Genomic DNA, 218207 nt, shown 5'->3' on the forward strand with positions numbered 1-218207 from the left:
TGGCTATAGAGAGAGGGAAACGCCTGGCCCCATTCCGAACCCAGAAGCTAAGCCTCTCATCGCTGATAATACTGCATCTTTCAGGTGTGGAAACGTAGGTCGCTGCCTAGTTGGTCATTTCTTCTACTAACTTATTTAATCAATCTAAATTATTTAAATCAAATCTTTTAATCAGTTATTAACTGATATACTTCTAAAATCTTACTCACAACCACTTAGGATATAAAATGAAATATATACTATCTTTAGCAACACTGCTGCTATTTCTTACAGGGTGTTCTACTACAACATATACAAAAAAGATAATTCACGGAGAGATTCAAGACAAAGAGGTTCTCATAGCTGCAAGAGACGGCAGTTTTAAACTTCAAGGAGAGTTTAGCGCTCCATTTCAAAGCTCAATTCACTATCACTCTTTAAATATCGGCGGTGAGAAGTTTATAAAAGGGTATAGAAGAGCTTTAGAGTTTGGAGCAAAGCATGTTCTTGTAAAAGTTCCATCTCAAGAGAAAGAGCTATACGGTGTTTTAGCACTTGAAGATGCAGATGAGAGAGGTTTTGGTCCAGGTACGCTCTCATATAAGATAATTATCCCAGAGCCATACATAAAGGCGGCAAATAACGGGAAGATCTCTGTCGTATATGAGTACTACCGCATAAAAGATGATGCACTTTTTGATAACAGCAATATAAAGAAGTATTCATGGATATTGTGGTTAAGCGATAAGGATATATTTAAGTGAAGATCTTTCTATCTACATTAGCATCTATAGCATCGCTTAGCGCTTACGAACTTATTCATATATCTAACTCCGTTGATATGCAAAGCTTAGAAGAGCTTAGCAAAAAGTATAAAAAAGATGTTGTCATAAGTGATAGTCGTGCCTACTTGGTTCCGAGCGAGTGTCTGCTTGAGAGATATTTCGGCGGACTTAGTCAAAATAGTGTAGAGCTTCCAAACAGCGAGCTTTACTATAGTTCTCATGCAGTCAATGAGAAGATCTTTGATGCAAAAGATGCGCAAGAGATCGAAGAGGAGATCGCTAAACAGAATATAAGCGACACTATAGAAGCGAAAGAGGCAAAAGAGTTCTTACAGGATAGCAGTGGACGACTCTTTGGCGGGCTAAGTCAAGGTGTACTGGATCTTAAAGCACAAAAAAATATTGTAAAAGATGTACCAAAAGAGAGCACAGCACAGCGAAATCCCGAGTGCAGAGTTTTGGACGACAGTTCAGGCTATGAGATAAGAGGTGCAAAAAATCTACAAATCTACAGCGATCAAAAGATCATTAATATAAAAGAGAGCATACTTTTTAAGTAAAATTACTCTCTTGCGCCTAGTTATGGTCTCTTGGGCGATTTTACTTCACGTGTAATATAATAAAATTGTTACATATATGTTACACAACTACACGTTATGATAATTTTATCACGCTTTTTTAATAATCCCAAAAAGATAATCTATATAATATCAACCGTACCAAAATATACAAAAAACTTATATAAAAGCTAAATAGGGCATTTTTTATAGCATATATTGATTTTAGTTATATGCAAAGATTATATATCTGACAAATTAAAGATAATTATTAAGCTTGGCTTATGTTTGTTTACTATTCGTTTAAGAAACGGTTAAAAATTACTCTCCTATAATGCTTACATTCTAAAAAATTACTCGTAGGAGAGAAAATGAAAAGAACAATTAAACTTGCAGTGGTAGCTGCTTTAGCTTTAGGTGCAACATCTGCATTCGCAACGAATGGTTCAACGCTGATGGGTGTCGGTGCCAAGTCTCGTGGTATGGGTGGTGTTGGTATTGCAACAGGAATGGGGGCAGAGTCAACTTTGTCAAACCCTGCTTTAATAACTACTATTAAAGGTAATAATGAAGTCTCTTTCGGGGGAACTGTTTTTATGCCAGACATAGAAACTAATAACAATATGGTTCTTTCTGATGGACTTGGTGGATATGATATGTCTCAAGTTGGAACACAAACTAGTGACTCTGATTTTTTTGTTATCCCTTCTGTTTCTTTGGCTTCTAAAGTTAATGATAACTTCTACTGGGGTATCGGTATGTGGGGAACAGGCGGCTTAGGTGTTGATTATCGTGGTGATGCATCACATATGGATATGGTTACTGCTCTTCAAACTATGCAGTTTGGTGTTCCATTAGCATATACAGCTAATGGTTTCAGTGTTGGTATTACTCCAATAGTTCAATACAGTTCTTTAGATATTAATTATGTTATGTCTTCAGGACTACAGAATAATATGGCTGCTGCTTTAGGTGATCCTAGTTTCGGTATAACTGATGACTTAAGTGTGGGAGCAGGTGCAGCGCAAGATTTATCTGTTGGTTTTAATCTTGGTATGGCTTATGAGACAAATGGTTTCACTATTGGTGCTGTTTATAAATCAGAAATTAAATTTAATATTGATGATCAATTGTCAAATGCAATAAACCCAATGATTCCAATGAGTCCAAGTGGATATACACAAGATGAAATGGCTACTCCAGCTGAATATGGTATTGGTGTTAGCTATACAATGCAAGGGCATACTATAGCAGTTGACTATAAAAATATTAACTGGGAAGATGCTGAAGTTTATAAAGATTTTGGCTGGGAAGACCAAGATGTTATCGCAGTAGGTTATGAGTATGCTACTGACGGCTGGGCACTACGTGCAGGTTACCAGTATGCAGAGAGTGCTGTTCAAGACAATACAGGTAAAAATTTGACATTAGATAGTTACGGTTTCGATATCACTAACACATTCAACATGTTAGGTTTTCCTGGTACTCAGGAGTCTCACATATCTCTTGGTGGTACTTATGCATTTAATGAAACTATTTCTATGGATTTAGCTGTTGTTTATGGCTTAGAAAATGAAGAAAAAATGACCAATTTTCTAGGTCAAGACATTACAACTAAACACTCTGAGCAAAGCTATACAGTTCAACTTAACTACGCGTTCTAAGAACTCTCTCTACATATAGTGTACCGCCTATTTGGCGGTACACATTTTATGAAAAACCAGCGAAAAAACTTCAGTAGATTTACAGAATTGTGTGTTATAATATCTTAAATTTACTTTGTGATAGTTTTATCACTTTTATCACAAAATAAACTCTACAAACAAAGGAAATATATGTTAAGAAATATAATGATGGGACTTTCTACACTAATGGTTGCATTTGTGTTTAGTGGTTGTTCATATTTAAATATGGGTAAAGTTTTTGTATTTGATTTTTCAGGAGAAACAAGAACCGCTTACGCTAAGATGATGGGCACTATCGGTGAGACCGGAGATCCTGCACAGGCTATGATGCTTGAGTTTAAAGTTGTTGATGATGTAACTGAAGAAGAGGTCATAGAGTCTATTCAATCAGTAGCGCTTGAGTACAACATGATGGTTGTAGGCGAGAAAAATATGTTCAACCTAGAAGATGCAAAAGCTGAAGAGGTAAAACATGCAAGAATTATTGAGCTTTGTTCACTAAGCGTTGCTAAGAAGATGTTTAACCACTCACGTTACTATGGCGGGTTTATGCCTTGTAGAATTGTGTTTGTAGAGTATGGAAACGGCGATAGATACCTTATCACTATGGATATGACTTTGGCACTTTACGGCGGAACTGATAAGAAGCCGATCAATGACGATCTTTTTGAAGATATGTTAAGAGTAAAAGAGGCTATGGAGAAGATTCCAGAGAAAGCTGCAAGAGGCGATTTCTAAGCCACTTGGCTTTGCCAGAAGCAGTGAAGATTTTCTTCACCGCTTTAAACTATAAAATTTTAAACTAAAACCGCTTCTCTTTTTCCCTCTTTGATTTCACCGATAATATAACCGTCTGTTTTAGCAAGTACGTTCTCTACATCTTTATCTTTTACGACCAAGATCATACCGACACCCATATTGAATGCTCTAAACATCTCATCCATCTCTACATGCTGTGAAATAAGCTCAAAAATAGGGAGTATTTTAATAGAGTCTCTTTTTATCTCAGCTCTTAGGTTTTGAGGTAGAACACGGGGAAGATTCTCGACTATTCCGCCGCCTGTGATGTGAGCTAGTGCGACTACACTCTCTTTGATCTCTTTGAATGTTTTGACGTAGATGCGTGTAGGCTCTAAAAGAGTCTCTATAAGAGGTTTGCCATCAAACTCATCTTCAAACTTCATACCCATCTTCTCGAACAGTACTTTACGTGCTAGAGAGAAGCCGTTTGAGTGAAGCCCTGAACTTGGAAGCGCTATGAGTTTGTCTCCCGCTCTTACAAGTGATACTCTGTCCATCTCACTCTTCTCTGCTACGCCCACAGCAAACCCTGCAAGGTCATAATCATCTTGTGAGTACATTCCCGGCATCTCTGCAGTCTCTCCGCCGATAAGGGCACATTCGCTTCTTCTACACCCCTCTGCAATACCTGCGACAACATTGGTAGCAGCAGCAACGTCAAGTTTTCCCGTAGCGTAGTAGTCTAGGAAAAAAGATGGCGTGCCGAAGTTGCAAATGAGGTCATTAACGCACATAGCAACAAGGTCGATGCCTACTGTGTTGTGTATGCCTGAGTCGATTGCGAGCTTTAGTTTGGTTCCGACACCGTCGGTTGCAGCAAGCATAACCGGTTCTTTGAAGCCCTTTGGCAGCTCAAACGCTCCCGCAAAAGAGCCTATACCGCCGATAACACCCGGGATCTGTGTAGATTTTACTAAAGGTTTGATGTTCTCAACAAAACTATTGCCGGCATCTATGTCGACACCTGCATCTTTGTAGCTTATTTGGCTCATTTATGGCTCCGATATTAAAAGTACGAAATTATACCCCATCGGAGTTAAAGCCAGAGTTAAAGAGGAGTTCCTATTTGATAGAGCACTTTTTGGAGATAATGCAGAGCGGACAGAAATTTGCAATACCTGCAATAAGAGGTAAAACACCTAGATAGAACCACGCATTGCCCGTAATAAAACCTGTTGCAATAAGCGCTACGCCCGCTACTATTCTGATAACTCTACAGTTTTTTCTAATTTTGTCGTAATTCATTCTGATTCCATAATGTAAGGTTTATAACTTAAATTGATTTAAATTATTACGCGATTATATCTAAAAATGGAAAATATCAGATAGATAGAGCCAAAGATGTTCTCTTTGGCTTATGCATCAAACATATCTGAGTAGAGAGCATCTGCCCAGTCGTAGATGGACTCTGCATTTACAGCTCCATCTTTTTTCCAATCTTCGCTGCTTATGGTATTTGCAAAACTAAAGACTATGTTCTTATCGTAAGCATACTCAGTATAGATGTAGATAGCTCTTTCAGGCTCTATGGAGACTGCCGAAAAACAGCTTGTAATAGGAGTACGCCACTTTACAGGTGCGCTTTTGTTGATCTTTTGCGCGATGTGAGAAGCTACATATTTACCTTCAATGTTTGAAGTGTTTCCGGATTTTGAGAAGCCCATTGGACGGGAGTCTCCGGTAATGTAAACATTTTTTGCATCTATCGCCTCGTATGTCAGTTGATTGATATGCGCTTCAAGTTTGTTTTTTGCATCTTTAGCAAGTCCTACACGCTCTAATATCTTCGCACCTCTTACCTGAGGATAGAAAGCGGCATCTTCAAACTCAAACTCTTCAAATTCAGTATAGACTACTTTGTTGTCAAGATCAATCTCTGCGATCTTTGCTGCAGGTACATACTCCAAGTAGTCAGCGTAAAGCTCATCAAAAGCTGATTTAAATCCCTGCTCTTTAATGGTGATGGAGTTGTTTGCGTCAAGCAGGATAACTTTTGCATTTAGTTTTTTCTGTTTGAAGTAGTCGGCTATGACGCATGCTCTCTCATAGGGAGCGGGAAGACATCTGTAGTTTCCTGCAGGAACCGTGAGGATAAAATTGCCGCCTTTGAAGTTTTTTATCTTGTTTTTTAGGGTTATATGCTCAGATCCAGGCATAAAACCAGCAGGATATTCGTGGCGAAGTCTGTTTTCAAATGCAATGTCATTTGTCCAGCGAGAGTAGTCGTAGTCAATGCCCGGAGCAAAGACTAGGTAGTCGTAGGCTATATCTCCATTGCTTGTCTTTAATATCTGATTCTCTTTATCAAGGTCAATAGCGGTTGCTTGAAAGTAGATGTAGTTGTTATTTCTTGCCGCTTGAAGATAGTCATGCGTTAAGTACTCTATGTCAACCTTGTCTACAAGCCATAGATTGCTGACAGGGCAAGAGATAAACTGGTTCTTTTGTTCAACCAAGATCACATCTGCACTAGGCGCAAATATTTTTGTATATTTTGCAACTGAGAGTCCCGACCATCCGCCGCCTACAACGACGACTCTAGGGTTTTTAGTTTCATGCAGCGGAGCTTTATAGTTTGTGCGTGAGTCGCTATTTGACTCTTTTTTTGATTTAGATTCAGGATTAGCGCTAAGCGTAGAAGAAGCAAGTGCTAGGCCCGAGAGTGCTAAAGCTTCTCTTCTTGAAATTGCCATTTTATAAATCCTTTTTAAAAAGTGTGAAGATATTATCATTTTTTGACTTACCGAGAGCTTATTTTTAGCATAGGAAAATAGTGAGCGGCAGAGAGTATTATGTTATTTAAAACAAATATGCTAAAATCGCAGCAAAAGAAATACAAAAATTTAGGAATTTTAAATATGAGAGATTTTATTTACGCTGAAATGATGGTTCACGTACCTATGTGTACATCCAAAGAGGCAAAAGATGTTTTAATAATAAGCGACAATGCGCAAAAACTGAGTCAAGAGGCGGCAAGACACGGTGAGGCAAATGTAAAAGTTGTAGGATGCTCTCTCAATGAGGTCAGCTCTTTAGATGATGATAACTACGATGTAGTAATATCTGAGATGGGAAATGATGCTGCGCTCTTCTCTCACCTAAACCGCGTTTTGAAAAAAGATGGACTATTGGTGACAAAACACCCATCACTTGAGAGCGTAGAGGAGAACAAGAGTTTGATGAGCATGCTTGGGAAGTTTTTCAAGATCATTATGCCTTACAATATCGGGGATGGCACAACTGCTCTTCTTGCTTCAAAAGAGTATCATCCGACAGCCGATATAAATCTTCAGCGTGCAGATATGATCGATGGGCTTAGTTACTACAACAGCGATATTCACCCTGCGGCATTTGCGATGGGCAACTATATTCGTAAAGAGTATCTAGGGATCATCAAAAACTAATGGCGTTCAAGTATGCTATAGCACTCACGGGAGGGATCGCTACGGGCAAGAGTACCGTAGCGTCTCTGCTGGCACTAAACGGCATGAGGGTTATAGATGCAGACACCATATCTCACGAGATTCTGGACGCTTCATCTGAGTGGGTAAGAGAAAATTTCGGAGATGAGTTTATAGAGGGTTCAAGAGTAGACAGAGCAAAACTCGGAACTTTGGTTTTTTCCGATAAAGAGGCAAAGAAAAAACTAGAGGATTTTTTGCATCCAAAGATAAGAGCTGAGATAGAGCGAAGAAGCAAGAAGCAGGACAGCTTTAAATTTCCCTATCTCATCGATATTCCGCTCTTTTTTGAAAACGGCGCTTACGATATAAAAGAGAGCGTTGTCGTATATGTTCCAAAAGATATTCAGCTAGAGAGATTTATGAAGCGAAACGGCTACTCAAAAGAGGAGTCACTCAGACGAATAGAGTCTCAGATGGATATAGAGGAGAAGAGAAAAAGAGCGACTTGGATTATAGACAACTCAAAAGACTTAAAGCATCTTCAGCGGGAGTGTGAAGAGTTTGTAGAGAAGATAAAAGCCAAATATCTGGAGAAAAAATGATAGTTTCAAAATATAGCGCAAACGGAAATGATTTCGTAATTTTTCATACCTTTGTTAAAAAAGATAGACATTTTCTTGCAAAAAAGCTTTGCCACAGACAAGAGGGCGTAGGAGCTGATGGCTTGATAGTTCTTGTTCCAAAAGATTCTAAAGAGTGTGAGTATGACTTCGAGTGGCAGTTTTACAACTCTGATGGAAGCGAAGCGGAGATGTGCGGAAACGGCTCAAGAGCATGCGCTCACTATGCATTTGCAAATGAGCTTGCACCTAGTAAGATGAGCTTTTTGACAGTTGCGGGAGTCATAAATGCAGAGGTTGAGGCATCATCAGATGCAAAAGGCGGTATGGTCTTAAGTGAGCTTACTCCTCCTCAGATTTTAGAGACAAACATAGAGCACAACGGCAAAAGATGGTTCAAGTTAAATACCGGAGTACCGCATCTTGTGCATATCTGCGATAATATAGAGTTCTTTGACATAGCAGAGGCAAGAGAGTTAAGACAGAAACATAATGCAAATGTAAATATAGCTTTTGTAGATGGTAAAAATCTGCGTGTCAGAACCTATGAGCGCGGCGTGGAGGATGAGACTCTAGCATGCGGAACCGGAATGGCGGCATCTTTTTATATTGCTTATAAAGAGGGCTTGGTCTCAAATAACATCGAGGTCTATCCAAAAAGCGGCGATACTCTCTATCTTGGAGTAAATGAGAGAAGCATTACATTTAAGGGTGAAGTGAAAAGGGTGTTTACGGCAGAGGTTTAAAGACCTGCCGCCTCAACTATTTTTGCTTGATGGTCTGCAATAAGCGGTTCTATGATCTCGTCTAGAAGACCGCCCTGCATGATCTCTGCAAGTCTGTAGAGTGTCAAACCTATTCTGTGGTCGGACATACGATTTTGCGGATAGTTGTATGTTCTAATTCTTCCGCTTCTATCTCCCGTTCCAACCTGAGCAGAACGGTTTGCGCTATCTTTTGCAAGCGCTTCTTGCATCTCAAGGTCATAAAGTCTTGCTTTTAGTACCTTCATAGCTTTTTCTCTGTTTTTGTGCTGCGATTTTTGGTCTTGGTTTGTTACAACAAGCCCTGTGGGCAAGTGGGTGATCCTAACAGCAGAATCTGTCGTGTTAACACTTTGACCACCACATCCGCTTGAACGCATAACGTCGATTTTGAGATCATTTTCATTTATCTGAACTTCGACATCTTCAACTTCCGGCATAACCGCAACCGTGATCGCGGATGTGTGTACACGTCCCTGTGACTCAGTTGCGGGAACACGCTGAACGCGGTGTGTGCCGCCTTCGTATTTCAACCTGCTATAGACCTGATCGCCTTTAATAAGAGCAATTATCTCTTTATACCCGCCTGAGTCCGAAGGAGATGAACTCATTATCTCAATTTTCCACCCTTTAAGATCCGCATAACGAGTATACGCTTCAAAAAGATTGCCTACAAAGATGGCAGCTTCATCACCGCCTGCTCCTGCACGAAGCTCCACGATGATATTTCTGTCATCATTTGGGTCTTTTGGAAGAAGCAGAAGCTTTATGTCGTTTTCAAGCTGTGGAATTTTAGGCTCAAGGGATCTAAGCTCCTCTTTTGCCATCTCAAACATATCCGAATCACTAAGCATAGCTTTCGCATCTGCAATTTCAGCAAGCAGGGCTTTGTACTCTTTTGCCTTTTCTACCATTGGTAAAAGTGAAGATTGTTCTTTTGAGAGAGCGGTCATCCTCTTGATATCAGAGGTTATGTCAGGCGAACTCAGCAATTCGCCGAGTTCGTTATAACGGTTGATAAACGAGGTAAGTCTATCGGCTAACATTTATAGGGTTAACCTTATATAGCGTTTACAGCTCTGTGTAGACGACTAATCTTTCTAGCAGCAGTCTCTTTTTTTAAGATACCTTTGCTTACAAATTTTTGAATTTGTTTGTTTGCTACGTTCATTGCCGACGCGGCTTCTTCTTTGTTACCTGCAGTTATTGCAGAACGAACATCTTTTACAATGTTTTTAAGACGAGTTCTGTAAAAACGATTACGCTCAGTACGAACGATTGTTTGGCGAATTCTCTTAATTGATGACTTGTGATTTGCCATGCATGAGTCCTTCTCATAAAAATTTAGTGCAGAATATTAGCTTAAATATAATTAAAATTAAGTTAAAGCCAAGGTAAATGAGAATAATTTAAACATTATTGCCTAAATATGTTAAAATACAGCACTTAAATATTATGGATTTGCAATGAAACTGTTTGGAACTGATGGAGTAAGAGGAGAGGCCGGTACTTTTTTAACGGCGGAACTTGCTATGAAAGTAGCTATGGCTGCGGGGATTTATTTTAAGGCACACTCAAAGACCAATAAGATACTAATTGGAAAAGATACGCGTAGAAGCGGCTATATGATTGAAAATGCGATCGTGAGCGGACTTACTGCTATAGGGTATGACGTTGTTCAGATCGGTCCGATGCCAACACCCGCTATTGCCTACATAACTGAAAATATGCGTTGTGATGCAGGAATAATGATAAGTGCTTCGCATAATTCTTACGAAGATAACGGGATCAAATTTTTTGACGGCTGCGGAGATAAACTCTCTCACAGTGTCGAAGAGGAGATCGAGAAGATCTACCACAATAGTGAACTTCTTCAAGATGCTCATGTAAGAGGCAAAGAGATAGGAAAGGCAAAGAGAATCGATGACGTGATAGGGCGTTACATAGTTCAGCTCAAAAACTCTTTTCCAAGAGAGCTCTCCCTAAAAGATATGAGAATAGTTCTTGACACTGCAAACGGAGCAGGTTATATCGTAGGGCCGACCGTTCTTGAGGAGCTAGGTGCCGAAGTCATTGTTCTTCACAATAAGCCTGACGGTTTTAACATAAACGAGGGGTGCGGCGCACTTCATACAAAAGATCTGTGTGAGAGCGTTATAAAGTATAGAGCTGATCTTGGTATCGCGCTTGACGGGGATGCAGACAGAGTCGTCATAGTCGATGAAAACGGTGAGGTCGTAGACGGAGATCAGCTCTTGGGCGCTCTTGGAGCCTATATGAGCGAGAGAGGAGCTCTAAAAGGGGGCGGAGTCGTCTCAACGGTAATGAGCAATAAAGCCTTGGAAGATTTTATGGGCGAAAATGGGTTGAAACTTCTGCGTTCCGACGTAGGCGATAAAAATGTTTTAGAGCTTATGAAACAGGAGAAGATCAACTTTGGCGGCGAGCAGAGCGGACATGTAATAATCAGCGATTTTGCAAAAACAGGAGACGGTCTTGTCTGCGCGCTTCAAGTACTTGCACTTCTTTTAGAGACTAAACAGAAGGCTTCAAAAGCGCTTCGACCTTTTAAGCTGTATCCGCAAAAACTGGTAAATATAAACGTAAAAGTTAAAAAACCTATCGGCGAGATAGAAGGGCTTGAGAGCAAACTGGAGGAGTTAGAGAAAGATGGCGTGCATCATCTTATACGCTACTCGGGAACCGAGAACAAACTGAGAGTTCTTCTGGAGTGCAAAGATGCTAAAAATATGAACCACCGTATGGACGAGATGGTAGAGTTTTTTCAAAAAGCTTTAAATGCATAATAGAATGATTCGCCTGCTTGGCATACTTTTTTTTACGATGGCTGGCATCTTTGTAATTGACCAAAATATAAAGTCGCTTTTTGTTGACGGCTGGAGATACTACGGTGAGTGTATCGACCTTATTTTAGTCTATAACAAGGGTGTCGCATTTTCAATGTTCGCATTTTTGGACGGAGCACTCAAGTATATTCAGCTCGTTCTTATTTTAGGAGTTTTTGGGTATATCATCTATCTAAAACAGCTATGTTACGCTTTTCCTGCAGGATTGCTTTTAGGCGGCGCAGTTTCAAATATATATGACAGATTTATTCACGGCGGAGTAGTAGATATGGTCTACTGGCACTGCGGATTTGACTTTGCCGTTTTCAATTTCGCAGATGTTGTGATCGACATAGCCGTCGTCTGGATACTGGTACTGAACTTTAAACCAAAACTTTGCAAAATGGACTCTAAAGATATATAAAAGCAGATTTTAGGTAATATTACCGAAATTATAAAACAATAACTGATGTTACGCACTTTTATGAAGGGTGCGTAAAACACTTTGAAATTCTCGAAAAACAGAGTTTTTCGTAGCTTTAGGGGGTTGTAGGGACAGATGTCCCTGCCACTAAAACGGACGAGTTCGTTTTAGTGCGTAACATCAGATAATAAAAAGGAAATTGATGAAAATCAAAACTAATAAGATCAATAGCGCAAACGCTCAAATAGAAGCCCAAATTCCAAAAGAGACGATAGACGCAAATGTAGAAAAGATAGCTAAAAACTTAACAAAAACTGCTTCTGTTCAGGGCTTTAGAAAGGGCAAAGTTCCTGTGGCCGTAGTTAAAAAGCAGTATGGAGAGCGTCTGGTTCAAGATGCTGAAGCTGAAGCGTTGCGTGAGGTTTTAAACAGAGGACTTGATGAACTTAAGGTGACTATGGATGCGCTGATAGGCGAGCCAAATATTTCAAACTTTGTAAAAAATGCTGACAGTATCGAAGTAACGGTTAAAGTTGCTATGAGACCTGAGATCAATCTTGATAACTACAAAGATATGGTTGAGAGTTTTGAGAAGCCTGCCATAACTGATGAGCAGGTAACTGAGAGATTGGAAAAAATAGCCGACGCTCAAGGAAAATTTGTTGACCTAAAGAGAAAAAGAGCGGCAAAAAAAGGTGACAGCGCGATTATTGATTTTGAAGGCTCGATTGACGGAGAACTTTTTGAGGGCGGAGCTGCAAAAGAGTTTGCCCTTGTTCTTGGCTCGGGTCAATTCATACCCGGTTTTGAGGATCAGGTTATCGGAATGAAGATCGCTGAAGAGAAGGTTGTAAAAGTTACTTTCCCTGAGAGCTACGGCTCTGACAAGCTTGCAGGCAAGGATGCTGAGTTTAAAGTAACACTGCATAATATTCAAGAGAAAGCAAAAGTAGAGATCGATGATGCATTTGCTGAGAAAATCCTTGCAGGACAAGATGACAAAAGCTTAGATAACTTGAAAAACCAGATAAAAGCTCAGTTGGAAAACGAAGCACTGGCAAAGCTATATAACGAGGATTTAAAGCCTGCGTTGTTGGAGACTTTTGTGACTAAGTTTGATTTTGATCTTCCTGAGTTTGTGGTTGAACAGGAGATCGATGTATCTCTTAACAAAAAAGCAAGCACGATGAGCGAAGATGAGATAAAAGAGCTTCGTGAAGATGCTGCTAAGCTTGAATCACTTCGTGAGACTTTCCGTGAAGATGCACAAAGAAGCGTAAAAGCTACATTTATTATTGACGCACTTGCAACTGCTGAGAGCGTAAAAGTAGATGAGAATGAAGTGATGCAGACAATATACTACGAAGCGATGCAGATGGGACAAGATCCTAGAATGGCATATGACAAGTATAAAGAGGCTGGATATTTACCTGCTATTCAGATGTCAATGGTTGAGGATAAGGTGCTTACACAGATCCTTAACTCAAAGATAAAAGAAGCATAAACCAGATGAGTTATGTTCCTTACGTAGTTGAAAAAACGGCACGCGGCGAGCGCTCTTACGATATATACTCCCGTCTTTTAAAAGATAGAATCATTATGCTAAGCGGCGAGGTAAATGATGCAGTCGCTTCATCGATAGTTGCTCAGATGTTATTTTTGGAAGCTGAAGATCCTGAGAAAGATATCTACTTCTATATCAACTCTCCTGGTGGCGTAGTTACAGCAGGTATGGCGATATATGACACTATGAACTATATTCGCCCGGATGTAACGACGATATGTGTAGGACAAGCCGCATCAATGGGAGCATTCTTGCTCTCAAGCGGAGCAAAAGGGAAGAGATATGCGCTTCCTCATGCAAGAATTATGATCCATCAACCTCTTGGAGGAGCACAAGGACAGGCTACCGATATAGCTATTCAGGCAAAAGAGATCCTTAGAATGAAAGAGGAACTCAATGATATTTTGGCGAAAAACACAGGTCAAGATATTAAAAAAGTTGAAAAAGATACCGATAGAGATAACTTTATGAGCGCTAAAGAGTCAAAGTCATATGGTATCATCGACGAAGTGTTGTTGAAAAAAAGTAAAGATTAGGTAGCTAAAGGAGCTGGTATGTCAGGAGCTTTAAGAAGTAGACGCCGTAGCACTACGGATGCTAAACCATCCGCAGCGGTAACGGACAAAGAGATAATGCATGAACCTGAAGGAGAATTGGAAGCGTATTCAAAAGAGGTTTTAAATGCGTTGATGAAGGATGGCTTGCCGCCGACCCCAAACAACTTCTCTCTCTATTTTGACAGACTGCTTGAAGATAAAAGTCAAAATACTCGTAACCATATAGTCTCAGTTCTTGAGCTCGAAGAGAGCAACGAGGATGAGAACTCTATTATGCTGGAGCAGAGCCTTAAACAGGGCTTTTCATCAATAAAGAATATTTTAGGTGTTACGGCGAATCTATATAAAAATATGTCACTGATGACTAAGATACTGGATAAAAGAAGACAAGAGCTTGAAGCGAGTTCTGAGAGTCAAGCCGTTAGAGGCGTAGCTGCATCTCTAGAGTCTGACATATCAAAGCTTAATGCTATTTTGAAAAAGCAGAGCGGTACAATAAAGAGTACCTACGATGATACTGCCAAGATAATAAAAAATGTCGAGAATGAGACTATTTTTGATAATCAGTATGGCGTTTATAACAAACGTTACCTTATGACAAAAATTGAGCAGGAGATCGAACTTATCAAAAAGTTCAAGCATAAAAGTTCTCTTATTATGATAGAACTCGCACGTGATCTAAAGGCAAGTGTCAATAATGAAAAAGCTATTATGCTTATGACAAAAACGGTCGCAAGACTTCTTCTAAAGACTTCAAGAAGAAGCGATACTGTAGCTCACTACGGCAACGGCGTATTTACTATGCTTTTAAAACATACTGATATAGAGAGTGCAAAAAAAGCGAGTGAGAGATTGTGCGAGCTTGTCTCAAACTCAAACTTCTTTTTGGCAGACCGTGAGATACAGCTGAAAATATCAATCGGTATTACAGATGTTACTGAAAATCACTCTGTTGAGGAGATCATCGTAAGCTCAATGGACGGCGTTGAGAAGGCGTATGAAAACCCTAATATGGACTATGCGGTTCTGCTTAGAAACAGCTAAGAAAACTATAGAGAAAAATGAAGTTAACAATAGTAGAATACCCGGATAAGAGACTAAAAGAGAAGTCTAAAAGTATAGAAAAGTTTGATAAAGAGCTTCACAAACTCTTAGATGCAATGTACGAAACCATGGTAGGCTCCAACGGAATTGGCCTTGCAGCGATTCAAGTCGGACATGCCAAAAGAGCTCTGATCTTAAATATTCCCGATGAAGATGATGAGCAATCAATCGATACACTTATAGAGATGATAAACCCGATTATTACTCAAACAAGCGGGGTGACGACATACCAAGAGGGGTGCCTTAGCGTTCCTAGTTTTTATGAAGATGTCGAGAGACATGAGAATATAACTGTCAACTATCAAGACAGAGACGGAAATACAAAGATCATAGAAGCAGACGGACTCTTAAGCATTGCAATTCAACACGAGATGGACCACTTAGAGGGCATTTTGTTTATAGACAAGCTCTCATACTCAAGAAGAAAGAAGTTCGAAAAAGAGTATAAGAGAATGCAAAAAGAGAAAAAACTCTCCAAATCCTAACTTTTTTGTGGCAATTTGCCATATTTTATAACATCCAAAAATATTAATAGTAAAATAGTATCAATTTAATAGAGGTTAATACTATGAAAATGGTCTCCTGCGCCACATATGAGGGCATAGAAGCAAAAGTCGTGCATGTTGAATCCACTCTGACAAAAGGTCTTCCGTCATTTAGTGTAGTAGGAATGGCAAGCGCATCCATAAACGAGGCAAAAGAGCGTGTTAAATCTGCACTCCTTAGCAATGAGTTCACATTTCCACCAAAAAGAATTACGATAAATCTTGCTCCGAGTGATGTTAAAAAAGAGGGGAGCCAGTTTGATCTGAGCATTGCTCTTTTAATCGCGCTTGATTATCTTGAGGATGATTTTAGCGAGTGGTTCGTATTTGGCGAGCTAGGTCTTGATGGAGCCATCAAGGAGAATATACAGCTATACCCGCTTATTCTCTCTCTTGCAAACCAAAAAATCATAAAAAAAGCAGTTGTTCCGTTTGAGAGCCTAGAGAAACTCTCAAAGATATCGGGAGTCGAGTTTTACGGTGTTAAAAGGTTGGATGAGGCAATAGAACTACTTAAAAACCATCTAAACGCTCTTCCAAACTGCAGTTATAAAAAGATAGATTATCCAAGTTATAAACTCGATGAAGAAGAGTACTATTACGATGAGAGGTACAAAGAGGATTTTTCAGATGTCAAGGGGCAAGAGGTTGCAAAGAGGGCTGCTCTTATAAGCGCGGCAGGATTTCACAACCTGCTTCTTGAGGGAAGTCCCGGTTGCGGAAAGAGCATGATCGCGCAGAGATTAAGATATATTCTTCCCCCTCTTAGCGGCGATGATATTTTAGATATTGCGAAACTTGATGCTCTTGAAGCCAAAGAGCCTGAGTTTAGACCTCTTAGAAGCTTTCGTGCCCCTCATCACTCATCTACGACAGCCAGCATCTTTGGAGGCGGCAGTCATAAGGCGATGATAGGGGAGGTGGGTCTTGCCCATAAAGGTGTGCTATTTTTTGACGAACTTCCGCACTTTTCACGTCTGGTTTTAGAGGCTCTTCGTGAACCTCTGCAGGATAATAAGATAAGAATATCAAGAGTAAATTCAAAAGTAGAGTATCCTAGCGATTTTTTGTTTGTAGGTGCTATGAACCCCTGCCCGTGCGGCAATCTTCTAAATGAGCAAAAAGAGTGCAGATGCAGCGACCTAGAGATTCAGAGATACAAGAACAGACTCTCTGATCCGTTTTTGGACAGGATAGATATCTGCGTAGTTATGCAGCACTCAGGCGTAAATGACAGGGTGAGTATAAGTTCAAAAGAGATGCACGCAGAGGTTATAAAGATTCATAAAATAGCAAAAGCAAGAGGGCAGAGCAGTTTTAATGCGAAGCTAAACGATGATGAGATCGAGAAATATTGCATACTAAGCGATGATGCCAGAGCTGTTTTAAGCAGGGCAGTAGAGCAGTTTGCACTCTCTTTTAGAGGTATAAAAAAGATTCAAAAAGTTTCCCGAACAATTGCTGATCTTGATGAGAGTGAGATTATTGAAAAAAGACATATTTTGGAAGCTTTGAGTTATAGGAGGAGGGGCTAGGGTAAAACCCTAGCTTTTATTTTAGATGTTAGAAATCATCTTCAGCTTTTAAGATACCTTGTATCTCAATGTTTAGTTTAACTATTTCACTCACAACAACACCGCCGGCTTCCAGTGCTTGATTCCATGTAATGTTGTAATCTCTTCTATCTATCTTTCCGCTAAGGCTCAGTCCCGCTCTCTGTCTTCCCCATGGATCTGTAATAGTGCCGCCAAACTCATAATCAAGCACAACATCTTTAGTTGTACCTTTTATAGTAAGTTTCCCGTATGCTTTATCGCCCTCGATTTTGTCTAGTACAAATGTGACTTTAGGGTACATCTCGGCATTGAATATCTCATCTGATTTTAGGTGTGAATCTCTTTTGGCGATATTTGTATTGATCGACTCAACGTCCATCTCTCCGTTAAGAGCAACGAGTTCGTTTGTCTCATCATCGAGCTCAAAACTGCCGTCAAACTTCTCAAATTCCCCGTTTACCGTACTGATCATCATATGTTTTACCGAGAAGGCAACGTTTGTGTGAGAAGCGTCAATATTATAAACACCTCCAAAAAGAGAGCTCACTCCCGCTGCTATTGCTAAAAGCATAAATTTTATTTTCTTCATCATTCAATCCTTATGTTTTGTTTGAAACATTATAGTACTAAGTAGCTCTAAATGGGAGTTAATTTTGTCAATTAATGACAAAGTTTAAGAAGGAATACAAAATGCAACATATCTATACATTATAGTATGTTGCATTTGGATGATAAACGACAAGCGCAGATGTAGACTGCTCGGGGTGCATCTGGAATGTTTCACTAAGCTCGATCCCGAACTCTTCAGGTCTAAGAAGGTTAAACAGTGGACGGTTAAGTTCAAGATCGGGACATGCGGCATACCCAAATGAGTATCTGGAGCCCTGATATCTGTTCATCTGTACATCGCTTAAGCTGTTTCCCTCACCCTCGGATATATTAAGATCAAGCCTTATCTGCTTGTGCACTATCTCTGCAAGAGCCTCTGCAAGCTCGACACCTAGGCCGTGAAACTGGTAATACTCTGTATACTCGCCCCTTGCATAGATCTCTCTCTCAACTTCGCTGAGCTTTGAACCCGCACTGACACATGTAAATGCCACCACGTCGTGTCTATCTCTATGGAAAAAATCGCTGAGTGCACGGTGCGGCTGTTTTGACTGGCGAGGGAAAGTGAATTTCTCTTTTGCTCTGCCCATAACTTCATATAGAGGTTCACGGTTGATCTCGCTCTCACTGTTATATCCTTCACTCTCATCAAATATAAGAAGCGTGTCATCATCACTTCTGCATGGCCAGTAGCCGTAGATAATGGTCGGTTCAAAGAGCTTTTCGTCAAGAAATTGTGCTTTTAGCCTCTCATATGCAGGCCATACAATCTCTTCAAGCTGTTTTTGGTATGCCTCTTTTGTCATGCCTTTTGAGCTGTACCCCCAGCGAGATTTAAAAAGAAGCTTATGGTTGATCCACTCAAACGCCATCTCTATCTGCTGCGGTGTGAGTTTAAGCTCACGTCTTCCCCAAAACGGCGGAGTAGGTACTTCAACATCGCGAGAAGGCATCTTTAGCTCTTCAAACGGAGGGATAACTATCTCCTCTTTGACCTTTACAATCTTCTCTTCTTCATCTTTTCCATGCAGGTTGGTATCAAAATTGCCCGCCTCGATGCGGCTCATGGATGTCACGCCGTCAAACGCATCTTTGCAGTAAAATATCGGACCGTCATAGAAAGGACGGCAAAAGTCGTCTATAAAAGAGCGTGTAAGTGCGGCACCGCCGAGCAGGATCGGAATCTTTATCCCTTCTCTTTGAAGGGCTTCTAGATTCTCTTTCATAACCTGTGTTGATTTTACCAAAAGTCCGCTCATCCCTATGGCATTGGCATTTGAATCTTTAAGTGTTTTTACAAAGTCGTCAAGCTCTACCTTAATGCCAAGGTTTATAACCTTATAGCCGTTGTTAGATAGTATGATGTCCACAAGGTTTTTACCTACGTCGTGAACATCGCCTTTAACCGTTCCAAGAATAAGCGTCGTATCTACTTTTTTGTCAATTTTTGGCAGGTAGGGGTTTAGATAATCAACCGTTTTTTTCATGGTTTCGGCACTTTGAAGAACAAACGGAAGCTGCATCTGACCGGACCCAAAGAGCTCTCCTACCACTTTCATGGCATTAATGAGTATCTCGTTTACAATTTTTTCGGGTGCGATCTTATGGCGTGCCTCTTCAACAAGCGGGATCATTCTCTCTTTATCGCCGTCCATTAAAAGCTTTGCGATCTTCTCCTCATCACTCATAGCAAGATATGCCTCATCAACCGCTTGATTGTCAACCGCCTCTTTAGTGCTGAAGTGCTCTATAAACTCAAAAAGAGATGCAGAGTTTGGCTTGCGGTTAAAGATAAGGTTGTCACAAATCTCCTGATCCTCTTTTGAGATCTTATTGATGGGAATAATGTGCTGTACATTTATAATAACGCTTGTAAGACCTGCTTCGATGCAGTGGTGCAAAAACATAGAGTTGAGGTATGGGCGCGCATCTTTGTCAAGTCCGAAAGAGATGTTTGAGAGTCCTAAAATAGCGCCAACTTCAGGGTGCCTTTTACGCAGCTCGCGTATCGCTTCAATAGTGTTAATGCCGGCATCAGTATACTCTTCATCACCGCTTCCAAGCGTAAATGTAAGAAGGTCAAAGACCAGATTTTCGGCTCTTATGCCGTGCTTTTTGGTGGCAAGCTCATAGATGCGCTCTGCAACTTCAAGTTTGCGCTCAACCGTTTTTGCCATCCCCTGCTCATCAATGGTGAGACAAACAAGTGCTGCACCGAACTTTTTAGCTAAAGAGCAGACCGCATCAAACTTCTCTATGCCGTCTTCCAGGTTTACAGAGTTGATGATCGGTTTGCCGCCTATGAGCTTAAGCGCTTCTTCAAGTGCTGCTGTTTGCGTGGAGTCTGGCATAAGAGGAAGAGCAATCTTTTGAGCATAAAGGCTCATAACACGGTTCATATCTTTTGTCTCATCGCGTCCCGCAAATCCAACACTTACATCTAAAACATGCGCACCGACTCTTACCTGTTGTTGCGCAACGCTAAGTGTGCCTTCATAATCCTCTGCCAAAAGAAGCTCTCTAAACGCTTTAGAGCCCGTTGCATTGCTTCTCTCGCCGACAAGCAAAACAGATGACTCTTGCGTAAGTGATACGGTATTAAAGAGCGAAGCAAGCCCGTTCCCTTGAGCTCCCGAGGGCTCTTTTGGCGCCATATTTGAGACTCTGTTCACAAGAGCGCGGATGTGCTGAGGTGTTGTTCCGCAGCAGCCGCCTAAAAAGCTCACACCGTCGTAACTTAAAAACTTCTCCTGCTTGTCTGCAAACTCATCGGGACCCATCGGATAGTATGTGTACCCTCCGCGATTTTGCGGGAGTCCTGCATTTGCGTGAACGCTTATCGGTTTGTGCCACAGCTCACTTAGGGTCTTTATATGTTTCTCGACCTGCTCCGGTCCCGTACCGCAGTTAAATCCAAGTGAGATAATGTCAAAAGGCTCTAGTATGGTTGCGATCGTCGAAGCATCCGTGCCTATGAGCATCGTCCCGCTTAGCTCAATTGTAACAGAGACCATAATTGGGATCTCCACCTCTCTTTGTCTGCACGCCTCTTGGCACGCATGCAGAGCCGCTTTTATCTGAAGCGGGTCTTGGCAGGTCTCCAGCAGGAAGATATCTACGCCGCCATCAATCAGGGCTAGACAAAACTCTGTATACCCCTCGTACATCTCATCATAAGCTATATGTCCGAGTGATGGGAGTTTTGTACCCGGTCCGATAGAGCCTAGAACAAATCTCGGGTGCTCTGGCGTGCTGAATTTTTCACACTCTTTTTTAACAAGCTCTGCACCCGCACGTGTTAGCTCATAGGCTCTATCTCCAATATTGTACTCATCCAAAACCCAAGAAAATGAGCCGAATGTGTTTGTAGTGATAAGGTCAGCACCCGCCGTTAGGTAGGCGTGAAAAATTTCGCTTAAAACTTCAGGACAGGTGACATTTAGTAGTTCATTACACCCTTCATTGCCCTGCCAAGCCTCTTTTGGGATCTTCTCATCACGTTGCTGAAGCTGTGTACCCATCGCACCGTCGATGATAAGGGGCCTATTTTTTATAGTTTTTAAGATATACTCTTTTGTTGTCATAAAAAAATCTTTAGATTGAATTGATAACGCTAAATGAGCAGAGCCCATTTAGCTACGCTAGCCGCTGTGGCACTAAAGCTAGCCGCAAAAAGCGGCAGAGAACTTTTCTTGCAATATTGCAAGAATGAATTTGATAAAATAAATATTGGTTTTATTTTAGCGAAATAGAGCATAAAAGAGACTTTCAATAATCTATTAAAAGATTATAATTATTATTATATTATGTAATTAAAAACATTATTTTGATATAATGTTGTCAAAATATAGGCAGGAGTTAACTATGAAAGATAAGAGCGTCGGCTTAAAATTACCGACTCCTTGGAGAATAAAGAGATACTATTTATTCATTTTTTTAACGGTTGTGGCTTTAGTTTTACCTTGGATACAGGTAGACGGGAACCACTTTTTTTTACTAAGTTTTGATAAGCTGAAGCTTCACCTTGCATTTGTTCAGTTTGACATGCAAGAGCTGTATCTAATGCCTTTTCTTCTTATGATGCTATTTTTGGGAATCTTCGGCATGACCGTTATGGGCGGGCGTGTTTTTTGCGGATGGATATGTCCACAGACGATTTTTAGAGTAATTTACCGTGATTTGATCGAGACAAAACTGCTTGGACTTAGAAAGCGCATAAAGAACAAGCAGCAAGAGCCGGATATGAGCATTGCTAAAAACAAGATCAAAAAGGCCGTGGCAATTTTGATCTGGACGGCTCTCTCTTTTGTAGCGAGTGCGAACCTTCTTTGGTTTTTTGTTCCGCCCGAGGATTTCTTTGCATACTTGGCTAATCCGTTTGACCATATGATCTTAGTAGGAACACTTTTGGTTTCGGCACTTTTTCTTATATATGACATAGTCTTCCTGCAGGAGGATTACTGTATATATGTATGTCCTTACTCTAGAGTGCAGTCAGTTTTGTATGATGAGCATACTGTAATGGCTCTGTACAACACTAATCGAGGCGGACACATCTACAATGAAGACAAAGAGAAGGCCTTTACAAAACAAAAAGATCTTCAGGAGGTCGAGCTACATGCTGAGTGTACGACATGTGAGAGTTGTGTAACGGTCTGTCCTACACACATTGACATTCGTAAGGGTCTTCAGCTTGAGTGTATCAACTGCTTGGAGTGTGTGGATGCATGTACGGTAGTTATGGGCAAACTCGGCAAGCCTTCACTGGTAACTTGGTCAAGCGAGTATGAGATAATAGACAAAAAAGGCAAGACAAAGTACTTCCGTCCTAAGATTATTGCTTATGCAGTTCTTCTTGTAGGTCTTGCGGTTGCAATGGTTATTATGGGAGGCAATAAAGAGCATATGCTTCTAAACATAAACAAGGAAAACAGGCTCTATTCGGTCTCAAAAGAGTCTGACGGAAGAGTGGCAGTAGATAACGCTTACGTATTTTTGATACAAAATACGCAAAACAAAGAGATGGATTTCTTTTTTGAGATCATAGCTCCAAAGGATCTAAAAGGTAAGCTAGAGATAGTGAAACCTACAGAGCCTTTTAGCGTCACACCAGGTGTTAAAAAGAAAAAGATCGTAGTTCTTAGAACCTATGACCAACTCTCAGACGACGCAAGACACGATAAGATCATTCCGATAACGGTGCGTGCCTATGCAGTAGGACACGAGGATAATATAGTGGTCTTTAGAGATGCTACTTTCGCATATCCTAGAGCGGATATTATTGAGGAAGCAAAATAATATTGATTTAAAATACAATAGGGTAGACTTTAAAAATTGCGTTTTTAAGGTCTACCTATGTATAAGAAAATTTTAGGCGTTGCTTTTATTTTATATACGCTTTTTGGATTTATCCTTCTTCCCCTCATCATAAAGTCTCAGATCGAAGATATTGCGGCACAAGAGACAAACTCAAAACTATACATAGATGACGTCTACTTTAACCCCTTTAATTTTAAGATACAACTCAGCGGCATAGTGCTTGAGACGCTTGAAAAAGAGCAAATAGCGTCGCTTGATATGCTTCTTATAGACCTAGAACCTCACTCTCTTTTTATGGCAGCTCTGCATATAAAGAGCGTTATATTTCAAAGACCTCAAATCTCTATTAGCCACTACAAGAACGGTCTCTTTAATTTCAGCAAAATTATAAAAGAGAGAGCAGATGAGCCTGCAGATGAGGTTAACAAAGAGCCGCTGAGACTTCCCAGAGTCATTTTTGACACACTTATGGTTGACAATGGAAGTGTGAGCTACGAAGATTTCAACCCGAGCAGCAAATTTGAACTCACGCTTACTCCCATTAGTTTTAAACTCACGGACATAGATACAAAAGATATCGCCTCTAGCGATGCGTCGCTTAGGTTTAACACGGCTCTGAGTGATGGCGGAGAGGTCGCTTTTAGAGGAGATGTGCTAAGTTTAAGCCCGCTTAAGCTGGAGGGAAATCTTAAACTCGACGCGGTGAAACTCTATACAAACTGGAAATATATTCAAGATAAAACGGGGATCGAGATAGCCGATGGTGCCATCTATATGAGTGCCGATTACTATCTGAATCTAGATGATCTAAATGCAACAAAGATAGATAATGCTAATCTTAGACTTGCCAACCTAAGAGTAAAGCCACAAGCCAAAAATGAGGATATTTTAAAACTTCTGGCATTAAATGTTGATGGGGTGATCGTAAAGCCTATGATGCAGGATGTTTATGTCAAAAGTATAGAGCTTGAGCAGCTTAGTGCAGAGATAAAAAGAGATAAGGAGGGGAAGATAGACTGGATAGGTTATCTTCAACCCCAGACTCCTGCTTTAGAAGAGAAAGTGTCTCAAAAAGAGACAAACACTGCAGAGAAGAGCGCTAAGTGGAATACCAAAATAGATGATGTTTCACTAAAAAATATAGCCGTAATTTTACATGATAAGAGCATAGAGCCAAGTGTGAAGATAACCTTAGATAAGATAGAGCTGTATGCCAAAAATATAAGCTCCAAAGAGGGGAGCAGATTTACGTATGATATGGCTCTTAGAGTCAACGGCAAAGGTGGCATAAGATCTAAAGGGGATATAAAACATACGCCGCTTGAACAGAAGGGGAGCCTTGAGCTTAAAAAAATAGCTCTCAAAGATTTTACGCCATACTTACAAGAGGCGGCGTACATTAAGATCGACGACGGCGCACTTAATATTGTTGCCAAGACCGCTTATAAGCAAAAAGATGCAAAAGATGATATCAGGGTTGATGGGAACTTGAAAATCGATGATTTTCTATTAAACGAGAGCAGAGATGGTGCTAAACTGGCATCGTTTAAAACTGCTGATATAAAATCATTTTCATTTAAAAGCGATCCAAATTCACTACAGATCGATGAGCTTCTTTTGGACTCTCTTTATGTTGACGCAGTTATAAACAGAGATAAGAGCATGAACTTTTCAAAGCTTGCAAAAGAGAGCCAAAGCAAAGAAGCTGCTAAAAAAGAAGAGCAGACTCAAAGCAAGGATGGCAAGGACTCTTTTGCCTTTAACCTTTTAAAGCTTAGGATCACGAACTCAAGCGCACATTTTGCAGACTACTCTTTGCCTATAGATTTTAAAACCTTTATTCATGACCTAAATGGAGAGATCCACGCTATCTCCAACGTAAAGGGGGAAGTAAGTGATATCGATATAGATGGGGTAGTAGATGAGTACGGCTCTACAAAGCTTAAAGGTAGTCTTAACAGCTCGGATGTGAAGTCTTATCTTGATATAGATTTCAATTTTAAAAATCTTGATCTTAGTTCAGTTAGCGGCTACAGTGCAGAGTTTGCAGGCTATAAGATTGACAAAGGAAAGCTCTTTTTAGATCTGAAGTATAATATAGAGAACTCTGAGCTGAAGAGTAAAAACAGCATTATTATCAGAAATATAGAACTGGGTGATACAATTGAGGATGAGAACATCACAAAGCTTCCACTTGGTTTTGCCATAGCTCTTCTTGAAGACAAGGATGGAGTTATTGATATTGATCTCCCCATTGAGGGAAATATAGACAAGCCCGACTTTAAGTATGGAGCACTCATCGTAAAGACGTTGGCAAACCTTATAGTCAAGGCGGTTGCGTCTCCGTTTAAATTTTTAGGCGCAATGATGGGCATAGATGCAGAGAAGCTGAAAACTTTGGAGTTTGAAGCAGGCGAAGCAATACTTCTCCCGCCGCAAAGAGAGAAGCTTGACAATCTTGCAGATATCTTGGTGAAAAAACCAAAACTATCTTTGGCACTGACTTCTACGTTCGATAAAGAGCTGGATCTAAGAGCGCTAAAGGCTAAAAAGCTAGATCAAAAGGTGTTTGAGATAAGCAAAGAGGAGCACCCTACGACCAAAGTCTTACAAAAGATATATGCTAAAGCAGGAGGAGATGTAGACGGTCTAAAAGAGAGCATCGAAAAAAGCGCAAAAGAGGGCATGTTCGATATAGAGTATAAAAAGGCTCTCTATGAGAGATGTGTAGATATTCAAAACGTCGATAGGAGCGAATTGGAAGATTTGGCAAATACAAGGGCAGATGCAGTGCAGACATACCTGAGTGCGACAAAAGGCGTTGACGCTAAAGCACTCCATCGTAAAGATATAAAAGAGATAAGTGGCTCAAAAAGTGATGTGATAAGCTCGGAACTTGAGATTGAACTAAAATAGAATGTGATACTTTTTTGATATAATTCGCTTTAAATAATAAGTTTTAGATCAAAAAAGGAGTTATATGGCATTTTCAGCAGAGAATAGAAAAGGCACAATAAACGGCATACTTTTTGTTGCGATTTTTGCCGCAGCGGCGACAATGATTTCGGAGATAAATTTTGTTAAATCTCTTGGCATCTCACCTCTTGTAATTGGTATAGTGGTAGGCATCTTTTACGCAAACACACTTCATAATAACACTCCAAAAGAGTGGAGCGGCGGTATTACATTTTCCGCAAAAAAGATACTTAGATTTGCTATTGTTTTTTACGGTTTTAGAATAACTTTTCAACAGATTGCAGAGGTAGGTTTAGAGGGATTTATGGTCTCTCTAATTATGCTATCTACAACTTTTATACTTGGAACTTGGGCAGGGCAGAAGTTTTTCAAGATGGACAGAGACACTTCAATGCTAAGCGCATCGGGTGCTTCTGTTTGTGGAGCTGCAGCAGTTTTGGCTACGGAGCCCGTTTTAAAGGCGGAGGAGCATAAAGCTGCTATAGCGGTCTCAATGGTCGTGCTCTTTGGAACAATATCGATGTTTTTATACCCGCTTCTTTACAACATGGGTGTTTTTGATATGAGCGCAAAAGAGTTTGGTATCTATGTCGGCGGAACAATTCATGAGGTTGCTCAGGTAGTAGCGGTTCCGGCTTCGATCCCAGGGGCAAGCGAAGAGATGGCAAATTCGGCGGTGATCGTAAAGATGACAAGAGTTATCATGATAGCTCCTATGCTTATCATTCTTGGAATATATCTCTCTATGAGCGCTAAAAAAAGCGGTACGGCAGATGGTCTCGGGGGCGTTAAGCTTGTCATCCCTTGGTTTGCGGTCTATTTTATAGGTATGGCAGGATTTAACTCTCTTGGAATCGTTCCTCAAAATATAGTGGATATCATAAATGAGATAGATACTTTTTTATTGACAATGGCGATGACGGCACTTGGCATCGGAACCGTATTTGCAAAGTTTAAAGGTCTTGGGCTTGCGCCTGTTTATACATCAGGTTTGATGTTCGCATGGCTGCTTGTAGGCGGTTACTTTATAACAAAATGGGTAGTGGCGGTATTTTGATCTTATTGATAACGTGAAATGAGCAAAGCCCATTTCACTGCGCTAGCCGCTGTGGCACTAAAGCTAACCGCCGAGGCGGTAGAGGGGCTTGTAACTTTTAACTAAAAAAGTATATAATAAAGAGAAATCAAATCCGAGGGGGCTAAGAGAGTGTCAAATTTACCAAATACGCTAAACTCTTACTGGCTCTGGAGAGAGATCTCCTCAAAACTCGGTGTCTCAAACCCTGCATACAAGTACTGGAGCGAGACCAGAAACCTAAAACTTAACAACAAATATCTCTTTATAGAGAAAAATACTCTCCCGCAAAAACATCAGCATGTGGAGCAGATACTTACCGACCTCTCTGGTCATCTGCCTATAAAATACGCTTCAGACAGGCTTCATGTGAACGAGCATATATTTTCATACGACAAGATGAGGCTTCATAAGGAGTTTGAGTATAAGTTTGTCGAAGATGTAAAATTTGTAAATATAAAAAAATTTTTTACTGAGTTTGGGATCAAGGTAGGCAGGAACTCTATTGTTCAGCTTGGAAAAATGAAAGATCTCGATATTGGACCTGATTGCACATTTTATAATCTGAAAAATGATTACGGTGTAGTGGTGTACGAATAATGGATACCTTCTTTTTGGAGTTTCGTGACCCGCTTTTTGGGGTTATAATATTTTTTGTACTTATTTTTGTCATCACCTTTTTTTCGTATTGGTTTGCAAGACTTAAAAAAAGAGAGGATTACCGTCATTTAGACAAATTTTTAAAACAGTTTCACTCTCTGCCTTCGCAAAATGAGCTCAAAGTGCTTATAACAAAGGGGGAGTTATCAGAGAAGTCTTGGCTACTGCTGGCAAACTCATATACCAAGGGTGGCAACTATGAAAAAAGCATAGAGATATACAGCGAATTGCTCAAAGTGGGAGACAAGTCCAACTACAGAGACACCCTTTTTTTGCTAGGCAAAACATACTTTAAAGCAGGTTTTTTAGAGCGTGCAAAGCAGATCTTTTTAGAGATACTTAAAAACAATCCTCGCACTCCTCAGGCACTTAACTATCTTCTGCTTGTTTATGAGCAGATGAAAGATTATGGTGCTGCTCTTGAGCTTTTAGAGCCTTTGAGCGAGTTGAGCAAAGATGTGACAACGATCAGTGCTTATCTTAACTCTTTGAGCATTTTAAACAGTATGTCGCTAACTCCTGACGAAAAGGCTTACAAGCTCTTGGAGATATATAAAAGCAGCAACCATCTGGATTATCTCATATTTGAGTATATCTTTCGCGTAAATCCAAAAGCTGCATGGGAGAACTTTGATGCCTCGAAGGCTGAGCTTCTTGTCGATCTGCTCTGGAGTTGCGATAAAAAAGACCTGGATTTTGATATAATAATGCAAAACGGCTATTTAAGGGAGCTATACACCGCAAAAGGCTACATTCAAGCAGCAACAAAGAGTTCTGTTTTTGAGCTTGATGTGCTTATAAACCTCGAATCAAAAGCCAATGCGACACTTGGATTTGAGTATATCTGTGATAACTGTAAGGTTATTTACCCCTTTGCATTCAGCCGTTGCAGCAGCTGCCATACAATAGAGAGCTCAAGAGTTGAACTCTCTTTGGTAAGGGATTATCATAAGGATTTTAGTGAAGAAAATAACTCTTTTCAGTGACGGCAGCGCTCTTGGAAACCCGGGACCCGGCGGATACGGAGCTATTCTCAGATTTGGCAACAAGGAGAGAGAGATATCCGGCGGTGAAGCTCATACGACAAACAACAGGATGGAGCTTTTAGCGGTTATCGAAGGGCTAAGGGCTCTTAAGGAGCCCTGCAATGTCGAGATAATCTCCGACTCCTCTTATGTCGTAAAAGGTATAAACGAGTGGCTTGATGGTTGGATAAAGAGAGATTTTAAAAAGGTAAAAAATCCTGATCTATGGATGGCGTACATAGAGGTCTCAAAGCCTCATAAGATAAATGCAACATGGGTCAGGGGACACAGTGGGCATATTGAGAATGAGAGGTGTGATATTTTGGCAAAACAAGAGGCACAGAAAATGAAGGAGGAGAGAGAATGAAAAATATAGAAGCACTACAGAAGACTCTAGGTTATAAGTTTAAGAGTGAGAAGCTCATTATCGAAGCGCTGACGCACAAAAGCCATAAGCAGCCCTACGATAATGAGCGTCTTGAGTTTTTGGGTGATGCCGTTTTGGATCTGATCGTCGGGGAGTATCTATTTTTTAAGTTCCCAAAATCAGACGAGGGCAACCTTTCAAAAATAAGAGCGGCTCTAGTAAATGAGGATGGTTTTGAAAAACTGGCAAGATCGATAAATCTTGGAGAGTATATCTACCTCTCAAACGCGGAGGAGAACAACGGCGGACGTGAGAAGGCATCTCTTCTATCAAACGCTTTTGAAGCGGTTATGGGAGCGATCTATCTTGAATCCGGTTTGGATGTTGTTAGAAAAATAGCAATAGAGCTGATAGAGAGAAATCACAAAGAGATATCCCTAGATTCACTCTTTAGAGACTTTAAGACAACGCTTCAGGAGCTGACACAGGCAAGATTTGGAGAGACACCTGAGTACAGAGTGATCGCCAGCCGAGGACCGGACCATAAAAAAGAGTTTGAAGTTGCGGTTATTATAGAGAATAAAGAGTATGCGAGAGCGATAGGAAAAAGTAAGAAAATCGCCCAGCAAGAGGCAGCAGAGACGGCTGTAAAGCTTTTAAATAAGGAAATATAGTGAATAGTTTTGGAGAGAAGTTAAGATTTAGCACCTTTGGAGAGTCTCACGGAGTTGCGATCGGATGTCTGCTTGACGGTGTTCCTGCAGGACTAAAAATTGATGAAGAGTTTATACAAGCAGAACTGGACCGTAGAAAACCCGGTAAAAGCGAGTTTGAGACGGCTAGAAAAGAGGATGACAAAGTAGAGATACTAAGCGGTGTTTTTGAGGGTAAAAGTACCGGAACGCCTATCGCCATGGTCATTTATAATACAAATCAAAAATCACGTGATTACTCAAACATAAAAGATATTTTTCGCCCGGGTCATGCCGATTTTACCTATTTTTATAAGTACGGCATAAGAGATTACAGAGGCGGAGGCAGAAGCTCTGCACGTGAGACGGCGGCAAGAGTTGCCGCGGGTGCAGTTGCAAAAATTATGCTTAGAGAGCTTGGTGTTGAGGTGCTAAGCGGCATCTGTGAAGTAGATGGCATAAAAGCAGAGAAATTTGACTATGAAGCGGCTAAAGAGAGCATTATCTTTGCTCTTGATGCAGGTAAAGAGGAGGAGCAAAAAGATGCTATCCTTAAAGCTAAAAACGAGCATGACTCTGTAGGCGGAGTATCCAGAGTTCTTATAAAAGGCGCTCCAAAAGGTCTTGGAGAACCGCTTTACTATAAACTTGACGCTGTACTTGCAGATGCTATGATGGGCATAAATGCGGTTAAAGCCGTAGAGATAGGTGATGGAGTACTCAGTGCATCGCTAAAGGGTTCCAAAAACAATGATGAGATAAGATCAAGCGGTTTTGTCACAAACCACTCGGGCGGAATTTTAGGCGGAATAAGCAATGGAGACGAGATAGTAATGAATGTCTATTTTAAACCTACGCCATCTATTTTTAAAGAGCAAAAAACTGTCACTACTGCAAATGAAGAGGTGGATTTCGCTCTTAAAGGACGTCATGATCCGTGTGTGGCAATTAGAGGAACCGTGGTTTGCGAGGCGATGGCAGCGCTTGTGATCGCTGATATGCTGCTTTTAAATATGGGTTCTCAGATGGATAGGGTAGCAAAGTACTATAAATAGCAGCTTTGGCTACTATTTATCTTTTGGCTCGATTACGCCCTTTGCCGATTTAATAGCGCTCTCAAGTGCGGTTTTTGCAACTCCCCACGCTTGGATACCCATTCTTTTTGCCTCTTTTGCAGTCTCTGATTTAAGGGCCGTATCAGCTTTTTTAACCGCTGTTTTTGCAAGAGTTGAGAATCTCTCTTTCATAACCTGTGCAGTCTCTTTGGAGATATGGATCAGCTCTTCAAGATCGTAGTGCATTTTCTTGTTAAGATCAAGCAGTATCTTTCTGATAGTCGGATCGCTCTCGTTTGCCTGTGTCTGAACAACCTGCAAAAACAGAGTGTCGGTCTGGTTTAAGTCTTCCATGATCGTGTCGTAATCTTCAATAAGAATATGTTTAGCCTCAAGCGGCATATATGCAAGTCTCTTTTTAAATCTGTCTATCGACTCAAGCAGTCCGGCTCTCATACCTTTTAGAGTAGCTTCCAAAATATCTTCTGATGTATTTGGCGTAGCTTCTGCTATCTCTATACTTGAGTGCAGGATCGTAGAGAGAATTTTTCTGACTCTTATGGTATTGAGCGTTCCCTCTTTTATGGTCTGGTATGTAAGCTCTTTTATAACCTCTTGGATAGACTCTTTTGCTTCGGAGTCTTTTGACTTCTCTATCGCAGTTATTATCGCTCCCTCAACCGTTTCGCTGAGTATGTCAAAGAGGTCGATTGATTGTAGTTTTATCTGATGAAGCTTTGATAGTGTCTGGACATCATCTTTGTTTATTGCTGACTCTATGTCATTAAAGATCGTATATTTTGCCTCTTGAAGCTCTGCTGACTTTTTCTCTAGACTCTTCTCTAGGAGCTCTTTTTGCACAAGAAGTTCTTGAAGCTCACCCTTTAGCTTTTTTGTTTTGTTGTCTATGATCTCTGTCGTTAAATCCCTCATCTCATTAAGGTTTAACTCTTGCAGTTTAATGTTTTTTAGCTCTTGTAAACTCATTTTAGACTCCTTTTAAAGTACCATTTTTATATGTTGATGAGCTTTTAGTGCCTCATAGATAAAGTTTCTGTCATCTTCATTGTGAACTAGTATATCAAGGTTCATGCTTATATACTTGCCGCCTCTGCTTGTGTTAGAGTGAGTTAGTTTATGCTCTCTCTCATCTATAACATCTCTTATTGCTCTCTCCAATGCCTCTTTTTCTCCGGCAATGAGTTTGTAGCACCAGCTACAAGGGTATGTAAGTTCAAGCTTCTCTTCTCTATCGTTGATAATCTCCACTTTTGCCTCCCGATTTTTTCTCCAACTGAACATTACGGATAATCATCCCTTTGTCTATTGCTTTTACCATGTCGTAGATGGTTAAAAGTCCTATGCTGGTACCAGTAAGCGCTTCCATCTCAACACCTGTCTGACCGGTGAGTTTTGCCGTAACTGTGAGTTTAAAGCCCGGAAGCTCTGAGAGCTCTTCTACGTCGCAGTTTATCCCGCTTAAGTTTAGAGGATGACACATAGGGATAAGTTCACTTGTCTTTTTTGTGCCCATAATTGCGGCAATTACTGCAGTTTGAAGAACGGGTCCCTTTTTTGTCTTTTGGGTTACTATTGCATCGTAAGCCTCTTGACTCATCTCTATGATCCCGCTGGCAACCGCTACTCTTGTTGTTTGATTTTTTTCACTTACATCGACCATCTTTGGTCTATCTTTTTCGTCCAAATGTGTTAAATTCATACCGTTTCTTTATATTTTATTTCTTAATATTATAGCAGAAGAAAAGTAATTTACTTGACCTAAACTATAAGGCTTAGAGCCTCTTGATATTCGTGTGGATGGTTGAGGTTTAAAAAGGGTTTTTTGCTCCTAAACTCTACATAGATCGTGTTTGAGGTTTTTAGTAAAAAGCCGAGTTTGTGATTATTCTCGTGAAGCATAGCAGTAAATTTTTTCTCCATGGAGCGATGATAGATACCGCACATCGGCTCTATACCGCGTGGTGTCTCTGCCACCGTAGCATCCGCATCCGCTCTGTCTGCTTCAACTATTTTTTTTATCTCATCTTCGCCTATAAAAGGGGAGTCTACGCTTAGTGCAAAAAACTTCTCACACTTTAAGAAGCTAAAGACGGAGACAAATCCTGCGGTAGGGGCATAGATATAGTCTGTTTTTATATCTTCTATAAACTCTGCCTCAAAGCTGAATTTTGTGCTCTCTTTGCATGAGATATATACGTTTTTAAAGATTTTACTAAGTCTATTGAGTTGGAACTCTGTCAGCGTGTTGAAGGTGCCGAATGGAAGAAGAGATTTATCTTCTCCCATTCGGCTTGATCTGCCACCCGCAAAGATGACACATGGAGTATCTAGCATCTATTTTTTAATTAGCTCCGCTTCTATTCTTCTGTTTTCTGCTCTGCCTTCAGCCGTATCGTTTGTAGCCGTTGGAGTCGATTCACCCATGCCCTCTGTAGTGATTCTGCTTGCGTCTACACCGTAGCTAACAATCATCTCTTTTACAGCATTTGCTCTATTTTCTGAGAGTTCTTGATTGTTTGCAACTGAACCAATACTGTCTGTGTGACCGATTATCTTTGCATCAAAGTTAATTCTTGCTTTTAAGAAATTTGCAAATGCTTCAACATTAGGTTTTGATGCTTTATCAACAGTATAAGAAGCTGTCTCAAAGTTAATATGAAGATTTACTATTTTTGTACATCCCTCTTCATCTACGACATTACCTGCTGGAGTTGTCGGGCATTTATCTTTAGAGTTTAAAACACCGTCATTGTCATCATCGCCGTCAACTTTACATCCGTTAGAGTCTACCTCTGTTCCGGCTGGAGTGTTAGGGCATTTATCTTTAGAGTTTAAAACACCGTCATTGTCGTCATCACCGTCAACAGGTGCGATAACAGGAACAGCCTCATATGAGACAGGTGCCGGCGCTTCTTGAATTTTAGGTCCAAACGAATAGTTTATACCTGCTAAAAGAGCCAGATTGTTATCCCATCTATTGTCATTATTTTTCAACATATAGACAGCTTCAAGTTTTAGAGAAATACTCTCTACTATAGGGATCTTTGCCCCAACTCCTGCATTTAGAAACACGCTATCTTTATTTTCTGCAAAGTGCTCATTAAGTGTCTCATAGCCGACACCGATTTTTGCCAAAGGTTTAATAAAACTCTCTGTCTTATACTCATAAACACCGTTAAGAGCAATGCGGTAAATGTCTGTTGACAATGAACTGTTTTCGTAGTCAATATCATGTGAGTAAAGCAGGCTCAATTCCGGTTTTAGTAAGTAGTCAAAATCATTGTATTGTAATTCAGCACCCATCAAAAACTGATTGTCTAAATCCAGGTTGCCCTCTGCAATATTGTAGCCGATAACAGGAGTCACCTCGTAGCTGTATTCCTGCGCTGTAAGGGCACTGCTAAAGAGAAGAGCCGGGATCAAGAGTAGTTTTTTCATTTATATTCCTTTTTTGTGTTTTGTTTTGTTTATTATATCACTTTAAGCCTTAAAAAGATTTCCCTTTTGAATATTAATATTCTATCTTGGGTCTGTTATATAGCCCTCTATTGCAGATATTGCCGCAACAGCAGAGTTGGCTAAGTAGACTTTAGATGAGCGCGAACCCATGCGGCCTACAAAGTTACGGTTTGTCGTAGAGATCGCAACTTCATTGTCGCCTAGAATTCCCATATATCCGCCAAGACAAGCTCCGCATGTCGGGTTACTTACAACACCTCCCGCATCTACGATAATATCGATGTAGCCTAACTTGTTTGCCTCACGAAGAATCATCTGCGTTCCGGGAGTAACGATAAGACGCACGTCAGGATGTACTCGCTTGCCTTTTAAGATCTCTGCTGCAACTTTTAAATCACTTAGTCTTCCGTTTGTACAACTTCCGATGAACGCCTGATCTATTTTGATGTGATCTTTTTGAGCCTGAGAGACACTGTGTCCGTTTGAAGGCAGGAACGGGTATGCGATAACCGGATCAAGGTTCGCTACGTCTATCTCGAGAACCTGTACATAAGAAGCGTCATCATCCGAGTAGTGGATACGAGGCTCACGAGCAAGGTTTTTATCGCTCAAGAACTCTTTTGTAACATCGTCATAAGCTACGATCCCGCTTTTTGCTCCCGCTTCGATCGCCATATTGCACATAGAAAATCTATCATCCATTGTAAGGTGCTCGATCGTGCTTCCTGTAAACTCTAAAGTTCTATAGAGTGCTCCGTCAACGCCTATCATGCGGATGATCTCTAGGATAATATCTTTTCCGGTAGTATATTTTCCAGGTTTTCCGCTAAGAACGACTTTGATGGATTCTGGAACTTTAAACCAGTTTCCGCCAGTGATCATGGCAAACGCCAAATCCGTTGAGCCCATCCCCGTTGAGAATGCTCCAAGTGCTCCGTGTGTACATGTATGGCTGTCTGCACCGATGATAACGTCACCCGGTACAACAAGACCTTTTTCAGGAAGAAGAGCATGTTCGATCCCCATATCTTTTTCATCAAAAAAGTTTTTCAGGTTGTGCTTCTTTGCAAAGTCACGGCTAATACGTGCCTGATTTGCGCTTGCAATATCTTTTGCAGGGATAAAGTGGTCAAGAACGATAGAGAAACCGTCAGGATTTGCAAGTTTTGTAGCACCACTTAGGTTAAAAGCACTGATAGATATAGGAGTGGTTATATCGTTTCCGATAACCATGTCTATGTTAGAGCGGATGATCTCGCCGGCATAAACAGAGTGCCCTACATGCTCTGAAAATATTTTTTCGGTTATTGTTTGTCCCATAATGAACCTTTATAAAAGAGGAATAATTTCGGGATTATAACATTTAAGATTTAAACTTTCTATATCTCATACTTAAGAGCTTTTTTTATGTACTCTGTTGAACAGAAGAACATCGCGGCAAACAGGGGGTTTACTTTTACATATTCATCCTCTACGCTCTCAAATATTTTAAAGTTAAATCCTGCGTGATCTTGAGAGTTTTTAACTGTTACCGTAAATTCGATCGGTGAGAGGGTCTTTACCATATTTAAAATCTTTTTTCTCTTCTTTTGGCTCTCGGAGTTAAGTATATTGAAATCTGTTCCTTCTGAACTTTTGTGAGATCTGATAACCTCTTCTAAAACGTCAAATTTATCTTTGAAGACTATTTTATTCCATCTGATATTAAGCTCTTTTGAGTCGACTTTGCAAGCGCTATCGATCAAAGCATTGGGTTTTTTCTCTTTCATAGCTTCGATGAGCCCCAAAAGAAAATTGACTCCACCGACGCTCTGCGCGCACTTTTGCATCAAAAGATGCATCACTGCTTTGGTATCTTCATTATGTTTGTTAAAATTACACATTGGTTTTCCTCTTTAGTTAATGTATAATTATAGCTTAAATATTGTATAAGCACAGTTTCATTTAAGCTTATTCAAATAACAAAACTATTATCATAACAAAAGTAAAACAAGACAAAAAATGTCTTAATTAAAAAACTCGATAGAACAAGGTTAAATATGCAAGTTTATTTAGACAACAATGCCACAACAATGGTCGATCCATTGGTTGCCCAGGCAATGGGGCCATTTTTTAGTGAGATTTACGGGAATCCAAACTCACTACATAAATTTGGTACAGCTTCACATCCTGCGCTAAAAAAGGCAATGGACCAAGTGTATAAAGCGCTTAATGCGAGTGATAATGACGATATTATCTTTACATCATGTGCAACCGAATCAAATAACTGGGTTCTAAAATCGGTTTATTTGGATCATATAGTAAACGGTGATAAGAACCATATTATTACAACCGAGATTGAGCATCCATCTGTTTATGCCGCATGTAAAGCGCTTGAAGAGCAGGGTGTAAAAGTCACTTATCTTCCAGTAAATCATGAAGGTGTGGTTGAGGCTCATGTCGTAAAGAGCTTTATAACCGACAAGACTGCGCTTGTATCTGTTATGTGGGCTTCAAATGAGACAGGGGTGATAAATCCTATAAAAGAGATAGGCGAGATATGTAAAGAGAAGGGTGTTCTTTTTCACACGGACGGTGTTCAGGCAGTTGGAAAGATCCCGGTCGATCTTCAAGACGTGCATGTAGATTTTTTATCTATGAGCGCTCATAAGTTCCATGGTCCCAAAGGAGTAGGTGCGCTCTATATTAAAGATTCGCAGCCGCTCTCTCCGCTTCTCAACGGTGGCGAGCATATGGGCGGAAGACGCTCAGGGACGCTAAATGTTCCGTATATTGTCGCTATGGGCAAGGCAATTGAGCTCGCAACTACAGATATAGAAGAGAAGATAGCCTCTATAAGAGCGAAAAGAGACCGCTTGGAAGATGCTCTTTTAGAGTTAAGTGATACTTTTGTTGTCGGCGACAGAGAGAACAGAACACCAAATACGATACTGATATCTATTAGAGGTGTTGAGGGTGAAGGTATGCTTTGGGATCTAAATAATGCTCAGGTCGGAGCTTCTACCGGTTCTGCTTGTGCGAGTGAAGATCTGCAGGCAAATACTGTAATGCTTGCAATCGGAGCTGACAATGAGCTTGCTCATACTGGAATTCGTCTAAGCCTTAGCCGTTTTACCACGGATGAGGAGATAGATTACACGATAGAGCACTTTAAAAAAGCTGTTTTCAGACTTCGTGCAATATCTAGTTCATTTGCAAAAGTGGGGCCTACGCCTGGCGGCGAATCAAAAGAGTGTGAACTGCACTTCCATTAATTGCCGATTAAATAAAAGTATAAATTTCTGACACGCCAGTGTCAAGCTTTAGTGCCCGTGCGGCTAGCGAAGCAAAAGGGACGAGTTCCTTTTGCGGACAAATCAGGGAAAAAGGTTCCCTTGAATTTATAAAATAAATTAAAGGACAAAAATTATGGCAAAAAACGACTTATTGGGGGCTTCTTTATGGGACGCTTACTCAAATAAAGTAACTACCTTGATGAACAATCCAAAACATCAAGGTGAAATTACTGAGGAGGAGGCTGCATCACACGGTAACAGATTGATCGTTGCCGATTTTGGGGCTGAGAGCTGTGGGGATGCAGTGCGTCTTTACTGGGAAGTTGACCCAAAGACAGATGTTATCGTAAACTCTAAATTTAAAAGTTTTGGATGCGGAACGGCTATTGCGAGCTCGGATGTTATGACAGAGCTTTGTATTGGCAAAACTGTTCAAGAAGCTGTAAAGATAACAAATATCGATGTTGAGTTTGCTCTAAGAGACAACCCTGAGACTCCTGCAGTTCCGCCTCAAAAGATGCACTGTTCCGTTATGGCTTACGATGTTATTAAAAAAGCTGCAGGACTTTATCTGGGTGTTGACTCTGAGAGTTTTGAAGAGGAGATAATTGTTTGTGAGTGTGCTCGCGTCAGCTTGAAGACACTTCAAGATGTTATTAGACTAAACGACCTCACAACGATCGAGCAGATCACAGACTATACCAAAGCGGGCGGCTTTTGTAAAAGCTGTATAAAACCGGGCGGACACGAAGAGAGAGAGTACTACTTGGTAGACATCTTAAGAGATACGCGTCGTGAGATGGATGAAGAGAAGATGAAAGCTGCTGCAGATGCTGGCACAAAAGGTAATTTTGAATCAATGACATTGGTTCAACAGATCAAAGCGATAGATGCGGAGATAGATGAGAGCATCCGTCAGTTCTTGATCATGGACGGTGGCGATATGGAAGTAATCGACGTTAAGCCGAGTGATGAGTATATCGACGTATATATCAGATACCTTGGCGCATGTAACGGATGTGCAAGTTCTGCAACAGGAACTCTTTATGCGATCGAATCGACTCTAAAAGAGAAACTCTCTAAAAAGATAAGAGTATTACCTATCTAAATCCTATTAGGATTTAGAAGAGGTGAGTTCTCCCCCATATACCTTACATCTAAAACCGCGATCTCGCACTCAAGCCAAATATTAAACTCTTTGTAGACTCTTTTTTGAGCCTCTTGTATCAAGTATATAGCTTCATCAAAAGTCCCGTTTTGCATATTTACCAAGAAGTTTGCATGCTCTAAGCTAAACTCCATGCCGCCGACTCTGTAGCCTTTGAGCCCTACGGCTTCTATAAGCCTGCCTGCATAATCACCAACGGGGTTTTTAAAACAGCTTCCCGCACTTGGGATTGAGGGCTGGTTGTCGCGCATACTCTTAAACATCAAGAGCCTCTCTCTGTCGTACCCGTGCTCCAGTAAAAATGTCGCTTCTAAGATCGGGGACCCTATGTTCGTGAACCTGTATCCATGCTTTATCTCATCTTTTTTAAACTCTTTATCGCATGTTTTTACAGAGATGAGATTATTGAATATCTCATACTCTTTGAGCCCTGCATTCATATATACCAAACCGCCTAGAGTTCCGGGAAGATGAGAGAGAAACTCAAAGTTAGCAATATCATGCTTTTTGCAAAAAGAGGCAATTTTTCCGGAGGGTGTAGCAGCTCCGATCTTAAGAGTGTCGTTCTCTATCTTGATATAGTCATATTTTTTGCTTAATTTTAAAAGAGGGGGCGGCTCTTTTCCCATCAAAATATTGTTACACGATCCGATGATATAAGAGTCTTTGTAGTTTTTGCTGCAATCTTCGAGCAGCATAACATCTAGAGTTGCGCCTATCTTAATGGAGGAGAATTTAGCGAAGTCTATTGTTTGGCTCTTCATTACTCTATAAAATCTGGGATCATATTAAAGATGTTCAAAGAGAAGTCGGTCATCGCATTTAGCATCCAAGGCATAGTTAAAATGACGACAATAACAACGCCTATGATCTTTGGAATAAAGCTCAGTGTCATCTCATTGATCTGTGTAGTAGCCTGAAATATACTTACGGCAAGACCTATAAACATACCCACTAAAAGACCCGGAAGTGCAAGAAGGAGTGCTATTTTAAAGGTCTCGATTCCAAGCGATACTAGTTTTGCTTCCATTATGAGTTTCTTAAGTCTTTGTACTCTGTCGGTATCATAAAATCTTGGGCTTTTACCTCTGTGTCGTAGAAACCGTGCTTGTAGCCGATCTCAAAAAGTTTGTTGATCGCTCTGTATTGCAGTTCGCTAAGTGCAATAGAGTTGTCGTTTGCATAAAGTTCAAGATATTTATCTAAAGTCGGAGCATCTATGCGTACAAGATCTCTCTCTAGAAGCATCTCAGAGAGCTTATATTTGTTATCGCGCGCTACATGTACCGCTTTTGTTAAAGTTGCTTCATACTCTATGGCTCTGTTAAGCGGGATTGAGCGACTGATTGCCATTCCGCCAAGAGGCAGGGGAAGCTCATCTCCTGCGAGCTCTTGCCAGATATCCCACATCTCTCTCTCAACTTCAAGCTCGTCGTTGTAGGTCAAAATACTCTCATGGATCAGCACACCCGCATCCACTTTCTCATCAAGAACAGCCTGCTCGATCTCCAAAAAGTTCATATAAGTCACTCTTGCATCGGGATAGGCTATGCGAAAAAGCATAGCGTTTGTCGTGTGTTCTCCGCTAAGTGCCACTTTAAAGTTACGTTTGAGCTTAACGCCTCTTTTTTTTATGACCTTCGGTCCGTACCCCTCTCCAAAGCTCACGGCAGTTCTTAGAAGAGCGTAGTCTTCTCTAATATGGGGGTATAGCCCAAAGCTTATAGCGACTATCTCGTAAACACCGTTTAGAGCTTTTTCGTTTAGGGTCTGAATATCTTCGGCAATATTCTCAAACTTTACACCATCCATATCTACCCAGCCGAATTTAATAGCATAGTACATAAATACGTCGTCAGCGTCAGGGGAGTGTGCAATAAGAGTTTTTTTCAAATTAGTCGCCTATCTACTTAAAAATATAAACTATATTTTAACCAAATAAGGATAAAATCCCACTAATTTTATATGGAATCTTCATATAAAAATATGACAATTTGCAATATTTTAAAATAAAAATTAAAAGTTGTCATACAATAAGTCTAAATTTAATATAAGAGAGCCAAAGATGGACGCAAATAAACAAAAATCATTAGACTTAGCTATGAAACAGATTGATAAGGCATTCGGCAAGGGTGCGCTTATGAGACTAGGCGATAAAGAGATAATGCCGATTGAGTCGATTAGTACAGGCTCTCTGGGACTTGACCTTGCACTCGGTATTGGCGGTGTTCCACAGGGAAGAGTTGTCGAGATATATGGACCTGAGAGTTCAGGTAAAACGACGCTGGCACTTCAAATAACGGCAGAGTGCCAGAAAAAAGGCGGAGTATGTGCATTTATTGACGCAGAACACGCACTTGATGTCGGGTATGCTAAAAATCTTGGTGTCGATGTGGACAATCTTCTTGTCTCTCAACCCGATTACGGTGAGCAAGCCTTGGATATTGTTGAAACCATTGCTAGAAGCGGTGCGATAGATCTGATAGTTATCGACTCGGTCGCGGCTCTTACTCCAAAGTCTGAGATCGAGGGTGAGATGTCAGATCAAAATGTCGGTGTTCAGGCACGTCTTATGTCAAAAGCACTTAGAAAGCTGACGGGTATTTTACATAAGATGAACTGTACAGTTATATTTATTAATCAGATCCGTATGAAAATAGGTATGATGGGATATGGCTCTCCAGAGACGACAACAGGCGGAAATGCGCTTAAGTTCTACGCGTCTGTAAGAATAGACGTAAGACGTATAGCATCTCTAAAGCAGGGTGAGAGCCAGATAGGAAATCGTGTTAAAGCCAAGGTTATAAAAAACAAAGTAGCACCTCCGTTTCGTCAGGCAGAGTTTGATATAATGTTCGGCGAAGGAATCTCTAAAGAGGGCGAGCTTGTCGATTACGGCGTAAAGCTCGATATAATCGATAAAAGCGGCGCTTGGTTCTCTTACGGAGAGACAAAACTGGGTCAGGGACGTGAAAATGTCAAAGCCAAGTTTATAGAAGACCCTGAATTGGCTCGTGAAGTCGAAGAGAAGATAAAAACAGCCATGGGGATAAACTCTCTGATGGCGATGGATGCTCTAGAGATAGAAGACACTGACCTCTAGAGATCAGCGCAAATTAAAATTAAATTAAATGTACAAAGAGGTAGATAGATAATGTTTATAGATAATATTAGTGCAATAGAGGTGATGGACTCACGCGGAAATCCTACGGTAAAAGCAACAGTAGAGCTTAGTGACGGCACAAAAGCGAGTGCGATCGTGCCTTCAGGTGCAAGTACGGGTAAGCGTGAGGCATTAGAGCTTCGTGATGGCGGCAGCAGATATATGGGCAAAGGCGTTTTAAAGGCTGTTGAGAATGTCAACAGCCAGATAGCGGATGTTCTTATTGGACTTTCTCCGTTTAATCAGGCAATAATCGATGCTACAATGAAAGAGCTTGATGGAACCCAGAACTATGGCAATCTAGGTGCTAATGCGGTTCTTGGTGTCTCTATGGCTGTGGCACGCGCTGCTGCAAAAAGCTTAGGCGTTCCACTTTATCGTTATCTTGGCGGAGCTAACGCTATGGTTATGCCTACTCCGATGCTAAATATTATCAATGGCGGCTCACACGCAGACAACTCTGTAGATTTTCAAGAGTATATGATCATGCCTGTCGGTTTTGAAGATTTTGCAACTTCACTTCAAGCCAGCGCAGAGGTCTATCACAATCTAAAAGCTATTTTAAAATCTAAAAAACACAATACGGCTCTTGGAGACGAGGGTGGTTTTGCTCCTGATCTAAGCTCAAATGAAGAGCCTATTCAGATCATTATGGAAGCGATAGAAAAAGCAGGATACAAAGCGGGAGAGCAGATGGCGATCGCTCTTGATGTTGCAGCGAGCGAACTTGTTGCAGAGGGCGGTTATAGACTAGATAGTGAAAACAGAACAGTCACCTCTGAAGAGCTTGTTGATTACTATGTTGACCTGTGTTCAAAATATCCGATCGTATCAATTGAAGACGGTCTAAGCGAAGATGATTGGGACGGCTGGAAAATATTGACTGAGAAATTGGGCGATAAAGTACAACTTGTCGGCGATGATCTGTTTGTGACAAACGCTAACATTCTAAATGAGGGAATCCAAAAGGGTATCGCAAACTCTATTCTTATTAAACCAAATCAGATCGGCTCGGTCAGTGAGACTATGCTTACGGTTCGTCTTGCTCAAAGAAACGGTTACAAGTGTGTTATGAGTCACCGTTCTGGTGAGAGCGAAGATGCTTTCATTGCAGATTTTGCCGTTGCACTAAACTGCGGTGAGATAAAAACAGGATCTACTGCGCGTGGTGAGAGAACTGCTAAATATAACCGTCTTTTAGAGATAGAGAATGAAGTGGCTTACGGCGAGTATTTAGGTTCACAACTTTTTAAATAAGAACTTTTAATGAGAGATGAAGAGCTTTATGAGGGGATAGACGATACGCAAAGTCTTACACAAAAATATCTAGGTCTATCCTTAACAAAGTTCTTAATGCTTCTAATAGTTGTTTTGGCAAGCGGAGTATATATCGGCATACTTCTGTATGGAACCAATTCATTAGAAGTCCTGCTTGGCCTTCAAGATTATGAGGAGTATCTGCAAAGTGAGATCAACAGACTAAGAACACAAAATGCAGAGCTTCAAAAAGAGTATTTTGAATTAAAAGAGATTTCTGCGAAATAGCTCTTAATCTTGATATAATACACCATAGAAATCTCAAAAAACTTGTTTTTTTGTAGCTTTAGAGGGTTGTAGGGACCTTAAGTCCCTGCCACTAAAACGGACGAGTTCGTTTTAGTGTTTAACATAATGGAAGGGGTTACTTTGATTAGAGTTCTGCTTATATCTTCTTTGATCTTTTTGTCTCTTGGGGCTAGAGAAAATCCTTTCTTTCCCTCTGATGGTGAGAGAGATATACTAATAACTTCAAATGAAGAGAGTGATACACAGCCTCTTAAAAGAGCCGCTATAACTCTTCCATCTCAAGCAAGAGTACTTCAAAAAGTAACCATAGAGTTCAAAAATCTTGACGGCTCAGTAGAGAGTAAAAGTATAGAACTGAGTAATAAGGTTGACTGGCATATTCCTATTTTTATTACTCAGAGCTATGCCCAGCAAGAAAATTCAACTCAGCTACAGGCAGTGCAGCAGGTTCAAAAAAGTGTTCCAAAAAAAGAGAGTTATAAAAATATAGCCTCTATAGAATATCTCTCACTTCTCTCATATCAAAAGAGTTTAAAACTAGTAACTAAAGATAGAGCACTCAGAAACTTTATGCTTGTAAATCCGCATAGATTGGTTATTGATTTTAAAAGAGATAGCAATATGAAAAGTTATGTTAAAAAAATCCCCAACTCTATATTTAAAGAGGTTAGGATAGGAAATCATGACGGTTACTACAGAGCAGTTATAGAGTTGGACGGACTTTATAGATACGGCTTTAAAAAGATTGCTGAGGGGTATCTTATAGAGTTAAAATAAGTTTTAAAAGTAGAAATTTAGATAGACTCTTAAATTATCCTCTTTGTTATTCATCTCTCTCTTGCCTCTCTCTTTATAGTCATATTTAAACTTTAGTTGAGTGTTTTGCGAAACTCTAAAGCTTTGTGAGATAGATAGAATGTTCTGCTCCTCCCCGTTGTCATACCATCTTCTAATAGCCTCAATATTACTGCTCATAGAGCTGTATTTGTCAAGCACCATACCTATAGAGCCGCCTATCGCAGATTTAGAGTCTCCATCCAGATAAAAGAGCGGATCAGCCATTATATAAGTATATCCAAGCTTATTACCCCAGCTTAGCCCCACACCTACGGTTCCCATGAAATTAGCGCTTGAGTCAAGTGAGTTTCTGTCCCATCCAAACTTTGTTCTCCAAGAGAGATTGTCAAAAAAGTGAGATCTTTGTGCAAGAGAGACGATGGATAGAATAGTTGCATCTTCAACCTCTAAGTCACTGTCCCTATAAGAGAGTTCAAGATTTAAAAACTCTATCTGTGTCCCTCTTAAAAAGCCGTAGTTGCTGTCCTCTAAGTCATGATATGCAGGGCGAATACCCAAAAAACCTATAGAGTCGCCATCTCTTGAACCACCGCCAATGGATGCTCTTATTGCGCGGTGGCTATCTATTGGGTTTGGTGGAGTTTTTATATCAAGCTTATCTCCCTGCCCAAGAGAAGCTCTAGCTTTTGAGAATTCATGAAAGAGCTCTAGGTACCTCTCCTTTTCTATTTTACTTTTGCTGAATTTATACTCAAGCAGCTCTATAGAAGCCTCTAAAATATACATTTTTTGCTGTTTTTGGATATCACCGCTTCTCAAAACTTCATCGATCGAGATAGTAGAATCGACAAGCTCAAGAGGAAGATGAATATTTTCTTTCTCTATAAGTTCCTCATATTTTAAAAGAGTGGTTCTTTTTGAAGGTCTGAAAAATTTATCTTCTATAATCTTTTCGAGTTTTGAGGCATGTGCAGTCTCAAGAGGGATAACCTGATAGTTAAAGTACTCTCTAAGATGCAGGGTTGGTCTAGCGACCTCCATGAACCAGAGCATATTGTATGAGCAGTTTTCCGTAAAGAAGTAGTAGTAAGAGTGTGTTTCGTTAAGCTCCCAGATATGCTCTATCATTCTTCGCGTCTCATCTTCGCTAAAATCAAGATCATACTCCCAGATATCCCTCTGCTCACTGTCTCTATACTCTTTTAGTTTGTCATAGTATGGAAGCAGCGAGTATCTTCCAAAGTATCCTCCAAATAGCCCTTTGATCGCAAAAAGCACCGCATTTTCTTCATCAGGATTTGCATCTGCGGCATAATTTACGGCATAAGATAGAAGTTTGGAGTTGTATGCAGAGTTGATGCGTAAAAAAGTGTGCCCAAACATGGAGGCAGGAGAGTTTATGTGGGCTGATGGAAAAACCAGAGTTACAGATTTTGGCTTAAGTCTTTTAACAATAGAGTCATATTTTTCGCATTTTACTTCAGGAAACTCTTCAATTGAGAGCTGCTCCTTGAGCCAAGCTTTTCTTGCCGGAAAGCGGCATGCGGTTGCGTTGTCATCAAAAGTTGTTTCGTTTAATAATGCATCAATAGTAGCATCAAGCTCATCTTGCGCACTTGTTTTACCATCTGATGATAAAAAGAATCGCTCATCGTCTATCTCACTTACACCATCGTTCATATGCAGCAGGAGGTTCCAGTATCTTGAGTCCGATAGATTTAGTTCTTGCGCTTTTTGTTTGTATTGGTACGAAGAGGCGTTTAAAATAGAGACAAAAAGGGTAAGGGTTAAAAATAGTCTGTTTAAAATAGGAGAGTCCTGAATTTGAGGTTTTGTAGAGTAGGATCAAACGAAAAATTCGTTTGATCTTAACTTTTTTTATAGAGTTGTTGTAGAGATATTGTCAAGTACATCAGCCATTTTTACATCTTGGCTAGTGTATATCTTGTTGTAGTTCTCTTGAAGAGATGCAGAGAAAGTAGCTTTGTCAGATACTTCTAAAAGCTCTGCCAAAGTGTCAATGCTCTCGCCGTGACCGATCGCGATCTCTTTAGCAAGTTGATCCATATTTGAAGCAACAAACTCTTCAGCTTGCTCATTCATAACGAATTGAGTTTTTTGACAACCTAAAGTTCCTGAAGTGATACCGAACGTTTGGTTACCCGAAGTACCGTTTGTTGTAGCTTGAAGAGCTAACAGTACAGCAGTAGAATCATCTTTGATAATCATAGAACCAAGACCACAACCAGTTTGAGAATTTACGCCTGCCATTGCAGATGAACTTAGTGCTACAATTGCAGCAAGGCTAACTAGAATTTTTTTCATTGAACTTCCTTTTATTTTAAGATCGAAACAATTGTAAGATTAGTTAGCTTAACTAAAAATTAGTTTTTGTTAAGCTCTGTATCTTTCCAATACTTTGTGCCCTGAACAGTAGCTTGAAGTGCTAAGCCGTTTTGTGTCAGTTTATAGAGCCTCACACCGGGAGCAACTGTGATCGCCGCATTTAATGAGCCACCGCTCTCTTCATACTTTGCGGCAGCATCTGCTTGGGCATTCGCTTCCCAGCCGGATCTTACAAAAGTGTCATAAGCTCTTTTGTTCTCAAAGAGAAAAACCGCTCTAAAATCTTTTACCCCAATACCAAGCCCTAAACCGCCTGAAGCCATATTCATATATGTGTTTATTCCGGTTCTGTTGTTGTGTGCCATCCCTTTGCCGCCCTCTGCGGAGAGGAGGATAAGGTTCACCCCTACATTGCTGAATGTCGCATATCCGTAAGAGCGAAGCACCATCTGTCTGGCTTCTGGTGCGTATTTGTAGAGCAGCTGCATCGTTTGGTTGCTGGCTACAATACGATTTACCCTCTCAAGCCTGTTCTCTTCCCTTATCTCTCTTTTGCTCTTTCCTGTCCAAAATCCCGAAAAGATGAGAGTTACCAGAAGTAAGCCGACGATTAGTTTTAGATGTTTCATTCTGCAAACCTTTAACGCTACTCTAAATTTATGGCAATAATAATATCATAATTTATCAAAATAGATAAAATTTATAATATAGTTAACGTTTAACCAAAAATGATACTATTACAAAAAATAATAGAGACATGATGTCGTAAATGAAGGATTAATTTGAAACTATCAACAATATTTGCCCTAGCGTTAAGCGCTTTTGCCATTTTAACAAGCGGTTGCGCATCTAAAAATGTGGCTGCTAAAAACAGCGGCTTTTTCAGTGACTACTCACAGCTGCAGAGCAGTGACGCTCTTAGTGCAGCAAAGAGTTATAAAGAGTATGATGTCTCTAAGTACAAAACTGTTTTGATATCTCCTGTTCAAGCTATAGAGGCACTCCCAAAATTAGAGCAGAGTGATTCCCAAAGAGAACTGTATAAGAAGATATCTGAATATGTAAGTGAGGGATATAAGAGAGAGATACAAAAAGACAGCAGCTTGAAGCTTGTTGATACAAAAGAGTCAGGTAGTTTGATTTTGGAGTCGGCAATATCTGCAGTTGAAGTTCACTTTGATGATAAGAATTGGAATCAGTTCTCACCTATTGCAATGGATATAACTGTGACATCATTCAACTCTTATTTAGATGGAAATGTGAGAATTTTGGGCGAGAAGCGCATAGTTGATGCAACAACAGGCGAGACACTGCTAGAGAGCATGGAGATAATCAAAGATGAAAAAATCATCTTAAAGGGCGAGACTCTGAAGTTTGAAAACATTAAACCTGCTCTTGATAAGTGGATAGAGCTTGCAGTAAAAAATCTTCATAACTAGGTTAGGCGTAAGTGTCTCTTCAGGTAGGATGGAAATATTTTCCATTTGATGAGATCGCAATAAAGAGCACTACATTCTGCAACTCTCTAGACGGTCTTCGCATTATACAGCTCTCAGATCTGCATCTTAGCAAAGGCGTAGAGGTCGCCTACCTTAAAAATCTTGTTAAAAAAATAAACGCTTTGGGTCCCGACATCGTCCTCTTTAGCGGAGATATACTTCAGACATCCGCATTAAATGTAAAAGAGCAGTTAGAGACTTTTAAAGATATTAAAGCATCCGCATATTATGTGACGGGTAATCATGATATTGTTTACGGTCCAAAAAAACTGGAGTCGATTATGCAGAGTGCAGGAGTGCTTTGTCTGGATAACAAGATAGCAGAGATAGCTATAAAAGGCTCTGTTTTGCAGTTAGTGGGGCTTAGTGACAGATACGGTTTTGTAAGAGGAATAAAGAGACCTATAAAAGAGCTCTTTAGCGGGCTAGATCCAAACCTCTCTACCATACTGCTTACTCATCAGCCAAAAGATGTGGCGCATATAGAAGATTTTCGCATAGATCTGCAGCTTAGCGGGCATACTCACGGCGGACAGATATATCCTTTTAATTTTGTAGTTAAATATTTTCAGCCATATATCTCAGGGCTTTACAGACACAAAAACACCCTTTTATATGTATGCAGAGGACTTGGGTACTGGGGTGTCAGGGTAAGATATAGAGTTCCACCCGAAATACCTGTTTTTACCATCAATTAACATATAGGCAGTATAATTTTATTTTAATTAACTCAAGGAAAAAAATGAACAGATTTTTAACCGCTTTAACCCTCAGTGTCGCGATCTTAGGCGCAGCTCCGCTTAGTGTAAACTCCCCTCTTAATACGCTGGACAGCTTTAAATATGAAACGCCGATGGGCCGAGAGATGAAGATACCAAAAAAGACAAAGTTGGTAATAGTAGCCTTTGAAAAAGATACGGGAGCTTTGGTTAACGAATATCTTGATACTCAAAGCCCGTTTTATCTCCCAAAGAACAACTCAATTTTTATAGCCGACATAAACAAGATGCCTACAGTTATAACAAATATGTTCGCTCTGCCAAAACTTCAGAAGTATAAACATCTTATATACCTGCACTACGGTGAGAAGTTTCAAAATATAGTTCCAAGCAAAGAGCAGAAGATCACACTTTTGCATATAGAAGGCTCAAAAATCAAAGATATATCTTTTATCTCGACGCAAGAAGAGTTAAAAACGGCGATTGAGAAGTGATCTCACTAAAAGCACTCAGCAAAAATCCATTTAAAAGCCTTCTTATATTCTCATCCATTACCATCGCGGTAATGGCTATTTTTCTAATCAGCTCAGTCTCTCAGGGCGTGATCGGAATGTACTCGAAGATGATAAAAACGGACGGCGATATCATCATCACACAAAAAGGGATCTCGGACACTTTTTTCTCCAACGTAGATATTGGGATCATGAAAAAGATAGATGAGTTGGAGTATGTCACATCAAGTTATGCAATGATCGTCGGAGCTTCTCCTATAGGTCATATTCCCATTGCCGGTATTTACGGCACTACGGACAACCATTTTTCACACTATAAGCTAAAGAGCGGAACTTATCCAAAAGAGGGTGAAGTTATACTTGGCGAAAATCTTGCAAAGCAGTTTGTGACAAAAGAGATAAACATAGGAAACAAAAGCTTTGAAATATCTGGTGTTTACAGCAGTGAGATAGGTTTTGAAGAGGGCGGCGTAGTTATGAATATAAGCGATGCGGGCAAGCTTTTTAACCGCTCGGCATCTTTCATTTTGGTCTCATCTTCATCACCTAATGAGATAGATAACATTGTTGAAAAAATATCTGAGTTAAGCAGTGAGGTTGAGGTAAAGACTACGCAAAATTTCGTAAAAGAGTATAACCAGTTTAAAATTATCGAGAACTCATCTCTTGTTATCTCAACGCTCGCTTTTGCTATGGGTCTTATGGGGATCGCCTCTGTTATGAGCATGATCGTAAACTCTCGCAAAGAGGAGTTCGGGATTATGCGCGCTCTGGGCAAGAGCCGTCTTTTTATTATTAAAAATCTATTTTTTGAAACACTTATGATGAGCGTCTCGGCTTATCTTTTTGCACTCATCTTGAGTCTTGGTATCTTAGAGATGCTGCCGCACATTGAGATGCTTCAGGGTTATGTAAACGGTACTCTTTCGCTCTCAACAGCTCTGTATGTTTTTGCTTCAACAATTTTTATGGCTCTTTTTGGCTCGCTGATACCGGCGTGGATCGCCTCTAAAACAGACCCGATACTTCTGATAAATCAAGGATGTGCATGATAAAAGCATCTAATATCTCTCACTTTTACGGCGCGGAGCAGGTTCTATTCGATCTCTCTTTTGAGATCAAAAGCGGCGAATTTCTATTTTTAAGCGGAGAGAGCGGGAGCGGAAAGTCGACTCTCCTCTCTATTCTCTCAACTCTGCTGAAACCATCAAACGGCAAGCTTCTTATAGACGGCGAGGGAGTTGGGACAATAAAAAATATAGACTATTTTCGCCAAAGCAAGATAGGTTTTGTTTTTCAGTTTCACTATCTCATAAACTATCTAAGCGTCTATGAGAATATAGCCCTTGCCGCACTTGAAGATAAAAAACAAAATATCAACAAAATACTTGGCGAGCTCGGTATCTTAGAACTCTCAGAGCGCTATCCAAACGAGATATCGGGCGGACAGAGACAACGCGTGGCACTTGCCCGCGCACTTGTAAACGAGCCGAAAATTATATTTGCCGATGAGCCCACCGGAAGTCTGGACTCAAAAAATTCTCAAATTGTTTACGGTCTTTTGGCTGAGGCAGTAAAGAGCGGCACTACCGTAGTGGTCGCATCCCACGATATGCAGATAGAGAACTACGCAACTCACACGATCAGGTTAAAAGATGGACAGATTTTATAAACTAGTAGAAGAGGTTATGCCAATCTGGGCCTTTATATTTTTAGGCTCTATTGTGGTCGGCACGATATATGCGGCACAGATGCTCGGATTCTCCTCTTTGGACAGTACGCTTTTAAGTGCTTCGACCACGCGCTCGCTTCATATTACGCTAATGCTCTACGGACCGATTATGCTAGCTCTCTCCTTGCTTCCATTCGCTCTTTTTGCAAAAGAGAAGCTTGATCTAAGCAGCGCTGTAGAGCCATTAAGAGTCTACTTTTTACTCTGGCACCTCTTCTTGTTTATGGCAGTCGTCTCTATTTTGCTCGGAGTTCAACGCTCTCTGCCGTTTTATGATTTTGCCTATGAGCTCAACTTCATACTTGCGGCTTCGGGCATCTTTTATATAGTTGCAATTTTTAAAACCATAAAACAGTATGAGATTACGCCACTTTGGGTAAAAGTCTCAAAAGCGCTTCTTTTTGCGGCACCTTTGGCGCTCATTATACTGATGAATCCGACTTACGGGCAGGTTGAAAAAACGCTTGTAGGACCTCACGGCGACAATACTCTGGGAATGAGCTTTACGCTTATTCCTCTTTTTTACCTTATGATAAAACTTCATGCAAAAGAGGAGTTTGTTCCAAGATGGCACATCTTTTGGATTCTTCCGCTTGCGGGATACGCTATCTCGGTTGCTACGCGTATTTTTAGAGGAGAGCTCTCATACAACGAGGAGTGGGTCTATCAGTGGCTAACTTTTGCTTATGCTCCGCTGCTTATAAAGTGGTGCATGGATGCCAAAATTACTCTCAAATCTACGCCTTATTTAGTCATCTCTATCTGGGTATTTTTGTTTGTGATGATTCAGGGCAATATACTCTTTATACCCGAAATCAGATGGCCCTTTCATAAAAATGATCTAGTGATTGCACACGCACATCTCGCCATTGGACTAGGGATATTTTTTATGTCTCTAAGCGTTTTAAAATACTTCTACAAGCTGCCTGATAAGCTTATGCACTTTTGGCTCTATGTTATCGGAATTATTTTTGCCTCCCTAACTTTGGCGGGTTTTGATGAAGCGGGACTATTTGTTATCGATGTCATATCTATGTGGTGGATTCGTCTCTTTGGTGGTCTTTTGGCGGTTGCGGGAGTTATCTATTTTATTGCAAAAAAGATAAAGATCTCAAAACCCTCCATGCTTCAACTATACCATCTAAACGGCTTTGCTTCCGATGGTCTTGGCGCTCTTATACTCTTTTTATCAGCGCCTTTGCTATTTGAGTTTTTAGGGCTTAATTTTAGCATCTACTACTACATTGTATTTGGATTTATGGGTTTTGTTGGTATCTTACATCTTGTCGGAATAAACAAAGAGGCTCATCTTTTTGCATATTTTACCTCGATAGCCCGTCTTATTACGGGAACTATCTTTTTATCTCTATTTTATCTCGGAACGATAGACGCATTAGGGCTTCTTGTAGGTTTTTACGACATCTTATACGCTCTGATATATCTTATTTTTAGAAGCCGCCTATGATCTACTCTTTAGCACTTGTTTTACTGCTTGGATTTGAGCTTAGTTTCTATCTTCTGATAGTCCAGACAGGTGTTGCAGAGCACTACAACTCAGATATGATAACACTCTTTCCGATGTTTGCAGGCGGAGTGGCAGGCACTATTTTGGGTGGCTTTTCATGGGGCAGGATCAGCAATCCGGTGCATAAGATAATTATCGCTCTTCTCTTGCAACTGCTTCTTTCATTTTTTTATCCTGACTATAACGCCTTTACGCTTGTTTTGCTTGGGCTCTCGGTAGGTGTTATGGCTCCGCTTGGTATCTATCTCTTTAAAGCAAAGCAGCAAAAAGAGCTTCTTGCAGCACTTGCCATAGCATACACTATCGGCACATACTTTTTTACCTATGATCCAGATCACAGGATATATATGGCTGTGGGCTTTACCTCAATTGCGCTTTTAAGCGCTTTTATGCTGAGAGATTATGTTGTAGAGACGGATGCAAAGGAGGTCTCGCACCCTTATCTGCAGTATCTGCCTTTGATGTTATGGATATTTTTGGATTCAAACCTTTTTGAGACTCTATCAAGACATGCAGATATGGATATATGGTCACACTACACTTTTACAATCATAGCCTTTCACCTATTGGGGTTAATCGGTGCATACTGTATTAAGATGTCAACAATAAAAAAGCATATCTTTATAGCGTCTATTTTTGCGCTTAGCTATACTCTCTCATATTTGGAAGAGCCGCTCCTTCTTGCGATAATATATCCTTTTGCCATCTCTTACTACAACGTTGTGGTTTTTACGACTCTTAGCAAGGAGGCAAGGATATCCAAGCTTGCTTTTATGATGATTTTTGTCGGCTGGATGGCATCCGGTCTTGGTTTGGCAGTTGCTCTATCAGGAGCCCTGCATTAAACGATATGTGTGCTAAAATAGCACTTAATTTAAATAAGAAGGATTTATGATGAAAAAAATATTTATGATGTTGCTTTTAGCACTCCCGCTCTTTGCGATGAACTTAGAGCTAAAAAGCGGTTATGTGGCTGCACACACAGAGATGATGATGGATAGTACGATCGATCCGATCAATAATTACCTCAAGGCAGATATAACTATAGAGAATAACGACATTACTACGATCAAGGGCAAATTTTGGCTTGAGATGACTCTTTTTACAAGTGATAAGAGCGATAGAGATAAAAGTATGTATGAAGAGATAGAAGCAGAAAAATTCGCTTTTGCTACCTATATAATATCTAGTATAGTAAAGAGCGAAAAAGAGGATGGTTATGTTATTAACGGTACGCTTGATTTTCACGGAGAGAAGAGAGAGTTAAGCGCAGACGCTAAAATAACAACGGTGAATGGAAGTTTGATTATAGAGGCAACCTCTATGATATTGATGAGCGATTACGGTATTGAGATGCCTTGTTTGATGTTTATGTGCGTGCGTGATCAGGTTGATCTTTTAATAAAAGCTACATTTTAAGACAGCTGTTGAATGAATAAACTAGAAGAGTATTTAAATGCCCATGAGTTAAGCGAGATCCACCCATCGGATATTGCAAAGATACTTAAACAGCTGGATGATGCAGAGTTTGCATCAGCACTGAAACTTATACCAAAAGATCTCATCGGTGATGTTGCCTTAGCACTTCCCGATAGATATTTTGACGATGTTGTTGAGAACTTCAGTGTTGAGGAGCTTAGAGATGCGGTCCTAGCGCTAGAGTCTGATGACCAAGTGGACTTTATGCATGAACTTCAAGAGGTTGATGAGAGCGTAGCTTTAAAGGTTTTTGACACACTTGATGAAGATGACAAACAAGAGATCATAAAACTTCAAACTTACGATGAAGATGAAGCCGGCGCTCATATGCAGCTTGAGATCTTTACTGCATATAAAGATGAAATAGTTCATGATGTTATAAAAAGGTTCGCGGATCTAAGGCGTGAAAAAAAGATAGAAAATATTCAAAATCTCTTTATCATAGGAGATGACAACAGACTCCTCTATACCGTAGGTTTAGATGACTTGCTGGTCTTTGATTTCAGCAAGACACTTATAGAGAATATTGAGCAGAGCGAAGATAGTTTTGAACCTAAGAAGGCAGAAGACAGAGAGAACATCAGAGATGTTGTTCACTATTTTGAGGAGTATGATCTCTCGGTAATGCCTATTGTAAATGCGTACGGTATTTTGCTAGGACGTATCACATCAGATGACATCTACGACATCATAAATGAACATGCAACCGAGCAGATGTACCATCTTGCCGGAGTCGATGATGATGCAGAAGAGTATGATGAGATACTAAGAGCAGGTAAGAAGAGAGCCTCTTGGTTGGGGATAAATCTATTTACAGCAATACTTGCCTCCATCGTTATAGGTTTTTTTGAAGATACTCTGCAAAGCATGGTCGCGCTCGCAGTCTTGATGCCGATCGTCGCTTCAATGGGTGGAAATGCCGGAACTCAGAGTCTGACGGTTGTCGTAAGACAACTAGCCTTAGGTGGGATATCTAAGGGTGATGCAATGAGGATCATAAAAAAAGAGGTTCTTATCTCTTTAATGAACGGATTTATATTCGCCATCGTCATGGGAGTGGTAGCTGCGGTATGGTTCGAGATAAATATGCTCGGCGTTGTAATTGCTCTTAGTATGGTCATAAATCTTTTAATGGCAGGTCTATTTGGAGCGGCGATACCGCTTTTTCTTAAAAGAGTTGACGTTGATCCGGCGATCGGAAGCACCGTAATACTAACTACGGTAACTGATGTTGTAGGATTTTTTAGCTTTTTAGCACTTGCAACCTATATCTTATTGTAGGCTTTGTTAATAGATGATACAAAAGATCAAAAAGTACTCCACCGTTAACAGATTGGTTCTCTTGGGCATAGTGCTCGGAGTTCTTTTTGGTGTTTTTTTTCCGCAAGCAGCATTAAAGCAGAAGATAATAGGGGAGATGTTTATAAGCTTTTTAAAGATGCTCGTAGTTCCGCTTGTCTTTTCGAGCATCTATGTCTCGATCGTAGGGCTTGGAAGTCTGCACACTCTAAAAAGTATCGGGCTTAGAACTATTGCGCTCTATATTTTAACAACGGCACTTGCGGTTTTTACGGCTATTTTGGCGATGAATATGATCCCAATCGGAGACGCTGTCTCTGCTCAGGGATTAGAGTATGCAAAAGCTTCTGAGGTGGCATCTTTCTCTTTTGGCTCAATGATTCTAAGTTTTATCCCTACAAATATATTTCATGCCCTAAGCAACGGTTCTATGATGCAGATAATCGTCTTTTCCGCTCTATTTGGTATAGCTTCCCTGCATCTAAAAGAGGAGAGAAAGCAGTTGATGCTGGACTTTTTTACCGCAGCTACAAACGCAATACTTACAATGGCGGAGTGGATCATCAAGCTTACACCAATAGGTGTTTTTAGCCTTATCTCTTACGTTGTAGCTGAGCAGGGAGTAGAGGTGATACTAGGTCTTTGGAAATATGTACTTATGGTAATCTCCGTTTTGCTTATTCATGCTCTTATAACCCTGCCTGCGGTTTTAGCTTTTTTTGGACGAGTCAACCCTTTTAGATATCTAAGCGATATACGCGAAGCACCTATTATGGCGTTCTCAACTGCATCTAGTACGGCAACACTGCCTGTATCGATGCGTGTTGTAGAGGAGGTCGGGGGTGTTGATAAGAAAAATGCCTCTTTTGTTCTGCCTTTGGGCGCTACCGTTTCAATGGACGGAACTGCTGCATACTTGAGTATAGCTGTGCTCTATATATCCCATCTTGCAGGGGTAGATTTAAGTTTTACAGATCAGCTCTGGCTTGGAGTGACCGTTGTTGCATTAAGCGTGGGAGTTGCGGCACTTCCAAGCGCATCGCTAGTGATGATGGTAGTAATCTTAAACCAGCTTGGTCTGGCTGTTGAGTATATAGCGTTGATAGTTGCAGTTGACAGGATACTGGATATGGCTAGAACATCCGTAAACGTTACATCCGATATAGTTGTCGTAAAAATTGTAGATCAGTTGCAAAAGATTAAAAAGCCGAGTGTATAATAAAGAATCAATTTAAAGGATGGGGAATGTTTAAATTTATAGTTGTTGGTTTTTTGTTGCTTTTAAATTTGCATGCTGATAATAAATCGGCTTTAGAAGCTTTTAAAAAGGGAGATTACAATAGAGCGTTTGAGCTTTATGAGAAAAATGCAAAGAGCGGGGACGCGGTGGCACAGAGCGCGCTTAGCTATCTTTATGCAAACGGACTTGGCACAGACAAAGATACGCAAAAATCAATAGAGTGGCTTGAGAGATCTGCGCAGAGCGGCAACGTTAATGCCCAGTATGATTTGGGGATGTTTTATCTGCGAGGCAATAATGTAAAGCAGGACAGCCTAAAGGCGTTTGAACTTCTTAGCAAGGCTTCTGAACAGAACAATGCAAATGCTCAGTATGATCTTGCTCTGATGTACTACAGAGGTGACGGTGTTGATCTAAATGTTACAAAATCAGCCCAGCTCCTAGAGAGTGCGGCAACATCTGGGCATAAGATCGCCGAGCAGAACATAGGACGTGTCTATATGCAGCTTTTAAATTTTGACGAAGCATCCAAATGGCTTGAGAAAAATGCGGCAGATGGCGATGAGGCGGCTTACTATCTTTTAGCAGAGATATACTGTAACCAAGAGAAGTTCGCCAAAGCAAGAGAGTGGGCACAAAAAGCTATAGATAGCGGTAATGAAGAGGCAAAAGAGTTATATAAGAAGTACGAGCTGCATAAATACTGAGAGTTTTAAAACTCTTATATGGATATTGGAATAACTTTGTACCCCAGTCCGTAAATATTATGTACGGTGTTTTCTGGTAGTTTTGTTCTAAGTCGCTTCATAAGGGATGTAACAGCATGTGATGAGAACTCTTTTTCCTCTTTTCCTTCGTGAAGATATCTAAATATCTCCTCCGCAGAAAAAGAGCGGTTTGGTTCTGAGAAAAGGAGTCGAAGAAGAAGGTTCTCCATCTTTCTTAGTTTTATCTCTTTAGATTTTTCCCATAGAGTATCTGTATCGTAATCCCAATATGTTGTCTCAGTCACATAAGCCCTGTTTGTTGTTTTTCTTATAAGCTCTACCGTCTCCAAGAGAACGCTCTTAAGAGCATCTGTCTTTATAGGTTTAATAAGATATGTCTCAAGATGCAGCTTTATAGCATTAAGCAGTTTCTCCTGATCGGAGTGAGCGCTCATAACTATGATCTTTGTCTCACTGTCATACTTTCTTATCTTTGCGATCATATCTAAGCCGTCAAGATTCGGCATGCTGATATCGGTCAATATGATATTTGGACTCTTCTGCTTATATATATCATAAGCTTCATTACCACAAGATGCAGTGTACACTCTGTTGAAGAATATCTGTAGATACTCAGAGAGAGTTTCACGCAATTCCGCCTCATCTTCTGCCAGCAATATGGAGATGTCTTTGATCTTTTCAATTTTCATTTTTAATCTTTATGGTGAATTCTGCGCCAAGTTTTTCTTGGTCTTTGGAGTGGACATTTTTTGCGCCTAGCACACCGCCCATATTCTCTTCTATGATCATCTTCGCAATATGCAGACCGAGCCCCGTGCCTATTGATTTATGTTTTGTGGTGAAATATGGATCAAATATCTTGGTTAGGTTCTTTTCATCAATTCCACCGCAGTTATCTTTTATTGATAGAGTTATAGATTCATTGTCTCCGTACAGAGAGATCGTTATGTCGGGATTGATTATCTTTTTGATGGCGATTAGGTCATTGATGTTTGATAAAATAGAGACGATAACCTGTACAAACTCATTCATAAGCCCGAAAATCTTGTAGTTGCTATTTAGAGGCAGGTTTAGATTGATCCCTCTCTCATTTGATTTAAGATTTACTAAATCAAGCGCCTTTTCTACAGCCTCATTAATACTAAACCAAGACTTCTCTTTCTCAGGAGTATAGTAGCTCATAAAGTCCTCTATTGTCTCGGACATATAGATAACTCTCTTCTCCATCTTCTCAAGCCTGTCTGCTATCTCATCCTTGCTTAGCATATCTGCTTGGTTCTTCTCTTTTAAGATCGCAAGAGATGTATTTATGATTGCCAAAGGCTGTCGCCATTGATGAGCAATATTTCCTATCATCTCTCCAATTTCGGCTCTTTTTGACTGCTCAGAAAGCATGAGATCTCGCTCTCTAAGTGATTGTTCTTTTCTCTTTAGCTCATCTATGGTATTTATAAGCTCTTGATTGTATTTGTTATCTATATAGAGCCCACAGTCTAGGTTTTTCATATCGTGTATCAGTTTAGGGACATACTTTTTCTCTATAATGGAGCCGTGCTGAGGAGCGATCATCTCAATGTCAAGTTTCTCTATTTTGCTAAGTGCATAGTTGAAAATATCTTTGCTTGGCATATACTCTTGATGAAACTGCTTGGCTTTGAAAAAATAGCTCTCATCCGCATAGAAATCCCATGACTCATCGATTCCTCCAAAGATGTCGCCTGAGAAAAGAATCTTTGAATCAGGATCATAGCTGACAAACGCCCCTGGAGAGTGGCAGTATGGGGTAGTTAAAAACTCAAGTTTCATGCCGCTTGAAGTCAGCAGCTGATACCCTCTTTTATCAATCTCATAGTAGCTTGAAGTAACAAGATAGTGTTTTATCAAAAGAGACATTCTTGAGTGGGTTACAATTTGCAGATCATCTCTGTTTATAAGCTTCTCTATCTCAGGTACTGCAGCGGCAAGATCTGGGTCTTGGTGGTGGAGGATAATATATTTTATAGAGCTTATATCGATAAGCATTTTTACTTTTCTAACGGTCTCATCAAACTCTATCATGGAACCTGGATCGATTAGAATTGACTCATTGCCGTTTTTGATGAGGTATGGATGACATTGAAAAGGGTCGCCTTTTAGGTGCATGCCGACCCAGTAGATATTTGGTGCGATTAAAACCGCTTCGGAGGTATCTAGTATCTTAGACATTTTCCTCAAACCACTGTAACTGTTCTCTAAGCTCAACGACTTTCCCTACAACTATAAGTGCAGGAGTCGGGACATCTTTGGCTTTTTCTACAATATTTTCCAGTGTCCCTACAACAACGCTCTGATCCTTAGTGGTTCCCTTTGAGATGACTGCACAAGGGTAATCTTTTGCTTTGCCTATTTCGATGAGTTTTTTTGAGATCTTAGGAAGATTGTGAAGACCCATTAAGAAGATGATAGTGTCATCGGTTTTAAAGTTGCCCCAAGGTATCTGAGACTCTTTTTTATGAGGAGATTCATGTCCTGTTACAACTCTAAAACTTACAGCTATGCCACGATGTGTAACCGGTATACCTGCATATGCCGGAGCACTGATAGAGGAGGTTATTCCAGGTATGATTTCAAACTTAATATCTCTTTCACGCAGATATAGAGCCTCTTCACCGCCGCGTCCAAAAACGAACGGATCTCCACCTTTAAGGCGCACCACATTTTCATATTTCAGTGCATTTTGGTAGATAACCTCGTTAATGTCATCTTGAGGCATGATATGTCTGCCATCCTCTTTGCCTACATATACAAATTCGCAGCCGTTTTTTGCCTCTTTTAATATATCAGGGTTGGCTAAGCGATCATAAATGACAACATCCGCCTCTTTGATAACTCTAAGTGCTTTTAGAGTCAGTAGCTCAATATCACCAGGTCCTGCTCCTGTTAAATAGACTTTACCCATTACTTGTTTTCCTCTTCGTAAATAAATAGACCCGATGGTTTTTTGACATTGTATATCTCACGAGAGAGATACCAATCTTTTGTGTTTATAACTGCTATCTTGTTTGTGTCGTTTACTGAGATATAGAGATTTGGTCTAAGGTTGGACCATCTTAGATGAAGGACTTTCCCATCAAACTCAAATCTTTTTACGATCTCAAGAGTTTTTGTATCTATGATCTGAACAACAGGAAATTTATCGCCGCTGAAAGTGACCGCCATATGTTTTTGATCCGGGCTAAGAGCCGTAAAGACTGGAAGTCCCTCTGTCTCAATGTTTTTTACAAATTTAAAGTCCGGAGTGTAGACAAGAACTTTATTGTTTCCGACAGCAGGTATAAATACGTGACCATCGCTTATGCTCCAAAAACCGAAGTGCGGTACTTTTAGAACAGGTTTTCTGTCTTCAAGCAAAATATCGATCTTTGAGTATGTCATCGTATCAAGATCTACAACACCAAAAAAGTCACTTTTAAAAAAACCGGTAATAAAGTGGTTGTTTTTTATCATAGCGTCAAAAGGCATAACGCCTACATCTTCAAACTCTTTATGTATCTCAAAATCAGGCAGACCTTTGCCCTCATTTTTATCTTTTAACACGGTTATCTTGTCGTTGTCCATCTGAGAGAAGATAAGATAGTTCTTATACTGTTTGATACCGACATTTTTTGAGCCTGTTTCAAATGATTTTATAGGGTTTAGATCTCTATCTAGAATATCAACGCTCTTTTTAGCGTAGTTTGCGACAGCTATATAGTTTTTTGTAACGGTAAATCCGATAGCGCTGTCACTCGTTTTAAACTCTTTGATTATCTTCTCTTTAACGGGATCAAATTTTATGATATATCCGTCACGGGAGATGACATATCCGTCGTCGTCGTAAAACTTGACAACACCGTGATTCATATCATGCATGCCCTCCATGTGGTTTCTTGTAAGTCCCTGATCTATGATCGCAAGTGAGCTGCTCTCTCTCTCGACTATAAATATTTTGTCGTTTCCTCTTAGCTCAGCAAGAATAGGATTTAATCCTTTCGCCTCGGCATTTACAAAGATTGCCGCTAAAAGTGACACACTCAATACTATTTTATCTATCTTCATTAATTTTTCCTTCTCTCTTGCTCGCTTAGGTAGCATGACGGATCTTCGCTCCAGAGATCGCCTGTGATCGCGTAAGCTCTTGATCTAGAGCCTCCGTTACAGATATCAATCTGCTCACACTCTGAACAGATGCCGCTTATCTGGCGTCTTGGGTAAATTCTTAGCTGGTCTAGCAGTTCGCCGCTCTGCCAGATCTCACCGAAGTCCTGTTTCGTTATATTTCCGACTGTTAGCGGGAAGAATGGGTCAGGTCTTACATCGCCTTCGCTGTTTATATTAAGGAGCTTGCGACCAGCACTGTTTCCACCCCAAGAGACAAGACGCTCTCCCATAGTCTCTTTTAGATGTGGGTATTTTTGGGCAAATCTATTTAAAAATAGAATTGCATCCTGCTCCATATTTCCAGTGACTATCTCGATGTCTCTGCCGGTCTCATAGTATTCAAATGCCTTGTCAAGGATGAACTCGACCGCCTCTCTTCTTTGCTCTTTTGATAGATCCATTTTTAGGTTATCGAGTCCGCGTCCTGAGTAGACTAGATGAGAGATATATATCTTTGGAATATTCTCTCTCTCCGCAAGGTCAAAAATATACTCCAAAGAGTTGATCGTATCTTTTGTAACGGTAAATCTTATACCTACTTTGGCTCCGGTTGCATTTGCAAGCTGAACCGCTTTAAGCGTCTCTTTGAACGCCCCTTTTAGGCCTCTGAAATAGTCGTGCGTAGGCTCATCACCGTCAATACTGACACCGACGTAGTTGAAGGTGCTTACAATGCGCTCAATATTTCCTTTTGTGAAATAGAGACCGTTGCTTGAGAGGTAGGTTATTATCCCGTTGGCTTTACAAAAATCTGCGATCTCAAAGAGATCTTTTCTTGTAAGCGGCTCACCACCTGAGAAGATAATGAACTTAACGCCATTTTCCTTCATCTCCAAGATAGTCTTTTTGATCTGCTCCGTCGTTAGCGTATCAACTTCATCAAGTGTTGATTTTGAGTAACAGTGAAGACATGAGAGGTTACAACGGTTCGTAAAGTTCCATATCGCAATAGAACCGTCAAGAACTCTCTCAGGTTTGCCTTCAACGACAGATGATATAAGGTTTGATAATCTGAACATCTATTTGCCTTTGTATGAGAGAACATATTTTGCAACTGCCTCTCTCTCTTTGTCTGTTAATTTTAATTTTGTCATTACCGTACGCTTATATCCAAAAGCCTTATACATAGACTCAGGGTCTAAAATATATGCCTGAATCTCATCATAAGAGCGCTTGGAAGCTATCTCTGTAAAAGATGGACCGAATGCTTCGGAGATCTGATGATGACATCCCCAGCAATAAGTCTCAAAAACTACCTTTCCATCTACTTCATTTGCAGATAAAAGGGAAGTTAAAGCGAGCGATATTAGTATACTTTTTTTCATAATTATCTCTTTACCTTTGTATATAATTCTAGCCAAATCAAGCTTGAATCTTGGCTTAATGTTGTCAAAAATTATTAATCTCTGTAGTGCTGTACAGCTGAGAAGCTTTAGATGCTGTTAAAGTTTATGAGTATTTTTTAGTTGAGAAACTTAATTGTTAAAAATAAAAAAAGTTTTCTCTCCACAAGGGAGAGAAGGAGCAAATTATGCACCTGGAATAGTTTGTCTGTGCTCGATAGAGTAAGTAAACGTAGGAGTTGTTAAACCAGTGATGTATTTAACGAACTTACCTGTTTTAGCTTCATAAATACCGATACGACCAGCATTCCACTCAGAGATCATAGTCCAGTAACCGTGGTTAGCAGGCTCAGCGTGAAGAATTCTAGGAACAACTACGTTGCCTTTGTCATCTTTAACTGTCGGAACATCCCATGAGTAGAGAGTCTTGTGAGTTACAGGATCTATAACAGTACCTTTTGTTGTACCTACAGTGATGATTCTGTCAACTTCAAGAGTCTGCTTGTTGATCAAGTGAACTTGATTCCAAACATCGCTTGAGCCAAGAACGTTATCAGCCCAAAGGAACGGAGTGTGCTCAGATGTACCGATGAACAGTCCACCGCCGCCGATTGGAATCTGACGAATAACGTCAAAGTTGCTGTCCCAGATAGTTACCTGTCCTAGGTTCATGTTAACAGTAGCACCAAGTTGTTGTCCTAGACCCTCATTAAACCAAGAAGAACCTTGACCCGGGTGTGGCTTAGATGCAGGGCCTGTATAGATTTTTGTAACTAAAGATTTAGTTTTAAAGTCTACAACACCTACAACGTCACTTCCTTGAGAAGCGATAAATAGGTAACGACCTATCTCTTTACCCTCATTTAAGAAACCATCGTGAAGGATATCACCGATATTTGGAATATCTCCAACGATTGGAAAGTTAGGTTTAGAGTAATCTACGATGTATACGTGACCACCGTCTTTAAGTGCAAATGCGAAATAAGGACCGTATGGAGTATCAAAGATACCAGCTACACGAGATGAATCGATGTCACCGTTTGGCTTAATAACACTTGACGTCGGATAAACTTTTAGAGGTTCCAATGTCATCGCATCCATAAGTACAGCACCGCCTGGAACATAGTTACCAGCCATTAGGTATTTACCGTCCGGTGAAACTGCAAGACCGCGAGAGTCGGAACCAACTTGGCACTCAGCAATTTTTTGCTGCCCTGGAGTGTTAAGGTCAAACATGGTTACAAGACCTGAACGAGAGATCGAGTAAGCATAACGAGGCTGACGTTTATTTGTAACCGTTACGTGAACAGCAAAACCAGCAGGGTGCTTTGATAAGATCTTGCCGTTTGTACCATCAACGAAAGCAACACGCTCAGCATCACGCTCTGTTACGAAACAGATATCTGTATTTTTCTTAACATCAGCAGCATTTGGGTACTGAGTGAAGAATTTCATTCTGTCGTTTAACGGCTTCCATCCCTCTTTTACAGTCTCAAGAGTAAGCTGCTTGATCTTTCTGCCTTTGAAGTGTTGAATATAATCAACCATAGCATCAGCATCATCTTTAGTAAATTTATCTTTAAACGGAGGCATCGCTGTACCAGCTTTACCGTTTAAAATAACTTCTGCAAGCTCATAAGCGTTTTTCTTAGCAGTAACTGCAGGACGTAAATCAGAACCAACACCACCCTCTAGGTTAGGACCGTGACAACCTTGACACTCTTTTTCAAAAACCAACTCTACATCCATCTTGCTAGACGCTTGGACAACCATACCCGAACCCACTACTGCCATTGCAGCAACTGACATAACTAATTTATCTAATCTCATTTTATTTCTCCTTCTAAAATAGACGAATATGCGGGCCCGAAGGCCCTGCACGACTAATGGCTAAATTAACCCTCTTGCTCTAAACGAGCTTTCTCTTGCTTGTAGATCCAAATCATTGGAAGTACAATCAAAGTGTGTAGAAATATAGTTAAGGTTAACGGACCTTGCGCCAATGTACCGAAAAAGCTAGGCACAACATCTACGAATGGCTCAAACATTGCAGTTGAATTCATCTTTTACTCCTTAACGTACGTGATGAGCAGCTTTACCGATGCTCAATAAGTCTTTAACTAGGAAGAAGAAACCTATGAATGTAATTACACCCATAATAACCCTCCAGTTCATACCTTGGATTAGCCATATAGTTGACTGACCAGCGAAGTAACCTTCCCATGTAGCACCCCATTGTGCACGTGAAACGATAAAGTCCGCATAACCAGCAACAGTAAGCGCCATTGTCATACCAAGAACACCACCAACGATCATACTAGTTGCCCAGATAGTCGATTTAGTGTTGTTCATTACTTTAATGCCGTTCTTACCTTGAACAGCCATATACATCATACCTATAAGAATAGTAGCATAAGCTCCAAAGAACGCCAAGTGTCCGTGCGCCGATGTAAACTGTGTACCGTGCGTATATAGGTTAACCTGTGGTAATGTGTGGAAGAATCCCCAAATACCAGCACCTAAAAAGTTACCGAATGCATTTAAAACGAACCAAGTAAAAGCAGGTTTGTTTGTAATAACAGACTGCTCAAGACCTTTTGCGTCCTCTTGACCTTGCATTTTACCCCAGTCATAAAGAACGTGGATAAACATCGCAACAAGCGGTAGCGGCTCTAGTGCAGAGAATAGTGCACCAATTTCCCACCAGTACTCAGGTGTACCGATCCAGAAGTAGTGGTGACCAAGTCCTAAGATACCTGAACCAAATAGCATTGAAACTTCGATCCATAACCACATCTCAACAACTTTACGGTGTGCACCGATCATTGTTATTAGACCGTAAGCTGCAATCGAACCAACGAAAACTTCCCAAGTAGCTTCAACCCATAAGTGGATTACCCACCACCACCAGAACTGATCTATAGAGATGTTATCTGTCCAGAACATACCAGCTAAATATAAACCTGCAAAAGCGATCATATCTGCCATTAAAACAGTTACGATTCCAGAGCGGTTACCCTTCATACCAGTCATGTAGAGGTTAGCAACAAATCCAAGAGCAACTACCACTATAGCAAAGTCTGCCCAGCGAGGAGCTTCAATATACTCACGACCCTCATGGATAAACCAGATAGATGTCTCATCTGCAGGTCCAACCTGAATAAATAGATAAACAAGCACGACAACAACGATAGCAGCAGCAAATGCCCAGAAAAGAAACTTTCCTAAACCGATACCTACAGTCTCTATACCTGTCTCATCTGGCAGTAGCCAGTAAACTGAACCAAACATAGCAAAAACCATCCAAACAACAAGTGCGTTGATATGTATCATTCTTGCAACCGAAAAGTCAACAACTTCAAACATGAAACTTGGCATTACGTATTGAATAGCAGCGACAAGACCAAAAAGTAGTTGTGCACCAAAAATTATTGCAGCAAAGGTAAAATACCATGTTGCTAATTTTTTAGACTCATATTTTAAATAACTATTTGCCATTGACTGCTCCTTCTATTTTTCCAAAGTTTCTTGGGAAACCATTTGTATCTATTGATGACATATGTTTTAAGAAAGCAACTAGACCTTTAGCCTCTTCAGCAGTAATACCAAGGTTTGGCATCATACGTGCGTGAGTAGGGTATTGAGATGGAAATTGTAAAAATTCCGCCATAGCCTCTTCTTTTGTATTTTTACCTGTCATTGCCTGCATTGGACCGTTAGGACCCCAAGCCGGATCTAGCCATGCTTTTGTCAAATCCGGAGCGTAATATGCACCGTTTCCAAGAAGCGTATGACAGTTCATACAGTTTTTAGTTTGTGAAGCTAGTTTTCCTAAGTGAAGTAACTCACCAGCCTCTTCTTCGCTCCAGTCATCTCTTCCGAAGAACTTCTCTTTTTCCTGAAAAGATGATCTTCCCTCTGCGTTTGCTCCACCGATCACCGGAACTTCGTGATGACGTTTTTTGTCCATTTCATAAGTAATCTTATAATTAATAACCGTAGGTCCAGGAACCCTTTTGGTTACACCATTTTCTAAATCAGCATCACTACCCATTGTTATCTGTGGTATCGTATCGAACGTTAGCCACAACAATAGAACTGATGCAACTCCTGTTATCCATCCTGCCGAACGTTGCCAGAAGCGATTGTCACTCCATACGGATTTTTTTGCCACTGTACCCTCCTATAAATTATGGGTCAATATATATATTAGTAGATCAGTGTTCGTTCTCTTCGTGAACACGATCTTGCATGTAATAGACTGCATGAGGAAGTAATAACAGCCCCAAAGCAGCAACAACTAAAGCCTTCGCCGTAAAATCATTTACATGCATCAAACTTCCCATTAGATACAAACAGTAAGCTGTTAATACCCAAAATATGTAGCCAAAAGGCATGGCCCAATTTTTAAGAAGTTTAACTTTTACAGCTGTATATATACCAACATAGAATCCTCCAAATACTAAAACAAGAGTAGAAGAGACAAAAATTGTCAAGAAATCTTCAACAAGAATGTCTTGTGTCATCAAAACCTCACCAACCATTTTCACTCTCCTTACAATTACTAAATTTTTCAGAATCAAGAGAAGTTTAGTCCTAATTAATTTAAAAACTGTTGATATACGTCAATTTTTCTATTAAAGTTAAAAATTAAGGTTTATTTTAGTATTAGTGTAACAATCTGAAACATATTTGGCTATTTTTATTAGCTTTGCTAATGGAGTTAGATTATATTTTAAAGATTACATAAAGTGGAGCAGAGATGAGAGAGTTACCGCAAATATAAGTGTTGTAGCGACAGAGACGATTCGTTTTTGCTTCTCTTGGAGGTCATATTTTTCCTGAAGATAGTCACCGAGCTTTATACCGGGGTATACAGAGAACATTAGCATAGGAACAGACATGACAAGTATAAGGACAATATCTTGAAGCATTATAAAGTAACTCTTTTCAATTTTATTTTTAAGTTTGTCATTATATCATTGATTAATTAATTTTTTTTAAATATAATTAATTTTACGCAAAATTTAATGTGTACTATAAAGGAAAAAAGATGAAAAAAATGTTCTCAATAGTAGTTGTTTCTGCTGTGACTCTTATATTGTCTGTGGGGTGCAGCGGTGGTTTGGAGATGGGCGCAAAGGGGCCTGAGGCGATTTCGGAAAATGCAATATATGTGGGTCATCATAGTAATGAAAATGTATTAGAGGCTATAAAGATCGCCGGAGTAAAAGAGGGGTGGCGTGTTACTGAGTTTAAGAGTAATGCTGTGATAGTCGAAAAAATAATCGGCGATAAAACGGTTTCTTCAACTGTAGTATATGAAAACGAGCAGATCGCAGGTGATAATAAAAATGCGCCAATGGATGAGCTTTTAAAACTTAGACAAGCGATCGTAGATGAGTTGAAAAAAGAGGGCTTGGATCACTAAACTCTCTATATAATAATATACTCTAATTGCGGAGAGATTAATCGTCTCCGCAAAGAGCCTGCTTCAAAAACTGTTAGATTCTCATCTATTTAATTAAATTATCTCAATATTAGCCAAATAACTATATGATACTAAAAACTAAAAAGCACAAAGAGATAATAATGGATTTTTTCAAATATATTCACGCCGTAGGAACTGGTGAAAAAGGCAATAGAAATTTGACCTTTGAAGAGGCAAAAGATATGATGGAGCAGGTTTTAAACAGATCTGCATATGATGAGCAGATAGCCGCTTTTTTACTCGGATGGAGGCTAAAACCTGAGACAATTGATGAGTTTAAAGGCGTTGTTGCGGCGTGTGACGGATTTATTCAAAAAAGAGCAGTATCAAACTCTATAGAGCTTGGCTATCCCTTTGACGGCAAGCAGAATAATCCTTTTATTTTTCCACTTGTCGCAAAAGTGCTGGAGGAGTCAGAGCTTAATCTTGTTGTAGTCGGCGATGAGTTGACACCTGCAAAAAAGGGTATAACTCTTAAAGAGGTGGCTACAAATATTGAGCTGAATAAAAATATACACTATTTTGACAGAGCAGATTTTTTTAAAGAGATGCATGAATTAACGTCGATGCGTATGAGACTTGGACTTCGCACGGGGCTAAATACCATAGAGAAACTTCCAAACGTCGCATCGAGCGAGTATGCGATCACTGGTGTTTTTCATAAGCCGTTCGTTAAAAAGTATGTGGATACTTTTGCCGACAGATATAAAAGACTCGCACTTATTCAAGGCAACGAAGGCACTCCTGAGCTCTTTAGCAAAGGACGCCTCTGGATAGCAGAGAACGAAGAGGTAGAGGAGATCATAGTTGACCCTGAGTATTTCGGGATAAACTATACGAAATCTTGGGAGAAGATAACTCTTGAGGAGTCGCTGGAGCAGACAAACAACCCCTCAAATGAATTTTTAAAGTTGGCAAAACTTAACGCTGCTGTTTTTCTTTTTGTTGCTCAAAAAGCCGCAACCATAGAAGAGGCTTATGAAAAACTAAATGGATAAATTCTCTAACCATGTAAAAAATATTCTGCATGGTTTCTTTTTGGCGATCGGGACTACCATTGCCGAACCCTCTACGATTTTGCCGCTAATAGTAAACTACTTCGGCGGCAGTTCTATGCTTGTAGGTTTTTTTGCAGCCCTTCTTCGCGGAGGCGCGATCGTAGTGCAGTTATTTGCAGCTTTTCACGCTCAGACCTACAAGCTCATGATGCCATATCTTCGCAGAATCTTTTTTATAAGATTTTTGTCGTGGTTCCTCATAGGCGTTGCAATTATACTCTTCGGTGAAAACTATCCAAATATTACACTCGCTTCCATCGGCTTTGGGCTCTTTATGTTCTCTTTTAGTGCAGGTTTTGCCGCAATTTACTTTAGAGAGATAATGGCTAAGATATTTTCTCACTCTTTTCGCGGAAAAACAATGGCATACAGGCAGTTTTTCAGTGCGGTAGGCGGTCTTATAAGCGGTGCGCTTGCTGCTTGGATATTGGAGTCATTTGAGCCGCCCCAGAGTTACGGCTATCTCTTTATAATCAGCTCTTTTATTATGGGTTTTGGATATTTGGCATTTGCCACTGTAGATGAGCCGGTGAAAGAGGAGGTCTCTAAAAAAGAGAGTTCGTTTGGAAAGTTCTTAAAAAACTCATATGCAATCTTAAAAGCGGATGCTCATCTGCAGACTCAGGTCACTACTTTTCTTTTGGCATACGGATACTTAATAGCACTGCCGTTCATTATTCTTGATGCCCAGCAGAAGATAGATCTTGACGGTATAGCGATAGGTTCTTTGATCACGACTCAGATGGTAGGAGCGATGCTTAGCAACTTCTTGTGGGGAACTCTCAGTGGACGTGGGTACAACACATTGACTGCAAAAATCTCTATATCTCTTCAGATAACTGCTATACTCTTGGCCACCAACGCATCATCGCTTTATGAATATATGCTTATCTTCTTTTTGGTAGGCGCTTCAATAGACGGAAACCGCATAGCATCCAGCAATCTTATATTGAAGATAGCACCTGCGGATAAACGACCGATCTATATAGCGCTACAGATGAATATTGTCTCATTGGGGATATTTTTCTCGATTATAGGCGGAGTTGTTTTGCACTTTTTCAGTTACACAGTACTCTATACAAGTTCTGTTATCGTGCTGCTGGCTGCTCTATTTCTATCTTGTAAGATAAGAGAGTAGAGCCAGTCTGTTTTTTGGAGGCTAGATCCCAAAAAAGTTTTTAAGAAAATCTCTCTCTTTATCGTTCTCTATAAAGATCCTAGCAACACTCTGATTGTTCTCACCGATGACCAAAACCTCGTTATTTTCAACTCTTAAGTGCTCTTTACCCCAGTTTTTATCAAGTTCATCAAGTCTAAAGAGAAACTCTTTGGCACTTGGGCTCTCTTTCTCCCCGTTTCGTTTGTCAATTATATTTAGTCCACCGACCTTTTTTTCGACTACGTATGGGCTATAAACTTTTATAGCTTTGTAGATACGCTCCTCTTTTGCTGTTTCTGGAATTGCTCTTTTCATTGAGACGATCCCCAAAATCAAAAAGGCTGTAAAAAATCCAAATATTAGTGCTTTTTTTAAACTCATCTTCTTCTCCATCTTTTAATATACTCCTCCGCTTTTTTATCAAGCATATTCATTCTCTCTCTCCCTTTTGGAAGAGTCTCTCTTAACTCTCTCATCTCTTGTAAAAAAACAGATATATCTGAGGGGATAACTTCTTGAAGGTATCTTTTAAGATGCTTTGCAACTGCAGGAGAAGCTCCTGAAGTGGATATCGCAATAGTCAGGTCATCGTTCTTCAGATATGATGGAAAGATAAAATCACAATACTCCACCGAATCTACAGCATTGCAAAGAGAGCCGTGTTCTCTTGAGTCTTTAAATATCTCCGCTTGAAGAGGTATGTCGTCAATTGCAACAATAACGATTGCAAAGCCCTCTATATCTCCCTTGCTATAGCCTCTTTTTTCAAAGTGTAAGCCGTTGTCGTCAATGGCCTTTTGCATATCTTCAGAGAACTCAAGGGCTATTACGGATATCTCAGATGTAAAATCCAAAAGGTGTTTTAGTTTTTGATAAGCTATAACCCCGCCACCGACTATAAGGATCTTTTTATTTTCAAGTTTTAAGAAGGCCGGAAAATAACTCAATCTATCTCTTTTCGTCTCTATTTAAGTGACATAGTATCATACTTTTTTTAAAACTCTTATTGATAGACATCAACTCTAATTAATTGAAATTAGATTACAATCGACATAAATAAATATAATGAATGGAACAGTAATATATATGAAAGATGAAATTTTATCGCGTATTCAAAAGAAGTTTCCTTTGGTGGCAAAACCCTTTAAGGCGATCGCTGATGAGCTGGGTATGAGCGAGGATGACGTTCTTGAGATCTTACGTGAACAAAAGAAGGGCAATATAATTCGTCAGACGTCGGCAATATTTGACACCAAGAGACTCGGTTATATCTCTTCTTTGGTGGCATTTAAGATCCCTGCAGACAAAATAAGCGATGCGGTTAAAATAATAAATTCGCATCCTGGCATCTCACACAACTATGAGAGAAATCACGATTTTAACATCTGGTTCACTCTTGCCGTGGCTCCAAACTCAAAACTAGGTCTTGAAAAAACGCTCGAAGTTTTGGCTGAGGCTACGGGAGCAGAGGAGTATATAATGCTTCCTACCCTAAAACTTTTCAAGATAAACGTAAAGCTCAACACTACAGGAAAAGATGAGAAGAAAGAAGAAGTAAAGAGAGTAAAACACAGTGATATTGAGCTTACTCCTCTTCACCATGCAGTAATCAGACGCGCTCAATATGACATAGATATAGTAAGCGAGCCGTTTAAGAAAACAGTAGATGAGCTGGGAATTGATTACGACAGATTCTTTGGTATTTTGGATGAACTCCAAGAGGCAGGTGTTATGAGAAGGTTTGCTTCGATCCTAAATCACAGAAAAGCTGGATTTAGTGCTAATGCTATGGTGGTGTGGGATGTTGATGAGGCAAACGGAGAGGCAATAGGCGAAAAAGCTGCTGCATTTAGCGCGGTTTCTCACTGTTATCTTCGTCCTAAATATGCGAATTGGCCATATAACCTCTTTACGATGGTTCACGGTAAGAGCACGGATGAGACAAATGGTATCATTGCCGAGATGGCGTCTGAGATAGAAGCAAAAAGTCATATGCCTCTTTACAGCTCTAGAGAGTTTAAAAAGGTAAGAATAGAGTACTTTACTCCCGAGTTTGAAGCTTGGGAAGAGCAGCACGGAAATTAAGGAGCCAAGATGAGACTTTTCTTTGAATTAGAGGGTGCGTATATAATAATAGCTATTTTCATACTGGTTGTCACGGCGATAGTGACAACCAGAGATTTTCTGCCAAAGGGCGCATTTAAAAAAGGGATGATCTCTGTATCTCTTCTGCTTGCCATAATGATAGGGGCTCACTACAGCCTTACAACTTCAAGAATGCATAATGTAGAAGCTATGTTTAACAACGGTGATACAGTTGTTTGTGAAAACAAGATGCGTAGAACAGCTTCAAGATCCGTGCTTATATCTAAAGAGATGGGCTGGAGCGTAGAGGATCATCTCTTTAAAAACAGCGACTACGAGAGAGATTTTCACACCTCTAGATGTATAGAGTGGACAGGTATGCACTCTGACCTTCTAGATGAGAATAAGAGTAAATAACAGATGAAAGAGGCGCTTAAGCGGTATGGACTTGCGATCTTTTTTTTGTTGGCTATTTCGGGTCTGATGGTACTTGGAACAATGGGCGTGCGAATGCTGGGCGACAAGATGATTGAGGGAACTGATATAGAGATGAAACCAAGAGGAGAACATTTAACAAGATGAGTCTTACAGTAATACTTATAGTAGCTGTACTTCTTAGTATAGCTTTTCACTTTATCGGCGTTTATGCGGGTGCGAAGAAGACAGTTTGGCTGATGATAGTTCTGTTTTGGGCAGCGGGCATAAACTTGGCAATGAGCGAGATCAAGCCAAAAGGCTACAAAGAGATCGAGAGTATGAAGGGCGAGTACAGCGATACCGACAAGCTTATTGAAGAAGCGGGTGAGAGTGTATCGATCTATGAGATGCTAGCGATCAAGAAGAGCTATAACATTAACAAGAAAAAGTGATGAGCGAGAGTATCGGTATTGTCGGATGCGGTTGGCTTGGAGAGCCTCTGGCTCTTGAGCTAAAGAGAAGTTACGATGTTGAGTGCTTCAAAAGAGAGAGCACATGGCAGGATGACTCTTTTTGGCAGCGCGACACTATTATAATCGCTATAAACACGAAAGATAACTACCTAGAGACACTTCAAAAAATAGCCGCATTTACAAAACCCTCATCTAAAATAATCCTAATGAGTTCGACATCCATCTACAGAGAGTTTGACTCAGACGTGGGTGAGAGCGCTAAGATCACCAAACGCTCTCTTATAAAAGATGCAGAAGATTTGATGCTGGGTTTAAAAGAGAGAGTTCTTATTTTTAGGCTCGGAGGACTTATGGGAGAAGACAGGGTTGCTGGAAGATGGAAGAGCGCTACCGATTTTAGTGACGGTTTTGTCAACTACATCCATAGGGATGATGTTATAAATATTGTGAAAAAAGCTCTAAAGATGGGTGTTGATAGAGGAATTTATAACCTTGTGGCACCACAGCACCCTACAAGAAAAGAGATCCATGAAAAGAACAGTCAAAAATATGGCTCAGATATAGGAACTTTTAGCGGATTTACAAAGAGAAGAGTTTTGTCGGGCAAGATAATCAAAGAACTTGACTATACTTTTTTGCATCCAAATCCGCTTGAGTTTTGGGATTAATTGCTTCTTGCCAGTGCCGCAAAATCGATCTCTTGGGTCTCTTTTTCCTCCTCTTTTAACTTTTTGTCCTCTTCAAAACTGCCGGTGCTAAAAGTGTAGTCGCTGCTTTTGAGTATGCACCCCTTCATTCCGGGAACACACTCCTTTTTTATAAGCTTACAGTACCCTTTATAATCATGTTGACAAGTCCAGCCCATCATAAAACCTTATCGTGGCGAAATAATAGTGAATTATGATACAATTTTTTAAATAAAGAGGAAAAATATGGATTATAAAAAGCTGGATAAAACAACCGTAGTAGAGTATATATTAAACATAAAAAAGATAATAACCTACTTTGGTTCGGATGATCTGATAGCCGATGAGATAGGGGATGGGAATCTTAACTATGTCTACAGAGTAAGCTCTGCACAAGATCCGCAAAAGAGCCTTATCGTAAAACAAGCCGTTCCATATCTTAGATGTGTGGGCGAAGAGTTCTCCCTTACAAGAGAGAGAATGACGTACGAGATAAGGGCTCTGCAGAAGTTTTACAGCATATTTCCAAATTTTATACCAAATATTTATCATGCCAGCGAAGAGATGAGCTTAGTCGTTATGGAGTATCTAGATAGCCATATAATTATGCGAAAAGGGCTGATTGAGAAAATAAAATATAAAAACTTTAGCAATCATATATCTGCATATATGGCTGCTACGCTCTACTATACTTCATCTCTGTACCTTAGCAGTGCTCAAAAAAGAGAGCTCGTAGAGAGATTCAACGGCAACAGGGAGCTGTGCAAACTGACCGAAGATCTTGTTTTTAGTTTTCCTTTTATGGACCATGAGACAAACGATAATGAGAACGTAGAGAACAATCCTGATGCACAAAAACTTTTTTCGGACATGGAGTTTAAAGAGAAGGTGTTGGAGCTCAAATATAAATTTATGACGCAAAGTGATGCGTTGCTGCACGGGGACCTGCATACAGGCTCTATTATGATAAATGAGAATGAGACCTACATAATAGACCCTGAGTTTGCATTTGTGGGTCCTTTTGGTTTTGATGTCGGAGCTCTTTTGGCTAACTTGGTGAACAACTACATCCATCACAGTGTTGTTACAAAAGATGAGGATTACAAGAGCTGGCTTTTGGCAACCATTAAAGATGTTTTAGAGAAGTTTAGCGAGAAGTTTTTAAGCTTTTGGAGCGAATCAAAAGAGTCCGCTCTACTTGTAGATGGCTACCTTGATGAGGTATCACTGAAAAAATACAAAGAGAGATTTGTAAAAAATATTTTAAGAGATAGTGTCGGATTTGCAGGCTGTAAGATGGCTAGAAGAGTTTACGGCGTTGCGGGAGTAGAGGAGATAAGAGGGATCGAGGATGAGGCTCTTAGGGCCGAGGCTGAGAGGATGGCTCTAAAAATTGCCAGAGAGTTTGTAATAAAGTACGACAAGATTGAGAGCATAGATGAGATATTGGAGATAATGAAAAATGCAGGGTAACTACAAAGCGTTATGGTTAAATGATGACCTTTTTGATGAGTGTCTGGAGGTGATTGACCAGAGACAGCTCCCGTTTGTCTATGACACAAGACACCTTACAAATACCGAGGAAGTCGTAAATGCGATAAAAAATATGACAGTTCGCGGTGCTGGAGTTATCGGCAGCGTTGCGGCATTTGGGATCTATATAGCCGCGATTGAGGTCGAGGGAGATTATGAAGCGCTCAAAGAAAAAGCCGCTTTGATAAGAGAGTCCCGCCCTACAGCGGTTAACCTTATGTGGGCAGTTGATAGGATGATGGAGCTTTTAAAAGATTCGGATGATTTAGTAGATGATGCAAGAGAAGCAGCCATAAAGCTAAACGACGAAGAGGCGCTTGAGAGCCAAAAGATAGCAGAGTACGGCTGTAACATCATTGAAGATATTTTAAAAAAGAGCGGTAAAACAGAGATAAATATTTTAACTCACTGCAATGCAGGCTGGCTGGCAGTTATAGATGAGGGAACGGCGCTTGCACCCATCTATGAGGCACAAAGAAGAGGAATAGACGTTCATGTGTGGGTTGATGAAACCAGACCTAGAAATCAGGGAGCCTCACTCACCGCATGGGAACTCTCCCAAAGCGGCATAAAGCATACAATCATAGCCGACAATACGGGCGGACATCTTATGCAGCACGGAATGGTGGATATGGTGATTGTCGGGGCGGACAGAGTAAGTGCCAACGGTGATGTGGCAAACAAGATAGGAACATACTTAAAGGCACTCGCTGCACACGATAACAACGTCCCTTTTTATGTTGCAATTCCGACATCAACTTTTGACTTTGAAATCAGAGACGGCGTAAAAGGGATTCCCATCGAAGAGAGAAGCGCTGATGAGGTTAGATTTATAAAAGGAGTGGATAGCGAAGGAGTGGTGCGTGAAGTGCGTATAACTCCTGAGGATTCTCCGGCTATAAACTACGGTTTTGATGTAACTCCGGCAAGACTTATAACAGGGCTTATAACAAACAGAGGAGTTTGCGAGGCAGATTTCGATAAAATTCAAGAAAAATTTAGAGGATAATATTTTGACAAGTTTATGGGATAATGAAGAAGCAAGCAAATTTAAGAGCGACTTAGATCTGAGAGTTTATACCTCAAGACTGCTTGGGCGTGATGCCTCTTTGGTTCTTCACGGCGGCGGAAACACATCTGTAAAATCAACTGCTACAAACCTTTTTGGCGATGTTGAAGATATACTCTATGTCAAAGGGAGCGGCTGGGATTTGGCAACTATAGAGGCGGAGGGATTTGCGCCCGTAAAGATGGATATGCTTCTGAAAATGGCGGAGTTAAAAGAGTTAAGCGATACCGATATGGTTAAATATCAAAGACTTGCCATGACAAACCCATCTGCTCCAAACCCATCAGTTGAAGCGATACTGCATGCGATTATCCCTTTTAAATTTGTTGACCACACGCACACCGATGCTGTTGTAACCATTACAAACACGCAGGGCGGCGAAGATAAAATCAAAGAGCTTTACGGTGAGAGTGTTTTGGTTATTCCATACATTATGCCAGGTTTTGTTCTTGCAAAACTTATCTACGATATGACGAGAGATGTTGATTGGAGCAAGTTGGAGGGGATGGTTCTTATGAATCACGGACTCTTTACATTTAGCGATGATGCAAAGAAATCTTACGAGAAGACGATAGAGCTTGTGGATAGAGCCGAGAGGTATCTTGAGGCTAAGGGTGCAACTCTGAATGTAGAAAAATCTGACGTCTCTTTAGAGCTTCTAACTTTGGCAAAAATCCGCAAAGAGGTCTCGAATCTAAAAGGCAAAGCGACTATTTCTATCTTAAACGAGAGCGACTTGGCACTCCACTTTTCAAGGCAGAATGTTGAAAAGATCGGTCTGCAAGGACCTCTTACACCTGACCATGTTATAAGAACAAAGAGAGTCCCCGCTATTTTATATGATGACTTTAGAGCAGATCTGGCAGAGTATATAAAAGAGTATAAAGAGTACTTTGAGGCAAATAAAACCACGGAGACTCTTCTAAATCCCGCACCTAATTTTGCGATTTTAAAAGGAGGCGGGGCGCTCTCTTTTGGTGCAAATGCAAAAGAGGCAAATATCATCAAAGATATAAACGACCACACCTTTGAAGCGATACTAAAAGCCGAAAAACTTGGCGGTTACAAAGCTCTAAGTGCACAACATATCTTTGAAGTTGAGTACTGGTCGCTTGAACAGGCAAAGCTAAAAGTCGGCGGAAAATTGCCTGAGTTTAGCGGAAAAGTTGCAGTTGTAACGGGAGCGGCAAGCGGAATAGGGCTTGCAATCGCAAAGATGTTAAACTCTAGAGGCGCTGCAATTATGGCTCTTGACATCAACCCAGAAGTTGAGAAAATCTTTGCAAAGAGCGATGCTATCGGCGTGAAATGTGATTTAACATGTAGTAATGATATTCAAAATGCAATAGAGAGAGCAGTTAAGAGTTTTGGCGGTATCGACATAGTTGTAAGCAATGCAGGCATCTTTACGCCAAGTGAAAATCTTGATAGCCTGAGCGATGAGAATTGGCAAAGAAGTATGGATATAAATCTTACTTCGCACCAAAAACTTATCAAATATACTGCACCGTTTTTAAAACTTGGCGTTGATGCAACGGTTATTATGGTCGCTTCTAAAAACTTTCCAGCTCCCGGAAAAGGTGCGGCAGCTTATTCGGTGGCAAAAGCGGGGCAGACACAGCTTGCACGTATTGCCGCGTTAGAGCTTGGAGAGTTTGGAGTGCGCGTAAACACGCTTCACCCGCACGCTGTATTTGACACGGCTATATGGACGGAGGAAGTTTTGGCTAATCGCGCAAAAGCCTATAACATGAGCGTTGAGGAGTACAAAACGAACAATGTGCTCAAAACCGAGATAAGATCAGATGATGTTGCAGAACTAGTATGTGCAATGGCGGGAAGAGCGTTTGCAAAAACAACAGGCTCCCAAGTCGCAATAGACGGCGGAAGCGACAGGATAATCTAATTTATCTGGAGAATATAGACCTTTTATGGGATTGTTCTCTATTGCCGCATACTCTCTTACAAAAAGAATCGAGAAAAGGAAAATTATGGCTGCTAACGCGACTATTTACAAAGCTTCGCTAAATGTTGCAGATATGGATCGCAACTATTACGCAGAGCATAATTTCACTCTTGCCAAACATCCATCAGAAACGGAGTTGCGCCTAATGATAAAGCTGGTTGCTTTTATGTTAAACGCAGATGAAAATCTGCTCTTTACCAAAGGTATTTCACAAGATGATGAGCCGGATTTGTGGCAAAAAGCTCTTAATGGCGATATAAAACTCTGGATAGATTTGGGTCAGCCGGATGAAAAACGGATCAGAAAAGCGTGCGGACGCTCTGAGAAAGTTATTATCTACATGTACCAAGAGGGAAGCGCTTTGGCGTGGTGGAAGCAGATGCAAAGCACTCTTGGGCGTTTCAAAAACCTCTCTGTTCGTTATCTCAATATAGAGGGAGATTTAGAGCTTTTGGCTAAGAGAGCAATGGAGTTGCAGTGCAATATCAGCGACTTTGAACTCACAATTATCGATGATGATAAAAGCGTTGTAGTAAAAGAGGATATATGGAAATAGAAGCGGAGATAATTTAAGGGCACTCTCTTTGATATATAATATATCAACTACTTTAGAGACAGCATTCTTCTTATATTTTCAGGCATTGCATCCAGGGCAAAGACCTTTTGGCTCTTTATGTAGCTTGGAAGTTTATAATCTTTTGAGTTTATAAGAGAGTAGAGTTTTGAAAGAGATTCGTTCTCTATCTTTTTATATTTGACATCCATCTCTTTTGCAATGCGAAGAAAAAATGTCAAAAGAATCGCTTCTACCTTCTCGCTGACCGATGTTTTATATATAACATTCTCAAACTCTTTTCTCATTGTCAATATGTTGTATTCACAGAGTTCATCCAGTTTATCTGGGTTTTCTGTGCCGAAGTACTCCAAAATATCTAAGATAAGATCAAGAAACATCTTGTTTGTCTTATCGATCGTCATATTGTGTTTTTCTAAATACTCTTTAAAAGAGAGAATATCTTTTTGTATGTTTTTAAAATAGGGTTCATGCATTCAAATATCCTATATTGTTATAATAAAAATAACATTTTATATTCGAATTATAGCACATTTGATTTTATAGGGGTTTAATTTTAGAAGATAGATTTTTTTATTTAAAAATAGTAGATATTTAGAAGCTGGTTGTCAATGTAAAGAGCCTGTGCTCTTTACTTTACTGAGAGGATGTTAACGTCGAAGTTCAACTCTTTTCCAGCCAATGGATGGTTGAAGTCAATAAGCACTTCGTCATCTAGGATATCTTTTACGACAACTTGGATCGGGTTGCCATCAGGTCCTTGACCTTGAAGAGGAAGACCGATTGATAGCTCTATGCCTTCAAACTGCTCTTTTGGGATTCTTTGCATCGCCTCTTCGTTATACTCTCCGTAAGCTTCGCTTGCAGGAACTACGATAGAAGCCGATTCGCCTTCACTTAACTCTGCTATTCTAGACTCTAAGCCAGGGATGATCTGTCCTGAGCCGAATGTAAACTCTAACGGTTCTTGGTTAACATTGCTATCAACAACATTTCCTTCCACTTTTACTTCATATTCCATAGAAACTACTTGATTGTTACTAATAGCCATCTGTTCTCCTTTTTTTTGTAATGGGTACTATAACTAAATAGATTTACATAAAAGTTAAAGCTAGAGTTTAACTATCTCTTTGATGGCGCTAAGCTGTCTCTGGTTAAGATTTGGAGATATGCTCTGAACAAAGCCTACAAGGGAGTCATAGGAGTTCATATCGCACTCTTTGTTAAAAAGTGCATATTTTGCAAATGCTTCGATCACTTTGTCTCTAGAGAGTGCAAGATTTGGATTTTTGCAGAGATGTGAAAGTTTTAGGTTGATATTTTGATTATTTTTAAAGAGTGCATGAGACTTTTTTACAGCAATGCTATTCTCTAAACCTTTGGAGATCAAGAGATCTTGAATATCTTTATGAGTAACAGATCTCTCTTGCTGACGCTCAGAAGCGGAGTATATATAGACTGTTGACGCGAATAGCGGGTTTGCCGCACTGGAGGCTAAAAATATTAAAAAGATAGAACGCTTTGTTAAGATGGAGATTTTTTCCATGATCTGCTTCCCCTTTATCTGCTTGCTTATTTAGCTTTTTATAATTGTAGGTAAGGTTAGTAAACTGTAGGTGAATTAAAACCTAAAGCATCTAACCACTTAGCGGGTAATGCTTCTCATTCGCGAAATAATATGGTCGGCATCGTTGCCAAGGTGCTGCTGAATCATCGTGTATAACATCTGCTCCTCTTTCATATTGTGCTGCTGCATTAATATCATAAGTGTCTCGGAGAGACCGAAAAACCGCTTATTGTCATTGAGCTCTACTGCCTTTTGCATTTTAGAGAGCAACTCTCTCATCTGCTCATGTTCCATTACCATGACTTGTGTCGGACCCTGAGTCATTCCCGTCTCTTGTTCAAACATAGGAAACAGAACCATCTCTTCCATCTTGAAATGGTTTGTCAGAGAGTCCCCAAATGCTTCAAACTTTGATAAAGCATCTTGGCTTTTAGAAGCAACAGCGTCTTCCATCTGTGCAAAAATCTCATCACACTCTTTGTGATCCTGAGTCATAAATTCTTTAATATTTGACATTTTTTACCTTGATTTTTTAGTGGCATAATAACTTTTTTGGGGGAAGAACTTATTGATAGTTGTCAATATAGATATGATGATGGATTCTTGAAAATATTTGTTAGCTTAATGGCAATAAAGTAAATGCTGTTAATGTCAAGAAGCGTTCAAAGTTCTATACAGAGAAAAACTTACCTAATCTATACAGAGGTCATAATAAAGATTATACTAACTCAGGGTATGATAGAGGACACTTAGCTAGTGATGCTTCATTTGATTATGATGAAAAGGAAGTAGTTAAAACTTATACTATGGCGAACATAATACCTCAAGCACCAAATGTTAATCAAAAGACTTGGATTAAGGCTGAAGAACTTGAAAGAAGTATAGCAGACTTGGTAGTGTTAGTGTCTTAAATGGTGTTGTATATAGCTTAAATCCACTCAGGATAGGTAAGAACCAGATAGCTGTTCCTGATGCTTTTTGGAAAATGATTTACAACGATAAAGAGAACTATAAGAAGTGTTTCTATTATGAAAATACTAATGATATTAATGTCAAAGAAGATAAGTTAAAAAGTCATTTAGTTGATTGTGCTAGTTTGTTGAAGTAGTTTATTGGATTTACAGTCATCATTTTTGTGTTATGTCTGATAAATAGAAATATTAGCTATCTTCTACTGGTTCAAAAAATTTAGCTATTGGAATATTTAAAGCTTTAGATATTTTGTATATATGTTCTATATTAAAGTGTTTGTAATTAGTATTGTTTTCTGCATTACCAAAGAAAGCACCAGACTTCAAACCAATAGTAAGAGCAAGTTCTAATTGGCTCATCTCTCTTTCTAGTCTGTAATGCTTCACATTTTTAGATATGTGTTTATGTAACAACTCTATCTCTTCTTCTGATGCATTACTTAGAAACACTCATAACTTCCTATAGGTTAATTTACCGTTAATAATACATTAGATAACATATCTTCACAACAATCCATAGATTGACAGTCTATAGGAAGGATTAATTTGTTTGGATTATTTAAAGGTTTGAATAGTAAAAAGCTTAAATTTGCAGTAAAGGCATATTTAAACCCTGCTTATAAAAAAGCTGCAGAAATAACACTTGGTCGGTCTATTGATTTAATAGAACTATCCAAGCTAAGAGATGAGGTTGATAAATGTGTGGATTTTACATATTCGATAAACTTGCAATATCTTGATGGTTCAGATGATGGAGTAAGAGCACAGAGCCACTTTATCGCAATGTTATGCTTATTGAATTCATTAACAAAAACATCTTTTCCAGAAGATGGATTTCTTAAAGAAGTTACAATTTTTGCACTTGGTATACTTGGTTACGAAGTTGAAAATAATATAGTAAAACTGGATTATCCAAATCATAAAGATAAAGCTATATATGAGCAATGTGTTGCTTATCTAAATAATAGAGAAATAACACCTGCTGAGAAAGAAATTGAAGAATTTATTTTAAATGATAGAATTGATGAAGTAGTAGAAGCAAAATCATATTGTAACGAAGTGCTAAGTGTAGAAAAATATTTAGAAAAATATATAAATCCTAATACAAGTGAAAAACTTATGCATGGAAATACAAGGCAATTTTACATACATTGGCTTATGTCTTCATCTGCATTGGAATTGAATACTGCTTTAAAAAACAACCATTCTTATTTGCAAGCACTATACTGTATTATAAGGGCAATTTCTAGTGAAAAAAATAATAATAATGATGATAGTAGGATATTTATACTATCTTTTTTGGCTGAAATTAAATTGACTATGCTGCGTGATGGTAAGAATATCCCTTTTATAGATGATAATAAGGATTTTTTCACTGAAATATATAATACAAGCGTCAATGAAATTAAATTATTGGATGTAGCAGAGAATATTAATTATGACGAATGGTTTGACCTACTAAAGAAAGAAGCTGTAAATCATCATAATCAATTATTTATATCAGATGACGGCATTTCATACTTTGATTTACTTGGAAAAACAAATTTTAAATTAGCATACGATGATAAAATAAATCCTAAAATATTAGCTAAAGAATTTGCAGATACTCTTGATGACGATTTTAGTATTGTTGAAGATATGATACAAAAAGGATTAAGGTGAAATGCTTCAATATTTCATAATATTTACAATAATTGGTTTTGTAGTTGGTAAGATATTTCCTAAGGGAAGTATGGTTTATGGATTTTTATTGATTATACCTATTGTATGGGCTTTTAAATTTGGAATATTTTGGGCTATAGTTACTTATGCAGAATTACTGTTTGGTGTTACTATAGCATATATTAGTCGTTCTAATAAAGTTTCCGTATCTAATATCCATCAAAATATTTTAGATACAGATGAGGATTCTACTCACCTTGCTAATGAATACGATAGTAATAATGATGTAATATCAAGTGAAGATATAAAGCCAATAATATTTATATTAGCTAACATAGCTTACTGCCAAGATGATGTAAGTGGAGATGAAATTCAGCCAATAATAATAAATGTGCTAAAGAAATTGGTTGATGACTTAGAAATTAGTGGTAGCCAAAAAGAAAAGGCATTTATGGATGTTTATATGATATTTCCTCGTCCTGATGAAAAGCAAACAACACCTATAATAGATTATGCGAGAGAATTAAGGTTCAATAACCATCACTTTAAGAAAGAAATTGTGATGGGGTTTATAAGTATGTTTGTTTTGAAATACTTACCAATAACAACTAAAAGAGAAAAGCTATTTAAAGAAGTAATGAGTTATGTATATCCAAATAAAGATATGAAAATAGCTGTGGCAGAGTTAAGTGAGTATTTTGAAAAGCATAGAGAAGAATTTATAGTATAAAGTCAAAAAATGGGTCAGAAATATTCGAGGCATATATTGTATTAACAGAACCTCATATATCCCCCATAGCCTTTATAATAGGCAATACATATAAAGATGTAGACTTGCAATAAAAGAGCCTACAATCACTTGTATAAGAGGTTAGATACACTGTCTAAGTCCTAACGCACTATCGTTTGTTGAATCAATGCTTTTTCACTTCGTGAAACTCTGCATTGCTTGATTAGCAGTATATATATTGTATGTAAGTGATGAATTATTTAAGTTTAGAGAGTGATTATAGACAAGTTTAATATGATATACGAGACCTAGGATGAGACCTAATGAATTCTTAAAGCTTGAAAGTAAGTAAAATAGGGGATTGTAGTGGTGGACCCTCAGAGATTCGAACTCTGGGAGGTATAACCCTCGCCGGTTTTCAAGACCGGTGCAATCGACCAACTCTGCCAAAGATCCACGTTTATAGTTGAAAAGATTTTTAAGTTAATAACTGGAGGTGCCACCCAGATTTGAACTGGGGATAGCAGCTTTGCAGGCTGCGGCCTTACCACTTGGCGATGGCACCAGTCAAAAACATATAAAATCAATGGTGCCCGAGGCCGGACTTGAACCGGCACAGTATTGCTACCGGGGGATTTTAAGTCCCCTGCGTCTACCGATTTCGCCACCCGGGCGTGATGGGTGTTTTTTTAACAGTTAATAATTTAAAATAAATGGAGCGGGAAACGAGGTTCGAACTCGCGACCCCAACCTTGGCAAGGTTGTGCTCTACCACTGAGCTATTCCCGCAACTTGTACACTTAATTTTAAGTGAGCGGAATTATAGCCATTTTATTTTTGTTTGTAAAGAGTTTTTATAAAAAAATCTCAAAAAAATGTTATAATCGCACCAATAATAAGATACAGCGACTAAAATATGAAGGATTTTAATGAGAAGTGATACTATAAAAAAGGGCTTTGACAGGGCTCCTCACCGTTCACTACTTCGTGCGACGGGGTTAAAGGATGAAGATTTTGACAAACCGTTTATCGGAATAGCGAACAGTTATATAGATATCATCCCGGGTCATTTTTTCCTTCACGAATATGGTGAGATCGTAAAAGAGGCGATTCGCGAAGCCGGCGGGGTTCCATTTGTATTTAACACTATAGGTGTCGATGACGGTATAGCGATGGGGCATGACGGAATGCTCTACTCGCTTCCTTCACGTGAGATCATTGCAGACTCTATAGAGACGGTTATGAACGCGCACAAACTTGATGCTCTTATATGTATCCCAAACTGTGACAAGATCGTTCCAGGTATGATAATGGGCGCACTTCGCGTTAATGTTCCGACCGTTTTTGTCTCTGGCGGTCCAATGCCTGCAGGACATAAAAAAGATGGTACTCCGATCGATCTTGCTACTGCTTTTGAAGCGGTTGGCGAGCATGCAGAGGGGAAGATAAGTGATGAAGAACTTTATGACATAGAGTGTAACGCATGTCCAAGCGGCGGAAGCTGTTCGGGGATGTTTACGGCAAACTCTATGAACACTCTTTGTGAGGCAATGGGTATCGCACTACCTGGTAATGGTACTATTTTAGCGATGACTCCAGCAAGAATAGAGCTCGTTAAAAAAGCGGCTAAGAGAATTGTCGAGATGGCAAAGGCAGATGACAGCAAGTACAACTTGAAAAATGTTCTGAACGAAAAAGCTGTTCACAACGCATTTGTAGTTGATATGGCAATGGGAGGAAGCTCAAATACTGTTCTTCATATGCTAGCAATTGCAAAAGAGGCAGACGTTGATTTTCCTATAGAGAAGATCAACCATATTGCCGACAATGTAGCGCATATTGCTAAGATATCTCCATCATTAACAACTGTTCATATGGATGATATAAACCGTGCAGGCGGTGTAAATGCGGTAATGAAAGAGGTAAGCAGAAGAGGCGGACTGCTTCATCTTGACAATCCTACAGTAACGGGCGAAACACTTGGTGAGCGCATTCAAGATGCGAAGATATTAGACGAGAACATCATTCATACAAATGAAAATGCTTACTCTCAAGTCGGCGGTTTGTCTATTCTTTTTGGAAACCTTGCTCGTGAGGGCGCGGTTGTAAAGACCGCAGGTATCGAGCCTAGTATGAGACAGTTTAAGGGCACGGCTATCTGCTTTAACTCTCAGCCTGAGGCAATTGCGGGCATAATGAGTCATAAAGTAAAACCGGGCAACGTTGTCGTAATCCGCTATGAGGGCCCAAAAGGCGGTCCTGGAATGCAGGAGATGTTAGCGCCTACTGCACTTATTCAAGGTATGGGTCTAGGCGAGAGCGTTGCACTTATTACCGATGGAAGATTCTCCGGGGCAACAAAAGGTGCGAGTATCGGGCATGTCTCTCCTGAAGCTGCAGAGGGTGGCTTGATAGCTCTAATAGAAGATGGTGACGAGATAGAGCTTGATGTTGATAAGCATATCCTGCAGCTAAATGTTAGCGATGCAGAGATAGCAAAAAGAGAAGAGAACTACAAGCCTCATAAAAATGATGTTAAATCAAAGTGGCTTAAACGCTACCAGCTTTTGGTCTCAAATGCTTCAAACGGAGCAGTTTTAAAGACAGAGATCTAATGATTTGTACGCAATATGAGCAAAGCCCATCTTGCTACGCTAGCCGCTTAGGCACTGAAGCTTGCCTCTAGTGAGGCAGAAAATAATAAACAGATAGATAGGAATAGAAATTTTGAATGCAATCGCAATAAAACATAACGGAGAGATAATAGACTTACAGACTGCCAAAGAGAAGGGTTTTGAGGGTGAGCAGATTCATCTTGACAACTCGCCTGAATCTTTGGATGTTCTTCGCCACTCAACGGCACACCTTATGGCCCAAGCCATAAAATCACTCTACCCAGATGCAAAGTTCTTTGTAGGACCTACTGTTAAAGAGGGTTTTTACTATGACTTTAAAACTAAAGAAGAGATAGGTGAGGGCGACCTTAAAACGATAGAAAAAGAGATGTTATCACTCGCTAAAAAGAAGTATGAGATAGAGAAGTATGAGATCTCTATGAGCGAGGCAAAAGAGAAGTTCAAAGATGACCATCTAAAACTTACAGTTATGGAGCGCATTCCGAGTGACACAGTCTCTATCTATAAGCAGGGTGAATTTGAAGACCTGTGTCGCGGTCCGCACCTTCCAAATATAGGACTTATCAGATATTTTAAACTTACGAAGATCGCAGGCGCTTATCTGGGTGGAGACTCTAAAAACGAGATGCTGACTCGTATATACGGTATAGCGTTTGCAGATAAAGAGGCTCTAAAATCCTATCTTGATATGATGGCAGAGGCTGAGAAGCGTGATCATCGCAAACTCGGTGCAGAGATGAAGATGTTTACGTTCCGCGAAGAGGTCGGGGCCGGTTTTCCTATCTGGCTTCCTGCAGGCGGACGCCTTCGCTCAAGACTAGAATCGCTTCTCTTTAAAGCACACAGAAAACGCGGTTATGAGCCGGTACGTGGACCTGAGATGTTAAGAAGTGACCTCTGGAAGACATCTGGGCACTACCAGAACTACGGCGAAAATATGTATTTTACAAATATTGATGAGATAGAGTTTGGTGTAAAACCTATGAACTGTGTCGGTCATATTAAAGTATATGAGGAGGATCTGCACTCATACAGAGACCTGCCTCTTAAATATTTTGAGTACGGCGTGGTTCACCGTCACGAGATGACGGGCGCACTTCACGGGCTTTTCCGCGTTCGTGAGTTTACACAAGACGATGCGCACATCTTCTGTAGAGCAGACCAGATAGAAGAGCAGATCATAGAAGTAGTTGATTTTGTAGATAAGATCATGTCTACTTTTGAGTTTGATTATAAGATGATGATCTCTACAAAACCAGAAAAAGCAGTTGGAAGTGACGAAGTATGGGAAGTTTCTACACAGGCTCTTAAAAAAGCAATGGATAAAAACGGACTTGTTTATGAGATAGATGAGGGCGGCGGAGCTTTTTACGGTCCAAAAATCGACATCAAGATAACAGATGCGATCGGCAGAGAGTGGCAGTGCGGAACGATTCAGCTCGATTTCAACCTGCCTGAGAGATTTGAGCTTGAGTATAACGGCGAAAATAATGACAAAATCCAGCCAGTAATGATACATAGAGCAATTTTAGGTTCGTTTGAGCGTTTTATTGGTATATTAACAGAGCATTACGCTGGGGAGTTCCCAATGTTTATCGCACCGACTCAGGTTGCAATCGTTCCAATCGCCGCTGCGCACAACGATTATGCAAAAGAGTTGGCAGATAAACTGATCGATCTGGGAGCAGATAGTGAGATCTACTCCAAAAATGACTCTTTAAACAAAAGAATCAGAACAGCGGAAAAGAGTAGGGTGCCAATGTTGGCGATCATAGGGGATGAAGAGGTTGAGTCTCGAACTGTCGCAATACGTGACAGAAGAACGAGAGAACAATATAACTTAAGCGAGAGTGAATTTCTATCGCTTATACAAACTAAAATAAATGAGGTAAATTTTTGAACAAAAAAGACCGTGTCATAATGAATGACGATATTCGTGTACCGGAAGTGCGTTGTAATGTAGATGGAGCAGAATCTTTAGGAATAATTTCAATTGATGAAGCTATGGAAAAAGCAAATGAGTTGGGTTTAGATTTGGTTTTAATCGCTCCGGATGCAAAGCCTCCTGTCGCAAAGATTATGGATTACGGTAAGTTTAAGTATCAAGAAGAGAAAAAACAAAAAGAGCAGAGAAAGAATCAGGTTAAGATCGATGTAAAAGAGATCAAGCTCTCTGTTAAAATTGCAGAAAATGATATTGCATACAAAGTTAAACACGCAAGAGAGTTTCTTGAGCAAGGCAAACATGTAAAATTCCGCGTATTTCTAAGAGGTCGTGAGATGGCTAATCCGGAAGCTGCTAAAGAGGTTCTTTTGAGAATTTGGCCTATGGTTGAAGATATTGGGGTTATGGATAAAGAGCCTAAGTTTGAAGGCCGTTACTACAACATGTACGTTGTCCCTCAGAAATAGTTTTTTAAACGCAGAACTCTCTGCGTTTATTTATAATAGCTGATTCTTAATAAACTCAACATAGTGTCCCTCTTCATCTTTTAGCTCTTCGTGTGTTCCTTTTTGAACTATCGCTCCCGAGTCTAGTATATAGATCATATCCGCATTTTTAACCGTACTTAATCTGTGGGCTATCGTTATTACTGTTTTATCTTTTAGTATCGGTTTAATGGCAATATGAAGCTTTGCCTCTGTGTGAGCATCCAGCGCTGAAGTAGATTCATCAAGAATAACGACACTTGGATTTGCTATGACCATTCTTGCAATGCTTAAGCGTTGTCTTTGACCGCCTGAGAGTCTTATGCCATGATGACCTACTATAGTGTCTAGTCCATCTTTCATTCCCTCAAGCATCTCTTTTAGTTGAGCTATCTCTAGAGCCGCATATATCTCCTCATCACTAACACTCTCATCTCCCATAGTTATATTAAATCTTAGAGTAGAATTAAAAAGTATAGGCATTTGAAGGACTAAAAATATCTTTTGTCTCAGAGATGTTTTGTCTAAATCTTCTGTCTCTATGCCATTGTACGTAAGAGAGCCGCTATTTTTTTCATAAAAACCTGCAATAACTTGTGCAAGCGTAGTTTTTCCGCTTCCGCTCGCTCCAATAAAGGCAATCTTTGAGCCATGTTTTATTTCAAGAGTGATATTCTCAAGAGCATTTTTATCATTCGCGTATGAGAAGTTTAAATCCTTTAGAGATATATCCACATCATGTGAATCTATACGACTACTTCCTGTTTTTTCACTTTTTAAATCTAGTATTTTGTTTAATCTCTTAAGCGCAGCCATAGCAGAGGAGTAGCTATACTGCATTGAGAGTATATCTTGAACAGGGGTCATGATAAACCAGATATAGCCAAACATTGCAAACATCATACCTATACTTAAATCGCTATATGCAACCAAGAGAATACCAGAAGCCCTTAGAAGCTCAAACATTATTAAAAATATAGTGTAGGATAGTTTTTCATAGGCAACACTTTTGTACTCATATCTGTTTGATGTTATCTGAATATTTTTTGCATCATCTACTGTACTTGAAAAGAAATAGCTCTCTTTATTACTTGCTTTTATCTGCCCATAAAGCTCTAGAGTTTCCCCCAAAGTGTTTTGAAATTTCTCAATTGCTTGATTTTCCTCTTTTTTAAGAGAGCCTACTCGTTTTGACATCTTTTTACTAATTAACATAATTAGAGGCTGAATAATCAAGATAGATATGCCCAAGAGGGGATCTATTGCGATCATGACGACACCAACTGCAACCAATGTTAAAACAGATGAGATAAAACGGCTAGTACTTGTTAAAATAAAATTATCAAGCGTGTTTACATCAGTAATCAAATTTGACGTAATTGCACCGCTTCCAAGAGTTTCATACTCATTCATTGAGGCTGACTTTAGATGCAGAAGCAGCTTTTTTCGCACCATAAAGGTTACATGTTTTGATATTTTGGTAAAAATCTTTGTAATGACAACACTAAGAGCATAGTAGATAAAACGCAGGAAAATAACAGCAAATGTAACTATGGCTATATAGTAAAAAGGGGATGTCTCTCCAAAGAGATAGTTAATGCTTCCTACAAAGTAAGAAGGTTTTTCTAAAAGGATTTCATCAACCATTACAGGAAGCATAAGAGGGACAGGTATGCTTACAAGAATGGCAAGTATAGTTACAATCTGCCCATATATGAGAGGAGATTTTTTATCTAAAATAAGAGCAAAAATAGTTTTAAGTGTGATTTGCTCTTTATTCATAATCTAGAGTGCTTTGCGCAAGTCCACAATAGACTACTTAGATATTTGTGCTTTTAAAGCTTCTTTATCCATCGCACTGCTTACAAATTTCACAACAATAAGTTTCTCACTGTCGTTTATATACCACTCTGCAATATGCTCTTGTTCAAGGTTTTGAAGCTTTGATAAATCTACTTCGTCTTGAGGAATAAACAGATGCGAGTATTTTGTCGGGTTTTGAAGCTTTAGAGTCCACAGCAGCCATACAGTTGCAACTACCGCAACGCTGATACCGATCGTCTCCCTGTCACTTATGCCTAAAAGAAGACCAGCAGTAGTACCGCCTACAAACGTCGCAAAATATGCAACAGAGTTTGAGATACCAAGAGCGGCACCCTTTTGGTGAACTTTTGCAAACTTTGTTATCATAGATTGAACAAGAGGTTCCATCATGTTAAATGCTATAAAAAACATAACGACACCGACAACAAAAATTGTGCTTGAAGCTGTAAGCCCCATAATCAAAAAAGAGCCTATAAAGAGAACTATTGAGAGTAGAAATATCTCTTTTGGTTTGTTGTACTTCTCGCCAAATACGGCAGCAGGCCCCATAGCAACAAGACCAAAAAGCATAGCAGGAAGATAAGCCATATAGAGATCAGACTTCTCCCAAGCAAACGTCTCGCTTGTTAATATAATAGGAATAAGAACAAAAGCGATGGTCATAAGACCTTTTTGCATTGCATTGATGACTATCATATTTAAAAGGTTCGGGTCTTTTAGGATGTCAGAGGTCTTTGACGTTGCATGGTAAGTGTGCTTAATCTTTGGAGGAGTAGGAACTTTTGTAAAGAGAAGTATAATTGCCAAAACAGCAAAAACAGCAGTAAGAATAAAAAGAAACTCAACACCGTAAGAGGCACCAAGAACAGGTCCAAGCCCCATAGCAAGAGCAAAACTAAGAGCGATAGAAGCTCCCATGATCGCCATAGCTTTACCGCGGATCTCCTCTTCGACCAGATCCGAGATCATCGCAGTAATAACCGAGCCTATCGCTCCTGCACCCTGAAGAAATCGCCCTATCATAAGTGTATATATATTGTCAGAGTACGCACAAATGATCGAGCCGATCAAAAATACTATAAGACCAAAGAGCAGAGTCGGTTTTCTGCCTATCTTGTCACTCATTGTTCCAAACGGTACCTGAAAAATTGCCTGAGTCAACGCATAACCACCGACAACTATACCAACAAGAAGAGGAGTTGAACCCTCAAGCTCAAGTGCATAAATCGAAATGACTGGTAAAACTAAGAAGAGACCTAAAAACCTTAGAGAGAGAATCGCGGAGAGGGGAAATACTTTTTTAAACATTATCTACCTTAAATATTATATAATGGCGTAATTATATTGAAAAGATTGTTTACACAAACTTTTTAAATCAAAAAAACTTATATTTAAAGTAATGTTTAAAGTAATTTGTAAGGATGTTATGTGAAGTTGGTACTGGCTACTTCCAATAAGGGGAAAGTAAGAGAGATAAAAGCGCTCTACAAGGATTTTGAGGTAGTTCCTTACAGCGAACTGATCGATGAGTTCGAGATAGTCGAAGACGGCAAGGATTTTAAAGAGAACGCTCTTATAAAAGCCAGAGCCGTTTTTAAAGCTCTGGATGATGAAGATGTAATAGTCTTAGCGGATGACAGCGGAATCAGTGTCGATGTTCTCGGTGGAAAACCTGGGATTTACAGTGCAAGATATGCAGGGGCTGATGCAACCGATAAAGATAATCTCTATAAGTTAATAGAGGCTATAAAAACAAAGGGCTTTGATAGTTCGCCTGCACACTATACGGCAGCCATAGCGATAGTAACCAAAGACGGTGAATATTCGGTTCACGGCTGGATGTATGGAGAGGCAATGGCAAAAGCAGTGGGAGATGGAGGGTTTGGATATGACCCTATGTTTATTCCACTCGGATATGATAAGACCTTAGGCGAGCTGGATGATGAGACAAAAAAGAGCATCTCTCACCGTGCAAAAGCACTAAGTTTGGCAAAAGTAATTCTACAGACTCTGTAGAGTTTATAGAACTTTCAGACTTAGTCTATAGAGAGCATCTTCCATTTTAGTTAAAAGAGTCTCTAGTTTAGAGTTGTATATAAGTAAAGTACGCATCTAGTTCCCCTATAAATTATAACCCCCAATAAGCAAATATTATTCCAGAGTCATTATAGGGTTGAGATTAGTTGAACATCAGCAGTAGAAAAACCCCGAAAACTATTCTATAAACTCCAAAAGAGACAAAAGTGAATTTTTCCAAAAATTTTAAAAAGAGTTTTATTGTGAGGTATGCTACGATAAAAGATGTTACAAACCCAACGGCTAAAACGGTGAGGTTCGCTTCTGTAAAATCTTGGTAATATTTTAGCATATCATAAGCTGCAACGGCACCCATGACTGGAAAAGCAAGCAAAAAGCTAAACTCCGCGCTCGCTTTTCTGCTAAGGCCGACAAGAAGCGCACCGATTATGGTTGAGCCTGCCCTGCTTGTTCCGGGAATAAGTGCAAAGACCTGAGCTATACCTATTATCAGGGAGTGTTTGAGCGTCACCTCTTCTACATCATGGATCGTCTGTTTGTCTTCATGTACGAAAAATTTCTCTACGATCAAAAATATCACTCCGCCTACTATAAACATAATAGCGACTATATTTATGCTAAAGAGCTCTTTTATCTGGGATGAGAAGATAAAGCCAATGATAGCCAATGGCAAAAAAGCTATAAAAACCTTCGTCCAGAGATCAATCTTTTTGATCGTGAATTTATCTTTGTAGTTAAATATTACTGCCAATATTGCCGAGAATTGGATGATGACTTCATACGCCTTGTTTACAGCATTTTGCTCAATGCCTAAAAACTCACTGGCAACTATTAGATGTCCCGTAGAAGAGATCGGCAAAAACTCTGTAAAGCCCTCAATTATGCCTAAAATTATCGAATCGTATATTGTCATAAAAGCCTTTGCCTGATGAGAAATTTGGAAACTTTGCTGCAATTCTAGCATAAAATTAGAGATGCCCTAAAGTGAGTCTTTAAGTTATTTGGATATAATGCGGGGATTTAAATCATAATCCATTTAGGAACTTTTATATGTTACTTTTTACTCCCGGACCGACCCCGGTACCTCAAAATGTTCGTAATGCAATGAGTGATGAGACGATGCACCATCGTACTCCTGAATTTGAGGCTATTTTTGAAAAAACAAGAAAATATCTTTTTAATCTTTTTGGGAGTGATGAGGTTGTAATGCTTGCATCCAGCGGAACCGGTGCAATGGAAGCCGCTATTATAAACTTATGCCGCAACACGCTCCTAAATGTGAACTCCGGAAAATTCGGAGAGAGATTCGGCAAGATCGCCGTTGCTCATGGACTTGGCAGTGTAGAGATCAAAAACGAGTGGGATACTCCGGTAAGTGTGGAAGCAGTTGTTGAGGCTGTTAAGGCCAACTCGGATATCGATGCGATCGCAGTTCAGATAAGCGAATCGGCAGGCGGTCTTCGCCATCCTGTTGAGTCTATCGCAAAAGCTGTAAAAGAGATCAATCCAAATATTATGATCATAGCTGACGGTATCACTGCCGTAGGTGTAGAAGCGATTGATGTGACAAATATAGACTCTCTTATTGCAGGAAGCCAAAAAGCGCTTATGCTTCCTCCGGGACTTGCAATTTTAGGGCTTAGCAATGCTGCGATCGAGAAGATCGGCACAGGCAAAGGATACTACTTCAACCTTGCAACCGAGATAAAGTCTCAAAGAAAGAACACAACTGCATGGACTGCGGCTACTACTCTTACTATCGGTCTTTTAGAGATACTTGAGACGATCGAAAAGAGAGGCGGTTTAGAGAAGCTCTACGAAGAGACAGAAAGAAGAGCAGATGCTGTTAAATCTGCTCTTGAAGTTTTAGGGCTTCATATATACCCTAAAACTCCGGCACTCTCTATGACTACGATAGATGATGAAGAGGCATCTCAGATCAGAAAGATCTTAAAAACTGATTTTGATGTCAATGTCGCAGGCGGACAGGATCATCTAAACGGCAAGATATTCCGTATAAACCAGATGGGTCTGATCGCTCCGTATGAGATGGCGTGGGTAGTAAACTCTGTAGAGCTGGCTTTGGCAAAACTTGGGCGCAGAGCTTATGACGGCGCTGCAAACAGAGTGTTTAACGAAAAATATTTCAAAGTAGGTATGTAGATGATTTTAGAGCATGAGATTCCTAGCGGTTCAAAACTCTACTTCGGCAACAGTGCTAAGATAAAAAGAGAGATAGAAAAAGTTGCTAGCGATATCTTGTACTCTAAAGGGTTTGAAGAGATAGTCACTCCGATATTCTCATACCATCAGCATAAAAGCATTGCGGATGAGAGAGAGCTTATCAAGGTAAACGATGAGAACAACAACTCCATCTCCCTTAGAGCGGACTCTACCATAGATGTTGTGCGAATCATAGAGAAGAGACTCGGACGCAATACTGAACATAAAAAATGGTTCTATATCCAGAGCGTTTTTCGCTATCCGACGGATGAGCAGTACCAGATAGGTGTCGAGTTTATGGGCGAGAGCAAGCTCTCATCGGTTCTGAATATAGCGGTAGATATTTTTGATGCACTTGAAGTTAAGCCACTTGTTCAGATATCAAATATGATGATACCAAAACTATTGGTCTCAATGTTTGATGAGCTCACACTTGAAGATTTTCGTCATCTCAATATAGAGAAGTTTTTAGACTTGAAAGTTGACTGGGTAGATAAACTTGTCTATCTTCAGCATGAGCATCAGGTGGATGAACTGCTTGATATGGTTCCACAGGAGATAAAGGCAGAGCTTTTGAAGATGAAAAATCTCTGCGATGCGATTTCATGTAAAAACAGTGTTTTGGCACCGATGTACTATGCGAAGATGCTCTACTATGATGAGCTCTTCTTTAGAGTAATAGATAAGAACGAGGTCTTTGCCAGAGGCGGAAGATATAAAAATTCAGAGCTTAGTTCTGTGGGTTTTGCGATCTATACAGATGTATTAATAGAAACAAAAGCGAAGTAAAAGAGGAAAAATGAAAGCGGATTTAATAGTTGGTATACAGTGGGGCGATGAGGGAAAAGGCAAGATAGTAGACAGGCTTGCATGTGAGTATGATATGGTCTGCAGAAGCCAAGGCGGTCATAATGCAGGACATACTATCTGGGTTGACGGGACAAGATATGCTCTTCACCTTATTCCTTCAGGCGTACTCAACCCGAAGGCCATCAATGTAATAGGAAACGGAGTTGTTTTGTCTCCGGAGTCTATTATCAAAGAGATGGAGCAGTTTGAGGCTCTGGAGGGAAGACTCTTTATCTCCGATAAAGCTCATCTAAACCTTTCATATCACGCTATGATAGATCAGGCTAGAGAGAAGTTAAAAGGCGAGAAAGCAATAGGAACTACGGGTAAGGGAATCGGGCCTGCTTATTCAGACAAGATCAACCGTATAGGGGTCAGAGTCGGCGAGCTTCTAAATCCTGAAAAACTATGCTCTTCTATCATGAGCTATTTTGAACAAAACAGAGAGATATTCAATATCTTGAAGATCCAGACACCAAATGAATCAGAGCTTTTAAATGAGCTTGAGGGGTATAAGGCTAAACTTGCTCCTTTTATAACAGATACAACACAGATGATCTGGAGAGCGCTTGATGAAGAGAACAAAAGAGTTCTTCTGGAGGGTGCACAGGGAACTATGCTAGACATCGATCACGGAACTTACCCGTATGTAACTTCAAGTTCAACCGTAAGTGCGGGAGCATGTACGGGTCTTGGGATCAACGCTAAAGATATAGGCAAAGTGACAGGCATAGTAAAAGCGTACTGTACACGTGTAGGAAACGGTCCTTTCCCAAGTGAAGATCTGGGTGAAGACGGCAAAAGACTCGGCAAGCAGGGGCACGAATTTGGAACAACTACGGGACGTGCAAGAAGATGCGGCTGGTTTGATGCTGTTGCATGCAGATACGCAAGCCGCCTAAACGGCTGTGATGAGCTTGCACTTATGAAGCTTGACGTTCTTGACGGGTTTGAAGAGGTTAAGATCTGTGTCGCATACGAACTTGACGGCGTAGAGATAGACTATCTTCCTCAAAATCTGGATGACGTAAAACCTATTTACAGATCTTTTAAGGGCTGGGAGAAATCCGTAGGGGCTAGAAGATTTGAAGATCTTCCGCAAGAGGCGCAAGAGTATGTTAAAGTTATAGAAGAGATTACAAAAACAAAAGTAGGTATAATTTCTACATCTCCTGAGAGAGAAGACACTATAATTTTATAAAATAAAGTTAAGGATATGCCTTGAAAACACGCTTTACTCCATTGGTTAAATTTAAAAAGAACACAATGCAAAAGAGTGAACAGTTTTTACAAAAAGCAAACGGCAACTTGAACAGTGCGTCAATGGCTCTTGAGTTGTCCTATAGATCTTTAAAAGATGTAGAACCTCCAAAAAGCGGTAAGATGGGTGAGATGCTTGCTTCAAGAGTACTGCTTGATTCCCAAAGAGAGTTGATAAACCATAACAAAGAGTGGGTCAGTTTTGCTTCCAATCAGGTTGAGCAGGCAAAAAAACAGCTAAAAGCCGATATGCTAGAGCATGAAAAGTTTCAATATCTTGAGTTTGAAGAGATAAAACAGGAGATGAAGAAGAGAAATAGTGCAGAGGCTAAGTATCTGGATGAGATCGCTTTAATGACTTACAACGGGAAGAAAAGATGATAAAACTACTAATAGCCGCTCTCTTTACATTAACCTCTTTAGACGCGCTGGAGACAAGCGACAAGCTCTTTGAGTGTACAGAGATATTTAAGGCAAGAAAGAGCGAACTTCTTGTTGAGCTGGAGAGAATAGATGAGCAAAAACAAGCGCTCAGTGCTCTTAAAACCGCTACCGAGGAGCTTCTTGTAAAAAGAGAGGCCAAAGTCTCTCAAGATGAAGAAGCGGTAGAGAGAAAACTCTTAGAAATATCATCTAAAGAGAACTCCATAAAAAAGATGCTCAAAAAAAACGAAGAGATATTAAAAGAGATAAAAAACCTAAAAATGGACAAGATGTCCGAGACTTTCGCAAAAATGAAAGCGGCAAGTGCGGCAGGTGTACTCTCTGAGATGAGCCCGCAAGATGCAGCAGCCATACTCTCCTCACTTAAACCAAAAACAGTCGGAACTATTTTGAGTAAAATGGATGCAAAAAAAGCATCGGAACTCACTTTAATATTGTCGGAATAATTATATTAAGAAATATTAGTTAGAATGATCGATTAGTAATTAAGTGTGAGGGTATTTGATGCTTAAAAATATTAACTTCTACGATTTTATGCATAAGCAGATCCTTGTACTTATAGCACTCTTCTCTACAACCGCTTTTTCCTACGTGATATTTGGCATAGTATATGGATCATATTTTATAGAGCTGTTGTGGTATATACTAGTTCTAGGAGTTTCATACTGGGGGTATTTGCTATATAAGGCTTATGCAAACAGCGAGTACTCCATCGTGCAAAAAGAGAAGTGGCTAAGCAAGGTAAGATACTTTATATTTTTCTACTTCTCTACATGGACACTGATATTTATTCTCTATATCACTCGCGACAACTTAGAACTACACTATTTGGCGATCTTCACCCAGCTCGGCGTCTCAGTGGTCGCTACTACTATTCTTGTCTCTGAAAAGAGATTAGCAATTTTAATCCTTATCTCATCAATGCTTCCTATTACTATTTACCTTGTGTTTATAGGGGAGTTTTACTCCTATGTGATTGCCATACTAACGCTCGTTCTTGCATGGGTTCTTTTTTACGGCTCAAGAAACACATACAACTACTTGATGAAAAATCACGCACAGGCATATAGAGACTACCTTACAAAGCTTGGAAACAGACGCCACTTTATAAATCTGCTTGAAGACGCTATAAAGATCCAAAAATATAGCAATAAATATATGTATCTTATACTTATAGACTTGGATCACTTTAAGACCATCAATGATGCACTTGGACATGATGTAGGAGATAAACTGCTAGTAGAGGTCTCCAAAAGAATGGGCACCCTCACAAAGGAGCACAACGGACATATCTCCAGACTCGGCGGAGATGAATTCTGTATACTAAGTGCCGAATCCGGGTCAAAAGATGAGTGTATGGCAGATGCCGAAGGGTTTGCAAAAAAGCTGCTTGATACTATAAAGAAGACATATATAGTAGATGAACATCATCTCTATATTAGTGCGAGCATAGGTGTAAGTATTATTGATAAACCTACGGTTACTGCAGCTACATTGATTAAAGAGGCAGATATTGCTATGTATGAGGCAAAATCAAAGGGCAGAGACAGCGCTATTTTATTTAATGATGAACTCTCGATCAGAATAGAGAGAAAACTTGATATTGAGAGGCTTCTTCACTTTGCTATTGAGAACCAAGAGATAACTCTTATGTATCAGCCGCAGCTAAATACAAGAGGAAAGGTCACAGGGTGTGAAGTTCTTGCTCGCTGGAACAGTGAGCAGCTCGGCTTTATACCTCCAGATGAGTTTATACCGATCTCAGAGGATACGGGGATGATAATAGAACTTGGTTACTATATTCTTCAAGAGGCATTTAAAACATTTAGGAATTGGGAAGAAAAAGGGATTGAGTTAGAGCAGTTCTCTATCAATATAAGTATGAGACAGATATTTCATACAACATTTATAGATGATGTGCAGAGGCTCTGCCAAGAGTATCTAAGCGATACGCTAAGATCGAAAATAGTATTTGAGATGACCGAGACAAGCGTCGCCGAAGATGTATCTATCATAATAGAGAAGATGAACAAGTTGAAAAAATGCGGTATCCGTTTCTCCATGGATGATTTTGGTACAGGCTACTCATCTCTTAGCTATCTGCGTCAGATCCCAATTGATGAGCTAAAAATCGACAAGTCGTTCATATTTGAGTTGAATGACTCAAATGAGAGCACAAATATGGTAAAAACAATACTAAATATTGCCAAAAATTTGAACCTGAAGATAGTTGCAGAAGGAGTAGAGACACAGCAGCAAAAAGAGTTTCTGATCAAAGAGGAGTGCGATATACTTCAAGGGTATCACTTCTCCATGCCGCTTACAAAAAGTATATTTGAAGAGTACTTCGACTCAAACGCAAACAGCTAAGAAAGCTTGGCACAGTTTTGTCAAAATAACTTTTTTCTAATCGTAAACTAACCTTACTTATTGTAAAATACAAAAATTTAATTCTAAACAAGTAAGGTCTATCGATGAAAATATCACTTAAAACTATACCTCATATAGCCAATAAGATCGCAATTGATTTAAATAAAAGTGGTGTTGTTACGATGACAAAAGGTCTTGAGCCTATAGCTAAAGAGGCTGAGAAGATACTGCTGCACAATGTTAAGCAGGAGATGGCTCTTGAAGAGAAAGTCCATGAGATATGTGAAGCAAATGAAGAGGAGATAGAGTTTAATCTTGTAGATGAGAGACAGCTCTTCTTTATGATCAAAAAGAAATTGGCTCCGGAGTTTGACATACTTCTAAACTACGAAGAGAGATACTCCGACATCTCTCACAAGATTTTAGATGAACTTTACGAAGAGGATCTTATTCATTTTGATGTTACGGAAAACCGTATAAAAAATATTATTTATAACGCGATCACATCATTTATTACGGAAGCTTCAGAGCTTGACAATATTATAATTGACAAGATAAGAGCATACAAAAAAAGATATATTCCCGGAACAGACGAGTTTGATATATTATATGAGAAGCTCTACAGAGAAGAACTTTCAAAAAGAGGCATGGAGTAGTGAGTATGAGTGATTTAAAAAAAGCTTGGTTATATTTTGAAAACGGAACTTTTTTAGAGGCAAACAGCTTCGGTGCAGAAGATACAGTGGTTGGAGAGATAGTTTTTAATGTCTCTATGAGCGGATATCAGGAGATTATGTCAGATCCCTCTTATGCAGGTCAGTTTGTTACATTTACTATGCCTGAGATAGGAAATGTGGGTGTAAACTCTCAAGATATGGAGAGCAAGGCTGCTCATGCAAAAGGTATGATCGTCAGAAAATATCAGCAGAGATACTCTAACTTTAGAGCAGAGGGTTCACTTGCAGACTTTTTAAAAGAGCAGAATGTTATGGGTATCTGTGATGTTGATACAAGATATATTACAAAGATGCTAAGACGTGAGGGTGCTATGATGATGATAGCATCGACAAAGATAAGCGACAAAGATGAGCTTAAAAAAGTTCTGCAGAGCAGTCCTAGAATAGAGGATGTCAATTACATAGAGCAGGTAAGTACAAAAACTTCATATAAGCACACTCAGTCTGTCTACAACGATAGAGAGTTTGAGTACAACGCAGCACCTGCAGCGGAAGCAAATATAGTAGTTTTAGATTTTGGTGTAAAGAGAAATATTTTAAATGAGCTTGTAGCTGCTAAAATGGGTGTTGAGGTGATTCCAAATGACTTTAGCGCAGAGACTCTTATAGATAGATACAACAAAAAAGAGATCGACGGTGTTTTTTTATCAAACGGTCCTGGCGATCCGCTTGTACTTAAGCACGAGCAAGAGCAGATCAAAAAGCTTATAGATGCAAAAGTACCAATGTTTGGTATATGTTTAGGACACCAGCTACTCTCTATATCACACGGATATGATACATATAAGCTTAAATTTGGGCATCATGGCGGAAATCAACCTGTTAAGAACGTAGAGACAGGATTAGTCGAGATCACGGCTCAAAACCATAACTATAATGTTCCGCAGAATATTGTAGAGGTTGCAGAAGTTACACATATGAATCTATTTGACAATACTATAGAGGGCTTAAGATATAAAAATGCTCCTATTTTTTCAGTTCAGCATCACCCCGAAGCCAGCCCCGGACCAAAAGAGAGCAGGTATATCTTCAATGAGTTTCTATCTTTAATAAAGAGATAGAAACCCCTCCCCACGCCCACTTCCAATAACAGCATAATGTTAATTTAGTGTTAATTGTAAACAGACAGTTAATTAATTTATAAACTTTGTCTAGAAAATGTCATTATTTAAGAAATTTTAAACATTTATACTGTTACTATGCTAATGTTAATTAGTTTAATAAATTTAGGTTAATTTAATTAGACATAATTGCTTTGAATCTTTAAGGAGGCTATATATGGAGAATCGTCCATTAGAGTACGACTATACAGTTGCAAAGATGTTCATGTTCACAACGATCGTTTTAGGGATTGTTGGTATGCTCATCGGTGTAATCTTAGCGTTTCAACTTGCTTATCCGGGAGTTAATTTAATTCTTGGAGAGGGCTTGGCTGAATATACTAACTTTAGTCGTCTTCGTCCGCTGCATACAGATGCAGTAATATTTGGTTTTACGCTAAGTGGTGTTTTTGCTACTTGGTATTATGTTGGTCAACGTGTATTAAAAGTATCTATGGCGGAGTCAAAGTTTTTGATGGCACTAGGTAAGATACACTTCTGGCTATATCTAGTTGTTGTCGCAGCAGTTGTAGTTTCGCTTTTTGCAGGTGTTACGACTTCAAAAGAGTATGCTGAGTTTGAGTGGCCGATAGATATTGGCGTGGTAGTTGTATGGGTAATATTCGGTATGAGTATTTTTGGACTTATTGGTATTCGCCGTGAGAAGTCATTATATATCTCTGTTTGGTACTATATTGCTACATTCTTAGGTATAGCAATGCTTTATCTTTTCAACAATATGGCTATTCCTACAATGCTTGGAACATCAGCAGTTGGTGAATCCGGCATAGGTGCATGGTATCACTCTGTTTCTATGTATGCAGGTACGAATGATGCGCTTGTTCAATGGTGGTATGGTCACAATGCGGTTGCATTTGGTTTTACGGTTCCTATCGTTGCGATGATCTACTACTTTTTACCAAAAGAGTCAGGTCAGGCTATCTACTCATATAAACTATCACTTCTCTCTTTCTGGGGATTAATGTTTGTTTATTTATGGGCAGGCGGACACCACCTTCTCTATTCAACGGTTCCTGACTGGATGCAGACAATGGGTTCAATTTTCTCTGTAATTCTGATTCTTCCGTCTTGGGGTTCTGCTATCAACATGCTTCTTACAATGAAGGGTGAGTGGCAACAAGTTGCTTCATCTCCATTGATTAAGTTTATGATTTTAGGTTCGACTTTTTATATGTTCTCAACATTAGAGGGTCCTATTCAAGCAATTAAATCAGTTAACGCGATAGCACACTTTACCGACTGGATCGTTGGTCACGTTCATGACGGTGTTCTTGGTTGGGTCGGCTTTATGATTATGGCTTCACTTTACCATATGGCTCCGCGTGTGTTTAAACGTGAGATATACTCTAAATCTTTAATGGCTGCGCAGTTCTGGATCCAGACACTCGGTGTTGTTCTGTACTTCACTTCTATGTGGATTGCAGGTATTACTCAGGGTATGATGTGGCGTGCTCACGATGAGTTTGGTAACTTAGCTTACTCGTTCATTGACACGGTTACTGTTTTACATCCTTACTACACTATTCGTGGTATTGGTGGTCTACTCTATTTAGTCGGTTTCTTAATGTTTGCATATAACATATATAAAACTATGTCTGCTCGCCCTGTTGAAGAGCGTGAGCTACAAAATGCATCGCCTATGGGCGCTTAATAGAAAGGATTTAATATGTTTCATTGGTTAGAAAAACATCCGTTCTTTTTTGCGGTAGGTGTATTCGTAACAATTGCTTTTGCAGGTCTGGTTGAAATTCTTCCAAACTTTGCTCAAGCATCTCGTCCCGTAATCGGTACGGCTCCATACTCTACTTTAGAGTTAGCAGGCCGTCACGTTTATATTAAAAACAGCTGTAATGCATGTCACTCACAGCTTGTTCGTCCGTTTAAATCAGAGACTGACCGTTATGGTCACTACTCTCTAAGCGGTGAGTATGCGTATGATAGACCATTTTTATGGGGTTCAAAAAGAACAGGACCAGATTTGATGCGTGTAGGTAACTATAGAACTACCGACTGGCATGAAAATCACATGAAAGATCCTGCTTCAGTTGTTCCTGGCTCTATTATGCCTGCGTATAAGTGGATGTTTACAAATAAAGCTGATATTGATACTGCATATGCAGAACAGTTGACTGTTGCACAATACTTCTCAGTTCCTTACAACCAGCCGGTGCCTATGAAAGACGGCTCCAGCGTTGTTGTAAAGATGGGCGGAAGTGTTGCTGAAGCAAATGCTATAGCTTTAGAAGAGGCAAAACTTATTGCAGCAGATATGAGAGATCAAGATGTCAAGGATGCTGTGGCACGTGGCGAGATTCCTGAGATAGTTGCATTAATTGCATATATGAATAGTCTCAAGTAGAGGTTTGTAGTGGATATAGCACAAATACAAGCTTATGGATACTTTGCATTAACGATATTTCTCGTGGTAGCATTGTATGGTTACATATACCATCTTTATACCAAGAAAAAAGATGTTGATGGGGTAGATTATGAGAGTTATAGTGATATGGCACTTAAAGATGATTTAGACGATGCTCCGGTATCGCCTAAGTCTGATGACAAAGAGAAATAGGAGAAAGATATGAATAAGCTTTATCTTGGGGGAATCATATTTACTGCTTTAATGTTAATACTGACGTATTTATCCGTCGGTGGATCAAAAGGCGGTCTAAATGATGATATCGTCAATATACTTGCGATTACGGGGGCGATAGCACTAGTAGTTATTACTGTTTTCGTCGTAATTAAGTATGTTCGTCAGATGCAAGTTGATAGCGCGACTGGTGAGCTTGCTGATGAGAACTGGGACGGAATAGGCGAATATAAAAACAGCGTTCCGACTGGTTGGGCAGTTATGTTTTTGTTGACAATGGTTTGGGGTATGTGGTATTTTACAATAGGTTATCCTGTAAATGCATATTCACAAATTGGCGAGTATAACGAAGACGTTGCTGTTCACAATGCAAAATTTGAAGCTAAATACAAAGATATTACGGGCGACAAATTAGTAGAGATGGGTGAGTCTGTTTTCTTGGCTGAGTGTAAAGTTTGTCACGGTCTTAGTGCAGACGGCATTGACGGAAAAGCGGCTAATTTAAATATTAGAATGGATGAAGCGTCAATCAAGGCTGTAATAGAGAACGGTTCAAACAACAAGCTTTTAGGCTTTGAAATGCCTATGCCTGATCGTAACGGTCTAATGAATGCTAACTCTGGTTATGCTCCGATCACAGATGCTGAGATAGATACTGTTTCTGCTTATGTAGCAAACGGTTTCACAGGCAAGGGTGCTGACATTTATGCAGGAACTTGTGCTATGTGTCACGGTGAAGACGGTAGAGGAATCGAAGGCATGAGTCCAAATATCAGAGATTACGATATTGCACTAGTTAGCAATGTTCTTACATATGGTAAAAAAGGTATAATCGGTACTATGCCTAAGTTTGATAGACTTAACGATAAGCAAAAAGAAGCTGTTGGTGCTTATATTGCTAACATAAGTAAATAAGGAGTCAGGGATGAATGATAATAGAAGTATATTTTCTCTCGACGGTATAACCGGAATGCTAATAGCAACTGTTTTGCTTTTGGCTATTTTGGTTGGATTATCAGTTTGGGCTGTAAATGTTCAAAACACTAGTGCGACAAACTTTTATGATATTAAAGATGAGCATCTTATACAAATGAAGAGCGTTGATAACGCTAATCATTTGGTAGATGTTAAGTAAGGAGTTGAGATTATGGATAAAATAATTGCATGGGGCTTAGTTGTAATGGCTCTTTATACTCTTTACGCGGTTTTAACACCGAATCATCTTTTTATCGGCTAGGAAATTTCTTTGAAGTTTTCAAGAGGGCTTAAAGCCCTCATAGTAGCACTGCTTTTAAATACTGCACTCTCTGCACAATATTTATATAAAGATGAACTTATTTTTAATCCTGCATTTAACATAGAAGTTGAGAAATTAGGTTCGGAACTTCATGAAAAAACTGGGATCTCTCTAAGACTTGTAATGCTAAAAGAGTTGCCAAAAAACATGAATATAGTGGATTATGAGAAAGAGTTGATAAAAGACTTCAATTCTCCTACGATTCTACTTACATTCTCTGAAATGGATTCAAAAGTCGATATCTATGCAAATCAGAGATCTTTATATGAGTATTTTGACAAAAAACAGGTATTAAGCCCAATCTCATCACCCGTGCAGGCATTTATTATCGCACTTTTGAATATGGATTTTAGTGATATGAGCAGCGGCGGTACTATCTTACCCCTACTTGCTCAAAAGGCTAAAGAGGGCGAGCTTTTAGGAAAGTATGCAGGTTCTATGTTTAACGGCTATGCAGATATTGCAGAGCAGGTTGCAGAGAGCAAGGGTGTAGTGCTTGAGAATGCTGTTGGAAACGCAAACCAGACCAGCATTTTTCTTGTAAAAGTGTTGTTCTACGGTTTTATCATTTATGGTATATTTCTTTATATTAAAAGAAAACTATACATCAGAAGGCAAAAAAATGAATCTAAGTAACGGCAGGATCTGGCCATACGCGATAGGTGCTTCAATAATTTTTATATTTGGCGCATGTGTCGCTACAATAGTTGTAGCAAATACACTTCCGGTCGAGAAGAGTGATACCTATATGATGGATTATCATGAGGCTGATGAAAAAGCAAACGATATTTTAGAATCTGCTATAGCATTTAACAAAAAATATAAAGTAGAGTATATAACAGACGGACTCAGTACACAAAGCAGCACTATAAAATATAGAGTGAGCGACCTTGACTCTAATCCTGTAAATAGCGCTCAAATAAAAGTGGTTGTGACCAGACCAAATAACCATAAACATGATCAAGAGCTAATCAATCCAAAAGTAGAAAACGGCATCTACACATTTGACGCAATTGAACTACCGCAAGAGGGAAGATGGGATATTATGGCTAAAGTAGCCGTAGATGAACTTCACCGATTTTACAACGTAAAAGCGGACACAAGAGCAAAGGAAATCATAGAATATTAGGCTATAATTAGCCTATGAATGAATCTTTGATTGTCCTCCCTTCGGCTCGTGCAATAAGACAAAAACTCTTCCATATAGAGGGTTTAAGCCTATTTCTTCCAAACTATTCGACCATGAGTGATTTTATCTCAAAGCTCTGCATGGTAGAAGGTTTTAAAGCCCTCGATGAAGACGGCAGAGTCCTTCTGCTGCTTGAGGCGAGTGACTTTAAAAATTTCAAAAATCTTCAAATACAGAGAAACTTCTTTACCTTTACAAAAAACTCATCCTATATATTTAAATTTTTTGAAGAGCTGAGCGCAGAGAGATACAATATAAAAGCTCTCTCAACATCTGATATCTACGGAGAGTATGAGGAGCATATAACCATACTTGAAGAGCTTTACGGCAGGTATGAAGCACTATGCAGGGAGAGAAAGCTTTTGGATGGGATATTTCTGCCAAAACTCTACACTTTTAACGCACCGTTTGTCAAAAAGTATAAAAACATAGAGCTTCACGTTGATGGCCATCTGACAAACTTCGAGCTTGAGCTTCTAGAGAGGTGTTGTGCGTTTAGCAGTGTCAATATTCTCTTTAGTGCGAGCAGATTTAACACCAAGATGCAGAGAAAATTTTTAGAGATAGGCATAGATCTAGAGACAGGGTATAGATATAAAATTTCTCTCAATACAAAAGAAGTATTTCACAAAGAGAGAATAGAGCAAAACACGAATGTGACATGCGACTCTTTTAGTGAACCTCTTTTGCAGGCTGCCTTTGTTAAAAAGAAGATATATGATTTTGTTAAAATGGGCTATAAGCCCCAAAATATTGCGGTAGTTTTGCCAGATGAGAAGTTTGCGCAGCTGCTTAGGTCTTTTGATGAAAAATCAAACTTCAACTTTGCCATGGGAGAGCCTTTTAGCATGGCTTTCATCTACGAGAAGCTGGATGCTACATGCAAGTACATTGAGCAGGACTCCAAAGAGAATGAAGCAAGACTAGAGAGAGTAGGGGATGAATTTTATATCCCGCTTCGCTCAATATATGCAAAAAAAAGCCAAGAGAGCGATATTTTAGAGTTTCTAAAGAGCTATAAAGAGAGTTTTTTACAAGGGAACAGAGCCACTAGAGCCGAACTTACTATTTTTGAGGAGGAGCTTTATGCTCTTAAAAATATTCTCCCATTTATGAGTGAGATGAGCGTTAAATCTCTACTTATGGTTTTTTTGCAAAGATTATCCAGCAGAACGATCGATGATGTAAGAGGCGGAAAGATAACAGTTATGGGTGTTTTGGAAACTCGTTCGGTAGAGTTTGATGCAGTGATAATCGTTGATTTCAGCGACTCAAACGTTCCTAAAAAGAGCGATAAAGATATGTTCTTAAACACAAATGTAAGAGAGGCGGCAAACCTGCCGACTATGAGTGATAGAGAGAATCTGCAAAAACATTACTACGAGATGCTTATAAACTCAAGCAAAGAGGTTGCAATATCTTTTGTCAAATCCAAAGATAGCAGCGCTTCAAGATTTTTAAAACAGCTTGGCATAAAAGAGAAGAGCGTCTATGATGAAGACTCTTATGCTAGAGTACTCTTTGCAAAAGGCAACTCAAGGCTCAAAGAGGATGAGGATATTGTTTTGGAGTACAGTTTCAGAGGCAAAAACCTATCCGCTACAAGACTCAAAACATTTCTTACATGCAAGAGAAAATATTACTATCATTATGTAAAATCAATTCAAAATCACGAGATCCCAAAAGATATGCCAAAAGAGCATGAGATAGGCTCAGATGTTCACACAGCACTAAAAGAGCTATACGCCAATAGAAGTTTTTACGAGAGTGCGGATGAGTTAAAGCGCGATCTGAATGCAGCGCTCAAAGATGCCTCCGGAGAGAGCGAGCTTGAAGAGTACCTAATGGCGATGCAAGCAAGACGTATGGAGGCTTTTTGCCAAAACGAGGTGAAGAGATTTGCGGACGGATGGAGAGTAGATCAGTGCGAAGTAACTCTTCAAGCCGAGTTTGCAGGCATGAGTATCAGCGGGCAGATAGACAGAGTGGACAGAAGAGGCAGCGATATATATGTTCTTGATTACAAGACCGGCTCCTACCCTCTCTACAACGAGAAAAATTTTACCGAAGCAACAGATTTTCAACTGGAGTTTTACTACCTTTTGGCTCAAAAACTGGGCAATGTCGTCGGATGCGGATACTATGACCTTAAAGAGTCAAAAATAGTAGATGAACCGTTTTTAAGAGAAAAGCTCGGAGTCTTGGAGTCAAATATCAAAGACCTGCTAAACATCGAAGATGTGAACTTTAGCAAGTGCGAAGAGGTTAAAAACTGCCAATTTTGCGAATATAAAATTATGTGTGGTAGAGAGTAGATATGGCAAATCAAAGTGATATAAAAAAGTATTTAACTGATGGAGAAAATTCTTATTTAAATCAAGATAATCGTAATGGCGAAATACTTATGCTTAGTGGAGTTTGGGGAAGCGGAAAAACCCATTTTTGGAAAAAAGAGATAGAAAAAGAGCTTATTAAAGAGTTGAAAAAGAAAGGAAAAAGTTACATTTTTCTTAGTCTTTATGGTAAAGATTCTATTGAAGAGTTGCAAAATGAGATATATCAATTTTCATATAATTTTTCTGTAGAAGATAGTAGTGATATTATAAGTTCGGCTTGTTCAGTTTTCACAAAAGTAACTAGTTTTATGCCTAAAGTTTCTATTTTTGGATTAGAAGTAGAATTAGCTGAAAGTGCTGAAAAAGTAGAAGCCGAGAATAATCAACAAAAGATAAAAAAAGGGATAAAAAGTTTAATGGATGGCGGAGTTATTTGCTTTGATGATTTTGAGAGAAAGTCATCAAAGATAGATTTAAATGACTTGTTTGGTTTCATAACTAACTTAACGGAAGTGTTTAAAACAAAAACTATCATCATTACAAATCAAGAGTTTTTTAAAGAGAGAGACAGCGAAGTATTTAGCAGGATTAAAGAGAAAAGCGTAAATAAATTTTTACTTTTAGATCCTACGGTAGATGAGTTGTTTGAAACTATATATAAAGAAAAATATAGTGCTTTAGATGAGTATAAAGAAGTAATTTTAAAAGCTATAAAAATAACAGAAGAGAAAAATGCAAGAATATATATTCAAGTGTTAGATAATTGTTTGGAGTATAAAAGTCATGTGAAAGAAAAGAGTGAAATATTTCTTCTTGTTTTAATCACTGTTATATTTGTAAAATATAATCTTACCTTTAGAATGGAAAGTATCAAAGTGCGAGGCGGTATAGCGAGTCATGATAAATTCTTACCGAATATTGTAGAGCTCATTCCTAGTGCTATATTAGGTAAAATTGCTTTTAAAGCAGGTAGTCCAAAAATTATTAAAGCTACTTTCATAGATAAATTAAGAAGAAGTATAGAGCAAAAAAATGAAAATAAAAAAGAAGAAAACCTAAAAGAAGATTTCCTGTTTATAGAAAATAATCAAGACATGTTGTATCAGATATATAAATATAATGTAGAAACAGTGTATTTTAAAGAAGAGGATAAAGAGCTAATAGAAAAGCTAAATAACTTTGTAGAAAGCGGTATATTAGAAAGTTAAGCTTGTACATAATTTATTGTACAATAAACAACCAAAAGGAAAATAGAAATAATGCCTGAAAATAATTACAGTGATTACATTATTTATGTTGATGAAAGTGGTGACCACTCTCTGGATTCTATAAATCAAGAGTATCCTATATTTGTTTTGGCATTTTGTATTTTTAATAAACAAAACTATACGCAAAGTGCAGTAACAAAACTCAAAGATTTTAAGTTCAAGCATTTTGGTCACGATATGGTTGTATTGCATGAAAATGAGATTAGAAGAGATAAGAGTGTTTTTAAAACACTAAGACCAAAAAGTAAAAAAGATGCGTTTATTGAAGAATTAACTCAAATAATTGAAGAAGAAGATTTTACCGTAATAGCGACAGTTATTAAAAAAGATGAACTATATAGTAAGTTAAAAAACCCATATGATATAGCTCTGACATATTGTATGGAGAGAGCTCATAGATTTTTAAAATCAAAAGATCAAGACATGAGAACAACACATATAATTGTTGAACAACGTGGCAAGAAGGAGGATGATGAACTTGAACTGGAGTTTAGAAGAATTTGTGATGGACAAAACTATAGCAATATAAATATGCCTTTTGAAATTATTATGGCAAATAAAATGAGTAATTCAGCAGGTTTGCAATTAGCTGATTTAATTGCACGCCCAATAGGACTAAGTGTTCTAAAGCCTAAGCAAGATAATCGAGCATTTGATATTATAAAAGATAAGTTTCACAGAAATGGTTTCGGAGAGGTTGATGGTGTTGGGCTTAAAGTATATCCATAAAAGCAAAAAAGCCCTGACGAATCCGCCAGAACTTTTTACCGATCGCGAATCCGCAATCCAACACCATAATAGTACCATAATATTACAAATGGGTGTATTATTTTTACTTTTTACTATATTTTTTAACAATAAAACAATAGAGAAGTGTAATGCTTATAAATAATCTGGCATACGAGGCGAGTGCGGGGAGCGGAAAGACATTTATGCTTGTTGTACGCTATCTTAGCCTGCTTTTTAAGGGTGCTGAACCATCGAAGATACTCGCACTTACCTTTACCAACAAAGCCGCAAACGAGATGCAGGAGAGGATAGTCCAAACGCTTGAAGAACTTGAACACAGAGGCGAACTTGATGAGATAGCCAAAGTTACCGAGCTATCACGTGAGTATCTGCTTGCCAACCGAAAAAGAGTTCTGGATGAGTTTTTAAACGCACATACGAAGATAATGACAATCGACAGCTTCTTTACGAAGATCCTTAGAAAATTCTCGCTCTACGCCTCTTTGATGCCTGATTTCTCGACATTCAGCTCACAGCACGAACTAAAACTTCTCTCACGCTTTTTAAAAGAGGTAAGCGTTGCAGGTAAAAAAGAGACGCTCATTACACTCTCTTTACAGTCAAATAAAAGGCTTACCGATATATTTTCCCTTTTAGACGAGTTCTATATAAAGTTTGCTGAGCTAAAGCATATCGAGTTTAAAAAGCAGGATTACAGAGAGTTTGAAAAGAGTGCCATGGGCAGCTTGGAGGAGCTTAAAAATATCATCTCTTTATGCAAAGATGCTTCAAGTACGGCTATAAAGTCTGTTGAAGCACAAAATTTTGAAGAGCTGTGCGCAAAGGCTTGGATAGGAAGAGATACGCTGGAGTACAGTACTTTTAAGAAGTGTTTTACGCCAGAGATGGATACTCTGCTCTTTAAGATAAAAGAGGCGATAAGAGAGCAAAACAGAGCAAAAGAGCAGAACTTCTTTTTTGCCATAAAAGAGCTTGTTGACATCTATGCAAAGAGCAAAAAAGCTCTCTATATGGATGACAGTGAGCTAAGTTTTAGCGATGTGACATATTTAGTTTATGAGATACTCAATCTGCTTGATGACAGCGAGTTTTTGTACTTTAGGCTGGATGCGCAGATAGAGCATATGCTGCTTGACGAGTTTCAAGATACCAGTATATTGCAGTATGAGATACTAAAACCGCTTATAAATGAGATAACCTCGGGTAAAGGCATCTTTGATAACGGAAGCTTCTTTTTTGTTGGAGATGTAAAGCAGTCCATCTATAGATTTCGCGGCGGGGTAAGCGCTCTTTTTGACGTGGTAAGAGAGCAGAACAATACAGATGTAGAGAAGCTTTTGACAAACTATCGTTCGCAAAAAGAGGTTGTGGAGTTTGTCAACAGAGTCTTTGAGCAGAGAATAAGAAATTACACGCCGCAACTTGTTAGAGACGGGGCTGATGGCGGTTATGTAGAAGTTGTACAAAATGATGAACTCCTTGAAGAGGTTGTGGCACAGGTCAAGAGGCTTCTTGATATGGGAGCCCAAATAAACGAGATAGCAGTTCTTTGCGCTACTAACGGCGACGGGCAAGAGGTTGAGGGAGCTTTGCATGAGCAAAAAATAGATGTCGTAACCGAGACCACCACAAAGCTTATCAATCAAAATAGTGTTAAAGCAGTCCTTGAGTATCTGAAGTATCAATATTTCGGTGAAGAGATATACAAAGAGAACTTTTATGCGCTCATCTCACAGCAAGTGCGTCCTATAAAAAGAGCAGATTTTAATAAAACAACAATCTTGGATATAGTCAAAGGCGCAATAGAGGAGTTCGGGCTTTTTAGCGATGACTTCAATCTTTTGAGATTTTTAAGCGCAATATCTCTTTACAGTGATATAGAAGCGCTTCTGTTCGAGTATGAGAGAATGGATGTCAGCGCAGCTGCTTCGGAGTTAAACGGTGTTAGAGTACTTACTGTTCACAAGTCAAAAGGGCTGGAGTTTGAGCATGTCATAGTTATTGACAGGCTTAAAAAAGTACCTCCTTCTCGTGATGCAATCATCTACGAGTATGACGCTATTTTGCTAAAAAATATCTACCTGCGTATAAAAGGCAGAGACGGGGTTGATGAAGAGTATGCAAAAGCTCTTTTAAAAGAGAAAGCTCTTGTGAGAGAAGATACTTTGAATGCTCTGTATGTGGCTTTTACAAGAGCAAGAGAGAATCTCTTTGTAGTTTTAAAATCAAAAGACTCTATGTTTGATATTTTAGAGTTAAAAAAGCAGGTCTGCGGTAATTTGGTATGCCATGGAGCAGATAAAACAGGGGAAGAGAAGAGCATTACGCCACTGGAGTACACAGAGCTCTACTATGGAACTCAGAGCGATATTTTGAGTCTTGAGAAGGTTCAGGATGATGATCTTAGATCTATAAACTTTGGAATAGCACTCCACTATATGCTTGAGATGCTCCCAGAGTTTGATATAGCAAGCATTCCTGGTGCAAAAGCTATGATGATAAACAAGTACGGCGACATCTTGGAGGATGAAGAGATAGAAGATATGCAGCGCAGAGTAGAGATGCTTCTTGATAGCAGTGAGTTTCTCTCTTTGATAGATGGGGAGTGTTACAGAGAAAAGGCGATAAGATACAAAAAAAATCTCAAATATATAGATCTGTTGGTAAGGGAGAACTCAAAAAAAGGGTCTCTTTTTGCAAGCTGGAATATCATCGATTATAAGAGCTCTTTTTCACACCATGAGGAACATATCTCTCAAGTCGGCTCCTATGTGAGAGCAATTAAAGAGATAACCGCAGAGGATGCCCAGGGGTATATATGCTATCTCCTAAAAGATAGCGTTAAGATCAGCAAGATCTAAAAGACTTCGACTCTGTTTCTTCCAAGCTTTTTGGCGTTATAGAGCGCTTCATCGGCCTCTGAGAAGAGTGTTGCGTAGTTCTCATGTTCACTTTGCAGACTGCTGATACCTATACTGGCAGTTACATTTATCACTTCTCCTTCAAACTCAACAGGCTCTTTTTCAATCTCTTCTCTTATCGCCTCTGCGACCTTTGAAGAGGTATGCAGATCTGTCTCAGGCAGAATTATAACGATCTCTTCGCCACCGTAACGCCCGATAAAGTCTGTCTCCCTTTGGCACTTTTTAATTTTTGCGCTTATCTCTCTGAGGACTTCATCGCCTGCCATATGACCGTAGGTGTCGTTTATATTTTTAAAAAGGTCAAGATCTATTATCATTATTGAGAGCTCTTTGTTGTAACGTTTTGCCCTTTTAAACTCACTCTCCAGAGCCTCCTCTAAGTGACGTCTATTCCAAAGACCCGTAAGAGAGTCGGTTTGACTTAAGAGTTCTATCTCTCTTGTTCTCATTTTGACCAGATGCTCCAGGCGCTCTTTTTCACTTCTGGACTGCTCGATCGCCGAGAAGTAGATAAGCCTTGAGGTAAATAGTGCAAATAAAAGAGCGATAAGAGCCGTTACCGTAGCGGTTGTGAAGAGTCTGTTCTCGTGATCTAGGTAAGTAGATACATCTATGAGAATCATTAGTTTTACATCTGAATTTTTATCATGCATAATAGAATTTACAATTGTTCTATATCTTGTTTTTCCGTCAATTCTGAGCATTGTAGAGTCAGGAAGATTGCTATTGCTAAGTTTTTCTCCCATAAGTTTAGTGTCACTGCTTGCTATAATATATTGGTTATTGTCTAAGATTGAGATTTGTACTATGTTTTTTGCCGACTCTATATACGCTCGCAAAAAATCATTTATGTTTATTTTATCTAGTATAGTAAGGCTGTTGGTTATAGAACCCTCCATTGATTTTAGCAGATTCAGTACGTCAGATTGTCTGCGAAGAATAGAGAAGCTGTCTTGCGAACCGTTTTTAAGATTATATTCGGATATATCAACTGCCAGATCAATAATCCCTATAAGCTTCTCGTTAAGATATATCGGATAGTAGATCGACATAACCTCTACAAAGTCGCGAACCTCGAAAAGGAAAGTGTTTAGTTTGCGTTCTTTCTTTATTGTCTCATTAAAACTTTTAGAGGTTAAAACCTCTCCTATCTCCTCTTTAAACATAGAGTTTCTGATCTTGCCATTTTGCTCAAGATATCTAAACTCAAATATTTCAAGCCTGAAAGAGACATCATTTACCAGTTTTTGAAGGTTTATGGTTGATTTTATATCATGAAAGCGCTCTATTGCCGAGGAGACAGAACTTGCGACATTAAGAGAGTTGTTGTGGAGTTGTCTAAGCAGAAGATCTTTTTGCGTTTTGTAGTTGTAGTAAGATAGATAAGCTATGCCCACTACCAATGAGAACAGTATTAACGGAACTGTATATTTTTTTGCAAGAGAGATCATCAGTGTCCCGTATTTGGATCAGCTTTTCTGTAGCTGTTATATGCTTTGTCAAAGTCGTGGTAAGATCTGTTCCAACGCTCGGTATGACAGCTTGTACACATTTTTCTAAGTATCTCCGGATTGTCTTCTCCTGCCAGGAAACCTCCGCCGGTAAACTTCTTGACCTCATTTCTGCTTTTATCTTTTGCAAGCGCAATATGAACATTGCCTGGACCGTGGCACCCTTCGCACTGAACGTTTGCAAGTCGCGGAGTTTTTTCCATATCTACAAAACCGGTAGGTGTGCCGTGACCCGTAGAGTGGCACATAAGGCAGTGAGAGTTCTTGTCATCGCCGGATGCAACAAGATTCTCCATTGCGTGGTCATGCGGATCGTTTTTTCTTCCAAGAAAAAAGTTCCTATGACAAAGGCGGCACTTTGAATTACCAACATAGCTATACTCCCCCGAGTTTATAGCATCGTTGTAGGCTCTATCACCCATCGCTCTCTTTAGCGGTATCTCAGGCATAGGGGAGTTTAACTCCTCTATCACCCTCTGATTTTCCACTGCACCCAAAGAGAGAGTAAAAAGAAGTGAAAAAACAGTAAACAACCCCTTGTTAAACACTCGAATTTTATTCATTAATACTCTTTAGTTTAGTCTGTTTAAATACGGTATAATTCCATACTTCTTCAATTGTAGCATTTTAAATATTGAATGTTTATAAAACTTTCACAACAGCTCTAAAAATTTAACAAAAAAATCAGAGCAGACAAACCTTAAAAAAAACATAAATTAAGTTGTTTATAAGCTTAAGAAGATATACTTTCGCCAATTAAACAGGCATTTTATTATGTTGATGTTAAGAAAATTACTTGAAAGGTTCAAGAATGAAATTTACGAAAATTGCAACTCCTGAACAAATCGATCAAAAATGGGTTTTGATTGATGCTGAAGGTAAAACTTTTGGTCGTATAATCACTGAAGTTGCAACTATACTTCGTGGTAAAAACAAGCCATGTTTTACTCCAAATATCGACTGTGGAGATTATGTTGTAGTAGTTAACGCTTCTAAAGCAAAATTCAACGGTCTTGGAAAAATCGCTAACAAAGAGTACTTCTCTTATTCTGGGTACTTTGGTAGCACAAAAAGCGTAAAGATGACCGAGCTTTTAGAAAAAAATCCTGAGAAGCTGTACAAACTGGCTACTCGCGGTATGCTTCCTAAAACTAAGCTAGGCGCTAAAATGCTTAAAAAATTAAAAATATATGCAGGTGCTGAGCATCCTCACACTGCACAATTAGCTAAGTAAGGATAACTATATGGCAAAAGTATATGCAACAGGCCGTCGTAAGGCGTCAATAGCAAAAGTATGGTTAACTCCAGGTAGTGGAAATATGACTGTAAACGGTCTTTCATTAGACGCATGGTTAGGTGGACTAGAAGCGAAAAAACTTCGTGTAAAGCAGCCGCTTAACTTAACTAAGCAAGATACATCGGTTGATATCGTAGCTACTACTTTAGGTGGTGGTTTCGGTGGTCAAGCTGACGCACTTCGTCACGGTATCTCTCGCGCACTTGTAAAATTTAACCCTGAGTTAAAAGCGATCCTCAAACCTGAGGGCATGATGACTCGTGATTCACGTGTTGTTGAGCGTAAGAAGCCAGGTAAGCGTAAAGCTCGTCGTTCTCGCCAGTTTTCTAAGCGTTAATCGCCGCGAAAACTTTTTTTCAGTGCTTTTTGCACTGTTAAAAACTCATTCCAATTTTTCATTAACAACTTCTTCTACTTTACTTTGGTATAATCACTCAAAAAAAGAGTTGTTTTGCGCTACTTACTAATACTTTTTTTATCATTAAACATATTCGCATCAACACTTCATCTGGCGACTTCCGCAAATCCATCGAGACTCAATCCAGTTTTGGCGACCGATTCAAGTTCATCCGAGATCACCGGTTTTTTATTTAACGGACTTGTAAAATATGACAAAGATCTATCCACGATCATAGGTGATTTGGCTCGGGAGTTCTATTTTGAAGATGAGAAGACACTGATCTTTAAACTTCGCAAAAATGTAAAGTGGCATGACGGCAAGAAGTTCAGCGCAAAAGATGTGATATTTACTTATAAAGTGCTAATTTCGCCAAAGATAAGCTCTCCATACAGCTCAAACTTCAGGTTTGTTGAGAGTGTTGAAGCAGTAGATGAGTTCACTCTGAAGGTAAGCTATAAAGAGCCTTACTTTAAAGCGCTAGAGACTTGGATGATGGGAATACTGCCCGAGCATATTTTAAAAGATGAAGAAAATCTTATGAGCTCTCCTTTTAACACAAACCCAATCGGTACGGGAGCCTACACTCTGCATCAACTGGAGCACTCAAAAAATATCATACTCAAAGCCTTTGATGAGTACTTTGAGGGCAGAGCAAAGATAGATCAGATATCTTTTCATGTTATTGCCGATCCTATGACGCGCTTTATGATGTTAAAATCGTCCGCTCTTGATGTAGGAAGTATTGAGCCTATGCAGTATGAGAAGCAGTTGCAGAGCAGCTTTTTTGAAGAGTTCAATATTTATGAGAACATCTCTAAGTCATATACCTATCTCGGATTTAATCTTCGTTTAGAGAAGTTTAAAGACCCAAGAGTAAGGGAAGCTCTGTCGTTAGCTATTGACAGAGATGAACTTGTAGATATTCTTTTCTTCGGCCATGCAAAGGTTTGCACCGGACCGTTCTTGCCCGGCACAAAAGCTTTTAATGAGGATGTCAAAGCGCCAAAGCATGATATTAAAAGAGCAAAAGAGCTTTTACGCGAGGCTGGATATGATGAGAAAAACCCCTTTACTTTTGAGATAGCGACTTCAAATTCGAGCGAAATAAGACCTTACGCCGCACAGATACTTCAGCATCAGTTAAAAAAAGCCGGTGTTGTTGTTACGTTAAGGGTTATGGAGTGGCAGGCCTTTTTAAATATGGTTGTTTTTCCTCATAAATTTGACAGTGTGCTGCTTGGATGGGCTCTCTCACCTACGCCTGACCCATATATGTTTTGGCACAGCGACAATGATAAGCAGGGTGGTTTCAATCTTGTCGGCTATCATAATCCCAAGATGGACAAAATGATAGAGGAGTCTCAAAGCATGGTTGATAAAGAGCGGTTGTCTCGCTCGTGGCAAGAGATGTTTAAGATAATAACCGATGAGAATCCGTACCTTTTTTTATATATTCCAAACTCAATTGCAACGGTAAGTAAAGATATAAAAAATATAGAACCAAGCCCAAGCGGCATCTGGCACAACTACATAAAATGGGAGAAATAGTTTGATAATTTTGTTTGATCTCGACGGCACTTTAATTGATTCCACTGAGGCTATCTTGGAGTCGTTTCACCGCTCTTTTGATCTTCACGAGCTTTCAAGAAGGGAAGATGAAGAGATAAAGTCGCTAATAGGCTATCCGCTTGACATCATGTATGAAAACATGGGAGTCCAAAAAAGTCTTATTTCCGATATTATAATGACATACAAAGAGCATTACAGGGATATATCGACCCAAAAGACACAGCTTCTAAAAAATGCAAAAGAGGCAGTAGAGCTCTCAAGTCAATTTGCTACTCTCGGAATCGTTACTACAAAAACGGGACACTACTCCAAGATACTTATGGAGCATTTTAACATTATGCACCACTTTGAAGTTCTTATCGGAAGAGAGGATGTAGAAAATCCTAAACCTCACGCCGAACCTATTATGAAAGCGCTGGAGAAAATGGATACAAAAAACAGAGAGATTTGGATGATAGGCGATACAAAACTTGACCTTATCGCAGCCAAAAATGCCAACATAAATTCCATAGGAGTTTTAAGTGGTTACGATGGGCATGAAACATTAAAAATGTTCACAAATGTTATATTGAATGATGCGCTGGAAGCGGCTGTTTACTTGCAAAATAGGAAAAAATAACACACTTAGCTTTATTCTTAAAAAAGAATAAAACATCAAGCTATTTTTAAGAGCAACTTGTCTAGAATAAGGGGTAAAATAGAATTGAAGGTTCTTATATAAAAGAGAAGGAGAGTTTATGCTAGAGATTAGATGGCATAGTCGTGCTGGACAGGGTGCTGTAACCGGTGCTAAAGGTTTAGCTGATGTTATTTCTACAACAGGTAAACATGTTCAGGCATTTGCGTTTTATGGTTCTGCAAAACGTGGGGCGGCAATGACGGCTTATAACCGTGTTGACGAGGAAGTGATTATGAATCACGAAAAATATATGAGACCTGATTATGTTTTTGTTATTGACCCTGCATTAGTAATGACAACAGACGTTACTATAAATCATAAAGATAGTACAAAATATATTATCACAACTCACATGAGTACTGAAGAGCTAAAAAAAGCTCAACCAAAACTAGAGGGCAAAGAGGTCTATACTGTTGATTGTATTACGATCGCAAATGAGACTATAGGTCGTCCTATTCCAAATACGCCGATGCTTGGCGCATTTATGAAAATTTCAGGAATGTATGAAATAGAGTTTTTCAAAGAGAGTATGAAAAGAGTTCTTGGAAAATTACCACAGAAGATCATCGACGCTAATATGCTTGCAATTCAGCGTGCATACGATGAAGTAAAGTAAGGGATTTATGATGGCAAAAAAAGGATGGGATGAGTTCGAGATCGGAGCTATGCTTCGTACTTTTGACGGAAAGATAGATGATATTGCAGGTACGAGACAAGAGGATCGTGAATATTCTCAAAACAGCTCATACACTGCAAGTGTGGCTGACTGGAGATTGATTAAGCCTGTATTTAACAAAGATTACTGTATCGATTGTCAATTTTGCTGGATATATTGTCCGGATGTTTCAATAATTTCAAGAGATAAAAAATTAATCGGCGTAGATATGGATCACTGTAAGGGATGCGGAATATGTGTTGAGGTTTGCCCTACAAACCCTAAATCACTTCTAATGTTCCCTGAACAAGCCGATGAAGAGACAGAGATCGCTAATTGGCCTAAAAAAGATGAGGAGGAAGCGTAATGGCATTTGATAAAATGGAATTAAGAGATATCGAAGTATGGGATGGAAACTTTGCCGCTGCGCAAGCCCTAAGACAATCTCAGGTTGATGTTGTTGCCGCGTACCCGATTACTCCGTCAACTCCTATAGTTGAAGGATATGCAAAGTTTACCTCTGACGGTTACGTTGAGGGTGAGTTTGTTATGGTAGAGTCAGAACACGCTGCAATGAGTGCATGTATCGGTGCTGCTGCTGCAGGTGGTCGTGTTGCAACGGCTACTTCTTCTCAGGGTTTTGCGCTTATGGTCGAGACGCTTTATCAAGCTTCCGGTATGCGTCTGCCTATCGTTTTAAACGTTGTTAACCGTGCGCTTGCTGCTCCGCTTAACGTTAACGGTGACCACTCTGATATGTACCTAGGTCGTGACAGCGGATGGATTCAGCTTGACGCTTACTGCCCTCAAGATGCTTATGACTTGAACTTTGTAGCATTTAGAGTGAGTGAAGATCACGATGTAAGACTTCCTTGTATGGTTCATCAAGATGGATTTATGACTTCTCATACGGCACAGGGTGTTCACACTTTGACGGATGATAAAGCTTACGGATTTGTCGGTGATTTTAAACCTATGAACGATATGCTTGACTTTGAACATCCTGTAACTCACGGTGTTCAAACGGAAGAAGATTGGCATTTTGAGCATAAAGCTCGCCAACATAATGATCTTATGACAAAAGTTATGCCAAAAATCCAAGCTGCTTTTGATGATTTTGAGAAATTAAGCGGTCGTAAGTACAACATAGTAGAGAAGTACGATATGGATGATGCAGATGTATGTGTTGTCTGTCTGGGTACTTCAGTCGAGACTGCTCGTGAAGTTGCAACTGAGATGAGAGCAGAGGGTATTAAAGCAGGTGTAGTCGGAATAAGAGTTATTCGTCCGTTCCCGTTCCTTGAAATTGCTGAGGCATTAAAAGGTGTTAAGGCGATCGCTGCACTTGACCGCTCATCACCAAACGGAACTGTGGGAATGCTCTTTAACGAGATCGCAGGTTCACTTTTCAATACTGATACAAAAGCTATGCTTAGCGGATATGTGTATGGACTAGGCGGTCGTGACTTAACAAAAGCTCATTTAGTTGCTCTCTTTAAAGAGCTTCAAGCAAACATTGATGCCGGTAAAGTTACTACGCCTCTACAGCAGTTTATCGGTGTTCGTGGACCGAAATTAGCATACTTATAAGGAGAAAACCGTGAGTGAAATGAAAAAAATAAAAAACTTAAAAGAGTTTTCAACATCGGCTGACCGCTTTGAGGGTGCTAACCTTTTATGTCCCGGATGTGCGCACTCTATTATAGTTCGTGAAGTTTTAAATGCAACAAATGATGACTTGGTTCTGTCTGCTTCGACAGGCTGTCTTGAAGTTTGTACGGCAGTTTACCCATATACGTCATGGGATGCTTCTTGGATACATATCGGATTTGAGAACAGCTCGACTGCAGTTGCGGGTGCAGAGAGTATGTACAAAGTACTTAAGAGAAAAAATCGCCTTAAGCAGCCTGAGCGTAATCCTAAGTTTGTATCTTTTGCAGGAGACGGTGCTTCTTATGACATCGGATTCCAGTGGATATCTGGATGTATGGAGCGCGGTCACAATATAATGCACGTTGTTCTTGATAACGAGGTTTATGCAAATACGGGTGGACAGAGATCATCATCTACTCCAATAGGTTCAAGTGCTACTACATCACCTGCAGGTCGTGTAAGTTACGGTGAGAAGAAAAACAAAAAAGATTTGATGGGTATTATGGCTGCACACGGTATTCCATATGCTGCTCAAGTTGCTCCAAACAAGTGGAAGGATATGGTAAAGAAGATCCAGCACGGTTTTTCAGTTGATGGACCTGTTTTTATTAATGCAGTTTCCCCTTGTACAACAGAGTGGAAGTTTGACCCTAAAGATACGATGCACCTAACAGATCTGGCAACAGACTCTTTAGTATTCCCACTTTATGAGATAATTGACGGGCATGAGTTAAATATTACTTACAGACCTAAGAACGTTGTTCCTGTTGAGGAGTATTTAGCTGCTCAGGGACGTTTTAAGCACCTCTTTAAAGATGAGTACAAGTATCTTATTAAAGAGTGGCAAGAGCGTGTAGATGCGCAGTGGGCGTACCTACAACGCCGCGAAGAAGCTCGCGTCTAAAAAAACTTCTAGCTTCGGCGCATCTTGCGTCAAACTTCGACTTCGACGTACGTTAGTACGCCTTTGTCGAAGTTAAACACAACCTACACCAAATCTAAAACTTTTCCTCTATTTATCAGACTTTATGAATAATTTTTAAAACAGATCCGCATGTCCGAAAAAAATCTTTTGATTTGGATTTTTTCTTAAATCTTCTAAAATCTCTTTTGCCTTTAGTTTTGTCTCTTTATCGAAATAGATAAGCATATTTCTTGAAAATATAAAATCAAACTTTCCGATATTTTTAAAAGATGGGTCAAACAGATTTATAACTCTGAATGACACTTGCGATTTAACCGACTCTTTTAAGGCGTAGAGTGAATCACTTTTTGTAAAGTATCTCTCGATAATATTTTGGGAAAGATTTCTTACGTTTCTCTCTTTGTAGAGCGCTTTTTTTGCTTTTGAAGTGGCATCAAAGTTAATATCAATGCCTGTTATATGAAATTTGCTTGGAGCTACACCTGACTCAAGGAGGGCTATGGCAATGCCGTATGGCTCTTCGCCTGTTGCTGATGGAGCGCATAAAATTGCAACTTCTGTATAAGTCTCTTTTACTAATTTCACAAGCTCCTCTATCTGTTTGAACTCTCTGTAAAAGAATGTCTCGTTTGTTGTAAGATAGTCAACAAGTTCCTGTTTTAGCTCTTTGTTGCCTTGGACTTTTTTTAAGAGATCTGAAAATGAGTCAATATCTCTTTGTTTACAAAATGTTGTGACCTTATTTTGTAATATAGAGACCTGTTTGTCAAAGGTTACGCCTGTTTCATTTTTAAAAAACTCTGCAACAGGCACTACATCTCTGAAATCTTGTATGACACTTTGCGAGGTACTCTCTAAAATCTGCTCTTTCTTTTTTAAAAAACCAAACATCAGTTGCAAAAATTCCTTATCTTCTCTTTAATTCCTGCTATATCGTCTATCTCTATATTTTGTATCTCTTTTCTTGCTCTGCTTGGCATACCGTCAACTATAGCGCTCTTTTCATCCTGAGTTATTGTTCTAACACATTTAAGAGAGAGCTGTCTGCACCCTTCTACACCGTCATTACCTATGCCCGTGAGTATAACTCCTAGCATCTCTATCTCTTGTGAAAAAGGGACAAAGGAGCTAAATACAGAATTTATATCAGGGTTATATTTATGCTGCTGTGATGATTCAACACTGAACTTTAAGCCGTATCCATCTTTTCTAACAGATGTGATTCCGTGACAAAGATAGATGTGTCCTGATTCAACAGATGTGTTGTCGCCCACCATACTAATATTGTTTACGCTAAGCTCTTTTAAGCGTTTTGTAAAGCTCGGTATAAAATCCATAGACATATGCTGAGCTATAACAACGGCTGTGTCACTTAGTAGGGGCAGCGAGCTTACTATCTTCTCTATCTGCCCAGGACCTCCTGTTGAGGCTCCTATGAGAACTATTTTTCTAGGAGTTTGCGGTTTCAAGTAGGCACTCTTTAGAGATCTTTTTGCGGCTGCTGAAAGTGGTAGCCTTGAGAGTAGTCAACACCGAGTTCTTTTACTACTTTAAAGATCTCTTCGCTCTCTACAAATTCGGCAACTGTTTTCATGCCCAGTTTTTTGGAGAAATCTACAATTGTAGATACCACAAGATAAGCATTGTTGTCTTTGTCTATATTTTTTATAAGAGAGCCGTCAATTTTTAGGTAGTCTGCTTTTAGTTTTATAAGATACTCAAAGTTGCTGTATCCTGTTCCAAAATCGTCGATGGCTATTTTACAGTCATACTTCTTGACCTTTGTTATAAAAGCCATTACATCTTCAAATTTTTCAATATATTCAGACTCCACTATCTCAAAAACGATTTTTGAACCAATGCCATATCTCTTTAGCATCATAATAATATATTCGGAGATTTGTGGCTCTAGTATGTCGTTAATAGAAAGATTGATAGAAAACTCGACATCTTTGTCCTTGAACATTTCAAATGATTGTTCTATAACAGTTTTTGTAATATCAAAGTACTGTCTTGTCTGCTTTGCAATCTCAAGAAAGAAGAACGGAGCTATAACTTTATCATCATCCCTCATTCTAACTAAACACTCATACTTCTCGTAGGCAAGAGTCGAGTTGTTTACGATAGGCTGATAGTAGGTTATGATGTTTTTATCCCTTAGGGCGTCTGAGAGTTTTTTGCTCCACTTTATGTTGTTCTCGTACTCTTTGTTCAGAGAGATACTCTCTTTATAGACAAGGTAGTTACTGTTGCTTTTTTTGGCGATCTTTAGTGCCATATTTGCAGTAGAGAGGAGTTTGTTCTTATCCTCTTCAAAAGATATTCCGCAGCTGCACGAAGTCAGTATCTGTTCATTCTCTATCTTGATACCCTCTTTTATCTCTTTTAAGACGCCTTTGACTATCTCTTCAAACAGCTCTTTTGAGCAGGAAGACCCAAGTATTACGAACTCATCTCCTTGAAGCCGGTAAAACCTGAGAGCGGCGTCGCTAAAGATGAAGTTGTATATTTTATCCGAGAGCGCTTTTATGACCTCGTTTCCGAACTCATGACCGTAAAAGTCATTTATCTGTCTAAAGTTGTCCAGATTAAAGATAGCGATAGAGAGATTTTTAAAAGAGTGTATGTCGCTGTTTAGCTTTGTTCTGTTTCCGTAACCAGTTAAGAAGTCCATTGTAGAAGCGCTTTTTATCTCAGATATATTTGTTCTAACCCCTATATACTCTACAATATTTCCGTTCCTGTCCATAATAGGATTTATAACGGCTTTTACCCAGTAGGATGTACCGTTTTTATTTAGATTTTGAAGCTCTCCCGACCATGGCTGTTTAAGATTTTTTATGGTGTACCACATGGACTTAAAAGCCTCTTTTGGAGTCTCAGGATGTCTTACGATATTGTGAGGCTTTCCTAAAAGCTCGCTCTCAGAGTAACCGCTGATCTTGCAAAATTCATCATTGACGTAGGTTATTACCCCTTTTGCATCTGTCTTTGAGACGATAAAACTTCTATCAACTGCAGATTTGTACTGTTCTAAAAGCAGCAGCGAGTCGCTGTGAACCTGTTCAAGCTCATCTGTTTTAAACAGAACTGTTCTAATGGCCATAATCATTAAAATAGTCAGCGTGAAAATACTGAAGATTAGAAAGATACTAAGGGCAAGTATCTCATAAAAGGCAAAGTCAAGTTTGTTGTTGATTATCTTGTTCACTTCGTTAAATAGCTTGTCTTCTGCGGCTTTTAAAAGGTTTATCGTTTTTGTTGATTTCTCAAACCAGTAGTCGGAACTCGTGTCAAAGAGATGCTCGCTTTTACTCTTTAGTGCTTCTTCTATTATCCTAAAAGCTTCATCTACGTCATCTCCCTTGAAGGTGTCATAGTAAAATATCAGTATCTCATCTGGAGCTATAGCTTGAAAGCTCATGCTGTTTAGGTTGTATACTTCAAGATTACCGGCAAAAGAGGTGAGTGTATTTTTTAAGAACTTATGATAGATCAAAACCTCGCTTAGAGTAGCTCTCATCTGCCCAAGAGCCTCTTTTGCAGCCGATAGATGAGTATATGCCTGTATGATATTTCTATTCTCTTTGTCATTCATCATAGATGGAATAGTTCTTGTAAAATTAAGAAGTGTTGCTATGTTTTTTGTGTAGTAGTTTTTAGCATCGGTTGTTGAGAGATTTAGCAGATAGATAGATTTTCTGTTTGTCTTAACATCGCTTATAACATCCATAATATAGTTGCTGCTGTTTTTTGTATATGAGTATGTAAATTTTGCATCATCGATGGCACTGTCTAGGTCATTCATAGCAGATATAAGTTTATCGTCGTTGCTGTTGAGATTCTCACTTGCAATAAGACCGGTCATAAGACCTCTCTCTATCTGCATAAAGTGTATAACTCTTGAGATTGCCTGTGCTTCGAGTATGCGGTATTTTGTTGTCTCAAGATTTGTTTTATCGCTTGATGCCTTGAAGAGAAGCATAAAAGAGAGAACCAGTATAAAAGATATAGTGATGATGGATAGAAGAAGCAGTTTTGCTTTTAGGTTTAGTTTCATAATTGACATAGGCTTCTTTTTTTGCTCATTTGCGCATCTTTTATTTTTTTAACATTTTAGGTAAATTTGCCAAATTTGTCAATCTAAATAAAGTTGTCAAAGCTCCGTAAAATAGGAGTTTTGACGGGAGTCGTTAAATTACGTTCTAAACGTCTCCAACTTAGCATGAAGCTCATCTGTCATAGAGTTTAGATGCTCAGCCGCAGCTGCTATCTCTTCGACATTTCTTGCATTTTTAGATGATATCTCATTTATCTCTGAGACTTGAGATACTATAAACTCAACATCTCTTCCCGTCTTCTCAAAGTCGTTTACTGTTTTATCACTTGCTCTTACCGCATCTTTTACAATTCCTACACTCTCATTGATCTTAACTTCAACATCGGTTGCATTTTCAGATAGCTTTTGAATATCTTCAGAGTTGGAGTTCATCTGAGTGCTGACATCGACAATAGATTGAACAATGACATTTATTGTCGCATTTATCTCAGTCAAGCTTCTTTGAGTTCTCTCTGCAAGTTTTCTTACTTCATCTGCCACAACCGCAAATCCTCTTCCATGTTCACCTGCACGGGCAGCTTCTATAGCGGCATTGAGTGCAAGCAGGTTTGTCTGGTCTGCAATGTCTGAGATTATCTCTAAGATACTCTTTACCTCATTTGCATCATGAGAGAGTGTCTGCATTCTTTGTGAGAGCTCTACTTCAAGCTGAGCTGAACTTTGAACTTTATTTGTAAGACTTACTATCTCTGTACGTGCCAGATCAAGATTGTCATTCGCTTTGATGATCTCTTTTTTACTCTCTTGTGCATCGCTTATAGCCTGAGCTATCTCATCTTTTATGCTGTTTGCTTTTTTAGTCGCTTCATCTATTACTAAAACAGACTTCTCAACATTCTCTCCAACACCCATTGCGGTAGTTGATAGCTCATGTGAGATGGAAGCGTTTTCGCTTGATGACTGTTTGGAGACGTCTATTAGGTCTTTTAGTGTAGATATGAGGTTGTTAAAACCTTTTGCCATTTGAGAGATCTCAAACGGCGCTTTTTCATCTGCTTTTATTGTCAAGTCATTGTTTTTGCTGATCTTAAGCAGTGTCTCTTTAAAGCTCTCTATCGGTCTTGAGATAGAGTTTTTTATAAAGTAAAGAGTAAACACCAAAATAAAAATTATAAGGATCGCAACCGAAGATACCTCTATAATAATCTCATTTTTTGTGTCACCTATCTTTTTATTGTTTGAAGCAAGTACGTATTTGAAAAGTTCAAGCTCGACATCTCTAAGCAGTTCAATAGAAGCGGTAGAACTTTTAAACCACATTTTTGGATCCACCCCAAAGTTTCCATCCAGCCCTTTATGCATAGCAAGATCCATCAGTGCCATGGTATTATCTACAACCTCGCCTTGGAAGGTTCTTTCGTGAAACGTTCTTATCTCATCCGGTGCAAGTGTGGTAAACTTTCGCAGGTTGACCCTGTATGCGCCTATATTGCCACCAAAGGTAAAGTAGGTGTTTCCTGCAAACTCATCTCTTGTAAATGCACCGTTTAGGTTTGCCCTTATTTGCCCAAGCTGCTCTTTTGTTGAAGCTAAGTGAGTGTATGCCTGAATTGTGTTTCTGTCATCCATAACATCCATATGTGATGGTATCGTGGTAGCAGTATCAATTATCGCGACAATGCTTTTTGAAAAGTAGGCTCCTACCTCAGGACCGCTTAGAGCAAGCTCATCTATAGAGCTTCTTTTTTGGTTCAGATCGCTTATATTGTTTAAAACCGAACTGTCTCCACCCGTTTTTTTAAACACCTCTTTAATCTCTTCAATCGCGCTGTTAACCCTCTCTCGTATAGGAGGAATCGCATCTTTTGCTTTTACCTCCGCTTGCCGCATGCCCTACGCTCAGACCCCTCTCTATCTGCATGTAGTGTATAGCTTTTGCTAAAGATTCAACCTCTAAGATCCTCTCTTGTGTCGTCTCAAGAGAGCTCTTTTGTTCAAATACCCTGATCAATATAATCGCTGAGAGTATACAGATCGCCACTAATGGTATTGCAGTTAAAAAGAGCAATCTAGCCTTTATGCTTATTTTATTCATTACTTTCCCCACCCTTTTAAATTTCAACAGATATTAACATCTTAAGTTTCGATTAAAATTGATTTATAACAATTGTTAATAATAAGCTATAAATAATTATAATATTGGCGTATAGCTGTTACCTTTTGTAAAATAAAATAATGATAAAATACAGACAATTTTAAAGAGACAGGAATTTTATATGCCACTATTAGACAGTTTTACGGTTGACCACACAATTATGCCCGCACCTGCCGTACGCCGTGCAAAAGGGATGAAAACGCCAAAGGGCGATGATATAACGGTTTTTGATCTGCGTTTTGTACGTCCAAATCATGAGATACTATCATCTGAGGGGATCCACACGCTCGAACACCTTTTTGCAGGATTTATGAGAGATCATCTAAACTCAAAAGATATAGAGATCATTGACATCTCTCCGATGGGCTGCCGCACAGGTTTTTACATGAGTGTTATCGGCACGCCTGATGAGAGCGTTGTTGCCGATGCATGGAGAGCTTCTATGGAGGATATTTTACAAGTTAAAGAGCAAAAAGATATTCCCGAACTTAATGTCTATCAGTGCGGAACATACAAGATGCACTCTCTTGGCGATGCAAAAGAGATAGCTTCAAAAGTGCTGCAGCGCGGAATCGGCATTATGGATAACGATGCGCTCTCGCTAGATCTGGCAAAAGTGGAGTAGTAGATGTATATCTTGATCCCGATGGATAGCGAAGATCTCCAAGAGGCATGCATAACCAAAGTAAACGACGTAAAAGTCTGGGCGCAGCTTCTTGTTCAAGAGGGAAAGGTTGCTCAGATGAAGCATAACAGTGACTGGAGCGCGTTTGAAGATCGCAGTGAAGCTGTGGTAGTGATGGATGACAACGAGTATGTATGGCCGTTTATGGAGCAAAATATGATGGTACTTGTGGCACATACGCAAAGAAGCATAGATGATATAGTAGAGGCGTTTATTTTCAGGGAGCTTAACGAACTTGCGTATTAGAGAACTCTTCAATCCTCTGCCGGGGAACAGATATCTTGAAGTAACTACGAACGTAGATGAGATATCCTTTTTATTGGCGCAGATGATGGAAGATGTAGGGGGAAGGTTTAATCTTGCTCTGTATGGGAGTAGCACAGCAGAAGCAGATATAAAAGCAAATATCTCATATATCGCAGATACAAAAGCCCTCCCTCGCGCAATGCCAAGAGAGCATGATGTGGTAGTTCTAAAGGATATATACGCACTTCATGAAGATAAAGATGCTCTTCTGTCGCTCTCATACCGCACGCTTGCAAATGCGGCACACATTATCATTTTGGAGAAAAAGGGTATTCTCGATACAAAAGAGTTGATGCAGACACTCGAAGATTTTGAGTTCCGTGCCGCAAACACGATAGATGTGGTCGATGGCTATGACCTAGTTATGGCAAAGAAGATGCATATGTGGGGTAATGGGCTGTAAAGTTTTACTGATATGCTTTATCCATATCAAAATCTATAGGTTCTGGAACGGTTATATTTCCAAGCGAAGATGAGTCAACCTCATGACTCTTTAAGTCATACTCATGACTTTGGTAAAACTTCTGTTCTTTAGCAAATTTTTTCTCTTGTTCTATCGCTTCTTGAAGTGCTTTTTGTACTTTGTTTTCCTCTTTTGCAACTTGTTTTTCCGCAGCTGTCAGTAAGGTTGAAAATAGCATAAATAGAATTAAAATATATTTCATGATACATTCCTTTTTTCATTTTTAGTTTAGCTATAATAACAAAAATAAGCTTGTACAAAAATAAATCAATATAATAATATTTATAAAAGGTAATTATGATTAGTTTTGATAATGAACTTCATACAATGGTAGAAAGTGCCGATGGAAGCTATACCGCTTACTCCAAAGAGTACGATGAACACTACCACTCCACAAAAGACGGCGCACTTTTTGAATCACTCGTCAAACATGTAGAGCCTGCCTTTAAAATAAAAGCGCATCAGAGTGAGATAACTATTTTAGATATCTGTTTTGGGCTGGGGTTTAACACTTTGGCGACTATCTATTATCATAAAAAAAATGCACTCAGTTCAAAGTTAAATATTTTCTCGCCGGAGCTTGATGCCTCTTTGGTAAAATCGCTGGGGAGTTTTGTTTATCCAAAAGAGTTTGACGAGTTTAAAGAAATTCTCTTTGCGTTGGTTGAAAATGGATTTTATAGTGATGACACTCTACATGTAGAGCTTTTTTTAGGTGATGCAAGAGAGTATATAAAAAGTTTTGCGCCGCAGATGTTTGATATTGTCTATCAAGATGCTTTTTCTCCATCCGTAAATTCTGCTTTGTGGACAAAAGAGTACTTTAGCGACATCAAAAATATTATAAAAGAGGACGGTCTTTTAACAACATACTCGATGGCACTTCCTGTAAGAATAGCACTCCATGAGAATGGATTTTTACTTTATTTAAACAGCGGAGAGGGCTTTAGAGATGCAACGGTGGCATCTTTGCAAGAGATAGAGGGATTTAAAAATGTGGATATGGCGCATAAGATAAAGTGCAATCCTCATGTAAAATCGCCCAGAGATTAAGCGTTTAAAACTTCTAAAAACGCCTCTCCAAACTGCTCAAATTTTTTCTGTGCGCAATCTCTCAAAAAGTTCCTCCTTGATTTTCTTCTCTTTTATGTTAATCTATCCATAGTATGCAGTAGCTCTTCCATCTTACCATCTACGGCTCCAACATACTCTGTTAAATTCATCATCTCGTCCATATTTTTATTAAGCTCTTCACTATTATCGTTGATAGCCTGAATGAGAATATTGATTGTAGCGGCAGTTTCAGCCAAACTCTTTTGAGTACGTTCAGCAAGTTTTCTAACTTCATCGGCAACCACGGCAAATCCACGTCCGTGTTCACCGGCTCGTGCTGCTTCGATTGCCGCATTGAGCGCCAAGAGGTTGGTTTGATCAGCGATATCACCGATAGTGACCAAAATTTGTTTAGTTTCTTGCGCGTTACCTGCCAAAGATTGAAGATTACATGATAGTAGATGTTCTTTATTAGCAACACTCTGAATACGCTCCACAGTGGAATTAATCATTCCGCTCAACTCCACAAACTGGTTGCTGCGAAGATTTTCAACCGTGTTTTTAAGCTGTTGAGTATTATTGTTCAATACTTCTTTTGCTTCGTTATTTTGATTTTCCATTGATTGCAATGCAACGCCCAAGTTATTAATTTTCTCAAGCATCTGAGCCATTTTACCTTCAACGTCTACTTTTGCACTGGTTGAGAATTTTCCTTCACTCAATGCTTCCAAAACGTTGATTGCCTGATCAAGATTTTTCTCTGTCGCATCAAGCATAGCATTCATTGTTTTTCGAAGGAGATGTACATGTGGAGTTTTAGTATCACTTGCAACACGGCACATATAATGACCTCGACGTACTTTATCGGCAAGCAATACCATTTCACCGGCTACTTTAGTGTCTTGTTCTAAAATTGATTCATAGGTTGTAGCAAGATGATTTAATTTTTCTTCAATACTGTTTGGTTCAACAGAAGTATTCTCTAATTGATTACGTTTAAATAGCAACAAATCTTCAAAATCATTTAACTGCTGTGTAACCACTTCGTTACTAGAGGATGTGATGCTCACCGCAATAGCTGCACCCATTAAAACTACAATCAACCCTGCGCTCATCCAAACAGAATTAATGATAACTGTCAGTCCCAATCCAAGAACACCCAATAACGACAAAATTATTACTTTTGTACTGTTTTTCATATTTTATTTCCTCTTTTATCGCATTGTTTTATAAAGTGCTTCAGCTTTTTGAATTTCAGCAGGTGAGGGCTTGCGTCGACATGACATGTATCCCCCTTCGCTGTCACCACAGGCAATATTGGGATAAACAGTCGCAAAAACCCAGTAAAAACCGCCATTTCTAGTTTTGTTTTTAACATATCCTTTCCAGACCTTTCCTGTTTTAATCGTGTCCCATAAATCTTTAAATGCCGCTTTTGGCATATCAGGATGGCGAACAATGCTATGAGGTTGTCCAATCAACTCTTCAAGAGTATATCCTGCAATCTTACAAAAATCCTCATTGGCAAAAAGTATTTTTCCCTTTGAATCTGTTTGCGATACCAAAAAATCGGTATCGCTTAATGTTTGTTCCATTTTTTTCTCCTCTAAACTAAATTTTAAGATTTATATACCAATACTAATTTATGCAATTCCAACAACAGCAGAAAGTTTTTCTTTAAGAACTTGCGGTGTAAATGGTTTTACGATGTAATTATTCACGCCAGCCTTTAGTGCTGTGATTACTTCGGCTTTTCCCCCCTCGGTTGTGACCATGATAATTGGAAGATTAATGAAACGTGAATCTGCACGCACTTTTTTAACCAGTTCCAATCCGTTCATCTCAGGCATATTCCAATCGGTAATCAGCATCTCGATATCAGGGTGTTGATCCATTATATTCCATCCTTGAAGTCCGTCTTCCCCTTCAAAAACATTTTCATATCCTAATCGTGAGAGTGTGTTTTTAATAATACGTCGCATAGTTGAACTATCATCTACAACCAATAACTTCAATATAAATCTTTTTACTTGCTTGTTCTTTTTGCTTGCTCTTCATTTAACATTGCGTTCAATATATCAATAACTTCACGGCTTGCATGTTCAGCATCTTTGAAATAGGTCATGACATTTTTAGACTCTTGCCCACATGTACCCGCCGTTACACAATTAACAGCCAAAAGAATATTGTCGTGTACCGCTTTATGCGGGGATTCAAGTTTTTTAAAGCTCGGAGTATTGCCGAATATTTCAGCCCCTTTTCCATCCTCTGCCCATTTTCCGAGACGGCAGTTATGATGGTTCACAAATTCATTTTCAACTTTTAGACTAAATACACTTTTGTATCCATTAGCTTTAAAGAGTAAATGATCTAGTTTAACAAGCACCATAAATACAGAATACAGAACATTGGTAGAGTCATCTCCTATCACTTGTGTACGATGACCTAAATCTATCAAGGCCATTCGGAATTGTTCTAATTTTTCAGTTGAAACAGACGAGATGGATTCCATTGTGCTTGAACGCTCATGAATTTCTACCGCATTTTGCTTTAGGCTCTGAACGCTTATCGCTACTTCAGCCGTTGCTTTTTGCGTCCTCTCAGCCAGTTTTCTTACTTCATCGGCAACAACGGCAAATCCGCGACCGTGTTCTCCCGCACGTGCCGCTTCAATCGCCGCATTCAGAGCAAGCAGATTAGTCTGATCGGAAATATCCCCGATAAGATCGATTATTTGTTCGATAGCTCCTACTCCGTCATTGAGTTGAGAGACTGAACCGTAGTTTTCAGTGATGTTAGTGACTAATGTTTGTTGAATTTGAAGAATCTTACCAATTTCATTATTAACTTCAACGGTGCTTTGAAGATTATTTTTATTAAGTTTTTCAATCTCTTCCAAATGATTCACATTTTCGGCAAGGTCTTTTTGTAGCAAGGACAAATCAACTTGACAAGCCCCCGTTAAATTTTCAGTTAGATGATGAATTAAATCAAACATCACAGCATTATTCTTTAATTTGGAAACCTCTTGTTTCAACTGCTGATTTTCATCGTTTAAACGGTAGTTGTCATCATTTAAACTTTTAATTTCATCTCTTAACTCTGCTTCAATTTTTAAAAATTGAACCTTATTATTACCAAAAAACATCTATTTTTTCCTTTTTAAGTTTAATCAATGTATAAATCGCGAATCTTTAAAAATTTGTTCAGATTGCCTAAAAACAAATCAACCAATCTAGGGTCAAAGTGTCGACCTTTTTCTTCATGGAACAGGTAGAGAATTTTTTCAAGCTCCCACGCTTTTTTATACACACGATTACTTCCCAAGGCATCAAATACATCTGCAATTGCAACAATTCTCCCATAAATGTGGATATCTTCACCTGATAATCCCATTGGATATCCAGTTCCGTCAAATTTTTCATGGTGTTCTTTTGCAATAATGGCAGCGGCTTTTAAAAGCGGCCTTTGTGAGCAATTTAATATGTCAGAACCAACAGCACTATGAGAGCGCATTACCATCCATTCATCTTCGTTTAATTTGCCAGGCTTTAGCAATACTGCATCAGGAATAGCTACTTTACCGATATCATGCATTGGAGAAGCAACAGCGACGATTTCAGCTTCTTTTTCATTCAATCCTGCCAATAATGCTAAAAGCTTTGAATACTCAGCCACGCGCCGAACATGGTTACCCGTTTCCTTGCTTCGACTTTCCCCAATCTCTCCCATTTTGTAGATAATTTCGCGCTGTGTATTTTCAATCTCTTCATGTAGACTAATCAAATCCGAGATATTACACATTAAGTGCAGATGCTCTATTACTTTTCCATTATTATCAACTATGGGATAAATCGTTGTATCAGTATGAAATATATTTCCTTCTTTACCTACATTGACAAAGGAAAATTTCACTATTTCTTTGTTTGCCAATTTTTTCTTGATTGCTTCACAATCACCCTCGAGGAGATGTTTTTTAGCACGCAATTCAGAACACTCCAATCCAATAACATCTTTTGGCGAGTACCCGCTAATGTCACAAAATGTTTTATTAACATAAGTAATAATATTTTCATTAGTTGTTCTCATCACTGCCATCGTATGATTCATTGCATCTTCATACTGATGGACACGCTTTTGCATGGTTTCAAAATTATCCGTCGATATTTTCAAATCTTTATTCATCCGCTCTTTTAATACTTCAAGAGCGGTAATATCATGGCGAATCCCGATGAATTCCACAATCTGTCCATCTATATCGATAATAGGATTAATAATTGTCTGCACCCAGTAAGCAGAACCGTCTTTTTTACGATTTTTAACCACACCTTCCCATATCTGACCATTCAAAATAGTGTTCCACATCTCTTTGAACGCTGATTTTGGCATATCTGGATGTCGTACCATATTGTGAGGCTTGCCGATGAGTTCTGCAAGCGAATAGCCTGAAATTTCACAAAATTTGTCATTAACAAAAGTGATGACTCCTCGCTTGTCGGTTTTTGAAACTATGGAACCGCGATCAACCGTATCTTTATACTCTTGAAGTAGTTGACGTTCGCACTCAATTTGTCTTGTTTTTCGTTTCGAATCAATCCAAAAATCGATTTTCATTAAGAGTTCTTCGGCTATAAAAGGTTTTAGAAAAAACTCACTTGCTCCTTGTTTGATTAAACGTCGGACTACATCAGCATCGTAGCTGCCAGTCATTACAATGACTGCGATATCCGCCGTATCTTTATTTTTTTTAAGGTATTTTAAAATCTCTTCACCATTTGCATCAGGGAGCTCAAGATCTAATAAAATCAAATCATGAGAACGTTTGGAAATCTCTTCATAGGCTTGTTTTGCATCTATTGCGGTAAAAACTTGATAATTTCTTGGTTGCAGTAAAGATGTGACTTGACGACGTACGACTGAAGAATCATCAATCAAGAGGATGTTAAAATGGACATTTTCAAATATTCCCTGAATGGTGCGGTCAATTTCATCGATAACATACCCAAATGGGTCCTTCTTTGAGAGATATCCTAATACTCCATATCGAAACCACTCGTTACGACGCTCTTTATCGGGGTCTGAAGTATAAACAACGATTTTAAGTTTTTGTTTGGCATTCAAATTTTCAAGAAGATCTTCACCTTCGCCATCGGGGAGATGCAAATCCAAAACTATTAAGTCATACGAATTTTTTTCAAGCTTCAGCAGCGCTTCTTCTAGGCTAAAAGCTCCCTCTGCTGTATGTCCGCTTGTAGTTAATCCTTTTTTTAATGCGTTATGGAACAGCGAAGAATCTTCAATGATTAAAATGTTTCCTGCTACTTTTAAATCAGGTTTAATGCATGACATTAATAACCATCCTAAAATTAAAATTTATGAATCATATTATATATACATATCAAACTTGTAATAACAAGTTGCATCAAAAATTGTATCCTAATAAACTTTACAACTTCTTATAACAAGTTGGATTAATGCAGGATATAGTTGATTTCTCGGATGATATTGTTGATAAAACATATATCGAAATTGGTAAAAATGTTAAAAGAATTCGCATGGAAAAAGGGTTCAGCCAACTTCAACTGGCTTAATCTATCGGTCACAAATCACTTTCTATCGTTTCACTAGCAGAGATATACCATAACAAACAACACTTCAATATTGAGCATTTAGTAAAAATCGCTTATGTACTGAACGTCAATATTTGTGATTTTTTTCCAAAGTATGAGAATTAAAACTTCAAAACCTCTAAAAACGCCTCTCCAAACTGCTCGAATTTTTTCTGTGCTATGCCGTTTACCTCGAGCATGCTCTCTTTGTCATGCGGTTTTGCTGCAGCAAGATTTTTAAGCACTTTGTCCGAGAAGATTATATAGGCAGGCACTTTGAGCTTTGCCGCAAGTTCGGCTCTTCTTGCGCGCAGTCTCTCAAAAAGTTCCTCATCAAAATCAAGCGTCTCTTCGCTCTTGATCTTCTTCTCTTTTATGTTTATCTCCAGACGCGAAGATTTTATAAAGAGCTCTTTTTTGCCCCGTAAAATATCTGCCGCTTCATTTGTAAGCTTTAAAGTACTAAATTCACCTAAAACTACGATCTTTAGTTCCAAGAGTCTCTCTAAAATAACAAACCACTCTTTTTTGCTCATATGCGTCCCGATGCCGTAAACCGAGAGTTTATCTGCAGCGTTTGCCAAAAGTTTCTGCTCTTTTGAGCCTCTTAATATGTCTATGATGTAGTTCTTTCCAAAATTTTGCTCTGTTTTATAGACGGCACTTAGAAGCATCTGCGCCTCTTTTGTGATATTTTGCCTCTTTTCATCACTGCTTAGGCAGTTGTCGCATCTGGATGTACATGCATCAAGCGTATCTTCAAAATACTCGGCAAGCTGTTTGTGAAAGCAGATCTCGCCAGTGGCGTATTTGTAAATGGTATCTATCTTTTGGTTTAGGTGCTCTTTGTATTCGCCGTTTTGAATATCATCTAAAAATCTTTTATGCTGAGCAATGTCTGCTGCATTAAAGAGCAGCAAAACCTCTGCATCTTCGCCGTCACGTCCTGCACGTCCTATCTCCTGATAGTAGTTTTCAAGCGATTTCGGAAGTGACATGTGAGCTACAAAACGGATGTCGCTCTTATCTATCCCCATCCCAAAAGCAATGGTTGCGACCATAATATTGACCTTGTCGTTGACAAATATTTTAAAGTTCTGCTCTCTTACATGCTGCGGCAATCCTGCATGGTAGGGCAGAGATTTGTAGCCGTTTTTGTTGAGAAAGATGCTTAGTTCTTCAGTTTTCTTTCGTGAACTTACATAGATGATCCCGCTCTCATTTTTATGACGATGCAAAAAAGCTTTGAGCTGTTCATGCCCGTTTGAGACTCTTCTCTGTGCAGAGATAAAGATGTTTTTGCGAAACACTTTACCTTTTAAAAGAAGCGGGTTTTCAAGCCGAAGCTCTCTTAATATATCACGGGTGACATGCTCTGTAGAGGTTGCGGTAAAGGCGCAGATCGCTGTATTTGGGAAGTTTGCTTTTAGATTTCCGAGTGCTCTGTAATCATCGCGAAACTCATGCCCCCACTGTGAGATACAGTGCGCTTCGTCTATGACAAAGAAGTTTATATTTAAGCCACGCAACATACCGATAGTTGTTTGGTTGTTGAGTCTCTCTGGGGAGAGGTATAAAAATTTTAGCTCCCCGCTGTAGGCTCTTTGGACGATCTCATCTACTTCATCACGGCTCTGTGCGGAGCTTATCATCTCGGCACTTATATTTTGCGCTCTAAGGGATGCTACTTGGTCCTGCATAAGAGCTATAAGAGGTGAGATAACGACAGTTACACCCTCTTTTAGCATGGTTGGAAGTTGATAAACAAGAGACTTTCCCCCACCAGTGGGGAGGATCATAAGCAGATCTTGAGCATTTAAGACGGCGTCTACTCCCTCTTCTTGAAACTCCCGAAAGCTGTTATGCCCGAAATAATCCTTTAGCGCGGCATATTTCATCAGTATCTAGCTGATATTGAGTCGATATCGTCCCATGTAAGAGTATTTTTTTTGTGAGTGATAATATGCTCTACATATCTTGCGAACATATCGGTCTCTATGTTTACGCGCGAACCTTTTTTATAGTTTTTAAAGAGCGTCTCTTTCATAGTGTGAGGTATTATTGTAAGCCTGAAACTATCTGAAAAGACTTCGTTGACTGTCAAGCTTACACCGTCGATAGTAATCGAGCCTTTTGGAATGATATAGGGGATGAATTTTTTCTCTACTTTTATAAAGACATCAAAAGAGTTGCCGCTGTTTTTTATCTCTTTTATCTCGCCTATCGCATCGACATGACCCTGAACGATATGTCCTTCAAATCTGTCTCCCATCATCATGGCAGGCTCTATATGGACTTCATTTTTGTAGTTCTCCATAGCCAAAAGCTTCTGGCTCTCGGGAGATAGCTCGACACTAAAGCCGTCATGTTCAACTTTTATGACAGTAAGGCAGGCACCGTTTACGGCGATAGAGTCGCCAATCTTGGCTTTATGTTTTGAGCGGATGCTAAGCGTACTTCCGCGTAAACTCTTGACATCTGCTATCTCGCGTATTAATCCTGTGAACAATTTATCTCCCTTTCTGCCATATAATGGCAAGCTTTAGTGCCTTAGCGGCTAGCGTAGTCAAACGGGACTTTGTTCCGTTTGGCGTTGTAAACTAGAAAACTATTTTACCCTCTTCTTGAAGACCTTTTATGATCTCTTTTGCTTTTTCATGCCCTTTGTATGCCGCTTTTCTGCAGTAGTCAAGTGCTGTGTCGTGATTTTGTTCGCATCCAAAACCTTGGTCGTAAAGCATTCCGAGGTTATATAGCCCCTCCGCCAGACCGCCGTCGGCAGCTTTTTTAAAACAGATAAAACTTCTCGTCTCGTTCATCTCGACACCGTGTCCCTCTTTATATAAAACACCCAGATTGTTAAAAGACTCTGTATGTCCCCGCTTTGCTCCCTCTTCGTACCAAAAAGCCGCTTCTGAGAAGTTTTGCAGGCATCCAAGTCCGCGCTCAAGCATAAGTGCAACCTCATACATCGCCTGGGGAACCTCTCTGATCGCCGCTTCCATATATAGCTCATGCGCTTTAAACTGGTTATGAGGGGCGCCGCCAAGACCGTTCATATATAAAAGGGCAAGATTGAAAAGAGCGTAAGGCTGTTTAAGCTCAGCCGCTTTTTCGTAAAGTTCCAGTGCTTTTGCATCATCTCTCTGGCAACCCTGAGCGTTTTGGTACATATAACCCAAAGAGGTCATAGCATCTGCATCGCCTTCATCTGAGAGTTGCGTATAGAGCTCAAGGGCAGTTTTGAAATCTTGAGAGTTATATGCGTCATGTGCTTTTTTTATCATCAGTTTAAACCATTATTTAGAATATTACGCAAATGATACTCAAAAATGATAAAATTCGGCTAAAGAAAATAATATGGAATATATATGAAATATGATGTAATAGTGGTCGGCGGTGGACATGCGGGAGTTGAAGCATCTCTCTCATGCGCAAGGATGGGAGCGAAGACTCTGCTTGTCTCGATGCTTGCCGAAAATGTTGGAGCTACTAGCTGTAATCCTGCAATAGGCGGTTTGGCAAAAGGGCATTTGGTACGCGAGATAGATGCGCTCGGCGGAGAGATGGGTCTTATCACAGATGAAGCCGGGATACAGTTTCGCATACTCAACCAGACAAAGGGCCCTGCCGTTCGCGGAAGCCGCGCGCAGATAGATATGGATAGATACCGTGTAATTGCAAGAAACAAGATACTGACTACACCTAATCTTGAACTGGTTCAAGAGATGGTAGAGTCTCTTATAGTGGAAGATGGCAAAGCTGTAGGCGTTAAAACAAATCTTTTAAATGAGTACAGAGCAGAAAAAGTCATTATTACAAGCGGGACTTTTTTGCGTGGCGTTATTCATGTCGGCGAGATAAAGCAGGAGGGCGGACGCTTCGGAGAGCAGAGCAGTGTAGGGCTTAGCGAGTCTCTAAGAGCTTGCGGTCTTGAGATGGGAAGGCTGAAGACGGGAACGTGTGCCAGAGTGGATGCTTCTTCAATCGACTTCTCTGTTATGGAGAAGCAAGACGGCGATGAGATCCCAAGTCCTTTTAGTTTCAGAACCAACCGTGACGAGTTTAGAAAGACAAAGAAGCAGATTCCGTGCTTCATCGCTTACACAAATGAGACCACTCACAATATCATAGAGAGCAACTTTTACCGCGCACCTCTTTTTACGGGTCAGATCGAGGGGACGGGTCCTAGATACTGCCCGAGCATAGAAGATAAGATCAACCGTTTTCGCGACAAAGATAGACACCATCTTTTTATAGAGCCTCAAACTATGGAAAATACGGAGTGCTATATAAACGGCATGAGCACGTCGCTTCCGCCTGACGTTCAACAGCAGATGATCCGCTCTGTAAAAGGGATGGAAAATGCTAGGATAGTGCGCTACGGTTATGCCATAGAGTATGATTTTGTAGACCCAAGAGAGCTTAAACACTCGCTTGAGACAAAAAAGATAAAAGGGCTCTATCTTGCAGGACAGATAAACGGAACAACGGGCTATGAAGAGGCAGCCGCTCAAGGGCTTATGGCTGGGATAAACGCAACTTTGAGCCTTCAAGGCAAAGAGCCTCTTGTTCTGCGCCGTGATGAGGCTTACATCGGTGTTCTAATAGATGATTTGGTTACAAAAGGCACGAAAGAGCCTTATAGAATGTTTACTTCACGCGCCGAGTACAGACTGCTTCTGCGTGAAGAGTCGGCTGATACAAGACTGAGCCGTTACGGGCACGCTTTTGGACTGATCGACGATGAGGTTTATGCAAAAGTTAAATCAAAAAATGAGCAGATACAAGAGGGCTTAAGGCTTTTAAACGAGACTATTTTTACGCCAAACAAAGAGTTTATAGAGTTCTTGGAGTCTATGGGCGAAGAGAAGATAAAAGACACTATTACCGCTCAACAGCTTGTCGCACGCAAGAGTTTTGATGTAGAGAAGATGTTGAAACTTGTACCAGAGCTTGCAAAATATGAACCGTATACACTCGAAGAGATCTTAGTAGAGGGCAAATACTCACGCTATGTCCAAAAGCAGAGCGAAGAGATACAGAAGATGAAAAAGTACCTCAAAGTTGAGATTCCGCCGAGTTTTGATTTTAGAAAAATCAGCGGTCTGAGCAAAGAGATAGTCGAGAAGTTAGAAACCTTTAATCCGCCTACACTTCAAGCAGCGATGAACATAAGCGGGATTACTCCCGCAGCTATAGAGATCTTGCATATCTTTATAAAGATCGAGCAAAAAAAGATCAATTTTAAGGCAGAGAAATGAAAATCTACTACTACGTACACACGGGACACCGCATAGGTCTTGACAGATTTAGAAGAGCATGCACCATCATCCGCTCTTTAGGAGATATAGATATTACGCTTCTATGCTCTGATTTTCGTATCGCAAACGAGGCTAGACACTTTGGCGTGGATAAAGCGGTTGGAATAGACGTGGTTAGAAATATTCCACAAATTGCCAATCATGGCGATAAGCTTATCTTTGACTCCGAAGAGGCAAACCCTATAATGCTAGAAGATATGAGAAAATACTTCTCCACCTTTATCCGAATAAGTGATAAAAAAGATGACGTAAAGGCTGATGGAGAGTTTTTGATCTCCCCATATCTTAGCGGAGAGGGCATCTGTAACGCAGTAGCCGTGGATGATAAATATTTTGAGAACGAAGAGAAGACAATTGAGCTCTCATACTTTTTCGGGGATGATGATTATGAGAAGGATCTGGAGAAAAACCTTGATTTAATTAAAGATTTAGAGCCTGACCTTCTGCTTGGTTTTTACTACTTTTTGGATTATGAGGATTTTTTAAAGGAAACCTTCAGAAACTATCATGAGTTTGAAGAGTATGATGAGGTAATAAAAAAGTCAAAGATTTTAATCACTGCATCTCCGCAGGCAGTTTTAGAGAGTCTTGCTTCCGGTGCAAAGCCCATATACCTGCAAAGAGAAGACTATACAACCGACTTTTTAGAACTTTTTGAGACTCTCGGTGTTCCTACTGTTAAAAATTATGAAAAAGAACAACTTATTGACATTATAAGCTCAATAAATAACAGTGACTATTCCAAAATGGAACAAAATGGCAAAAAAATAGCATGTTTTATAAAAGAAAACTTAACTTTATAATGGATTAAAACAAACTTAGTATATAATCAGGGTTCAAATTTTACAAGAAAGAGAGCTTAAAGATGCATAACAGTAGCCGTAGAGGTTTTATGGGCAAAGCATTTGGCGCCGTAGCAGGCGTTGGTGCGGTTGGTTCATTGGTTGCAATGAAGAAGTCTTGGGATCCGCTTCCAAGCGTTAAAGCTGCAGGCTTTACTACTCTTGATATGACAATATATCCAGAGGGTGAGTTAATAACAGAAAAGTGGAGAGGAAAGCCGATCTTTGTTTTGAAAAAAACAGCTGAAATGATCGCTAGTCAGACAGAGAGTCAAAAAGCAAGAAGTGTTACGGTCGGAGGCTCTGAGTTTATGATCGCTATCGGTTTATGCACGCACTTAGGCTGTATTCCAAGTTACAATCCCGCAGAGAAATCTTTCTTATGCGCTTGTCACGGTGGTATGTTTAACTGGGCAGGTGAAGTTACAAAAGTTCCGCCACCGCGTGCATTTGATATTCCTCCATTTAAAATTGAAGGTAACAATATGATTCTTGGCGAAGTAGGCCCTGAATACAAAGCTATGAAAGATAGCGGAATAACGCTTTAAGGGGGGGATGAATTATGGCACATTTTACAAAAGCAACAAGTGTTAAAGATTGGCTAAACCAGCGTTTAGCAATTGAAAAAGTTGAAAAAGTTATGGCATCCGAGTACTGGATCCCGAAAAATATTAACTTTTTATGGGCAATGGGTATGATCTTAGCAATTACCTTTGCATTACTATTAGTTTCAGGGATCTTCCTTTTAATGTACTATCAACCACACGTTGATTTTGCGTTTGACAGTGTAAACTACACTATCATGAGAGAGGTTGACTTTGGTTGGTTATGGAGACATGTTCACGGTGTGGCTGCATCGGTTGTTTTCTTGGTTATATATATCCATATGTTCACGGGTATCTACTACGGCTCTTATAAAAAGGGACGTGAGATGATCTGGATCTCAGGTATGCTTCTTTTCGTTACTTTTTCTGCTGAAGCGTTTTCTGGTTATATGCTTCCATGGGGTCAAATGAGCTACTGGGCAGGTATGGTTATTACAAATATTTTCAGCCTTGGTGACCTACACTTAGACGGTCTTGTTGAGTGGATTCGTGGGGATTATGTTCCTGCTCAAGCATTCTTAACTCGTTTCTTTATGCTTCACGTACTTCTTTTACCGTTGGCGATTATGGGACTTATAGGGCTTCACTTTGCTGCTCTTCGTATTCCTCACGTTAATAATCAAGATGGAGAAGAGATCGACTTTGAAGCTGAGAGTAAAAAATATTTAGACGGCGACAAAGCTGGTTCAAAAGTTATGCGTTTTGGTAACGATTTCTTGAGTAAAGATATGATGGTTGTAGGTGTGTTTTTAATATTCTTCTTCTATCTTGTATTTTACAACTACAGTTTTGCACTTGACCCTGTAAACTTTGACCCTGCAGATATGCTTAAAACTCCTGCACACATCTACCCTGAGTGGTACTTCTTGTGGTCTTATGAGATCTTGCGTCCGTTCTCTGTAAACATCGGTCTAATAGCATTCGGTTTTGCACAGGTTATCTTTGTTCTTCTTCCATGGTTAGACAGAAGTCCAAATGTTGCTCCTGCAAATCGTCGTGGAGCTTTTAGTATCTGGTTCTGGTTGTTGTTAATCGATATGATAGTTCTTACTGCAATGGGTAAACTCCCTCCAGAAGGTATATTTAGTACCATCGGTTTAGTGGCTGCGCTTGGATTTATAATACTATGGGTAGCGCTTCCATTTATTACAATGAATGAAAAAAAAGTATAAGGAGAATAGGATGAAAAATAAAGAACCTTTAATATTGGTTGTTGTTGTTGCTTTTACTCTCCTAACATACTGGTTAGTTGAGCCATTTGCTCACTCTCAAATGCATAAGCATGTTGAGAGCGAAGATTTTGCATATGCAGATCTTCCGGCAATTACTAAAACAGGAAATGCCGCAAACGGTAAAGAGCTTGCAATGGGTGCGGGTGGTTGTACAGGTTGTCACTCTATCACTAAAGAGGGTATACCGGCAGGAATGGACGCAGTTACCGCTGCTGGAGTATACGGTGTAAATCCACCTGATTTAAGTGATGCAGGTGTTGTGTATGACGCTAAATTTTTGGCAGATCTTATTAAGAACCCCGCACACGCACTTAAAGTTGAGCATAAGTTCGACGCTGCTAAAGGTCAGATGCATCCGATGGTAGCGTTTTACGGAGCTGGCGGAGATATAGATCAAGAAGTTGCTGATATGGTTGCATACCTGCAATCTATAGCTGTTAGCAAAGATGAGCTTACTCCTGCAATGGCATTTGAAAATGCATGTGGAAGATGTCACGCTATGAAGTATGAGAACTGGACACAGCTTGGAGAGAAGCCTGAGTTTAAATTTGAGAAAGAGTCTTTAGCTTACGATATTCAGGTGTTAGAGTACCAAGAGTCTCTTACAAAATATATGGGCAAACTTCCTCCGGATCTTTCAATGTATATCCGTTCTCGTGGCGAGCACTTCTTGAGCACATTTATTGAAAATCCTCAAGCGCACCTTGCAGGAACTGCAATGCCTAGAGTAGGTGTTACTGCTGATGCAGCAGAGAAAGTAATAGAGCATATGGCTGATGCGGGTGATACAAAGAGAGATGAAAGAGCATCTGTCGGTACGAACGTGATGTGGTATATTCTTATATTTGCGATCTTTGCATTCTTATGGAAAAGATCAGTTTGGAGAGAGTTACACTAACTCTCTTTGAAAAAACTCTTCCTTTAATTAGGAAGAGTTTACCTTCTCATTTAAATCTAAATTTTTTACTTCTTTTCAACTACTACGATTGTTTTACAAATAATATCATGAAGTGCTTTTTTGTCTCTTCTGTAAAATGGTAAAAAAAGTCCTAATAGTGTTGTAGCCGTAAAAAGAAAAGCGATAAATCTTGCAGCTGCTCTAAAGAATGATATATTTTTACCGCTTCTATCATCTACTACTCTCATCTCATAAGCTTTTTTTCCTGGTGTATGCCCAAACTTGCTTAGCAAAACTGCATATATAAGACCATAAAGAGTAACTCCTATTAATGGTCCAAACTGTGATGATTGAAAATCATCTTTGCCGCCGAGTACTATATATGTGATTATATAGAGTATGGGAACATATATCATAAAGAGATCTGTTATAAAAGCTTTTACTCTGTAGCTGTATGGAGCGTAAGTCAGCTTCTGCTGCTCTTTTTTATCTGTTGTGTTTATATTTTTTTTAAGTTTTCTAAATCTCATAGCGAAATTATAACAGATATAAAACTCTTTTAAACGTCCCTCATATATAAATTACCGCTTAAAAGTAAGAATTAATAACAAAATGTAAATAAATAGGAGAAAAAAGGGATGATTTAAACCAAATTTAAAATTTAGGGATGTAGAATATGTGACGTCCTAATACATTTCATAATATGAAGTGATACATAAGTGATTATTTTATCACTTATGTATCACTTCTTATATATGGGTGATTAAAGAGACAAAACAGGAGAGAAAAAATGAGAAAAATGGTAAAAATGTCAATGGCTGCGGTCATGATGATGGGGATAGGTTCAGTTTCTGCGCAAGCTGAAGGGCTAGACATCTTAAGCAACATCAAAGCTAAAGGTGAAATCAGAGCTCGTTATGAGATGGTGGATCAAGATGGGAAGGATAATGCCAATGCATTCACAAATCGCTTGACGATTGGAGTGAGTGCAGACTTGCTCGGTACTGATTGGCTAAGTGCGTATGCAGAAATGACTGATGTACGTGCATTAAATGAAAACTATAATAGTACGACAAATGGGCAGATTAACCATGCTACAGTTGTAGATCCTGAGCAGACTCGTCTTACACAGGCGTATGTAGATATTAAGCTTGGTAAACCGACTCTTAGAATAGGTCGTCAGATGATCAATCTTGATAACCAGAGATTTGTAGGAGCGGTAGGCTGGAGACAGATGTTCCAGACATTTGATGCTTATACATTAACTTGTAACAGTATTGAAAACCTGAATGTATTTGCGTCTTACGTAACACAAGTAAATACAATAAAAGCTGAGTCTACTGCTGCTGAAAATGGAACTGCTAATCCTACTGCAGATAGCTATGATACTAGAACGGTTCTTTTAAATGCTTCATATAAGGTTATGCCAGAACTAAAGGCTACCGCGTATGCATATTTAATTGGAGAGGGTACTGCTGGTGGAAGTCATGATACTTACGGTTTGGCACTTACTGGTAATGTCGCTGTTTCTGACGGTGTTAAACTAAACTATCGTGCAGAGTACGCAACACAGACAGATCCATCTTTAGAAAATTCAGGTTATAGCGGTACAGGAGAAAAAGCTGATGCTAGTTACTATAACTTAGAACTTGGTGCAAATGTGAGCGGCTTCTTAGTGGGTGCTAGATATGAAGTATTAAGTGGCCAAGGAAATGCTGCGGCTGGCGGTGATACAACATTTCAAACTCCTTTAGCTACACTACATGGACAAAATGGTTGGGCAGATATATTTTTGAATAATGGTGGTAACCAAGGTTTGGAAGACATGAGCATTATGGTTGGATATACATCAAAAGATTTTGGTACTGCTAAAGTGATTTACCATGACTTTAATGCAGAAGCTGCTGTAGCAGGGCAAGTTGAAGAGTTTGGCCAAGAAATTGATGCTATTTATACAAGAGCAATTCCCGGCGTAAATAATTTAACTGGTATGGTTAAATTTGCTTCATATATGGCAGATTCAAAAAATACTGCTGGTACAGGTAATACTGACACAGATAAAATCTGGTTAATGTTAGATTACAAATTTGCTAGCAAATAGTTTCTAGCTCTCAATCCACTCTCTATGTGGCTTGAAACCTCTCTCTTTTACAACCTAAAAAATATTTAACCTACTTTTTACCTCCAAAAGATATAATACAAACATATAAAACACTTTAGGAATTATTATGCTAATAGACAGCTACCATAGAGTAGTGGATTATCTTCGTATCTCTGTGACAGAGCGCTGCAACTTTAGATGTCAATACTGTATGCCTGAAAAACCGTTCTCATGGGTGCCAAAAGAGAATCTGCTTACATTTGAAGAGCTATTTTTGTTCGTAAAGGTAGCAATAGATGAGGGTATAAAAAAGATCCGCATAACAGGCGGAGAGCCTCTTTTACGTGAAGATCTTGATGTCTTTATAAAGATGATCTACGACTATGCGCCTGATATTGACCTTGCCATGACGACAAATGCGTATCTGCTAAAATCGACCGCTCAAAAGTTAAAAGATGCAGGGCTAAAGCGTTTAAATGTAAGCATAGACACTCTAAAACCCGAAGTCGCCCAAAAGATAGCGGGCAAGGATGTTTTAGCAAATGTTTTAGAGGGTGTCGAGGAAGCAAGAGCGGTAGGGCTTAAAGTAAAAGTAAATATGGTCCCTATGAAAAATATGAACGCAGATGAGATAGTAGATGTCCTAGAGTACTGCAAAGAGCGCGGAATGTCCATAAGGTTTATAGAATACATGGAGAACCGCTTTGCATCCAAGGAGATAAGCGGTCTGAAATCGGATGAGCTTCTTGCAATATTAAGAGAGTATTATGAGTTTGAAGATGAGGGGTTTGACGGTGCATCTCCATCTCACTACTACCGTATGAGCGACGGATACAGATTTGGAATAATCGAACCGTATGAGGATGATTTCTGCAAGCAGTGTAACCGCATAAGATTGACGGCAGAGGGACAGCTTATTCCGTGTCTTTACTTCGATGAGGCACTAAGCATAGGTAAAGCCATAAAAGCAGGAGATGTAGCCGGAGCTGCCGAAGTACTAAGAGAAGTTGTTAAAAACAAGCCTGAAAAGAATCGCTGGGGCGGAGAGGATGGTGAAATTTCATCACGCGCTTTTTATGAAACGGGTGGTTGATGATATATTTAGTAGAACATTTCTATAGTATTCAGGGTGAGGGGCGTTACGTTGGTACTCCATCACTCTTTTTTCGTTTTGGCGGATGTAATATGAAGTGCGAGGGGTTTGGGTGCATTGAGAGCACGCCAAACGGCACTAAAGTTCTGGGATGTGACACAGTATATGCAGTTAACAGAGAACATTTTTTACAAAACTGGATACCTATTGAAAACCCAAAAGAGCTTTTAAATGTGTTGAATCTATATGATCTGCCAAAAAAAGTTGACATTGTACTCACAGGCGGAGAGCCGCTTATTTACGCAAACGAAACCATATTTATAGAGTTTATAGAGGCTTTGATTGAGGATGGTCATAGAGTCACATTTGAGACCAACGGCTCTTTAGGTATTGATTTTGAGCGCTATCCAATCTACAAAAAAGCAGTTTTTGCGCTATCAGTAAAGCTCTCAAACTCGAATGAAGCATTTAGCAAAAGAGTCAGAGGCGATATTATAAACTCAATTGCCACAAACGCAAAAGAGGCTTTTTTTAAATTCTCTATAGATGCCAACTCCATAGATCTTGGGCTTGAGGAGGAGATATCAGAGATAGCTGCGCATGCTCCAAATTGCGATATCTACTGTATGCCTCTTGGCGGAACAAAAGAGGAAGTAGAGGCGAACACAGAGCCGCTTATAGAGTTTTGCAAATCAAAAGGGTACAATTTCAGTGACAGACTTCATATACGGATATGGGATCAAAACAGAGGTGTTTAATAGATGATTATAAGAAAACTTTTTAAATTTGAAAACGCTCATATTGTTCGCGGCTGTTCAAGCGTAAAGTGCAGAAGCTCTCTGCATGGGCACTCTTACCAGGTCGAACTTCTATTTGAGTCAAATTTTCTTGATAACGGTCAGATGGTGTATGACTTTGGGCTTATGAAGCAGAATATGAAAGATATCATTGACTGTTTTGACCACTCTATTGCCATCTGGAGCGGTGATGAGGAGAAATATATAGCCGATATGCAACTGCATTCAGATAGATGGGTCCTTTTGCCGGTTTCTCCATCTGCAGAGCAGTTTAGCCGTGTTATATTTGTGTTTATTGACAAGCTTTTATCTCTCACAACGACTATCAACGGAGAGAGGGAAGTAAAACTTCACAGCGTGATCGTCCATGAGACCGCAACAGGCTATGCACAGGCATTTAGAGAGGATGCATACTCCCAAAATATGGGAGAGATAGATTTAAACGAGATAGAGTTCAGCCATGAGATCCAAAAGAGCTGGCAGGATGCAAGACTCTTTGATAAGATAAAGAATAGTGAGAGCTTTTTAAATCCTAAGAGCGTTTAGCTGCAAGAGAGGCTTTTTTGCTCTTTTGAGTTGAAGCTAAATCTCGTGGAGATCACTTTTACTCTGCTCTCTTTTTTAATAACCTCACACTTCTCATCTGCTATAATGTACGCATTAGAGAGTGAGAGAGGCGTTATCATCCCTGGTGAGAACTTATCGTAGGGAGTAAACTCTGCACCGTCAAAATATCCTGGGATAAGCGTTCTTCTACCCCCTCTTATGATGCACTCAGCAGCCGCCGTTGTCTCTATGGGTGCAATGTATTTCGCCGCGTCACCGCTAAGAGCCAAGATTATGCTTTGGGCAAAGAGTTCAAAGTTTAGAGCTGCGGCAAGCGGATTTCCGGGAAGATTAAGAACCAAAGTATCTTTTATGCGACCAAATGTTGTCGGTTTTCCGGGTTTGATCTCTACTTTGTCAAAAAATATCTCGTAACCAAACTTGCCAAACGCCTCTTTTGTAAAGTCAGCATCGCCGACACTCACTCCGCCTGATGTTATTACTAGGTCACTCTCAAGCGCGCTTTTAATATGTTCGTGTATATCTTCAAGCGAATCGCACGCAGTACCTATAAAATCGACTTCACATCCGAGTTCAAGCGCTCTTGCAAGAAATGTTGGAGAGTTTGTGTTATAGAGCTGGTGAGCCTCAACACTCTCAAAGTGCATCTTGAGCTCATTTCCGGAGGCAAAAATAGCAACTCTGGGTTTTTTGTAAACTTTAACGTGGCTGATCCCCTGCGATGCAAGAAGCGTGATGTGATGCGCATGGAGCCTCTCTCCTCTATTTAAAATAGTTGTTCCGCATTTAATATCTTCTCCGCAAAGACGAATGTGTCTGGAAGGTTTTATATCCTTTGGAAGTTTTACTCCGCTATTTGTAATAGTCACATCTTCAATGGGCACTATCGCTTCACATCCATGAGGTATTTTTGCCCCTGTCATTATCTTAATGGCAAACCCGCCACTTAGTTCCTCTTTTGAGTCATCACCCGCAAAGATCGTGTGCTCAACTTTGACATCTCTTAGAGCATCTTCGACTTTAACTGCATATCCGTCCATTGCTGAGTTGTCATAGGGTGGGAGGTTGTGAGAAGCGGCGATATCCCCAGCTAAAACATAACCCAAAGCCTCCTCAAGCGGCACTATCTTTAGCGACCTTGGATTAGCATTTTTATAAATAAATTCTAGTGCCTCTTCTATCGTAATAGCCATGTTTCTTCTTTTTCTCTTTTTATTGTAATATTCCACTCATGAATGAAATGTATGATATGAGTATTGTAACACACAACTGGGGCGTTATGTTAGTTTTGGGCATTATTTTTATAAATATTTTTATGCTGCTAAGCATACAAAATCTAGCAAAATACAGAAGAGCGATGCTGCTTTTTACACCGATCGCTGCAACGGCAATAGGGATGGTTATTTTTACGGGTGTCGTCATGATGGCAGCGAAGCATCTGGACTTTACTATAGAGAATATCGCTATGATAATTTTTGCACTCACTCTTATCTACTTGGAGCGCAAACGTGCTAAAGCACTTAGAGGTACTTCTCAAAAAGAGATCGATTCGTTTAAAAATTTTAAATCTTATGCGCTTAATATTTTGCTTATAGAGATATTTGTAACTCTTAGTATCTCTACTTGGATGTGGATTTGATATACATACTTGATGATGAGGCAGGAGAGCCTGAGCTTCATATAAGAGGAGATCTGCACAAGTATCTCATCAAAGTACGCCGTCACAAAGAGGGAGATGAGATAAGTTTCAGATCCCGAGAAAAGATAAAAATCCTGCACAGATACAAGGTCGAGTCAGTCGAGCCGAGAAGTGCTGAACTTAGGCTTCTCTCTTCAGAGGAGATCGAGGTAAAAAGCAAAAAACCGCTTCATATAGGGTGGTGCATTATAGATACGAACTCCATAGAGAAGGTTCTGCCCTCGCTTTGTGAAATAGGTATTGAGAGAATCTCTTTTATCTCATGTGAGAGAAGCCAGAGAAATATCAAGCTCGATTTCAAAAGGTTTCAAAGAATTATGGAAGCTTCCATGCAGCAGTGCGGAAGAAGCAGCTATATTGAGTTTGACACATATAAAAATATAGATGAGTTTGTGGAAAAATTTCCGGCTACCAACGTCTTTGATTTTTGTGATGAGACCCTTAGCGACTACAGCGATATAAAAACGGTTTTAATAGGGTGTGAAGGTGGCTTTTCTGCAAAAGAGAAAGAGCTTCTCTCATCTCTAAAAAGATTCAGACTAGACACTCCGATGGTTCTGCGCTCCGAGAGTGCCGTTCTTGCAATTGCAAGCAAAATAGTACTTTAAGATATTTTTTGCTATAATCCGTTTTCTAAAAATCCGCCCCCATACGGATTTAAAAAATATATAGATATTCGCACGTAAACGAGTATCAAAAGGCAAAAAAATGAAAAAAGATATTCACCCGAAATTAGTAAAATGTTCTGTAAGCTGCGCTTGTGGAAACAGTTTTGAGACAGAGAGCACAAAAGAGGAGCTAAGAGTAGATATTTGTAACGAGTGTCACCCGTTCTTTACAGGTTCTGAGAGAATGGTTGATACTGCGGGAAGAATTGAGAAATTCAACCAGCGTTACGCAAAAAAATAATCAAGATTTTTCTTGCTTACACTTGTCCCGACTCCAATTGGGAATATAGGCGATATATCGCTTAGAGCCATCGAAGCTCTAAGCGGAGCCGATACACTTCTATGCGAAGATACCCGCATAACAAAGAAACTTATCCACATACTCAAAGAGCGCTACCAGACTGCTTTTAAACCCGAACAAAATTTTATCTCCCTTCATTCACACAATGAAAAAGAGTTCATCTCAAATCTTGAACCATCATTTTTCGAACAAAACGTTGTCTATGTAAGCGATGCAGGAATGCCCGGAATCAGCGATCCCGGGCAAGAGCTTGTAAGATTTTGTCAAAAAAACGCTCTTACTTATGATGTTCTGCCTGGGGCAAACGCACTCTTAACAGCTTTTGTAGCGAGCGGCTTTGTTGAAACAAAGATGCTTTTTTGGGGATTTCTGCCGCACAAGGGCAAAGATAGAGAGGCATCTCTACTGGGAGCTCTTGGCAGCGGATTTACCACAATTTTGTATGAATCTCCGCACAGACTTAAAAAACTTCTTGATGAGATCTCTTGTGAGGAGCCGACAAGAGAGATATTTTTGGCAAAAGAGCTTACGAAAAAGTATCAAAGCTACTATTTTGGAGTAGCAGATGAGATAAAGCACTCAATCGACGCAAATATAAGAGGCGAGTGGGTTGTAGTTATTAGGGCTTCTGAGGGGCAAAACAGCAGCGCAATAAGTCAAAATGATATTTTAGAGCTTGATCTGCCAAAAAAAGTTCAAGCAAAACTTATATCTAAAATAACGGGCGAAAATACAAAAGCTTGTTATGAGAGACTTTTAAAACTGTAACAACATATCTTTGATATGCTGTTTTTAATTTTTTTGGGTAGAATGTTCAAATGTTAATTTATGCTAAACAACCAATCAATTATATTATCGAGAATCATCCGCTCAAGATAAAAACGCTTTACCTTGCAAAAGAGATAGATAAAAAAGAGTATTCGCGTCTTATGAAGATGGGCTTTGAGATAAAGAGGATCCCATCCGATGCGGCTGGAAAAATGTGCAAAAATGCATCCCATCAGGGGATCCTTGCAGAAGTTGAGGATTATGCTCTTCACAGCTACAAATCATTTTTAAACTATGAGTTCGTTCTTGTTCTATCGGGTCTGACGGATGTCGGCAATATCGGTGCGATCATTAGAACAGCTTACGCTCTTGGGGTAGAGGCAGTTATTGCATGCGGTGTGAAATCACTTCCTCTTGAAGCAGTTGCAAGAACAAGTACTGGGGCGCTCTTTGATATGCCTTTTGCCATAGAGACCAATATTCACGATGTTATAAACGATCTTAAGATGTCCGGGTTTACCTCGTACGGTGCAGATATGGGCGGCACGGATATAAAAGACGTAAAAGTAAAAGGCAAACGCGCACTCTTTTTAGGAAGCGAAGGAGAGGGACTAACAGCTAGAGTCAGCTCGAAGCTCGATGAGATCGTAAGCATAAAGATGGCACATAAGTTCGACTCACTAAATGTCGGTGCGGCAGGAGCAATTTTAATGGATAGGATGAGATAATGAGTGAAGATTTTGATAGATTAAAAAAAATCGGTGTACAAAAAATCCATGAAAAAACACATATAGCAAGAACACATATTGAAGCTATATTCAATGAGAATTTCGAAGGAATGGGCAGTGTTCAGCTTGTTGGTTTTATCTCAATACTTGAGAGAGAGTACGGTCTTGATCTAAGTGATCTAAAGAGCAGGGCAAGAGAACATTTTAAGAGTCAAAAAACTCTCGAAGAGAGTGCCAAGAAGGTCAAGATTTTTGCAGCATCAAAGAAAAAAAGAGAATCTACGCTCACCTATCTGCTTATAGGGCTAGCACTACTCTTTACGCTGCTATATTTCGCTTCAAGAGCACCTCAAAGCGAGACCATTGATATAAAAGAGGAGCTGACTCCAGCTCTGAGTGTGATTTCGGATGGCAATAACGACTCTGCGTTAGATACCAACTCATCCCAAGATGGTTTGATGGAGTCAACGGGAGTAGAAGAGGAGATAGTGATAGAGCCTGAGGTAAAGCCGCTATCTTTTAAGATAATGCCAAAAACAAAAGTTTGGCTGGGCTACATTGATCTATCAGACTATAAAAAGAGACAGACTACATTTGCTAATGAGCTTGAACTTAATGCAACAAAGAACTGGCTTCTCTCATTTGGGCACGGACATATCAATATAGAGATAAACGGTGAGGTAACCGAGTTTAAAGACCCAAAGACTGTAAGATTTTCATATATTGATTCGGAGTTAAAAGAGATAGGGTTTGATGAGTTTAAAAGATTAAACAGAGGCAACGGATGGTAAAACTACTTCTGCTTTCTGCTCTGCTTTTCTCATCTCTTTTTTCTGCCGAAATAAAGAGTAAAAATCAAAACGATCTTGTTATTGAGAAGGTGAAGAGTCTTATATCTCCTGCAACCTTTGCAAAAGATAAGGAGTTTATAAATATTATATTCTCTCCCAGAGAGGATTACTATATCTCAAAGGAGCGAGTAGACTCCGTAAAAGTTATCCAAACCCTCAAAGAAAACGGTATTTTAAATCTATTTTTCCAAACTCCGCGTGAGACAAATATAAGCTTTAAAACAGAGGGAGTACCTCTCTTTTTTGTAAAGATTATGAGTGATTCTCTGAGAAATATAGGTTATTACAGATATGTGACAAAAGAGTCTCTCTACAATGATTCCAAATTCACTTGGACGATCAGTATGTTATCCGAGTATGCCACCGATCCGCTGATACTGAGCCAAGAGCTAAAAAAGAGCAACTGTGAGATCATAGATGTTGTAAGAGAGTCTCAAACGGACTGGATATATGTTATCGATATGAAAAATGCCAAGTTAAATGTTGCCACTCTTGAAGATTCAGAAGAGTTTAGATTGAAAAGATCGCTCTACTCATACTGGCTTGACGTATCAAAAATAGGCAAGATAGAGATAACGAGCTCTTATAGAAACGACTGGTATCCATATATAGCTTATTATGATAAATCTCTCAAGCTGTTGCGCGTTATAAAGATAGATGAAAAGAGAAGCCGTATTACCCTAAATATGAGAGAAAATACGCACTACATCAAGATCTCTGATATATACTCTCTTAAAAATATCAAAGATGATTTGGTTTTAAAACCAACAATCAAGAAATAAACAAATTATAAATAATTTTCGATAGAATGTCGTTAATAATTTAAGCAGGAATACTCATGTTTGACGAAATACAATTTGATAGAATGAAAAGATTACCGAAGTACGTTTTTGCCGAGGTAAATGAGCTTAAAATGGCTGAGCGCAGAGCCGGCGCCGATGTAATAGATTTCTCTATGGGAAATCCTGACGGGGATACTCCTGAACATATTAGACAAAAGCTTATTGAGTCTGCGCAAAAAACAAAGACACACGGTTATTCAACGTCAAAGGGTATTCCTAAGCTTTTAGGTGCGATCGCTGATTGGTACAAAAGAAGATACGACTGTGATCTAGACCCTATGACAGAATGTGTTGCAACAATGGGTTCAAAAGAGGGCTATGCCCATCTTGCATACGCTATAACAAATCTAGGCGATGTGACGATCGTACCAGATCCTACATATCCTATACATGAGTACGCATTTATACTTGCCGGCGGAAGCGTCATTAAATTCGGGATAGAGTTCGATGAAGACTACAAGGTAGATGAAGAGAAGTTTTTTGAAGATCTTGCAAAGGTCTTTAAAGAGAGCTCTCCTAGACCAAAGTATGTTTTGGTTAATTTTCCTCATAACCCTACGACCGCAACGGTTACGCAAGAGTTTTATGTAAGGCTGGTAGCTCTTGCGAAAGAGCTTAGATTTTACGTAATCAGCGATATTGCATACGGAGATATAACATTCGGTGATTATGTAACTCCTTCTATTATGAGCGTCCCAGGAGCAAAAGATGTGGCGGTTGAGAGTTTTACGCTATCAAAGAGCTACAATATGGCAGGATGGCGTGTAGGGTTCTTTGTAGGAAACAAAAAGCTTATCGGCGCGCTTCAAAAGATAAAATCTTGGCTTGATTACGGTATGTTCACTCCTATTCAGGTCGCGGCTACAATAGCGCTCAACGGCGATCAGCAGTGTGTCAGAGACATCACGGCAAAATATGAGCATCGTCAAGATATTCTTTTAGAGGCGTTTGAGAGAGCAGGCTGGCATATCAAAAAAAATCAGGCAAGTATGTTCGTCTGGGCAAAGCTTCCTGAGTGTGTGGCACATCTGGGAAGTTTAGAGTTCTCAAAAAGACTGCTTGTAGAAGCTGGTGTCGCAGTTGCTCCCGGTATCGGTTTTGGAGAGTTTGGAGAGGGTTATGTTCGTATAGCTCTTATAGAAAACGACAACAGAATACGTCAGGCAGCACGTAATATAAAAGAGTTTTTAAGACAATTTGAAGAGAAAAAATAATCACACTGGTGTGATGGGCTTCCTGCCGAAGGAAACCAAGCGTTAGCGTAGATAGAGGAATTACTTCCTCTATCGTGACAGGATGGGGATAAAAGGTTCCCTTAAATTTATGCAATAAATTAAAGGAATTGATATGATTAAGGTAGGAATTATAGGCGTTGGAACTGTTGGAACGAGTGTAGCACAGATTTTAAAAGACAATGCTGATGTGATTTCTGCTCGTGCCGGAGTTGATATAGTCGTAAAGAGCGGTGTAGTAAAAGATCTAAACAAGGATAGAGGTTTAGATATTAAACTCACAGACAATGTTGATGACATATTAAATGACGAAGAGATAGATATCGTCGTTGAACTTATGGGCGGTGTCGAGGAGCCTTTTGAGATAGTCAAAAAGGCGCTCAAAAACGGTAAAGCCGTAGTAACTGCAAACAAAGCGCTTTTGGCGTACCACCGCTATGAACTCCAAGATATCGCGCAAGATATCGCTTTTGAGTATGAAGCAAGTGTCGCAGGCGGCATTCCTATCATCAATGCCCTTCGTGACGGGCTCTCGGCAAATCATATTGAGTCTATTAAGGGAATTATGAACGGAACGAGCAACTATATGCTTACCGAGATGGTCCAAAACGGCGTTAACTACGATGATGTCCTAAAAAGAGCGCAAGAGCTAGGTTATGCGGAAGCTGATCCTACATTTGACGTGGGTGGATATGACGCTGCTCACAAGCTTTTGATCTTGGCAAGTATTGCTTATGGCATAGATGCAAAACCTGAAGATATTCTAATCGAGGGAATCGAGAACGTATCAAAAGAGGATGTAGAGTTTGCAAATGAGTTTGGATATGCAATCAAGCTTCTGGGAATTGCCAAAAAAGATGCAAATATGGTAGAGCTTCGCGTTCATGCAAGTATGATAAGCAAAGATGAGATGATAGCAAAGATAGACGGCGTTATGAACGGTATCAGCGTTGTCGGCGATAAAGTAGGAGAGACTCTCTACTACGGACCGGGTGCGGGCGGAGATGCGACTGCGAGTGCCGTTGTCGCAAATATTATAGATATTGCAAGAAGCGGAAAGAGCAAGCCGATGCTTGGTTTTGACAAGCCGATGGAGCGCGGGCTTATTTTAAACCCCGCTCTTGATATTGAGTCAAAGTACTACCTGCGTATAAATGTCTCCGATAAAAAGGGAGTTTTGGCAAAAGTTACAAAGATGTTTGAAGATAACGATATATCTGTTGAGACAATGCTTCAGCGTCCATCTTCAAAAGAGAGCGCAAATCTTCTAATATCTACGCATTGTGCCTTTGAGAGAGATATACAAAATCTTATAGATTCGCTTGAAAAGCTTGAGTTCGTAAACTTTAGACCTGTTATGATCAGGATTGTATAAAAAAGGTGAAAATCCTAGTAACTGGGGCTAGCAGCGGAATAGGCGAAGCTCTCGCAAAACTATATGCTACTCAAGATAACAAGCTCTATCTTCTTGCCAGAAGAGAAGATAGACTTCAAAAACTCCAAACAAAACTAGCGCCACTTGCAAAAAAAGTAGAGATCATAGTATGTGACGTGACTGATTTTGATACTCTGCAACGTAAGATGAGAGAGCTGCCAGATGTAGATATGGTTATCTTAAATGCGGGAATATCGCTCGGACACTCGTTAGAGATCACCCCCTTCGAGGAGTTTAAAAGACTCTACGATGTCAACATCATCTCAAACCACGCCATACTTGAGATACTTCTTCCAAAGTTTTTAGAAAAAAAGAGCGGCAAAATAGTCTTTATCTCCTCTTTGGCATCCATATTTTCAATGCCTAGCTCAAAAGTATACAGCTCATCCAAAAGAGCCCTTAATGCTTACGCCGAAGGACTAAGATACAAGTACGAGCCGCACGGCATAAAGGTTTTAAACATACTTCCTGGTTTTGTAAAAAGCGAGCTCACCGACAAGAACAAGTTTTATATGCCCTTTTTATTAAGCACCGAAGATGGAGCTAAGATCATAAAGAGGGCTATAGATAAAGAGAGAAGATTTTACGCTTTTCCGAGAAGATTTTACTATTTGATACTTCTGTTTAAATATCTTCCCTTGTTTTTAAAACAAAAGATTATTAAACATCTTTTTCGCTAATATTACCCATTAAAAACCACCAAAAAGTTAAAAAAACATCATGGAAAATACTCAAACAATAGATAGCGTCTGCACATACTGCGGGGTTGGGTGCGATATAGCCGCACATGTAAAAGATAACAAGATCCAGAAGATCTTCGCACACAAAGATGGAGTCGTCTCACAGGGAAAACTCTGTATAAAAGGGAAGTACGGGTTTGATTTTGTCGACTCAAAAGAGAGACTTAGAATCCCGAGAATCAAAAAGAGCTTTTTAGATAAAAACCCATCTATAAAAGAGGCTATTGCATCATCTCTAGTTGATCTTGATGATGTTTGGTATGAGAGTGATCTAGAGAGTGCTACGACTGCTGCTGCTATGAAGTTAAAAGAGATTCAGGCTAAATATGGCAGAAAGAGTATAGCTTCTATCGGAGGGGCAAGAACCTCATGCGAGAGCGTCTATTTTTTCCAGAAGTTTACCCGCCACACTCTTAACTCTCCACATGTCGATAATTGTGCTAGAGTCTGTCATTCGCCATCTCTTAAAGGTATGAGAACGACCATAGGCGAAGGAGCTGCTACAAACCCATACAACGACATCTACAACTGCGAGTTTATGATAGTCATAGGCTCGAATACGACAGAGGCACACCCGATAATCGCAAACCGTATCGTCGATATGGCGCAAAAACATGACAACCTGGCTGTTTTTGATGTTAGAGAGATCAAACTCCACCGTTTTGCAAAATATAAGGCGATCATGCCTTACGAGGCAAACCTGCTTGTCTTAAATATGCTCGCACATGTCATTATAAGCGAAGAGCTTTATGATGAGAGCTTTATAGCGGAGCGCACAAAAGGATTTAAAGAGTTTAAAGAGATGATCTTAAACGACCCATATGCCGACCCTAAATATTTTGAACAAATAGAGGGTTATGAGGATCTTGCTAAAATGATCCCAAAGATAGCAAGAGAGTATGCGCTTAAGAAATCTATGATATTTTGGGGGCTTGGGATCACTGAGCATACAGACGGTTCTTACGCGGTAATGGCTATAACGCACCTTGCTCTTATGACAGGCAATATTGGAAAATCTGGAGCGGGGCTTATGCCGCTTCGCGGACAGAACAATGTTCAGGGTGCTTGTGATATGGGGATGCTTCCTTACTATGACCCCGATTATCAAGAGCCAAAAGAGGTGGGCTTGATGACCCCTCAGCTTGTAGATGAGATGCTCGAAGGACGCGTAAAAGCTGTCTTAAATGTGGGCGAGGATCTCACACATATCCATCCAAATATAAACAAGGTTGACAGAGCCATACAGAACTTAGAACTTGTAATGGTTCAAGAGCTTTTTATGACAGACATAACCTCAAAAGCAGACATTGTTATAGGTGTTAAATCTGCGTATGAAAAAACAGGCGTTTATGTAAATGCAATGCGCCGTCTTCATCTATCTCAGCCTCTAGTAGAGTCCGACTTGCCTGATGATTGGGAGGTTCTGCAGCTTCTTGACAATAAGATGGGCGGTAAGAATGCCTATAAAAACTCGAACGAGATTTGGGATGAGGTTCGTGAAGTGGCATACCGTCGCTTTAGCGGAGCCAGCTATATAAGGCTGGAGCGCCACAGAAAAAGAGGACTTCAGTGGCCTGTTCACACAGAAGATACGCCGATTTTGCATCAGCTTGATTTTAGAACCGATGATGGATTGGGAGAGTTTCACTATCATCAGTACAAACTGCGCAATATGGTGCAAGAGATCGTTGAGAAAAAAGAGAGAAGTTACCATCTCACGACAGGAAGAACGATCGCAATGTATAATAATGCGGCTCAGACAAAGCAGACACCTAGTCTGGTTGACAGATACGATGAGGATATTCTGCTTGTAAATAGCTCTGATGCGGATGATTTTAGAGGCGAGCGCGTTATTTTGAGAACTAAGCATGGAGAGACAAAACCGCTAAAAGTAAAATTTACGGACAAAGTGGAGCCAAAAGCCCTTTTTGTGACATTTCACTATGCAGACTCCAAGATAAACGCGCTATTTGGAGATGAGAGCGACGAGCTTATTTTAACGGCGGCTTTTAAATCCGTAAAAGTGGAAGTAGTAAATATATAGATGAGCAGAGCCAAAGGGAACGCAGCGGAAGATATAGCCTGCCAATTCCTTGTGGATAACGGCTTTGCTATTGTAGAGCGCAATTTTTACTCCCGTTTCGGCGAGATAGATATTATCGCTTTAAAAGATGATGTTTTGCATTTTGTAGAGGTTAAGAGCGGGCTTGATTATGAGAGTGCCGTTTTAAACATAACAAAAAGCAAGCTCTCCAAAGTGATTAAAACAGCGCATGTCTATATGAAAAAGAGCTCTCTAGACATAGACTTTGTTTTTGATGCTCTTATCGTTGCAGAGCAAAAAGTGGAGTTTATAGAGAACATAACGCTCTAATCCTCTTTTTTAAGGTTAACCTCTTCGATAAGATCCAAAAACCCGTCAACCTCTCTGCTTCCTCTGTCGGCATGTATGATCTCGCCTCTGTTTGTCAAAAAATAGTGTCTTGGAACACCCTTGGTCACAAACTGTTTGGGTATATGGTGTCTGTCTCTTGAGAGGTATAAAAGCACATACTCCTCTTCAAGTCTGTCGATTGCTCTCTGGTTTGAGAGGGTGAGTTTTTTAAATCTTTCACACCATCTGCACTCATCAGCACCGATGAAAAGATAAACACCTTTCTCTTGCTTTTTTGCCTCAGAAAGTGCTTTAGCGTAATCGTTCAGCCAGTTTAATTCAGCGCTAAAAAGAGTTGAATATAGTATAAATAAAGAGATAAAAATTTTCATCTTATTTGTAAACACCCTTGAAATTATTTTTATACTATAATAACACAAAAATAAAAATGAAAATCAAAGAGTCTTGGAGGGTTACTATGGTGGCAAATATCTATTTTGGTTCACAAGAAACATCAAGGCAAGAGCTGACGCAAAGAGTAAGTCCATACAGCGGCGAAGTTGTCTCAAAGGCTCCTATCTGCAGTGCCGAGGATGCACAAAAAGCGCTTCTTATTGCCAAAGAGGCAGCCAAAGAGGCTAGAAAAAGCACGATTTCTCAAAGATGCAGCTGGCTTTTGGATGTTGCACAAAGACTAAGAGATAAAAAAGAAGATATAGCAAGAACTATAACTGATGAGGTGGGAAAACCGATTGCATTTTCCAGAATAGAGGTAGAACGCTGCATCGAGACGGTAACTCTTTGCGCGGAGACCATGCGTACAATGCATGGAGAGACCATCAACACGGATGCAATGCCAAGCGGAAAAAAGACAACTGCATTTTTCTTGCGTGAGAGTGCGGGAGTCGTAGTAGCAATTACCCCTTTTAATTTTCCGCTCAATTTAGTGGCACATAAACTCGCTCCTGCTCTTGTAGCAGGAAACGCCGTCGTTTTAAAACCTACACCGGAAGCTCCTCTGACTGCATACAAGTTTGCAAAACTCTTTATCGAGAGTCCTTACGCTATAAAAGATGCACTGAGCGTAGTTTACGGAGATGCAGATGTAGGAGGCGCACTTGTTTCAAGCGATATTCCGCGTGTTATAAGCTTTACGGGAAGCGTTCCGGTTGGCAATATAATTGCAAAAAGTGCAGGCATAAAAAAGGTCTCTTTAGAGCTTGGCGGCAATGCGGCGACCTATATTGACGAGAGTGCTGATCTAGACCTTGCAGCTTCAAAATGCGCAATCGGCGCTTTTGTGAACTCAGGACAGGTTTGTATATCGCTGCAGCGAATCTATGTCAATGCAAAGATTTATGATGAGTTTGCACAAAAGATGACAGAACATACAAAGAAGCTTGTTGTAGGCTCACCCTACGACGATGATACCTTTATGGGTCCGCTTATAGATGATGAGGCATGCAAAAGAGCTATGGGATGGGTTGAGAGTGCCATAAAAGAGGGAGCAACCGCAATGCTGCCTCCACGAGTAGATGGAAGGCTCTTTTACCCTTGTGTGATGGCGGATGTACGTGATGATATGGCGATTGTATGCGAAGAGGTTTTTGCACCGATTGTCTCTTTGGTCAGAGTTGAGAGTTTTGATGATGCGCTCCCACGAATCAATAACTCTCCCTACGGACTTCAGTTCTCGATCTTTACAAATAACCTTAGTCTGACAAAACGTGCCATCTATGAACTTGATGCGGGCGGAGTGGTAATAAATGATATGCCGACTTTGCGTTTTGACATTCAGCCATACGGTGGAGTAAAACTAAGCGGTGTCGGACGTGAGGGTCCGAGATTTGCCATAGAAGAGATGAGCGAGATAAAAAGTGTGGTCATCTGCTAGATTTGTTAGAGGAGTCCTTCAATGATTTTTAGATATAATCGCGCAATTTTATAGCAAGAGATATATTTATGGATATTAGAGAAGAGTTTTTAAGATTTTTTGAATCAAAAAATCATGACAGAGTAGCAAGTTCGCCACTTGTTCCAGATGATGCAACGCTGCTTTTTAACAACGCAGGGATGGTTCCGTTTAAGTCTATATTTACGGGTGAAATACCGGTTCCGCAAAATCCGCGCGCAGTTTCTTGTCAAACATGTATCCGTGCGGGCGGAAAGCACAATGACCTAGAAAATGTCGGCTATACAGCAAGACACCATACATTTTTTGAGATGCTTGGAAACTTCAGTTTTGGAGATTACTTCAAAGAAGAGGCAATTGATTATGCATGGGAGTTTGTAACTGAGGTTCTTAAATTTCCAAAAGAGAGACTCTGGGTTACTGTACATGATAGCGACGATGAGGCAGAAGAGCTCTGGATGCGCCATGTAAGCAAAGATAGAATTATGCGCCTAGGCGATAAAGACAACTTCTGGCAGATGGGTGATACCGGACCGTGCGGACCGTGCAGCGAGATATTTTTTGATCAGGGAGAAGAGAACTTCAACGGCCCTGAGGATTATATGGGCGGCGAGGGCGATAGATTTTTGGAGATCTGGAACCTTGTCTTTATGCAGTATGAGAGAAGCAGTGACGGCACTATGACTCCTCTTCCAAAACCCTCTATAGATACCGGTATGGGTCTGGAGAGAGTCACGGCGATCAGCGAGGGAGCGACAAGCAACTACTCATCCTCTCTTTTTATGCCGATAATCAAAAAGATTGAAGAGCTAATAGCAAAAGAGTATGTCTATGCAGAGGGCGCATCATACAGAGTTATAGCCGACCACATAAGAACTGCACTCTTTCTTCTTGCTCAGGGTGTGAACTTCTCAAATGAGGGACGCGGTTACGTGCTCAGACGTATCCTCAGACGCGGTGTTAGACACGGCTACCTGTTGGGATTTAGCGAACCGTTTATGTATAAACTTGTAGACAGTGTTGTCTCGATCATGGGCAAAGAGTATGACTACTTGGCGCAAAAAGCTGAGGTCGTAAAAGAGCAGATAGAGCTTGAAGAGGCTAGATTTTTCAAAACTATCGCATCTGGAATAGAGCTTTTTAACGAAGAGCTTAAAAATACAAAAGAGGTCTTTAGCGGCGAGGTTGCATTTAAACTCTACGACACTTTCGGTTTTCCGCTTGATTTGACCGAGGATATGTTAAGAGAGAAAAATCTTAAACTTGACACGGCTACATTTGAGGAGCTGATGAGTCAACAGCGCACACGCGCAAAAGCTGCTTGGAAAGGCAGCGGAGATGAAGCCGTTCACGGAGATTTCAAAGAGCTTTTAGAGAAGTTCGGCGAGAACACATTTGTAGGCTATGAGAGTACAAAAAACAGAAGCAGAGTTTTAGCACTTTTGGATGATAAGTATCATCATGCAGACAGTCTTGCGGCAGGTTCATGTGGATGGGTACTTTTAGAGAGTACTCCGTTTTATGCAGAGTCAGGCGGACAGTGCGGAGATACAGGCGAGCTTGCAGGCTATGCAAAAGTAGAAGATACAAAGAAGTTCTTTGGTCTTAATCTCTCTCAAATAAGCGTAGAAAAAGAGTTAAAGGTCGGGGATGAGGTTGAAGCTCTTGTAGATATCTCCAGAGGCGAGATAACAAAGCATCACTCCGCGACACACCTTCTGCATGCAGTTCTTTTTGATGTTTTGGGAGAGCATATCTCTCAGGCGGGTTCACTTGTTGAAGCGCAGAGACTTCGTTTTGACTTCTCTCATCCAAAAGCGCTCACTCATGAAGAGCTTGTTGAGATCGAGACAAGAGTTAATGAGCAGATCATGCGCGGCATCGGCGGCAAGACCGAGGTTATGAGTATTGAAGATGCTAAAAAATCGGGTGCAAAAGCACAGTTTGGCGAGAAGTACGGTGATGAGGTAAGAGTTGTAAGCTTCGGCGATGCAAGTATTGAGTTCTGTGGCGGTGTTCACGTTGAAAACACGGCAGCAATCGGCTCGTTCATCATAACAAAAGAGAGCGGTGTGAGTGCGGGTGTGAGACGTATAGAAGCGGTGTGCGGACATGCGGCGTACAACCACTTTGCTCAGCAGAGAGTGCTTATAAAAGAGATGCAGGCCGAGGTTAAAAATCTTGACGTAATGGCTGGGATCTCAAGACTCAAATCGACTATATCTGAGCTCAAATCGGAGCTTCATGAGGCACAAAACAGCATACATGTAGAGATAAAAGCCGATGAGATAAACGGCGTTGCTGTTGTTGTAGATGAGCTTTTAAGCGGCGATATTAAAGAGAAGATAGACGAGCTTAAGAACCAAAACGAAAAACTCTGCGCAATGCTCTTTCAAATAAAGGGTGACAAGGTCCTTATAGCTGCAGGTGTTAAAGGCGCGGATGCAAAGGCGGGCGAGTGGATCAAAAATATCGCTCCAATTCTCGGCGGAGGCGGCGGAGGCCGTCCTGACTTTGCTCAGGCGGGCGGGAAGGATATCACCAAAATATCCGAGGCAAAAGCAAAAGCAAAAGCTTACATAACTGAGGTTTTAGGATAATGCAGGATATTTTTTTAGAGTATAAGACACTTATAGTTTTTCTACACGTTATAAGCGCCGTCGTTTGGGTCGGCGGCATGATAGCTATGCGTTATGCGGCGCACTACTCATTTTTGGAGATAGAGTCTCCTCAAAAGAGACTCGAGAGAATAGTTCACGCGCTTAAGAGACTCTTTTATATAGTTATTCCTTTTGTCGTAACTCTTCTGGTGACGGCGATCTTTATGATAAAGGGCTACTCTCTTAGCCAGAGTGATTTCTCGGCGCTCTCACACGCCAAAGAGGGTATCTGGAGCATTATGTTCATCAATCTTATAGTGATGATACTTAGAAGAAACAGAGGCGAGAAAATGTTAAATGATGGCAATATGCTCGGCGCTAAAAACCAGATAGAGTTTATCGGAAAATTTATGGTTCCTCTTAATATTATCCTTGGAATAACGGCTATATTTTTAGGGACATATATATCAAGTAGCATCTAATGCTAAGACTTGCTTCTGCTTCACAGACCCGTGCAAAACTTCTAACAGATGTGGGTATAGACTTTATTCAAGAGAGCGTTGATTTTGACGAGGATAGCATAGTGGCGACCTCGCCAAAAAACTTTGTATATCAGGCGACACTGGGAAAATTTGAAGTGAACATGAGAGCTTTTGGGTATGATAAGTATCCTCTTTTGGTTGCAGACACGGTTGTGGCATCATGCGGTCAGATACTTAGAAAAGCAAAGTGCGTCGATGATGCGCGAAATATACTCCTTACGCAGAGCGGGAGTGTTACAAGCATTATTACGTGCATGATATATCAATCACGCAAGATGAAGATCATCGACATCTCCACAACCGAGTATCTATTTAGTGAATTTGACCTTGATGATGTCGAGAGCTATCTGCAAAGCGGCGAGTGGCGCGGCAAGGCAGGAGCATGCATGGTTGAGGGTTTTTGCAAGCCTTACATAAGAAGTGTTAGAGGATATGAGAGCACCGCAATGGGATTAAATACGGATTTATTAAAAAGTTTTCTATTAAACAAATAAAAAAATTGTTAAAATATGTCAAAAAAAAGGATTACTATTTTAAAATCTAGCAGATTTACGATAGTCAGTATAATTGTTGTAGCGACACTGCTTCTAAGCGGCTGGTTCTATATTGACTTTATAGAAGAGTCAAAGCGCATACAAAATATCTCCAAGAATGATTTTAACTTTTTTATATATAAGTGGTTCACTATCGCGATCATTGTCTCAATGATTGTAGCGGTAACTCTAAGCAGCTATATCTATAGCAAAAACAACAAACAGAGGATGTACTACAAGAACATCATTGACTCATCTTCAAATATTGTGGTCGTAGTAGACAAAAATAGCATAATAGATGTAAACAAAACATTTTTCAAGTATTTCAACAAATATAAGACGCTCGAAGAGTTTAAAAAAGAGCATGAGTCCATATCTGATTTTTTTGTCGAAGATGAGGGATATATACACAAAGAGTATAACGGAGAAAACTGGCTTGAGTGTCTTATTAAAAACTCAAATAACAATCAGGTAAGGATCGTTTACGACTCAAAAGAGTACTACTTTAGTGTTGGGGTCTCTCTTATTTCTCCAAAAGATGGGCACTACAGTGCTATATTTTCAGATATTACAAAAGAGAAGATTTACCAAAAAGAGCTTGAACACACAAATATAACCGATCCTCTTACAAAGATAAAGAACAGATACTACTACAATGTACAGATAAAAAAAGAGAGCGCAAACGCAAACCGCTACTTCTACCCTCTCTCACTTGTCATCTTCGACATCGACTATTTTAAAAAGATAAATGACGGTTGTGGGCATGATGTCGGAGACAATGTTTTAATAGAGTATACAAAACTTATCTCTTCTCACCTGAGAGAGGGAGATATATTCTGCAGGATCGGTGGAGAGGAGTTTGCTCTTATACTTCCGTACGTGAGCAAAGCAGACGCTTATAAAATAGCCGACAAAATTAGAGCAAAAGTTGAGGAACACAAGAAAATATTTGCTATCACTATGAGCTTTGGAGTGACGGAGTATATAAAGGGCGAAGATCTTGAGTTGACGTTTAAGCGGGCAGATAAAGCGCTTTATGAGGCGAAAAACGGCGGCAGAAATAGAGTTGTGGTTAGATAATGTACTATGATAGTGAGCTGCGCGCACTAAAAAAAGCCAAAAGATACAGACAAAGAGAGCTCTACGACAACTCTCTTTTGGATTTTGCTTCAAACGACTACCTAGGTCTTGCACATAAAAAAGAGCTTCATGAGAGTAGCTGCATGGCACTATCAAACATGCCTCTGCATAGCTCAAAAGCCTCACTTCTGGTAAACGGTTATCATCAGATACACAAAGATTTTGAGACGGCGCTATGCGAGGCGAACGGCTTTGAGGATGGAGTAGTGCTAGGGAGCGGGTTTAACGCAAATATAGCTTTGATCGAGTCTTTAGTCAGACGCGGCGACATACTTTTTATGGATGAGAAGTATCACGCTTCAGGAGTGCTTGCATCAAATATAAAGAGCGTAGAGGTCAAGTTCTTTTCTCACAATGATATGTCTGAGCTAGAAAACCTTTTAAAATCATCCGACGCAAAACGCAAGATAGTAGCGGTCGAGGGGATCTACTCGATGGATGGAGATCTGGTCGATAGAGAGGTCTTTGATATATGTGACAGATATGACGCTGTATTGATAGTGGATGAGGCTCACAGCAGCGGCGTTATAGGAGAGAGGCTTATGGGGATTTTTGACCATTACAAGATCGAGATAAAACAAAACTACATAAAGATGGGAACGCTCGGAAAAGCGTATGGGAGCTTTGGCGCTTTTATACTTGCATCTTCACATATAATCGAGTATCTTATCAATCGTGCCAAGCCTATTATCTACGCTACTTCACTCTCTTTGTACGATACACTTTTGGCGCATAACGCGCTTAGATATATTTTGCAAAATAGAGAGTCTCTAAAGAGCGAGATAAAAAAGCGCCAAAATATCGTCTATGAAGAGCTTGGAATCAAGGTCGAGGGACTCATTGTTCCTATAGCTATAAATGATAACAAAAGGGTTATAGAGATTCGTGATAGCCTTAAAAGCAGAGGGTTCGCCCTCGGTGCTATCAGACAGCCCACGGTTGAGAGAGCAATTGTAAGATTGATAGCAAGGCTCGGCGAGAGTTGCGATTCGTTAAGAGAGTTGTGCATAAATTTAGCTAAAATAAAATAATGAATATATCAAGACTCCGTATAAGAACTCAGCAAAAAGAGCTGGTTGACATCTCCTTTAATATTTCATCCTCTTTAGCACTGGTAGGGCAGAGTGGAAGCGGCAAAAGCTTGACAATCAAAGCCCTTTTAAATATGCTTCCAGAGAGCATGAAGATGGAGATCGAGCATGATAGCGATTTTGAGCTTGCAGCTGGGGAGACTCTGGCTTTTGTGCCGCAAAATCCCTTTACCGCACTATCTCCTCTTACAAAGATAAAGAGACAGTTTTTTGTCTCGCAAGAGAGGATTAAAAAGCTCTTTTCAGAGGTAGGGCTTGATGAGGGGCTGCTTGAGAGATTTCCTCCGGAACTATCAGGCGGGCAGCTTCAGCGTGTTGTTATTGCTATGGCTCTTAGTCATGAGCCGCGGCTTATTTTGTTAGATGAGCCTACAACAGCTCTTGATCCGCAAAGCAGGGTCTTGATACTGGATCTTTTAAAGTCGCTTCAGAGTGAGTTTGGCTTTAAGATACTTTTTGTCACACACGATATGAATTCTGCTAAAATTTTATGCGAAGATATATGTGTTATAAAAAATGGAAAAGTTATAGAGAGCGGGAAGATGAAAGATATCTTGCATAACCCGCAGAGTGAATATACAAAGGTTTTAATTGATGCAAATTTTGCTTCTAGGAGTTTTAGAGTATGAAAACTGTTAAAAATATATTTTTTACGCTTCTTCTGCTTGGATTTTTAACTCCGTTTCTGGTTCTGGGATACTTTTTGGTTGGAGAAGATTATGATATATCTTCGCTAAAAGAGTACAAACCATCTTTAACAACGCGATTTTATGATAAAAACGGCGAAAAAATAGCCAATATTTTTCAAGGCGAACATAGATATTACGCTGAGTTTAACGAGATTCCTCCGCGAGTAATAGAGGCACTTTTGGCCATAGAGGACACGACATTTTTTGAGCATCCCGGTATAAATATAGATGCGATCTTTAGAGCGATCATAAAAGATATAAAAGCAGGAAAACTGGTCGAGGGGGCAAGCACGATTACCCAGCAGCTTGTCAAAAACAGACTTTTAACCAGAGAAAAAAAGATATCAAGAAAGGTAAAAGAGCTTATTTACGCTTTAAAAGTAGAGATGGCATTAAGCAAAGAGGAGATTTTAGAGAGGTATCTAAACGAGATATACTTTGGTCACGGCTACTATGGAATAAAAACAGCGGCGGACGGCTATTTTCATAAAAAACTCAGCGACTTAACTCTAAAAGAGATGGCACTTTTAGTAGGTCTGCCAAAGGCTCCAAGCACCTACGCTCCGACAAAGAACTATGAGATCTCGATGGGCAGGGCGAACCGTGTAATTGCAAGAATGTATGCACTTGGATGGATAGATGAAGATACATATAACGATGCACTGCTTGAGACACCTCAGGTTTTTGATGATACGCTGACACAAAACAGTGCACCTTTTATAGTCGATGAAGTTCTAAGAAGAGCTGCGGAGTTTGGTATTGACGATATAAAAAGCGGCGGATACGAAATATATACGACAATAGATATAAGGCTTCAAGAGGCGGCGAGAGATTCGCTCAAAAAAGCTTACGATATGTCAGTTAAGAGAATAGATGGCTATATAGAAAACGACAAGAGAAGATTTGCCGCAAACCCTGATCTTGAAGTTCAACTCGATGTAAACACCTCTATCCTAAACGGTGCCCTTATCTCGCTTGACTCAAAAACAGGAGACATCTTAGCTCTTGTTGGAAGTGTCGATTATCAGACAAGCTCATACAACAGAGCAACGCAAGGACGTCGTCAGCCCGGTTCCGCGTTTAAGCCTTTTATCTATCAGGTAGCTATTGATCTGGGTTACTCCGGAGCAACTGAGCTGATCGATATTGCCAGAACATACACTTATGAAAAAGATGGTGAAGAGCTTAAATGGCAACCTAAGAACTACGAGAAGAACTACAAGGGGCTTTTGACACTTAGAGAAGCTCTTGTGCACTCAAGAAATCTGGCTACCATAAACCTTGTAAACGATATAGGCCTCAGCGCGCTACTTCGGGAGTTTAAGAAGTTTGGTATAGCAAATCTGCCGCCTGATCTCTCTATTGCACTTGGGAGTATCACGCTCTCGCCTCTAGAGCTTGCAAAATACTATACATCTTTTGCAAACGGGGGCATACAGGTGGAGCCGCACCTTATCCGCTACATAGACAAAGGCTCTACAACAGTTTACGAAAAGGCGGAGCGCACACGCTTCATCACCGAAGAGACGCAGGCTTACATTATGACCACGATCCTTCAAGACGTCATTAAAAAAGGGACTGGAAGAAGAGCGAATGTCAGAGGGATAGAGCTTGCAGGAAAAACAGGGACGACAAACAACAATGTTGATGGATGGTTTGCAGGATATTCTCCTACTATAGAGACCGTCGTCTGGTTCGGAAACGATGACAATACTCCGATGCACAGAAGAGAGACGGGCGGAAAGATAGCAGGACCTGCTTTTGCGATGTTTTATGAAGAGGTGTTAAAACTTTATCCACAGATACAGAGAAAATTTGAGATGCCTGATGGAGTTATGAAGGTAAACATAAACGGCAAAGAGGAGTTTTTCAGCGATACATCAAAGCCGCCTCGAGTAGAGGCGGAGGTAAACTCCGAGGAGATGCTTCTTTTTTAAATCTAATACTCATCTCGCACTATGTTGTGACAACGAAAACATGCATGCTCTATATAGGTGTAAGCTCTTTGGGACTCTTCTCGACGAACTAAACCAGATTGATTGTGTTTGTTTTCAATGGCATCCATAATTATTTGAACATTATGACTTATGATTTGTGCGCTCATAACGGCCTCATTTGCTTTATGTTTCTTGTTTTTTGGAAGCATGGCAGAGAAGTTTTCTTTATTTCCCAATAACTCCTGTGCATGTTGCGAAAAGCGTTTGATTGAAGCTTCGACACCATCTTGGTCACTTGCAATAAATGATTTTTGAACTTCAGCAAGTTCTGCTTCAAGTTGTATCATGTTTGATTTGAGATCATATGCATTAAGCTGGGTAAAAAGTAGAAACAGCAAACTACCTACTACTGTTTTTTTTAACATAAAAGAACTCCTTAATTTTGTCTTAGTTGATTGTAACATAATGTTTTTAGAGTTAGCCTTAAAAATTTTTAAAAAACAGAGAGTAGAACAAAAGCAAATTCCCAAGAGAGAACTCGTTTTTAGAAGTAGTACCCAAGACGAAGCGTAAGAGAGTTATCGCTGGCGCTATCACTTAAGCCGTATGAGTAGCCAAAGGTAGTAAACCAGTTTTTGTCAATAGAGTAAAAAGTGTACAAAGAGAGTGTCTCTATATCCGTAGTATCTTTGTAGATGCTATCGCTGGTTGTATAATAACCGCTGATGTAGAGATTATTGCGAGCGTAAAATCCCGCACCCATACTGTATGAGTGGGTGTCTTGGTATGAAACCACCCCCAAAATATCATCATCATTTACCATCGTGTAGCTGTATCCGCCAAAGAGGTTTATCTTACCCAGCATATAGCTAAAACTTGCACTTGCCATCACATCCATGTTGTTGTTATCAAGCTCTGTATCGTAGGTAGGAAGAATAACCCCGCCGCCTACTCTTAGAGTTAGTTCGTTTGATAGAGATAGTCTATAGTATGCACCAATAAATGAGTCATTTAAGCCGCTATCATCATCCGAGAGATAGTATGAGCTGCTTGCTTGAAGAGAGAAGTCGTTGTAGTAGTAATCAATTTGAATAGATTGCGAGAGTGTGTCTGAATTGCTAGTTATCGTGTAGTCGGCTTCAGAGAAGCCGATGCCGTAGATTATGCTTAGGTGCTCTTTGTTCCAAGCTTTTTTTACGCTGCACCCCTTTATATCTACTAGCTCATTAAAGGGAGTGTTGGGGCATTTGTCAATAGCATCGTCCACTCCGTCCATATCATAATCGCTGTATGCCAAGAGGCTAAGCGAGGCCGCCATTATCAAAATAAGCGCTTTTTTAAACATCTATATCCTTTTGCAGCACTCGTCAGTGCCGCGTTTAATAATTTTTATTTTTTCATAAATCTGTTTGGCGTAGTGAGCGCATCTGGAGTGATACTTGGATTTTGCTGTAAAAATTGCGAACCTACCTGATTTTGATTCATTCTCTGGTTCTCCTGCCCCTGCATCGTCTCATCCATCTGATTGAGACGGACTCTCTCTCTTGCTCTCTCTCTTGCTTGAATCTGTTTGTTTTCAACTTCCATGCTTGAGCGGAACTGCTCGATCGCTTCTGCTCTCTCCTCTTGGCTTAGTGTTGAGAGCGTTGTTTTGAACTCGTTCATAAGCCTTACCCTATCTTGAGGGGTTGCACTCTTTAGCGCTTCGATCTGTGAGTCAACGTCAACTTCTGCCAAAAGAGATGTAATGGTTAATGATAGCAGCAAAGCCGCACTTAACATCTGTTTTTTCATTTCTCAATCCTTCTGTTTTGATGATGTAAGTATTACATTTTAGTGTTAGTCCTCTATAAGCAATAGCTTAGCGGAGTGTTAGTTTTGAGAGGTTTAGCGCAAAGTCGCTCCCCACTCCAAGCTCGCTTTTTACCTCTATTTTGATGCCAAGCTCATCGGAGAGTTTTTTAACTATATGAAGCCCTATGCCAAGACCTCTCTCCTGCTCTTTATAAAATCTCTCAAAAATGCGTTTTGCATCTTTTATCCCTCTGCCTGTATCGGTTATATGCAGAGTCTGTGTTTTATCGCTGTAGCTTACCATGACAAGACCATCAGCTTTGTTGTACTTTGCCGCATTTGATAAAATATTTCCGACTATGCGAAAGAGGGCATCTCTGCTTGTAAAAAGCTCTATTTTTGGCATCTCTACCTTAAACTCCATATTTTGGTAGTTCTTCTCAAGCATATAGATATTTTCTTCAATAATCTCCCTTATATCAAACTTCTCTTTTTCCTGATGATGGTTTTGCAGGTAGGAGCGCAGATGCTCTTGGAGGCTAAGGATATTCTCTACGCTCTTCTCTATCCTCTCCAACTTTTCGCTCTCTTTAAACTCTTTTTTGAGCATCGCACTGTTAAGTCTTAGAGATGAGAGCGGAGTGTTGAAATCGTGAAGTATATCTTTTATGAACTCCTGTGTAAGAAGCAGCGCGCTTCTAAGAGGGTAGAGCGCATAGATCGAAAAAAGAATGGAGAGGATAAGAACTACTCCAAGGATCGGTAAAAAGCTGTAAAGAGCCTCTCTTTGGAGCTCTTTTAGCGCAATGTCGTAATCTTGCAAGCTAAAGGCAAGCTCCATTATATATTTTTGCGAGTTGGGAATCGGGTAGTAGCTCTTCAGCCCGCTCTCATCCTTGTAGAGCGCATAGAGTTTTTGCTCCTTGGGCTCTATGAACTCTATCTCAAATTTATCGCATTTAAGGTCAAAACTGCAGAGTCTCATCTCTGAGAAGAGCTGCTCATCGAGTGTTTGGATCTCTTTTGTGTAGTTTATGTAAAAGAGCGTTGCTATCAATATGCCAAGAGAGCTAAAAAATAGCAAAAAGCTCTTTAAAAATGATTCTCTCTCCGCTCTACTCAACTATATATCCTACTGAACGAAGGTTTTTAATATTGAGCCCCGTCGTCTGTTTTAGTTTTGTGAGTGCTACTCTAAGTGCAGATGAGGAGGGTTTCTCCAGACACTCAAGCAGCATATCCTGCGTGATGACCTGAGAGATATTTCTTATAAAGAGGCTAAAGAGTCTCTCTTGAACTTCTCCAAGCGCTATTGTGTGACCATTTTTTTTAAGAGTTTTTGTCTTTGGATCATACTCCAGATCTTTGTACTTGATAGTCGCATTTGTGTCTGCAAATTTGGCGTTTACTCTGATTAGTAGCTCTTCTGGAAAGAAGGGTTTTTTGATGTAGTCCTGCGCCCCTACGGCAAAAGCCTTTGAGATGGAGCCAAGATCGACAAGGGCGCTGATAAATATGGTCGGGGTCTTATCATCCGCTTCACGGAGTGATCTTAGAAGTTCAACTCCGTTGATGTCGGGAACGTTTATATCAAATATATAGAGATCAAACCCGCCATCATACGATGCATCCGCCGCTTCATCACCGTCTCTTGCAAGCGTGAGTGAGTAACCTTCACCCTCTAGCAGTTCTACGAGTGTCTGAGCCAAGATGGAGTCATCTTCTAAAAGCAGGATTCTTTTTTTCATACTAAATTATATTACAAAAGTGTTAGCGATATATTTTTTTACAGATATTTTAGATAAAAGTTGAGGTTAGTAGTGGCCAAAAGAGAGAACTCCTTTGGCGTAGATATTTAATGAAATGCTCTGTTAAGAGCGCAGAAAAGTGCTTTGACAGAAGCAGTAGCTATGTCGTTGTCGCTCCCTACTCCAAAGCAGGAGAGGGTATCCTCTGTCTCTATCTCTATATATGCAATAGCTTTGGCAGAGCTCTTGTTTCCAAGAGAGTGCTCGTAGTATGAGTTTATGCTAAACTCGTTTTTATACTCTTTCATAAGAGCATCTTTACATGCATCTACAGGACCGTTGCCCTCTCCATCCGCTACGATCTCTATGCCGTCATGGAAGTATGTAAGCGTACATTTTGAGATGCCTTTTACGGAAGAGACCGTAAAATCTACCAAAGAGATATGCTCTTTGACTCTGAAGTAGTTCTCGTTAAATATCTCAAAGAGCTCCTCTGCAGTCAGCTCTTGCCCTTTTTTGTCACTCACCTCTTGGACAAGTTTGCCCACTTCAGGATGCATCGCTTTTGGAAGCTGATAGCCGAAATTTTTCTCTAAAATGTACGCAACTCCACCTTTGCCCGACTGAGAGTTGATACGGATAATGCTCTCGTAGCTTCTTCCCACATCTTCAGGGTCTATCGGAAGATAAGGAACTTCCCAGAAGACTTCGGTATGGGATTTTCTGTAAGCAAGACCTTTGTTTATAGCATCTTGATGAGAGCCTGAGAATGCCGTATATACAAGCTCGCCTACATAAGGGTGGCGCACGTGTGTCTCTATCTCCGTACATCTCTCTACAATATCTACAACTTCGTTTACGTCGCTGAAGTCAAGATTTGACTCAACTCCCTGCGTTGTCATATTGAGTGCAAGTGTGATGATGTCTACGTTTCCGGTTCTCTCGCCGTTACATAAAAGTGTACCTTCTACTCTGTCCGCGCCTGCTAAAAGTGCCAACTCTGTTGCAGCCACGCTTGTTCCTCTGTCATTATGAGTGTGCGTAGAGATTATTACATTTTCTCTGTTGTGTAAATGCTCGCTCATCCACTCGATCTGGTCTGCATAAACGTTTGGAGTCGCCATCTCAACCGTTGCAGGGAGGTTTATGATAACTTTTCTCTTCTCGCCAATGCCCCATCTTGCAGTTACTGCGTTGGATATCTCGGCTGCAAACTCTAATTCTGTTCCGGTAAAACTCTCAGGCGAATACTCTAAAAATATCTCTCCGTCATGATTTTTCTCATACTTCTTGACAAGATCTACACCCTCCAATGCAAGTGCGATGATCTCCTCTTTTGACTTTTGGAACACTATCTTTCTTTGCGCGGTCGATGTCGAGTTGTAAAGATGAACGGTAGCTTTTTTGACACCTTTTAACGCTTCGAACGTCTTTGCAATAAGATGCTCCCTTGCTTGAACCAAGACTTGGATCGTAACATCGTCAGGAATTAGATTGTCATCTACAAGACGGCGTAAAAAATCAAATTCTACTTTAGATGCCGAAGGAAAACCTACCTCGATCTCTTTAAATCCGATTTTAAGTAAGAGTGCATAAAGGGAGAGCTTTTTGTTCATGTCCATAGGGTTTATAAGTGCCTGATTACCGTCACGTAAATCGACACTGCACCACTTAGGAGCTTTTGTTATACGGTTAGAAGGCCATTTTCTATTTGGCAAATCTATCTTTGGATAGGGACGATATTTTCCCTGGGGAATATTTTTCATAATATACCTTTGAACATAAAATTTCAATAATGCACTCTTAAATACTATTATTGTAATGCGAATTATAGCGAATTTACGGTTAGTTGAATGTTTGAAAAGGAGAAGAAGTCCCGTAAAAAAGCGGGACTTAAAGTTTTAGCACTGGTAAGTAGTTTTAAACTCGTAAGCAGTAGGACGACCCTCATCCGGCCATACGTCTCTTTTAAATCTGTAATCTTTGTACGCATTGATAAACTCAGGCGTAAATACAGGCTTTAAGAAGTCGTTATCACGGATAAGAGACTCTAGTGAACCGCGAAGAGTGTGAGGCATCTGAGGAATACCCTTTTCACGGATCTCATCTAGAGTAAGCTCAAACAGATCCTCATCCATTGGACCAATTGGGATATCTTTGTTCTTGATACCGTCAAGTCCTGCCATCATAAGAGCGGCAAATGCAAGGTAAGGACAAGCCGTAGAGTCAGGGAATCTCATCTCGACACGAGTTGATTTTTCACCGGAACCATAAGGGATACGGCAGCTTGCCGAACGGTTTTGCATAGAGTATGTCAAAATCGAAGGAGCCTCAAAACCAGGGATCAATCTCTTGTAAGAGTTTGTAGTCGGGTTTGTAAATGCCGCGATAGCGCGAGCATGCTTGAAAACACCGCCTATGTAGTTAAGCGCCATCTCGCTTAGGTTTGCATAGTTTCCTTTTTCATAGAAAAGATTTTTGCCATCTTTCCATAGTGACTGGTGAACGTGCATACCGTTTCCGTTGTCGCCAAATATCGGTTTTGGCATAAAAGTAGCAGTTTTTCCGTTTAGGTGAGCTACCATCTTGACAACATATTTTAGCTTCTGAACGTTGTCTGCCGCACCGATGATGTCAGAGAAAACAATCCCGATTTCGCCTTGACCTTGAGCAACTTCGTGGTGACCAAGAATTACTTCTAAGCCTACCTGCTCCAGAACCATCATCATCTCAGCTCTAAGATCTACCATGCTATCAGTCGGAGCTACAGGGAAGTAACCACCCTTGTTTCCAGGTCTGTGACCCGAGTTATACATATCTGAGTAGCTTGTGTTTGAGTTCCACTCACCCTCTTCGGTATCTATTTTGTAGCCTGCTTCATTAGGATTGTCTACGAACTGAATATTATCAAAAACAAAGAACTCGTTTTCAGGTCCAAAGTATGCTGCATCTGCTATGCCTAAAGACTCTGCATGTTTAAGTGTCGCTTTTGCAATTGAGCGAGGACATCTCTCATACATACGCTCTTTGTAGATGTCGTAAACGTCACAAAATAATATAACGGTAGGGTCTGCAGTAAAAGGGTCCAAAAATGCAGTAGGAACGTCTGCTTTTAAGATCATGTCCGATCTGTTGATAGGCTGCCATGCATCAATTGATGAGCCGTCAAACGGGAAACCGTTTTCTAGTATCTCTCTTGTAACCGCACTTTTGCGGTAACTTACGTGATGCCAAGTACCTTTAATGTCCGTAAATCTCAAATCTACAAATTGAACATCATTCTCTTCGCAAAAAGTAAAAAACTCATCTATACTGTTTACAAATTTTCCCATTATTTCTATCTCCTGAATTTAATAGTAACAGTATACCTTATTAATTTGGCAATGAAAAAGCAAAACTGATTAAAATTTAAGCAGTTTCGATATTTTTTCTTTTTTTCTCCACTGTATAACAGACAGTGGTAGCTTTAGGGGGTTGTAGGGACTTTAGTCCCTGCCACCAAAACGGACGAGTTCGTTTTGGTGTATAACATTAGTGATATTATTTAAAAAGTTTTATCTCTCCGCCCTGCTCGGCATACATCATCAGGTTTGCTATGTTCACGCTTCTGTCGCATGAGCGTTCGAGTTTTCTAAGGCTTCCTAAAATTTTTACATAATCGATGGAGAGCTCTTTTTCATCTATTATCCTGTTTAATATCTCTTTTTCCAAAACAGCAAAAAGATCATCGTTCATACTCTCTTCAACAAGTACTTTTCTGTAGTTGTCCTCATAATTGCACTCCTCTTTTTTATCAAAGCACTCCAGAATGTATTTAAGGGCATTGACGCTGCTTTTGTGAAGAAGAATGATGCTTGGCTTAAACGGTTCTATATTACATTCGTTAGTTGTATGTTCGCTCATTCTGCGAGCATATTTTTTAACTCCCTCTCCGGTACGTACGATCTCGTTTGTCATCTTCAAGTAAGCAACCAAAAATCTAAGCTCTTTTGCTTCAGGGCCGAAAAGCGCAAAGGTCTTAATGATCTCATTATCGATCTCATCACCTTTGAAACCGATCTTCTCAAGGCTCTTTTGAACCTCTTTAAACATTTGTGCGTCAGATAGTTTAAATGCTTCTAGGGCAAGTTCGTCAGCCGCCGTTATCTCTCTTAAAAGAGCAGATATTTTTTCTCTTATATTACCTATTTTCTCATCATATTTACTCAACATATTTATCCTTTATTATCAACCGAATTTTCCGGTAATGTACTCTTCTGTAAGTCTCTCTTTTGGTGTTACAAACAGCTCTTCCGTGCGTCCAAGTTCTACAAGCTCACCTAAATACATAAAGCCCGTATAATCACTTACACGTGCGGCTTGCTGCATATTATGCGTTACTATTATTATGGATACTCTCTCTCTAAGAGAGACGACCAGCTCTTCGATTCCGGCTGTTGAGATCGGGTCAAGCGCAGATGTAGGCTCGTCAAACAGAAGCACTTCAGGCTCGACGGCGATCGCTCTTGCGATGCATAGTCTCTGCTGCTGACCGCCTGAGAGTCCGTTTGCATCATGTTTTAATCTATCTTTTACCTCTTGCCAGATCGCAGCGTCTTGAAGCGATTTTTCCACTCTGTCTTGAAGCTCTGTCTTGTTTTTAATCCCCTGAAGTCTCAGTCCGTAAGCAACGTTGTCAAATATGCTCATAGGAAAAGCTGTAGGTTTTTGAAAGATCATCCCTATCTGAATTCTAAGCTTTATAAGATCCTCTTTTGCATCCAAGATATTTCTGTCTTTAAAGAGTATCTCTCCGCCGTAGCTGTTGCCGGGATAGAGATCATGCATACGGTTAAAACTTCTAAGTAGCGTTGTCTTACCGCATCCTGAAGGTCCTATCAGTGCCGTAATACTATGTTTTGCAATAGGCATAGTGAGCTTTTTAATATTTGGTTCATGTGCACCCGCATATGTAAACTCGAAGTTTTTAACTTCAAGCGCTTTCTCTGTGGCTATATCAATAATTGTTGCCATTAATTCTTCCCTCTCTTTTTGAGTAAAAATAGTCTTCCTAGAATGTTGAGCGTTAAAATAAACATACTTAAAATAAACGCGGCTGCCCATCCAAGTTTCTGCCAATCCTCATACGGACTTGTTGCATAGTTGTACATCGTAACCGTCAGTGAAGCCATCGGCTGGCTCATATCGGTATTTAAAAAGTTGTCGTTAAACGAAGTAAATAGAAGCGGTGCTGTCTCTCCCGCAACGCGCGCTACTCCGAGTAGAACACCTGTTAATATACCCGCTTTTGCACCGCGGTAGACAACCTGAATTATAACTTTATATTTAGGAGCTCCAAGTGCGAAGGCAGCTTCACGAAGGGTTGATGGTACAAGGTGGAGCATATCATCTGTCGTTCTTAAAATTATCGGCAGCATAATTATCATAAGTGCAATTGAACCTGCCCACCCGCTAAACTGTCCCGTAGGAGCAACAACGATAGCGTAAACAAAAGCTCCGATAACTATTGATGGAGCAGACATCATGATATCTGAGATATCGCGTATGGTCTCTGCCAACTTAGATTTTTGTCCATACTCGCTTAGATATGTTCCTGCTAAAATCCCAAGAGGTACGCCAAAGAGCGATGCGTAGGAAACAAGAAGAAGCTGACCTATAAGAGCATGCTTTAATCCTCCGCTCTCATTGCCGGGAGGTGCTCCTTCGTTAAGAAAGATTGTCGTGCTCAGCGCATCTATGCCGTTAATGACCAAAATGCTTAGTATCCATAGCAAAAAGCCTATTCCGACAATAGCAGAGAGCGTGGAGAGCGTCATTACAATATTGTTTGTGATGATCCTTTTTTGAGTGTGCGTCATTGTCCTATCCTTTTTCTGCGTAAAAAGTAAAACTTGGCAATAGAGATGATCGTAAAGCTGATAACCAATAACAGAAGCGAGAGCTCAAAGAGTGATGAGTAGTAGAGCTCGCTGTCCGCCTCTGCAAACTCATTTGCCAAAGTTACCGGAATAGATGTCGCCGGTTGTGTCAAATCGATCGAGATATTATGTACGTTGCCCATAACGAATGTAACTGCCATTGTCTCGCCGATCGCACGTCCAAGTGCTAAAATAAACGAACCGATAATACCGGCTTTAGCGTAAGGGATGATAATATCTTTTACAACATCCCACTTAGTCGCACCTAGCGCGTAAGCCGACTCTTTTAGGATATCGGGAGTAGTATTCATCGCATCACGGGTAACCGCCGCCATAAAGGGAAGGATCATAATGGAGAGAACGATTCCCGCAGTCAGCATACTGATACCGATACCGCCGAAAATATCGCGGATGATAGGAACAAAGTAAAAAAGTCCCCACATACCGTAAACAACAGATGGAATAGCCGCTAAAAGCTCTATGGAAACGCCTACGGGCATTTTGATCTTTGCGTGGGCGATCTCGCTTAAAAAGATAGCGACACCAATAGCTACTGGAACAGCTAAGAGCATTGCTAAAAAAGTTGAGACAACAGAGCCGTAGATAGCAGGAAGAGCCCCGAACTTCTCTAAGTTGGGTGCCCATTTATCCTCTGTGAGAAAACTAAATCCAAATGCTTTGATCGATTCTAGCGAGTGTTCAAAAAGAACGGTAAATATCCAAGCAACGATAAGCAGTACGCCAAGGGCTATAAACTTTGTTGCATTTGCAAAGATTTTATCTATCATATTACTCAACTGCTCTCTCCAGTAAAAAAGTTTGCAATTGTATGTAATCTTGATTACAAAAAGGTTACGAAACGGTTACCAAAGCCGTAAGTATTTATCAAGAGGATTATTAATATACTTATGAAGATGATGTAAAAAAGGGCTTTAAAGGAGTGTTATGAAAGAGAAGAGAGAAGCTGATAGCGACAGAAGAAAAAGAGACAGAGACAGAAGAGAAGAGAGTAAAGATGGCAAGGTAAGAGTCTGGGTAAAGGAGGAGACTCTTCTATATGAAGAGGAGCTGAAAAAGCTGCAGATCGAGCTTCTTAAATTTCAAAATCATGTAAAAGAGCAGGGGCTTAAAGTAGTTATGATCTTTGAGGGGCGTGACGCCGCAGGCAAGGGTGGAACGATAAAGAGGATCATAGAACATCTAAACCCAAGGGGGGCGAGAGTCGTAGCACTTCCAAAACCAAGCGATCAAGAGCAAACACAGTGGTATTTTCAAAGATATGTAGAGCATCTGCCGTCTGCGGGAGAGATGGTCTTTTTTGACAGAAGCTGGTATAACAGAGCGATGGTCGAGCCTGTTATGGGATTTTGCACCGAGAGAGAGCATCATAAGTTCTTAAAAGATGCGCCTCTGTTTGAAAAGATGTTGGCGGAGGAGGATATCAAGATATTTAAATTTTACTTCTCGGTTACAAAAGAGGAGCAGGCAAAGAGATTTGCAAAAAGAGAGCAGGACCCTCTAAAACAGTATAAGTTATCTGACGTGGATGCCAAGGCTCAAGAGCTTTGGGATGCCTACGCTTTGGCAAAGTATATGATGCTAAGTGCTACACACACGGAGATCTCACCGTGGACGGTAGTAAAGAGCGACAGCAAGAAAAAGGCGAGAATAAATACTATAAAGCACATCCTCAATTTTGTAGAGTACCCGGAGAAGATAGACGCAAGAGAGATCGAAGTGGACAAGGAAGTGATAATATTCGGCAGAGACGAGACCATTGCGATGGAGGGACAGTTTAAATTTGCATCCGATGCAGAGTAGTCTTTTGTAATCATCTTGTAATATGGAGCAATTATAATTTCGCTAAACATTCAAAAAGGAAAACAAATGTTAAAGAAATTAGCTCTAGCTGCAATAGTCACTGCGGCGTCAATTACATCTTCGTTCGCGTCTGACAAAATAAACGGTGCCGGCGCGTCGTTTCCTGCTCCACTCTATTATGATTGGGCATTTAACTACAAGAAAGACAGTGAGAATCTTGTTAACTACCAGTCAATCGGTTCTGGCGGGGGAATCAAGCAGATCGCTAAAAGAGTTGTTGATTTCGGTGCATCTGACGAAGCGCTAGATACAAAAAAACTTGCAAAAGATAAGCTTTTACAGTTTCCTGCAGTTATCGGTTCAATAGTAGTTGCTTTTAACGTAGAGGGAATTGCAGATGCAACTCTAAAGCTTAGTAATGAAGTAGTTGCGGATATTTTCGCAGGAAAGATCACTACATGGAATGATGCGGCAATCGCAGCTGATAACAAAGGTCTTGATCTTCCAAACCAAAAGATCATAGTAGTTCACCGCTCGGATGGATCTGGAACGACATATAACTTTACATACTACCTGACAAAAAGCTCTAAAAACTGGAAAGAGAACTTCGGAATAGGCAAAGCTGTTGACTGGGCTGTTGGCATTGGCGGAAAAGGTAACGAGGGTGTTGCAAGTTTGGTAAAACAGACTCCTTACTCTATAGGTTACATTGAAAACGCATATAAAGAGAAGAACAACTTAAGCGCGGCTGTTTTAAAAACTGCAAGCGGTAAATGGGTTGCTGCAACGGAAGATAACTTCAAAGCTGCTGCAAAGTACGCAACATGGACAAAAGAGGATCACTTTCACTCTGTTTTAGCTCTGCAAGCAGGTGATACTTCATACCCGATCGTTGCGGCAACGTTTATACTTCTTCCAAAAGAGAAGCCTGAGATGAACAAAAAGATCTTAGAGTTCTTTGAGTACGCTTTTAAAAACGGTGACGAGAGCGCTAAGAAGTTAGGTTATATCCCTCTTCCAAAAGAGACTAAAGATATGATCAAAGAGTATTGGGCAGCCAATATAAAATAGTCATTTGTTAATAATCATTCTCCTAAATTTTCTCTCCTAAGAAAATCTCCTAAAAAGCCCCTCTATCTTAAGTGATAGAGGGGCTTTTTTCATTTAAAACAGCTCTTTTTACTGTAATCTTTTCGTAACCTAACCATTTTATAATTCTCTCACAACAAAATAAGGGATTCAAAAAATGAAAAAAACGGTTATATCAACAATAGCTGCTTTAGCGATAGCTGCAACAGGCCTAAGTGCTACACAGTTCTATGTAGATGAAAAAGGTCAGGTTTTTACAACTGCCGCTGAAGGACGTGTAGCTATTAATGTAGAAGAAGCAGGCAAAGTTCTTAACTCAGCAGAAGTACCAGAGAAAAAAACTAAAAGTGGATTTTTTGATAGGTTTCATGCAAAAGGAGATCTTAGATTAAGACAAGAGGTAATAGAAAAAGAGGGAAAAGCTGATGTAAATCGTGAAAGATATAGATTCAGATACTCTGTAAACTTTGATGCAACTGATAATATTAGACTAGAGACAGCTGTCTCGAGTGGTAAATATAACCCGACATCAGGAAATGTAAGCTTTAAAAGTGATGAAAATATTCAAGAGTACTTTATAGATGAGCTTAAAATCGATATACTTGCTCTTAAATACTCATTTGACAACTCATGGGTTAGAGTCGGTAAGCAGGCACATGATATCTATAGACCTATTAAGACACAACTTGTATGGGATAATGATATTCGCTTAGAAGGTCTTAACTACGGTTATAAAGATGATAGCAGTATGATTAGAGTTGGTGTTAACAGAGTGCATAGAGAAAAAGATAACAGGGATGGTGGTAATATCAATATTTTCTTAGCTCAGTATGTGCATACTCAAAAGCTTGACGATGCAAAGTTAAACTTGGGTGCTGCATATTATCATTATGATAATGTTAAAGGTAACACTGACCCATATGGAAGTTTTATGAATAACACAAAAGAAACAGTAAATGGTGTTGAAGTATATAAAGAAGATTATGGAATTGTAGAGGCTTTTGCTGAGGTACAAGTTAAAGACTTAGTAATGGGTATGCCGGCTAAAGCAGCAGTAATATTAGCATATAATGCACTAGCTAGTAATGATAATTTTGGATATGACATAAGTGCAGAACTTGCTATGACTAAGAAGTGGAAAGCGGCTGTAACGTATAGAGATGTTCAAAAAGATGCAGTTTTTGGAGCGCATAACGATTCAGACTTTAGTGGCGGTGGAACAGATAGTAAAGGCTACTATGTTAAAACAAAATATGCATTTGCTAAAAATGTAGATGTTGCTGGATGGTGGAACTGGAGTAAACTGGGTGATGTTGAACTAGATTACCACCGTGTACAACTCGATGTTATTCTTAAGTTCTAATAGGTAGAAGAGTAAACAACAATAATTTTTTTCTCTCCCTCTTCTTTTTCCCCTTAAATACAAAGCCCCTTGTGGCTTTGTACCTTTTGTGACAATATTTTAATAAAACCTTAAAGATACGACAGATAGAATAAATCAGAATTAATTTACCGGAGTTTATATGCTAAAAAGAGTAGCTTTTATAATTTTGGGTGCTTTGTTATTTATATCCTGCTCTTCTAGCTACAATAAAAAATTAAAGATCTCTGCTACTACATGGATAGGCTATACACCTCTCTTTTACGCAAAAGAGATGGGATGGCTTGAACCTCTTAACATCAAACTTCTAAACGTCTCCTCTCTTAGTGAAAATATGTATCTGTATAAAGCCGGAAACGCTGATGCTTACGTCGGAACACAGTATGAGTATAACATCCTCAGTAAAGAGGATTCGACGCTTATTCCTATAATGCTATTTGACAAATCTCACGGCGGAGATATTATTATGAGCAACAGAGCTATTGGCGAGCTTATAAGCACAAGCGATCAGATTGATGCATATCTGGAGATGGACTCTATAAACTACACTCTTCTTGAAGATTTTATAAAAAAGAGCGGTATAAACGAAGAGAGAATAAACTACATAAATGAAGACCAAGCAACGATATCTACGTTGGAGTCGATCATCTCAGAGAAGCCGACTATTGTGGTGACATACTCTCCCTATGATGCTGATATTAAAAAGAAGGGTTTTATGAGGATCGCCTCTACAAAAGATGAGTTTGATCTTTTGGTGGTAGATGCGATGTTTACTACAAAAAAAGTGCTTCAAAATCACAGAGGACAGTTTGAGGGGCTTAAAAAAGCGGTGGATAGAGCTATTGTTGAACTTCATAAGAACCCAAGAGAGTTTTACGAGAAGGTAAAGCCGTATATTTTAGAGATAAAATATGATGAGTTTAGAGAGTCGCTAAACAATATTATATGGATAAACGAGAATATGCCTCGTGAGCTAAAAAATAGAATTAAAAAAGAAGATTTTCCTATAGAAGATTTGATCTAAGATGTCTATGAGCATACAAAAATTCATATTTTCACTAGTTGCAACCCTTTTTAGCATACTTTACATCCTCTTTTTTTACTACCATTTCGCACAGCAGGAAAAAACGGCAGAGGCAATACTAAGAGCTATAAATTCGCAGATGCTTGAGACAAGTTATCACCTCTCAAAAGAGATCAAAAGCATAAACGATGTCGCTTCTCTTCGCGCAATGCTTGACAGGATCGCTTCAAACGGCGACTTTATAGACTCCATATTTATACACGACGAAGATGAGATCCTTATCTCGACCGATCCGTTTCGCCGCAAGACGATCTCAACAAATCTTATCTTTAGCAGCGGGCTCTCTGCGTACGACAAACTTGAGCAGATCGAGGCGATAGAAGAGGATGTAAGATTTTATGAGGGCAAAAAAGCGACAGTTCTAAAACTTACTTTTGTTTTGGATAAAGATGAGATATCGCTATATTTTAGTGAAAGAAAGTCGAAGTTTCTGCTCTATTTCGGTCTTGCCCCTATCTTTATCTTTATCTTTTTATGGTTTCTTCTGCGCGGATTTATAGCAAAACCGCTTGAGAGGCTTCGTCAATTTGCATATTATCAAAGTGAGATACCCAAAGCTTTTAAGCTAAGAGAGTTGGAGACTATCCGCTACTCAATGGTACAGACTTTTCAAAGACTTGAAAATGAGAAAAAAGAGCTCTATGATATGGCAAGAACGGATATGCTAAGCGGGCTCGCAAACAGAAATGCCCTAGAAGAGTATGCCCATCGTTTGATTGCAAACTCTTCGCGTGAAAGAAAAGAGTTTGCATTTTTGTTCGTAGATCTTGACAACTTTAAAGATATAAACGACTCTCTTGGGCACAATGTTGGTGATGAGCTCTTAAAGAAGATATCCTCAATGATAAGCGAGGCTCTTCGCTCGAACGATTTTGTGGCTCGCGTAGGCGGGGATGAGTTTGTTGTGATAGTCGAGAAGTATCACTCAATTATGGAGCTAACGGCAATAGTAGAGCGTATTCAGAACTATTTAGAACAGACTTGGATAATCCAGACCCATCCTATAAGTGTAGGAAGCAGTATCGGGATCGCTTTTTATCCAAAAGATGGCAGAGATCTCATCTCTCTTATGAAAAACTCAGACATCGCCATGTATGAAGCAAAAAACAGAGGGCGCGGAAGGTATCACTTCTTTACAGAGGAGTTAAACAAAAGAGTTCAAGACTCAATATCGTTAGATAAAAATATGAGAAAAGCACTTGAAAATGATGAGTATCAGCTCCATTATCAGCCAAAGATAGATATAAAAAGCGGTACTATTGTTGGAGCTGAGGCGCTTATTAGATGGGTTAGCCCAACTCAGGGCTCTATTGCACCGGATGTCTTTATCTCTCTTGCCGAAGAGAACGGTTTTATAAACGAGCTTGGATGGTGGGTGCTTCAAGATGCGATAAGACAGCATACTCTTTGGAAAAATAAGGGGATAGATATTTCTATCTCAATCAATGTGTCTGCAAAACAGCTCTTAGGGGATAACTTTATAGATCAATTCAAAAAGCTTTTAGATGATAACGAAGTAGACCCGGGGAAAATAGATATAGAGATCACCGAGTACCTCTTTTTGCAACATAGTGAAGAGAACTCAAAGATACTTCATGAGCTTCATGATTATGGAGTTAAAATATCTCTGGATGATTTTGGAACGGGCTACTCCTCTCTATCATACCTTAAGAGATTTCCGATTGACAATCTTAAGATAGACAAAGCGTTTATCGATGATTATGACAGCAAACGCGGTTCTATATTTGTTGATACAATCGTTAAGATGGGGCAGACATTAAATATGAAGGTAATAGCGGAGGGAGTAGAGCATAAGGAGCAGGTTGAGTATCTAAGTAAAATAGGATGCGATCAGTATCAAGGCTACTACTTTTCAAGAGCTCTTAACGCGGATGATTTTGAGACTCTTTTTTTAGAGCAAAGCCATTAATACAATATAAACGTCATTTTGGATAGAATATCAAAATTTTTATGTAGTAATTATTGGAGAAATGAATGAATGCTGCCAAATATATTTGGATGAATGGTAAGTTTGTTGCATGGGATGATGCGAAAGTTCACGTGCTGTCGCATACGCTGCACTATGGAAACGGTGTTATTGAAGGAACAAAAGCGTATAAGACAGAGAGAGGATATGCAATTTTTCGTCTAAATGACCATACTAAGAGATTAAAAGATTCTGCGAAGATGACGCTGATGGACATCCCTTTTTCTGTTGAAGAGATGAATGAAGCTCAGATAGAGCTGATAAGAAAAAATGATTTTAGCGGCGATAATGTATATCTTCGTCCATTTGCATTTTTAGGCTACGGTGTTATGGGTGTTTATCATAAAGATGCTCCTGTTGAGACTGCGGTAGCTGCATGGGAGTGGGGCGCATATCTTGGGGAAGAGGGGATGAAAAAGGGTATAAAACTCAAAATCGTCTCTATGACAAGACCTGCAAACACTTCAAATATGGGTAAAGCAAAAGCAACGGCAAACTATCTGAACTCTCAGATGGCAAAGTATGAAGCGATTGACTGCGGATATGAAGAGGCACTTCTTCTTGATGACCAGGGATATGTTGCTGAAGCGAGCGGTGCAAGCTTTTTTATGGTAAAAAACGGTGTGCTTATCACGCCTCCAAATGATAATTCTCTGGAGTCGATCACGCAAAAAACAGTTATCGAGATGGCGCAAAATATGGGCATTAAAGTTGAACGTAAACGTATCTCAAGAGAGGATGTCTACATTGCAGATGAGGCATTTTTAACGGGAACTGCCGCTGAAATAACTCCGGTACGTATCATCGATGCAAGAGAGATAGGATGCGGTGCGCGCGGAGAGATGACAGAAAAATTGCAAAGCGGATACTTTGATATAGTATTTGGACGCAACAAAGAGTACGAGCACTATTTAACATACGTATAAGTAGCTTTAGTGTGTAACATCAGATAAAAAGGAATAGATAAATGAAGGAAAATATAACAATGGCATCAGATATGAATGACTACTTTAACAAAAAAAAGAGCCAAGGCGGCGGATATGAGAACAAATCTACCGGCGGAAGCGGTGGAGGACCTAATATTCCTCAGATGCCAAAGATAGATTTTAACTTCGGCGGAGGAAAAGCGGGAATAGCTTATTTTTTAATTGCCGTTGTCTTAGTGTTGGTCTTAGCAAAACCTTTTACGATCATAGAAGAGGGAGAAAGAGGAATCCTAAGTACTAACGGTAAATATTCCGATCAAGCCCTTCTTCCTGGGCTTCATTTTATTGTTCCCGTTATTCAAAAAGTGTACAAAGTAGATACTAAAGTTCGTATCGTAAACTACGCTTCAAGCATAGAGGCAGGTTCGAGTGATGCTCTTGGCGTGAATGTAAGACCTGCAATTACAGTTCTTGATAAGCGCGGATTGCCTGTCTCTATCGAGCTTACAGTTCAGTACAGGCTGGATGCTCAGTTTGCTGCTCAGACAATCTCGAACTGGGGCTTTGCATGGGAAGATAAGATAATCCATCCTGTTGCAAGAGACATCGTTAGAAATGTTGTCGGTAAATATGATGCAGAGATGCTTCCTCAGATGAGAAACTCTATCGCAACTGAGATCGATACACAGATTAGAGAGAAGATAGAGAAACTTGAGAACACTCCTGCTGATCTTCAATCTATTCAGCTTCGTGCTATCATCCTGCCTCCAAAAGTTAAAGAGCAGATAGAGAATGTCCAGATCGCAAAGCAGCAGGTACAACGTGCAGAGCAAGAGGTACAGCGTGCAGAGCAAGAGGCACTAAGACGTGCTGCTGAGTCAAGAGGTATTGCAGAGAAAGCGAGAATTGAGGCGCAGGGTCTAGCGGATGCGGTTACTATCGAAGCTGAAGCAAAAGCAAAGGCAAACCACCTGATCTCAAAATCACTTACTGCTCAGTTGCTGCAGTTAGAGCAGGTTCAGGTTCAAGGCAAGTTTAACGAAGCTCTTAGAGAAAATAAAGATGCAAAAATATTCTTAACACCTGGCGGTTCAACTCCAAATATCTGGGTTGATATGAAAGATCCCCAAAGAAAAGCGTCAATAACAAACTAATATGCAAGAGACAATAGATAAAATAGACTGGCAAAAGATCTCCCTTCTGCCAGTTGTCGTTCAAGACGTTAAAAGCAACGAAGTGTTGATGATGGCTTATATGAACAAAGAAGCTCTTGAACTATCCCTAAAAACAAGAACAGCACACTACTTCTCCCGATCAAAACAGCGTATTTGGAAAAAAGGCGAGAGCAGTGGGCATACCCAGCAGATAGAATCCTTCAACATAGATTGTGATAATGACACACTTCTGATAAAAGTCGTGCAGCATGGCGTAGCTTGTCATACTGGTCGTCGTTCATGTTTCTTTACAGAGCTGGAATCAGGCAAGATCCAAAGTGATGTAGAGGTGAGCAGCGAAGCGCTTTACGGTGTGATCGATACTCTTTATCATACTATTCAAGAGAGAAAAAATGCAGATCCGGACTCTTCATGGACGGCAAAACTGCTCAGCAAAGGCGATAATACGATTTTAAAAAAAGTCGTAGAAGAGGCTGGAGAGTTTAGTTTTGCATACAAAGACAATGATGAAGCAGAGATGATATATGAGGCGGCTGATCTGACCTATCATATGCTTGTGGCACTTGCGGCAAAAAATATCTCTCCCGACAGAGTTAAGCAGGAGCTCTCCCGCAGATTTAACATGAGCGGCATAGCGGAAAAAAATTCAAGAGACAGCTGATAGATGAGCGGGACAATAAGTAAATTTATAAATGAGCTCATTCTTTACGACTATATCTTATTCGGTGCCCTCTTTTTACTTTTTATTCTATTTGTAACTATTGGCATTCTACTTAGAAAAAGAGGTGCTATTGCGATCTTGCTTATACTTTTTGCATTCACTCAGCTAATCGTCGGCTCAACGTATGGCTACATTAAGATGCATGAGTATCTATTTACAAATGAGACCGCTATAACAAGCCAAAAAAAATTAAATTTCACTCAGGCTATAGTTCTATACGGATCGGTAAAAAATATATCCCAGAGAGACTTTTCAAGCTGTAATATTACTGCCACAGTTTATAAAAAGAGTGGTAACAAGATAAAAGATTATATACTTATGCTAAAACCACTCAATAAAATGTCGATCATTGAGCAAGGTATCGTAAAAGATGAGAAGCGAGAGTTTAAGATGATTATAGAGCCTTTTACATATGGCGGTGACTATAATATTACGTTGGGAGCAAATTGCAGATGAACACACTGTTTAATGAGTGGCACTATATTGTCTTAGGTGTTATTTTACTGATTCTTATCGGAGGTATTGCAATAGCATTTAAAGATGAGAACTCGAAACTAAGATCTCAGATAATATTCTCAACGATTCTTATAACTGCCGTATTAGCAGGCTTTAGCGTCTTTGTAGTTGATAAATATACAAAAAAAGCAAAGCTCTACAAGATGGAGAACAAGAGAAATCTCAGTACAGAGCAGATCATGTACAGCGGTATAGTGAGAAATGAGGGAGATTATGAAATAGGCGAGGTCACCTTTGAGATAAAACTTGTTAACAAGGGACACTTAAGCGGCAACGTAAAGGCGGGGTCATTTTATAAGCCAAGCGGTTTTTTTGACTTTTTTTCAGGAGAGAGTGTCAGCGGCAAAAGCAAGCCCCAGCAGATTACTCATGAATTTGTCGTAGCTACAAACCTAAAACCTGGTGAGTCTAGGGAGTTTAGAGTCTATTTTGACTATCCTCCATACTTTAGAGGCGTTGCTCATTTCGCAAAAATATATGCTCACTAGTATTTAAGTCCAAGCGGTTTTAGTGCGGCATTTATATTTTTAATTTGAGTGTTTTTATCTCTGCACCAATCAGGTGATAAAAGAGAGCTGTCATCTATCCCTGCCGTTACTCTTTGAACAGATACATTTTGCGGCTTCATCTTAATCGCTTCAATTAGTACGTCCAAATACTCATCTTCACTTATCGGTGTGAACTTTCCTTTTAAAAAGTCATTTGCAAGAGATGTTTTTTTAACAACGTAAAGGGGATGGTATTTTACAGAGTCGATTCCCCAGCTGTAAGCCTCTTTTGCAGTACGCAGCATCATCTCTTTTGTCTCATCGGGCAGACCGAATATAAGATGTCCGCAAACATGCAGCCTTTTGCTTTTTGCTTTTAAAATCCACTCTTTTACATTTGCACTGTCATGCCCGCGGTTGATCTTTAAAAGAGTCTCATCATAAACGGATTGAATTCCAAACTCTATCCATATCTCTTTTGTTCGGTTAAGCTCGGCTAGATAATCCAGAGTCTCTTCTGTTATGCTGTCCGAGCGCGTTCCTATACTAAGCCCTACAACGTCATCAAACGTAAGAGCTTTGTCGTAGAGCGCTTTAAGTGTCTCAAAGGGCGCGTATGTATTTGTAAACGATTGAAAGTAGACCAAAAACTTCTGTGCGCCATACTCTTCGCGTTGTCTCTTGCTTATGGCTTTAAACTGAATTTCTAGTTGTGCTAGCTGCTTGTCAAGATTTGGGTTTGTCTTTGAGTCCAGATTGAGGTGAAAACCCTTGAGTTCTTGCGTTTCACCGGTACTTGCGCTAAAAGAGTCATTTTCGCAGAAGGTACATCCGCCTTTTGCTACGGTGCCGTCTATATTTGGACATGTAAATCCAGATATATTGATGCCGACTTTGTAGACTTTGCAACCAAACTTATCTTTTAAGTAGTTGCCAAAGGTAAATATTTGTTGCATTAAACTATGTATTTTCCTGTAAAGCAGGCTGTACAGTAGCTCTCATCTTTTGCATTGACACTTCTTAGAAGTGATGCTTCATCAAGGTATGCTAAAGAGTCAGCTTCAATAAACTTGCATATATCATCTTGGCTCATATTTGCGGCTATTAGCTTATCTTTGTTTGGAGTGTCTACACCGTAAAAGCAAGGATCTGTTGTAGGAGGAGAAGATACTCTCATGTGAACTTCGCTTGCTCCTGCCTCTTTTAACATTCTTACGATTCTTTTAGATGTCGTTCCGCGTACGATCGAGTCATCAACGACGATAACTCTTTTTCCTTTGATAATATCTATCATAGGTGAGAGTTTCATCTTAACTTTAAGGTCTCTCATCTCCTGAGTAGGTTCAATAAATGTTCGTCCTATATAGTGGTTTCTCATAATTCCCATCTCATAAGGAATCCCGCTCTCCTGAGCGTATCCTATAGCCGCAGGAACTCCGCCATCAGGTACGGGAATGACCATATCTGCTTCTACTGGCTTTATGCGTGCAAGCTCTTTGCCCATATTTTTTCTTGTCTCATAAACACTCTGTCCAAACACTTTAGAGTCAGGTCTTGAAAAGTAGACATACTCAAAAATACAGTGTTTAGGAGTAGGCTCAAAAACTTTTATGCTTTTTGGCTCTTTATCTTCGCTGAAAATAAGAAGTTCACCCGGTTCAACATCTCTTATAAACTCTGCACCTACAAGATCAAACGCGCAGGTCTCACTTGCGACAATATAACCGCCGCCTGGGAGTTTACCGAGGCTTAGAGGGCGAAAACCGTGTCTGTCACGCATTGCAAACATCTTTGTTCTGCTTAGAAAAACAAGTGAAAATGCACCCTCTATTTTTTGAACGGCATCTATGATTCTGTCAAGCAGTTTTCTCTGTTCGCTTTTTGCTATGAGGTGGATAAGGTTTTCCGTATCCATAAAGGTTTGGAAAATTGCACCTTTGTCGATAAGTCTGTTTCTTATCTCTTCGGCGTTTGTCAAGTTTCCGTTGTGAACGATCGCCATCTCACCCAAGTCGTATCTTGCAAATACAGGCTGAGCATCCAGAATGGAGTCGTCTCCAGCAGTAGAGTAGCGTGTATGACCGATCGCGCTTGAACCTCTTAGTGTCTCAAGCTTTTTCTCATCAAAAACACGCATTACCAGACCGCGTTTTTTGATAGTTTGCAGTTTTGTTCCGTTTGAGGAGCTAATACCTGCTGCTTCTTGACCACGATGCTGAAGTGCATGTAGTGAAAAATAAGCTAATTTAGAAGCTTCCTTATTACCATAGATTCCTACTACTGCACATTTTTCATTAACATCTTCTAGCACATTTTCTCCTCGAGAATATTTAATGGAATTATACTCAAAGCAAAGTAAAATCTGACTTTATAACTCTAAACAATCGCTAATAGAGTAAAGACCAGGCTCTTTATTTACAAGCCATGATGCAGCTCTTATGGCACCCTTGCTAAAAGTGTTTCTTGAAGTTGCAGTATGGTTAAGCTCTATAAATTCGCCCTCATTATAAAAACCTACAGTATGACGACCGACGATATCACCGCCGCGAAGCGCCATAACTGCGATCTCATCTTTTGTTCTCTCGCCTATATTACCGTCACGCCCACTTATGCGGACAGCATCCAGATCAAGTCCACGACCGCTTGCAGCAGACTCTCCAAGAGTAAGAGCAGTACCGCTTGGAGCATCTTTTTTATGTTTATGATGCATCTCTACTATCTCGATGTCAAAGCCTTCAAGAGCCGCAGCTGCCTGATATACGAGCTTATTTAAAAGCGCAACGCCTAAAGACATATTTGTAGCATACAGAATAGGCATACTCTCGCTCGCCTGCTTTAAAAGATTGAGTTGATGAACGCTTAGTCCGGTTGTCCCGATGACAAGCGGTTTTGGAGTTTTTAGGGCAGCTTCAAGCAGGGATTCACAAGCTTCGGGAAGTGAGAAATCTATGACAATATCGCACCCATTTAAAAAAGTGCCGATATCTGTGCTCACCATAACGGACGGATCGATAGAGAAGTTAAGAGAATTTCTTACAAAAACTGAACTAAGGCTTATGTTGTCCGTCGCCTTCAAATCATCAATAATCAGCTTTCCGACTCTCCCGTTCGCCCCAAAAACACCAACTCTCGTCATTTAAATATCCTTCTTTATATATTAGTTTAATTTTTCATCTACATAAGAGATAGCTTGAAGTGCGGCAACAGCACCATCACCGGCAGCACTTACTACCTGCTTTGGAGCAGCTATACGCATATCGCCTGCTGCAAAAAGCCCCTTTACTGATGTTTTCATACTAATGTCTACAATTATTTCACCCTGTTTATTTACATCGCAAAGAAAAGTTTCATCCTCTTGGATAAGGGTCTGATTATTTACATCGTTTCCGACAAAAACAAATACACCTGGTGCTTTTATGTCGCGAATCTCTCCGCTGCTGTTTTTAACACGGATACCGACAACTCCCATCTCATCGCCGTAAACCTCTTCTGGAGTTGTGTTTAAAACAAGTTCTATATTCTCTGTTTTCTCAACTCTTTTAATGGTATTTGGAGCAGAGCGAAATGTGTCGCGTCTATGGATAAGATAGACTTTAGAACATATCTTAGCAAGGTAGAGAGCCTCTTCAAGAGCTGTGTCGCCACCGCCTATAACTGCAACCTCTTTGCCTTTGTAGAAAAAACCGTCACACGTAGCACAGGTGCTCACGCCTCTTCCAAAGAGCTCGTCCTCTCCTGCAAAGCCTGCACGTCTTGGAGATGAACCTGTACATACGATCACGCTGTGAGCCTCTGCTACAGAGCCGTCCTCTTTATGAATTTTAAAGATATCTCCATCTTTGCTTACGCGTTTAACTTCGAGCATCTCATGTTTTAGACCAAATTTTTGGCACTGCTGGGGCCACGGCATCATAAGATCCATCCCGCTAATCTCGCCTGTAACACCGGGATAGTTCTCTATCTCAGAACTTTGTGTTATTTGACCTCCGGGCATCCCCTTTTCAAACATTACTACATTTTCTAGGCCGCCGCGTGTTGCATACAATCCAGCCGTAAGGCCGGCAGGTCCTCCGCCTATAATAGCGCAATCAAGTACCATGCAAAATCCTTTTTATAAATCTTTTATTTGATTTGATAATCCATTCAAATTATCCAGTTTTCGTATCATACTATCTTGTTTATAAAGAGACTCTTTTGTTTTCTTTATAAAAAAAATAGATGGTACTTCGTAGATGTTAAATCTCTGTATAAAACTTAAAGATGTTTTTGTTCCAGACCTTAAAAAAGTCGTGTTTTTGCTCTTTTCATAAACTTCATTGTAGTAGTCTATAGCAATGATGGGATGGTTTAGGTCTATGTTTGAGAGAAGTTCTGCGGTATTGTTTAGTTTTGAGCTGTAAAAAACTACTATGTATTTATCGGCTGTAGGTTTAAAGATATCTTTTTTTTCATAAAATACCCACTCTTTAAAGTCGATAAATTTATACTCTGAGAATTTATAGTTGAAGTAAGCAAAGGCGGCAGCTATCATAGCTGCGCCGAAGAAAGAGGCAAGTAACGTAGATAGCGAAAAGAGGCTTTTACCTCTGTCTGCCACTGCGTACTCTTAAATTACGCTAAAAGAGCGTCTAATTTTTCAGCTAGAGCAGCTTTAGATTGTGCTCCAACAACTTGACCTTCAATTTTGCCATCTTTAAAAAAGATGATTGTAGGAATAGAACGGATACCGAATTTAACAGCGATGTCTTGCTCTTCATCAGTATTTACTTTACAGATCTTAGCTTTACCGTCATAGTCATTTGCAAGCTCTTCAATTACAGGAGCGATCATACGACAAGGTCCACACCACGGAGCCCAAAAATCCACTAAAGATACACCTTCACCCAGTGTTGCTTCAAAATCTGAGCTAGTCAATTCTATATATTTACCCATTATAGTTTCCTTCTAATTTTATGTTCGCACATTATACAAGCCCAACTCTTTAAAATTGCTTTATAACAAATCTATTAAAATTTTATAAAGTGTTTTTTTCTATTTCTATAAAATACGCACTCGCTGTAGCCAGCGCTTTTTGCCATTTCAATGGCTTCATCGCTATATAGACCGACTTGTTCCGGTTTATGTGCATCTGAAGCAAAAGTTATTGGGATATTCAGTTTTTTAATCTCATTTAAGAGTGACATAGATGGATATGCTTCGCCTATCGGCTTTCTAAATCCAGCAACATTTATCTCTACGGACATGCCGGCTTCTTTGATGGCTAGAAGGGCATTTTTTGCTATCTCTTTAATATTTTTTGTCGGCATATATTTGAAAATTTTGATCAGATCAAGATGCCCTACAATATCAAAAAGTCTGCTCTTAGCCATCTCCTCTATTGCATTAAAATATTTTTGCCAGATCTCATCAATATTTTGGTCTTTATAGTTTCCGATAAACTCAGGGTTGTCAAATCCCCACTCCTCTATAAAGTGGATGGAGCCTATCAGATAATCTACATCTGCATTTAAGACTCTCTCATCCATATATCCTCTTAGATAATCCACCTCATAACCTAGAAGTATCTCAATTTTGTCTTTATACTTCTCTTTTGCATCAAGCACACTTTTTTCATACTCTTGCATCTGAGCAAATGAAATGCGATATTTCTCATCAAAATTCATCGGAGCGTGCTCAGAAAAGCCGAAATATTTTATGCCGCACTCTATTGCCTTTTCGATATACTCGGCGATTTCACCTTCTGCGTGATTACAAAGTTTTGTGTGGTTATGGATGTCTACTACCATAGTTATTTTTCCAATATTTACATATTTTTATGATATTATAGTGATAAAATTTAAATTTAGCGAATATGGGACGGAGAGCTTTCTATGACTCAAGAAGAACTAGATGCCTTGATGAGCGGTGATATTGACGATTTAGAATCATTGGAAGATGATGATATAAGTGATGCTTCGGTTGATGAAGATGCAGGATTTGAAGATAGTGATGAAAAAGACAACGGAGAGGATTTAAGCTCTTCAAACGATGAGAAGCCGCTAGGGTATAGTCCTGAGACAGCTCATCATTGGCCTCTTCCTGCAACAAATGAGAATAAAATGGTACATCAGCTTGACGATGTAACAAAAGAGAGCGAAGAGAAAGCCAGCGAAATTTTTGACATAATAGAAGGTATCAGTAATAATCTGCTTGAAGAGGAGAAGAGAGCCGAGGCAGTGATAGAGGTGTTAGAAAGTAACATTGAACTCTTTAAAACTTTAAGCAGTAAATTTCCAGATGTTGAAGCTTTTAAAGTTCAGCTGGAGAAAAACAACTCAGCACTCAGTAGCACAAATGAAGCGCTAGAGACGCTTCAGTCAAGCGGTAATGCAATAATGGACGTTATGGATATCATGCAGTATCAAGACATTCACCGTCAAAAGATCGAGCGTGTTATTAATGTTATGCGCGCACTCTCTAACTATATGAACTCTCTTTTTGAGGGCAAAATAGATGATGAAAAAAGAGTCTCTTCCGCACAACATATTGTCGGAGACACTCATAACGAGCTGGCATCCAACGAAGATATAGAAGCACTTTTAGCGCAATTTGGAAGTTAATGCAAAAAGTAGAACTATTATCCCCTGCGGGAACGTTAGAAAAATTAAAGATCGCTATTGATTTCGGTGCAGATGCAGTTTATGGCGGAGTGAGCCACTTTTCACTTCGTATACGTTCAGGTAAAGAGTTTAGTATGGACGAGTTTGCCGAGGGGATAGAGTATGCCCACTCGCGCGGCAAAAAAGTGTACGCAACTCTAAACGGTTTTCCTTTTAACTCTCAGTTAAACCTTTTAAAAAAACATATTTTAGCTATGGCGGATCTTGGACCGGATGCTTTTATTGTGGCAACTCCGGGCGTGCTTAAACTTTGCCATGAACTTGTTCCGCATATGCCGCTTCATCTCTCTACACAAGCCAATGTTATGAACGTTCTTGATGCAAAAGTTTACTACGATATGGGAGCAACCCGCATTATTACGGCAAGGGAGATCTCTCTTAAAGATCTCGTCGAGATCAAAAGAGAACTTCCTGATCTGGAGCTTGAGGTGTTTGTGCACGGTTCGATGTGTTTTGCATACAGCGGCAGATGTCTTATCTCAACTCTTCAAAGCGGGCGTGTTCCAAACCGCGGAAGCTGCGCGAATGACTGTAGATTTCCTTACGAGATGTATGCGGCAAATCCTGAGACGGGAACGCTATTTAAGCTCCAAGAGGATGAGGGTGTAGGCACTTACATCATGAACTCAAAAGACCTAAATCTTGCTTCACACGTTAAAGAGATATTAGACAGCGGTGCGGTCGATTCTCTCAAAGTTGAAGGGCGTACAAAAACCGCATATTACGCGGCTGTAACTGCAAAAGCCTACAGAATGGCAATAGATGACTACTACAACGGCGTAAATGACGTAGAGAAGTATCAGTATGAGCTGAACTCTCTTCAAAACCGCGGTTATACAGATGCTTATCTTATCTCAAGACCTTTTGAGAAGCATGATACACAGAGTCTTGACTTTACTATGCAGCTTGGAACGCATCAGGTAAGCGGAGTAGTAAATGAAGAGGGTACGCACTTTTTATGCAAATACAAAACCCTGCCAAATGATGAGTTGGAGATAGTCGCTCCGCTTGGCTCTCATATAGAGATAGCAGACAATGAGATAGGCACGACTTACGAGCGTGATGGAAGAGTATATATGAAGCTAAAACAGCTTTTGGCAGAAAATAAGAAAGTTTGGGATGAGGTTCACAGCGGAAATCTAAACCCGATAACACTGCCTGTAAAACTTCCGCCTTACACTTTTTTGAGAATTCCAGCGCATCCTGATATGGGCACTTACCCAAAAGTTTGATAAGCCCAGCTTATATATAAAAAATAGTTTAAAAAGCTATGCTATAATCGCGCATCAAAAAAAAGGAAGATAGTATATGAAATTTGTTTCAATTGTAATAGGCAGTAAAAGTGATTACGAGATAATGAAATCTTGTTCAGACACGCTTGAGGCGTTTGGCGTGCAGTATGAAATGATAATATCTTCAGCTCATCGCTCTCCTGAGAGAACGAAAGATTATATTGCTACAGCAGAGGAAAAAGGTGCTCAGGTTTTTATAGCGGCTGCGGGAATGGCTGCACACTTGGCAGGTGTTTTATCTTCTAAAACAGTAAAACCGATCATTGGAGTTCCTATGAGCGCATCTGCTCTTAGCGGAATAGATGCTCTTTTATCAACGGTTCAAATGCCTGCCGGAATGCCTGTTGCTACTGTAGCTATAGGAAAAGCGGGAGCGATAAACTCTGCTTATTTGGCTATGCAGATACTCGCACTTGACAATGAAGAGCTTGCTATCAAACTAAAAGAAGACCGCATCTCAAAGGCTAAAAAAGTAGAGATGGATTCGATGGAGATAGAGACAATTATTTCGTAAATTTGTAACAGGGGCACACGTATGAAGTGGATGAGCGATGAAGAGTATATGGAACTTACCGGTCTTGATATATCGGCGATCGACGATTTGGCAGACAGAGGCAAGCTTACCATAAAAGTAGAAGAGGGGGTGAGATATATCGATCCCTCAAAAGGTGCGGGGGAAGTAGTTCCCGTACAGTTAAAAGAGCTCTCTTCGCACAACACAAAAGAGATGGTAGTACAGCCCCAGTTTGTCGAGAAGACGATAGGTACCATTATCAATCTTCACGAAAAGGTGCTTGACGCAAAAGATGAGACTCTTGCGGCAGTAAGAGTCGAGAATGAGTTCTTAAGAGAGGCGCTTGCCTCTTTGCAAGAGCTTTATGATGAAGACAGAAAAACGATACACACGCTTCAAGAGCAGCTAAAACTTTCACAGCAAGAAGTTGAGTTTATGAGAAGAAAATATAAACTTATGTGGAATAAAGCTATCGAAGAGCATACTACATGATAGTCTATAATGAGCAAAGCCCATTATAACGGCAGGGACTAAAGTCCCTACAACCCCCTAAAGCTACAAAACGAAGTTTTGAGAAATAAAAGGTTTATAAAATATGACTATTGATGAAGCCTGTGTAGGCTGTATAATTAACCAGAGCGTTAAAGTTGCAAATGCTATTCACGCCTCTTCCTCCCTTGCAGATGAGTTAACATCTACTGTTACCAAGATGAGCGAGAGTTTTTCTTATGATGATACCCCTCCCGAAATTGCCTCCTATGTCTATGAAAAAATGGCTCAAATTGCCAATAAAACAGACCTTTATGACGAGGTAAAAGAGTTATCCACAAAAAAAGCGCTCTCTTTCGTTCCGCTTTTAAAAAAAGAGCTCTCAAATTCAAATAATAAACTATTGACCGCCACAAAAATTGCAATAGCGGGAAATGTCATAGACCTTGCCGCAGAGGTAGAGTTTGACCTGCAAGAGGAGCTTGAGAAGATATTTCATACCGAGTTTGGATATGATGATTTCTCTGTTTTTGCACAGAAGCTAAGCAGTGCAAAGAGCGTTTTAATCGTCGGCGACAATGTCGGAGAGCATATTTTTGACTATATGCTCATCGAGACATTAAGTGAGCTCTACCCAGGCAGTAAATTTTACTATATGGTCAGAGGCAATCCGATAATAAACGACGTAACAATTAAAGAGGCTAAAGAGGCTGGATTTGAGAAGATATGCGAAGTGGTTGACAGCGGTGTGAACACTCCCGGGTTTACATATAACCGAGCAAACGACTACTCAAGAGAGCTTTTTGACAGCGTCGATATGGTTATAAGCAAAGGGATGGGAAATTATGAATGTATGAGCCCCTCACACAGAGAGGGCATCTGCTTTCTACTCAAGATAAAGTGCGGAGTTGTCGCCGCCTCTCTAAAAAAAGAGGTCGGTGATATAGTCTGTAAAATGGATTAAAGTCACTCAAACACCATCAGAGCATAACCGCTGTTTTGATAGTGTATCGTCTCTAGAAAACTGTTTGGTGATATTTTTACAGACTCTATAACATCCTCTTTTGGGATCGTATTTGCGTTTAGGCTCATGGCACAAACGACTATCTCAACGCCTCTGTCTGCCAATTTTATAAGCTGCTTTTGAGAGAGTTCAATGGAGCTTAGATCTTTCTCATCTAGAATTATCTCATCATAATTTTTAGAAACGATAGGAGCACACCCTCCATGAATTGTAACGGCAAACTTCGGAGTGTCTCCTTTTTCCTCGATCATATCCATAGTTCTCTCAACAAGCACCATACGGCTGGCAACATACTGCATATCGTTTGCGTTGCAGTTAAAAACAGCTTTATACTCTTCGGCCTGAATGGATGTAATGATAACTGACAATATAAAAAATAGACGTTTCATGGACTCTTCTTTTTGTTGGATTAATGTATTGTATTAGATAATTTTTAAAATAAACTAAACAAATAAAGAGTTCGTCTTATTGTTTAGAATTTTAAATTAAAGTATTGCTTTGTTATAATTGCGCAATTATTTATAAGAGGCTTTCATGATAACTTTTAGCGAGATGTTACTAAAACTACAAGAATTCTGGATGAAGCAGGGGTGCAATATTGTTCAGCCCTACGACATCCCTGCGGGTGCGGGAACATTTCATCCGGCTACATTTTTACGCTCACTTGACTCAACTCCATGGTCGGTTGCTTATGTGGCACCATCTCGCCGCCCGACAGACGGAAGATACGGAGAGAACCCGAACCGCTTGGGGAGCTACTACCAGTTTCAAGCACTTATTAAACCGTCACCCGACAACATTCAAGAGCTTTACTTAAAATCGTTGGAGTACCTTGGACTTGATGTAAAGAACCATGATATCCGCTTTGTCGAGGACAACTGGGAGTCACCGACACTGGGCGCATGGGGACTTGGCTGGGAAGTTTGGCTAAACGGCATGGAAGTAACGCAGTTTACTTACTTTCAGCAGGTAGGCGGCATAGAGTGCTCTCCCGTCGCAGTCGAGATAACATACGGAACGGAGAGACTTGCGATGTACCTGCAGGGTGTTGATACTGTCTTTGACATTGTCTGGGGCGAGAATGAGCATGGAAAAACGCTATACCGCGATGTTCACAAAGAGGCGGAGATAGAGTTTAGCAAGTACAACTTTGAAGTAGCAGACACGGAGATGCTCTTTGCCGAGTTTAACGCAAAAAGCGATGAGTGCCTAAAAGCGCTAGATGCAGGGCTTCCTCTTCCCGCATACGACCTATGCATGATGGCGGCAAACACCTTTAACGTCCTGGATGCCAGAAAAGCTATAAGCCAGACTGAGAGACAAAACTACATACTAAAAATCCGCGAACTCTCACGTGGATGCGCAGAGCTTTACAAGGCTCAAGAAGAAGATAGGAACAAGAGGGTTAAGGCTTAGTTTTTGAACGAAACCCTGCTAGGTCAAATTGACAAGATCCTTTTTGAAGAGGAGGCTTTTTTTATAGCTGTTTTAAAGAGCGGTGAGAAGATAAGCGGCTCATACTATGAGAGTGCGGTCTCACACCTAAAAGGGAGCGCGATCACTCTAAGGGGGCACTGGGAAGAGCATAGAAAATATGGTAAGACCTTTAAGTTCGAGCAGATAAAAGTAAATCAAAATGAGCTCTTTTTCTTTCTCAATAAGATAGTAAAAGGATTTACGAAAAAACTATCAGCCGAGCTAATAGAGCATTTTGGAAGCGAGGGACTTGTCGAGGTCTTAGACAACGACATAGAGCGTCTTTTGGAGTTTAGCGGCATAAAAGAGAAGCGGCTAAAAAAGATACAAGAGAGCTGGAAAAAGTTTCGCTCCATGCGGGAGATAGGGGAGTTTTTAAGCCCTTATGACGTATCTCCCGCACTTCTGACCACAATTGCAACGGCTATGCGCGACGTTGATGATCCTTGTGCAAAAATAAAAAACAACCCCTACATCTTAACCTCCATAAACTCCATAGGTTTCAAACGTGCAGATGAGCTAGCTCTTAAGATGGGAGTGAATCCAAACGACGAAAACCGTATAGGCTCGGCGATGGATTATGTTCTGCTCAACTACTGCGAACAGCAGGGCAACTCCTGCGTGGCAAAAGAGATACTTTTTAGCGAACTCGACTCTCTTCTGCTCTTTAGCGGCAAGAACCATCTCTATGAGGCGATTTTGATCGAGAGGGTAAGCGAGGGGAGCATCGTTTTGATGAAAAACAACCGCGTCTCTCCAGCCCGTCTTTACGATTCGGAGAAGTTTCTCTACGATGAGTTTAAGAGAAGAGCAAAGTTGGACAACGGCGGCTTTGTAAAAGATTTGGACGAGTTTTTAAAAGATAAAGAGCTGCGTCTTGGAGAGCAGCAAAAAGAGGCGGTAAAGAAGATAAACGATGGTGCGTCCATACTCTTTTTGGTCGGTTATGCGGGAACGGGAAAAAGCACGACATCCAGAACCATACTTGAGCTGCTAAACACAAAATATGACAAAAAAGAGATAATGACCTGTGCTCTAAGCGGCATAGCATCCCAACGCATTGCAGATACGACCGGTTATGAGAGTGCGACCATCCAAAGTTTACTGGTTAAGTTTGAAGATAGAGATGATTTCCCATACTCGGTTGTTTTGATAGATGAAGCCTCTATGATAAACTCCTCCCTTTTTGCAAGACTTGTCTCAAAAATCAACAAAAACGCCACTCTGATCATCGTTGGAGATGACGCGCAGCTTCCTCCCATCGGTGCGGGAAATGTTCTAAGCGATGTTTTGACGTTAGAGCTGGCACCTATAGTGAAACTTACAAAGATATACAGACAGAGCGAAGATAAAGCTTTAACAGTTATAGCAAACGATATACGAATAGGCAGCGTGCCTGAGTATAGAAAAAGCTACGAAGATTTTGAGTTTATAGATGTAAATATAGAGAACTATTATGCCCGCAAAAATCAGCTCTCCCAAAAAGAGCTGCAGGATTTGAGAGAGGAGAACTCATTGCAGATTGTTGCCGAGATTGCCCACAAAGTTGTGGAGTCGATTGAGAAGGCAAGGTACAGACTAAACAACAAGCAGATAAAAGAGTATCTGAACTATTTTCAGGTCATAACTCCGATGAAGGGTGGAACTCTGGGTGTAAACAACTTAAACACAGTTTTGCAGGACTATTTCAATCCAAACCCAAAAAAATGCGTGAAAAAGGGCGGTGTGGAGTTCAGACTTATGGACAAGGTAGTTCACACCAAAAACGAGAATATGACATCTTGGAGCGGCGAGGGGTATAAAAACGGCGAAGATTCGGCTCAGAGGCGCATATTTAACGGGATGAGCGGACTTCTTTTTAAGATAGAAGAGGAGGATGAACAGGCGTTCGTGTTTTATCCAAACGAGGATGTAGTAGTCGTTTATGAGTATGAGGAGTTAAAGTCTCATCTGATGCTCTCTTATGCGCTGACCATCCATAAAGTCCAAGGGATGGAGTATGATATAGTCATAATTCCTATGAGTTTTTCACACTACATCATGCACAATACAAAGCTTATCTACACCGCAGTAACAAGAGCAAAACACAGATGTATCCTAATTGGTGAGAGCGGAGCTTTTGAGAGCGGATGCAAGAAGTTTGAAGCAACAAGAAGAGATACCGTACTTTTAGAGTTATAATATCAGAGTTTGGAATAAGGACTTTTTTATCAACTTATACATATAATCAGAGCAAGATGTGATCTCAAGGAGTTTTTGATGGCGATTGGTAACAGGCTTAAGATAGTTATTTGCGGTAAAAGCGGTTTAGTAGGCTCAAAACTTGAAGAGTTCTTCAACCCTGAACATAATGACATAGTTGGCTTGAGAGTACGTGAAGATAGTTCCGTAGAGGGTATAGCCAAGCAGCTTGAGAAGTGTGATGTACTTATAAACCTAAGCGGTACTACCATCTTGGCTCCTTGGAGTGAGAGTTATAAAAAAGAGCTTCGCAGCAGCCGCATTGAGACCACAAAAAAATTGGTTGATGCCATTGCTATTTGTAAAGAGAGACCAAAACTTTTTTTGAGCGCTTCGGCAGTTGGGATATATAAGTCAAATACTCCACATAACGATGACTCGCAGAATTATGCTGATGATTTTCTCTCCGCTCTGTGCTTGGAGTGGGAAGCAGAAGCACAAAAAGCCAAAGAATTTGATGTCAGAGTCGTAGAGATGAGGTTTGGCGTTATTTTTTCAAAAGAGGGCGGAGCGATGTCTAAGATACTGCCTCCCTTTAAGATGGGAGTAGGAGGAAAGCTCGGAGATGGAGAGCAGATGGTCTCGTGGATACACATAGAAGACCTGCTCAGAGCGGTAGAGTTTATTATAAGAACTCCTGCTATCATCGGTTCTGTAAATTTTTCTGCTCCTTATCCTCTCTCAAACATTGAACAGACAAAAATTTTAGGCAAGGTGTTAAGGCGTCCTACATTTTTTAGCGTACCGGCCTTTTTAATAAAGCTGATCTTTGGAGAGGGCGCTCATGTTGTTCTTGATTCAAAAGAGGTCTACCCTACAAAGCTCAAAGAGAACGGTTTTGAGTTTCATTATGAAAAATTTGAGGATGCATTAAGAGAGATAGTTGGTTAATATAAAAGAGATGTTTATTATTTCATAAAGTTTAAAGTTGTAAAATGAACGATTGGTTAAATTATATGAGATTTATTAGTAGGAGCTTTAATGATAGATCCTGTTTTATTGCAAATCGCAAAACATGCGATACTTGAAGAGTTTAGCAATGCGTATACGTTTGACAAAGAGAAGTTGTTTGAGAAATATCCTTTTTTAAAGATAGAGGCTGCAACATTCGTAACACTTGAGTACGATCATCATCTAAGGGGATGTATAGGTTCTCTTGTCCCCAATCGTTCCCGTTATGAGGATATTTTTCAAAATGCAAAATCTGCCGCATTCCATGATCCAAGATTTCATCCGCTAAGTGAAAAAGAGCTCTCTCATATAAATATTGAAGTATCGGTTCTAAGCAAGCCTGAGATGATAGAGTATGAAGATTTTGATGATCTGCTTACAAAGGTCGAACCTCAGTTAGACGGTCTTATCTTTAAGTTTGATGGGTATCAGGGAACATTTCTGCCTCAGGTTTGGAGGGAGCTAAAATCCCCTAAGATATTTTTAGAGCATCTAAGTATGAAAGCAGGACTAAGCCCTATGGTGTACGAGAAGCATCCTGATATATACAAATACAGGGTTCAGGCGATAAATGAGGATTTTGAGAAGATTCCTCCGTTAGAGTAGCAGCAGGAGTTTACTATGAAGAGAAAGATGAGCGTAAGCGGTGCTTTTTATCCCGGAAGAGCTATTGAGATAGAGAGATATTTTGAACACTTCAGTGCAGTTTATGATGAAGCCAAGAGTCTGCCGCAGTTAAATTCAAGAGTCGTGATAGTTCCTCATGCAGGATATATATACTCGGGCTACAGCGCAAATGTAGCATATAGAGTTTTACGTCAAAGCGGTGTAAAAAGATTTGCAGTCATCGGACCTTCACATAAGGTCGGTTTTGAAGGGGCGTCTCTTTGCGATTTCGGCTCATATGAGACACCGTTTGGAGATATAGATGGTTCAATTTCACTGAATCAGGCTTTAAAAGATAAATTTAATCTTCCGTGCGTCTTGGAGGCTCATCAGGAACACAGTACCGAAGTGCAGTTTCCGTTCATAAAACATTATATCGAAGATGCCGAGATAGTCGAGATAGTCTACTCATACGCAGATGCTGCAGAGCTCTCTAAGATCATTGATTATCTTTTGGCACAACCAGAGTGCGGAGTTGTTATAAGCACGGATCTTAGTCATTTTCACTCTCTTAGCAATGCTACAAGACTTGACAATATCTGTCTTGAAGCTATCGAGAATCTAGATGCCGAGAAACTTCATAGCGGATGCGAGGCGTGCGGAAAAATAGGCGTCGAAGCAGTTCTTATAAGTGCCAAAAAATTAGGCTTGAAGGCGGAGCTGCTTGACTACAGTACAAGTGCAGATGCAAGCGGAGATACGGATAGAGTCGTAGGATACGTGAGCGCATGCTTTTATGACTAAAAATATATTTGAAAATAGCCCAAAGCCTACGGATAAAGAGTTTTTTGAAGAGTTGTTCTCAAAAGAGGGAGTAAAAATAGAGAGAATAGTCTCTTATGGTCATACAACTCCCGAGCTTGAGTGGTATGACCAAAGAAGAGACGAGTGGGTGATAGTGCTTAAAGGTGAAGCGGTAATATCTTTTTTAAATGAGGATGACGTAAGATTGCAAGCGGGAGATTATATAAATATTCCCGCACACAAAAAGCACAGAGTCTCTTGGACAAAGCCCGAAGAAGAGACTGTCTGGCTTGCAGTACATTGTTGATTTGCTTCTACTTAAGTATAAGCTAATCTTTTTTAAACAGGTAGTAACTATAATGTGCTATAATGCCCATTAAAAAATTAAAGGAAATTTTAAATGACCCAAAGCGACCCGGCCTCGCGTAGTTTAACCCACGTTCTTATGGGAGCAGTTCTATGACTCTGCTCATTACCTATCTATCACTTGCAATTTTAGTATCGTTTCTCTGCTCGATTTTGGAGGCGGTTTTACTCTCAAGTACAAACTCCTATATAGAGAGCCTGTCAAAAGACCATAATGAAAACCTAGTAAATAAGCTAAAAGGGTTAAAGTCAAATATCGACAAACCTATATCATCTATTTTAACGGTCAATACGTTTGCACATACGATGGGGGCTGCCGGTGTTGGAGCTCAAGCACAGATCCTCTTTGGAGAGGAGTGGCAAGCGCTGGTCGCATTTGTTATAACACTTCTGATCTTATACTTTTCAGAGATCATTCCAAAGACTATAGGTGCGCTTCACTGGAAAAAGCTACTGGTTCCATCAGCGTACATCATCTCGTTCATGATGACGATAAGTGCGCCTTTTACATGGTTTTCATCATTTTTGACCAACTACATTTCAAGAAACAAAAAACATCAAAGCAATTTTTCACGTGATGAGATCATGGCAGTCGTTGCAATGGGCGAGAGGGAAGGGGCGATCCTTAGCAAAGAGAGTGATCTCATAGAGAACCTCCTGAAGCTTAAAAATATAAAAGCAAAAGATATTATGACACCAAGAAGTGTTGTTTTTTCTCTACCGGCAGAAACAAAAATCGAAGAAGCCGTAGAAGATGACAGGATGTATATCCACTCCCGTATCCCTATCTACAGAGAGACGCTTGACGATGTCGTAGGTATTGTCTTTAGCCAAAGAATTCTTGAAGAGAGCAATGAGGATAACGACAGTGTTACTTTAGAGAGTATTTCACATGAAGTGCATATGGTCTCTGAAAATATTCCTGTTCCAAATTTAATTGATCAGTTCGTAAAGCGTAAGACTCACCTTTTTATAGTTTATGACAGTTACGGGCAGACCGTAGGAGTCGTTACTCTTGAAGATGCCATAGAGACTCTTCTTGGTGTCGAGATAGTTGATGAGATGGATGAGATCGAAGATATGCAGCTTTTTGCAAAAGATAGAAGCAAGCAGTTTCAGGATAAGATGAAGTTCGAGCGAAAAAAGATGGAAAAAGCTAAAAGCGTTTAGTGAGGTAGAAGATGGTTAAGGTCAGTGCTGTTCAGATGCAGATGAGTGAAGATAAAGCTTCAAACATAGATAAAGCCGAGAGATTGGCAAGAGAAGCGGCCGCGAACGGTGCTCAAATAATTCTTCTTCCGGAACTCTTCGAGGGGTACTACTTCTGCAAAGATATGGACGAGAAGTACTTCTCATGGGCGGCTCCAAGAGAAGGCAACAAGCTTATAGAGAGATTTGCCGCTTTGGCAAAAGAGCTTAAAGCGGTTATTCTGATAAGCTATTTCGAGAAGAGCGATGAGGGTTACTTTAACTCTCTTGTTGTTGCAGATGCGGATGGCACTCTAATGGAGAACTACCGCAAAACGCATATTCCAGATGGTCCCGGATATGAGGAGAAGTTCTACTTTAAACCGGGTAATACCGGCTTTAAGGTCTACGATACTGCTTATGCAAAGATAGGTGTTGGCATCTGCTGGGATCAGTGGTTTTGCGAGACTGCGAGAGCTTTGACGCTTATGGGCGCGGAGATCATCTTCTACCCGACGGCGATCGGAAGCGAGCCCGAGATACACCTTGATTCAAAAGAGCATTGGCAGAGAGTCCAGATGGGACATGCGGCTACAAACACGGTTCCCGTGGTAGTTGCAAACAGAATTGGTGAAGAGAAGGGCGAGACTTGCAGCCTCAATTTTTACGGCTCATCGTTTATAACTGACTATACGGGTGCAAAGATCGCTGAAGCCTCAAGAGACAAAGAGGAAATCCTCTACGCCGAGTTCGATATAGAGGAGAATCAGAAGCAGAGACACTACTGGGGTCTCATAAGAGACAGACGTCCACAGATGTATAAAAACATCTGCTGATTTGGAACTGTTTTTGCTACAAATATGAAGCAAAACAGTCCAAAAAAGGTTAAGTTGATGGAGATAGTGCTAAGAGACAATCTTATTTTAGTCACTACAGACTTTGATACATTAAACACTCAGTGGATGAAAGAGTTCTTAAATCACCACTCCAGAGGTATGCTTTTTTTGCCAAAGGCGGTAATGGTATTTAGAAACGAGATACTCTCTCAAGAGCGAGATAGGTTTATCAACCAGTTAAGCCAATACCACGCCACAAAACATGATTTTTCACATGAATTTTTTCTTCGATCACTCCTTAAATTTGGAAACCAGCCAATCAGAATAGAACTAAACAGACAAGAAGAGCCACAAGAGATAGCGGTCAATCTTTACGCCTATAACAGTGATACCGTACTTATCTCGCTTGATTATCCAAACTCGTGGGTGCTGAGCTATCTTCGTTCACAGCTTGAAGTTTATGTAGAGAGAGGAACGGATATATCTCTAGTCCTTGACGTCTCCGACTATAAAGCAAAAGCGAGGCTGGAGAGAGCTCTCGACAAGCGCAACGTTCTGCACTATCGGATCAGGTACAGCTACAACAACCGTTTTATGAGCAAGCTCTACAGCGATTTTGCTAAGTACAGTTTTGGGAGTCTCTGTAAAGAGGAAGAGGATGCGCAGAAAAATCATTTTTATGCAATTTTACAGTGTCCTATCGGGGCTAGTCAGAGTGCTCTAAGAGAGAGCTATAAAAGACTTGCAAAAGCGTACCATCCAGACAAAGTGCTACAAGAGGCTCCGCACATGGTAGAGCACTACACACAGAAGTTTCAGCTTCTCCAAGAGGCATACTCTGCACTGAAAGTTTAGAAAAAGTTATCTATTATCTCCTCTTTTTTCGCACTCTTTACAAGTGCTTCAAAATCCTGTGAGCTGTAGAGGGCTAGTTTTTTGCCCTGATGGCTAAGCAGCTCTTTTGAGAAACCTCTTTTAGAAAAAATAACTGCCTGAGTAGGTTCAATACCGAGCTTTTGACACTTGTCCAAGAGTTTATGCCACTCACTTTTGTTTACTTTATGATTTGACCATTTGCACTCTGCCACGTAAATTTTCTCATCTTTTGTTATGGTGAGTATATCTATCTCGACATTTGCATCCCAATAACTTCCCGAACTAAGTATCTGAGAGTCTCTAAGATTGTAGTTGAGCAGAACTTCGGATAGCTCTTCAAAAACCAGACTCGTATAGCTGTGTCTTCTTTTGTGAAAATCTTTAAAAAAAGTGTCATATTTGTTAGCTTCGATCTCTCTTGCATGCGGGGCGATAAAGTAGAACCAAAACCTTATAAATGGGTGCGTAAAGAGAACTTTGTGAGAGATTCTGTATCTCGCCACTTCTCTTTTTAGTTTCCCCTTTGGATTGAGTGAGCGCGCAGGCTCCTCTCTTGAGAACTCTATCTGAATCAGCCCTTTTTGCTCTAAAAAGTTGAGCGCGCTTCCGCCGTTTGCGTTGTTGAGACCCGCTCTGTTAAACGCCGAAAATATCTTTCGATCCCCCACTGCCAAAGCACGAAGAAGACGAAGGCATCCCTTGTCCGCCAAGGTTAGCTCTTCTATCTTTTTTCTAAGAGATACAAAGTTGTTCAGGATCAGCTCTTCCACCAGAGAGTCTATCTCTTTGGTCGTGTCCAGCTCCCATCCAAGACCGCCGAAGATTGAAAAGTACTCAATCTGCGTCTCCATATCATCTGGATAGTTTCTTGAGTAAAAGGAGCGAAACTGCTCTAAGAGTCTGTTTTTTATCATTGATTAATTCTATCATAATTCACTTCCCCATTTCAACATATCTATGCCGTATTTTTCTCTTATATTTTGCGAATGTTGGGTAAGTCTGTGCATCTTTTGCTCTTCTGCAAAATTTATAAGCGAGAGTTCCCTTCTTGACTCTCTCGTAAAGCTTGAGCAGTTGATGCTTATGCGTATGACTTGAAGCCTTTTGTATGTGTCCGCCTCGCTAAAGAGCTCAAGACACAGAGAGTCAAATTTTTTTTCGGTAAATATTTCGCAAAGTGTTATGTTCTTGTGCGACTTTTGATTCATCTCGTAGGCGATAGAGAGATGAAAGACCGTGGGTATGACCTGAAGTTTCATGATGGCAAAGCTGAGATGGCGGGCTAGAACGTGTACCCTTCTCTTAAGTTCCCCTCTGTCATAGATAGGGTCGAATGTTCTGGATATTCCTATGGATTTTCTTATATGTTTTGTATTTATCTCATCATCGCTTTTGCCGCATACTCTGGCGTAGAGCTCTTTTGCGTAAGGTCCCCACGACTCTAACGTTCCTCTTCTTCTCTTTATCTCCCCTAGGGTGTGTATTTGAGCACTTTTTAGTTTTGCTTTCATACTTTTGCCAATGCCCGCAAACTCTCCCACAGGGATATTTTCTATAAAACTGTCCAGCTCGCCAGCGTATACGACTCTGCACCCAAAAGGCTTGGCGTGTGAAGTGGCAAGTTTGGCAATGTAGCGGGTTGGAGCTGCCCCGATGGATACGGGAAGCTTTATTACCTCTTTTATCTCGTTTTTTAAATTTTTTATAAAATCTTCTACATCCTTATCGTCTATCCAGCCGCCAAGATCACCGTAAAACTCATCTATGCTCGCCTGCTCCACAAGCGGTATCTTGGTCTGCAAAAAGTCGTGAAGCTCATGCGATAGTTTTTGATAGAGCGACATATTTGGCGCTTTGATGATAAGATGCGGGCAGAGGGTCAGTGCCTCTCTTATGCTCATGGCAGTCTTGATGCCGTAGGACCGAGCTTCATAGCTTGAAGTGGTAAGTATGCCGCGAACTCGCCCATCTTCATCTTTAAAAGCATCTATGTCATCATCTTTTTCTTCATACGCTTTGTAAAAAGTAGGCACAAATGAACCTGAGTTCTCGAAGTTTACCGTCTGTTTTTTAGCATCTTTGTTAAATATTTTAGTATCACTCCGTCCGCCAATTGCGACAGGCTTGCCCTCAAGCGAAGGCTCTTTAATGCGTGCGGCACTTACAAAAAAGCAGTCTATATCTATGTGTATTTTCATACTCTCAGTATAGACAAATTTTTAGGATGATGTTAAAAATATGGCAAATTGCAAAGATATTTTTTACTTGTTTATATTTTGATACAAAAGCAGCATTTAATATATATTGACGCAAAATTATTTTAAGATACATATTGTAACATGAGACATTATTATGACAAAATTATCACATTGTTCTTGACTAAAATATAAAAAATAATAATAATTAGTAAAGTTTAATATAAAAGGATCCTAATGAGTATAAATGTAGATCAGATGAGATTAGAAGAGCAGAAAAAGAACCCTGTGGTGGCGTATATATTATGGTGGTTTCTTGGACTTTTTGGAGCACATCGTTTTTATATGGGTAAAAGTAATGCGGTTACTATGCTAATTATTACAATAGTAAGTTTTTTTACTATGATAATAGTAGTTGGTTATGTTGGATTAATTGCAATGTTTATTTGGTGGGTACTTGATGCAATATCTCTTCATAAATGGGTTAAAGTTTATAACTTGGAACTTATTAATAATTATGAAAAGGCAACAGTAAGCAATAATTAAATACTAAAATCCCATGTATCTTTCTCATTCCCATCATCTTCTGATGGGAATGCATACAAGCGCTACGACTTGTTATAAAAATCCACAAACTGGAAACCAAAAATCAGCATCAACATATAAAACTTGACGTATTGTCAAGAACAGAGTACAATAAACCCATGAGAATTATTTCCAATAAAACATTGAAGCAATTTTATGAAAATCCTTTGTATAGCGATAGTAAGTCTTCGCTACAGAGTTGGTATCACGAGGCGTTAAAAGCTTCTTGGCAAACTCCAAATGAGATAAAGGCTCAATATAAAAGTGCAAGTATTATTGGAGATAGTAGAGTCGTGTTTAATATACATGGAAATAAATATAGATTGATTGTTAAGATAAATTATTATGCTTCAATCATATTTATAAGATTTGTCGGTACACATAAAGAGTATGACAAAATCAATGCAGCGGAGATATAAGATGAATATAAAACCTATCAAAAACGAGCAAGATTATGAGAGCGCGCTTCAAAGAGTCGAGGTTCTTATGGATGCCGTGCCGGAGAGTGAAGAGTTTGATGAGCTTGAAGTGCTCACAACGCTTATTGAAGCTTATGAGACAAAGCATTACAAGATAGATGCACCTGATCCTATTTCAGCCATCAAGTTTAGAATGGAGCAAGAAAATCTCAAGCAAAAAGATTTAGCTGCCGCACTCGGAGATGAAACGAGAGTCTCTAAGATTTTAAGCGGGCAAAGAGAGCTAACAGTGACAATGATAAGAAATCTGCATGAGCAGTTTAAAATCCCTTTTGAGAGTCTGTTTGGGAGAGAAAAGAAACTCTCAGCAACTTGAAACAAAAAGTGTTTTAGTTTATTAATTGAGTGATGAAGATATTAGGTTTGTGCTATAATCCACACCTAAATACACAGAGAGGCGTTAAAGCAGAATGAAGCGTTACATTATGATTATTTTGATCGCTTTGCATTTAACGAGCGGCACTGTATATGCGAAAATGGCATCATTTGAGCAGGGGCATACCGATACAATTATGCATGAATGCATGGAGCATGAACATAGTCATTATCACGGCGCCTCTATCCACAAGCACGGACATTCTCATACAATAGCGACATTTTTGGACTTTAATACCGGTTTTCAAGAGAGCTACGCGTTTAGCTTTATCATCTCAAAAAGCTCATTTTTAGAGGTAACTTCATATATCGTAAATCCTATGCTAGATTCTCTTTTTCGCCCTCCAAAGCTTTAGTTTTTTACCTAAATAGATCTTATTATTACAATATTCAAGGAAAAAAATGAAGATATTTTTTATATTATTGGCTTTTTTGCTTCTGAAGAGTGCCGCTTATGCGCACGGTATGTCAGAAGCTGATATAGAGGCTATGATAGAGGGTGGAAACCTTCGTTATATTTGGCTGGGTGCCACCCATATGTTGTCAGGGTATGACCATCTGTTGTTTCTCTTTGGAGTGGTCTTTTTTCTAAGTAACACCAAAGATATTATCAAGTTCGTAACCATATTTACACTGGGTCACAGTATCACGCTGATATTGGCTACATTTATGGGAATAAATGCAAATTACTACCTTATAGACGCGGTAATTGCACTAAGTGTAATATATAAAGCGTTTGACAACAACAAAGGATTTGAGAGTTATTTGGGAATAAAGTCTCCTAATTTGATGCTGATGGTACTTCTGTTTGGTCTTATACACGGGTTCGGACTCTCTTCAAGACTTCAGCAACTGCCTCTTGGTGAGCAGAGCTGGAGTATGCTGTTGGAGATAATCTCATTTAACATAGGTGTTGAGATAGGTCAGATCATTGCACTTATCGGTATGCTTTTTATTTTAAAACTATGGAGAGAAAAAGAGTCGTTCACGAAATATGCTAAAGTATCCAACCATGCATTGATGTTCGCGGGTTTTATGCTTCTTTTGATGCAGCTGCATGGATATTTACACACTACAAACGAAGAGGAGTTCGGCTTTAACAGAGACGAGCATATACATATCCATATGGATATGGAAAAACAAAATAACTATACACACGATAGTTTATAAAACCATCCTATAAAGAATAGCTTAAACCAATAGCTATTTTTTATAGACATAGATAATGTGTTTCATTATTTGAGTATTTAAAAAGTATAAATGCTCAGATGATCAAATACAAAGATATAACCA

The 218207-nt window shown here is 39.8% G+C and carries 229 protein-coding genes, 4 tRNA genes, 1 rRNA gene and 2 pseudogenes; 149 read left to right on the plus strand and 87 right to left on the minus strand.

Annotation, left to right across the window (positions count from 1 at the left end; translation table 11 throughout):
• From rrf to FCU45_RS09070, 5 genes are all read left to right on the plus strand, one after another.
• Window positions 1-111 (plus strand): 5S ribosomal RNA (gene rrf, locus FCU45_RS09050); the annotation flags it as partial.
• A gap of 116 nt (window positions 112-227) precedes the next feature.
• Complete coding sequence (locus FCU45_RS09055; protein WP_137014493.1) at window positions 228-743, plus strand: hypothetical protein; 516 nt, start codon at window positions 228-230, stop codon at window positions 741-743.
• Window positions 740-1324 carry a hypothetical protein gene (locus tag FCU45_RS09060; protein ID WP_137014495.1) on the plus strand — a complete coding sequence of 195 codons (585 nt, stop codon included), beginning with the start codon at window positions 740-742 and terminating at the stop codon, window positions 1322-1324. Before FCU45_RS09055 ends, FCU45_RS09060 begins: the two co-directional genes overlap by 4 nt.
• Before the next feature lie 368 nt (window positions 1325-1692).
• Window positions 1693-2985, plus strand: coding sequence for an OmpP1/FadL family transporter (locus FCU45_RS09065; protein ID WP_137014497.1), 1293 nt, complete (start codon window positions 1693-1695; stop codon window positions 2983-2985).
• Window positions 2986-3156: 171 nt separating this feature from the next.
• Complete coding sequence (locus tag FCU45_RS09070) at window positions 3157-3744, plus strand: DUF302 domain-containing protein (RefSeq protein ID WP_137014499.1); 588 nt, start codon at window positions 3157-3159, stop codon at window positions 3742-3744.
• A gap of 59 nt (window positions 3745-3803) precedes the next feature.
• Here FCU45_RS09070 and purM read toward each other — a convergent pair whose 3' ends face one another.
• The 3 genes from purM to FCU45_RS09085 form a co-directional block, all read right to left on the minus strand.
• Window positions 3804-4799, minus strand: a complete 996-nt coding sequence (gene purM / locus FCU45_RS09075; protein WP_137014501.1) for a phosphoribosylformylglycinamidine cyclo-ligase — start codon at window positions 4797-4799, stop codon at window positions 3804-3806.
• A gap of 70 nt (window positions 4800-4869) precedes the next feature.
• Window positions 4870-5052: a YgaP family membrane protein gene (locus FCU45_RS09080; RefSeq protein WP_137014503.1), complete on the minus strand. Its 183-nt coding sequence runs from the start codon at window positions 5050-5052 to the stop codon at window positions 4870-4872.
• Between the two features lie 110 nt (window positions 5053-5162).
• Window positions 5163-6500 (minus strand): FAD-dependent oxidoreductase, encoded by a 1338-nt coding sequence (locus FCU45_RS09085; protein WP_137014505.1) that lies wholly within the window; start codon window positions 6498-6500, stop codon window positions 5163-5165.
• A 165-nt stretch (window positions 6501-6665) separates the two neighbouring features.
• Here FCU45_RS09085 and FCU45_RS09090 point away from each other — a divergent pair, with 165 nt between their 5' ends.
• Genes FCU45_RS09090 through dapF form a run of 3 tightly spaced genes read left to right on the plus strand, consistent with a single transcriptional unit; the run spans window position 6666 to window position 8577 of the window.
• A complete protein-coding gene (locus FCU45_RS09090) occupies window positions 6666-7211 on the plus strand; it encodes a class I SAM-dependent methyltransferase (RefSeq protein WP_137014507.1) in 546 nt (181 codons plus the stop codon).
• Complete coding sequence (gene coaE, locus FCU45_RS09095) at window positions 7211-7813, plus strand: dephospho-CoA kinase (RefSeq protein WP_137014509.1); 603 nt, start codon at window positions 7211-7213, stop codon at window positions 7811-7813. The genes FCU45_RS09090 and coaE overlap by 1 nt, the downstream gene beginning before the upstream one ends.
• Entirely contained in the window at window positions 7810-8577 is a 768-nt protein-coding gene (gene dapF / locus FCU45_RS09100; protein WP_137014511.1) for a diaminopimelate epimerase, read from the plus strand. The genes coaE and dapF overlap by 4 nt, the downstream gene beginning before the upstream one ends.
• On the opposite strand, the gene prfA is transcribed toward dapF, so the two are convergent.
• Window positions 8574-9641: a peptide chain release factor 1 gene (gene prfA, locus FCU45_RS09105; protein ID WP_137014513.1), complete on the minus strand. Its 1068-nt coding sequence runs from the start codon at window positions 9639-9641 to the stop codon at window positions 8574-8576. The genes dapF and prfA overlap by 4 nt on opposite strands.
• Window positions 9642-9655: 14 nt before the next feature.
• A complete protein-coding gene (rpsT, locus tag FCU45_RS09110; protein WP_137014515.1) occupies window positions 9656-9916 on the minus strand; it encodes a 30S ribosomal protein S20 in 261 nt (86 codons plus the stop codon).
• Window positions 9917-10061: 145 nt separating this feature from the next.
• Here rpsT and glmM point away from each other — a divergent pair, with 145 nt between their 5' ends.
• The 7 genes from glmM (at window position 10062) to FCU45_RS09145 (ending at window position 17170) form a co-directional block, all read left to right on the plus strand.
• Window positions 10062-11402 (plus strand): phosphoglucosamine mutase, encoded by a 1341-nt coding sequence (glmM, locus tag FCU45_RS09115; RefSeq protein ID WP_137014517.1) that lies wholly within the window; start codon window positions 10062-10064, stop codon window positions 11400-11402.
• A complete protein-coding gene (lspA, locus tag FCU45_RS09120) occupies window positions 11395-11865 on the plus strand; it encodes a signal peptidase II (protein ID WP_137014519.1) in 471 nt (156 codons plus the stop codon). Before glmM ends, lspA begins: the two co-directional genes overlap by 8 nt.
• Window positions 11866-12067: 202 nt before the next feature.
• Window positions 12068-13369 carry a trigger factor gene (gene tig, locus FCU45_RS09125; RefSeq protein WP_137014521.1) on the plus strand — a complete coding sequence of 434 codons (1302 nt, stop codon included), beginning with the start codon at window positions 12068-12070 and terminating at the stop codon, window positions 13367-13369.
• Window positions 13370-13374: 5 nt separating this feature from the next.
• Window positions 13375-13965, plus strand: coding sequence for an ATP-dependent Clp endopeptidase proteolytic subunit ClpP (gene clpP / locus FCU45_RS09130; RefSeq protein ID WP_137014523.1), 591 nt, complete (start codon window positions 13375-13377; stop codon window positions 13963-13965).
• 18 nt (window positions 13966-13983) lie between these two features.
• On the plus strand, window positions 13984-15030 hold the full coding sequence (locus tag FCU45_RS09135; protein WP_137014525.1) for a GGDEF domain-containing protein: 1047 nt from the start codon (window positions 13984-13986) through the stop codon (window positions 15028-15030).
• Window positions 15031-15047: 17 nt separating this feature from the next.
• A complete protein-coding gene (def, locus tag FCU45_RS09140; protein WP_137014527.1) occupies window positions 15048-15575 on the plus strand; it encodes a peptide deformylase in 528 nt (175 codons plus the stop codon).
• 83 nt (window positions 15576-15658) lie between these two features.
• Window positions 15659-17170 (plus strand): YifB family Mg chelatase-like AAA ATPase, encoded by a 1512-nt coding sequence (locus FCU45_RS09145; RefSeq protein ID WP_137014529.1) that lies wholly within the window; start codon window positions 15659-15661, stop codon window positions 17168-17170.
• 28 nt (window positions 17171-17198) lie between these two features.
• On the opposite strand, the gene FCU45_RS09150 is transcribed toward FCU45_RS09145, so the two are convergent.
• Both FCU45_RS09150 and metH read right to left on the minus strand, forming a co-directional pair.
• Window positions 17199-17780: a YceI family protein gene (locus FCU45_RS09150; RefSeq protein WP_137014531.1), complete on the minus strand. Its 582-nt coding sequence runs from the start codon at window positions 17778-17780 to the stop codon at window positions 17199-17201.
• A 112-nt stretch (window positions 17781-17892) separates the two neighbouring features.
• Complete coding sequence (gene metH, locus FCU45_RS09155) at window positions 17893-21384, minus strand: methionine synthase (RefSeq protein WP_137014533.1); 3492 nt, start codon at window positions 21382-21384, stop codon at window positions 17893-17895.
• A gap of 280 nt (window positions 21385-21664) precedes the next feature.
• Between metH and ccoG the strand changes: the two genes are divergently transcribed.
• From ccoG to aroC, 8 genes are all read left to right on the plus strand, one after another.
• Window positions 21665-23098, plus strand: a complete 1434-nt coding sequence (gene ccoG / locus FCU45_RS09160; RefSeq protein ID WP_137014535.1) for a cytochrome c oxidase accessory protein CcoG — start codon at window positions 21665-21667, stop codon at window positions 23096-23098.
• A 57-nt stretch (window positions 23099-23155) separates the two neighbouring features.
• The gene (locus FCU45_RS09165) at window positions 23156-26035 is read left to right on the plus strand and encodes a DUF748 domain-containing protein (protein WP_137014537.1); all 2880 of its coding nucleotides are present in this window, start codon (window positions 23156-23158) and stop codon (window positions 26033-26035) included.
• Window positions 26036-26099: 64 nt separating this feature from the next.
• A complete protein-coding gene (locus FCU45_RS09170; RefSeq protein WP_137014539.1) occupies window positions 26100-27152 on the plus strand; it encodes a YeiH family protein in 1053 nt (350 codons plus the stop codon).
• 150 nt (window positions 27153-27302) lie between these two features.
• Window positions 27303-27770: a hypothetical protein gene (locus FCU45_RS09175; RefSeq protein WP_137014541.1), complete on the plus strand. Its 468-nt coding sequence runs from the start codon at window positions 27303-27305 to the stop codon at window positions 27768-27770.
• The gene (locus FCU45_RS09180) at window positions 27770-28816 is read left to right on the plus strand and encodes a tetratricopeptide repeat protein (protein ID WP_137014543.1); all 1047 of its coding nucleotides are present in this window, start codon (window positions 27770-27772) and stop codon (window positions 28814-28816) included. The genes FCU45_RS09175 and FCU45_RS09180 overlap by 1 nt, the downstream gene beginning before the upstream one ends.
• Window positions 28791-29222 carry a ribonuclease HI gene (gene rnhA, locus FCU45_RS09185; RefSeq protein WP_137014545.1) on the plus strand — a complete coding sequence of 144 codons (432 nt, stop codon included), beginning with the start codon at window positions 28791-28793 and terminating at the stop codon, window positions 29220-29222. The genes FCU45_RS09180 and rnhA overlap by 26 nt, the downstream gene beginning before the upstream one ends.
• The gene (rnc, locus tag FCU45_RS09190) at window positions 29219-29896 is read left to right on the plus strand and encodes a ribonuclease III (RefSeq protein WP_137014547.1); all 678 of its coding nucleotides are present in this window, start codon (window positions 29219-29221) and stop codon (window positions 29894-29896) included. The genes rnhA and rnc overlap by 4 nt, the downstream gene beginning before the upstream one ends.
• Window positions 29896-30969 (plus strand): chorismate synthase, encoded by a 1074-nt coding sequence (gene aroC / locus FCU45_RS09195; protein ID WP_137014549.1) that lies wholly within the window; start codon window positions 29896-29898, stop codon window positions 30967-30969. Before rnc ends, aroC begins: the two co-directional genes overlap by 1 nt.
• A gap of 12 nt (window positions 30970-30981) precedes the next feature.
• On the opposite strand, the gene FCU45_RS09200 is transcribed toward aroC, so the two are convergent.
• The 7 genes from FCU45_RS09200 to FCU45_RS09230 form a co-directional block, all read right to left on the minus strand.
• Window positions 30982-31956 (minus strand): DUF6781 family protein, encoded by a 975-nt coding sequence (locus tag FCU45_RS09200; RefSeq protein WP_137014551.1) that lies wholly within the window; start codon window positions 31954-31956, stop codon window positions 30982-30984.
• A gap of 12 nt (window positions 31957-31968) precedes the next feature.
• Window positions 31969-32238 carry an HP0495 family protein gene (locus FCU45_RS09205; protein WP_137014553.1) on the minus strand — a complete coding sequence of 90 codons (270 nt, stop codon included), beginning with the start codon at window positions 32236-32238 and terminating at the stop codon, window positions 31969-31971.
• Window positions 32219-32689, minus strand: coding sequence for a cyclic pyranopterin monophosphate synthase MoaC (moaC, locus tag FCU45_RS09210; protein WP_137014555.1), 471 nt, complete (start codon window positions 32687-32689; stop codon window positions 32219-32221). Before moaC ends, FCU45_RS09205 begins: the two co-directional genes overlap by 20 nt.
• Before the next feature lie 59 nt (window positions 32690-32748).
• Window positions 32749-33324, minus strand: a complete 576-nt coding sequence (gene mobA, locus FCU45_RS09215) for a molybdenum cofactor guanylyltransferase MobA (protein ID WP_137014557.1) — start codon at window positions 33322-33324, stop codon at window positions 32749-32751.
• Window positions 33325-34428, minus strand: a complete 1104-nt coding sequence (locus FCU45_RS09220) for an OmpA family protein (RefSeq protein ID WP_137014559.1) — start codon at window positions 34426-34428, stop codon at window positions 33325-33327.
• A gap of 81 nt (window positions 34429-34509) precedes the next feature.
• Entirely contained in the window at window positions 34510-35769 is a 1260-nt protein-coding gene (locus tag FCU45_RS09225; RefSeq protein ID WP_137014561.1) for a 3-isopropylmalate dehydratase large subunit, read from the minus strand.
• A gap of 59 nt (window positions 35770-35828) precedes the next feature.
• Window positions 35829-36332 (minus strand): hypothetical protein, encoded by a 504-nt coding sequence (locus FCU45_RS09230; protein WP_137014563.1) that lies wholly within the window; start codon window positions 36330-36332, stop codon window positions 35829-35831.
• A gap of 156 nt (window positions 36333-36488) precedes the next feature.
• On the opposite strand from FCU45_RS09230, the gene FCU45_RS09235 reads away from it, so the two are divergent.
• Together FCU45_RS09235 and FCU45_RS09240 are read left to right on the plus strand one after the other, a co-directional pair.
• Complete coding sequence (locus FCU45_RS09235) at window positions 36489-37703, plus strand: NifS family cysteine desulfurase (RefSeq protein WP_137014565.1); 1215 nt, start codon at window positions 36489-36491, stop codon at window positions 37701-37703.
• A 154-nt stretch (window positions 37704-37857) separates the two neighbouring features.
• The gene (locus tag FCU45_RS09240) at window positions 37858-38832 is read left to right on the plus strand and encodes an iron-sulfur cluster assembly scaffold protein (protein ID WP_137014567.1); all 975 of its coding nucleotides are present in this window, start codon (window positions 37858-37860) and stop codon (window positions 38830-38832) included.
• On the opposite strand, the gene FCU45_RS09245 is transcribed toward FCU45_RS09240, so the two are convergent.
• Genes FCU45_RS09245 through FCU45_RS09255 form a run of 3 tightly spaced genes read right to left on the minus strand, consistent with a single transcriptional unit; the run spans window position 38829 to window position 40785 of the window.
• Entirely contained in the window at window positions 38829-39656 is an 828-nt protein-coding gene (locus FCU45_RS09245; protein WP_137014569.1) for a UDP-N-acetylmuramate dehydrogenase, read from the minus strand. The genes FCU45_RS09240 and FCU45_RS09245 overlap by 4 nt on opposite strands.
• Window positions 39656-39922: a flagellar biosynthesis protein FliQ gene (fliQ, locus tag FCU45_RS09250; RefSeq protein WP_137014571.1), complete on the minus strand. Its 267-nt coding sequence runs from the start codon at window positions 39920-39922 to the stop codon at window positions 39656-39658. Before fliQ ends, FCU45_RS09245 begins: the two co-directional genes overlap by 1 nt.
• Window positions 39922-40785, minus strand: a complete 864-nt coding sequence (locus FCU45_RS09255) for a menaquinone biosynthesis family protein (protein ID WP_137014573.1) — start codon at window positions 40783-40785, stop codon at window positions 39922-39924. Before FCU45_RS09255 ends, fliQ begins: the two co-directional genes overlap by 1 nt.
• A gap of 172 nt (window positions 40786-40957) precedes the next feature.
• On the opposite strand from FCU45_RS09255, the gene recA reads away from it, so the two are divergent.
• From recA to FCU45_RS09275, 4 genes are all read left to right on the plus strand, one after another.
• A complete protein-coding gene (recA, locus tag FCU45_RS09260) occupies window positions 40958-41995 on the plus strand; it encodes a recombinase RecA (protein ID WP_137014575.1) in 1038 nt (345 codons plus the stop codon).
• A 51-nt stretch (window positions 41996-42046) separates the two neighbouring features.
• The gene (eno, locus tag FCU45_RS09265; protein WP_137014577.1) at window positions 42047-43312 is read left to right on the plus strand and encodes a phosphopyruvate hydratase; all 1266 of its coding nucleotides are present in this window, start codon (window positions 42047-42049) and stop codon (window positions 43310-43312) included.
• Window positions 43313-43321: 9 nt separating this feature from the next.
• Window positions 43322-43600 carry a hypothetical protein gene (locus FCU45_RS09270; RefSeq protein ID WP_137014579.1) on the plus strand — a complete coding sequence of 93 codons (279 nt, stop codon included), beginning with the start codon at window positions 43322-43324 and terminating at the stop codon, window positions 43598-43600.
• A gap of 141 nt (window positions 43601-43741) precedes the next feature.
• Window positions 43742-44398, plus strand: coding sequence for an AMIN domain-containing protein (locus tag FCU45_RS09275; protein ID WP_137014581.1), 657 nt, complete (start codon window positions 43742-43744; stop codon window positions 44396-44398).
• Window positions 44399-44401: 3 nt separating this feature from the next.
• Here FCU45_RS09275 and FCU45_RS09280 read toward each other — a convergent pair whose 3' ends face one another.
• From FCU45_RS09280 to FCU45_RS09290, 3 genes are read right to left on the minus strand one after another with little or no spacing between them, the layout of a single operon-like run.
• The gene (locus tag FCU45_RS09280) at window positions 44402-46243 is read right to left on the minus strand and encodes an Lnb N-terminal periplasmic domain-containing protein (protein ID WP_484421994.1); all 1842 of its coding nucleotides are present in this window, start codon (window positions 46241-46243) and stop codon (window positions 44402-44404) included.
• 54 nt (window positions 46244-46297) lie between these two features.
• Window positions 46298-46744: a DUF3015 family protein gene (locus tag FCU45_RS09285; protein WP_137014585.1), complete on the minus strand. Its 447-nt coding sequence runs from the start codon at window positions 46742-46744 to the stop codon at window positions 46298-46300.
• A 59-nt stretch (window positions 46745-46803) separates the two neighbouring features.
• Window positions 46804-47394 carry a lipid-binding SYLF domain-containing protein gene (locus FCU45_RS09290; RefSeq protein ID WP_137014587.1) on the minus strand — a complete coding sequence of 197 codons (591 nt, stop codon included), beginning with the start codon at window positions 47392-47394 and terminating at the stop codon, window positions 46804-46806.
• Window positions 47395-47547: 153 nt separating this feature from the next.
• On the opposite strand from FCU45_RS09290, the gene FCU45_RS09295 reads away from it, so the two are divergent.
• Genes FCU45_RS09295 through FCU45_RS09345 form a run of 11 tightly spaced genes read left to right on the plus strand, consistent with a single transcriptional unit; the run spans window position 47548 to window position 57477 of the window.
• Window positions 47548-48204 (plus strand): DUF3313 family protein, encoded by a 657-nt coding sequence (locus tag FCU45_RS09295; RefSeq protein WP_170175852.1) that lies wholly within the window; start codon window positions 47548-47550, stop codon window positions 48202-48204.
• Between the two features lie 11 nt (window positions 48205-48215).
• Window positions 48216-48962 (plus strand): metallophosphoesterase, encoded by a 747-nt coding sequence (locus FCU45_RS09300; RefSeq protein ID WP_137014591.1) that lies wholly within the window; start codon window positions 48216-48218, stop codon window positions 48960-48962.
• 44 nt (window positions 48963-49006) lie between these two features.
• On the plus strand, window positions 49007-49477 hold the full coding sequence (locus FCU45_RS09305; protein ID WP_137014593.1) for a hypothetical protein: 471 nt from the start codon (window positions 49007-49009) through the stop codon (window positions 49475-49477).
• Window positions 49474-50547 carry an ABC transporter permease gene (locus FCU45_RS09310; protein WP_137014595.1) on the plus strand — a complete coding sequence of 358 codons (1074 nt, stop codon included), beginning with the start codon at window positions 49474-49476 and terminating at the stop codon, window positions 50545-50547. Before FCU45_RS09305 ends, FCU45_RS09310 begins: the two co-directional genes overlap by 4 nt.
• A complete protein-coding gene (locus tag FCU45_RS09315) occupies window positions 50544-51167 on the plus strand; it encodes an ABC transporter ATP-binding protein (protein ID WP_137014597.1) in 624 nt (207 codons plus the stop codon). Before FCU45_RS09310 ends, FCU45_RS09315 begins: the two co-directional genes overlap by 4 nt.
• Window positions 51151-52692 carry a heme-copper oxidase family protein gene (locus FCU45_RS09320; protein WP_137014599.1) on the plus strand — a complete coding sequence of 514 codons (1542 nt, stop codon included), beginning with the start codon at window positions 51151-51153 and terminating at the stop codon, window positions 52690-52692. The genes FCU45_RS09315 and FCU45_RS09320 overlap by 17 nt, the downstream gene beginning before the upstream one ends.
• Entirely contained in the window at window positions 52689-53597 is a 909-nt protein-coding gene (locus tag FCU45_RS09325) for a hypothetical protein (protein ID WP_137014601.1), read from the plus strand. Before FCU45_RS09320 ends, FCU45_RS09325 begins: the two co-directional genes overlap by 4 nt.
• A gap of 49 nt (window positions 53598-53646) precedes the next feature.
• A complete protein-coding gene (locus FCU45_RS09330) occupies window positions 53647-54171 on the plus strand; it encodes a YceI family protein (RefSeq protein WP_170175853.1) in 525 nt (174 codons plus the stop codon).
• Window positions 54172-54183: 12 nt separating this feature from the next.
• Window positions 54184-55512 carry a magnesium transporter gene (gene mgtE, locus FCU45_RS09335; RefSeq protein WP_137014605.1) on the plus strand — a complete coding sequence of 443 codons (1329 nt, stop codon included), beginning with the start codon at window positions 54184-54186 and terminating at the stop codon, window positions 55510-55512.
• A 13-nt stretch (window positions 55513-55525) separates the two neighbouring features.
• Window positions 55526-56749, plus strand: a complete 1224-nt coding sequence (locus FCU45_RS09340) for a dicarboxylate/amino acid:cation symporter (protein ID WP_137014607.1) — start codon at window positions 55526-55528, stop codon at window positions 56747-56749.
• Between the two features lie 26 nt (window positions 56750-56775).
• Window positions 56776-57477, plus strand: coding sequence for a tetratricopeptide repeat protein (locus FCU45_RS09345; RefSeq protein WP_137014609.1), 702 nt, complete (start codon window positions 56776-56778; stop codon window positions 57475-57477).
• Window positions 57478-57491: 14 nt separating this feature from the next.
• On the opposite strand, the gene FCU45_RS09350 is transcribed toward FCU45_RS09345, so the two are convergent.
• The 12 genes from FCU45_RS09350 to FCU45_RS09400 all read right to left on the minus strand — a co-directional run bounded on the left by FCU45_RS09350 (window position 57492) and on the right by FCU45_RS09400 (window position 67954).
• Window positions 57492-58187: a response regulator transcription factor gene (locus tag FCU45_RS09350; protein ID WP_137014611.1), complete on the minus strand. Its 696-nt coding sequence runs from the start codon at window positions 58185-58187 to the stop codon at window positions 57492-57494.
• The gene (locus FCU45_RS09355; protein ID WP_137014613.1) at window positions 58177-59703 is read right to left on the minus strand and encodes an oxygen-binding di-iron domain-containing protein; all 1527 of its coding nucleotides are present in this window, start codon (window positions 59701-59703) and stop codon (window positions 58177-58179) included. The genes FCU45_RS09350 and FCU45_RS09355 overlap by 11 nt, the downstream gene beginning before the upstream one ends.
• Window positions 59696-60436 carry a uroporphyrinogen-III C-methyltransferase gene (gene cobA / locus FCU45_RS09360; protein WP_137014615.1) on the minus strand — a complete coding sequence of 247 codons (741 nt, stop codon included), beginning with the start codon at window positions 60434-60436 and terminating at the stop codon, window positions 59696-59698. The genes FCU45_RS09355 and cobA overlap by 8 nt, the downstream gene beginning before the upstream one ends.
• A complete protein-coding gene (locus tag FCU45_RS09365) occupies window positions 60436-61575 on the minus strand; it encodes a cytochrome D1 domain-containing protein (protein WP_137014617.1) in 1140 nt (379 codons plus the stop codon). Before FCU45_RS09365 ends, cobA begins: the two co-directional genes overlap by 1 nt.
• Entirely contained in the window at window positions 61575-62696 is a 1122-nt protein-coding gene (locus tag FCU45_RS09370; protein ID WP_137014619.1) for a radical SAM/SPASM domain-containing protein, read from the minus strand. The genes FCU45_RS09365 and FCU45_RS09370 overlap by 1 nt, the downstream gene beginning before the upstream one ends.
• The gene (locus FCU45_RS09375; RefSeq protein ID WP_137014621.1) at window positions 62697-63002 is read right to left on the minus strand and encodes a c-type cytochrome; all 306 of its coding nucleotides are present in this window, start codon (window positions 63000-63002) and stop codon (window positions 62697-62699) included. It abuts the gene before it with no gap.
• A 204-nt stretch (window positions 63003-63206) separates the two neighbouring features.
• Window positions 63207-64850, minus strand: coding sequence for a nitrite reductase (locus FCU45_RS09380; protein WP_137014623.1), 1644 nt, complete (start codon window positions 64848-64850; stop codon window positions 63207-63209).
• Between the two features lie 65 nt (window positions 64851-64915).
• Window positions 64916-65083 carry a hypothetical protein gene (locus tag FCU45_RS11615; RefSeq protein WP_170175851.1) on the minus strand — a complete coding sequence of 56 codons (168 nt, stop codon included), beginning with the start codon at window positions 65081-65083 and terminating at the stop codon, window positions 64916-64918.
• A gap of 10 nt (window positions 65084-65093) precedes the next feature.
• Entirely contained in the window at window positions 65094-66518 is a 1425-nt protein-coding gene (locus FCU45_RS09385; protein ID WP_137014625.1) for a cbb3-type cytochrome c oxidase subunit I, read from the minus strand.
• On the minus strand, window positions 66508-67113 hold the full coding sequence (locus FCU45_RS09390) for a c-type cytochrome (protein ID WP_246032282.1): 606 nt from the start codon (window positions 67111-67113) through the stop codon (window positions 66508-66510). The genes FCU45_RS09385 and FCU45_RS09390 overlap by 11 nt, the downstream gene beginning before the upstream one ends.
• Before the next feature lie 124 nt (window positions 67114-67237).
• Window positions 67238-67564 (minus strand): hypothetical protein, encoded by a 327-nt coding sequence (locus FCU45_RS09395; protein ID WP_137014629.1) that lies wholly within the window; start codon window positions 67562-67564, stop codon window positions 67238-67240.
• 198 nt (window positions 67565-67762) lie between these two features.
• Entirely contained in the window at window positions 67763-67954 is a 192-nt protein-coding gene (locus FCU45_RS09400) for a hypothetical protein (protein WP_137014631.1), read from the minus strand.
• A 119-nt stretch (window positions 67955-68073) separates the two neighbouring features.
• Here FCU45_RS09400 and FCU45_RS09405 point away from each other — a divergent pair, with 119 nt between their 5' ends.
• The 3 genes from FCU45_RS09405 (at window position 68074) to FCU45_RS09415 (ending at window position 70707) form a co-directional block, all read left to right on the plus strand.
• Window positions 68074-68451, plus strand: coding sequence for a hypothetical protein (locus tag FCU45_RS09405; RefSeq protein ID WP_137014633.1), 378 nt, complete (start codon window positions 68074-68076; stop codon window positions 68449-68451).
• Window positions 68452-68612: 161 nt separating this feature from the next.
• Complete coding sequence (locus tag FCU45_RS09410) at window positions 68613-69509, plus strand: glycosyl transferase (RefSeq protein WP_137014635.1); 897 nt, start codon at window positions 68613-68615, stop codon at window positions 69507-69509.
• Window positions 69502-70707 carry an MFS transporter gene (locus FCU45_RS09415; RefSeq protein WP_137014637.1) on the plus strand — a complete coding sequence of 402 codons (1206 nt, stop codon included), beginning with the start codon at window positions 69502-69504 and terminating at the stop codon, window positions 70705-70707. The genes FCU45_RS09410 and FCU45_RS09415 overlap by 8 nt, the downstream gene beginning before the upstream one ends.
• Before the next feature lie 21 nt (window positions 70708-70728).
• On the opposite strand, the gene FCU45_RS09420 is transcribed toward FCU45_RS09415, so the two are convergent.
• Both FCU45_RS09420 and FCU45_RS09425 read right to left on the minus strand, forming a co-directional pair.
• On the minus strand, window positions 70729-71109 hold the full coding sequence (locus FCU45_RS09420) for a hypothetical protein (protein WP_137014639.1): 381 nt from the start codon (window positions 71107-71109) through the stop codon (window positions 70729-70731).
• Window positions 71106-71675: a precorrin-2 dehydrogenase/sirohydrochlorin ferrochelatase family protein gene (locus FCU45_RS09425; RefSeq protein WP_137014641.1), complete on the minus strand. Its 570-nt coding sequence runs from the start codon at window positions 71673-71675 to the stop codon at window positions 71106-71108. The genes FCU45_RS09420 and FCU45_RS09425 overlap by 4 nt, the downstream gene beginning before the upstream one ends.
• 139 nt (window positions 71676-71814) lie before the next feature.
• Between FCU45_RS09425 and ahbA the strand changes: the two genes are divergently transcribed.
• The 5 genes from ahbA to FCU45_RS09445 are packed head-to-tail and all read left to right on the plus strand — an operon-like array spanning window position 71815 to window position 74371.
• Window positions 71815-72813, plus strand: a complete 999-nt coding sequence (gene ahbA, locus FCU45_RS09430; RefSeq protein WP_137014643.1) for a siroheme decarboxylase subunit alpha — start codon at window positions 71815-71817, stop codon at window positions 72811-72813.
• A 9-nt stretch (window positions 72814-72822) separates the two neighbouring features.
• On the plus strand, window positions 72823-73230 hold the full coding sequence (locus tag FCU45_RS09435; RefSeq protein WP_137014645.1) for a hypothetical protein: 408 nt from the start codon (window positions 72823-72825) through the stop codon (window positions 73228-73230).
• A gap of 3 nt (window positions 73231-73233) precedes the next feature.
• Window positions 73234-73395, plus strand: coding sequence for a hypothetical protein (locus tag FCU45_RS11620; RefSeq protein ID WP_170175854.1), 162 nt, complete (start codon window positions 73234-73236; stop codon window positions 73393-73395).
• Window positions 73392-73682: a hypothetical protein gene (locus tag FCU45_RS09440; protein WP_137014647.1), complete on the plus strand. Its 291-nt coding sequence runs from the start codon at window positions 73392-73394 to the stop codon at window positions 73680-73682. Before FCU45_RS11620 ends, FCU45_RS09440 begins: the two co-directional genes overlap by 4 nt.
• On the plus strand, window positions 73682-74371 hold the full coding sequence (locus tag FCU45_RS09445; protein ID WP_137014649.1) for a Rossmann-fold NAD(P)-binding domain-containing protein: 690 nt from the start codon (window positions 73682-73684) through the stop codon (window positions 74369-74371). Before FCU45_RS09440 ends, FCU45_RS09445 begins: the two co-directional genes overlap by 1 nt.
• On the opposite strand, the gene FCU45_RS09450 is transcribed toward FCU45_RS09445, so the two are convergent.
• Window positions 74368-74568, minus strand: coding sequence for a hypothetical protein (locus FCU45_RS09450; protein WP_137014651.1), 201 nt, complete (start codon window positions 74566-74568; stop codon window positions 74368-74370). The genes FCU45_RS09445 and FCU45_RS09450 overlap by 4 nt on opposite strands.
• 67 nt (window positions 74569-74635) lie before the next feature.
• On the opposite strand from FCU45_RS09450, the gene mtnK reads away from it, so the two are divergent.
• The 4 genes from mtnK to FCU45_RS09470 all read left to right on the plus strand — a co-directional run bounded on the left by mtnK (window position 74636) and on the right by FCU45_RS09470 (window position 79513).
• Window positions 74636-75862, plus strand: a complete 1227-nt coding sequence (gene mtnK / locus FCU45_RS09455; protein WP_137014653.1) for an S-methyl-5-thioribose kinase — start codon at window positions 74636-74638, stop codon at window positions 75860-75862.
• Window positions 75852-76931: an S-methyl-5-thioribose-1-phosphate isomerase gene (mtnA, locus tag FCU45_RS09460; RefSeq protein ID WP_137014655.1), complete on the plus strand. Its 1080-nt coding sequence runs from the start codon at window positions 75852-75854 to the stop codon at window positions 76929-76931. Before mtnK ends, mtnA begins: the two co-directional genes overlap by 11 nt.
• A gap of 4 nt (window positions 76932-76935) precedes the next feature.
• Window positions 76936-78897 (plus strand): bifunctional aldolase/short-chain dehydrogenase, encoded by a 1962-nt coding sequence (locus FCU45_RS09465; RefSeq protein WP_137014657.1) that lies wholly within the window; start codon window positions 76936-76938, stop codon window positions 78895-78897.
• An 85-nt stretch (window positions 78898-78982) separates the two neighbouring features.
• Window positions 78983-79513: a YaeQ family protein gene (locus FCU45_RS09470; RefSeq protein WP_137014659.1), complete on the plus strand. Its 531-nt coding sequence runs from the start codon at window positions 78983-78985 to the stop codon at window positions 79511-79513.
• Window positions 79514-79560: 47 nt separating this feature from the next.
• On the opposite strand, the gene FCU45_RS09475 is transcribed toward FCU45_RS09470, so the two are convergent.
• From FCU45_RS09475 to FCU45_RS09490, 4 genes are all read right to left on the minus strand, one after another.
• A complete protein-coding gene (locus tag FCU45_RS09475; RefSeq protein WP_137014661.1) occupies window positions 79561-80007 on the minus strand; it encodes a hypothetical protein in 447 nt (148 codons plus the stop codon).
• A gap of 155 nt (window positions 80008-80162) precedes the next feature.
• The gene (locus FCU45_RS09480) at window positions 80163-80582 is read right to left on the minus strand and encodes an FKBP-type peptidyl-prolyl cis-trans isomerase (protein ID WP_137014663.1); all 420 of its coding nucleotides are present in this window, start codon (window positions 80580-80582) and stop codon (window positions 80163-80165) included.
• 60 nt (window positions 80583-80642) lie between these two features.
• Window positions 80643-81077: a hypothetical protein gene (locus FCU45_RS09485; RefSeq protein WP_137014665.1), complete on the minus strand. Its 435-nt coding sequence runs from the start codon at window positions 81075-81077 to the stop codon at window positions 80643-80645.
• A gap of 99 nt (window positions 81078-81176) precedes the next feature.
• Complete coding sequence (locus FCU45_RS09490; protein WP_137014667.1) at window positions 81177-81614, minus strand: hemerythrin domain-containing protein; 438 nt, start codon at window positions 81612-81614, stop codon at window positions 81177-81179.
• 119 nt (window positions 81615-81733) lie between these two features.
• Between FCU45_RS09490 and FCU45_RS11910 the strand changes: the two are divergent.
• Both FCU45_RS11910 and FCU45_RS11915 read left to right on the plus strand, forming a co-directional pair.
• Window positions 81734-82009, plus strand: a pseudogene (locus FCU45_RS11910) (DNA/RNA non-specific endonuclease); the annotation flags it as partial.
• Window positions 82003-82206, plus strand: a pseudogene (locus FCU45_RS11915) (DNA/RNA non-specific endonuclease); the annotation flags it as partial. The pseudogenes FCU45_RS11910 and FCU45_RS11915, both read left to right, overlap by 7 nt.
• Before the next feature lie 52 nt (window positions 82207-82258).
• Here the strand turns inward: FCU45_RS11915 and FCU45_RS09505 are convergent.
• Window positions 82259-82519, minus strand: a complete 261-nt coding sequence (locus tag FCU45_RS09505; protein WP_137014669.1) for a helix-turn-helix domain-containing protein — start codon at window positions 82517-82519, stop codon at window positions 82259-82261.
• Between the two features lie 96 nt (window positions 82520-82615).
• On the opposite strand from FCU45_RS09505, the gene FCU45_RS09510 reads away from it, so the two are divergent.
• Together FCU45_RS09510 and FCU45_RS09515 are read left to right on the plus strand one after the other, a co-directional pair.
• Entirely contained in the window at window positions 82616-83731 is a 1116-nt protein-coding gene (locus FCU45_RS09510; protein ID WP_137014671.1) for a hypothetical protein, read from the plus strand.
• A gap of 1 nt (window position 83732) precedes the next feature.
• Window positions 83733-84461, plus strand: coding sequence for a hypothetical protein (locus FCU45_RS09515; protein WP_137014673.1), 729 nt, complete (start codon window positions 83733-83735; stop codon window positions 84459-84461).
• Window positions 84462-84828: 367 nt separating this feature from the next.
• On the opposite strand, the gene FCU45_RS09520 is transcribed toward FCU45_RS09515, so the two are convergent.
• The 4 genes from FCU45_RS09520 to FCU45_RS09535 form a co-directional block, all read right to left on the minus strand.
• Window positions 84829-84917 (minus strand) — tRNA-Ser (locus FCU45_RS09520).
• Between the two features lie 35 nt (window positions 84918-84952).
• Window positions 84953-85026, minus strand: a tRNA-Cys gene (locus tag FCU45_RS09525).
• A gap of 22 nt (window positions 85027-85048) precedes the next feature.
• Window positions 85049-85135, minus strand: a tRNA-Leu gene (locus tag FCU45_RS09530).
• Between the two features lie 40 nt (window positions 85136-85175).
• A tRNA-Gly gene (locus FCU45_RS09535) sits at window positions 85176-85250 on the minus strand.
• Window positions 85251-85390: 140 nt separating this feature from the next.
• Here FCU45_RS09535 and ilvD point away from each other — a divergent pair.
• The 3 genes from ilvD (at window position 85391) to infC (ending at window position 89509) form a co-directional block, all read left to right on the plus strand.
• Window positions 85391-87076 carry a dihydroxy-acid dehydratase gene (ilvD, locus tag FCU45_RS09540; RefSeq protein WP_137014675.1) on the plus strand — a complete coding sequence of 562 codons (1686 nt, stop codon included), beginning with the start codon at window positions 85391-85393 and terminating at the stop codon, window positions 87074-87076.
• A 112-nt stretch (window positions 87077-87188) separates the two neighbouring features.
• On the plus strand, window positions 87189-88997 hold the full coding sequence (thrS, locus tag FCU45_RS09545) for a threonine--tRNA ligase (RefSeq protein WP_137014677.1): 1809 nt from the start codon (window positions 87189-87191) through the stop codon (window positions 88995-88997).
• A gap of 20 nt (window positions 88998-89017) precedes the next feature.
• Entirely contained in the window at window positions 89018-89509 is a 492-nt protein-coding gene (gene infC / locus FCU45_RS09550) for a translation initiation factor IF-3 (protein WP_137014927.1), read from the plus strand.
• A gap of 30 nt (window positions 89510-89539) precedes the next feature.
• On the opposite strand, the gene FCU45_RS09555 is transcribed toward infC, so the two are convergent.
• Together FCU45_RS09555 and FCU45_RS09560 are read right to left on the minus strand one after the other, a co-directional pair.
• A complete protein-coding gene (locus tag FCU45_RS09555; RefSeq protein ID WP_137014679.1) occupies window positions 89540-91309 on the minus strand; it encodes an ABC transporter ATP-binding protein in 1770 nt (589 codons plus the stop codon).
• A 33-nt stretch (window positions 91310-91342) separates the two neighbouring features.
• The gene (locus FCU45_RS09560) at window positions 91343-92659 is read right to left on the minus strand and encodes an MFS transporter (RefSeq protein WP_137014681.1); all 1317 of its coding nucleotides are present in this window, start codon (window positions 92657-92659) and stop codon (window positions 91343-91345) included.
• A gap of 120 nt (window positions 92660-92779) precedes the next feature.
• Here FCU45_RS09560 and rdgB point away from each other — a divergent pair, with 120 nt between their 5' ends.
• Window positions 92780-93367, plus strand: a complete 588-nt coding sequence (gene rdgB, locus FCU45_RS09565; RefSeq protein WP_137014683.1) for an RdgB/HAM1 family non-canonical purine NTP pyrophosphatase — start codon at window positions 92780-92782, stop codon at window positions 93365-93367.
• Window positions 93368-93530: 163 nt separating this feature from the next.
• Here rdgB and FCU45_RS09570 read toward each other — a convergent pair whose 3' ends face one another.
• Window positions 93531-94301 carry an undecaprenyl-diphosphate phosphatase gene (locus FCU45_RS09570; protein WP_137014685.1) on the minus strand — a complete coding sequence of 257 codons (771 nt, stop codon included), beginning with the start codon at window positions 94299-94301 and terminating at the stop codon, window positions 93531-93533.
• 137 nt (window positions 94302-94438) lie between these two features.
• Here FCU45_RS09570 and FCU45_RS09575 point away from each other — a divergent pair, with 137 nt between their 5' ends.
• From FCU45_RS09575 to FCU45_RS09665, 19 genes are all read left to right on the plus strand, one after another.
• Window positions 94439-95551 carry a pyridoxal-phosphate-dependent aminotransferase family protein gene (locus FCU45_RS09575; protein ID WP_137014687.1) on the plus strand — a complete coding sequence of 371 codons (1113 nt, stop codon included), beginning with the start codon at window positions 94439-94441 and terminating at the stop codon, window positions 95549-95551.
• Window positions 95552-96400: an ATP phosphoribosyltransferase regulatory subunit gene (locus tag FCU45_RS09580; RefSeq protein WP_137014689.1), complete on the plus strand. Its 849-nt coding sequence runs from the start codon at window positions 95552-95554 to the stop codon at window positions 96398-96400.
• A gap of 10 nt (window positions 96401-96410) precedes the next feature.
• Window positions 96411-97661, plus strand: coding sequence for an adenylosuccinate synthase (locus FCU45_RS09585; RefSeq protein ID WP_137014691.1), 1251 nt, complete (start codon window positions 96411-96413; stop codon window positions 97659-97661).
• 20 nt (window positions 97662-97681) lie between these two features.
• Window positions 97682-98101, plus strand: coding sequence for a flagellar export protein FliJ (locus tag FCU45_RS09590; RefSeq protein WP_246032283.1), 420 nt, complete (start codon window positions 97682-97684; stop codon window positions 98099-98101).
• The gene (locus FCU45_RS09595; RefSeq protein WP_188109241.1) at window positions 98098-98610 is read left to right on the plus strand and encodes a MotE family protein; all 513 of its coding nucleotides are present in this window, start codon (window positions 98098-98100) and stop codon (window positions 98608-98610) included. Before FCU45_RS09590 ends, FCU45_RS09595 begins: the two co-directional genes overlap by 4 nt.
• 58 nt (window positions 98611-98668) lie before the next feature.
• The gene (locus FCU45_RS09600; protein ID WP_137014693.1) at window positions 98669-100534 is read left to right on the plus strand and encodes a putative bifunctional diguanylate cyclase/phosphodiesterase; all 1866 of its coding nucleotides are present in this window, start codon (window positions 98669-98671) and stop codon (window positions 100532-100534) included.
• Between the two features lie 104 nt (window positions 100535-100638).
• Window positions 100639-101190, plus strand: a complete 552-nt coding sequence (locus tag FCU45_RS09605; protein WP_137014695.1) for a DUF507 family protein — start codon at window positions 100639-100641, stop codon at window positions 101188-101190.
• 5 nt (window positions 101191-101195) lie between these two features.
• Complete coding sequence (gene carA / locus FCU45_RS09610) at window positions 101196-102332, plus strand: glutamine-hydrolyzing carbamoyl-phosphate synthase small subunit (RefSeq protein ID WP_137014697.1); 1137 nt, start codon at window positions 101196-101198, stop codon at window positions 102330-102332.
• Window positions 102333-102549: 217 nt separating this feature from the next.
• Complete coding sequence (ccoN, locus tag FCU45_RS09615; protein ID WP_137014699.1) at window positions 102550-104043, plus strand: cytochrome-c oxidase, cbb3-type subunit I; 1494 nt, start codon at window positions 102550-102552, stop codon at window positions 104041-104043.
• Between the two features lie 15 nt (window positions 104044-104058).
• Window positions 104059-104751 (plus strand): cytochrome-c oxidase, cbb3-type subunit II, encoded by a 693-nt coding sequence (ccoO, locus tag FCU45_RS09620; RefSeq protein ID WP_137014701.1) that lies wholly within the window; start codon window positions 104059-104061, stop codon window positions 104749-104751.
• Window positions 104752-104760: 9 nt separating this feature from the next.
• Window positions 104761-104964, plus strand: coding sequence for a cytochrome c oxidase, cbb3-type, CcoQ subunit (locus FCU45_RS09625; protein ID WP_137014703.1), 204 nt, complete (start codon window positions 104761-104763; stop codon window positions 104962-104964).
• A gap of 9 nt (window positions 104965-104973) precedes the next feature.
• The gene (locus FCU45_RS09630) at window positions 104974-105900 is read left to right on the plus strand and encodes a c-type cytochrome (RefSeq protein WP_137014705.1); all 927 of its coding nucleotides are present in this window, start codon (window positions 104974-104976) and stop codon (window positions 105898-105900) included.
• Window positions 105901-105910: 10 nt separating this feature from the next.
• The gene (locus FCU45_RS09635; RefSeq protein ID WP_137014707.1) at window positions 105911-106120 is read left to right on the plus strand and encodes a DUF4006 family protein; all 210 of its coding nucleotides are present in this window, start codon (window positions 105911-105913) and stop codon (window positions 106118-106120) included.
• Between the two features lie 111 nt (window positions 106121-106231).
• Window positions 106232-106918, plus strand: a complete 687-nt coding sequence (locus tag FCU45_RS09640; RefSeq protein WP_137014709.1) for a 3-dehydroquinate dehydratase — start codon at window positions 106232-106234, stop codon at window positions 106916-106918.
• Window positions 106905-107411: a FixH family protein gene (locus tag FCU45_RS09645; protein WP_137014711.1), complete on the plus strand. Its 507-nt coding sequence runs from the start codon at window positions 106905-106907 to the stop codon at window positions 107409-107411. The genes FCU45_RS09640 and FCU45_RS09645 overlap by 14 nt, the downstream gene beginning before the upstream one ends.
• Before the next feature lie 14 nt (window positions 107412-107425).
• Entirely contained in the window at window positions 107426-109786 is a 2361-nt protein-coding gene (locus FCU45_RS09650; protein WP_137014713.1) for a PD-(D/E)XK nuclease family protein, read from the plus strand.
• Window positions 109787-109788: 2 nt separating this feature from the next.
• Window positions 109789-111015: a P-loop NTPase fold protein gene (locus FCU45_RS09655; RefSeq protein WP_137014715.1), complete on the plus strand. Its 1227-nt coding sequence runs from the start codon at window positions 109789-109791 to the stop codon at window positions 111013-111015.
• A 51-nt stretch (window positions 111016-111066) separates the two neighbouring features.
• On the plus strand, window positions 111067-111804 hold the full coding sequence (locus tag FCU45_RS09660) for a DUF3800 domain-containing protein (RefSeq protein ID WP_137014717.1): 738 nt from the start codon (window positions 111067-111069) through the stop codon (window positions 111802-111804).
• A gap of 149 nt (window positions 111805-111953) precedes the next feature.
• Window positions 111954-114686 (plus strand): RecB-like helicase, encoded by a 2733-nt coding sequence (locus FCU45_RS09665; protein WP_137014719.1) that lies wholly within the window; start codon window positions 111954-111956, stop codon window positions 114684-114686.
• Here FCU45_RS09665 and FCU45_RS09670 read toward each other — a convergent pair.
• The gene (locus FCU45_RS09670; RefSeq protein WP_137014721.1) at window positions 114683-116200 is read right to left on the minus strand and encodes a GGDEF domain-containing protein; all 1518 of its coding nucleotides are present in this window, start codon (window positions 116198-116200) and stop codon (window positions 114683-114685) included. The genes FCU45_RS09665 and FCU45_RS09670 overlap by 4 nt on opposite strands.
• The gene (locus tag FCU45_RS09675) at window positions 116200-116823 is read right to left on the minus strand and encodes a cytochrome c family protein (protein WP_137014723.1); all 624 of its coding nucleotides are present in this window, start codon (window positions 116821-116823) and stop codon (window positions 116200-116202) included. The genes FCU45_RS09670 and FCU45_RS09675 overlap by 1 nt, the downstream gene beginning before the upstream one ends.
• Window positions 116824-117071: 248 nt before the next feature.
• Here FCU45_RS09675 and rplM point away from each other — a divergent pair, with 248 nt between their 5' ends.
• From rplM to FCU45_RS09715, 8 genes are all read left to right on the plus strand, one after another.
• Window positions 117072-117494 carry a 50S ribosomal protein L13 gene (gene rplM, locus FCU45_RS09680; protein WP_137014725.1) on the plus strand — a complete coding sequence of 141 codons (423 nt, stop codon included), beginning with the start codon at window positions 117072-117074 and terminating at the stop codon, window positions 117492-117494.
• 10 nt (window positions 117495-117504) lie between these two features.
• Window positions 117505-117894: a 30S ribosomal protein S9 gene (gene rpsI / locus FCU45_RS09685; protein ID WP_137014727.1), complete on the plus strand. Its 390-nt coding sequence runs from the start codon at window positions 117505-117507 to the stop codon at window positions 117892-117894.
• A gap of 114 nt (window positions 117895-118008) precedes the next feature.
• Complete coding sequence (locus FCU45_RS09690) at window positions 118009-119505, plus strand: peptide-binding protein (protein ID WP_137014729.1); 1497 nt, start codon at window positions 118009-118011, stop codon at window positions 119503-119505.
• Window position 119506: 1 nt separating this feature from the next.
• On the plus strand, window positions 119507-120145 hold the full coding sequence (locus FCU45_RS09695; protein ID WP_137014731.1) for an HAD family hydrolase: 639 nt from the start codon (window positions 119507-119509) through the stop codon (window positions 120143-120145).
• A gap of 118 nt (window positions 120146-120263) precedes the next feature.
• The gene (locus FCU45_RS09700) at window positions 120264-120821 is read left to right on the plus strand and encodes a pyruvate flavodoxin oxidoreductase subunit gamma (protein WP_137014733.1); all 558 of its coding nucleotides are present in this window, start codon (window positions 120264-120266) and stop codon (window positions 120819-120821) included.
• Between the two features lie 10 nt (window positions 120822-120831).
• A complete protein-coding gene (locus FCU45_RS09705) occupies window positions 120832-121227 on the plus strand; it encodes a 4Fe-4S dicluster-binding protein (protein ID WP_137014735.1) in 396 nt (131 codons plus the stop codon).
• The gene (locus tag FCU45_RS09710) at window positions 121227-122450 is read left to right on the plus strand and encodes a 2-oxoacid:ferredoxin oxidoreductase subunit alpha (protein ID WP_137014737.1); all 1224 of its coding nucleotides are present in this window, start codon (window positions 121227-121229) and stop codon (window positions 122448-122450) included. The genes FCU45_RS09705 and FCU45_RS09710 overlap by 1 nt, the downstream gene beginning before the upstream one ends.
• 10 nt (window positions 122451-122460) lie before the next feature.
• On the plus strand, window positions 122461-123417 hold the full coding sequence (locus tag FCU45_RS09715) for a thiamine pyrophosphate-dependent enzyme (RefSeq protein ID WP_137014739.1): 957 nt from the start codon (window positions 122461-122463) through the stop codon (window positions 123415-123417).
• A gap of 135 nt (window positions 123418-123552) precedes the next feature.
• Here the strand turns inward: FCU45_RS09715 and FCU45_RS09720 are convergent, their stop codons facing one another.
• The 5 genes from FCU45_RS09720 to FCU45_RS09740 form a co-directional block, all read right to left on the minus strand.
• On the minus strand, window positions 123553-124329 hold the full coding sequence (locus tag FCU45_RS09720; protein ID WP_137014741.1) for a CheR family methyltransferase: 777 nt from the start codon (window positions 124327-124329) through the stop codon (window positions 123553-123555).
• Entirely contained in the window at window positions 124329-124907 is a 579-nt protein-coding gene (locus FCU45_RS09725; RefSeq protein ID WP_137014743.1) for a chemotaxis protein CheB, read from the minus strand. The genes FCU45_RS09720 and FCU45_RS09725 overlap by 1 nt, the downstream gene beginning before the upstream one ends.
• 11 nt (window positions 124908-124918) lie before the next feature.
• Window positions 124919-127507: an EAL domain-containing protein gene (locus tag FCU45_RS09730; RefSeq protein WP_246032284.1), complete on the minus strand. Its 2589-nt coding sequence runs from the start codon at window positions 127505-127507 to the stop codon at window positions 124919-124921.
• A 129-nt stretch (window positions 127508-127636) separates the two neighbouring features.
• Window positions 127637-129388: a methyl-accepting chemotaxis protein gene (locus FCU45_RS09735; RefSeq protein ID WP_246032285.1), complete on the minus strand. Its 1752-nt coding sequence runs from the start codon at window positions 129386-129388 to the stop codon at window positions 127637-127639.
• Window positions 129330-129593 (minus strand): hypothetical protein, encoded by a 264-nt coding sequence (locus tag FCU45_RS09740; protein ID WP_137014745.1) that lies wholly within the window; start codon window positions 129591-129593, stop codon window positions 129330-129332. The genes FCU45_RS09735 and FCU45_RS09740 overlap by 59 nt, the downstream gene beginning before the upstream one ends.
• A gap of 181 nt (window positions 129594-129774) precedes the next feature.
• Between FCU45_RS09740 and luxS the strand changes: the two genes are divergently transcribed.
• Genes luxS through FCU45_RS09755 form a run of 3 tightly spaced genes read left to right on the plus strand, consistent with a single transcriptional unit; the run spans window position 129775 to window position 131047 of the window.
• Window positions 129775-130278, plus strand: coding sequence for an S-ribosylhomocysteine lyase (gene luxS / locus FCU45_RS09745; RefSeq protein ID WP_137014747.1), 504 nt, complete (start codon window positions 129775-129777; stop codon window positions 130276-130278).
• 3 nt (window positions 130279-130281) lie between these two features.
• Window positions 130282-130584 carry a hypothetical protein gene (locus FCU45_RS09750; RefSeq protein ID WP_137014749.1) on the plus strand — a complete coding sequence of 101 codons (303 nt, stop codon included), beginning with the start codon at window positions 130282-130284 and terminating at the stop codon, window positions 130582-130584.
• Entirely contained in the window at window positions 130574-131047 is a 474-nt protein-coding gene (locus FCU45_RS09755; protein ID WP_246032286.1) for a hypothetical protein, read from the plus strand. The genes FCU45_RS09750 and FCU45_RS09755 overlap by 11 nt, the downstream gene beginning before the upstream one ends.
• A 4-nt stretch (window positions 131048-131051) precedes the next feature.
• Here FCU45_RS09755 and FCU45_RS09760 read toward each other — a convergent pair whose 3' ends face one another.
• Complete coding sequence (locus FCU45_RS09760; RefSeq protein WP_137014751.1) at window positions 131052-131309, minus strand: hypothetical protein; 258 nt, start codon at window positions 131307-131309, stop codon at window positions 131052-131054.
• A 95-nt stretch (window positions 131310-131404) separates the two neighbouring features.
• On the opposite strand from FCU45_RS09760, the gene FCU45_RS09765 reads away from it, so the two are divergent.
• On the plus strand, window positions 131405-132160 hold the full coding sequence (locus FCU45_RS09765) for a tRNA (5-methylaminomethyl-2-thiouridine)(34)-methyltransferase MnmD (protein WP_137014752.1): 756 nt from the start codon (window positions 131405-131407) through the stop codon (window positions 132158-132160).
• Window positions 132161-132252: 92 nt separating this feature from the next.
• Here FCU45_RS09765 and FCU45_RS11855 read toward each other — a convergent pair whose 3' ends face one another.
• The 8 genes from FCU45_RS11855 to FCU45_RS09810 form a co-directional block, all read right to left on the minus strand.
• Entirely contained in the window at window positions 132253-133359 is a 1107-nt protein-coding gene (locus FCU45_RS11855) for a methyl-accepting chemotaxis protein (protein WP_137014754.1), read from the minus strand.
• A 15-nt stretch (window positions 133360-133374) separates the two neighbouring features.
• The gene (locus FCU45_RS09775) at window positions 133375-133755 is read right to left on the minus strand and encodes a PAS domain-containing protein (RefSeq protein WP_137014756.1); all 381 of its coding nucleotides are present in this window, start codon (window positions 133753-133755) and stop codon (window positions 133375-133377) included.
• Window positions 133756-133803: 48 nt separating this feature from the next.
• Window positions 133804-134175, minus strand: coding sequence for a chemotaxis response regulator CheY (locus FCU45_RS09780; RefSeq protein WP_137014758.1), 372 nt, complete (start codon window positions 134173-134175; stop codon window positions 133804-133806).
• An 11-nt stretch (window positions 134176-134186) separates the two neighbouring features.
• A complete protein-coding gene (locus FCU45_RS11840) occupies window positions 134187-135308 on the minus strand; it encodes a methyl-accepting chemotaxis protein (protein ID WP_137014760.1) in 1122 nt (373 codons plus the stop codon).
• 20 nt (window positions 135309-135328) lie between these two features.
• Complete coding sequence (locus FCU45_RS09790) at window positions 135329-137509, minus strand: response regulator (RefSeq protein ID WP_137014762.1); 2181 nt, start codon at window positions 137507-137509, stop codon at window positions 135329-135331.
• A gap of 382 nt (window positions 137510-137891) precedes the next feature.
• Window positions 137892-139667 carry a DNA helicase RecQ gene (gene recQ, locus FCU45_RS09800; protein ID WP_137014764.1) on the minus strand — a complete coding sequence of 592 codons (1776 nt, stop codon included), beginning with the start codon at window positions 139665-139667 and terminating at the stop codon, window positions 137892-137894.
• Window positions 139667-140278, minus strand: a complete 612-nt coding sequence (gene ribE, locus FCU45_RS09805) for a riboflavin synthase (RefSeq protein WP_137014766.1) — start codon at window positions 140276-140278, stop codon at window positions 139667-139669. The genes recQ and ribE overlap by 1 nt, the downstream gene beginning before the upstream one ends.
• Before the next feature lie 91 nt (window positions 140279-140369).
• Window positions 140370-141056, minus strand: coding sequence for a tetratricopeptide repeat protein (locus FCU45_RS09810; protein ID WP_137014768.1), 687 nt, complete (start codon window positions 141054-141056; stop codon window positions 140370-140372).
• 84 nt (window positions 141057-141140) lie between these two features.
• On the opposite strand from FCU45_RS09810, the gene mnmG reads away from it, so the two are divergent.
• The 5 genes from mnmG (at window position 141141) to FCU45_RS09835 (ending at window position 146670) form a co-directional block, all read left to right on the plus strand.
• Window positions 141141-143033 (plus strand): tRNA uridine-5-carboxymethylaminomethyl(34) synthesis enzyme MnmG, encoded by a 1893-nt coding sequence (gene mnmG / locus FCU45_RS09815; protein ID WP_137014770.1) that lies wholly within the window; start codon window positions 141141-141143, stop codon window positions 143031-143033.
• Window positions 143030-143896 carry a hypothetical protein gene (locus FCU45_RS09820; protein ID WP_137014772.1) on the plus strand — a complete coding sequence of 289 codons (867 nt, stop codon included), beginning with the start codon at window positions 143030-143032 and terminating at the stop codon, window positions 143894-143896. The genes mnmG and FCU45_RS09820 overlap by 4 nt, the downstream gene beginning before the upstream one ends.
• A gap of 62 nt (window positions 143897-143958) precedes the next feature.
• A complete protein-coding gene (petA, locus tag FCU45_RS09825; protein ID WP_170175856.1) occupies window positions 143959-144483 on the plus strand; it encodes a ubiquinol-cytochrome c reductase iron-sulfur subunit in 525 nt (174 codons plus the stop codon).
• A 14-nt stretch (window positions 144484-144497) separates the two neighbouring features.
• Window positions 144498-145712 (plus strand): cytochrome b, encoded by a 1215-nt coding sequence (locus FCU45_RS09830; protein WP_137014774.1) that lies wholly within the window; start codon window positions 144498-144500, stop codon window positions 145710-145712.
• A 10-nt stretch (window positions 145713-145722) separates the two neighbouring features.
• Entirely contained in the window at window positions 145723-146670 is a 948-nt protein-coding gene (locus FCU45_RS09835) for a c-type cytochrome (RefSeq protein ID WP_137014776.1), read from the plus strand.
• 65 nt (window positions 146671-146735) lie between these two features.
• Here FCU45_RS09835 and FCU45_RS09840 read toward each other — a convergent pair whose 3' ends face one another.
• Complete coding sequence (locus FCU45_RS09840) at window positions 146736-147200, minus strand: RDD family protein (protein WP_137014778.1); 465 nt, start codon at window positions 147198-147200, stop codon at window positions 146736-146738.
• A gap of 260 nt (window positions 147201-147460) precedes the next feature.
• On the opposite strand from FCU45_RS09840, the gene FCU45_RS09845 reads away from it, so the two are divergent.
• The 4 genes from FCU45_RS09845 (at window position 147461) to FCU45_RS09860 (ending at window position 151207) form a co-directional block, all read left to right on the plus strand.
• Complete coding sequence (locus FCU45_RS09845; protein WP_137014780.1) at window positions 147461-148771, plus strand: alginate export family protein; 1311 nt, start codon at window positions 147461-147463, stop codon at window positions 148769-148771.
• Window positions 148772-148898: 127 nt separating this feature from the next.
• Window positions 148899-149864, plus strand: coding sequence for a GTP 3',8-cyclase MoaA (gene moaA, locus FCU45_RS09850; protein WP_137014782.1), 966 nt, complete (start codon window positions 148899-148901; stop codon window positions 149862-149864).
• Window positions 149864-150622: a 7-carboxy-7-deazaguanine synthase QueE gene (locus FCU45_RS09855; protein WP_137014784.1), complete on the plus strand. Its 759-nt coding sequence runs from the start codon at window positions 149864-149866 to the stop codon at window positions 150620-150622. Before moaA ends, FCU45_RS09855 begins: the two co-directional genes overlap by 1 nt.
• Window positions 150623-150625: 3 nt before the next feature.
• Window positions 150626-151207 (plus strand): 6-pyruvoyl trahydropterin synthase family protein, encoded by a 582-nt coding sequence (locus FCU45_RS09860; protein WP_137014786.1) that lies wholly within the window; start codon window positions 150626-150628, stop codon window positions 151205-151207.
• On the opposite strand, the gene FCU45_RS09865 is transcribed toward FCU45_RS09860, so the two are convergent.
• Window positions 151204-152421 carry a molybdopterin molybdotransferase MoeA gene (locus tag FCU45_RS09865; RefSeq protein ID WP_137014788.1) on the minus strand — a complete coding sequence of 406 codons (1218 nt, stop codon included), beginning with the start codon at window positions 152419-152421 and terminating at the stop codon, window positions 151204-151206. The genes FCU45_RS09860 and FCU45_RS09865 overlap by 4 nt on opposite strands.
• A gap of 56 nt (window positions 152422-152477) precedes the next feature.
• Here FCU45_RS09865 and FCU45_RS09870 point away from each other — a divergent pair, with 56 nt between their 5' ends.
• The 12 genes from FCU45_RS09870 to FCU45_RS09925 all read left to right on the plus strand — a co-directional run bounded on the left by FCU45_RS09870 (window position 152478) and on the right by FCU45_RS09925 (window position 162866).
• On the plus strand, window positions 152478-152867 hold the full coding sequence (locus FCU45_RS09870; RefSeq protein WP_246032287.1) for a hypothetical protein: 390 nt from the start codon (window positions 152478-152480) through the stop codon (window positions 152865-152867).
• Window positions 152858-153535, plus strand: coding sequence for a 16S rRNA (uracil(1498)-N(3))-methyltransferase (locus FCU45_RS09875; RefSeq protein ID WP_246032288.1), 678 nt, complete (start codon window positions 152858-152860; stop codon window positions 153533-153535). The genes FCU45_RS09870 and FCU45_RS09875 overlap by 10 nt, the downstream gene beginning before the upstream one ends.
• A 100-nt stretch (window positions 153536-153635) precedes the next feature.
• The gene (gene rpmE, locus FCU45_RS09880; RefSeq protein ID WP_137014794.1) at window positions 153636-153836 is read left to right on the plus strand and encodes a 50S ribosomal protein L31; all 201 of its coding nucleotides are present in this window, start codon (window positions 153636-153638) and stop codon (window positions 153834-153836) included.
• A gap of 12 nt (window positions 153837-153848) precedes the next feature.
• The gene (gene rsmI, locus FCU45_RS09885; RefSeq protein WP_137014796.1) at window positions 153849-154664 is read left to right on the plus strand and encodes a 16S rRNA (cytidine(1402)-2'-O)-methyltransferase; all 816 of its coding nucleotides are present in this window, start codon (window positions 153849-153851) and stop codon (window positions 154662-154664) included.
• Window positions 154665-154714: 50 nt separating this feature from the next.
• The gene (rlmB, locus tag FCU45_RS09890; RefSeq protein ID WP_137014798.1) at window positions 154715-155392 is read left to right on the plus strand and encodes a 23S rRNA (guanosine(2251)-2'-O)-methyltransferase RlmB; all 678 of its coding nucleotides are present in this window, start codon (window positions 154715-154717) and stop codon (window positions 155390-155392) included.
• Complete coding sequence (locus FCU45_RS09895; protein WP_137014800.1) at window positions 155392-156183, plus strand: helix-turn-helix domain-containing protein; 792 nt, start codon at window positions 155392-155394, stop codon at window positions 156181-156183. The genes rlmB and FCU45_RS09895 overlap by 1 nt, the downstream gene beginning before the upstream one ends.
• Window positions 156177-157025 (plus strand): hypothetical protein, encoded by an 849-nt coding sequence (locus FCU45_RS09900; RefSeq protein ID WP_137014802.1) that lies wholly within the window; start codon window positions 156177-156179, stop codon window positions 157023-157025. Before FCU45_RS09895 ends, FCU45_RS09900 begins: the two co-directional genes overlap by 7 nt.
• 56 nt (window positions 157026-157081) lie before the next feature.
• Window positions 157082-158299: an LL-diaminopimelate aminotransferase gene (locus FCU45_RS09905; protein WP_137014804.1), complete on the plus strand. Its 1218-nt coding sequence runs from the start codon at window positions 157082-157084 to the stop codon at window positions 158297-158299.
• Between the two features lie 133 nt (window positions 158300-158432).
• The gene (locus FCU45_RS09910) at window positions 158433-159692 is read left to right on the plus strand and encodes a homoserine dehydrogenase (protein ID WP_137014806.1); all 1260 of its coding nucleotides are present in this window, start codon (window positions 158433-158435) and stop codon (window positions 159690-159692) included.
• Between the two features lie 5 nt (window positions 159693-159697).
• The gene (locus FCU45_RS09915) at window positions 159698-160432 is read left to right on the plus strand and encodes an SDR family NAD(P)-dependent oxidoreductase (protein ID WP_137014808.1); all 735 of its coding nucleotides are present in this window, start codon (window positions 159698-159700) and stop codon (window positions 160430-160432) included.
• Window positions 160433-160472: 40 nt separating this feature from the next.
• Window positions 160473-162536, plus strand: a complete 2064-nt coding sequence (locus tag FCU45_RS09920; protein WP_137014810.1) for a molybdopterin oxidoreductase family protein — start codon at window positions 160473-160475, stop codon at window positions 162534-162536.
• Entirely contained in the window at window positions 162537-162866 is a 330-nt protein-coding gene (locus tag FCU45_RS09925) for a YraN family protein (protein WP_137014812.1), read from the plus strand.
• On the opposite strand, the gene FCU45_RS09930 is transcribed toward FCU45_RS09925, so the two are convergent.
• A complete protein-coding gene (locus tag FCU45_RS09930; RefSeq protein ID WP_137014814.1) occupies window positions 162863-163258 on the minus strand; it encodes a thioredoxin family protein in 396 nt (131 codons plus the stop codon). The two genes, FCU45_RS09925 and FCU45_RS09930, sit on opposite strands and share 4 nt — an antisense overlap.
• Window positions 163259-163344: 86 nt before the next feature.
• Between FCU45_RS09930 and FCU45_RS09935 the strand changes: the two genes are divergently transcribed.
• The 8 genes from FCU45_RS09935 (at window position 163345) to FCU45_RS09970 (ending at window position 173310) form a co-directional block, all read left to right on the plus strand.
• Window positions 163345-164760 (plus strand): aldehyde dehydrogenase family protein, encoded by a 1416-nt coding sequence (locus FCU45_RS09935; protein WP_137014941.1) that lies wholly within the window; start codon window positions 163345-163347, stop codon window positions 164758-164760.
• Between the two features lie 68 nt (window positions 164761-164828).
• Window positions 164829-167378 (plus strand): alanine--tRNA ligase, encoded by a 2550-nt coding sequence (alaS, locus tag FCU45_RS09940; protein WP_137014816.1) that lies wholly within the window; start codon window positions 164829-164831, stop codon window positions 167376-167378.
• Window positions 167378-167860, plus strand: a complete 483-nt coding sequence (locus FCU45_RS09945; protein WP_137014818.1) for a hypothetical protein — start codon at window positions 167378-167380, stop codon at window positions 167858-167860. Before alaS ends, FCU45_RS09945 begins: the two co-directional genes overlap by 1 nt.
• On the plus strand, window positions 167860-168414 hold the full coding sequence (gene maf / locus FCU45_RS09950; protein WP_137014820.1) for a septum formation inhibitor Maf: 555 nt from the start codon (window positions 167860-167862) through the stop codon (window positions 168412-168414). The genes FCU45_RS09945 and maf overlap by 1 nt, the downstream gene beginning before the upstream one ends.
• A gap of 15 nt (window positions 168415-168429) precedes the next feature.
• Window positions 168430-169533 (plus strand): sensor domain-containing diguanylate cyclase, encoded by a 1104-nt coding sequence (locus FCU45_RS09955; protein WP_137014822.1) that lies wholly within the window; start codon window positions 168430-168432, stop codon window positions 169531-169533.
• Window positions 169533-170624 (plus strand): aminotransferase class I/II-fold pyridoxal phosphate-dependent enzyme, encoded by a 1092-nt coding sequence (locus tag FCU45_RS09960; protein WP_137014824.1) that lies wholly within the window; start codon window positions 169533-169535, stop codon window positions 170622-170624. The genes FCU45_RS09955 and FCU45_RS09960 overlap by 1 nt, the downstream gene beginning before the upstream one ends.
• Entirely contained in the window at window positions 170624-171313 is a 690-nt protein-coding gene (locus tag FCU45_RS09965; RefSeq protein ID WP_137014826.1) for an ATP-binding cassette domain-containing protein, read from the plus strand. Before FCU45_RS09960 ends, FCU45_RS09965 begins: the two co-directional genes overlap by 1 nt.
• The gene (locus FCU45_RS09970; RefSeq protein WP_137014828.1) at window positions 171310-173310 is read left to right on the plus strand and encodes a penicillin-binding protein 1A; all 2001 of its coding nucleotides are present in this window, start codon (window positions 171310-171312) and stop codon (window positions 173308-173310) included. Before FCU45_RS09965 ends, FCU45_RS09970 begins: the two co-directional genes overlap by 4 nt.
• A 2-nt stretch (window positions 173311-173312) precedes the next feature.
• Here the strand turns inward: FCU45_RS09970 and FCU45_RS09975 are convergent, their stop codons facing one another.
• The 11 genes from FCU45_RS09975 to pstC form a co-directional block, all read right to left on the minus strand.
• A complete protein-coding gene (locus FCU45_RS09975; RefSeq protein WP_137014830.1) occupies window positions 173313-173735 on the minus strand; it encodes a hypothetical protein in 423 nt (140 codons plus the stop codon).
• Between the two features lie 119 nt (window positions 173736-173854).
• Window positions 173855-174655, minus strand: coding sequence for a transporter family protein (locus FCU45_RS09980; protein WP_137014832.1), 801 nt, complete (start codon window positions 174653-174655; stop codon window positions 173855-173857).
• Window positions 174656-174699: 44 nt separating this feature from the next.
• Complete coding sequence (locus FCU45_RS09985) at window positions 174700-175104, minus strand: hypothetical protein (RefSeq protein WP_137014834.1); 405 nt, start codon at window positions 175102-175104, stop codon at window positions 174700-174702.
• A gap of 67 nt (window positions 175105-175171) precedes the next feature.
• Window positions 175172-176227: a sensor histidine kinase gene (locus FCU45_RS09990; protein ID WP_137014836.1), complete on the minus strand. Its 1056-nt coding sequence runs from the start codon at window positions 176225-176227 to the stop codon at window positions 175172-175174.
• Window positions 176220-176852, minus strand: a complete 633-nt coding sequence (locus FCU45_RS09995; RefSeq protein ID WP_137014838.1) for a response regulator transcription factor — start codon at window positions 176850-176852, stop codon at window positions 176220-176222. The genes FCU45_RS09990 and FCU45_RS09995 overlap by 8 nt, the downstream gene beginning before the upstream one ends.
• A 107-nt stretch (window positions 176853-176959) precedes the next feature.
• A complete protein-coding gene (gene leuA / locus FCU45_RS10000; protein ID WP_137014840.1) occupies window positions 176960-178618 on the minus strand; it encodes a 2-isopropylmalate synthase in 1659 nt (552 codons plus the stop codon).
• A 135-nt stretch (window positions 178619-178753) separates the two neighbouring features.
• Entirely contained in the window at window positions 178754-180184 is a 1431-nt protein-coding gene (glnA, locus tag FCU45_RS10005) for a type I glutamate--ammonia ligase (RefSeq protein ID WP_137014842.1), read from the minus strand.
• A 208-nt stretch (window positions 180185-180392) separates the two neighbouring features.
• Complete coding sequence (locus tag FCU45_RS10010; protein ID WP_137014844.1) at window positions 180393-181064, minus strand: phosphate signaling complex PhoU family protein; 672 nt, start codon at window positions 181062-181064, stop codon at window positions 180393-180395.
• Between the two features lie 15 nt (window positions 181065-181079).
• Window positions 181080-181865, minus strand: a complete 786-nt coding sequence (gene pstB, locus FCU45_RS10015; RefSeq protein ID WP_137014846.1) for a phosphate ABC transporter ATP-binding protein PstB — start codon at window positions 181863-181865, stop codon at window positions 181080-181082.
• Window positions 181865-182710, minus strand: a complete 846-nt coding sequence (pstA, locus tag FCU45_RS10020; RefSeq protein ID WP_137014848.1) for a phosphate ABC transporter permease PstA — start codon at window positions 182708-182710, stop codon at window positions 181865-181867. The genes pstB and pstA overlap by 1 nt, the downstream gene beginning before the upstream one ends.
• Window positions 182707-183567 carry a phosphate ABC transporter permease subunit PstC gene (gene pstC / locus FCU45_RS10025; RefSeq protein ID WP_137014850.1) on the minus strand — a complete coding sequence of 287 codons (861 nt, stop codon included), beginning with the start codon at window positions 183565-183567 and terminating at the stop codon, window positions 182707-182709. The genes pstA and pstC overlap by 4 nt, the downstream gene beginning before the upstream one ends.
• 148 nt (window positions 183568-183715) lie before the next feature.
• Here pstC and ppk2 point away from each other — a divergent pair, with 148 nt between their 5' ends.
• The 10 genes from ppk2 to FCU45_RS10075 all read left to right on the plus strand — a co-directional run bounded on the left by ppk2 (window position 183716) and on the right by FCU45_RS10075 (window position 193958).
• Entirely contained in the window at window positions 183716-184591 is an 876-nt protein-coding gene (gene ppk2, locus FCU45_RS10030) for a polyphosphate kinase 2 (RefSeq protein ID WP_137014852.1), read from the plus strand.
• A gap of 66 nt (window positions 184592-184657) precedes the next feature.
• Window positions 184658-185662 carry a phosphate ABC transporter substrate-binding protein PstS gene (gene pstS / locus FCU45_RS10035; RefSeq protein ID WP_137014854.1) on the plus strand — a complete coding sequence of 335 codons (1005 nt, stop codon included), beginning with the start codon at window positions 184658-184660 and terminating at the stop codon, window positions 185660-185662.
• A gap of 175 nt (window positions 185663-185837) precedes the next feature.
• Window positions 185838-187043 (plus strand): putative porin, encoded by a 1206-nt coding sequence (locus FCU45_RS10040; RefSeq protein WP_137014856.1) that lies wholly within the window; start codon window positions 185838-185840, stop codon window positions 187041-187043.
• Between the two features lie 160 nt (window positions 187044-187203).
• Window positions 187204-188085 (plus strand): ABC transporter substrate-binding protein, encoded by an 882-nt coding sequence (locus FCU45_RS10045; protein WP_137014858.1) that lies wholly within the window; start codon window positions 187204-187206, stop codon window positions 188083-188085.
• 7 nt (window positions 188086-188092) lie between these two features.
• The gene (locus FCU45_RS10050) at window positions 188093-190075 is read left to right on the plus strand and encodes a putative bifunctional diguanylate cyclase/phosphodiesterase (RefSeq protein ID WP_170175857.1); all 1983 of its coding nucleotides are present in this window, start codon (window positions 188093-188095) and stop codon (window positions 190073-190075) included.
• A 65-nt stretch (window positions 190076-190140) separates the two neighbouring features.
• Window positions 190141-191058: a branched-chain amino acid transaminase gene (locus FCU45_RS10055; RefSeq protein ID WP_137014862.1), complete on the plus strand. Its 918-nt coding sequence runs from the start codon at window positions 190141-190143 to the stop codon at window positions 191056-191058.
• Window positions 191059-191117: 59 nt separating this feature from the next.
• Window positions 191118-192212, plus strand: a complete 1095-nt coding sequence (locus FCU45_RS10060; RefSeq protein WP_137014943.1) for a prohibitin family protein — start codon at window positions 191118-191120, stop codon at window positions 192210-192212.
• 1 nt (window position 192213) lies between these two features.
• Window positions 192214-192894, plus strand: a complete 681-nt coding sequence (hisIE, locus tag FCU45_RS10065; protein WP_137014864.1) for a bifunctional phosphoribosyl-AMP cyclohydrolase/phosphoribosyl-ATP diphosphatase HisIE — start codon at window positions 192214-192216, stop codon at window positions 192892-192894.
• Window positions 192895-192897: 3 nt separating this feature from the next.
• A complete protein-coding gene (locus tag FCU45_RS10070) occupies window positions 192898-193410 on the plus strand; it encodes a DUF2393 domain-containing protein (RefSeq protein ID WP_137014866.1) in 513 nt (170 codons plus the stop codon).
• Window positions 193407-193958 carry a DUF2393 family protein gene (locus FCU45_RS10075; RefSeq protein WP_137014868.1) on the plus strand — a complete coding sequence of 184 codons (552 nt, stop codon included), beginning with the start codon at window positions 193407-193409 and terminating at the stop codon, window positions 193956-193958. Before FCU45_RS10070 ends, FCU45_RS10075 begins: the two co-directional genes overlap by 4 nt.
• Here FCU45_RS10075 and mnmL read toward each other — a convergent pair.
• From mnmL to FCU45_RS10110, 7 genes are all read right to left on the minus strand, one after another.
• Window positions 193955-194914, minus strand: a complete 960-nt coding sequence (gene mnmL, locus FCU45_RS10080; RefSeq protein WP_137014870.1) for a tRNA modification radical SAM protein MnmL/YtqA — start codon at window positions 194912-194914, stop codon at window positions 193955-193957. The genes FCU45_RS10075 and mnmL overlap by 4 nt on opposite strands.
• The gene (gene purF / locus FCU45_RS10085) at window positions 194914-196269 is read right to left on the minus strand and encodes an amidophosphoribosyltransferase (RefSeq protein ID WP_137014872.1); all 1356 of its coding nucleotides are present in this window, start codon (window positions 196267-196269) and stop codon (window positions 194914-194916) included. Before purF ends, mnmL begins: the two co-directional genes overlap by 1 nt.
• A 57-nt stretch (window positions 196270-196326) precedes the next feature.
• On the minus strand, window positions 196327-197094 hold the full coding sequence (gene dapB / locus FCU45_RS10090) for a 4-hydroxy-tetrahydrodipicolinate reductase (protein WP_137014874.1): 768 nt from the start codon (window positions 197092-197094) through the stop codon (window positions 196327-196329).
• A gap of 21 nt (window positions 197095-197115) precedes the next feature.
• Window positions 197116-198057 (minus strand): thioredoxin-disulfide reductase, encoded by a 942-nt coding sequence (gene trxB, locus FCU45_RS10095; protein WP_137014876.1) that lies wholly within the window; start codon window positions 198055-198057, stop codon window positions 197116-197118.
• 12 nt (window positions 198058-198069) lie between these two features.
• Entirely contained in the window at window positions 198070-198555 is a 486-nt protein-coding gene (locus FCU45_RS10100) for a hypothetical protein (protein WP_137014878.1), read from the minus strand.
• A 14-nt stretch (window positions 198556-198569) separates the two neighbouring features.
• Window positions 198570-198890 carry a thioredoxin gene (trxA, locus tag FCU45_RS10105; RefSeq protein WP_137014880.1) on the minus strand — a complete coding sequence of 107 codons (321 nt, stop codon included), beginning with the start codon at window positions 198888-198890 and terminating at the stop codon, window positions 198570-198572.
• A 74-nt stretch (window positions 198891-198964) separates the two neighbouring features.
• The gene (locus tag FCU45_RS10110) at window positions 198965-199744 is read right to left on the minus strand and encodes a histidinol-phosphatase (protein WP_137014882.1); all 780 of its coding nucleotides are present in this window, start codon (window positions 199742-199744) and stop codon (window positions 198965-198967) included.
• An 84-nt stretch (window positions 199745-199828) separates the two neighbouring features.
• On the opposite strand from FCU45_RS10110, the gene FCU45_RS10115 reads away from it, so the two are divergent.
• The 5 genes from FCU45_RS10115 to FCU45_RS10135 all read left to right on the plus strand — a co-directional run bounded on the left by FCU45_RS10115 (window position 199829) and on the right by FCU45_RS10135 (window position 203876).
• The gene (locus tag FCU45_RS10115) at window positions 199829-200557 is read left to right on the plus strand and encodes a chemotaxis protein (protein ID WP_137014884.1); all 729 of its coding nucleotides are present in this window, start codon (window positions 199829-199831) and stop codon (window positions 200555-200557) included.
• Entirely contained in the window at window positions 200557-201849 is a 1293-nt protein-coding gene (locus FCU45_RS10120; protein ID WP_137014886.1) for a peptidase U32 family protein, read from the plus strand. The genes FCU45_RS10115 and FCU45_RS10120 overlap by 1 nt, the downstream gene beginning before the upstream one ends.
• A gap of 76 nt (window positions 201850-201925) precedes the next feature.
• Window positions 201926-202423: a 5-(carboxyamino)imidazole ribonucleotide mutase gene (gene purE, locus FCU45_RS10125; protein WP_137014888.1), complete on the plus strand. Its 498-nt coding sequence runs from the start codon at window positions 201926-201928 to the stop codon at window positions 202421-202423.
• A gap of 21 nt (window positions 202424-202444) precedes the next feature.
• Window positions 202445-202915: a DUF3972 domain-containing protein gene (locus FCU45_RS10130; protein WP_137014890.1), complete on the plus strand. Its 471-nt coding sequence runs from the start codon at window positions 202445-202447 to the stop codon at window positions 202913-202915.
• A gap of 103 nt (window positions 202916-203018) precedes the next feature.
• The gene (locus FCU45_RS10135; protein ID WP_137014892.1) at window positions 203019-203876 is read left to right on the plus strand and encodes a damage-control phosphatase ARMT1 family protein; all 858 of its coding nucleotides are present in this window, start codon (window positions 203019-203021) and stop codon (window positions 203874-203876) included.
• A 2-nt stretch (window positions 203877-203878) separates the two neighbouring features.
• Here FCU45_RS10135 and FCU45_RS10140 read toward each other — a convergent pair whose 3' ends face one another.
• Window positions 203879-204325, minus strand: coding sequence for a DsrE family protein (locus FCU45_RS10140; protein WP_137014894.1), 447 nt, complete (start codon window positions 204323-204325; stop codon window positions 203879-203881).
• Between the two features lie 145 nt (window positions 204326-204470).
• Between FCU45_RS10140 and glyQ the strand changes: the two genes are divergently transcribed.
• From glyQ to FCU45_RS10185, 9 genes are all read left to right on the plus strand, one after another.
• Window positions 204471-205352 (plus strand): glycine--tRNA ligase subunit alpha, encoded by an 882-nt coding sequence (gene glyQ / locus FCU45_RS10145; RefSeq protein WP_137014896.1) that lies wholly within the window; start codon window positions 204471-204473, stop codon window positions 205350-205352.
• A gap of 3 nt (window positions 205353-205355) precedes the next feature.
• Complete coding sequence (locus FCU45_RS10150; RefSeq protein ID WP_137014898.1) at window positions 205356-207593, plus strand: AAA family ATPase; 2238 nt, start codon at window positions 205356-205358, stop codon at window positions 207591-207593.
• Between the two features lie 78 nt (window positions 207594-207671).
• Complete coding sequence (locus FCU45_RS10155) at window positions 207672-208544, plus strand: TIGR01777 family oxidoreductase (RefSeq protein WP_137014900.1); 873 nt, start codon at window positions 207672-207674, stop codon at window positions 208542-208544.
• Window positions 208545-208634: 90 nt separating this feature from the next.
• Complete coding sequence (gene amrA / locus FCU45_RS10160) at window positions 208635-209210, plus strand: AmmeMemoRadiSam system protein A (RefSeq protein ID WP_137014902.1); 576 nt, start codon at window positions 208635-208637, stop codon at window positions 209208-209210.
• Window positions 209211-209225: 15 nt separating this feature from the next.
• Complete coding sequence (gene amrB / locus FCU45_RS10165) at window positions 209226-210014, plus strand: AmmeMemoRadiSam system protein B (RefSeq protein WP_137014904.1); 789 nt, start codon at window positions 209226-209228, stop codon at window positions 210012-210014.
• Window positions 210007-210321, plus strand: coding sequence for a cupin domain-containing protein (locus FCU45_RS10170; protein ID WP_137014906.1), 315 nt, complete (start codon window positions 210007-210009; stop codon window positions 210319-210321). Before amrB ends, FCU45_RS10170 begins: the two co-directional genes overlap by 8 nt.
• Window positions 210322-210473: 152 nt before the next feature.
• Window positions 210474-211550: a CNNM domain-containing protein gene (locus tag FCU45_RS10175; protein ID WP_137014908.1), complete on the plus strand. Its 1077-nt coding sequence runs from the start codon at window positions 210474-210476 to the stop codon at window positions 211548-211550.
• An 11-nt stretch (window positions 211551-211561) separates the two neighbouring features.
• Window positions 211562-212404, plus strand: coding sequence for an N-carbamoylputrescine amidase (aguB, locus tag FCU45_RS10180; protein ID WP_137014909.1), 843 nt, complete (start codon window positions 211562-211564; stop codon window positions 212402-212404).
• Window positions 212405-212461: 57 nt separating this feature from the next.
• Window positions 212462-213259, plus strand: a complete 798-nt coding sequence (locus FCU45_RS10185) for a J domain-containing protein (RefSeq protein ID WP_137014911.1) — start codon at window positions 212462-212464, stop codon at window positions 213257-213259.
• Here the strand turns inward: FCU45_RS10185 and FCU45_RS10190 are convergent.
• Window positions 213256-214194 (minus strand): DUF234 domain-containing protein, encoded by a 939-nt coding sequence (locus tag FCU45_RS10190; RefSeq protein WP_137014913.1) that lies wholly within the window; start codon window positions 214192-214194, stop codon window positions 213256-213258. The two genes, FCU45_RS10185 and FCU45_RS10190, sit on opposite strands and share 4 nt — an antisense overlap.
• A gap of 12 nt (window positions 214195-214206) precedes the next feature.
• Window positions 214207-215478 (minus strand): Y-family DNA polymerase, encoded by a 1272-nt coding sequence (locus tag FCU45_RS10195; RefSeq protein WP_137014915.1) that lies wholly within the window; start codon window positions 215476-215478, stop codon window positions 214207-214209.
• A 234-nt stretch (window positions 215479-215712) separates the two neighbouring features.
• Between FCU45_RS10195 and FCU45_RS10200 the strand changes: the two genes are divergently transcribed.
• From FCU45_RS10200 to FCU45_RS10220, 5 genes are all read left to right on the plus strand, one after another.
• Entirely contained in the window at window positions 215713-216021 is a 309-nt protein-coding gene (locus tag FCU45_RS10200; protein ID WP_137014917.1) for a TM2 domain-containing protein, read from the plus strand.
• 158 nt (window positions 216022-216179) lie between these two features.
• Complete coding sequence (locus FCU45_RS10205) at window positions 216180-216479, plus strand: type II toxin-antitoxin system HigB family toxin (protein ID WP_137014919.1); 300 nt, start codon at window positions 216180-216182, stop codon at window positions 216477-216479.
• A 1-nt stretch (window position 216480) separates the two neighbouring features.
• Window positions 216481-216855 carry a helix-turn-helix domain-containing protein gene (locus FCU45_RS10210; RefSeq protein WP_137014921.1) on the plus strand — a complete coding sequence of 125 codons (375 nt, stop codon included), beginning with the start codon at window positions 216481-216483 and terminating at the stop codon, window positions 216853-216855.
• A 94-nt stretch (window positions 216856-216949) separates the two neighbouring features.
• Complete coding sequence (locus tag FCU45_RS10215) at window positions 216950-217270, plus strand: hypothetical protein (protein ID WP_137014923.1); 321 nt, start codon at window positions 216950-216952, stop codon at window positions 217268-217270.
• Between the two features lie 46 nt (window positions 217271-217316).
• Window positions 217317-218084 carry a HupE/UreJ family protein gene (locus tag FCU45_RS10220; protein ID WP_137014925.1) on the plus strand — a complete coding sequence of 256 codons (768 nt, stop codon included), beginning with the start codon at window positions 217317-217319 and terminating at the stop codon, window positions 218082-218084.
• The last annotated feature ends 123 nt before the right edge of the window (window positions 218085-218207 follow it).

This window comes from Sulfurimonas crateris, assembly GCF_005217605.1.
Taxonomy (GTDB): domain Bacteria; phylum Campylobacterota; class Campylobacteria; order Campylobacterales; family Sulfurimonadaceae; genus Sulfurimonas; species Sulfurimonas crateris.

Excerpts from the sequence above, each read along its gene's own strand:
- FCU45_RS09055 (WP_137014493.1), top strand. The coding sequence starts at position 228 with ATGAAATATATACTATCTTTAGCAACACTGCTGCTATTTCTTACAGGG.
- FCU45_RS09065 (WP_137014497.1), top strand. The coding sequence starts at position 1,693 with ATGAAAAGAACAATTAAACTTGCAGTGGTAGCTGCTTTAGCTTTAGGT.
- FCU45_RS09070 (WP_137014499.1), top strand. The coding sequence starts at position 3,157 with ATGTTAAGAAATATAATGATGGGACTTTCTACACTAATGGTTGCATTT.
- purM (WP_137014501.1), bottom strand. The coding sequence starts at position 4,799 with ATGAGCCAAATAAGCTACAAAGATGCAGGTGTCGACATAGATGCCGGC.
- FCU45_RS09080 (WP_137014503.1), bottom strand. The coding sequence starts at position 5,052 with ATGAATTACGACAAAATTAGAAAAAACTGTAGAGTTATCAGAATAGTA.
- FCU45_RS09085 (WP_137014505.1), bottom strand. The coding sequence starts at position 6,500 with ATGGCAATTTCAAGAAGAGAAGCTTTAGCACTCTCGGGCCTAGCACTT.
- FCU45_RS09090 (WP_137014507.1), top strand. The coding sequence starts at position 6,666 with ATGAGAGATTTTATTTACGCTGAAATGATGGTTCACGTACCTATGTGT.
- coaE (WP_137014509.1), top strand. The coding sequence starts at position 7,211 with ATGGCGTTCAAGTATGCTATAGCACTCACGGGAGGGATCGCTACGGGC.
- dapF (WP_137014511.1), top strand. The coding sequence starts at position 7,810 with ATGATAGTTTCAAAATATAGCGCAAACGGAAATGATTTCGTAATTTTT.
- prfA (WP_137014513.1), bottom strand. The coding sequence starts at position 9,641 with ATGTTAGCCGATAGACTTACCTCGTTTATCAACCGTTATAACGAACTC.
- rpsT (WP_137014515.1), bottom strand. The coding sequence starts at position 9,916 with ATGGCAAATCACAAGTCATCAATTAAGAGAATTCGCCAAACAATCGTT.
- glmM (WP_137014517.1), top strand. The coding sequence starts at position 10,062 with ATGAAACTGTTTGGAACTGATGGAGTAAGAGGAGAGGCCGGTACTTTT.
- lspA (WP_137014519.1), top strand. The coding sequence starts at position 11,395 with ATGCATAATAGAATGATTCGCCTGCTTGGCATACTTTTTTTTACGATG.
- tig (WP_137014521.1), top strand. The coding sequence starts at position 12,068 with ATGAAAATCAAAACTAATAAGATCAATAGCGCAAACGCTCAAATAGAA.
- clpP (WP_137014523.1), top strand. The coding sequence starts at position 13,375 with ATGAGTTATGTTCCTTACGTAGTTGAAAAAACGGCACGCGGCGAGCGC.
- FCU45_RS09135 (WP_137014525.1), top strand. The coding sequence starts at position 13,984 with ATGTCAGGAGCTTTAAGAAGTAGACGCCGTAGCACTACGGATGCTAAA.
- def (WP_137014527.1), top strand. The coding sequence starts at position 15,048 with ATGAAGTTAACAATAGTAGAATACCCGGATAAGAGACTAAAAGAGAAG.
- FCU45_RS09145 (WP_137014529.1), top strand. The coding sequence starts at position 15,659 with ATGAAAATGGTCTCCTGCGCCACATATGAGGGCATAGAAGCAAAAGTC.
- FCU45_RS09150 (WP_137014531.1), bottom strand. The coding sequence starts at position 17,780 with ATGAAGAAAATAAAATTTATGCTTTTAGCAATAGCAGCGGGAGTGAGC.
- metH (WP_137014533.1), bottom strand. The coding sequence starts at position 21,384 with ATGACAACAAAAGAGTATATCTTAAAAACTATAAAAAATAGGCCCCTT.
- ccoG (WP_137014535.1), top strand. The coding sequence starts at position 21,665 with ATGAAAGATAAGAGCGTCGGCTTAAAATTACCGACTCCTTGGAGAATA.
- FCU45_RS09165 (WP_137014537.1), top strand. The coding sequence starts at position 23,156 with ATGTATAAGAAAATTTTAGGCGTTGCTTTTATTTTATATACGCTTTTT.
- FCU45_RS09170 (WP_137014539.1), top strand. The coding sequence starts at position 26,100 with ATGGCATTTTCAGCAGAGAATAGAAAAGGCACAATAAACGGCATACTT.
- FCU45_RS09180 (WP_137014543.1), top strand. The coding sequence starts at position 27,770 with ATGGATACCTTCTTTTTGGAGTTTCGTGACCCGCTTTTTGGGGTTATA.
- rnc (WP_137014547.1), top strand. The coding sequence starts at position 29,219 with ATGAAAAATATAGAAGCACTACAGAAGACTCTAGGTTATAAGTTTAAG.
- FCU45_RS09200 (WP_137014551.1), bottom strand. The coding sequence starts at position 31,956 with ATGAGTTTACAAGAGCTAAAAAACATTAAACTGCAAGAGTTAAACCTT.
- moaC (WP_137014555.1), bottom strand. The coding sequence starts at position 32,689 with ATGAATTTAACACATTTGGACGAAAAAGATAGACCAAAGATGGTCGAT.
- mobA (WP_137014557.1), bottom strand. The coding sequence starts at position 33,324 with ATGCTAGATACTCCATGTGTCATCTTTGCGGGTGGCAGATCAAGCCGA.
- FCU45_RS09220 (WP_137014559.1), bottom strand. The coding sequence starts at position 34,428 with ATGAAAAAACTACTCTTGATCCCGGCTCTTCTCTTTAGCAGTGCCCTT.
- FCU45_RS09225 (WP_137014561.1), bottom strand. The coding sequence starts at position 35,769 with ATGGGACAAACAATAACCGAAAAAATATTTTCAGAGCATGTAGGGCAC.
- FCU45_RS09230 (WP_137014563.1), bottom strand. The coding sequence starts at position 36,332 with ATGTGTAATTTTAACAAACATAATGAAGATACCAAAGCAGTGATGCAT.
- FCU45_RS09235 (WP_137014565.1), top strand. The coding sequence starts at position 36,489 with ATGCAAGTTTATTTAGACAACAATGCCACAACAATGGTCGATCCATTG.
- FCU45_RS09240 (WP_137014567.1), top strand. The coding sequence starts at position 37,858 with ATGGCAAAAAACGACTTATTGGGGGCTTCTTTATGGGACGCTTACTCA.
- FCU45_RS09245 (WP_137014569.1), bottom strand. The coding sequence starts at position 39,656 with ATGAAGAGCCAAACAATAGACTTCGCTAAATTCTCCTCCATTAAGATA.
- fliQ (WP_137014571.1), bottom strand. The coding sequence starts at position 39,922 with ATGGAAGCAAAACTAGTATCGCTTGGAATCGAGACCTTTAAAATAGCA.
- recA (WP_137014575.1), top strand. The coding sequence starts at position 40,958 with ATGGACGCAAATAAACAAAAATCATTAGACTTAGCTATGAAACAGATT.
- eno (WP_137014577.1), top strand. The coding sequence starts at position 42,047 with ATGTTTATAGATAATATTAGTGCAATAGAGGTGATGGACTCACGCGGA.
- FCU45_RS09270 (WP_137014579.1), top strand. The coding sequence starts at position 43,322 with ATGAGAGATGAAGAGCTTTATGAGGGGATAGACGATACGCAAAGTCTT.
- FCU45_RS09285 (WP_137014585.1), bottom strand. The coding sequence starts at position 46,744 with ATGAAAAAAATTCTAGTTAGCCTTGCTGCAATTGTAGCACTAAGTTCA.
- FCU45_RS09290 (WP_137014587.1), bottom strand. The coding sequence starts at position 47,394 with ATGAAACATCTAAAACTAATCGTCGGCTTACTTCTGGTAACTCTCATC.
- FCU45_RS09305 (WP_137014593.1), top strand. The coding sequence starts at position 49,007 with ATGAACAGATTTTTAACCGCTTTAACCCTCAGTGTCGCGATCTTAGGC.
- FCU45_RS09315 (WP_137014597.1), top strand. The coding sequence starts at position 50,544 with ATGATAAAAGCATCTAATATCTCTCACTTTTACGGCGCGGAGCAGGTT.
- FCU45_RS09320 (WP_137014599.1), top strand. The coding sequence starts at position 51,151 with ATGGACAGATTTTATAAACTAGTAGAAGAGGTTATGCCAATCTGGGCC.
- FCU45_RS09325 (WP_137014601.1), top strand. The coding sequence starts at position 52,689 with ATGATCTACTCTTTAGCACTTGTTTTACTGCTTGGATTTGAGCTTAGT.
- FCU45_RS09330 (WP_170175853.1), top strand. The coding sequence starts at position 53,647 with ATGAAAAAAATATTTATGATGTTGCTTTTAGCACTCCCGCTCTTTGCG.
- mgtE (WP_137014605.1), top strand. The coding sequence starts at position 54,184 with ATGAATAAACTAGAAGAGTATTTAAATGCCCATGAGTTAAGCGAGATC.
- FCU45_RS09340 (WP_137014607.1), top strand. The coding sequence starts at position 55,526 with ATGATACAAAAGATCAAAAAGTACTCCACCGTTAACAGATTGGTTCTC.
- FCU45_RS09345 (WP_137014609.1), top strand. The coding sequence starts at position 56,776 with ATGTTTAAATTTATAGTTGTTGGTTTTTTGTTGCTTTTAAATTTGCAT.
- FCU45_RS09350 (WP_137014611.1), bottom strand. The coding sequence starts at position 58,187 with ATGAAAATTGAAAAGATCAAAGACATCTCCATATTGCTGGCAGAAGAT.
- FCU45_RS09355 (WP_137014613.1), bottom strand. The coding sequence starts at position 59,703 with ATGTCTAAGATACTAGATACCTCCGAAGCGGTTTTAATCGCACCAAAT.
- cobA (WP_137014615.1), bottom strand. The coding sequence starts at position 60,436 with ATGGGTAAAGTCTATTTAACAGGAGCAGGACCTGGTGATATTGAGCTA.
- FCU45_RS09365 (WP_137014617.1), bottom strand. The coding sequence starts at position 61,575 with ATGAAGATAGATAAAATAGTATTGAGTGTGTCACTTTTAGCGGCAATC.
- FCU45_RS09370 (WP_137014619.1), bottom strand. The coding sequence starts at position 62,696 with ATGTTCAGATTATCAAACCTTATATCATCTGTCGTTGAAGGCAAACCT.
- FCU45_RS09375 (WP_137014621.1), bottom strand. The coding sequence starts at position 63,002 with ATGAAAAAAAGTATACTAATATCGCTCGCTTTAACTTCCCTTTTATCT.
- FCU45_RS09380 (WP_137014623.1), bottom strand. The coding sequence starts at position 64,850 with ATGAGATTAGATAAATTAGTTATGTCAGTTGCTGCAATGGCAGTAGTG.
- FCU45_RS11615 (WP_170175851.1), bottom strand. The coding sequence starts at position 65,083 with ATGAATTCAACTGCAATGTTTGAGCCATTCGTAGATGTTGTGCCTAGC.
- FCU45_RS09385 (WP_137014625.1), bottom strand. The coding sequence starts at position 66,518 with ATGGCAAATAGTTATTTAAAATATGAGTCTAAAAAATTAGCAACATGG.
- FCU45_RS09395 (WP_137014629.1), bottom strand. The coding sequence starts at position 67,564 with ATGGTTGGTGAGGTTTTGATGACACAAGACATTCTTGTTGAAGATTTC.
- FCU45_RS09400 (WP_137014631.1), bottom strand. The coding sequence starts at position 67,954 with ATGCTTCAAGATATTGTCCTTATACTTGTCATGTCTGTTCCTATGCTA.
- FCU45_RS09405 (WP_137014633.1), top strand. The coding sequence starts at position 68,074 with ATGAAAAAAATGTTCTCAATAGTAGTTGTTTCTGCTGTGACTCTTATA.
- FCU45_RS09410 (WP_137014635.1), top strand. The coding sequence starts at position 68,613 with ATGGATTTTTTCAAATATATTCACGCCGTAGGAACTGGTGAAAAAGGC.
- FCU45_RS09415 (WP_137014637.1), top strand. The coding sequence starts at position 69,502 with ATGGATAAATTCTCTAACCATGTAAAAAATATTCTGCATGGTTTCTTT.
- FCU45_RS09420 (WP_137014639.1), bottom strand. The coding sequence starts at position 71,109 with ATGAGTTTAAAAAAAGCACTAATATTTGGATTTTTTACAGCCTTTTTG.
- ahbA (WP_137014643.1), top strand. The coding sequence starts at position 71,815 with ATGAAAGATGAAATTTTATCGCGTATTCAAAAGAAGTTTCCTTTGGTG.
- FCU45_RS09435 (WP_137014645.1), top strand. The coding sequence starts at position 72,823 with ATGAGACTTTTCTTTGAATTAGAGGGTGCGTATATAATAATAGCTATT.
- FCU45_RS11620 (WP_170175854.1), top strand. The coding sequence starts at position 73,234 with ATGAAAGAGGCGCTTAAGCGGTATGGACTTGCGATCTTTTTTTTGTTG.
- FCU45_RS09440 (WP_137014647.1), top strand. The coding sequence starts at position 73,392 with ATGAGTCTTACAGTAATACTTATAGTAGCTGTACTTCTTAGTATAGCT.
- FCU45_RS09445 (WP_137014649.1), top strand. The coding sequence starts at position 73,682 with ATGAGCGAGAGTATCGGTATTGTCGGATGCGGTTGGCTTGGAGAGCCT.
- FCU45_RS09450 (WP_137014651.1), bottom strand. The coding sequence starts at position 74,568 with ATGGGCTGGACTTGTCAACATGATTATAAAGGGTACTGTAAGCTTATA.
- mtnK (WP_137014653.1), top strand. The coding sequence starts at position 74,636 with ATGGATTATAAAAAGCTGGATAAAACAACCGTAGTAGAGTATATATTA.
- mtnA (WP_137014655.1), top strand. The coding sequence starts at position 75,852 with ATGCAGGGTAACTACAAAGCGTTATGGTTAAATGATGACCTTTTTGAT.
- FCU45_RS09470 (WP_137014659.1), top strand. The coding sequence starts at position 78,983 with ATGGCTGCTAACGCGACTATTTACAAAGCTTCGCTAAATGTTGCAGAT.
- FCU45_RS09475 (WP_137014661.1), bottom strand. The coding sequence starts at position 80,007 with ATGCATGAACCCTATTTTAAAAACATACAAAAAGATATTCTCTCTTTT.
- FCU45_RS09480 (WP_137014663.1), bottom strand. The coding sequence starts at position 80,582 with ATGGCTATTAGTAACAATCAAGTAGTTTCTATGGAATATGAAGTAAAA.
- FCU45_RS09485 (WP_137014665.1), bottom strand. The coding sequence starts at position 81,077 with ATGGAAAAAATCTCCATCTTAACAAAGCGTTCTATCTTTTTAATATTT.
- FCU45_RS09490 (WP_137014667.1), bottom strand. The coding sequence starts at position 81,614 with ATGTCAAATATTAAAGAATTTATGACTCAGGATCACAAAGAGTGTGAT.
- FCU45_RS09515 (WP_137014673.1), top strand. The coding sequence starts at position 83,733 with ATGCTTCAATATTTCATAATATTTACAATAATTGGTTTTGTAGTTGGT.
- ilvD (WP_137014675.1), top strand. The coding sequence starts at position 85,391 with ATGAGAAGTGATACTATAAAAAAGGGCTTTGACAGGGCTCCTCACCGT.
- infC (WP_137014927.1), top strand. The coding sequence starts at position 89,018 with ATGAATGACGATATTCGTGTACCGGAAGTGCGTTGTAATGTAGATGGA.
- FCU45_RS09555 (WP_137014679.1), bottom strand. The coding sequence starts at position 91,309 with ATGAATAAAGAGCAAATCACACTTAAAACTATTTTTGCTCTTATTTTA.
- FCU45_RS09560 (WP_137014681.1), bottom strand. The coding sequence starts at position 92,659 with ATGTTTAAAAAAGTATTTCCCCTCTCCGCGATTCTCTCTCTAAGGTTT.
- FCU45_RS09570 (WP_137014685.1), bottom strand. The coding sequence starts at position 94,301 with ATGACAATATACGATTCGATAATTTTAGGCATAATTGAGGGCTTTACA.
- FCU45_RS09575 (WP_137014687.1), top strand. The coding sequence starts at position 94,439 with ATGTTACTTTTTACTCCCGGACCGACCCCGGTACCTCAAAATGTTCGT.
- FCU45_RS09580 (WP_137014689.1), top strand. The coding sequence starts at position 95,552 with ATGATTTTAGAGCATGAGATTCCTAGCGGTTCAAAACTCTACTTCGGC.
- FCU45_RS09585 (WP_137014691.1), top strand. The coding sequence starts at position 96,411 with ATGAAAGCGGATTTAATAGTTGGTATACAGTGGGGCGATGAGGGAAAA.
- FCU45_RS09595 (WP_188109241.1), top strand. The coding sequence starts at position 98,098 with ATGATAAAACTACTAATAGCCGCTCTCTTTACATTAACCTCTTTAGAC.
- FCU45_RS09600 (WP_137014693.1), top strand. The coding sequence starts at position 98,669 with ATGCTTAAAAATATTAACTTCTACGATTTTATGCATAAGCAGATCCTT.
- FCU45_RS09605 (WP_137014695.1), top strand. The coding sequence starts at position 100,639 with ATGAAAATATCACTTAAAACTATACCTCATATAGCCAATAAGATCGCA.
- carA (WP_137014697.1), top strand. The coding sequence starts at position 101,196 with ATGAGTGATTTAAAAAAAGCTTGGTTATATTTTGAAAACGGAACTTTT.
- ccoN (WP_137014699.1), top strand. The coding sequence starts at position 102,550 with ATGGAGAATCGTCCATTAGAGTACGACTATACAGTTGCAAAGATGTTC.
- ccoO (WP_137014701.1), top strand. The coding sequence starts at position 104,059 with ATGTTTCATTGGTTAGAAAAACATCCGTTCTTTTTTGCGGTAGGTGTA.
- FCU45_RS09630 (WP_137014705.1), top strand. The coding sequence starts at position 104,974 with ATGAATAAGCTTTATCTTGGGGGAATCATATTTACTGCTTTAATGTTA.
- FCU45_RS09635 (WP_137014707.1), top strand. The coding sequence starts at position 105,911 with ATGAATGATAATAGAAGTATATTTTCTCTCGACGGTATAACCGGAATG.
- FCU45_RS09645 (WP_137014711.1), top strand. The coding sequence starts at position 106,905 with ATGAATCTAAGTAACGGCAGGATCTGGCCATACGCGATAGGTGCTTCA.
- FCU45_RS09650 (WP_137014713.1), top strand. The coding sequence starts at position 107,426 with ATGAATGAATCTTTGATTGTCCTCCCTTCGGCTCGTGCAATAAGACAA.
- FCU45_RS09655 (WP_137014715.1), top strand. The coding sequence starts at position 109,789 with ATGGCAAATCAAAGTGATATAAAAAAGTATTTAACTGATGGAGAAAAT.
- FCU45_RS09660 (WP_137014717.1), top strand. The coding sequence starts at position 111,067 with ATGCCTGAAAATAATTACAGTGATTACATTATTTATGTTGATGAAAGT.
- FCU45_RS09665 (WP_137014719.1), top strand. The coding sequence starts at position 111,954 with ATGCTTATAAATAATCTGGCATACGAGGCGAGTGCGGGGAGCGGAAAG.
- FCU45_RS09670 (WP_137014721.1), bottom strand. The coding sequence starts at position 116,200 with ATGATCTCTCTTGCAAAAAAATATACAGTTCCGTTAATACTGTTCTCA.
- FCU45_RS09675 (WP_137014723.1), bottom strand. The coding sequence starts at position 116,823 with ATGAATAAAATTCGAGTGTTTAACAAGGGGTTGTTTACTGTTTTTTCA.
- rplM (WP_137014725.1), top strand. The coding sequence starts at position 117,072 with ATGAAATTTACGAAAATTGCAACTCCTGAACAAATCGATCAAAAATGG.
- rpsI (WP_137014727.1), top strand. The coding sequence starts at position 117,505 with ATGGCAAAAGTATATGCAACAGGCCGTCGTAAGGCGTCAATAGCAAAA.
- FCU45_RS09700 (WP_137014733.1), top strand. The coding sequence starts at position 120,264 with ATGCTAGAGATTAGATGGCATAGTCGTGCTGGACAGGGTGCTGTAACC.
- FCU45_RS09705 (WP_137014735.1), top strand. The coding sequence starts at position 120,832 with ATGGCAAAAAAAGGATGGGATGAGTTCGAGATCGGAGCTATGCTTCGT.
- FCU45_RS09710 (WP_137014737.1), top strand. The coding sequence starts at position 121,227 with ATGGCATTTGATAAAATGGAATTAAGAGATATCGAAGTATGGGATGGA.
- FCU45_RS09720 (WP_137014741.1), bottom strand. The coding sequence starts at position 124,329 with ATGTTTGGTTTTTTAAAAAAGAAAGAGCAGATTTTAGAGAGTACCTCG.
- FCU45_RS09730 (WP_246032284.1), bottom strand. The coding sequence starts at position 127,507 with ATGTCAATTATGAAACTAAACCTAAAAGCAAAACTGCTTCTTCTATCC.
- FCU45_RS09735 (WP_246032285.1), bottom strand. The coding sequence starts at position 129,388 with ATGCGGCAAGCGGAGGTAAAAGCAAAAGATGCGATTCCTCCTATACGA.
- FCU45_RS09740 (WP_137014745.1), bottom strand. The coding sequence starts at position 129,593 with ATGAATAAAATAAGCATAAAGGCTAGATTGCTCTTTTTAACTGCAATA.
- luxS (WP_137014747.1), top strand. The coding sequence starts at position 129,775 with ATGCCACTATTAGACAGTTTTACGGTTGACCACACAATTATGCCCGCA.
- FCU45_RS09750 (WP_137014749.1), top strand. The coding sequence starts at position 130,282 with ATGTATATCTTGATCCCGATGGATAGCGAAGATCTCCAAGAGGCATGC.
- FCU45_RS09760 (WP_137014751.1), bottom strand. The coding sequence starts at position 131,309 with ATGAAATATATTTTAATTCTATTTATGCTATTTTCAACCTTACTGACA.
- FCU45_RS09765 (WP_137014752.1), top strand. The coding sequence starts at position 131,405 with ATGATTAGTTTTGATAATGAACTTCATACAATGGTAGAAAGTGCCGAT.
- FCU45_RS11855 (WP_137014754.1), bottom strand. The coding sequence starts at position 133,359 with ATGAAAAACAGTACAAAAGTAATAATTTTGTCGTTATTGGGTGTTCTT.
- FCU45_RS09775 (WP_137014756.1), bottom strand. The coding sequence starts at position 133,755 with ATGGAACAAACATTAAGCGATACCGATTTTTTGGTATCGCAAACAGAT.
- FCU45_RS11840 (WP_137014760.1), bottom strand. The coding sequence starts at position 135,308 with ATGTTTTTTGGTAATAATAAGGTTCAATTTTTAAAAATTGAAGCAGAG.
- FCU45_RS09790 (WP_137014762.1), bottom strand. The coding sequence starts at position 137,509 with ATGTCATGCATTAAACCTGATTTAAAAGTAGCAGGAAACATTTTAATC.
- recQ (WP_137014764.1), bottom strand. The coding sequence starts at position 139,667 with ATGAAATATGCCGCGCTAAAGGATTATTTCGGGCATAACAGCTTTCGG.
- FCU45_RS09810 (WP_137014768.1), bottom strand. The coding sequence starts at position 141,056 with ATGATAAAAAAAGCACATGACGCATATAACTCTCAAGATTTCAAAACT.
- mnmG (WP_137014770.1), top strand. The coding sequence starts at position 141,141 with ATGAAATATGATGTAATAGTGGTCGGCGGTGGACATGCGGGAGTTGAA.
- FCU45_RS09820 (WP_137014772.1), top strand. The coding sequence starts at position 143,030 with ATGAAAATCTACTACTACGTACACACGGGACACCGCATAGGTCTTGAC.
- petA (WP_170175856.1), top strand. The coding sequence starts at position 143,959 with ATGCATAACAGTAGCCGTAGAGGTTTTATGGGCAAAGCATTTGGCGCC.
- FCU45_RS09830 (WP_137014774.1), top strand. The coding sequence starts at position 144,498 with ATGGCACATTTTACAAAAGCAACAAGTGTTAAAGATTGGCTAAACCAG.
- FCU45_RS09835 (WP_137014776.1), top strand. The coding sequence starts at position 145,723 with ATGAAAAATAAAGAACCTTTAATATTGGTTGTTGTTGTTGCTTTTACT.
- FCU45_RS09840 (WP_137014778.1), bottom strand. The coding sequence starts at position 147,200 with ATGAGATTTAGAAAACTTAAAAAAAATATAAACACAACAGATAAAAAA.
- FCU45_RS09845 (WP_137014780.1), top strand. The coding sequence starts at position 147,461 with ATGAGAAAAATGGTAAAAATGTCAATGGCTGCGGTCATGATGATGGGG.
- moaA (WP_137014782.1), top strand. The coding sequence starts at position 148,899 with ATGCTAATAGACAGCTACCATAGAGTAGTGGATTATCTTCGTATCTCT.
- FCU45_RS09855 (WP_137014784.1), top strand. The coding sequence starts at position 149,864 with ATGATATATTTAGTAGAACATTTCTATAGTATTCAGGGTGAGGGGCGT.
- FCU45_RS09860 (WP_137014786.1), top strand. The coding sequence starts at position 150,626 with ATGATTATAAGAAAACTTTTTAAATTTGAAAACGCTCATATTGTTCGC.
- FCU45_RS09865 (WP_137014788.1), bottom strand. The coding sequence starts at position 152,421 with ATGGCTATTACGATAGAAGAGGCACTAGAATTTATTTATAAAAATGCT.
- FCU45_RS09870 (WP_246032287.1), top strand. The coding sequence starts at position 152,478 with ATGAGTATTGTAACACACAACTGGGGCGTTATGTTAGTTTTGGGCATT.
- rpmE (WP_137014794.1), top strand. The coding sequence starts at position 153,636 with ATGAAAAAAGATATTCACCCGAAATTAGTAAAATGTTCTGTAAGCTGC.
- rlmB (WP_137014798.1), top strand. The coding sequence starts at position 154,715 with ATGTTAATTTATGCTAAACAACCAATCAATTATATTATCGAGAATCAT.
- FCU45_RS09895 (WP_137014800.1), top strand. The coding sequence starts at position 155,392 with ATGAGTGAAGATTTTGATAGATTAAAAAAAATCGGTGTACAAAAAATC.
- FCU45_RS09900 (WP_137014802.1), top strand. The coding sequence starts at position 156,177 with ATGGTAAAACTACTTCTGCTTTCTGCTCTGCTTTTCTCATCTCTTTTT.
- FCU45_RS09905 (WP_137014804.1), top strand. The coding sequence starts at position 157,082 with ATGTTTGACGAAATACAATTTGATAGAATGAAAAGATTACCGAAGTAC.
- FCU45_RS09910 (WP_137014806.1), top strand. The coding sequence starts at position 158,433 with ATGATTAAGGTAGGAATTATAGGCGTTGGAACTGTTGGAACGAGTGTA.
- FCU45_RS09920 (WP_137014810.1), top strand. The coding sequence starts at position 160,473 with ATGGAAAATACTCAAACAATAGATAGCGTCTGCACATACTGCGGGGTT.
- FCU45_RS09925 (WP_137014812.1), top strand. The coding sequence starts at position 162,537 with ATGAGCAGAGCCAAAGGGAACGCAGCGGAAGATATAGCCTGCCAATTC.
- FCU45_RS09930 (WP_137014814.1), bottom strand. The coding sequence starts at position 163,258 with ATGAAAATTTTTATCTCTTTATTTATACTATATTCAACTCTTTTTAGC.
- FCU45_RS09935 (WP_137014941.1), top strand. The coding sequence starts at position 163,345 with ATGGTGGCAAATATCTATTTTGGTTCACAAGAAACATCAAGGCAAGAG.
- alaS (WP_137014816.1), top strand. The coding sequence starts at position 164,829 with ATGGATATTAGAGAAGAGTTTTTAAGATTTTTTGAATCAAAAAATCAT.
- FCU45_RS09945 (WP_137014818.1), top strand. The coding sequence starts at position 167,378 with ATGCAGGATATTTTTTTAGAGTATAAGACACTTATAGTTTTTCTACAC.
- maf (WP_137014820.1), top strand. The coding sequence starts at position 167,860 with ATGCTAAGACTTGCTTCTGCTTCACAGACCCGTGCAAAACTTCTAACA.
- FCU45_RS09955 (WP_137014822.1), top strand. The coding sequence starts at position 168,430 with ATGTCAAAAAAAAGGATTACTATTTTAAAATCTAGCAGATTTACGATA.
- FCU45_RS09960 (WP_137014824.1), top strand. The coding sequence starts at position 169,533 with ATGTACTATGATAGTGAGCTGCGCGCACTAAAAAAAGCCAAAAGATAC.
- FCU45_RS09965 (WP_137014826.1), top strand. The coding sequence starts at position 170,624 with ATGAATATATCAAGACTCCGTATAAGAACTCAGCAAAAAGAGCTGGTT.
- FCU45_RS09970 (WP_137014828.1), top strand. The coding sequence starts at position 171,310 with ATGAAAACTGTTAAAAATATATTTTTTACGCTTCTTCTGCTTGGATTT.
- FCU45_RS09975 (WP_137014830.1), bottom strand. The coding sequence starts at position 173,735 with ATGTTAAAAAAAACAGTAGTAGGTAGTTTGCTGTTTCTACTTTTTACC.
- FCU45_RS09980 (WP_137014832.1), bottom strand. The coding sequence starts at position 174,655 with ATGTTTAAAAAAGCGCTTATTTTGATAATGGCGGCCTCGCTTAGCCTC.
- FCU45_RS09985 (WP_137014834.1), bottom strand. The coding sequence starts at position 175,104 with ATGAAAAAACAGATGTTAAGTGCGGCTTTGCTGCTATCATTAACCATT.
- FCU45_RS09995 (WP_137014838.1), bottom strand. The coding sequence starts at position 176,852 with ATGAAAAAAAGAATCCTGCTTTTAGAAGATGACTCCATCTTGGCTCAG.
- leuA (WP_137014840.1), bottom strand. The coding sequence starts at position 178,618 with ATGAAAAATATTCCCCAGGGAAAATATCGTCCCTATCCAAAGATAGAT.
- glnA (WP_137014842.1), bottom strand. The coding sequence starts at position 180,184 with ATGGGAAAATTTGTAAACAGTATAGATGAGTTTTTTACTTTTTGCGAA.
- FCU45_RS10010 (WP_137014844.1), bottom strand. The coding sequence starts at position 181,064 with ATGTTGAGTAAATATGATGAGAAAATAGGTAATATAAGAGAAAAAATA.
- pstB (WP_137014846.1), bottom strand. The coding sequence starts at position 181,865 with ATGGCAACAATTATTGATATAGCCACAGAGAAAGCGCTTGAAGTTAAA.
- pstA (WP_137014848.1), bottom strand. The coding sequence starts at position 182,710 with ATGACGCACACTCAAAAAAGGATCATCACAAACAATATTGTAATGACG.
- ppk2 (WP_137014852.1), top strand. The coding sequence starts at position 183,716 with ATGAAAGAGAAGAGAGAAGCTGATAGCGACAGAAGAAAAAGAGACAGA.
- pstS (WP_137014854.1), top strand. The coding sequence starts at position 184,658 with ATGTTAAAGAAATTAGCTCTAGCTGCAATAGTCACTGCGGCGTCAATT.
- FCU45_RS10040 (WP_137014856.1), top strand. The coding sequence starts at position 185,838 with ATGAAAAAAACGGTTATATCAACAATAGCTGCTTTAGCGATAGCTGCA.
- FCU45_RS10045 (WP_137014858.1), top strand. The coding sequence starts at position 187,204 with ATGCTAAAAAGAGTAGCTTTTATAATTTTGGGTGCTTTGTTATTTATA.
- FCU45_RS10050 (WP_170175857.1), top strand. The coding sequence starts at position 188,093 with ATGAGCATACAAAAATTCATATTTTCACTAGTTGCAACCCTTTTTAGC.
- FCU45_RS10055 (WP_137014862.1), top strand. The coding sequence starts at position 190,141 with ATGAATGCTGCCAAATATATTTGGATGAATGGTAAGTTTGTTGCATGG.
- FCU45_RS10060 (WP_137014943.1), top strand. The coding sequence starts at position 191,118 with ATGGCATCAGATATGAATGACTACTTTAACAAAAAAAAGAGCCAAGGC.
- hisIE (WP_137014864.1), top strand. The coding sequence starts at position 192,214 with ATGCAAGAGACAATAGATAAAATAGACTGGCAAAAGATCTCCCTTCTG.
- FCU45_RS10070 (WP_137014866.1), top strand. The coding sequence starts at position 192,898 with ATGAGCGGGACAATAAGTAAATTTATAAATGAGCTCATTCTTTACGAC.
- FCU45_RS10075 (WP_137014868.1), top strand. The coding sequence starts at position 193,407 with ATGAACACACTGTTTAATGAGTGGCACTATATTGTCTTAGGTGTTATT.
- mnmL (WP_137014870.1), bottom strand. The coding sequence starts at position 194,914 with ATGCAACAAATATTTACCTTTGGCAACTACTTAAAAGATAAGTTTGGT.
- dapB (WP_137014874.1), bottom strand. The coding sequence starts at position 197,094 with ATGACGAGAGTTGGTGTTTTTGGGGCGAACGGGAGAGTCGGAAAGCTG.
- trxB (WP_137014876.1), bottom strand. The coding sequence starts at position 198,057 with ATGGTACTTGATTGCGCTATTATAGGCGGAGGACCTGCCGGCCTTACG.
- trxA (WP_137014880.1), bottom strand. The coding sequence starts at position 198,890 with ATGGGTAAATATATAGAATTGACTAGCTCAGATTTTGAAGCAACACTG.
- FCU45_RS10110 (WP_137014882.1), bottom strand. The coding sequence starts at position 199,744 with ATGGTAGTAGACATCCATAACCACACAAAACTTTGTAATCACGCAGAA.
- FCU45_RS10115 (WP_137014884.1), top strand. The coding sequence starts at position 199,829 with ATGACTCAAGAAGAACTAGATGCCTTGATGAGCGGTGATATTGACGAT.
- FCU45_RS10120 (WP_137014886.1), top strand. The coding sequence starts at position 200,557 with ATGCAAAAAGTAGAACTATTATCCCCTGCGGGAACGTTAGAAAAATTA.
- purE (WP_137014888.1), top strand. The coding sequence starts at position 201,926 with ATGAAATTTGTTTCAATTGTAATAGGCAGTAAAAGTGATTACGAGATA.
- FCU45_RS10130 (WP_137014890.1), top strand. The coding sequence starts at position 202,445 with ATGAAGTGGATGAGCGATGAAGAGTATATGGAACTTACCGGTCTTGAT.
- FCU45_RS10135 (WP_137014892.1), top strand. The coding sequence starts at position 203,019 with ATGACTATTGATGAAGCCTGTGTAGGCTGTATAATTAACCAGAGCGTT.
- FCU45_RS10140 (WP_137014894.1), bottom strand. The coding sequence starts at position 204,325 with ATGAAACGTCTATTTTTTATATTGTCAGTTATCATTACATCCATTCAG.
- glyQ (WP_137014896.1), top strand. The coding sequence starts at position 204,471 with ATGATAACTTTTAGCGAGATGTTACTAAAACTACAAGAATTCTGGATG.
- FCU45_RS10155 (WP_137014900.1), top strand. The coding sequence starts at position 207,672 with ATGGCGATTGGTAACAGGCTTAAGATAGTTATTTGCGGTAAAAGCGGT.
- amrA (WP_137014902.1), top strand. The coding sequence starts at position 208,635 with ATGATAGATCCTGTTTTATTGCAAATCGCAAAACATGCGATACTTGAA.
- amrB (WP_137014904.1), top strand. The coding sequence starts at position 209,226 with ATGAAGAGAAAGATGAGCGTAAGCGGTGCTTTTTATCCCGGAAGAGCT.
- FCU45_RS10170 (WP_137014906.1), top strand. The coding sequence starts at position 210,007 with ATGACTAAAAATATATTTGAAAATAGCCCAAAGCCTACGGATAAAGAG.
- FCU45_RS10175 (WP_137014908.1), top strand. The coding sequence starts at position 210,474 with ATGACTCTGCTCATTACCTATCTATCACTTGCAATTTTAGTATCGTTT.
- aguB (WP_137014909.1), top strand. The coding sequence starts at position 211,562 with ATGGTTAAGGTCAGTGCTGTTCAGATGCAGATGAGTGAAGATAAAGCT.
- FCU45_RS10185 (WP_137014911.1), top strand. The coding sequence starts at position 212,462 with ATGGAGATAGTGCTAAGAGACAATCTTATTTTAGTCACTACAGACTTT.
- FCU45_RS10190 (WP_137014913.1), bottom strand. The coding sequence starts at position 214,194 with ATGATAAAAAACAGACTCTTAGAGCAGTTTCGCTCCTTTTACTCAAGA.
- FCU45_RS10195 (WP_137014915.1), bottom strand. The coding sequence starts at position 215,478 with ATGAAAATACACATAGATATAGACTGCTTTTTTGTAAGTGCCGCACGC.
- FCU45_RS10200 (WP_137014917.1), top strand. The coding sequence starts at position 215,713 with ATGAGTATAAATGTAGATCAGATGAGATTAGAAGAGCAGAAAAAGAAC.
- FCU45_RS10205 (WP_137014919.1), top strand. The coding sequence starts at position 216,180 with ATGAGAATTATTTCCAATAAAACATTGAAGCAATTTTATGAAAATCCT.
- FCU45_RS10210 (WP_137014921.1), top strand. The coding sequence starts at position 216,481 with ATGAATATAAAACCTATCAAAAACGAGCAAGATTATGAGAGCGCGCTT.
- FCU45_RS10215 (WP_137014923.1), top strand. The coding sequence starts at position 216,950 with ATGAAGCGTTACATTATGATTATTTTGATCGCTTTGCATTTAACGAGC.
- FCU45_RS10220 (WP_137014925.1), top strand. The coding sequence starts at position 217,317 with ATGAAGATATTTTTTATATTATTGGCTTTTTTGCTTCTGAAGAGTGCC.